Source organism: Streptomyces sp. WAC 01529 (assembly GCF_003945545.1).
GTDB classification, from domain to species: domain Bacteria; phylum Actinomycetota; class Actinomycetes; order Streptomycetales; family Streptomycetaceae; genus Streptomyces; species Streptomyces anatolicus.
Genome location: NZ_CP029617.1, coordinates 3,459,339 through 3,687,412 on the forward strand (window position 1 = coordinate 3,459,339; position 228,074 = coordinate 3,687,412).

General features: G+C 72.6%; 197 protein-coding genes, 1 tRNA gene and 1 pseudogene (2 of these 199 cut by a window edge). 106 read left to right on the plus strand and 93 right to left on the minus strand.

Annotated features, from left to right (window positions below; translation table 11 throughout):
• Positions 1-592 carry the 3' end of a M6 family metalloprotease domain-containing protein gene (locus DMA15_RS15410; RefSeq protein ID WP_125513321.1) on the plus strand. 692 nt of this gene lie to the left of the window's left edge, so only the last 592 of its 1,284 coding nucleotides appear in the window; its start codon lies beyond the left edge, outside the window; it ends in the stop codon at positions 590-592.
• Here DMA15_RS15410 and rho read toward each other — a convergent pair.
• A complete protein-coding gene (gene rho / locus DMA15_RS15415; protein ID WP_125513322.1) occupies positions 579-1,754 on the minus strand; it encodes a transcription termination factor Rho in 1,176 nt (391 codons plus the stop codon). The two genes, DMA15_RS15410 and rho, sit on opposite strands and share 14 nt — an antisense overlap.
• A gap of 325 nt (positions 1,755-2,079) precedes the next feature.
• Complete coding sequence (locus DMA15_RS15420; RefSeq protein WP_125513323.1) at positions 2,080-2,871, minus strand: ABC transporter ATP-binding protein; 792 nt, start codon at positions 2,869-2,871, stop codon at positions 2,080-2,082.
• Positions 2,872-2,998: 127 nt separating this feature from the next.
• Between DMA15_RS15420 and DMA15_RS15425 the strand changes: the two genes are divergently transcribed.
• Entirely contained in the window at positions 2,999-3,997 is a 999-nt protein-coding gene (locus DMA15_RS15425; protein WP_125513324.1) for an iron-siderophore ABC transporter substrate-binding protein, read from the plus strand.
• Here the strand turns inward: DMA15_RS15425 and DMA15_RS15430 are convergent.
• Positions 3,984-5,120 (minus strand): M20 family metallopeptidase, encoded by a 1,137-nt coding sequence (locus tag DMA15_RS15430; protein WP_240660214.1) that lies wholly within the window; start codon positions 5,118-5,120, stop codon positions 3,984-3,986. The genes DMA15_RS15425 and DMA15_RS15430 overlap by 14 nt on opposite strands.
• 154 nt (positions 5,121-5,274) lie before the next feature.
• Here DMA15_RS15430 and DMA15_RS15435 point away from each other — a divergent pair, with 154 nt between their 5' ends.
• From DMA15_RS15435 to DMA15_RS15445, 3 genes are read left to right on the plus strand one after another with little or no spacing between them, the layout of a single operon-like run.
• Entirely contained in the window at positions 5,275-12,675 is a 7,401-nt protein-coding gene (locus tag DMA15_RS15435) for a non-ribosomal peptide synthetase (RefSeq protein ID WP_125513326.1), read from the plus strand.
• The gene (locus DMA15_RS15440; RefSeq protein WP_125513327.1) at positions 12,672-12,845 is read left to right on the plus strand and encodes an MbtH family protein; all 174 of its coding nucleotides are present in this window, start codon (positions 12,672-12,674) and stop codon (positions 12,843-12,845) included. The genes DMA15_RS15435 and DMA15_RS15440 overlap by 4 nt, the downstream gene beginning before the upstream one ends.
• Positions 12,842-14,233: a DHA2 family efflux MFS transporter permease subunit gene (locus DMA15_RS15445; RefSeq protein ID WP_125513328.1), complete on the plus strand. Its 1,392-nt coding sequence runs from the start codon at positions 12,842-12,844 to the stop codon at positions 14,231-14,233. Before DMA15_RS15440 ends, DMA15_RS15445 begins: the two co-directional genes overlap by 4 nt.
• 129 nt (positions 14,234-14,362) lie before the next feature.
• Here the strand turns inward: DMA15_RS15445 and fes are convergent, their stop codons facing one another.
• Together fes and fhuB are read right to left on the minus strand one after the other, a co-directional pair.
• Positions 14,363-15,595 carry an enterochelin esterase gene (gene fes, locus DMA15_RS15450; RefSeq protein WP_125513329.1) on the minus strand — a complete coding sequence of 411 codons (1,233 nt, stop codon included), beginning with the start codon at positions 15,593-15,595 and terminating at the stop codon, positions 14,363-14,365.
• Complete coding sequence (fhuB, locus tag DMA15_RS15455; RefSeq protein WP_125513330.1) at positions 15,592-17,829, minus strand: Fe(3+)-hydroxamate ABC transporter permease FhuB; 2,238 nt, start codon at positions 17,827-17,829, stop codon at positions 15,592-15,594. The genes fes and fhuB overlap by 4 nt, the downstream gene beginning before the upstream one ends.
• Positions 17,830-17,929: 100 nt before the next feature.
• Between fhuB and DMA15_RS15460 the strand changes: the two genes are divergently transcribed.
• The 5 genes from DMA15_RS15460 to DMA15_RS15480 all read left to right on the plus strand — a co-directional run bounded on the left by DMA15_RS15460 (position 17,930) and on the right by DMA15_RS15480 (position 22,832).
• On the plus strand, positions 17,930-18,745 hold the full coding sequence (locus DMA15_RS15460; RefSeq protein WP_125513331.1) for a 2,3-dihydro-2,3-dihydroxybenzoate dehydrogenase: 816 nt from the start codon (positions 17,930-17,932) through the stop codon (positions 18,743-18,745).
• Between the two features lie 140 nt (positions 18,746-18,885).
• A complete protein-coding gene (dhbC, locus tag DMA15_RS15465) occupies positions 18,886-20,121 on the plus strand; it encodes an isochorismate synthase DhbC (protein ID WP_125513332.1) in 1,236 nt (411 codons plus the stop codon).
• A complete protein-coding gene (locus tag DMA15_RS15470) occupies positions 20,118-21,869 on the plus strand; it encodes a (2,3-dihydroxybenzoyl)adenylate synthase (protein WP_125513333.1) in 1,752 nt (583 codons plus the stop codon). The genes dhbC and DMA15_RS15470 overlap by 4 nt, the downstream gene beginning before the upstream one ends.
• Positions 21,870-21,886: 17 nt before the next feature.
• Entirely contained in the window at positions 21,887-22,579 is a 693-nt protein-coding gene (locus DMA15_RS15475; protein ID WP_125513334.1) for an isochorismatase family protein, read from the plus strand.
• Between the two features lie 16 nt (positions 22,580-22,595).
• Positions 22,596-22,832 (plus strand): phosphopantetheine-binding protein, encoded by a 237-nt coding sequence (locus DMA15_RS15480; RefSeq protein ID WP_125513335.1) that lies wholly within the window; start codon positions 22,596-22,598, stop codon positions 22,830-22,832.
• Between the two features lie 9 nt (positions 22,833-22,841).
• On the opposite strand, the gene DMA15_RS15485 is transcribed toward DMA15_RS15480, so the two are convergent.
• Both DMA15_RS15485 and DMA15_RS15490 read right to left on the minus strand, forming a co-directional pair.
• Entirely contained in the window at positions 22,842-23,645 is an 804-nt protein-coding gene (locus DMA15_RS15485; RefSeq protein ID WP_125513336.1) for a maleylpyruvate isomerase family mycothiol-dependent enzyme, read from the minus strand.
• Positions 23,629-24,117: a MarR family transcriptional regulator gene (locus tag DMA15_RS15490; RefSeq protein ID WP_125513337.1), complete on the minus strand. Its 489-nt coding sequence runs from the start codon at positions 24,115-24,117 to the stop codon at positions 23,629-23,631. Before DMA15_RS15490 ends, DMA15_RS15485 begins: the two co-directional genes overlap by 17 nt.
• Positions 24,118-24,235: 118 nt before the next feature.
• On the opposite strand from DMA15_RS15490, the gene DMA15_RS15495 reads away from it, so the two are divergent.
• The 3 genes from DMA15_RS15495 to DMA15_RS15505 all read left to right on the plus strand — a co-directional run bounded on the left by DMA15_RS15495 (position 24,236) and on the right by DMA15_RS15505 (position 26,036).
• A complete protein-coding gene (locus DMA15_RS15495; protein WP_125513338.1) occupies positions 24,236-24,649 on the plus strand; it encodes an organic hydroperoxide resistance protein in 414 nt (137 codons plus the stop codon).
• A gap of 106 nt (positions 24,650-24,755) precedes the next feature.
• A tRNA-Arg gene (locus DMA15_RS15500) sits at positions 24,756-24,831 on the plus strand.
• 92 nt (positions 24,832-24,923) lie between these two features.
• On the plus strand, positions 24,924-26,036 hold the full coding sequence (locus tag DMA15_RS15505; protein WP_164551763.1) for an ABC transporter substrate-binding protein: 1,113 nt from the start codon (positions 24,924-24,926) through the stop codon (positions 26,034-26,036).
• Positions 26,037-26,142: 106 nt separating this feature from the next.
• Here the strand turns inward: DMA15_RS15505 and DMA15_RS15510 are convergent, their stop codons facing one another.
• From DMA15_RS15510 to DMA15_RS15535, 6 genes are all read right to left on the minus strand, one after another.
• The gene (locus DMA15_RS15510) at positions 26,143-26,814 is read right to left on the minus strand and encodes a class I SAM-dependent methyltransferase (protein WP_125513340.1); all 672 of its coding nucleotides are present in this window, start codon (positions 26,812-26,814) and stop codon (positions 26,143-26,145) included.
• 122 nt (positions 26,815-26,936) lie between these two features.
• The gene (locus DMA15_RS15515) at positions 26,937-27,446 is read right to left on the minus strand and encodes a hypothetical protein (RefSeq protein ID WP_125513341.1); all 510 of its coding nucleotides are present in this window, start codon (positions 27,444-27,446) and stop codon (positions 26,937-26,939) included.
• Between the two features lie 64 nt (positions 27,447-27,510).
• On the minus strand, positions 27,511-27,732 hold the full coding sequence (locus DMA15_RS15520; protein ID WP_125513342.1) for a hypothetical protein: 222 nt from the start codon (positions 27,730-27,732) through the stop codon (positions 27,511-27,513).
• Positions 27,733-27,777: 45 nt separating this feature from the next.
• Positions 27,778-28,104, minus strand: a complete 327-nt coding sequence (locus tag DMA15_RS15525) for a hypothetical protein (protein WP_125513343.1) — start codon at positions 28,102-28,104, stop codon at positions 27,778-27,780.
• Between the two features lie 63 nt (positions 28,105-28,167).
• The gene (locus tag DMA15_RS15530) at positions 28,168-28,656 is read right to left on the minus strand and encodes a hypothetical protein (protein ID WP_125513344.1); all 489 of its coding nucleotides are present in this window, start codon (positions 28,654-28,656) and stop codon (positions 28,168-28,170) included.
• Between the two features lie 102 nt (positions 28,657-28,758).
• Complete coding sequence (locus DMA15_RS15535; RefSeq protein WP_125513345.1) at positions 28,759-29,961, minus strand: transcriptional regulator; 1,203 nt, start codon at positions 29,959-29,961, stop codon at positions 28,759-28,761.
• Positions 29,962-30,043: 82 nt separating this feature from the next.
• On the opposite strand from DMA15_RS15535, the gene DMA15_RS15540 reads away from it, so the two are divergent.
• Entirely contained in the window at positions 30,044-30,709 is a 666-nt protein-coding gene (locus DMA15_RS15540) for an HAD family hydrolase (protein WP_125513346.1), read from the plus strand.
• Positions 30,710-31,009: 300 nt separating this feature from the next.
• On the opposite strand, the gene DMA15_RS37980 is transcribed toward DMA15_RS15540, so the two are convergent.
• The 3 genes from DMA15_RS37980 to DMA15_RS15555 form a co-directional block, all read right to left on the minus strand.
• Complete coding sequence (locus tag DMA15_RS37980) at positions 31,010-31,135, minus strand: hypothetical protein (protein ID WP_276314346.1); 126 nt, start codon at positions 31,133-31,135, stop codon at positions 31,010-31,012.
• A gap of 391 nt (positions 31,136-31,526) precedes the next feature.
• Positions 31,527-31,943 carry a hypothetical protein gene (locus tag DMA15_RS15545; protein ID WP_125513347.1) on the minus strand — a complete coding sequence of 139 codons (417 nt, stop codon included), beginning with the start codon at positions 31,941-31,943 and terminating at the stop codon, positions 31,527-31,529.
• 1,160 nt (positions 31,944-33,103) lie between these two features.
• Positions 33,104-33,865, minus strand: a complete 762-nt coding sequence (locus DMA15_RS15555; protein WP_125513349.1) for a ZIP family zinc transporter — start codon at positions 33,863-33,865, stop codon at positions 33,104-33,106.
• A 249-nt stretch (positions 33,866-34,114) separates the two neighbouring features.
• Between DMA15_RS15555 and DMA15_RS15560 the strand changes: the two genes are divergently transcribed.
• From DMA15_RS15560 to DMA15_RS15585, 6 genes and pseudogenes are all read left to right on the plus strand, one after another.
• A complete protein-coding gene (locus DMA15_RS15560; protein ID WP_125513350.1) occupies positions 34,115-35,314 on the plus strand; it encodes a hypothetical protein in 1,200 nt (399 codons plus the stop codon).
• Between the two features lie 29 nt (positions 35,315-35,343).
• The gene (locus DMA15_RS15565) at positions 35,344-35,934 is read left to right on the plus strand and encodes a hemerythrin domain-containing protein (RefSeq protein ID WP_125517804.1); all 591 of its coding nucleotides are present in this window, start codon (positions 35,344-35,346) and stop codon (positions 35,932-35,934) included.
• A 198-nt stretch (positions 35,935-36,132) separates the two neighbouring features.
• Positions 36,133-36,669 (plus strand): DUF1360 domain-containing protein, encoded by a 537-nt coding sequence (locus tag DMA15_RS15570; RefSeq protein WP_125513351.1) that lies wholly within the window; start codon positions 36,133-36,135, stop codon positions 36,667-36,669.
• Between the two features lie 45 nt (positions 36,670-36,714).
• Positions 36,715-37,387: pseudogene (locus DMA15_RS15575) on the plus strand (cytochrome P450); the annotation flags it as partial.
• Between the two features lie 141 nt (positions 37,388-37,528).
• Positions 37,529-38,107 (plus strand): hypothetical protein, encoded by a 579-nt coding sequence (locus DMA15_RS15580; protein WP_125513352.1) that lies wholly within the window; start codon positions 37,529-37,531, stop codon positions 38,105-38,107.
• A gap of 145 nt (positions 38,108-38,252) precedes the next feature.
• Entirely contained in the window at positions 38,253-38,468 is a 216-nt protein-coding gene (locus DMA15_RS15585) for a DUF4287 domain-containing protein (protein WP_125513353.1), read from the plus strand.
• Positions 38,469-38,728: 260 nt separating this feature from the next.
• Here the strand turns inward: DMA15_RS15585 and DMA15_RS15590 are convergent, their stop codons facing one another.
• Entirely contained in the window at positions 38,729-39,040 is a 312-nt protein-coding gene (locus DMA15_RS15590) for an ANTAR domain-containing protein (RefSeq protein ID WP_240659813.1), read from the minus strand.
• A gap of 461 nt (positions 39,041-39,501) precedes the next feature.
• Between DMA15_RS15590 and snpA the strand changes: the two genes are divergently transcribed.
• The 8 genes from snpA (at position 39,502) to DMA15_RS15630 (ending at position 51,434) form a co-directional block, all read left to right on the plus strand.
• Positions 39,502-40,200 (plus strand): snapalysin, encoded by a 699-nt coding sequence (gene snpA, locus DMA15_RS15595; RefSeq protein ID WP_125513355.1) that lies wholly within the window; start codon positions 39,502-39,504, stop codon positions 40,198-40,200.
• Positions 40,201-40,342: 142 nt separating this feature from the next.
• Entirely contained in the window at positions 40,343-42,265 is a 1,923-nt protein-coding gene (locus DMA15_RS15600; protein ID WP_125513356.1) for a transglycosylase domain-containing protein, read from the plus strand.
• A 70-nt stretch (positions 42,266-42,335) separates the two neighbouring features.
• Positions 42,336-43,202, plus strand: coding sequence for a MerR family transcriptional regulator (locus DMA15_RS15605; RefSeq protein ID WP_206302736.1), 867 nt, complete (start codon positions 42,336-42,338; stop codon positions 43,200-43,202).
• Between the two features lie 121 nt (positions 43,203-43,323).
• Entirely contained in the window at positions 43,324-45,099 is a 1,776-nt protein-coding gene (locus tag DMA15_RS15610) for a serine protease (protein ID WP_125513358.1), read from the plus strand.
• Positions 45,096-47,525, plus strand: a complete 2,430-nt coding sequence (locus DMA15_RS15615) for a tetratricopeptide repeat protein (protein WP_240659814.1) — start codon at positions 45,096-45,098, stop codon at positions 47,523-47,525. Before DMA15_RS15610 ends, DMA15_RS15615 begins: the two co-directional genes overlap by 4 nt.
• On the plus strand, positions 47,522-48,976 hold the full coding sequence (locus tag DMA15_RS15620; protein WP_164551764.1) for a vWA domain-containing protein: 1,455 nt from the start codon (positions 47,522-47,524) through the stop codon (positions 48,974-48,976). Before DMA15_RS15615 ends, DMA15_RS15620 begins: the two co-directional genes overlap by 4 nt.
• Positions 48,973-50,139, plus strand: a complete 1,167-nt coding sequence (locus DMA15_RS15625; protein WP_125513360.1) for a hypothetical protein — start codon at positions 48,973-48,975, stop codon at positions 50,137-50,139. The genes DMA15_RS15620 and DMA15_RS15625 overlap by 4 nt, the downstream gene beginning before the upstream one ends.
• Positions 50,136-51,434 carry an extracellular solute-binding protein gene (locus DMA15_RS15630; protein ID WP_125513361.1) on the plus strand — a complete coding sequence of 433 codons (1,299 nt, stop codon included), beginning with the start codon at positions 50,136-50,138 and terminating at the stop codon, positions 51,432-51,434. The genes DMA15_RS15625 and DMA15_RS15630 overlap by 4 nt, the downstream gene beginning before the upstream one ends.
• Positions 51,435-51,455: 21 nt before the next feature.
• On the opposite strand, the gene DMA15_RS15635 is transcribed toward DMA15_RS15630, so the two are convergent.
• Both DMA15_RS15635 and DMA15_RS15640 read right to left on the minus strand, forming a co-directional pair.
• Positions 51,456-53,171 (minus strand): DUF2029 domain-containing protein, encoded by a 1,716-nt coding sequence (locus DMA15_RS15635; RefSeq protein WP_240660215.1) that lies wholly within the window; start codon positions 53,169-53,171, stop codon positions 51,456-51,458.
• A gap of 433 nt (positions 53,172-53,604) precedes the next feature.
• Positions 53,605-56,130, minus strand: a complete 2,526-nt coding sequence (locus DMA15_RS15640) for a D-alanyl-D-alanine carboxypeptidase (protein ID WP_125513362.1) — start codon at positions 56,128-56,130, stop codon at positions 53,605-53,607.
• A 198-nt stretch (positions 56,131-56,328) separates the two neighbouring features.
• On the opposite strand from DMA15_RS15640, the gene DMA15_RS15645 reads away from it, so the two are divergent.
• From DMA15_RS15645 to DMA15_RS15655, 3 genes are all read left to right on the plus strand, one after another.
• Entirely contained in the window at positions 56,329-57,090 is a 762-nt protein-coding gene (locus DMA15_RS15645; protein ID WP_125513363.1) for a GPP34 family phosphoprotein, read from the plus strand.
• 375 nt (positions 57,091-57,465) lie between these two features.
• On the plus strand, positions 57,466-58,323 hold the full coding sequence (locus DMA15_RS15650) for a helix-turn-helix transcriptional regulator (protein ID WP_125513364.1): 858 nt from the start codon (positions 57,466-57,468) through the stop codon (positions 58,321-58,323).
• 223 nt (positions 58,324-58,546) lie between these two features.
• Positions 58,547-58,756, plus strand: a complete 210-nt coding sequence (locus tag DMA15_RS15655; protein ID WP_125513365.1) for a DUF397 domain-containing protein — start codon at positions 58,547-58,549, stop codon at positions 58,754-58,756.
• A gap of 115 nt (positions 58,757-58,871) precedes the next feature.
• On the opposite strand, the gene DMA15_RS15660 is transcribed toward DMA15_RS15655, so the two are convergent.
• Complete coding sequence (locus DMA15_RS15660) at positions 58,872-59,711, minus strand: hypothetical protein (RefSeq protein WP_125513366.1); 840 nt, start codon at positions 59,709-59,711, stop codon at positions 58,872-58,874.
• 113 nt (positions 59,712-59,824) lie between these two features.
• Between DMA15_RS15660 and DMA15_RS15665 the strand changes: the two genes are divergently transcribed.
• The gene (locus DMA15_RS15665; protein WP_125513367.1) at positions 59,825-60,619 is read left to right on the plus strand and encodes an SDR family oxidoreductase; all 795 of its coding nucleotides are present in this window, start codon (positions 59,825-59,827) and stop codon (positions 60,617-60,619) included.
• Positions 60,620-60,883: 264 nt separating this feature from the next.
• A complete protein-coding gene (locus DMA15_RS15670; protein WP_125513368.1) occupies positions 60,884-62,452 on the plus strand; it encodes a sodium:solute symporter family protein in 1,569 nt (522 codons plus the stop codon).
• On the opposite strand, the gene DMA15_RS15675 is transcribed toward DMA15_RS15670, so the two are convergent.
• The gene (locus tag DMA15_RS15675; RefSeq protein WP_125513369.1) at positions 62,437-63,555 is read right to left on the minus strand and encodes an ADP-ribosylglycohydrolase family protein; all 1,119 of its coding nucleotides are present in this window, start codon (positions 63,553-63,555) and stop codon (positions 62,437-62,439) included. The two genes, DMA15_RS15670 and DMA15_RS15675, sit on opposite strands and share 16 nt — an antisense overlap.
• Before the next feature lie 150 nt (positions 63,556-63,705).
• Positions 63,706-66,132 (minus strand): tetratricopeptide repeat protein, encoded by a 2,427-nt coding sequence (locus tag DMA15_RS15680; RefSeq protein ID WP_276314347.1) that lies wholly within the window; start codon positions 66,130-66,132, stop codon positions 63,706-63,708.
• A 218-nt stretch (positions 66,133-66,350) separates the two neighbouring features.
• Between DMA15_RS15680 and DMA15_RS15685 the strand changes: the two genes are divergently transcribed.
• Positions 66,351-67,784 (plus strand): FG-GAP-like repeat-containing protein, encoded by a 1,434-nt coding sequence (locus DMA15_RS15685; protein ID WP_240659815.1) that lies wholly within the window; start codon positions 66,351-66,353, stop codon positions 67,782-67,784.
• A gap of 44 nt (positions 67,785-67,828) precedes the next feature.
• Positions 67,829-69,235: an FG-GAP and VCBS repeat-containing protein gene (locus tag DMA15_RS15690; RefSeq protein WP_125513371.1), complete on the plus strand. Its 1,407-nt coding sequence runs from the start codon at positions 67,829-67,831 to the stop codon at positions 69,233-69,235.
• Between the two features lie 42 nt (positions 69,236-69,277).
• Here DMA15_RS15690 and DMA15_RS15695 read toward each other — a convergent pair whose 3' ends face one another.
• A complete protein-coding gene (locus DMA15_RS15695) occupies positions 69,278-71,872 on the minus strand; it encodes a bifunctional FO biosynthesis protein CofGH (protein ID WP_125513372.1) in 2,595 nt (864 codons plus the stop codon).
• 105 nt (positions 71,873-71,977) lie between these two features.
• On the minus strand, positions 71,978-72,841 hold the full coding sequence (locus tag DMA15_RS15700) for an LLM class F420-dependent oxidoreductase (protein ID WP_125513373.1): 864 nt from the start codon (positions 72,839-72,841) through the stop codon (positions 71,978-71,980).
• A gap of 120 nt (positions 72,842-72,961) precedes the next feature.
• On the opposite strand from DMA15_RS15700, the gene DMA15_RS15705 reads away from it, so the two are divergent.
• Positions 72,962-73,378 carry an ankyrin repeat domain-containing protein gene (locus DMA15_RS15705; protein ID WP_125513374.1) on the plus strand — a complete coding sequence of 139 codons (417 nt, stop codon included), beginning with the start codon at positions 72,962-72,964 and terminating at the stop codon, positions 73,376-73,378.
• Between the two features lie 134 nt (positions 73,379-73,512).
• The gene (locus DMA15_RS15710; protein WP_125513375.1) at positions 73,513-75,054 is read left to right on the plus strand and encodes a CehA/McbA family metallohydrolase; all 1,542 of its coding nucleotides are present in this window, start codon (positions 73,513-73,515) and stop codon (positions 75,052-75,054) included.
• 16 nt (positions 75,055-75,070) lie between these two features.
• Here DMA15_RS15710 and DMA15_RS15715 read toward each other — a convergent pair whose 3' ends face one another.
• The 6 genes from DMA15_RS15715 to DMA15_RS15740 all read right to left on the minus strand — a co-directional run bounded on the left by DMA15_RS15715 (position 75,071) and on the right by DMA15_RS15740 (position 83,448).
• On the minus strand, positions 75,071-76,555 hold the full coding sequence (locus DMA15_RS15715; protein WP_125513376.1) for an aldehyde dehydrogenase family protein: 1,485 nt from the start codon (positions 76,553-76,555) through the stop codon (positions 75,071-75,073).
• Positions 76,552-78,291 carry a D-aminoacylase gene (locus tag DMA15_RS15720; protein ID WP_125513377.1) on the minus strand — a complete coding sequence of 580 codons (1,740 nt, stop codon included), beginning with the start codon at positions 78,289-78,291 and terminating at the stop codon, positions 76,552-76,554. Before DMA15_RS15720 ends, DMA15_RS15715 begins: the two co-directional genes overlap by 4 nt.
• A 195-nt stretch (positions 78,292-78,486) precedes the next feature.
• Positions 78,487-79,614, minus strand: coding sequence for an LLM class flavin-dependent oxidoreductase (locus DMA15_RS15725; protein ID WP_125513378.1), 1,128 nt, complete (start codon positions 79,612-79,614; stop codon positions 78,487-78,489).
• A 134-nt stretch (positions 79,615-79,748) separates the two neighbouring features.
• Entirely contained in the window at positions 79,749-80,576 is an 828-nt protein-coding gene (locus tag DMA15_RS15730; RefSeq protein WP_125513379.1) for a glucose 1-dehydrogenase, read from the minus strand.
• Between the two features lie 23 nt (positions 80,577-80,599).
• Complete coding sequence (locus DMA15_RS15735) at positions 80,600-81,559, minus strand: LLM class F420-dependent oxidoreductase (protein ID WP_125513380.1); 960 nt, start codon at positions 81,557-81,559, stop codon at positions 80,600-80,602.
• Between the two features lie 614 nt (positions 81,560-82,173).
• The gene (locus DMA15_RS15740; RefSeq protein ID WP_125513381.1) at positions 82,174-83,448 is read right to left on the minus strand and encodes an amidohydrolase family protein; all 1,275 of its coding nucleotides are present in this window, start codon (positions 83,446-83,448) and stop codon (positions 82,174-82,176) included.
• 371 nt (positions 83,449-83,819) lie between these two features.
• Here DMA15_RS15740 and DMA15_RS15745 point away from each other — a divergent pair, with 371 nt between their 5' ends.
• The 3 genes from DMA15_RS15745 to DMA15_RS36655 all read left to right on the plus strand — a co-directional run bounded on the left by DMA15_RS15745 (position 83,820) and on the right by DMA15_RS36655 (position 87,612).
• Entirely contained in the window at positions 83,820-86,795 is a 2,976-nt protein-coding gene (locus DMA15_RS15745) for a BTAD domain-containing putative transcriptional regulator (protein WP_125513382.1), read from the plus strand.
• A gap of 244 nt (positions 86,796-87,039) precedes the next feature.
• Entirely contained in the window at positions 87,040-87,219 is a 180-nt protein-coding gene (locus DMA15_RS15750; RefSeq protein WP_125513383.1) for a sigma-like protein, read from the plus strand.
• Positions 87,220-87,438: 219 nt separating this feature from the next.
• A complete protein-coding gene (locus tag DMA15_RS36655) occupies positions 87,439-87,612 on the plus strand; it encodes a hypothetical protein (protein WP_164551765.1) in 174 nt (57 codons plus the stop codon).
• Here DMA15_RS36655 and DMA15_RS37985 read toward each other — a convergent pair whose 3' ends face one another.
• Entirely contained in the window at positions 87,613-87,741 is a 129-nt protein-coding gene (locus DMA15_RS37985) for a hypothetical protein (RefSeq protein ID WP_276314349.1), read from the minus strand.
• Here DMA15_RS37985 and DMA15_RS15755 point away from each other — a divergent pair, their 5' ends adjacent.
• Entirely contained in the window at positions 87,742-88,374 is a 633-nt protein-coding gene (locus DMA15_RS15755; protein ID WP_125513384.1) for a hypothetical protein, read from the plus strand.
• Between the two features lie 83 nt (positions 88,375-88,457).
• The gene (locus tag DMA15_RS36660) at positions 88,458-88,853 is read left to right on the plus strand and encodes a VOC family protein (RefSeq protein ID WP_164551766.1); all 396 of its coding nucleotides are present in this window, start codon (positions 88,458-88,460) and stop codon (positions 88,851-88,853) included.
• A gap of 27 nt (positions 88,854-88,880) precedes the next feature.
• Here DMA15_RS36660 and DMA15_RS15765 read toward each other — a convergent pair whose 3' ends face one another.
• The 4 genes from DMA15_RS15765 to DMA15_RS37470 form a co-directional block, all read right to left on the minus strand.
• Positions 88,881-89,594, minus strand: coding sequence for a class I SAM-dependent methyltransferase (locus DMA15_RS15765; protein WP_125513386.1), 714 nt, complete (start codon positions 89,592-89,594; stop codon positions 88,881-88,883).
• Between the two features lie 135 nt (positions 89,595-89,729).
• A complete protein-coding gene (locus tag DMA15_RS15770; protein ID WP_240659816.1) occupies positions 89,730-90,992 on the minus strand; it encodes an asparagine synthase in 1,263 nt (420 codons plus the stop codon).
• Positions 90,993-91,099: 107 nt separating this feature from the next.
• Positions 91,100-91,639, minus strand: a complete 540-nt coding sequence (locus tag DMA15_RS15775) for a hypothetical protein (RefSeq protein ID WP_346428912.1) — start codon at positions 91,637-91,639, stop codon at positions 91,100-91,102.
• A 46-nt stretch (positions 91,640-91,685) separates the two neighbouring features.
• Complete coding sequence (locus tag DMA15_RS37470) at positions 91,686-91,877, minus strand: hypothetical protein (protein WP_240660216.1); 192 nt, start codon at positions 91,875-91,877, stop codon at positions 91,686-91,688.
• 169 nt (positions 91,878-92,046) lie between these two features.
• Here DMA15_RS37470 and DMA15_RS15785 point away from each other — a divergent pair, with 169 nt between their 5' ends.
• Positions 92,047-93,390, plus strand: coding sequence for a tetratricopeptide repeat protein (locus DMA15_RS15785; protein WP_125513388.1), 1,344 nt, complete (start codon positions 92,047-92,049; stop codon positions 93,388-93,390).
• 33 nt (positions 93,391-93,423) lie between these two features.
• Here DMA15_RS15785 and DMA15_RS15790 read toward each other — a convergent pair whose 3' ends face one another.
• On the minus strand, positions 93,424-95,052 hold the full coding sequence (locus DMA15_RS15790; RefSeq protein ID WP_125513389.1) for a FadD3 family acyl-CoA ligase: 1,629 nt from the start codon (positions 95,050-95,052) through the stop codon (positions 93,424-93,426).
• A gap of 114 nt (positions 95,053-95,166) precedes the next feature.
• Here DMA15_RS15790 and DMA15_RS15795 point away from each other — a divergent pair, with 114 nt between their 5' ends.
• From DMA15_RS15795 to DMA15_RS15810, 4 genes are all read left to right on the plus strand, one after another.
• Positions 95,167-96,315: a lipid-transfer protein gene (locus tag DMA15_RS15795; protein ID WP_125513390.1), complete on the plus strand. Its 1,149-nt coding sequence runs from the start codon at positions 95,167-95,169 to the stop codon at positions 96,313-96,315.
• A 71-nt stretch (positions 96,316-96,386) separates the two neighbouring features.
• On the plus strand, positions 96,387-96,848 hold the full coding sequence (locus DMA15_RS15800; RefSeq protein ID WP_125513391.1) for an OB-fold domain-containing protein: 462 nt from the start codon (positions 96,387-96,389) through the stop codon (positions 96,846-96,848).
• Complete coding sequence (locus DMA15_RS15805) at positions 96,845-97,642, plus strand: enoyl-CoA hydratase/isomerase family protein (protein ID WP_240659817.1); 798 nt, start codon at positions 96,845-96,847, stop codon at positions 97,640-97,642. The genes DMA15_RS15800 and DMA15_RS15805 overlap by 4 nt, the downstream gene beginning before the upstream one ends.
• A gap of 125 nt (positions 97,643-97,767) precedes the next feature.
• Positions 97,768-98,457, plus strand: coding sequence for a hypothetical protein (locus DMA15_RS15810; protein WP_125513392.1), 690 nt, complete (start codon positions 97,768-97,770; stop codon positions 98,455-98,457).
• 12 nt (positions 98,458-98,469) lie between these two features.
• Here the strand turns inward: DMA15_RS15810 and DMA15_RS15815 are convergent, their stop codons facing one another.
• A complete protein-coding gene (locus DMA15_RS15815) occupies positions 98,470-100,863 on the minus strand; it encodes a serine/threonine-protein kinase (protein WP_125513393.1) in 2,394 nt (797 codons plus the stop codon).
• Positions 100,864-101,097: 234 nt separating this feature from the next.
• A complete protein-coding gene (locus tag DMA15_RS15820) occupies positions 101,098-101,907 on the minus strand; it encodes a VOC family protein (RefSeq protein ID WP_125513394.1) in 810 nt (269 codons plus the stop codon).
• A 157-nt stretch (positions 101,908-102,064) separates the two neighbouring features.
• On the opposite strand from DMA15_RS15820, the gene DMA15_RS15825 reads away from it, so the two are divergent.
• Positions 102,065-102,712, plus strand: a complete 648-nt coding sequence (locus DMA15_RS15825; RefSeq protein ID WP_125513395.1) for a TetR family transcriptional regulator — start codon at positions 102,065-102,067, stop codon at positions 102,710-102,712.
• Between the two features lie 179 nt (positions 102,713-102,891).
• On the opposite strand, the gene DMA15_RS15830 is transcribed toward DMA15_RS15825, so the two are convergent.
• Together DMA15_RS15830 and DMA15_RS15835 are read right to left on the minus strand one after the other, a co-directional pair.
• On the minus strand, positions 102,892-104,064 hold the full coding sequence (locus tag DMA15_RS15830; protein ID WP_125513396.1) for an acyl-CoA dehydrogenase family protein: 1,173 nt from the start codon (positions 104,062-104,064) through the stop codon (positions 102,892-102,894).
• Between the two features lie 178 nt (positions 104,065-104,242).
• Complete coding sequence (locus DMA15_RS15835; protein WP_240659818.1) at positions 104,243-105,544, minus strand: beta-lactamase family protein; 1,302 nt, start codon at positions 105,542-105,544, stop codon at positions 104,243-104,245.
• 284 nt (positions 105,545-105,828) lie between these two features.
• Here DMA15_RS15835 and DMA15_RS15840 point away from each other — a divergent pair, with 284 nt between their 5' ends.
• Both DMA15_RS15840 and DMA15_RS15845 read left to right on the plus strand, forming a co-directional pair.
• Entirely contained in the window at positions 105,829-107,010 is a 1,182-nt protein-coding gene (locus tag DMA15_RS15840) for an acetyl-CoA acetyltransferase (protein WP_125513397.1), read from the plus strand.
• Between the two features lie 95 nt (positions 107,011-107,105).
• Positions 107,106-107,834, plus strand: coding sequence for a pyridoxal 5'-phosphate synthase (locus DMA15_RS15845; RefSeq protein ID WP_125513398.1), 729 nt, complete (start codon positions 107,106-107,108; stop codon positions 107,832-107,834).
• 13 nt (positions 107,835-107,847) lie between these two features.
• Here the strand turns inward: DMA15_RS15845 and DMA15_RS15850 are convergent, their stop codons facing one another.
• Together DMA15_RS15850 and DMA15_RS15855 are read right to left on the minus strand one after the other, a co-directional pair.
• Positions 107,848-108,750 (minus strand): GNAT family N-acetyltransferase, encoded by a 903-nt coding sequence (locus tag DMA15_RS15850; protein ID WP_125513399.1) that lies wholly within the window; start codon positions 108,748-108,750, stop codon positions 107,848-107,850.
• Between the two features lie 428 nt (positions 108,751-109,178).
• Entirely contained in the window at positions 109,179-109,601 is a 423-nt protein-coding gene (locus DMA15_RS15855; protein ID WP_125513400.1) for a Zn-ribbon domain-containing OB-fold protein, read from the minus strand.
• Positions 109,602-109,802: 201 nt separating this feature from the next.
• Between DMA15_RS15855 and DMA15_RS15860 the strand changes: the two genes are divergently transcribed.
• The 3 genes from DMA15_RS15860 to DMA15_RS15870 all read left to right on the plus strand — a co-directional run bounded on the left by DMA15_RS15860 (position 109,803) and on the right by DMA15_RS15870 (position 114,430).
• Positions 109,803-110,960: an NAD(P)/FAD-dependent oxidoreductase gene (locus DMA15_RS15860; protein WP_125513401.1), complete on the plus strand. Its 1,158-nt coding sequence runs from the start codon at positions 109,803-109,805 to the stop codon at positions 110,958-110,960.
• Between the two features lie 283 nt (positions 110,961-111,243).
• The gene (locus tag DMA15_RS15865; protein ID WP_125513402.1) at positions 111,244-113,469 is read left to right on the plus strand and encodes an acetate--CoA ligase family protein; all 2,226 of its coding nucleotides are present in this window, start codon (positions 111,244-111,246) and stop codon (positions 113,467-113,469) included.
• A gap of 124 nt (positions 113,470-113,593) precedes the next feature.
• Entirely contained in the window at positions 113,594-114,430 is an 837-nt protein-coding gene (locus tag DMA15_RS15870; RefSeq protein WP_125513403.1) for an enoyl-CoA hydratase-related protein, read from the plus strand.
• A gap of 27 nt (positions 114,431-114,457) precedes the next feature.
• Here DMA15_RS15870 and DMA15_RS15875 read toward each other — a convergent pair whose 3' ends face one another.
• The gene (locus tag DMA15_RS15875) at positions 114,458-115,429 is read right to left on the minus strand and encodes a hypothetical protein (RefSeq protein ID WP_125513404.1); all 972 of its coding nucleotides are present in this window, start codon (positions 115,427-115,429) and stop codon (positions 114,458-114,460) included.
• A gap of 83 nt (positions 115,430-115,512) precedes the next feature.
• Between DMA15_RS15875 and DMA15_RS15880 the strand changes: the two genes are divergently transcribed.
• A complete protein-coding gene (locus DMA15_RS15880) occupies positions 115,513-116,127 on the plus strand; it encodes a flavin reductase family protein (protein ID WP_240660217.1) in 615 nt (204 codons plus the stop codon).
• Here the strand turns inward: DMA15_RS15880 and DMA15_RS15885 are convergent.
• Positions 116,117-117,454, minus strand: a complete 1,338-nt coding sequence (locus DMA15_RS15885; RefSeq protein ID WP_125513405.1) for an MFS transporter — start codon at positions 117,452-117,454, stop codon at positions 116,117-116,119. The two genes, DMA15_RS15880 and DMA15_RS15885, sit on opposite strands and share 11 nt — an antisense overlap.
• Positions 117,455-117,498: 44 nt before the next feature.
• Between DMA15_RS15885 and DMA15_RS15890 the strand changes: the two genes are divergently transcribed.
• On the plus strand, positions 117,499-118,554 hold the full coding sequence (locus DMA15_RS15890; protein ID WP_125513406.1) for a helix-turn-helix domain-containing protein: 1,056 nt from the start codon (positions 117,499-117,501) through the stop codon (positions 118,552-118,554).
• Here DMA15_RS15890 and DMA15_RS15895 read toward each other — a convergent pair.
• From DMA15_RS15895 to DMA15_RS15910, 4 genes are all read right to left on the minus strand, one after another.
• Entirely contained in the window at positions 118,483-119,808 is a 1,326-nt protein-coding gene (locus tag DMA15_RS15895; RefSeq protein ID WP_240659819.1) for an MFS transporter, read from the minus strand. The two genes, DMA15_RS15890 and DMA15_RS15895, sit on opposite strands and share 72 nt — an antisense overlap.
• Before the next feature lie 113 nt (positions 119,809-119,921).
• On the minus strand, positions 119,922-120,971 hold the full coding sequence (locus DMA15_RS15900; RefSeq protein ID WP_125517812.1) for a Zn-dependent alcohol dehydrogenase: 1,050 nt from the start codon (positions 120,969-120,971) through the stop codon (positions 119,922-119,924).
• Positions 120,972-121,024: 53 nt separating this feature from the next.
• A complete protein-coding gene (locus DMA15_RS15905; RefSeq protein WP_125513407.1) occupies positions 121,025-122,233 on the minus strand; it encodes an acyl-CoA dehydrogenase family protein in 1,209 nt (402 codons plus the stop codon).
• A 14-nt stretch (positions 122,234-122,247) separates the two neighbouring features.
• On the minus strand, positions 122,248-123,159 hold the full coding sequence (locus DMA15_RS15910; RefSeq protein WP_125513408.1) for an SDR family NAD(P)-dependent oxidoreductase: 912 nt from the start codon (positions 123,157-123,159) through the stop codon (positions 122,248-122,250).
• 83 nt (positions 123,160-123,242) lie between these two features.
• On the opposite strand from DMA15_RS15910, the gene DMA15_RS15915 reads away from it, so the two are divergent.
• Positions 123,243-124,169 carry a cyclase family protein gene (locus DMA15_RS15915; RefSeq protein ID WP_125513409.1) on the plus strand — a complete coding sequence of 309 codons (927 nt, stop codon included), beginning with the start codon at positions 123,243-123,245 and terminating at the stop codon, positions 124,167-124,169.
• Positions 124,170-124,546: 377 nt separating this feature from the next.
• Here the strand turns inward: DMA15_RS15915 and DMA15_RS15920 are convergent, their stop codons facing one another.
• The 3 genes from DMA15_RS15920 to DMA15_RS15930 all read right to left on the minus strand — a co-directional run bounded on the left by DMA15_RS15920 (position 124,547) and on the right by DMA15_RS15930 (position 127,508).
• The gene (locus DMA15_RS15920; RefSeq protein ID WP_125513410.1) at positions 124,547-125,035 is read right to left on the minus strand and encodes an ATP-binding protein; all 489 of its coding nucleotides are present in this window, start codon (positions 125,033-125,035) and stop codon (positions 124,547-124,549) included.
• A gap of 389 nt (positions 125,036-125,424) precedes the next feature.
• A complete protein-coding gene (locus tag DMA15_RS15925) occupies positions 125,425-126,357 on the minus strand; it encodes an acyl-CoA dehydrogenase family protein (RefSeq protein ID WP_125513411.1) in 933 nt (310 codons plus the stop codon).
• Positions 126,358-126,365: 8 nt separating this feature from the next.
• Positions 126,366-127,508, minus strand: coding sequence for an acyl-CoA dehydrogenase family protein (locus DMA15_RS15930; RefSeq protein ID WP_125513412.1), 1,143 nt, complete (start codon positions 127,506-127,508; stop codon positions 126,366-126,368).
• A gap of 152 nt (positions 127,509-127,660) precedes the next feature.
• Here DMA15_RS15930 and DMA15_RS15935 point away from each other — a divergent pair, with 152 nt between their 5' ends.
• Positions 127,661-129,229 (plus strand): AMP-binding protein, encoded by a 1,569-nt coding sequence (locus tag DMA15_RS15935; RefSeq protein WP_125513413.1) that lies wholly within the window; start codon positions 127,661-127,663, stop codon positions 129,227-129,229.
• A 31-nt stretch (positions 129,230-129,260) separates the two neighbouring features.
• Here the strand turns inward: DMA15_RS15935 and DMA15_RS15940 are convergent, their stop codons facing one another.
• Positions 129,261-129,773 (minus strand): EF-hand domain-containing protein, encoded by a 513-nt coding sequence (locus DMA15_RS15940; protein WP_125513414.1) that lies wholly within the window; start codon positions 129,771-129,773, stop codon positions 129,261-129,263.
• 173 nt (positions 129,774-129,946) lie between these two features.
• Here DMA15_RS15940 and DMA15_RS15945 point away from each other — a divergent pair, with 173 nt between their 5' ends.
• On the plus strand, positions 129,947-130,408 hold the full coding sequence (locus tag DMA15_RS15945) for a hypothetical protein (RefSeq protein WP_125513415.1): 462 nt from the start codon (positions 129,947-129,949) through the stop codon (positions 130,406-130,408).
• Between the two features lie 35 nt (positions 130,409-130,443).
• Here the strand turns inward: DMA15_RS15945 and DMA15_RS15950 are convergent, their stop codons facing one another.
• Entirely contained in the window at positions 130,444-130,818 is a 375-nt protein-coding gene (locus DMA15_RS15950; RefSeq protein ID WP_125513416.1) for an STAS domain-containing protein, read from the minus strand.
• Between the two features lie 270 nt (positions 130,819-131,088).
• Here DMA15_RS15950 and DMA15_RS15955 point away from each other — a divergent pair, with 270 nt between their 5' ends.
• Both DMA15_RS15955 and DMA15_RS15960 read left to right on the plus strand, forming a co-directional pair.
• The gene (locus DMA15_RS15955) at positions 131,089-131,682 is read left to right on the plus strand and encodes a sigma-70 family RNA polymerase sigma factor (protein ID WP_125513417.1); all 594 of its coding nucleotides are present in this window, start codon (positions 131,089-131,091) and stop codon (positions 131,680-131,682) included.
• Positions 131,679-133,049 carry a zf-HC2 domain-containing protein gene (locus DMA15_RS15960; RefSeq protein WP_125513418.1) on the plus strand — a complete coding sequence of 457 codons (1,371 nt, stop codon included), beginning with the start codon at positions 131,679-131,681 and terminating at the stop codon, positions 133,047-133,049. The genes DMA15_RS15955 and DMA15_RS15960 overlap by 4 nt, the downstream gene beginning before the upstream one ends.
• Before the next feature lie 31 nt (positions 133,050-133,080).
• Here DMA15_RS15960 and purU read toward each other — a convergent pair whose 3' ends face one another.
• Positions 133,081-133,962: a formyltetrahydrofolate deformylase gene (purU, locus tag DMA15_RS15965; RefSeq protein ID WP_125513419.1), complete on the minus strand. Its 882-nt coding sequence runs from the start codon at positions 133,960-133,962 to the stop codon at positions 133,081-133,083.
• A 54-nt stretch (positions 133,963-134,016) separates the two neighbouring features.
• Positions 134,017-134,517: a hypothetical protein gene (locus tag DMA15_RS15970; protein ID WP_125513420.1), complete on the minus strand. Its 501-nt coding sequence runs from the start codon at positions 134,515-134,517 to the stop codon at positions 134,017-134,019.
• A 118-nt stretch (positions 134,518-134,635) separates the two neighbouring features.
• Between DMA15_RS15970 and DMA15_RS15975 the strand changes: the two genes are divergently transcribed.
• Complete coding sequence (locus DMA15_RS15975) at positions 134,636-135,910, plus strand: ABC transporter substrate-binding protein (protein WP_125513421.1); 1,275 nt, start codon at positions 134,636-134,638, stop codon at positions 135,908-135,910.
• Between the two features lie 34 nt (positions 135,911-135,944).
• On the opposite strand, the gene DMA15_RS15980 is transcribed toward DMA15_RS15975, so the two are convergent.
• Positions 135,945-137,639, minus strand: coding sequence for a hypothetical protein (locus DMA15_RS15980; RefSeq protein WP_125513422.1), 1,695 nt, complete (start codon positions 137,637-137,639; stop codon positions 135,945-135,947).
• A gap of 149 nt (positions 137,640-137,788) precedes the next feature.
• Positions 137,789-139,177, minus strand: a complete 1,389-nt coding sequence (locus DMA15_RS15985; protein ID WP_125513423.1) for a transcriptional regulator — start codon at positions 139,175-139,177, stop codon at positions 137,789-137,791.
• A gap of 338 nt (positions 139,178-139,515) precedes the next feature.
• Here DMA15_RS15985 and DMA15_RS15990 point away from each other — a divergent pair, with 338 nt between their 5' ends.
• From DMA15_RS15990 to DMA15_RS16010, 5 genes are all read left to right on the plus strand, one after another.
• On the plus strand, positions 139,516-140,175 hold the full coding sequence (locus tag DMA15_RS15990) for a bifunctional DNA primase/polymerase (protein WP_125513424.1): 660 nt from the start codon (positions 139,516-139,518) through the stop codon (positions 140,173-140,175).
• A 100-nt stretch (positions 140,176-140,275) separates the two neighbouring features.
• Positions 140,276-141,073, plus strand: a complete 798-nt coding sequence (locus DMA15_RS15995; RefSeq protein WP_164551767.1) for an ABC transporter ATP-binding protein — start codon at positions 140,276-140,278, stop codon at positions 141,071-141,073.
• Entirely contained in the window at positions 141,070-142,674 is a 1,605-nt protein-coding gene (locus tag DMA15_RS16000) for a transporter (protein ID WP_125513426.1), read from the plus strand. Before DMA15_RS15995 ends, DMA15_RS16000 begins: the two co-directional genes overlap by 4 nt.
• A 118-nt stretch (positions 142,675-142,792) precedes the next feature.
• Positions 142,793-143,365, plus strand: a complete 573-nt coding sequence (locus DMA15_RS16005) for a dihydrofolate reductase family protein (protein ID WP_125513427.1) — start codon at positions 142,793-142,795, stop codon at positions 143,363-143,365.
• A gap of 446 nt (positions 143,366-143,811) precedes the next feature.
• On the plus strand, positions 143,812-145,194 hold the full coding sequence (locus tag DMA15_RS16010; protein WP_125513428.1) for a PAS domain-containing protein: 1,383 nt from the start codon (positions 143,812-143,814) through the stop codon (positions 145,192-145,194).
• Positions 145,195-145,223: 29 nt separating this feature from the next.
• On the opposite strand, the gene DMA15_RS16015 is transcribed toward DMA15_RS16010, so the two are convergent.
• Positions 145,224-145,988 carry an SIS domain-containing protein gene (locus tag DMA15_RS16015; RefSeq protein ID WP_125513429.1) on the minus strand — a complete coding sequence of 255 codons (765 nt, stop codon included), beginning with the start codon at positions 145,986-145,988 and terminating at the stop codon, positions 145,224-145,226.
• A 150-nt stretch (positions 145,989-146,138) separates the two neighbouring features.
• On the opposite strand from DMA15_RS16015, the gene DMA15_RS16020 reads away from it, so the two are divergent.
• Together DMA15_RS16020 and DMA15_RS16025 are read left to right on the plus strand one after the other, a co-directional pair.
• The gene (locus DMA15_RS16020) at positions 146,139-146,831 is read left to right on the plus strand and encodes a metal-dependent transcriptional regulator (RefSeq protein ID WP_125513430.1); all 693 of its coding nucleotides are present in this window, start codon (positions 146,139-146,141) and stop codon (positions 146,829-146,831) included.
• Positions 146,832-147,337: 506 nt separating this feature from the next.
• Positions 147,338-148,201: an alpha/beta hydrolase gene (locus DMA15_RS16025; protein ID WP_125513431.1), complete on the plus strand. Its 864-nt coding sequence runs from the start codon at positions 147,338-147,340 to the stop codon at positions 148,199-148,201.
• A gap of 79 nt (positions 148,202-148,280) precedes the next feature.
• Here the strand turns inward: DMA15_RS16025 and pdxH are convergent, their stop codons facing one another.
• Complete coding sequence (gene pdxH / locus DMA15_RS16030) at positions 148,281-148,967, minus strand: pyridoxamine 5'-phosphate oxidase (RefSeq protein ID WP_125513432.1); 687 nt, start codon at positions 148,965-148,967, stop codon at positions 148,281-148,283.
• A 349-nt stretch (positions 148,968-149,316) separates the two neighbouring features.
• Between pdxH and DMA15_RS16035 the strand changes: the two genes are divergently transcribed.
• Complete coding sequence (locus tag DMA15_RS16035) at positions 149,317-150,417, plus strand: citrate synthase 2 (RefSeq protein WP_125513433.1); 1,101 nt, start codon at positions 149,317-149,319, stop codon at positions 150,415-150,417.
• Between the two features lie 47 nt (positions 150,418-150,464).
• On the opposite strand, the gene DMA15_RS16040 is transcribed toward DMA15_RS16035, so the two are convergent.
• The 10 genes from DMA15_RS16040 to DMA15_RS16085 form a co-directional block, all read right to left on the minus strand.
• Positions 150,465-151,109 (minus strand): TetR/AcrR family transcriptional regulator, encoded by a 645-nt coding sequence (locus DMA15_RS16040; RefSeq protein ID WP_125513434.1) that lies wholly within the window; start codon positions 151,107-151,109, stop codon positions 150,465-150,467.
• Positions 151,097-151,831: an enoyl-CoA hydratase family protein gene (locus DMA15_RS16045; protein ID WP_125513436.1), complete on the minus strand. Its 735-nt coding sequence runs from the start codon at positions 151,829-151,831 to the stop codon at positions 151,097-151,099. The genes DMA15_RS16040 and DMA15_RS16045 overlap by 13 nt, the downstream gene beginning before the upstream one ends.
• A gap of 12 nt (positions 151,832-151,843) precedes the next feature.
• The gene (locus DMA15_RS16050) at positions 151,844-153,055 is read right to left on the minus strand and encodes an acyl-CoA dehydrogenase family protein (RefSeq protein ID WP_125513438.1); all 1,212 of its coding nucleotides are present in this window, start codon (positions 153,053-153,055) and stop codon (positions 151,844-151,846) included.
• The gene (locus DMA15_RS16055) at positions 153,052-154,962 is read right to left on the minus strand and encodes a biotin carboxylase N-terminal domain-containing protein (RefSeq protein ID WP_125513440.1); all 1,911 of its coding nucleotides are present in this window, start codon (positions 154,960-154,962) and stop codon (positions 153,052-153,054) included. Before DMA15_RS16055 ends, DMA15_RS16050 begins: the two co-directional genes overlap by 4 nt.
• A gap of 10 nt (positions 154,963-154,972) precedes the next feature.
• Complete coding sequence (locus DMA15_RS16060) at positions 154,973-156,571, minus strand: carboxyl transferase domain-containing protein (protein WP_125513442.1); 1,599 nt, start codon at positions 156,569-156,571, stop codon at positions 154,973-154,975.
• Entirely contained in the window at positions 156,568-158,277 is a 1,710-nt protein-coding gene (locus DMA15_RS16065; RefSeq protein WP_125517813.1) for an acyclic terpene utilization AtuA family protein, read from the minus strand. The genes DMA15_RS16060 and DMA15_RS16065 overlap by 4 nt, the downstream gene beginning before the upstream one ends.
• Before the next feature lie 17 nt (positions 158,278-158,294).
• Positions 158,295-159,119 carry a TIGR03084 family metal-binding protein gene (locus DMA15_RS16070; RefSeq protein WP_125513444.1) on the minus strand — a complete coding sequence of 275 codons (825 nt, stop codon included), beginning with the start codon at positions 159,117-159,119 and terminating at the stop codon, positions 158,295-158,297.
• Positions 159,120-159,302: 183 nt separating this feature from the next.
• On the minus strand, positions 159,303-160,064 hold the full coding sequence (locus DMA15_RS16075) for a VCBS repeat-containing protein (RefSeq protein ID WP_125513446.1): 762 nt from the start codon (positions 160,062-160,064) through the stop codon (positions 159,303-159,305).
• 182 nt (positions 160,065-160,246) lie between these two features.
• Complete coding sequence (locus DMA15_RS16080; protein WP_240659820.1) at positions 160,247-161,377, minus strand: EamA family transporter; 1,131 nt, start codon at positions 161,375-161,377, stop codon at positions 160,247-160,249.
• A gap of 132 nt (positions 161,378-161,509) precedes the next feature.
• Positions 161,510-164,377 (minus strand): FAD-binding and (Fe-S)-binding domain-containing protein, encoded by a 2,868-nt coding sequence (locus tag DMA15_RS16085; protein ID WP_125513448.1) that lies wholly within the window; start codon positions 164,375-164,377, stop codon positions 161,510-161,512.
• Positions 164,378-164,533: 156 nt separating this feature from the next.
• Here DMA15_RS16085 and DMA15_RS16090 point away from each other — a divergent pair, with 156 nt between their 5' ends.
• From DMA15_RS16090 to serC, 7 genes are all read left to right on the plus strand, one after another.
• Complete coding sequence (locus DMA15_RS16090; RefSeq protein ID WP_125513449.1) at positions 164,534-166,321, plus strand: ATP-binding protein; 1,788 nt, start codon at positions 164,534-164,536, stop codon at positions 166,319-166,321.
• Complete coding sequence (locus DMA15_RS16095) at positions 166,318-166,770, plus strand: roadblock/LC7 domain-containing protein (protein WP_125513451.1); 453 nt, start codon at positions 166,318-166,320, stop codon at positions 166,768-166,770. Before DMA15_RS16090 ends, DMA15_RS16095 begins: the two co-directional genes overlap by 4 nt.
• Positions 166,771-166,772: 2 nt before the next feature.
• Positions 166,773-167,129, plus strand: coding sequence for a DUF742 domain-containing protein (locus DMA15_RS16100; protein ID WP_125517815.1), 357 nt, complete (start codon positions 166,773-166,775; stop codon positions 167,127-167,129).
• Between the two features lie 49 nt (positions 167,130-167,178).
• A complete protein-coding gene (locus tag DMA15_RS16105) occupies positions 167,179-167,772 on the plus strand; it encodes an ATP/GTP-binding protein (protein ID WP_125517816.1) in 594 nt (197 codons plus the stop codon).
• Positions 167,769-169,031: a cytochrome P450 gene (locus DMA15_RS16110; protein ID WP_240659821.1), complete on the plus strand. Its 1,263-nt coding sequence runs from the start codon at positions 167,769-167,771 to the stop codon at positions 169,029-169,031. The genes DMA15_RS16105 and DMA15_RS16110 overlap by 4 nt, the downstream gene beginning before the upstream one ends.
• Complete coding sequence (locus tag DMA15_RS16115; protein ID WP_125513453.1) at positions 169,028-170,248, plus strand: cytochrome P450; 1,221 nt, start codon at positions 169,028-169,030, stop codon at positions 170,246-170,248. Before DMA15_RS16110 ends, DMA15_RS16115 begins: the two co-directional genes overlap by 4 nt.
• A 182-nt stretch (positions 170,249-170,430) precedes the next feature.
• Positions 170,431-171,549, plus strand: a complete 1,119-nt coding sequence (gene serC, locus DMA15_RS16120) for a phosphoserine transaminase (protein WP_125513455.1) — start codon at positions 170,431-170,433, stop codon at positions 171,547-171,549.
• Positions 171,550-171,660: 111 nt separating this feature from the next.
• Here serC and DMA15_RS16125 read toward each other — a convergent pair whose 3' ends face one another.
• Complete coding sequence (locus tag DMA15_RS16125; RefSeq protein ID WP_125513456.1) at positions 171,661-172,491, minus strand: ABC transporter permease; 831 nt, start codon at positions 172,489-172,491, stop codon at positions 171,661-171,663.
• Entirely contained in the window at positions 172,488-173,480 is a 993-nt protein-coding gene (locus tag DMA15_RS16130) for an ATP-binding cassette domain-containing protein (RefSeq protein WP_125513457.1), read from the minus strand. The genes DMA15_RS16125 and DMA15_RS16130 overlap by 4 nt, the downstream gene beginning before the upstream one ends.
• Before the next feature lie 148 nt (positions 173,481-173,628).
• On the opposite strand from DMA15_RS16130, the gene DMA15_RS16135 reads away from it, so the two are divergent.
• Positions 173,629-174,396 carry a TetR/AcrR family transcriptional regulator gene (locus tag DMA15_RS16135; protein WP_125513459.1) on the plus strand — a complete coding sequence of 256 codons (768 nt, stop codon included), beginning with the start codon at positions 173,629-173,631 and terminating at the stop codon, positions 174,394-174,396.
• Between the two features lie 12 nt (positions 174,397-174,408).
• Here the strand turns inward: DMA15_RS16135 and DMA15_RS16140 are convergent, their stop codons facing one another.
• Entirely contained in the window at positions 174,409-175,404 is a 996-nt protein-coding gene (locus tag DMA15_RS16140) for a WD40 repeat domain-containing protein (protein WP_125513461.1), read from the minus strand.
• A gap of 86 nt (positions 175,405-175,490) precedes the next feature.
• On the opposite strand from DMA15_RS16140, the gene DMA15_RS16145 reads away from it, so the two are divergent.
• On the plus strand, positions 175,491-176,201 hold the full coding sequence (locus tag DMA15_RS16145) for a GDSL-type esterase/lipase family protein (RefSeq protein WP_125517818.1): 711 nt from the start codon (positions 175,491-175,493) through the stop codon (positions 176,199-176,201).
• On the opposite strand, the gene DMA15_RS16150 is transcribed toward DMA15_RS16145, so the two are convergent.
• Positions 176,182-177,108, minus strand: a complete 927-nt coding sequence (locus DMA15_RS16150; protein WP_240659822.1) for an MBL fold metallo-hydrolase — start codon at positions 177,106-177,108, stop codon at positions 176,182-176,184. The genes DMA15_RS16145 and DMA15_RS16150 overlap by 20 nt on opposite strands.
• 98 nt (positions 177,109-177,206) lie before the next feature.
• Between DMA15_RS16150 and DMA15_RS16155 the strand changes: the two genes are divergently transcribed.
• The 3 genes from DMA15_RS16155 to DMA15_RS16165 are packed head-to-tail and all read left to right on the plus strand — an operon-like array spanning position 177,207 to position 179,010.
• The gene (locus tag DMA15_RS16155) at positions 177,207-178,208 is read left to right on the plus strand and encodes an AraC family transcriptional regulator (protein WP_125513463.1); all 1,002 of its coding nucleotides are present in this window, start codon (positions 177,207-177,209) and stop codon (positions 178,206-178,208) included.
• A gap of 13 nt (positions 178,209-178,221) precedes the next feature.
• The gene (locus DMA15_RS16160) at positions 178,222-178,587 is read left to right on the plus strand and encodes a hypothetical protein (protein WP_125513465.1); all 366 of its coding nucleotides are present in this window, start codon (positions 178,222-178,224) and stop codon (positions 178,585-178,587) included.
• Between the two features lie 3 nt (positions 178,588-178,590).
• Entirely contained in the window at positions 178,591-179,010 is a 420-nt protein-coding gene (locus tag DMA15_RS16165; protein ID WP_125513466.1) for a hypothetical protein, read from the plus strand.
• Positions 179,011-179,055: 45 nt separating this feature from the next.
• On the opposite strand, the gene DMA15_RS16170 is transcribed toward DMA15_RS16165, so the two are convergent.
• Entirely contained in the window at positions 179,056-180,141 is a 1,086-nt protein-coding gene (locus DMA15_RS16170; RefSeq protein ID WP_125513468.1) for a hypothetical protein, read from the minus strand.
• 128 nt (positions 180,142-180,269) lie between these two features.
• A complete protein-coding gene (locus tag DMA15_RS16175) occupies positions 180,270-180,776 on the minus strand; it encodes a carboxymuconolactone decarboxylase family protein (RefSeq protein ID WP_125513470.1) in 507 nt (168 codons plus the stop codon).
• A gap of 24 nt (positions 180,777-180,800) precedes the next feature.
• On the opposite strand from DMA15_RS16175, the gene DMA15_RS16180 reads away from it, so the two are divergent.
• The 3 genes from DMA15_RS16180 to DMA15_RS16190 all read left to right on the plus strand — a co-directional run bounded on the left by DMA15_RS16180 (position 180,801) and on the right by DMA15_RS16190 (position 183,042).
• Positions 180,801-181,337: a MarR family winged helix-turn-helix transcriptional regulator gene (locus DMA15_RS16180; protein WP_125513472.1), complete on the plus strand. Its 537-nt coding sequence runs from the start codon at positions 180,801-180,803 to the stop codon at positions 181,335-181,337.
• 81 nt (positions 181,338-181,418) lie between these two features.
• Complete coding sequence (locus DMA15_RS16185) at positions 181,419-182,003, plus strand: Uma2 family endonuclease (RefSeq protein ID WP_125513474.1); 585 nt, start codon at positions 181,419-181,421, stop codon at positions 182,001-182,003.
• Positions 182,004-182,052: 49 nt separating this feature from the next.
• Positions 182,053-183,042 carry an aldo/keto reductase gene (locus tag DMA15_RS16190; RefSeq protein WP_125513476.1) on the plus strand — a complete coding sequence of 330 codons (990 nt, stop codon included), beginning with the start codon at positions 182,053-182,055 and terminating at the stop codon, positions 183,040-183,042.
• A gap of 161 nt (positions 183,043-183,203) precedes the next feature.
• On the opposite strand, the gene thpR is transcribed toward DMA15_RS16190, so the two are convergent.
• The 3 genes from thpR to DMA15_RS16205 all read right to left on the minus strand — a co-directional run bounded on the left by thpR (position 183,204) and on the right by DMA15_RS16205 (position 185,777).
• Entirely contained in the window at positions 183,204-183,794 is a 591-nt protein-coding gene (gene thpR / locus DMA15_RS16195) for an RNA 2',3'-cyclic phosphodiesterase (protein WP_125513477.1), read from the minus strand.
• 39 nt (positions 183,795-183,833) lie between these two features.
• A complete protein-coding gene (locus tag DMA15_RS16200; RefSeq protein ID WP_164551768.1) occupies positions 183,834-185,186 on the minus strand; it encodes an MFS transporter in 1,353 nt (450 codons plus the stop codon).
• 153 nt (positions 185,187-185,339) lie between these two features.
• On the minus strand, positions 185,340-185,777 hold the full coding sequence (locus tag DMA15_RS16205; RefSeq protein WP_055532087.1) for a MarR family transcriptional regulator: 438 nt from the start codon (positions 185,775-185,777) through the stop codon (positions 185,340-185,342).
• A gap of 143 nt (positions 185,778-185,920) precedes the next feature.
• Between DMA15_RS16205 and DMA15_RS16210 the strand changes: the two genes are divergently transcribed.
• Positions 185,921-186,103: a toxin-antitoxin system HicB family antitoxin gene (locus DMA15_RS16210; RefSeq protein WP_125513479.1), complete on the plus strand. Its 183-nt coding sequence runs from the start codon at positions 185,921-185,923 to the stop codon at positions 186,101-186,103.
• A gap of 99 nt (positions 186,104-186,202) precedes the next feature.
• Here the strand turns inward: DMA15_RS16210 and DMA15_RS16215 are convergent, their stop codons facing one another.
• The gene (locus tag DMA15_RS16215) at positions 186,203-187,651 is read right to left on the minus strand and encodes an NCS2 family permease (RefSeq protein ID WP_125513481.1); all 1,449 of its coding nucleotides are present in this window, start codon (positions 187,649-187,651) and stop codon (positions 186,203-186,205) included.
• 222 nt (positions 187,652-187,873) lie between these two features.
• On the opposite strand from DMA15_RS16215, the gene DMA15_RS16220 reads away from it, so the two are divergent.
• Together DMA15_RS16220 and DMA15_RS16225 are read left to right on the plus strand one after the other, a co-directional pair.
• On the plus strand, positions 187,874-188,131 hold the full coding sequence (locus DMA15_RS16220; RefSeq protein ID WP_125513483.1) for a DUF2530 domain-containing protein: 258 nt from the start codon (positions 187,874-187,876) through the stop codon (positions 188,129-188,131).
• A gap of 95 nt (positions 188,132-188,226) precedes the next feature.
• Positions 188,227-190,629 (plus strand): cation-translocating P-type ATPase, encoded by a 2,403-nt coding sequence (locus DMA15_RS16225; RefSeq protein WP_125513485.1) that lies wholly within the window; start codon positions 188,227-188,229, stop codon positions 190,627-190,629.
• Positions 190,630-190,636: 7 nt separating this feature from the next.
• Here DMA15_RS16225 and DMA15_RS16230 read toward each other — a convergent pair whose 3' ends face one another.
• The 3 genes from DMA15_RS16230 to DMA15_RS16240 form a co-directional block, all read right to left on the minus strand.
• Positions 190,637-191,476 (minus strand): calcium-binding protein, encoded by an 840-nt coding sequence (locus tag DMA15_RS16230; protein ID WP_125513487.1) that lies wholly within the window; start codon positions 191,474-191,476, stop codon positions 190,637-190,639.
• Between the two features lie 241 nt (positions 191,477-191,717).
• Positions 191,718-194,855: a molecular chaperone Hsp90 gene (locus DMA15_RS16235; protein ID WP_125513489.1), complete on the minus strand. Its 3,138-nt coding sequence runs from the start codon at positions 194,853-194,855 to the stop codon at positions 191,718-191,720.
• Between the two features lie 893 nt (positions 194,856-195,748).
• Positions 195,749-196,687, minus strand: a complete 939-nt coding sequence (locus tag DMA15_RS16240) for a DUF3027 domain-containing protein (RefSeq protein ID WP_125513490.1) — start codon at positions 196,685-196,687, stop codon at positions 195,749-195,751.
• 765 nt (positions 196,688-197,452) lie between these two features.
• Between DMA15_RS16240 and DMA15_RS16250 the strand changes: the two genes are divergently transcribed.
• The 4 genes from DMA15_RS16250 to DMA15_RS16265 all read left to right on the plus strand — a co-directional run bounded on the left by DMA15_RS16250 (position 197,453) and on the right by DMA15_RS16265 (position 201,126).
• A complete protein-coding gene (locus DMA15_RS16250; RefSeq protein ID WP_125517821.1) occupies positions 197,453-198,916 on the plus strand; it encodes an MFS transporter in 1,464 nt (487 codons plus the stop codon).
• Positions 198,917-199,021: 105 nt separating this feature from the next.
• On the plus strand, positions 199,022-199,531 hold the full coding sequence (locus DMA15_RS16255) for a DUF2771 domain-containing protein (RefSeq protein ID WP_125513492.1): 510 nt from the start codon (positions 199,022-199,024) through the stop codon (positions 199,529-199,531).
• A gap of 13 nt (positions 199,532-199,544) precedes the next feature.
• Positions 199,545-200,252 carry a futalosine hydrolase gene (locus DMA15_RS16260; RefSeq protein ID WP_240659823.1) on the plus strand — a complete coding sequence of 236 codons (708 nt, stop codon included), beginning with the start codon at positions 199,545-199,547 and terminating at the stop codon, positions 200,250-200,252.
• Positions 200,236-201,126 carry a 1,4-dihydroxy-6-naphthoate synthase gene (locus tag DMA15_RS16265; protein ID WP_206302742.1) on the plus strand — a complete coding sequence of 297 codons (891 nt, stop codon included), beginning with the start codon at positions 200,236-200,238 and terminating at the stop codon, positions 201,124-201,126. The genes DMA15_RS16260 and DMA15_RS16265 overlap by 17 nt, the downstream gene beginning before the upstream one ends.
• Before the next feature lie 83 nt (positions 201,127-201,209).
• On the opposite strand, the gene DMA15_RS37990 is transcribed toward DMA15_RS16265, so the two are convergent.
• Entirely contained in the window at positions 201,210-201,593 is a 384-nt protein-coding gene (locus tag DMA15_RS37990; RefSeq protein WP_016642928.1) for a cold-shock protein, read from the minus strand.
• 200 nt (positions 201,594-201,793) lie between these two features.
• Here DMA15_RS37990 and DMA15_RS16275 point away from each other — a divergent pair, with 200 nt between their 5' ends.
• On the plus strand, positions 201,794-202,045 hold the full coding sequence (locus tag DMA15_RS16275; RefSeq protein WP_125513493.1) for a hypothetical protein: 252 nt from the start codon (positions 201,794-201,796) through the stop codon (positions 202,043-202,045).
• Here DMA15_RS16275 and DMA15_RS16280 read toward each other — a convergent pair.
• On the minus strand, positions 202,042-202,677 hold the full coding sequence (locus tag DMA15_RS16280; RefSeq protein WP_125513495.1) for an HAD hydrolase-like protein: 636 nt from the start codon (positions 202,675-202,677) through the stop codon (positions 202,042-202,044). The genes DMA15_RS16275 and DMA15_RS16280 overlap by 4 nt on opposite strands.
• Positions 202,678-202,791: 114 nt before the next feature.
• On the opposite strand from DMA15_RS16280, the gene DMA15_RS16285 reads away from it, so the two are divergent.
• From DMA15_RS16285 to DMA15_RS16300, 4 genes are read left to right on the plus strand one after another with little or no spacing between them, the layout of a single operon-like run.
• Complete coding sequence (locus tag DMA15_RS16285) at positions 202,792-203,790, plus strand: iron ABC transporter permease (RefSeq protein ID WP_240659824.1); 999 nt, start codon at positions 202,792-202,794, stop codon at positions 203,788-203,790.
• Positions 203,787-204,863, plus strand: a complete 1,077-nt coding sequence (locus tag DMA15_RS16290; RefSeq protein WP_125513497.1) for an iron chelate uptake ABC transporter family permease subunit — start codon at positions 203,787-203,789, stop codon at positions 204,861-204,863. The genes DMA15_RS16285 and DMA15_RS16290 overlap by 4 nt, the downstream gene beginning before the upstream one ends.
• The gene (locus DMA15_RS16295; protein ID WP_125513498.1) at positions 204,860-205,768 is read left to right on the plus strand and encodes an ABC transporter ATP-binding protein; all 909 of its coding nucleotides are present in this window, start codon (positions 204,860-204,862) and stop codon (positions 205,766-205,768) included. Before DMA15_RS16290 ends, DMA15_RS16295 begins: the two co-directional genes overlap by 4 nt.
• Positions 205,769-205,786: 18 nt before the next feature.
• Entirely contained in the window at positions 205,787-206,782 is a 996-nt protein-coding gene (locus DMA15_RS16300; RefSeq protein WP_240659825.1) for an iron-siderophore ABC transporter substrate-binding protein, read from the plus strand.
• A gap of 49 nt (positions 206,783-206,831) precedes the next feature.
• Here the strand turns inward: DMA15_RS16300 and DMA15_RS16305 are convergent, their stop codons facing one another.
• Positions 206,832-207,932 carry a hypothetical protein gene (locus DMA15_RS16305; protein WP_125513499.1) on the minus strand — a complete coding sequence of 367 codons (1,101 nt, stop codon included), beginning with the start codon at positions 207,930-207,932 and terminating at the stop codon, positions 206,832-206,834.
• Between the two features lie 662 nt (positions 207,933-208,594).
• Here DMA15_RS16305 and DMA15_RS16310 point away from each other — a divergent pair.
• Together DMA15_RS16310 and DMA15_RS16315 are read left to right on the plus strand one after the other, a co-directional pair.
• On the plus strand, positions 208,595-209,701 hold the full coding sequence (locus tag DMA15_RS16310) for a glycosyltransferase 87 family protein (RefSeq protein WP_125517826.1): 1,107 nt from the start codon (positions 208,595-208,597) through the stop codon (positions 209,699-209,701).
• Positions 209,661-210,014, plus strand: coding sequence for a hypothetical protein (locus tag DMA15_RS16315; protein ID WP_125513501.1), 354 nt, complete (start codon positions 209,661-209,663; stop codon positions 210,012-210,014). The genes DMA15_RS16310 and DMA15_RS16315 overlap by 41 nt, the downstream gene beginning before the upstream one ends.
• A 44-nt stretch (positions 210,015-210,058) precedes the next feature.
• Here DMA15_RS16315 and DMA15_RS16320 read toward each other — a convergent pair whose 3' ends face one another.
• A complete protein-coding gene (locus DMA15_RS16320) occupies positions 210,059-211,702 on the minus strand; it encodes a DNA repair helicase XPB (protein ID WP_125513503.1) in 1,644 nt (547 codons plus the stop codon).
• 298 nt (positions 211,703-212,000) lie between these two features.
• Between DMA15_RS16320 and DMA15_RS16325 the strand changes: the two genes are divergently transcribed.
• The gene (locus tag DMA15_RS16325) at positions 212,001-214,532 is read left to right on the plus strand and encodes a helicase-associated domain-containing protein (RefSeq protein WP_125513504.1); all 2,532 of its coding nucleotides are present in this window, start codon (positions 212,001-212,003) and stop codon (positions 214,530-214,532) included.
• A 363-nt stretch (positions 214,533-214,895) separates the two neighbouring features.
• Entirely contained in the window at positions 214,896-216,941 is a 2,046-nt protein-coding gene (locus DMA15_RS16330; protein ID WP_240659826.1) for an ATP-binding domain-containing protein, read from the plus strand.
• Here DMA15_RS16330 and DMA15_RS16335 read toward each other — a convergent pair.
• The 3 genes from DMA15_RS16335 to DMA15_RS16345 all read right to left on the minus strand — a co-directional run bounded on the left by DMA15_RS16335 (position 216,938) and on the right by DMA15_RS16345 (position 220,868).
• A complete protein-coding gene (locus DMA15_RS16335) occupies positions 216,938-217,483 on the minus strand; it encodes a DUF2165 domain-containing protein (RefSeq protein ID WP_125513507.1) in 546 nt (181 codons plus the stop codon). The genes DMA15_RS16330 and DMA15_RS16335 overlap by 4 nt on opposite strands.
• A 233-nt stretch (positions 217,484-217,716) precedes the next feature.
• Positions 217,717-218,406, minus strand: coding sequence for a copper homeostasis protein CutC (locus tag DMA15_RS16340; protein ID WP_125513509.1), 690 nt, complete (start codon positions 218,404-218,406; stop codon positions 217,717-217,719).
• Between the two features lie 134 nt (positions 218,407-218,540).
• Entirely contained in the window at positions 218,541-220,868 is a 2,328-nt protein-coding gene (locus tag DMA15_RS16345) for a heavy metal translocating P-type ATPase (protein ID WP_125513511.1), read from the minus strand.
• A 186-nt stretch (positions 220,869-221,054) separates the two neighbouring features.
• Here DMA15_RS16345 and DMA15_RS16350 point away from each other — a divergent pair, with 186 nt between their 5' ends.
• Positions 221,055-222,035, plus strand: a complete 981-nt coding sequence (locus tag DMA15_RS16350) for a hypothetical protein (RefSeq protein WP_125513512.1) — start codon at positions 221,055-221,057, stop codon at positions 222,033-222,035.
• Positions 222,036-222,085: 50 nt separating this feature from the next.
• On the opposite strand, the gene DMA15_RS16355 is transcribed toward DMA15_RS16350, so the two are convergent.
• The gene (locus DMA15_RS16355) at positions 222,086-222,691 is read right to left on the minus strand and encodes a CatB-related O-acetyltransferase (RefSeq protein ID WP_125513514.1); all 606 of its coding nucleotides are present in this window, start codon (positions 222,689-222,691) and stop codon (positions 222,086-222,088) included.
• Here DMA15_RS16355 and DMA15_RS36665 point away from each other — a divergent pair.
• Positions 222,690-222,866, plus strand: coding sequence for a hypothetical protein (locus DMA15_RS36665; protein WP_164551769.1), 177 nt, complete (start codon positions 222,690-222,692; stop codon positions 222,864-222,866). The two genes, DMA15_RS16355 and DMA15_RS36665, sit on opposite strands and share 2 nt — an antisense overlap.
• Before the next feature lie 6 nt (positions 222,867-222,872).
• Here DMA15_RS36665 and DMA15_RS16360 read toward each other — a convergent pair whose 3' ends face one another.
• Positions 222,873-223,556 (minus strand): maleylpyruvate isomerase family mycothiol-dependent enzyme, encoded by a 684-nt coding sequence (locus DMA15_RS16360; protein WP_125513516.1) that lies wholly within the window; start codon positions 223,554-223,556, stop codon positions 222,873-222,875.
• 126 nt (positions 223,557-223,682) lie between these two features.
• On the opposite strand from DMA15_RS16360, the gene DMA15_RS16365 reads away from it, so the two are divergent.
• From DMA15_RS16365 to DMA15_RS16375, 3 genes are all read left to right on the plus strand, one after another.
• Positions 223,683-224,351 (plus strand): hypothetical protein, encoded by a 669-nt coding sequence (locus tag DMA15_RS16365; RefSeq protein ID WP_125513517.1) that lies wholly within the window; start codon positions 223,683-223,685, stop codon positions 224,349-224,351.
• A gap of 53 nt (positions 224,352-224,404) precedes the next feature.
• Positions 224,405-225,475 (plus strand): GNAT family N-acetyltransferase, encoded by a 1,071-nt coding sequence (locus DMA15_RS16370; protein WP_125513519.1) that lies wholly within the window; start codon positions 224,405-224,407, stop codon positions 225,473-225,475.
• Between the two features lie 281 nt (positions 225,476-225,756).
• The gene (locus DMA15_RS16375; RefSeq protein ID WP_125513521.1) at positions 225,757-227,022 is read left to right on the plus strand and encodes a Cmx/CmrA family chloramphenicol efflux MFS transporter; all 1,266 of its coding nucleotides are present in this window, start codon (positions 225,757-225,759) and stop codon (positions 227,020-227,022) included.
• 6 nt (positions 227,023-227,028) lie between these two features.
• Here DMA15_RS16375 and DMA15_RS16380 read toward each other — a convergent pair whose 3' ends face one another.
• Positions 227,029-227,295 (minus strand): DUF4031 domain-containing protein, encoded by a 267-nt coding sequence (locus tag DMA15_RS16380; protein ID WP_125513522.1) that lies wholly within the window; start codon positions 227,293-227,295, stop codon positions 227,029-227,031.
• A complete protein-coding gene (locus tag DMA15_RS16385) occupies positions 227,292-227,648 on the minus strand; it encodes a hypothetical protein (RefSeq protein ID WP_125513523.1) in 357 nt (118 codons plus the stop codon). Before DMA15_RS16385 ends, DMA15_RS16380 begins: the two co-directional genes overlap by 4 nt.
• Positions 227,649-227,725: 77 nt before the next feature.
• On the opposite strand from DMA15_RS16385, the gene DMA15_RS16390 reads away from it, so the two are divergent.
• Positions 227,726-228,074, plus strand: the beginning of a protein-coding gene (locus DMA15_RS16390) for a MurR/RpiR family transcriptional regulator (protein WP_125513525.1). Its footprint extends 581 nt past the window's final position; the window shows 349 of its 930 coding nt (coding positions 1-349); the start codon lies at positions 227,726-227,728; its stop codon lies off the right edge, out of view.

Genomic DNA, 228,074 nt, shown 5'->3' on the forward strand with positions numbered 1-228,074 from the left:
CTCGGGCAGCTACCACGAGACGGGCTACCGCGTCCTGCCCCACGAGAACGGCCACGTCTTCGGCCTGCCCGACCTGTACACGCAGGACGGCGGCGGCGCGGTCGGCCACTGGGACATCATGAGCGAGGACTGGGGCGCCAACAACGACCTGCTGGCCTGGCACAAGTGGAAGCTGGGCTGGCTCGACGACGACCAGATCGGCTGCGCGGCGAAGCCCGGCGGCAGTGAGCACGTGCTCTCCCCGCTGGCCCGCTCCGGCGGCACGAAGCTCGCCTTCGTCCCGCTGAACGCGAAGACGGGGTACGCGATCGAGGCCCGTACCCCCGGCGGCAACGACGAGGCGGTCTGCAAGCCGGGCGTGCTGGTCTACCGCGTGGACGCGGACGTCGACACGGGCCACGGCCCGGTCACGGTCTTCGACTCGGCCGGCGACAGCGGCGGCTGCACCCGCAGACCGAACGTCCACGCCGAACTCTCCGACGCGCCCTACGGCCCCGGCGAGACCTTCACCGACCGTGAGACGGGCGTGCGGGTGACGGTGGCGGAAGTGACGGACGACGGCGACTACCGCGTGCACGTCACGCGGCCGTAGCGCCGTTCCCCGCCGCGGAGGCCGACCCGGCCCCGGGGACCGTCTGCTGCACCTGCCGCAGGAACGCGGCGTTGCTCGGGGTCTTCTTGATGCGGTCGATCACCGTCTCCAGGGAGCTGTGGCTGTCCCTGCCGAGCAGGGCGCGCCGCAGTCCGCGTACGGCCGTCAACTCGTCGCCCGTCAGAAGCAGTTCCTCCCTGCGCGTGCCGGAGGGGGTGATGTCGACGGCCGGGAAGAGGCGCCGGTCGGCGATGACGCGGTCGAGGCGCAGCTCCATGTTCCCCGTGCCCTTCAGCTCCTCGAAGTAGTAGTCGTCGGCGCGCGATCCGGTCTCCACGAGGACGGTCGCGAGCATCGTCAGGGAGCCGCCCTCCTCGGCGAGGCGCGCGGCGCCGAAGAGCCGCTTGGGGCCCTGAATGGCGGCCGCGTCGACGCCGCCGCTGAGGGTCTTGCCGCCACTGGCGGCCGCGTTGTTGTAGGCGCGGCACAGCCGGGTCAGCGAGTCGAAGAGCATGACGACGTCGCGCCCCTCCTCGACCAGGCGCTTGGCGCGCTCCACGGCGAGTTCGGCGAGCGCGATGTGCTGCTTGGCGGGCCTGTCGAAGGTCGAGGAGAGCACTTCGCCGCGGACCGAGCGGAGCATGTCGGTGACCTCCTCGGGCCGCTCGTCCAGGAGGACGACCATGAGGTGGCACTCGGGGTGGTTCTCGGCGATCGCCGCGGCGATCTGCTGGAGCAGTACGGTCTTGCCGGTCTTCGGCGGTGCGACGATCAGGCCGCGCTGCCCCTTGCCGACGGGCGCCACGAGGTCGACGAGCCGCCCCGTGACGGCGCCGCCCGCGGACTCCAGGCGGAGCCTCTCGCGGGGGTGCAGCGGGGTCAGCTCCCCGAAGCGGGGGCGTCCGTGCAGGCCTTCGGGGACGCGTCCGTTGACCCGGTGGACGCCGGTGAGCGTGCGGGCCCGCCCGGCGCACTCCCCGTCGACGAAGTCCCCGCCGCGGAGGCCGAGTCGGCGGATGAGCGGCGCGGGCACCTGCACGTCGGCGGAGGCGGGCAGGCACCCTTCGCTCCGGAGGAATCCGCGCCCGTCGCGGGCGATGTCGAGAACTCCCTTGCATGTCAGGGGAGTTGATGTGGGGGCTTCGGTCAGGGTGGCAGTCATGAGGGTGGTCCTTTCGCGGACATGCGAATGAGGGGGCCCGGCGGGACGGCGATGATCACGCCCCGTACGACGAGCGAAGAGAACCGCTCCATGCGAGCGGCGAAAGAAGAAGGCCCGGAACGGCCTGGCAGATCCCGAGAGGGAGAGAGTGAACCAGCACGGGCGCCCTGAGATGACCGGGCGTACACACGTACTGATGGCACGGTAGCACACGGCCTCGCGCGGGCGCGGGGTTCCGGGAGGACTGCCTGGTACCTACGCCGACCTCCCGGTGCGGCGAGACGGGTGGGTGGGTGGGAGAGATCCGCCGCGAAGCGGCGAATAATCAGCCCCGCGCGGCGGCCCGAGCGAGCGGGACCACCACGGGGGCCCCGTCCGCCCCGGCCCGCAAGATCTCCGCCTCAATCCCGTAAAGCGTCATGACGAGCCCCTCATCGATCACGTCCCGAGGCGCCCCCACCCCCACGACCCGCCCCGCCAGCATGGCGACGACGACATCCGCGTACCGCGCCGCCGCCGCGAGGTCGTGGACGACCATGACGATGGTCCGCCCCTCCGCCGCGACCTCCCTGACCAGGTCGAGGACCTCCACCGCGTGGCCGATGTCGAGCGCGCTGGTCGGCTCGTCGAGCAGGACGACCGGCGTCTCCTGAGCCAGCGCCATCGCGAGCCAGCACCGCTGCCGCTGCCCGCCGGAGAGCTGGTCGAGGCGCCGTTCGGCGAGTTCGGCCGTGCCGGTGGCTTCGAGGGCCCGCGTCACCGCCCGCTCGTCCTCGGCGGACCACTGACGGAACAGCCCCTGATGGGGGTGGCGCCCGTACCGTACGAGACCCGCGACCGTCACCGCCTCGGGGGCCTGCGGCGACTGCGGGAGCAGGGCGACGCGGTGGGCCGTCTCCCGCTGCTTGAGCCGCCAGATGTCCGCGTCGCCCGCGAACACCCGCCCGGCGTCGGGCCGGTGGAGCCGCGCCATGCAGCGCAGGAGCGTGGACTTGCCGCAGCCGTTGGGACCGACGATGGCCACGACCTGGCCGGATCCGACCGTGAGGTCGACGCCGTCGACGGCGGTGTGCGCGCCGCCGTATCCGGCGGTGAGCTGCTCGACGCGGAGTTCCACAGGACGCGCCTTTCCGGGTTCGAGGGGCTCACCCCTTGCCAGTTCGACCTAAGGTAAGGCTAACCTTAGCCAAAACCCCGGTCGGTGACGACCACTTCTTCATGTCCCCTTGATCCCGGAGCTGTTGATGACCGTCCCCCGCCGCCCCCTCTCCCCCGCCACCCGCCGCGCGACCCAGGCGGTCGCCGCTCTCGGCGCGGCGGCGCTGCTCCTGACGGGCTGCGGCTCGGACGACGGCTCCGACAAGGCCTCGTCCGGCAAGGGCGGCTCGGACTCCGCCGGGACCCGCACCATCAAGGACGCCACCGGCACGGCCGTGAAGGTCCCGGCCCACCCGAAGCGGATCGTGACGCTCACCCAGGAGGACCTGGACGCCGTCCTCGCGCTCGGCGTGAAGCCGGTCGGCATCACCAACGGCCAGGGCCTGGACAAGCCCCCGGCCTACCTCGCCGACAAGGTCAAGGGCATCGACGTGGTCGGCAACCTCCTCCAGCCCGTCATGGACAAGGTCGTCGCGGCAAAGCCCGACCTGATCCTCGCCGGTGACATGCAGGACGAGCAGGTGCTCAAGCAGCTGCGCGAGATCACGCCCGCGACCGTCGTCACGATGGCCCCCACCGACGACTGGAAGCTGACCCTGCGCGGCATCGGCAACGCCGTGGGTGAACTCCCCAAGGCCAACAAGGTCATCGCCGACCACGAGAGCGCCGCCAAGGCCGCGGGCGAGAAGCTCGGCGCGAACAAGGGGGCCGAGGTCTCCATCGTCCGCTGGAACCCGGACGGCCCGAGCTGGATGGAGAGCAAGCAGTTCGCCAGCGGCGTCGCCCTGGAGATGGGCCTGAAGCGGCCCAAGAACCAGAACAAGGACGGCAACGCGCACACCCCCTCGCTCAGCCTGGAGAAGATCAACGAGATCGACGGCGACTGGCTGTTCCTCTCCACCCTCACCTCGGACGGCGAGAAGGCCCTCAAGGACGTCCAGAAGAAGCCCGCCTACAAGGACCTCGGCGCGGTCAAGAAGAAGCACGTCGTGACCGTGGACGGCTCGGTCTGGTCGACCCGCGGCGGCCCGCTCGCCGCCGACGAGGTCATGGACGACATCAGCGAGGCGCTCAAGAAGAAGTAGCCGCCGCCAGGCGGGCGAGCGCGAGGTCCGCCGCCGTCCACGCCATGCCCAGCGCGCCGTCGAGCAGCGCCTGCTCGGCGGCCGGCGAGACGGCGGCCGCCGCGAACTGGGCCTCGTGCGGCCCGCAGGCGCCGCCGCTGATGTCCAGGACGGGGTGGATGGACGGCACGAGATGCGAGACGTTGCCCATGTCGGTGCAGGCGAACGGCTCGCGCTCGACGGGTTCGGCACGGCCGAGCGTCTGGGCGTTCGCCTTCCACAGGGCGATCAGCTCCGGGTCGCCGCGAAAGTCCAGGTAGTCCGGTTCGGGGCGCTCCAGGGTGACGTCGCAGCCGGTGGCGAGCGCGCCCGCGCGGAAGCAGTTCTCGACGCGCTCGCGCAGTTCGCGCAGGTCCTCGGCGGCCAGCGCGCGGATCTCGTACTCGGCCGTGGCGCGGTCCGGTATGGCGTTCGGGGCCGTGCCCGCGGCGGTGGTGATGCCGTGCACCCGCCACTGGGGCGGGAGTTGCTGGCGCAGCAGGCCGAGGGCGACCTGGGCGACGGTCAGGGCGTCGGCGGCGTTGCGGCCCTCATACGGGTTGAGGCTGGGGTGGGCGGACTTTCCCTTGTACGTCACCGAGAGCGTGCCGAGCGCGAACGAGCGGAAGTCGGCCAGCTCGAACGGGCAGGGGTGCACCATCATCGCCGCGTCCACCCCGTCGAAGGCTCCCGCCTCGATCAACAGGGCCTTGCCCGCGCCGCGTTCCTCGGCCGGGGTGCCGAGCACCCGCACGGTGAGCCCCAGTTCATCGGCGTACGGGGCCAGGGCGAGGGCCGCTCCGATGCCGGCCGCGGCGATCAGGTTGTGGCCGCAGGCGTGGCCGAGGCCCGGCAGGGCGTCGTACTCGCAGACGAGGGCGACCGTGACGGGTCCGCTGCCGACGGTGGCGCTCATCGCGGTGTCCAGGCCGTAGGCGGGCATGGTCACGTCGAAGCCCTGGGCGGCGAGGAGTTCGGCGCACCAGGCGGCGGCGCGGTGTTCCTCGAACGCGGTCTCGGGGTGCGCGTGGATGCGGGCGCTGAGGGCGAGCAGGTCGTCTCGGTGTGCCTCGATCTCCTTGCGGAGGGCTGTCTTGAACACCATGGGGGTCGTCTTCTCCATGGCGGCCAAGATAGCTTAGGCTTACCTAAGTTAGTACTGGTGGGCCTGCGTGCGGGCCCCCTCCCCAGACCAGCAGGTCCGTTCAGGTCACGTCAGGTTCAGGTTCAGGTTCAGGTTCACGGGAGTCGTCACACACATGCATCAGCGCCCTGATCGCCTTCCCCTGCTCACCGCGCAGGCCGGCATCCTCTACGCGCAGCAGCTGGCCCCGGAGAGCACCGCGCTCAACACGGCGGACCGCGTGGAGATCCAAGGCCCCCTGGACACCGCCCTGTTCGAGACCGCGCTCCGGCGGACCATGGACGAGGCCGAGACCCTGGCGCTGCGAGTCGGCGAGGACGCGGACGGCACACCCTGGCAGGAGGTCGCCCCGGCCGCAGCGCCGGTCCGCCTCCACCGCCTGGACCTGCGCACCGAGGCCGACCCTGAGCGGGCCGCCGAGGCCTGGATGCGGGCCGACCTCGCGAGACCGGTGGACCTCACCCGCCCCGCCGACGGCGCGAACGGCCTCGTCACCCAGGCCCTGATCCGCCTCACCGACGACCGCCACTGGTGGTACCAGCGCGTCCACCACTTCGCCGTCGACGCCTACGCCCTTCAGCTCATCGGCAGCCGTGTCGCCGAGCTGTACACCGCACTCGCCACCGGCCAACAGCCCCTCCCCGAGCGCCGGTTCGCGCCGCTCGCCGAACTCACCGACGACGAGCGGCACTACCTCGACGGCGAGCAGTACGCCACCGACCGCGCGTTCTGGGCCGAGCGCACCGCCGGGCACACCCCTCCCGTCACGCCCGCCACCCGCGCCGCCCGCCCCGGCGCCCCGGATCTGCCGCGGCGCCGCGCCGCCGACCTGCCCGACGGCTCCTTCGAGCGGATCAGCCGGGCCGCGCAGGCCGTGAAGGCCACCTGGGCCGAGGTGGTCATCGCCGCCACCGCCGGGCATCTGCACCGCGTCACCGGCGCCGAGGAGATCGTGCTCGGCCTGCCGCTGACCAACCGGCGCGGCCCCGCCGCCCTGCGCACCCCGGCGATGACCGTCAACGTCATGCCGCTGCGCATCGCCGTACGCCCCCGGGACACCGGCGCCGAACTCCTGCGCCGCGTCGTCCTGGAGATCCGCGCGGTCCGCCGCCACCAGCGCTATCCGCAGGCCGATCTCCGCCGCGACCTCGCGCTCGGCACCGCGGGCGAGCCGCTGACCGGGCCCATGGTCAACATCAAGCCGTTCGAGACCGACCTCGACTTCGCGGACCTGCCCGGCACCGTCCACAACCTCGCCGCGGGCCCCGTCGAGGACCTCGCGGTCGGCGCCGCGCCCCGCGCCGACGGCACCCTCCGCCTCACCCTGGACGCCCACGCCGGACGGTACGGCGAGACCGAACTCGCCCGCCACGAACGTACGTTGCTCACCTACCTGGACGCCCTCACCGACCTCCTCCTGACCGACCCGCACCGCCCCATCGGCACCCTCGACCTCCTCACCCCCGACGAGATCCGCGCCGCCACCGCGGGGCGCGCCGAACCGCCCGCCGAGCACACGCTGCCCGAGGCGTTCGCCGCGCAGGCCGCCCGCACCCCCGACGCCGTGGCCGTCCGCAGCGGTGGCGCCGCGCTGACCTTCCGCGAGCTGGACGAGGCGGCGAACCGGCTCGCCCACCGCCTCGCCACCGATCTGGCCCCCGGCACGCCCGTCGCCCTCGCCCTGCCCCGCAGCACCGGCACGGTCGTGGCACTGCTAGCCGTACTGAAGGCACGCGGCGTCTGCCAGCCGCTCGACCTCGGCCATCCCGCCGCGCGGACCCTGGACGTCCTGGCCGACGCCCGCCCGGCGTACGTCATCGGGACCCGGGCGACCCTCGCCGCCCTGCCGGACCACCAGCTGCCCGTACTGGCGCTCGACGACCCGGACACGGCGGCCGCGCTCGCCGACCTCCCCGCGACCCCCCTCACCGCGTCCGCCCCCGCCGCCTCACCGCGGCCCGGCGACCCCGCCTACGTCATCCACACCTCCGGTTCCACGGGGCGCCCCAAGGGCGTCCTCGTCACCCACGCCTCGCTCGCCAACCTCCTCGCCGGGCACGGCGAGGACCACGTCGGGCCCGCGCTCGCGCGCACGGGCCGGGACCGGCTGCGGGTCGCGCACAGCGCCTCGTTCGCCTTCGACGCGTCCTGGGACCCGGTGCTGTGGATGGTCCACGGCCACGAACTCCATCTCCTCGACGACGCCGCGTACCGCGATCCGGCGGTGCTCGCCGCGTACGTCGACGAGCACCGCGTCGACTACCTCGACGTCACCCCGTCCTACGCCGAGGCGCTGGTCGCCGAGGGCCTGCTCGACGAGGGCCGGCACCGGCCCGCCGTCGTGGTCGTGGGCGGCGAGGCCGTCCCCGGCCCGCTGTGGGAGCGGCTCGCTTCCACGCCCGGGACGCGACCGATCAATCTGTACGGGCCGACCGAGACGACGGTCGACGCCTACTACTGGCTGCCCGGCCCCGACGGGAGCACCACCGGGCACCCCGTGCGCGCCTCGCGCGTCTACGTCCTCGACTCCTCCCTCCGTCCGGCGCCCCCCGGCGTCACCGGTGAGCTGTACGTCGCCGGGGCGTGTCTGGCCCGCGGCTATCTCGGGCGCCCGGACCTGACCGCCGAGCGCTTCGTCGCCGACCCGTTCGGGCCACTGCACGGCGACCCCGGCGGCCGCATGTACCGCACCGGGGACCTCGTGCGGCGCCGCGACGACGGCACCCTGGAGTTCCTGGGGCGCGGCGACGACCAGGTGAAGATCCGCGGCTTCCGCGTCGAACTGGGCGAGATCCAGGCGCGCCTTGCGACCCACCCCGCCGTGGCCCAGGCCGCGGTGATCGCCCGCGACACGCCCCACGGCAAGCGCCTCCTCGCCTACGCGGTCCCGCGCGGGGCCGCCAACGCGCCGGGCGAGGCCGCCAGCGCCCAGGACGCCCCCGGCCGCGGCACCCCAACCGGCGCCCCCGTCACCCCGGCCGACCTCCGCGCCCACCTCGCCGAGGCCCTGCCCGCGCACATGGTCCCGGCGACCGTCACGCTCCTCGACGCGCTGCCGCGTACCGCCAACGACAAGCTCGACCACCGGGCCCTGCCCGACCCCGAGCCCGCCCTCACCCCCGGCGCGGACAGCCCTGCCGACCCCCACACCGAGGTCCTCTGCGGCCTCTTCGCCGACGTCCTCGGTCTCGAGTCCCGGTGGCCGTCACCCGACGCCACCTTCTTCGATCTCGGCGGTCACTCGCTGCTCGCGGGGCGCCTCGCCGCCCGTATCCGTGAGCGGTTCGGCGCCTCGGTCGGTATCGCCGATGTCTTCAAGGCGCCGACTCCCGCCGCCCTGGCCGCACTTGTGCGCACCTCGGACATCACGTCCGAAGGAACCGCTCCCGTCGCCGACTCCGTCCCCGTCGTCCCCCGCACCGACACCCTCCCCCTCTCCCCCGCCCAGCAGCGCCTGTGGTTCCTGCACCGCCTCGAAGGCCCGAGCCCCACCTACAACATCCCGCTCGTCCTCACCCTGGACGGCCCCGTCGACCACCGCGCGCTGACGCTCGCCCTGCACGATCTGAGCGCGCGCCACGAGACACTCAGAACCGTATATCCCACCACTGACAACGCCCCCGAGAGCGGCGCGGCCAACGCCCCCGACGACCGCCCCCACCAGCGCGTCCTCGCCTCCGACCACCCCCTCGCCCAGCCGGTCCTGCACCACGCGCCGCTCGTCCCCGGCGCCCTGCCCGAGGCCGTCCGCCACTGCTTCGACCTGGCCGCCGAACCGCCGCTGCGCGCCACCCTGTTCACCGACCCGCAGGACCCCACCCGCCACACCCTCCTCCTGCTCCTCCACCACATCGCGGGCGACGGCGCCTCCACCACCCCCCTCTCCCGCGACCTCGCGACCGCCTACACCGCCCGCGGCGCCGGACACGCGCCCGCGTTCGCCCCGCTCCCCTTCCAGTACGCCGACCACGCCGCCCACCAGCAGAAACTCCTCGCGGACGGGCTCGCCGACACCCATCTCGCGTACTGGAAGGACGCCCTCGCCGGTCTCCCCGACCAGTTGGAGCTGCCCACCGACCGGCCGCGCCCGCCCGTCGCGTCGTCCGAGGGCGACACCGTCCCCTTCTCCCTCGGCCCCGCCGCGCACCGCGCCCTCAAGCAGCTCGCCGCCGCCACCGGCACCACCGTCTTCATGACCGTCCAGGCCGGGCTCGCCGCGCTCCTGACCCGGCACGGCTGCGGCACCGACATCCCGCTCGGCACGCCCGTCGCCGGGCGCGACGACGACGCGACCGCCGATCTCGTCGGGTTCTTCACCAACACCGTCGTGCTGCGCACGGACACCTCCGGCGACCCCGGCTTCCGTACGCTCCTCGACCGTGTGCGGGACGCGACGCTCGCCGCGTACGCGCACGACGCGCTCCCCTTCGACCAGCTCGTCGAGGAGCTGAACCCGCCGCGCTCCCTCGCCCGGCACCCCCTCTTCCAGGTGATGCTGGCCTGGCAGTCGATCCCGGACGGGCCGTTCGCGCTCGGCCCGGACACCACGGCACGGCTGACCGCCGTGCCGTCGGGCACCGCCAAGTTCGACCTCACCCTGAACGCCGGCGAACTCGCCGGGGAGCAGGGCATATCCGGCTTCCTCGAATTCCGCACGGACCTCTTCGACCGCACCACCGCCCAGGCCCTCGCCGACCGCCTCACCCGCCTGCTCACGGCGGCGGCGGCCACCCCGGACACCCCTCTCGGCCTCCTCCCCCTCCTCGGCGCCGACGAGCACCACCACGCCCTGGTAACCGTCAATGACCAGGGCCCGAGGACCAGTTCGACCCCGGCCACCCTCGCCGACGTCTACGAGACCGCCGCCGCCCAACACCCGCACCGCACCGCCGTCTCCCACGACGGCCACACCCTCACCTACGCCGAACTGTCCGCCCGCGCCCACCGCCTGGCCCGTCTCCTCGCCGCCCGCGGCATCGGCCCCGGCGCCATCGTCGCGCTCGCCCTGCCCCGCTCCGCCGACCTGGTCACCGGCCTGCTCGCGGTCGCCCTCTCCGGCGCCGCCTACCTCCCCCTGGACCCGGACTACCCCGCCGACCGCCTCTCCTACATGCTCGGCGACGCCCGCCCCGCCGCCCTCCTCACCGACACCGCGACCGCGCCCCGGCTGCCCGCCGAGGCGCACGCGCTGCCGCTGATCGCGGTCGACGGCGACGCCCCGGCCGCGTACGACGAGAGCCCCCTCGCCCAGTCCGACCGCACCCGACCGCTCACCCCCGACGACCCCGCGTACGTCATCTACACCTCGGGCTCGACGGGCCGCCCCAAGGGTGTCGTCGTCACGCACCACAACGTGACGCGGCTGCTCACCGCGACCGACCACTGGTTCCGCTTCGACGAGCACGACGTGTGGACGCTCTTCCACTCCTACGCGTTCGACTTCTCGGTGTGGGAGCTGTGGGGCGCGCTCGGTTTCGGCGGCAGGCTCGTCGTCGTCCCGCATCTGACCAGCCGCGACCCGGCCGCCTTCCGCGCGCTCCTCGCCGACGAGCGGGTCACCGTCCTCAACCAGACCCCGTCCGCCTTCTACCAGCTCGCCGCCGCCGACCGCGAGGCCCGCGACGGCCGCGAACTCGCCCTGCGGTACGTCGTGTTCGGCGGCGAGGCGCTGGAGCTGGCCCGGCTCGACGAGTGGTACGAGCGGCACGCCGACGACAGCCCCACCCTCGTCAACATGTACGGCATCACCGAGACGACCGTGCACGTCTCCTACTTCGCGCTGGACCGCGCGACCGCCGCCGCCTCCACGTCGAGCACCATCGGCGTGAACATCCCCGACCTGCGCGTCTACGTCCTCGACGACCGTCTCAACCCGTGCCCGCCCGGTGTGACGGGTGAGATGTACGTGGCCGGTGAGGGGCTGGCCCGCGGCTATCTGGGCCGCCCGGACCTCACCGCGACCCGTTTCGTCGCCGACCCCTACGCGCACCTCTTCGGCGAGCGCGGCGCCCGCATGTACCGCTCCGGCGACCTCGCGCGCCGCCGCGCGGACGGCTCCCTGGAGTACTTCGGGCGCGCCGACCACCAGGTGAAGATCCGCGGCTTCCGCATCGAACTCGGCGAGATCGAGGCCGTCCTCGCCGCCCACCCCGCCGTCGCGGACGCGGCCGTCGTCGTACGCGAGGACGTGCCCGGCGACAAGCGGCTCGTCGGCTACGCGGTGACGGCCACCGGCACTGCCACGCCCACGACCGCGACCGCGACCCCCGCCGAACTGCGCGAGCACGCGGCCGGTGAACTCCCCGCCCACATGGTCCCCTCCGCCGTCGTCCTCCTCGACCGGCTGCCGCTCACCAGCAACGGCAAGCTGGACCGCAAGGCCCTGCCCGCCCCCGAGCGCCCCACCGCCGCCACCGCGGGCCGCGCCCCGCGCACCCCCCGCGAGGAGCAACTTTGCGCGATCTTCGCGGAGGTGCTTGGCCTGGCGGCCGGGTCCGTCGGGATCGACGGGAACTTCTTCGAGCTGGGCGGGCACTCTCTGCTCGCCGTGCGGCTCGCGGGCCGTGTGCAGGCCGCGTTCGGGACGGAGGTGTCCATCGGTACGGTCTTCCAGTCGCCGACACCCGCCGGGCTCGACGCGTTCCTCGACTCCGGCGGCGGGCAGGCCGGCCCGCTGGACGTCCTGCTCCCCCTGCGCCCCGCCCGCGAAGGCGACCGCGCGCCGCTCCACTGCGTCCACCCGGCGGGCGGCCTGAGCTGGTGCTACGCGGGCCTGATCCGCCACCTCCCGGCCGACGTGCCGATCTACGGCCTCCAGGCGCAGGGCGTGGGCGCGGCCACCGCCGCCGACCCGCTCCCGGGCACCCTGGAGGAGCTGGCCGCCCACTACGTCTCGCGCCTGCGCGAGGTGCAGCCCACCGGCCCCTACCGCCTCCTCGGCTGGTCGACCGGCGGCATCATCGCGCACGCCATGGCCACCCACCTCCAGGAGCTGGGCCACGAGGTGGAACTCCTCGCCATCCTCGACGCCTACCCGGCGGAGGGCTTCCGCGAGCTGCCCGAGTCCGATGAGGCAGAGGCGCTCGAATCACTGCTCACGATGGGCGGTCACGGCCCCGACAGTCTCGCGGGCGCTGACCTGACCACCGAGAACGTCATCGGCGTCCTGCGCCGCGAGGGCAGCCCCCTCGCGGCCCTTCCCCCCGCCACCTTCGAGGCGCTGCGCGACATCTACCTCAACACGAACCATCTCGTACGGGGCTACGACCACCGCCGCTTCGACGGCGACGTGCTCTTCTTCCGGGCGACGGTCGACACGATCGACGACACGCTCACGCCCGAGACCTGGACCCCCTACGTCGGCGGGCGCATCGCGAACACGGACGTCGCCTGCTCGCACAAGGACATGACCCTGCCCGAGCCGATCGCGCACATCGCCCGCGTGGTCGCCGCCCGACTGACCGATGGACCGGGCCCGATGGACCGGCCGACCGAGCTGGAGACCCCGCGATCATGAGTGACGCACCCGCCAACCCCTTCGACGCGGAAGGGGAGTTCCTGATCCTCGCCAACGACCGCGGCGAGCACTCGCTGTGGCCGCTGTTCGCCGAGGTGCCCGACGGCTGGGCGGCCGTTCACGGGCCGTGCCCGCGCCAGTCCGCGCTCGCCTGGGTCTCCGGCCGGTGAGCGGCGGCCTGCTCGTCAGACCCCGGATACGCCCCAGGGTCGCCGTCGTCCTCGTCTACACGGCCGCGATGTGCATGAACGGCCTGGACTCCACGATCGTCAACCCGGCCCTCTTCACCATCGCGGGCGACTTCGGGCGGCCGGTGTCGGCGGCGAACACGGTCGAGACGGCGTTCCTCGTGGCGCTGGCCCTCGCCCTGCCGGTCGCGGGCTGGCTCGGTGACCGGCTCGGCACGAAACGGGTCTTCCTCGGCGCGCTGGCCCTCTTCACGGCGGCGTCCGCCGTCTGCGGCCTCGCGCCGGACCTCACCACCCTGGTGGTGGCGAGGGCGGTGCAGGGCCTGGCGGGCGGGCTGCTCACGCCGGTCGGCATGACACTCCTCTTCCGGGCTTTCCCGCCCGAGGAGCGCGTAAGGCTCTCGAAGGTGCTGATCGTGCCGACCGCGCTGATGCCCGCGTTGGGCCCGCCGCTCGGCGGCTTCCTCACCGAACACCTCTCCTGGCGCTGGCTGTTCTTCGTGAATGTGCCGGTCGGCGCGGCGGCCGTGCTGCTCGGCGCGGTGGCGCTGCGCGAGCACGTCGAGGGGACGAAGGGCCCCTTCGACCGCGTCGGCTTCCTCCTCGCCACCCCGGCGCTCGGTCTCCTCACGTACGCGCTGGGCTTCGGCCCCTCGCAGGGCTGGTCGCGGCCGTCGGTGGCGGTCAGCGCGGTGGTGGGCGCGGCGCTGCTGGTGGCCACGGTGGTCCACCAACTCCGCGTCCGGGAACCCCTCTTGCGCCTGCGGCTGCTCGCCGACCGCGTGTACGGAGCGGCCTCGGCGCTCGCCCTGGTCAGCGCGGCGGGCCTGATGGGCGTCCTCTTCGTCTTCCCGCTGCTCTACCAGGCCGCGCTCGGCGCTTCCGCGCTCGACGCGGGCCTGAGCGTCTTCCCCGAGGCGCTGGGCCTGATGCTGGCGTCCCAGGCGGTGGACCGCCTGCTGCCCCGCCTCGGCCCGCGCCGCCTCGCGGTCCCGGCGCTGCTTCTCGCCGGGGGCGTCTTCGCCGCTCTTGCCGCGCCCGGGGTGGCGGAGAACGCCTGGGCGGTGCGGGGGCTGATGTTCGCGGTGGGGCTCGTGCTCGGCACGGCGGTCCTGACGATCCAGATCGCCGGGTTCGAGGGCATCGCCCCCGCGGACATGGGACAGGCGATGGGCCTCTTCCAGATCGTCCGCACGCTGGGCGGGGCGGTGGGCATCGCCGCCTGTGCGGCGCTGATCGGAGGGCATGGGGTGGGCTTCTCGGACGCGGGTCCCTACCGGGTTGCCGTGCTTGTCACGGCGGGGTTCGTGGCCGCGGGCGCGGGGCTGGCGGTGCGCCTGCCGAGGGGTCTGGCGGGGGCGCCTGTCTAACGGCTCGGCAGCTGGTGGTTGCGCAGTTCCCCGCGCCCCTGGAAATCCCCCCGGCGCCGGGGGGCGGGGCGCCGGATCGTGCGGGAGTCGGGCTCACCGTCGCGCAGTTCCCCGCGCCCCTGACGGGGCTCAGCCAGGCAGCAGGGACGCCAGGCCCGTCGCGAGGCCGCCGCGCCAGCACGCGTAGTCGTGGCCTCCGTTGAACTCCTCGTACGTCACCTCATAGCCCCGCGCCCGCAGCACGTTGCGCAGGCGGCGGTTCTCGGCGAGGAGCATCCACTCCTGGGCGCCCACCTCCAGGTGGAGGCGGACCGGGCGGTGCGGGGTGCGGGCGTACTCGCGGGTGAGCCACTCCGGGCCCCGCCCGTCGGGGGCGTTCTCGTCCGGCCACCAGAACGAACCCGACTGGCTGAGCGCCGCGCCGAAGCGGTCCGGGCGGCGGTGGACCGCGTACGCCGCCGTGAGACCGCCCGCGCTCTGGCCCGCGATGACGGTCCGCTCCCGGGGCGCGTCCACGCCGTACGCGTCCGCCGCCCACGGCAGCAGCACGTCCGCCAGCCAGTCCACGAAGGCGCCGCTGCAACTCAGGTCCTCCATCCGGCGCCCCATCGTGTCGACGAGGAGCGCGGCCGCCGGCGGCAGCCCCCCATCGGCGTGCAGCGCGTCGAGCGTGGCGCCGATGCCGAGCACCGGGCCCCACATCTCGCCGTCCAGGAGGACGGCCAGAGCGCGGGGCCGCTCCGGCGGGAGGTGGACGGTGACGTTCCTGCCGTCTACCTCCGCCTCGGTGGACTTCCCCGCCGCCCTCGCGCGTCGGCCCACGTAAGGCTGGGGCGGCGCGTCGGGCAGGGACATCACGGAGGCCGGGTTGCGGCCGTCGCGGGCGGGCAGCCGCGGGTCGCCGTTGAGCGGGTCGGGGACGGCCTCGGCGAGGACGCGCAGCCAGGCCTCGCGGTCGGTGCGGAGGGTGTCCTGCCGGGTGCCGTGGGCGACGTAGAACTGGTACGAGGCCCGGTGGTCGGCCCGCAGGCGGTGGCCGAGCGCCCAGACGTCCGTGCCGGGCAGGCGTTCCATCAGGTGCGGGGTGAGGTCGCCCGCGTGGCGGTCCCTGTCGGTGACGGTGTGCAGCAGCGCGAGGACGTCCGTGGCGGGGCGTGCGGGGTCGTCCCGCCAGAGGAACGTGACGAGGCGGTGGGCAGGGTCGCCGGACGGGTCGGGCTCGACGAGGGGCGTGCCCGTCGTCTCCACGCGGTTCCAGAAGTCCCGTTCGGCGCCGGGGACCCGGGCTCGTACGGCGTGAAGGAGCGTCCGCAGCAGCGGGCTTCGCACAGGGGTGGCCTCTCTCGGGTTCGGGGGTGTCATACGCGCGTCGCCGCCGAGCGGCCGAGCAGCACCCACAGCAGGAACGGCCCGCCGAGCACGGTCGTGACGACGCCGACCGGCAGCTCCGAGCCGTCGAAGACGATGCGCCCGAGCGTGTCCGCGGCGACCACGAGCACCGCGCCCGTCAGCATCGAGCCGACCAGCGGCACCCGCAGCGGGCCCGCGAGGCGCGAGGCGATGACGGGCGAGGCGAGGGCGACGAACCCGACGGGCCCGCAGACGCCGACCGCCAGACCGGCGAGGGCGACCGCGAGGAGCAGGCAGATCAGGCGGGTGCGCCCGGCGTGGGAGCCGAGGGAGGCGGCGGTGTCGTCGTCGAAGCGGAGTACGCCGAGGTGGCGGGCGACGGCGAGGGCGAGCGGGACGAGGACGGCGAGGCCGACGAGGACGGGCACGGCGACGGAGTAGCCGCGGCCGTTGAGGCTGCCGGAGGTCCACACGTACAGCGAGCTGGCCGAGTTGAGGGAGCGGCGCGAGAGGACGACCTGGGTGACGGCGGAGGCGAGCGCGGACATGGCGAGGCCGACGACGAGCACGCGGTAGCCGCGCTGCCCGAGCCCTCCGGAGACGACCGTGACGACGACCACCGCGACGAGCGCGCCGATCGGCCCCGCCCACCAGGCGCCGAAGGACCCCGAGGCGCTGAAGGTGACGGAGACGAGGACCGCGGCGGTGGCGCCGTCGTTGACGCCGAGGAGTTCGGGGGTGGCGAGGCGGTTGCGGGCGAGGGTCTGCGTGAGGCACCCGGCGAGGCCGAGCGCGGCGCCCGCGGTGAGCCCGGCGACGATGCGGCCGAGGCGGAACTTCTGCACGAGGAGTACGTCGAAGTGGTCGCCGTATCCGAAGACGGCCCGGAAGGTGCGGCTGACGCCCATGTCGCTCTGTCCGGCGTACGCGGAGAGGACGACGGCGACGACGAGCAGCGCGGCGAGCAGCAGCGAGGCGAGGGTCGCGCGGCGGGCGAGGAGGAAGGAGAAGGGGCCGGGGCGCAGGACGTAGGTGTCCGCGGGGGCGGGCTTGGCGGGGGTGCTTTTGGCGGGGGCGCGCTTGGAGCGGGAGCGCTTGCTGGGGGCGCTTTCGTCCGTCGCCGGGTCCGTCATGCCCATCGTGGCGAGGGACTTGGAGCGGACGATGAGGATCAGTACGGGGGCGCCGATCAGTGCCACGATGACGGAGACCGGCGCCTCGTAGGGGCGCGCGACCACGCGGGCGGCGACGTCCGAGACGGTCAGGACGCAGGCGCCGACGAGGCCCGCGAGGAGCAGCCGGGCGGGCAGTCGCGTGCCCGCGACGGCGCGGGCGAGGAAGCCAGCCAGGAGGCCGAGGAAGGAGATGGGCCCGGCGAGCGCGACGGCGGCGGCCGTGAGCAGGGTGACGCCGACGGCGACGACCGTACGGATCACGGGCGGCCGGTGGCCGAGGCTGCGGGCGAGGTCGTCGCCGAGGGCGAGCGCGGAGAGCGGCCGGGCGACCAGCAGCGCCACCAGGAAGCCGGCGGCGAGCACCGGGGCGAGCCGCCCGAGTTCGCCGTACCCCTCGACACCGGCGAGCGAGCCGAGCACCCAGAAGCGGAACCTGTCGTACGTCTCCGCGGAGTTGACGACGATGACGCTGGTGAGCCCGCCGAAGGTGGCGCCGAGCGCCGATCCGGCGAGGACGAGCCGCATGGGAGAGCCGCCGCCCTTGCGTCCGGCGATGAGCAGCACAAGCCCGCTCGCGACCACCGCGCCCACGAACGCGCAGCCCAGATAGGCGTAACCGGAATCGAACCCGAGGAGCGCGATGCCCGCGACGACGCCCAGCGAGGCACCGGCGTTGACGCCGAGCAGGCCGGTCTCGGCGAGGGGGTTGCGGGTGACCGCCTGGAGCAGGCACCCGGCGACACCGAGGGCGCCGCCGACGAGCAGCGCGGTGAGGGTGCGGGGGACGCGCAGGTCGCCGACGACGAGGGCGAGGCGTGAATCGCCGCGCGCCCCGCGCCGGTTCAGGAGGTAGTCCAGTACTCCGCCGGGGCCGACCTCGCCCGCGCCGACGGAGAGCGAAAGGGCCACGAGCAGCAGCAGGGCGAGGGTGAATCCGGTGACGGCGAGGCCGACCTTGCGGCGGGCGGCGCGCTCGGGTGCCGGGCCGCGCCCCTCCGTTTCGGTCAACTCCCGAGCGGATTCGGGCAGTTGGGGTGCTGGGGGTGTGGTGCCCGCGGTCGGCATGCGCATAAGGTGAGGCTAGCCTAACTATGTCGACGGGATGGCGACCTCTGGGCAGTAGTTATACGTTAGGTTAGGCTTACCTAAAAAGTAGGGGGAGGTCGCTCACATGCCTGACCACATACCGAACGAGCCGTACGCCGAGGGCGAGTTCGCCGGGCGTACGGCTCTGGTGACCGGCGCGGGCCAGGGGATCGGCGCCGCGGTGGCCACCGCGCTCGCGGCGCGGGGCGCGCATGTCGTCGCCACGGATCGCTCGGCGCGGGGGGTCGAGGAACTGGCCTCGGCGGGGCAGGCGCTCGCCGGGACGGTCACACCTCGCGTCATGGATGTCACCGACCCCGCCGCCGTCACCTCCGTCATCGACGGCGTCGTACGCGACCACGGCGCCCTCGACCTCCTCGTGAACGTCGCCGGGATCCTCCGTACCGCACCCGTCGCCGAACTGACCGACGCCGACTGGGCCGACACCTTCGCCGTGAACACCACCGGCGTCTTCCACACCTCGCGCGCCGCCGCCTCCCACATGACGGCGCGCGGCTCCGGCTGCATCATCACCGTCGCCTCCAACGCGGCCGGGATCCCGCGCACCGGTATGGCCGCGTACGCCGCGTCGAAGGCGGCGGCCACGATGTTCACCAAGTGCCTCGGCCTTGAAGTCGCCCGCAGCGGGGTGCGCTGCAATGTCGTCGCGCCGGGCTCCACGGATACGGAGATGCAGCGGGCCCTGTGGCCCGAGGGGCAGGCGGAGGTGCCGCCCAGTGTCGTCGACGGCGACCCGGCGACGTACCGCACCGGCATTCCCCTCGGCCGGATCGCCGCGCCCCAGGACATCGCGGACGCGGTGCTCTTCCTCGCCTCGGAGCGGGCCCGGCATGTGACCTTGCAGGAGCTTTACGTCGATGGCGGCGCTTCGCTGCGCTGAGCTCGGGCGGTGTTCTGGACCGCCGCTTCGCGGCGGATGGCTCCCCCACCCACCCACCTGTTTGCCCCGAACCATCGCCCCCACGTAGGGGCGCCTCCCCACCGCGGCCCCCACCCGGGGCCCCAAGAAACGGAGTCCCCGTGTCGACGGCACCCGAAGTCGCCACGCACGTCACCACGGCCGAGCAGGCCCACCCCGCCGTAGGAGCGGCCACCGCCCTCCTCGACGCCTACCGGCCCGGCCGGCGCTTCCTCGCGACGCCGACCCGCACCCTGCTCACCGAAGGCGGCGTGCACGCCCATGTCCCGCACGACGAGAGACCCTTGCCGCTCCGCGTCGCCGCCACCCTGGCCGACGCCCGCCGCGCCGGGCTCACCAAGCCGTACGTCGTCGGCGCCATCCCCTTCGACCACTCCGCGCCCGCCGCGCTCGCCGTCCCGGAAGCGGTGCGCACCGCACCGCCGTTGACCGCGGACCCGCTGATCGCGCTGCCCGCCGAGACGCCGGACGCCACCGACTTCCGGATCCGGCCGGTACCGGCGCCCGAGGAGTACGGCGCCGGCGTGGCCGCCGCCGTGGAGCGCATGTGGCGCGGCGACTTCAGCAAGGTCGTCCTCGCCCGCACCCTCGAACTCACCGCGCCCGCCCCGCTGAACATCCCCCTGATGCTCCAGCGCCTGGCCCGCCGCGATCCCTCCGGCTACACCTTCGCGCTGCCCACGGCCCCCGGCCGCACCCTGATCGGCGCCAGCCCCGAACTGCTCGTCTCGCGCCGCGGCCACCAGGTCGTCGCCAACCCCCTCGCGGGCTCCACGCCCCGCAGCGACGACCTCGCCGAGGACGTGCGCCGCGCCGCCGCGCTCCTGGAGTCCGCCAAGGACCTCCACGAGCACGCCGTCGTCGTCGACGCCGTGCACCAGGCGCTCGCCACCTTCTGCACGGACCTGACCGTCCCGGCCCGCCCCACCCTGATCCGCACGGCGACGATGTGGCACCTGTCCACCACGGTCACCGGCACCCTCGCGGCCCCCGCCGGTACCGGCAGTACCGGCGGTACCGGCGCCTCCGCGCTCGAACTGGCCTGCGCCCTGCACCCCACCCCCGCCGTCTGCGGCACCCCGACCGCCACGGCCCGCGAGGTCATCCGCGAGACCGAGCCGTTCGACCGCGGCTTCTTCACCGGCATGATCGGCTGGGGCGACGCGAACGGCGACGGCGAGTGGGTCGTCACGATCCGCTGCGCCGAGGCCGAGGAACGCTCCCTGCGGCTGTACGCGGGCGCGGGTGTCGTCGCCGCGTCGGACCCGGCGGCGGAGACCGCGGAGACGGGCGCGAAGTTCCGTACGTTCCTCAACGCGGTGGGGGCGGAGCTGTGAGCGGCGCCGAGGCACCCACGTGGCCCGAGGAGTTCGCCGCCCGCTACCGCGCCGCGGGCCACTGGCGCGGCGAGACCTTCGGGCAGCTCCTGCGCGACCGCGCGGCCGAGCACCCCGACCGGATCGCGATCGTCGACCCGACGGGCGGCCGCCGCTGGACGTACGGCCAGCTGGACCGCCGGGCCGACCGCCTGGCGGCGGGCCTGCTCGCCCGGGGCATCGTCAAGGGCGACAAGGTGGTGGTCCAGCTCCCCAACATCGCCGAGTTCTTCGAGACGATCTTCGCGCTCTTCCGGATCGGCGCGCTGCCGGTCTTCGCGCTGCCCGCGCACCGGGAGACGGAGATCCGCTACTTCTGCGAGTTCACCGAGGCCGCCGCGTACGTCATCCCGGCCGAGCACGGCGGCTTCGACTACCGCGACCTCGCGGCGAAGGTGCTCACCGAGGTCCCCGCCCTGCGCCATGTGTTCGTGGCGGCGGGCGACCCCGGCGCCTTCGAGGCCCTGTCGGACGTGCCGCTCGACCCGGCGGGCCCGTTGGCCGTCCCGGACCCGCCCGCCCCCGGCGACCTGGCGTTCCTCCAGCTCTCCGGCGGCTCGACGGGCGTACCGAAGCTGATCCCCCGTACGCACGACGACTACATCTACTCGCTGCGCGGCTCGAACGAGCTGTGCGGGGTCGACGCGGACTCCGTCTACCTGGTCGCCCTCCCCGCGGCCCACAACTTCCCGCTCTCCTCGCCCGGTTCGCTCGGCGCGCTGTACGCGGGCGCCCGCGTCGTGCTCTGCCCGCAGCCCGGCCCCGAGGTCGCCTTCCCGCTCATCGAGTCCGAGGGCGTCACGATCACGGGCCTCGTCCCGCCGCTCGCCCTGGTCTGGACGGAGGCGGCGCCTTCATCGGCGTACGACCTGTCGAGCCTGGAGGTGCTCCTGGTCGGCGGCGCGAAGTTCAGCGAGGAGGCGGCGCGCCGCGTGGGGCCCGCGCTGGGCTGCACGCTCCAGCAGGTCTTCGGCATGGCAGAGGGCCTGGTCAACTACACGCGCCTGGACGACCCGGCCGAGACGATCGTGACCACACAGGGCCGCCCGATCTCCCCCGACGACGAGATCCGCGTCGTCGACGACGAGGACGAGGACCTGCCGGTGGGCGCGACCGGCCACCTGCTGACCCGCGGCCCGTACACGATCCGCGGCTACTGGAAGGCCCCCGAGCACAACGCCCGCTCCTTCACGGCCGACGGCTTCTACCGTACCGGCGACGTGGTCCGCCTCACCGAGACCGGCCATCTGGTCGTCGAGGGCCGGGCGAAGGACCAGATCAACCGGGGCGGCGAGAAGATCGCGGCCGAGGAGGTCGAGAACCACCTGCTCGCCCACCCTTCGGTGCACGACGCGAACGTCGTCGCCGAGCCGGACCCGTACCTGGGCGAGCGCACGTGCGCCTACGTCATCCTGCGCAAGGGCGCCGAGCCGCTGAAGCCGGTGGCGGTGAAGAAGTTCGTACGGGGGCGGGGGCTCGCGGCGTACAAGGTGCCGGACCGGGTGGAGTTCGTGGAGTCCTTCCCGCGGACGGGAGTAGGCAAGATCTCCAAGAAGGACCTCCGAGCGGCGGCGTCGAACGGTCCGGATTCCGCGGGGGGCTGGTCCGGCTCCGCGTCGGCTCAGCCGGATGCCGTCGCTGCCGCTCCTCCTGCCTCCACCCCGTCTGCCTCCAACCCCTCCCCCTCCACCCCACCCGCGCAAGCCTGAACGGACCTTCCACCACCATGGCCCTCCCCGCCATCACCCCCTATCCCATGCCGTCCGCCGACGAGTTGCCCGCCAATCGCGTCGACTGGAAGGTCGACCCGTCCCGCGCGGTGCTCCTCGTGCACGACCTGCAGAACTACTTCCTCTCGGCATACGACCGTGACGCCTCACCGGTGCCGGAACTCCTCGCGCACGTAGCCGAGTTGAAGCGGAGGGCCGACCGGCTCGGCGTGCCGGTGCTGCACACCGCGCAGCCCGGCGGCCAGACGCCCGAGGAGCGCGGCCTCCAGCAGGACTTCTGGGGCCCGGGACTGCCGGCCGACGAGCAGGCGGCGGCGATCGCCCCCGAGATCGGCCCGGCGCCCGCCGAGACGATCCTCACCAAGTGGAAGTACAGCGGCTTCGTCCGCACCGACCTCCTGGAACGGCTGCGCGAACAGGGCCGCGACCAGCTGGTCATCACCGGCGTCTACGCCCACATCGGCGTCCTGATGACGGCCTGCGACGCGTGGATGCAGGACATCCAGGCGTTCGTGGTCGCCGACGCGGTGGCCGACTTCTCGGCCGACGACCACGCGATGGCGCTGCGCTGGGCGGCGGGCAAGTGCGCGGTCGTCACGACGACGGAGGCGGTCTTCGGGGAAGACGGCGGCGACGGCAGCCACGGCACGACCGACCTGGGCGGCACGACCGCCCCCGACCAGGCCTGAAGGCAGGATCCACGACATGACCTCCCCCCTGACCCTCGACCAGCTGCGCACAGACGTGGCGGACGTACTCGGCGAGGACCCGGCCGACATCCCGGCGGACGAGAACCTCGTCGACTACGGCCTCGACTCCGTACGCCTCATGACCCTGCTGGGCCGCTGGCGCCGCGACCACGGCGTGACGGCGTCGTTCGCGGACCTGGCGGAGGAGCCGGCGCTGGAGAAGTGGGTGCCGCTGCTGACGCGTGAGGGGTAACCGCTCTCCTCAGAAGGCGGAGTTGGCGAACCACCGCTCCAGCAACTCCCCGTCCCCCGCGACCTCGAACCCGCCGGAGTCCCGCCCGAGACGCCCGTAAAGGAGCAGAAGCAGATCGGCGGCGCTTCCGTGCACGGAGGCGTCCGCAGCCTCCACGGCCCGCCCGTCTCGCGCTTCTCCGACGAGCCCGAACCCGTCGGGACGCAACCGGACGAGCCACTCCCGCCCGCTGTCGACGGCCCGGAAGCGGATGACTTCGCCCTGGCCGCGCAGCCGGGCGACGCCGGGCGCGAAGGGCGTGGCGAAGGGGAGATTGACGAGGAACTCGTCCACGCCGTCGGCGGCCGACGCCGATTCGATCACGGACGGCAACCCGAGGGCGCTCTCCGCGTCGACGCGGTGCACGAGCGTCTCGTGGAGCATGCGCCGCACCCAGAACCGGGCGTACGGGTCGGCGCCCCAGGTCCACATCGGCGCGTCGAGGTCGACCTCGGCGAAGGCGCGGGCGGCGAGTTCCGCACTGGCGGCGAGCCAGGCGCCGTACGCGTCGTCACGCTCCGGAAGCTCAAGCTCGACCGCACGGGTCGCGGGCGGCTCCTGGACGTGGGTCCGCAGCAATACGGAGAACCAGCGCTGCAAGCTCCCGGTGTGCCGGACGAGATCGAGGAGCGTCCACCCCGGACACCCGGGAACGGAAACGGAGAGATCGGCCCCTTCCACCAAGGCCACGAACCGTCGACTCTCGGCGGCGACGGCGGCGACGGCCCACTGCTCCTGAGCCCCGCCGTGCCCACCCTCACCGAACACAGTCATCGGCGGCACCTCCCCCCAACTCAGCCGCGTCGAGCGCGGCGGTCAGGGTGTTGAGCCGGTCCCGCAGCTCCCGCACCTCATCGAGGGCGAGCCCGGTGGACTCGGCGATGGCGCGGGGCACGGCAAGGGCGGTCTCGCGCAGGGCGCCCCCCTGCCCGGTGAGCCGCACCACGACGGACCGCTCGTCCTCGGCACTGCGCCGCCGCTCCACGTGCCCGGCCGCCTCCAGCCGCTTGAGCAGCGGCGACAAGGTCCCGGAGTCCAGCCGCAGCCGCTCCCCGATCTTCTTGACGGGCAGCTCGCCGTGCTCCCAGAGCACGAGCATCACCAGGTACTGCGGGTAGGTGAGCCCGAGATCCTTGAGGGCGGCCCGGTAGACCCCGTTGAAGGCGCGGGCGGCGGCGTGCAACGAGAAGCAGATCTGGTGATCGAGCCGCAGAAAATCCTCGTCACTGGGTACGCGTGTCTCCATACCCCCACCCTACAACGCACCCAACTAAGTTGCGCACAACTAAATAGCGTGCTCTACTAGTGCCCACGGAGCGAGAACCGCGAAGAAGAAGGCCAGCAGGAGAGAAGGAAGAGGAACCATGGACGCGCTGTACACCGCCGTAGCCACCGCGAACGGCCGCGAGGGCCGCGCCGTAAGCTCGGACGGCCAGATCGACCTCCCCCTCGGCTTCCCCGCCGCACTCGGAGGCAACGGCAAGGGCACCAACCCCGAGCAGCTCTTCGCCGCGGGCTACGCGGCCTGCTTCGCCAGCGCGATGGGCAACATCGCCCGCCAGGAGAAGATCGACGTCTCGGACGTCTCGGTGACCGCCGAGGTCAGCATCGGCAAGGACACGGACGGCGGCTTCGGCCTCTCCGTGATCATGCGAGCGGAACTCCCCGACCACCTCCAGGGCCCCGCGGGCGAGGACCTCCTGAAGAAGACCCACGCGTACTGCCCCTACTCCAAGGCGACCCGGGGCAACATCCCCGTGGAACTGGTCATCGAGTAACCCCCCGCCCCCTCCAAGAACACCCCCCAACCCCCCGAACCCCGAAACGACCACCCGCTACACTGACGGCGGTGACCCAGTCCCCACGGACTGACGCCACCACCTCGCCTTCGTAGCTCAGGGGATAGAGCACCGCTCTCCTAAAGCGGGTGTCGCAGGTTCGAATCCTGCCGGGGGCACCATGCCTGACCAGGCAAACCAGGGTAGGAAAACCCCCTCGGAGATCGCTCCGAGGGGGTTTTTCACGCTCCGAGGGACAGGGGAGACGTCACCGATGAACACGCCACCAGCACCGTCCGCTGCGGAGCACACAGACGGAACACCCGTCCGTCTGGGCGCCCTCGTCCCGCTGACGCGGCCGGGCTGGGTCGAGGCGGGCCGACACCTGCGCGCAGGTCTCGACCTGTCCGTTCGCGAGGTCAATGACGCCGGCGGGATCGGTGGCAGACCACTGGAGCTGGTGGTCCGGGACACCGCAGCCGATCCGCAGAGGGCCGCGGCGGCCGTGGACGAACTGGCCGCCCTGGGCGTGGCCGCCGTGGCGGGCGAGTATCACAGCGTCGTCGCCCGAGCCGCCGCCGCGCGGGCCGACGCCCTCGGTGTGCCGTTCCTCTGCTCGTCCGCGGTGCTCGACGCGCTCACCGAGGAGCCGACGGAGTGGGTCGCGCGCCTGGCCCCGCCCCAGTCCCACGGCTGGCGGATCTACGCGGACTTCCTCCTCCGCGCGGGCCACCCTCACATAGCCGTGGCGACCCAGCCGAGCGTCTACTGGGCGTCCGGGACCCGCATCCTGCGGGACCACCTCGCTTCCCGCGGCGGCACCGTCATCGAACTCGACGCGAACGCGCTCACCCCCGAGGACCTGTGCGCCGCTCTCGTCGATCACGGCGCGACGGCGCTCCTCCTGCTGGTCGCTACTCCCGAGCCTGCGGTGCCGATCGTCAGGGCTGTTCGGGGTGACCGGCGGCTCGCGGGCGTTCTGATCGGCGCTCCGGCCGGACAACCGGAGTTCGCCGAATGGGCCGCGGTGCTGGGTGAGGACGGCGCCGGGATTCCGTTCCTGCGCTACCTGCCCGAGCGCCTCGGTCCGCTCGGTGAACGCGTCGGGAAGGAACTCCGCGAGCGGCTGGGCGAAGCGCCCTCCTTCGTCGCCTTCGAGGGCTGGGACGCCGTCACCGTCCTCACCGACGTGCTGCGTTCCCACGGAACGGACCGGGCGGCCATCGCCGAGTCATGGCCACGCGTGGCGGTCGAGGGCGCCCGCGGACCGATCCGGTTCTCCCGCACGCCGGGCATCAGCGTCTGGCAATCAGCTCGGACACCCATCCAAGTCGTTGACCAGGACCCGGCGGATCCCGGTCGCTTCCGCATCCTCCACACCGGCTGAGGAGTTGGGCGCCAGACCCTCCGTGCCGACCGGGAGGCTCTCAGTTATCCGTGAAATGGTCGCGGAAGCGACAGGGGCGCTCCGCGTCCAGACCATCACCGGCGGCTCAGGACTTCTTGGCGTGGCCGATGAGGGTGCCGATGTGGCCCTCGGTCGGGGCGTCAAGGACGGTCACGGAAACCTCGATGAGTCCTGCGGCCCTCAGGTGTGCTGCCCAGGTCTCGGGGGTGTGGCTGTAGCGGTAGGTGTACATGGCGGGACCGGCGAAGCCGCCCTTGTACATGCCCTGGGGGCCGTAGGCGCCGGGGATCGCCGGCGGCTGGGAGAAGGCGAACACACCGCCGGGGTTCAGGCGTCGGGCGACGAGCGGGAAAAGCAGGGCTGGGTCGGTGAACCAGGCGGCGCCGAAGACCGAGTAGACGGCGTCGTACGTGCATGGGTCCTGGGCCAGGTGTTCCAGGATCTCGGCGCACACGAACTCGATGCCGAGGTGGCCGTACTTCTCTGTGGAACGGGCGACGGCGACCGGGGAGAGATCGATACCAGTGGCCTTGACGCCCTGGCAGGCGAGGTAGGCCAGGGCTCGCCCCGTACCGCTGCCGATCTCCAGGACCGTGCCGGGCTCGCCGAGGAGGCCGGGTCCGGGATCGGCGGGGTGGTCCGTGTACTGGGTCCAGCGGAACACCGGATCCCCGTTGGACGGGTCACTCCACGCGCTCTCGGCGAACGTGTCCCAAAGGGCGCGCTCGTGCTCGTAGTTGTGCGGGGCGGTAGTCATGGTCGTCTCCTCGCGAGGGGGGATACGGGAGGCGGGCCCCGCCATCGGTGTGCGCACAGCGGGGCCCCACCCTAGGGCGGTTCGGCAGGGGTGTCGGCGGTTTCCGGTCGCCGGTCACCCGGTCAGTGGGAGTCGGGGACCTTGGAGTCGCACGGGGAGCACTCCGCTCCGTCGCGCGCCCACAGCTCCTCGTCAGGGGCGAAGCCGATGGACCGGAGGAAGGCGGCCGTGTCGGTCACGGTGCCGTCGTTGCGGCGTTGGATGAAAGGGGCGTGGTGCTTGTAGCGGCCGCCGTTGTACAGGTCGCAGAACGCGAAGTAGACCGGGGTGTCCAGGATGACCTGGTGGACGCCGATGTCGACGAGCTTGCCGACGCCGAGGTGGACATCGGGGTGCTCCATCGACGCGACCATGTACATCACGGCGTTGCCGAGGACGCGTTCGGCGAGGTCGCGGACCATCACCTCGTCGCGCAGGAGGAGGGCGATTTCGCGGTCCCAGACGGTCAGGCCGCTGTCGAGGACGTTCACGGTCAGGTGCCGGAGGTGCGGGGTGGCGGCGTTGAGCAGTTCCTTCGGGTCCCGCGAGCTGGTCGCGGGGTTCGTGGTGGGGTTCTCGGCGAGAACGGTCACGGTGGTGCTCCTCTCGAAAGGGTCGAGTGGTGCGAGACGGGGAGGTCGTCGCGACCGCCCCGCTTCACCAGCCCTTCTCGGGGCCGGTGAGCTTGGGTGCCGAGCGCGAGGGCAGCCCGAACACGTCCGGGTAGTGGTCCTCAGTACCGGCGGTGAAGAAGTCCGCCTCACCCCAGGCCGCTCCGGTCGTCGATGAGCCGGAGCTCGCGGCCCGAGGGTGCTCCGCGGGAACAGCAGTCCTCGCGGCCCGATCCTCGGTGGCCAGGGAGGGAGACATCGAAGGCACCGGCGCACGGTACGAGAGCCGGGTCCGGCGCCGGCCGTTCGTACTTCACCGCACCTCCCGCATCGCCATGCGCAGCGCCTTGCCGTCGGGGCAGCGGGTGAGGTCGTCGGCGCACTGTTCGCAGCTCTGGATGTGGTCGAGGAACGCTTGGTAGATGCGCCGGAAGCCGCAGGGGCGGCAGCAGCGGGGGTACCAGCGGGCAGCGCTGCCATGGGTGTTCCGCTTGCCGACGCCGAGGTCGACCGCGGTGGTGTTGTCGAGGGCACTCTCACACCAGACGCAGGTACGGCCACAGACCTGCTCCTCGGACAGCTGGTCTGGAACCGGCAGTTTGATGGGTAGTGCCGTCTCGCTCGCATTGGTGACGGACATGTGCGTGCCTCCGCCGACTGTGTGGGGCGGGGTTTCGTTCGTAGTCACGATGGCTCGCTCCGCTCATCCGGAGTGGTGGGGGACACGACTCGCCGAGGTTCGGGCGATGTGCACGAGACGGGCCACAGCGGGCACGGGGCACAGGGTGCCAGGGATGCGCGGACGGACTGCCCAGTAGACGCCGTACGGCCCCGTGAGGTCGGACGCAGGGACGCTGAGGTACTGCCCCGCACCGAGCATGTGGATCTCGTCGGCGTAGGGCCATCGTGTTGGCAGGCATAGCTCGACCAGCGGGTAATACGCGTGGTGCGGGGTGTTGTGGATGACGGGGCCGCACAGCAGCTCAGCCAGCGTCGCGTGCACCTGGTCGATGTCGGTGCTCCCGACCGCGGCGTGCACGAGTGGCGCCGGCAGGTGCACGGTGTTGAACCGCTGGCCGAGTGGCAGCAGCGCGATGCCGCGCTCGGTCCACTCACGGTGGGCGTGTTGCGGCGCTTGTTGGGCGCACGCCAGCCACTCGGAGACGCTTCTACTGAATTGCGGTGTGGTCATCGGCGCCCTCACAGTCTGGTGATCTGCCTCAGACCAGTGACCGTAGGAGCCTCTGCCACGTCCAGCCGAGCTGTCAGTTCGGGTGGACTAAGGGCTCGTCAGCTACACAAGGCCGATCCGTACTGCCAGCTGCTCAGCCTGCCGAGCATGCATCGTCCGCGCCCGGCGGATCACCGTCAACACCAACTGCCGAGCGAGTGGCGTCCGAGCGAGATCCTCCGGGGCAATGGCCTCCAGACCGAGGAGGGCAAGCAGCGCAGCGGCATCATCCCGCCGCTGGCTGTGACAGGCCGCCACCTCCAGGCCAAAGGTGAACTCCCGTTCCAGCGACGGCAGTCCGCCGACATCGATCGCGTCCGCGGTGTGCAGGGCTTCGCCGGTCTCGCCCGCTTCCATCTCGATGGACAGGGCGTGGAGTGCGATGTTCGTCGGCCCGAAGACTGTCCAGCCGATGTTGCTGTCGTCGGGGACCGCGCGCGCCGCGGGCGCAGCGTGCTGAACGAGTCGCTCACGCGCCTCCCACCAACGCCGCCGACGAGAGGCACCGACCACGGCCACGAGCTGGAGAGCGCCTCGCATGGCTGTTCGCTCGACCTCTCGCATCTGCGCGGTGGTTACGCCCTCAGCCGCCCGGAGCGCGAGTTCTTCAGCCTCTGCGGGTTGGCCAGCAGCGAGCAGGACGTGGCCCAGGTTCCACTGGGCGACTGCGAGGCGGAGCGGGTCATCGGCGTCCTCGGCAGCACGCATCGCCCGGTCCGCCGCGATGGTGGCAAGGTCGATGCGGCCGGTGCGACGCAGGTAGGAGCGGAGCAGGCAGTACAGGTCTGCGGCCGCCCGCAGAGTGCCACGCCCCTCGACCGAATCGGTTCCGGCCCGAGCGGCACGCGCGGCGTACTCGACATCGGCAACCAGCTTGGGCAGCGTCTCGGCAGCCTGCGTGAATCGGTCCCCTGCGGTCTGCCAGGACTGCCAGGCGGCTTCCACCCGGCCCCTCAGCTCAGCCGCTGTGGCGGGCGCACCGCTGGGGGCTGGACCGTAGCCAAGGAGCGCCCGACCGACCGCGGCCTCCACCGTGTCCGTCAGCTCCTCCTCCGCAGCTGGCTGCTCCGAAAGCAGCGCAGCAGTGGGTACCCCTAACTCCTGCGCGAGCGCATACAGGATGGGCAATGACGGCACCTTGAGACCGCGCTCGATCTGGGAAAGGTAATCCGGAGAAATGCCCACCAGGCCAGCGACCGCATCTTGCCGTCGCCCTCCGCGGTAGTGCCTGATTCGGCACCCGATTGGGAGGTCTGATGCCACCATGCGCCCGCTCCTTGCTCGCTATGCCCGAGCGTAAGGTGCCCGCTACGCGGGGACACAGGGATGCATCGAGAGAGGGGGCGCCGTGACGAAGCTGGTGCTGTGGGACATCGACCATACGCTGATGGCCACGGGCGGCCTGGGGCATGAACTGTGGGCTCAGGCCTTCGAGGAGGTGACCGGGGTCGAGATGAGAGAGCAGGCGTCCGTCACCGGGTCGACAGAGCGCGTCATCCTGCGGGAGACCGCGCGCCTGCACGATCTCCCTTACGACGATGCGCTGTTCGACTCCTTTGCTGAAGCTCTTGGCGCCGTACACGTAAGGCGGGCTGCGGAGTTGCGCGAGCGCGGGCACGCGCTACCCGGAGCCGCCGCCGTCCTCGCTCGTCTCGCAGAACAGGGCGTGCGCCAATCCGTGGTGACGGGCAACGTCCGCGGCGCCGCCGAGGTCAAGCTCGCGGTCTTCGGACTCGACAACCACCTGCGGCTCGACGACGGGGCGTACGGAGAGGACGGCGAGGAACGCCCGGAGCTTCTGCGCGCGGCCATGGCCCGATCCTCCACTCGACGCGAGGACGCAGTGTTCCTGGGGGATACACCAGCGGACGTGGCGGGAGGGCTGGAGGCTGGTGTCCGGATCATTGCCGTCGCCACTGGGCGCACCTCTGCGGAGGAGTTGCGTGCCGCTGGTGCCGACGCAGTACTCGAAGGACTGACGGACACGGAGAAGGCGCTCGCTGCCATCGTGTAGGCGGCGGCCTGATCCTGAGCCTGGACATGACGGAGAGCCCCCTTCCGCCCGAAGACGGAAGGGGGCCTGGTCAGGATCTGGTGTGCATGTGTTCGCGGATGTCGCGCGGGTCCGGGGTGATGCCTGCGTTCCGCATGCGATGTATGAGCCGGTTGACGGCCCAGGAGTAGGCGAGAACCAGACCTGACAAGGCGGCGATGCGCTCGCTCTGCCTTTCGATCTTGAACTCCAGTTCGTCCCTGATCTCCTTGAACCGGTCAGGTCCACATGCCGTTGGGCGGGTTTGGCGGCGTCCTGCGCCTAGGCGCGCATCGCCTCCGCCGTGGTCCGGGCCGCCGCCGGCGTGGCCCGCCCGGCGAAGAGCCCGCTACCGACGAGCGCCGTGGCACCGAGGATGCCCGCGATGACGCCCCACGTTCCGGTCATCCCCGAAGGTGATGGGCCACAGATGACCCAAACCCAGATGACCCATACCGAGGACCAGCAGCGCAGGTCCGCCCATCGGGTGAGGGCACCGAGGCCGGCCGGGTGTGGGCCAGCCTGGCGGGCAGAGCCCAGGCCGTAAGTAACCTTGGTGAGGCCGAGCAGGGGACAAGCGCGGTGCCTCGGCAGCCCAGCCGCACGGGGAGGTGCCGGCCGCCGGCCACATCAGGAGCCTGGAATGTGCGGCTTGTTGGGCACGGCGTAGGTGAGGCGCCACGCGCCGAGGACGGCGAGGACGAGCGTCATAATCCGGCCGGTGACGAGGGTGCCGTGTGCGGCATGCGGAAGCCCGGCCGCCGCAGGGGTCTTGCAGCCGGGCTTACCCTGGCGCGGATCAGACCTTGCAGAAGCCCGTCGCCCTCAGCGCGTTATTGACCTTCGCGCCCTGCTGCTCTGTCGTCGTCACGTCCTTGTACGTGAAGCGCTGAGATGCCAGCCAGTCGAGGCGCTTCGCCTTGCCGTTGATCGCCATGCACTGGTTGCGCGCGGCATCTACGGCCTTGTCCTCGTAGCGCACGACGTCCGGCGCGGCGGCCTGCAGGGCACGAATGAGCTTGGCGCGCTCGACTGCAGCGGGCTTCGGCGGCAGGCCTGCCGAGCGCGCGGCCTCGTCCTTCTGTTTCTGCGTCAGCTCGGTGGCGCTCGGCTTGGCCTTGGGCTCGGTGTCGGCCTTGTCGTCGCTCGACGAGCAGGCGGTGAGCGTGAGAGCGGACGCGAGAAGCAGTCCGGCGGTGGTGGTGCGATGGTTCATGTTCCCCCTTTGGGATGCGCATGTGCTGAAGGAGCATCATGCGACGCGTGGAGGGGACATGAATGCGCAGTGATGTCCCTGTGACTCAGAGAGGCTGAAAATGCGCCAGGCCCACACGCGGCGGGCCTGTTGCATTCGGGCGGGCGCGGGTGATCGGTAAAGTACTAGCGGGCCAGAGGCGCGGGCGCAACGCTGTCACTGACGGACGGTGCAGGACATCGAGGTCGGCTATTCGGAGTCGGGCAAGGACAGGTCTCGTACGCGGATCGGCCCGGCCACCGCGAAGAGTGGCGGCCGTAGCCACACCGTCGGTGGAGCCCTCTATCGCGCGGCCGCTGACACGCAGCCACTAGGCCGTGCGGCGGCCCCTCCTTCGTGGGGCCAGGAAGCTGCTTGACGCTCTTCAGGAAAGCCTTACGGCGTTCACCTCCCACCACACCAGGAGGACGCCATGCTTCGTCGGATCGTCGTAGCTGTCGCGGTCTGCGCTGCGGTTGGAGCCACCAGTGCCGATGTGGCTTCCGCGGACGATGGCCCCGCTTGGGGCACCACGTCCGCTATTGAAGGCTTGCGCACAGCAGCCTGAAAGTACGGCCTGCGCCCCGGTAGTCGTCCATCCGGCGTCGCCCACGGGCGGCCTGCGGGTGTGGGTGCGCGGGCAGATCCTCGGCCTCGCGCACTGCGATGCGGACGTGATCAAGTTCCTACGTCGCGCCGGGCTGCCGGGACGCCGTAGCCGGGGCGGCGGCAGAGTGGGTGAGGTGAACCCTCGCGACCGTGCCGCTACACCTCCCCGCCCGTCACCGTGCCGATCACGTCCACGCCGCCCATCTCATGGAAGGTGGTCGGCAGTCCCAGCGTGCCGCACTGGTTGCCCGGGCTGCCGGCGGGCACCGCGGCGCCCAGGCCGGTGAGGATGCCGCTGTGTGGCGCCGGCGGCGCTGGGGCCGCCGATGTTGGCGCAGGCGTTGTCGAAGGCAGCGTTGCCGAAGCCGATGACCGAGGTCGCGCTTGCGGGTGCGGCGGTGCCGAGGGCGCTGCCGGCTGCGGTGAGCAGAGCGAGCGCGCTGCTGACGTGCATACGGTTCATGTACCGCCAACGCCTGCCGGCACAGGTTGGATACGGGCCCCCGCCCGGCCCCCGCCCGGGCCGCCTCCCCTCACGCGTGCGACAGCGCGAACGACACCAGGAAGCCGCTGACCGTGACCAGGCCGATCGCCATGGGGGCCTCCCGGAACGCCTCCGGGATCATCGTGTCCGCGACCATCGCCAGGATCGCGCCCGCGGCCACGGCCGTGACCGCGGCGACCACCGCCACCGGCAGGCCGCCGACCACGGTGTAACCGAGCACCGCGGAGACCGCGCCGGCCGCGGCGATCGCGCCCCAGACTCCGAAGACGTAACCCTTGCCGCGCCCTGCCCGCTTCATCCCGGCCGCGCTCGACAGTCCCTCCGGGATGTTGCTGATGAACACCGCCGCCACCGTGACCATGCTGACGGCGCCGCCCTCGAGCATGCTGACGCCGATCACCGCCGACTCGGGCACGCCGTCCAGCAGGGCCCCGAGGGCCAGCGCCAGGCCCGAACCGCTCTGTGCCTGCTCGGAAGGCTGCGACTCATCCCCGTGGTGGCCCGAGCGTTTGCGGTGGCGGGCGCCGCGCCGGGCCAGCCACATGTTGCCCACCGTGTAGGCCACCGCCCCCGCCAGCGTTCCCAGGGCCGCCGGAGCGAGGCCGTCCTGCTCGTACGCCTCACCGACCAGCTCGAACGAGACGGCGGACAGCAGCACGCCCGCGCCGAAGGCCATCACCCAGGCGATGACCTTCTGCGGCACGCGCAGCGCATAGCCGCACGCCGCTCCCAGCAGCAGGGCGCAGCCCGCCAGCAATCCCCATCCACCTGCTTGCACCACTTCCGGCATGGGCTCCATGTACCCACACGGGCGCGCTGTGATCAGCGACCAGTGATCAGCGATCAGCGGGCGCCGCGTCCGCCGGTCCGGGTGGTCCTTGACCCATCGGGGGGAACCCTGCGGCCCCCGGACCTGAGCGGTGGCTCAATAGCACGCATGGTGAACAGACTGGGGAGCTGTTCCGTGCTCGTCGCCTGAAACGGGGTACCTGGGCGGCGCACGAGCCCCGCTCGTCCCGCCCCCCAGGAGGCAACTCCCATGACGTTCAATCCGTTGGAGCAGCGGGGCGTCCCGCTGGACCGCCAATTGCGCAGCTGGCGTGAGCTGAACGTGGACCCGATCGACCCCGACCACTGCGACCCGTACACCCGCTGCCGGATCATCACGATGAACGGCATCGAGGTCGAGGCGATCCTCTTCAGCCACCAGTTGGCCCGGAACACGGTCGACCCCGAGGTGAAACGGCAGCTGGCGCGGGTCCGTTACCTCGAGGCGCAGCAGCAGAAGGTCGTGAACTGGCTGCTTCCCGGGGTGTCGTCGGTCCTGGAGACGACCATCGCCTACGAGCAGGTCGCGGTCGACCTGACGGCGTGGGTGGCGCGGATGGAGCCGGACCCGTACCTGAAGCAGGCGTACCAGTTCGGAGTGCTGGAGGACTTCGACCATCTGTACCGGTACGCGAACCTGTACGAGATGATCGAGCACCGCAAGGCGGAGTCGATCGTCGACGGCCTGACCGAGGTCATGCCGGGGCGGCCGACCAGGTTCCACCACCGTGACCCGGTCGACAACGTCCGCGACGCGTACGCCAAGGACGAGACGAGTCCGCTGTCGAAGCTGCACGCGCTGACGATCCTGTCGGCGGAGCAGCAGACCATGAACTTCTACATGAACACCGGCCCCACGTACATGGAGCCGATCGCCCGCCAGCTGTACCAGGAGATCGGGCTGATCGAGGAGGAGCACGTCACTCACTACGAGTCGCTGGTCGACCCGGGTGAGACGTGGTGGGAGCAGCTGGTCAACCACGAGTACAACGAGTGCTACCTGTACCACTCCTTCATGGAGCAGGAGAGCGACCCCAAGGTGAAGGCCATCTGGGAGCTGCACCTGAACATGGAGCTGGAGCACCTGCACGCCGCCTGCGACCTGATGCGGCGGCACGACGGCCGCGATCCCGCCTCGGTCCTGGCGCCCGAGCTGCCCGATGTGGTCACCTTCGAGCCCAACAAGGGGTATCTGCGGGAACTGCTCGACACGCAGATCGACCTGACCACGCTGGGCGCCGGTTATGTGCGTGAGGCGCATGAGCGGTTCGAGAGGATGCAGGAGCGGATCCACGGCGGCGAGGCGCCCCCGAGCGACCGGGTGATGACCGAGCACGACGCCATGTTCGGCCGCGAGTACCGCGTGCAGAGTGAGGGCGACCACCCCGACCCCGCGCAGCGTGAGAAGTAGGGGAGGCCAAGGTGTCTGAGATGCCTGAGATGTCTGGGCCGAGGACCCCGCACGCCGGGGACGACATGGCCAAGGACGACGACGTCGTCGCCCTGCTGATGCGCCAGCACGGCGACATCCGCAACCTCTTCGACGAGGTCGAGGCCACCAAGGGCGAGGAGCGCGGGGACGCCTTCCGCCGACTGGTGCGGTTGCTTGCCGTGCACGAGACCGCCGAGGAAGAGGTCGTCCACCCCTTCGCCCGGCGCGCGCTCCCCGGTGGCAAGCAGGTCGTTAAGGAACGCCTCGCCGAGGAGAAGGCGGCCAAGGAGACGCTGGCCGCTCTCGACGAACTGGACACCGACGACCCGAAGTTCATGCCCCAGCTGCTGAAGCTGCGCAGGGACGTCCAGGCGCACGCGCGGGCCGAGGAACGCTACGAGTTCATCCACATCCGCCGCAGCGCCGACGTGGCCGGCCTCGCGGTGATGGCCAAGGCGGTCAAGGCCGCCGAGACGATGGCCCCCACCCGGCCCCACCCGGGCGTCGAGTCCGGGGCGAAGAACATGGCCCTCGGGCCCGTGGCCGCCCTCATGGACCGCACCAAGGACGCCGTGCGCAAAGCCATGGGCAAGGATTGACGGCGCGACTGCCTGGCCGGCCGGGCGCAGGTGTTCGGCCGGCCAGGGCGCGAGAGCGGTGCCCTTCGCGGCGGCTGTTTGTCCCCTGCCCGTGGGGGGACTCTCCGCCTGAGGACAAGTCGGCCGACCGTGAGGCGGACCGGGCACCGAAGCGGGCAGAACGGGCAAGACGGGCAGATGAGGACTGAGGCCTTGGGCATGGCAACTGACAGCCGTCTCGCGGAGCGCCTGAGGCGACGGCTGCGACGCACCGAACGTACGTACTCGACAGGGGAGGCCCGCCCGCTGCGCGGTTATCTGGCGGCCATGACGGCCTTCGGCGTCTACACGGCGGGGTGGGCGACGGTGGTCAAGCTGCGTGGCCGCCCGCTGCCGGACAAGCCAGTGCCCTGGGACGTGGCGCTGACGGCGGTGGCGACCTTCCGGCTGAGCCGACTGCTGACCAAGGCGTCGGTGACCAGCCCGCTCCGGGCCCCCTTCACCACGTATCACGGCCCGGAGGGGCCCGCCGAGCTGCACGAGGAGGCGCGGTCCGACGGCGCCAAGGACACGGTCGGCGAGCTGTTGACCTGCCCGTTCTGCGTGAGCGTCTGGGTGGCCTCGACCCTCACCGCCGGGCAGCTGCTCTGGCCACGCGGCACCCGCACCGCCATGGGGGCGCTCACCGCGCTGGCCGGGGCGGACGCGCTGCAGCTGACGTACAGCGCGCTGGTGGAGAAGACGACCGGTGAGTGATCCCGCGCCCCGCGCCTGACCGCCTCCCGGCAGAGCCCGGCGTGCGGGGCGCTCGTCGACGCCGGTGAGCGGCCCGCCCGGATCCGCGACACGGTCATGGTGACGATGCTCGCCGCCCACCACACCACCGGTGTCGCCGTCCTGGACCCTGCATCTTCTGGGGCGCCACCCCGACGTGGCCGCACGCGTCGCCGACGAGCTGGAGCGGGTCCTCGGCGACCGCGCGGTGCCCGACTACGCCGACCTGCGCCGGCTCACGTATCTGGAGATGGTCCTCAAGGAGTCCATGCGGCTCTACCCGCCCGGCCCCTACGGCGCCAGGGAGACGACCGAGGACCTCGTCCTCCAGCCCCCGTCCACAGGGGTCCAGTACGTGGTTCCGGCCGGTACCACGGTCTTCTATCCCTTCTGGGCCCTCCACATGAACCCCGCCCACTGGCCCGAACCCGAGGTCTTCAGGCCCGAGCGGTTCACCCCGGAAGAGGCCGCGGCACGGCCGAGGTTCGCCTACGTCCCCTTCGGGCTCGGGCCGCGCAGCTGCGAGGGGGCAGGCCTGGCGATGATGGAGGCCGAGCTGACGCTGGCCGTGCTGCTCAAGCGGTTCCGGTTCCGGCCTACGCCGGGGCACGAGGTGACGCCGGTCGAACGGTTCGTCCTCTGGGCGGCCGACGACATCCTCATGGACCTCACCCCGCGTCCGCTTCATGGCCCGAAGTGAGCCACACGAGTTTTCGCCAGGTTTGCGCATTGGGTCGCGGATGTCTGCTCAGTTGCCAGGATGGCTGCTGTCCCCCTCGGGTGCCGGACAGGGCCCGCCGGGCGGGGACGCGTTCTGTGTCGTCCACGGAAGGAAAGCCTGATGGCGAACGAACTCAAGTACGGCGACCAGATCCATCTGCAGAACGGCTACAACGGCTGGCAGGGCGGTTACCTCGACACCAATGGGCACAGCACCGCGTCGGGCGGCAAGTACCAGGTGTCCACCACCGGCACGCCCTCCCGCGCCAAGGGCACCGGCACATGGGAGGTGCTCTCCGCCTCCGGCAAGGCAGCCGGACAGCCGGTGGTCAGCGGTGATGTCGTGTACCTGCGCAATCTGTACGGGGGTGACGGCGGGTATCTCGACACCAACGGCCATGCGAGCGACCCCCAGAAGGCCGCGGGTGCCAGGTACGACGTGAGCACCTCCGAGGCGCGGGACCGCGCGACGGGCACCGGCCGCTGGCGGATCTTCGCGCAGACCTCCAGTCCGGCCGACCAGAAGGTCAGGGTGGGCGACATCGTCCACCTCTGGAACCTCTACGGCGACAACGGCGGCTTCCTGGAGACGAACCACACGACCACCGCCTCCGGCGGCAAGTACGACCTGTGCACCAACGCGTACTTCAACCGCAGCTCGGACGTGGGCCTCTGGAAGATCCACAAGGCGCAGGCCTGAGCGGAGCGAGGGTCCTGGCCGCCATCACCGGCGGCCAGGACCCTCGTGCGTGCGGCAGCGATGAGTTTCGGCGCTTTCCGGCGTCATACTCCCGACAGGACAGCGACGCACACGCGTACGAACGTAGGAACAGAGAGGCCATGTCATGAGCGACGCCGCGGTGAAGGGTCCCGCCAGCTACTTCCCCTCCATCGAGAAGAAGTACGGGCGGCCGGTCGAGGAGTGGAAGCAGCTGGTGCGCGAGTCACCGCTGAGCCGGCACATGGAGCTCGTCGCCTGGCTCAAGGCCGAGCACGGTCTCGGCCACGGGCACGCCAACGCGATCGTCGCCCACACCCTCGCCGAGTCGCGGAGCCGGTGACGCGAGGCGGGCGCGGCGGCGCGGAACCGCTGAGGGAAGGCGTCCGGATCGCACCCGTTACGGGCGGTTCGGCGGAGCGGGCCCGGGTACTCGGGGTGCCAAGCGCAGGAGGCGCCCGGGAGTTTCCTGCGACAGGCTCTCCTCGTTGGAAATGCAGCGTGGAGAGCTGCCCCTAACCTTGCCGACCTCGTCACCGACCCCCGTCGACCTCCACCTTTCCACTGCCCCTTACGTACGCCCTTGCCGTCGACCCCGATCCGTTACGCGCTCGGCTCCGAGCACTCGGAGGTCTCCTGCGCGCGGGACAGGCTCGCGTCCAGCTGCCTGCGGACCTCCTCCGGCAGGTCGCCCGCGCAGCCCCACGTCACTATGAGGTCGGCGACGCGGGTCAGTTTCATGTTGGTGTGCTGGGAGGTCTCCCGGAGCACGGTCCAGCCCTGCTCCGGGGTCAGCCTGCCCATCGCGACGACGATGCCGATCGCCTGGTCGATCGTGGCGTGGGATTCGACGGCCCGCTCCAACTGGTCGACCTTGCGTTGCAGCTCGACGACCTTCTCGCCCTGCTGAGTCAATTTTTCCGGTTCGTCCGGTTGTGGTCGTTCCGGATCCACGTCTGATGACGTCACTTCGCCTCCGGGCGGGGATAGGGGCCAGCGCCAGAATGCCACGGGGCATTCGGCGGGCACCACAATTCCTTCACGTCCGTACCGCATGCGGGCCCGGGGACGCGGGTGGCCCGAGCGGCCGGCGGGCAGGAAGCCGCCGGGGCGGACCGCGTGTGCCGAGCGCTCGTGCCGAGCGCATATGCCCCGCGAGCCGCCAGGGGACCACCAGAGGGCCACCAGAGGGCCGCGACTCCGCGTACGTGACATCGACAGGGCCGGTCGTCTTCAATGGGCCCTGCCCGTACGGGAGTTGATGTCGTTGAGCTATCACCTAATGGCATCGGGGCAGTTCCGCCCGCCCTTCCCGATACTCGTCCCGACCGGGGGCCGCACCCGCAGGCCTCCATCCCGGAAGGGACACACCCCACATGAACAGAACCCGAACCGGCGTCCTCGCGGCCCTTGGCTCCGCGGCGCTCGTGGCCACCCTGACCGCCCCCACGGCGTTCGCGGCCCCCGCACCCGGCGTCGACAAGAACTCCGGGCAGGCCTCATCGGCGTACAGGACATCCTCGTACACCTCGTCGTCGTACAACGGCGAGAACCAGGCCGCCAACCGGCAGTTCTTCGAAGCCGTCATGAAGTCGGCGCTGAAGAAACAGGCGGCGAAGCCCGGCATCCAGGCCGTCACCGTCACCTACAGCACGCGCCGGGCCCCCAGCTTCCGCAGCCAGATAGCGCAGAGCACCCAGATATGGAACTCCTCGGTCAACAACGTGAAGCTCCAGGAGGGCAGCTCGGGGACCGACTTCGAGTACCGCGAGGGCAATGACTCGCGGGGCTCCTACGCCTACACCGACGGGCGCGGGCACGGTTACATCTTCCTGGACTACCGGCAGAACCAGCAGTACAACTCCCTGCGCGTGACGGCCCACGAGACCGGACACGTCCTCGGGCTGCCCGACCACTACTCGGGCCCGTGCAGCGAGCTGATGTCCGGGGGCGGGCCCGGCCCGTCCTGCACCAACGCGCGGCCCGACGCCCAGGAGCGGCAGCGGGTCGACAGCATCTGGGCCCGCGGGGTCGCCGTCCTCAAGGACGAGGGTGAGCTGACCAAGATCCGCTGAGTCCGGTCCGGACCCGCTGAGGGCGTCCGGACCCCCGGGGCCGGGCCGGATCCGCCGGATCCTGCCCGGTTCCGCCGTCTCGTACCGCGAGAAAAGCGGAATCCGGCCCAACCCGGCCGCGCGTGGCGCACTCTCCCATGACATGGGTACTCATGCTCAGGAGAAGCAGTCGCGCCGCGGCCGACGTCGCCGTCTCGTGGACTACCCGCGCTCCGGCCGCACAGGCGTACGCCGCTGGCTGCCCTCCTGGCGGCAGCTGCTCGCCTCCACCTGCCTCCTCGTGCTCACCCTCACCGTGCTCTTCGTCGCCGTGTACGTCAGCGTGGACATCCCCGACGAGAACGAGACGGCCCGCCGCGAGGCCAACGTCTACTACTGGTCCGACGGCACCCAGATGGTGAGCACCGGCGACGTCAACCGGCAGATCGTGGAGCTGGACCAGATCGCCCCGTCCGCCGTGCACGCCGTGATCGCCGCCGAGAACGAGACGTTCTACGAGGACTCCGGCGTCTCCCCCACGGGCCTGGCCCGGGCGGTCGTCAGCATGGTCGGCGGCGGCGAGACCCAGGGCGGCTCCACCATCACCCAGCAGTACGTGAAGAACACCTACCTCTCGCAGGACCAGACCGTCACGCGGAAGGTCAAGGAGTTCGTCATCGCGCTGAAGGTGGACCGCAAGAAGAGCAAGGCCGAGATCCTCAAGGGGTACCTCAACACCAGCTGGTTCGGGCGCGGCGCGAACGGCATCGAGGCGGCGGCCCACGCCTATTACGGCATCCCCGCCAAGAAGCTGAACCCGAGCCAGGGCGCGATGCTCGCCGCGCTCCTCAAGGGCGCCGAGCTGTACGACCCGGCGGGCGGCGCGGCCAACCACCGCAGGGCGCGCGAGCGCTGGGCGTGGATCCTGGACCGGCAGGTCGAGGTGGGCCTGATGACGAAGAAGGAACGGGCGAAGTACCGCTCCTTCCCCGAGCCGCGCAAGCAGTCGCGCAGCACCAGCCTCGGCGGCCAGACCGGCTATCTCGTCGACATAGCCAACCGGTACGTCAAGCAGCACACCGGCCTCACCGACGAGGAGCTGGCCCGCGGCGGCCACCGGATCCACACCACCTTCGACAAGGACAGGACGCGCCGCCTGGAGCGGGCCGTGCGCGGCGTCCTGCGGCGTGACCTCGCGCCGAAGACCCGCGCCGCCGACCGGCACGTACAGGTCGGCGCCGCGTCCGTACGCCCGTCCGACGGGGCCCTGGTGGCGCTGTACGGCGGGCCCGACGCCACGGAGCACTTCACCAACAACGCGGACACCTCCGGCGTCCCGGTCGGCTCGGCGTTCAAGCCGTTCGTGCTCGCCGCCGCGCTCCAGCACGGTGTGTCCGAAAAGGAGGGCACGAGCGAGCTGCGCCAGAGCGTCCGGCCCGACAGCCACTACGCCGCCGACGGCACCCTGAGCCGCGCCGACGGCGAGCCCGACCGCGACCATCCCACGCTCGGCACGGCCCTGCACTCCGGCGGCAACGCCACCTACGTACGCCTCGGCACGGACGTCGGCCGGGAGCGGGTGCGCAGGACGGCCGTCGACGCGGGGCTGCTGCCGCAGAGCATGGCCCCGCTGGAGCCGACCTTCTCCGTCGGCACGTCGACGCCGAGCGCGATCCGGATGGCCACCGCGTACGGCACCTTCGCGGCCGGTGGGCTGCGGCACGCCCCGTACTCGGTGACCAAGGTCGTCAAGGACGGCACGAGCCTGCCCGGCCTGGAGCGGCCGGCCCCGGGGCGCGCGATGGACGCGGGGGTGGCCCGCGAGGTCACCGACGCCCTGCGCGCGGGCGGCAAGGACGTCGGCCTCCCGGGGGTGGCGGCGGGCCGCACGGGCGACCAGGACCGGCTGCGGACGGCGTGGTTCGCGGGGTACACGAAGGAGCTCTCGACGGCGGTGACCCTCTTCCGGGTCCGCCCGGGCGAGCCGGGGCTGCTGCCGCTGTCGGGCGTCGGCGGGGAGAAGTCGCGGCGGGGGAACGTGCTGCCGCCGCGCATCTGGAACGCGTACGCGGGCACGGGGCGTTGACCTTGCCCCTGGGGCAGACCCAAGAGTCTGCGGCGTCGGGCCGACCGGCCCGGTGACGGAGGATGTACCCGTGATCGCGCGACCCCAGGACGAGCTGCTCTCCATCGGTGTGTTCGCCGCCCGCGCCCGGCTCTCGGCGAAGGCGCTGCGGCTCTACGACCGGCTCGGGCTCCTTGAGCCCGCGCATGTCGACGAGGTCAGCGGCTACCGCTACTACCGCGAGGACCAGATCGAGCGCGCCCGCACGGTGGCGCTGCTGCGCCGGCTCGACATGCCGCTCGCGGGCATCGCCGAGATGGTGCGGCTCGACGGGGAGCGGGCGGCGCGCTCGCTCGACGCCTACTGGGCGGGGATCGAGGAGCGCTTCGCCGAACAGCGGACGCTCGCGCGCTACCTCCGTGGACGACTTTCGGGAAGGAACGCCGAGTTGTACGCGACATTCGAAGTGAAGACCGTGGACGTGCCTCAGACGCATGTCCTCAGTGAGACCCGGCACGTGGTCACCGGGGAGCTGTCCGCCTGGATCGATTCCTCCGCCGAGCGTCTGGAGAAGGCCGCGGAGCAGTGCGGGGGCATGCCCGGCCCGTACTTCGTCGTCTACCACGCGGAGGTGACCGAGGAGAGCGACGGGCCCGCGGAGTCGTGTGTGCCGGTCGCGGACGCCGAGGCGGCCCGCGTCTGGGCGGCCGAGCAGGGGCGCTCCTCGGGCGCCAAGGTCCGCCTGGAGCCCGCGCGGCGGCTCGCCTACACCCGGATCACCAAGGCGCAGGTCGCCTATCCGCAGATCATCGCGGCCTACGACGCCGTGGAGGCCTGGGCCGCCGAGCGGGGGCTGACCCTCACGGGGCCGTGCCGCGAGGTGTACTTCGCGGACTGGGAGCGCAGCGGCCCGGAGGACGAGGTGTGTGACGTGGCGTTCCCGGTCTCGGCCGGATAGGTCCACGGGCTGCCCCGAGCCCGGTCGCCCCGAGGGGAGCCCGAGGGGAGGGGGAAGAAGCACCCGCCTCCCCACGCAACCCAGGCGTCATCGCCCTCCCCCGCGCCTATCCTGAGGAAGCATGGGGGACGGGGACGGAAAGCAGGGAGCGGTGGCCGGGGGCGCCAACCCCGTGGTGGATCACGGGAGTTGGCGTGTCCGACTGCGGCGCTGGGCCGCGTCGGGAAGCGGCGACGTGCTCGGCGCCGGGGTGCTGTTCGGCAGCGATCGCGTGCTGACCTGCGCCCATGTGGTCCGGGACCCGGCGACGGGCCTGCGCCCCGATCGCGTACAGGTCGAGTTCCCGCTGCTCCAGGGGCTGACCCGGACCCCGTACCGCACCGCGACCGTGGCGGCAGGACACTGGGTGCCTCCCTTCGGCAAGGCGCAGGGAGACCTCGCGGTGCTCGTCCTCGACGAGCCCGCGCCGGTGGAGTCGCGGGTCAGGCTGCACCGCACGCTCGACTACCGGGGCGCCCCGGTCCTCATCGACGGCTTCCCCGAGTACCAGTCGGGCGGCCAGTGGCTCACGGGCGCCTGCATGGGGCCCGGCGGCGAGGGCGACGAGCGGGTGCAGATCGACCTCGCGGGGGCGGGCAGGCTGCGCGGCGGGTTCAGCGGGTCCGGGGTGCGCGAGGAGGGCAGCGACCGGCTGCTCGGCATCGTCGTGCAGGCCGACGAGAGCGGTGAGCACGGGTACATGATCCCGGCGGCCACGGTCGCCAAGTACTTCCGCCGGTTCGCCGAGCGGTACGTGACGGGCCCGCACGCCGTCCCCGGCCACCGCGTCGTCCCGGCCGACGCGGCCCGCGCTGCCCGCCCGCACGGCCTCCAGCGCTCGGTGACGCGCTGGCTCAACGCCGACCCGGAGGCCTGGGACACCGAACTCCTCTTCATCGCCGACGCCGACGAGCGGGCCCGGCAGGCGCTGTACGTCGTCCTGAACATGGCCGACCGGGAGCAGGCGCCCCAACTGGCGGTCAGCCCGATGGACTTCGCGGCGCCGGACCCGGCACCCCTGCTCTCCCGGGCCGGGATCGCCCCGCGCGTCGGGAGCATCGGGCTCGTCCTCGACCTGGAGGGCGTCGCGCTCGACGACTCCGCGTCGCCGGACGAGCTGCGCGAGGCGCTTGCCGTACTGCGGCACGAGTTGCGTCACGCGCGGCACACGAGCCCTCCCCGCCGCCCCGCCGTCGCCGTGCTGTACGCGGACCGCTCCCCCACCGAGCCGGCCACCGCGGTGCGGATGCTGCGGGAACTCGCCGACGGCGGGGCGCGGTTGCTGCTCGTCGCCCGCGACGGCGCGCACGGCTTCGCGTACGCCGTGGCCGAGCATCTGCTGCCCGCCGAGCGGGCCGCGCAGTGGCTCCAGCGGATCGGGGCCCGCGTCGACGTGCTCGCCGACACCGAGCGGCGGGCCCGGCGCCTCTTCCACCGCGTGGAGCCGCATGTCGTGGACCCGCCGGTCGCCACCGCGTACGCGGCGCGGGCCGCGCTGTGGACCGTGCAGCTCAGCGACGAGCTGCGGCCGCTGCCCGGGCGGGGCGGGCCGCGCTTCCTGGAGAAGCTCAGCTACGCCGAACAGGCGGTGGACACCTATCTGTTGCGGGCCGAGGCCGCCGAGAGCGAGCTGCGGGACGTGCTCGACGCGCATCTGCGGCTGCGCGGGCTGCTCCGCGACCACCTGGCGCGGCTCGCCCGGCGGGGCCTCGCCGAGCACCCCGACGCCGTGGGCCCCTACCGCGAGGCGCAGCGGCTCCTGATGGCCGGGCCGTGTCCGCTCGCCGACGCGGAGCGGGCGGTGGAGGCGTTCGCGCGGGTGGTGCGGCGGCTGGCCGACGCGGAGGGGGACGCGTGACGCCGGTGAAGTCCTGCCCGCACCCCGGCTGCGCGGGCACCGTGACGCCCACCGGGTACTGCCTGGCCAGCGGGGAGCGCGTGGACCCGGCCACGGGGCGGCACTCCACGCAGCCCGCCCGCACTCAGGCGCCCGGCCACCTCCCGGCCCCCGACCCGCTTCCGGCCCCGGCCCCGGCTTCACCCTCGTACCCCTCCGACGGCCAGGAGTCCTCCCAGCACTGGATCGTCGGGCCGGGTCCGGCCGCCGCTCCCCCGCCCCGCCCCGCCCTGGTCACGCTCCCGGCGGAGAACCCCGACCCCACGGTCCTGCCCGAGATCACCCTGCGCGACCGCGCGGACAGCGAGCACGGCGACGACCCCGCCCGCGCCGGACAGAGCGGGCTCCCACTGCCGCCCGGCACACTCCTCGGCGGCCAGTACCGCCTGGTGCGGGCCCTCGGGTACGGCGGTATGGGCGAGGTGTGCCTCGCCCACGACACCAACGTCGACGACCGTGCCGTCGCCATCAAGATGCTCCACGCGGAGCTGGCCGCGGACTCGTACCGCCTCCTCAAGGGCGAGCGCAGAGAGCTGGTCGAGCTGAACCACGACGGTTTCATCCGGGTGTTCAACTACGGGCACCACCCGGGGGTCGGGGACTTCCTCGTCCTCCAGTACGTCGACGGGCTCAACCTCGAAGAGGTGCGGGCCCGCGCCCGCGAGCACCCGGAGGAGTTCGGCCACGAGCGCTTCCGGGAGTTCGCGCTCGCGTACGGCGTACGGATCCTGGCCGGGCTCGCGTATCTGCACGCGCCCGAGCGCGGCAAGGTCTACGGCGACCTGAAGCCGCCCAACGTCATGCACGACGGCTCCACCACCAAGCTCATCGACGTCGGCAGCGTGCGCCGCGCGGGCGCGCCCGGCCTCACCACCGCCCTCTACCGCGCCCCCAGCGTCGGCGCCCACGGCGAATCGCTGCCGCAGGACGACCTGTTCAGCCTCGGCGAGACACTGCGCACCCTGTGCGGGCTCGGCGCGACCCGCCACGACCTCGCGGACCTCGCCGCGCTCGCCCCGCTGGACGACGCGGGCGCCGGGCACCGCGGACTCGGCCTGGTCTCCCTCGCCCGCGCCCTGCGCCGCGCCACCCGCACCCGGCGCGCCGACCGCTTCGCCACCGCGAAGGAGATGGCGGAGCAACTGCGGGGCGTGTTCAGGGAGTTGCGGTCCCTGCGCACCGGCGTGGAGACCTTCGAGCCCTCGCCGCTCTTCCTCCAGTCCGCGTACGCCCTCGACGGCGGGCTCGGCGCCGCCCCCGAGGTCTCCCGCTGGGCCGCACCGCCCGCCGCGCCCCGCTACCCGCCTCCCGACCCGCCCGAGGTCGCCCGGCGCCTGCCCGTGCCGCGCCCCGACCCGGACGACGACCACCACGGCGAGCTGAGCAGGCTCAGCGACGACGACCCCGAGGCGCTGCTCCAGCACACCGGCGACTGGCGGGACTCCCCCGAGGTGCATCTGCTGCGCTGCCGGCTGCGGCTGCGGGTGGAGCCGGACACCGACCCCGACGCCCTGTCCGCCGCCGAGACCGCGCTCGCGCTCGCCGAGGACGCCATAGGGCCCGCGAAGGCCCCGCACGACTGGCGTCTGGACTGGCACCGGGGGCTGCTCGCGCTCGCCCGCTCCCGGGTGGCCGAGGCCCGCGACCACTTCGACCGGGTGTACGGCGCGATCCCCGGGGAGTACGCGCCGAAGCTGGCCCTCGGCCACTGCGCCGAGCACCTGCGGCGGCCCCACGAGGCCCTGACCTTCTACGAGGCCGTACGGCTGCGCAATCCCTCGCTGGGCAGCGCGGCCTTCGGCGCCGCCCGCGCCCGGCTCGCCCTCGGCGGCCCCGACGCCCTCGCGGACGCGATCGCCGCGCTGGACGCCGTGCCCCAGCACTCCCGGCACCGCACCGCCGCCCGCACCGCCGCCGTCCGCATCCGCGCCGACCACGCGCGGGACGCCGAAGGCCTCGGCACGGCGGTGCGGGGCCTCGCCCAGCTCTTCTCCGCGCACGGCCTGACCGACGAGCAGGCCCGCATGCGGATGAAGGCGGAGGTGTGGGGCGTGGCCCACCGCCTGCTCGACCCGCCCGACGGCGTCCCGCGGATGACCGGCGCCGAACTGCGGGCCGTCGCCGCCGGGGCCGACCCGCTGCTCGAATTCCCGCCGGACGAGCGGGGGTTGCGCAAGGACCTGTCCCGCTTCTACCGGGGCCTGGCCCTCCAGGCCGCCCGCGACGCGCCGCCGCGGGCGGCCGAGGTGCCGCTCGCCGAACTCCTCCTGGACCGCGCCTACGCGGTACGCCCCTTCGCCTTACGACACCACAGGGACACCCCATGGCCGGGCAAGAAGATCAGGAACTGGATCAGGAACAACGTGCCCACGCAGCAGGGTGGTTGAGCCGCGGCGGGAGGGCCCCGCGGGCCCGCGTCGGCCTGGAGGTGAGCCAGGTCGTCGAGCTGCCCCGGCCCCGGCCGCCGGGGGCGGAGGAACCGGCGCGGATGTACGCGGTGCTCACGGTGAAGGTCCGCAGGGCGGGGGCGGCCGGGCGAGAAGAGGCGGGCGGGGCGGCCGGGACCGAGGCCGGGGGCGGCACACCTCAGCCCCGCCCCCGCCTCGCGGAAGTGCTGCTCATCGACCACTCCTCCTCGATGGTGATCCCGCCGAGCCGTCTCGCCGCCGCCCGCGCCGCCGCCGTCAGCGCGCTCGCCAAGATCCCCGACGGCGCCCTGTTCGCCCTGGTCGCCGGGGGTGACAAGGCCGCCATGATCTACCCGAGGCGGACCGGCCTCGCCGTCGCGCACGCCGAGTCGCGGGCCGCCGCCGAGGCCGCCCTGTACGACTGCACCCCGGGCGGCGGCACCGCGATGGGCACCTGGCTGGAGCGGGCCAGGCTCCTCTTCCGCGACCTGCCCGCCGCCGGATCCGGTGACTACGTACGCCACGCCCTGCTGCTCACCGACGGCAGGAACGAGCCCGGCTACGAGACGCGCGAGGAGCTGAACGAACGCGTCCAGCGGTGCGCGCGGGACTTCGACTGCGATGTCGTCGGCATCGGGGACGCCTGGGAGACGGAGGAACTGCTGCTGATCGCGGGCGCGCTGAGCGGGCGCACCCGGGCCGTGGACGACCTGACGCGGCTGCCCGGCGAGCTGGCCGCGCTCACCGGCCGGGCCGCCGGACGCGACGTGACCGGCCTGCGGCTGCGCCTCTACCACCGGGCCGGGGTCCGCCCCCACTCCTTCGAGCAGGTCCACCCGACCCGGACCGCGCTCGCCCCCGCCCGCACGGATCTGACCGGCGTCGCCACCGGCGCGGGCGGCCCCGTCGAGGAGTACGACCTCGGCCCGTGCGGCGAGGAGACCCGCGCCTACCTGCTCTGCGTCGGCACCCCCTACGACCCGGCGCAGCTCGGCAAGGAACTCCTCCTGACGGAGGTGGAGATCGACGCCGGTGAGCACGGCACGGAACACCTGGAACTGCCCGCCCCCCAGCCCGTTCTGATGCGCTGGACCGACGACGCCGACCTCTACAGCCGCCTCGACCCCCAGGTCGCCCACTTCCAGCACGAGGAGGAGCTGCACCGCACCTTCGAGCGGGCCTGCGCGGCGCTCAAGCGCGGTGCGCGCGAGGAGGCCGAGTCGCTGCTCGGCACGGCCTGGCGGCTCGCGGGCGAGACCGGCGACACGGCGATGCGGGAGCACCTGAGCCGCCTCGTCCGCGTCCGCGACAGCGAGCGCGGGGCGGTGGAACTCCTCGACCACATCGCCAAGTTCGACGTCGAGGCGGCCCGCATCCAGTCCAGCATGACGGTCCTGCCCCGCCCCCTCACCCCCGGCGGCCCCCGGTGACGGCCTCCTGGCGCACCGCCCGGCTCGTCGCCGCCGACGCCCTGCGCCGGCTGCGCCGCTCCCTGTGGCCCGCCCCGCTCGCCGGGCGGCCCCGCAACCACGCCTACTTGCGGGAGCGCATGATCGCCCTGCCGCTGCTCGCCGTCGTGGCGTCCGTCGCCTTCGGCTGGGCGTACGCGCAGATCCGGGCGGACTCGGCGGCGCTGCGCGGCAGTTACACGCCCGCCCTCGGCGATCTGGCCGACGCGGAGATGTCCCTGCGCATCGCCGACCGCGAGGCCGAGCGGAGCCTGGGCGCCGGGGAGTCGGTGCGGCTCTCCGGCATCGGCAAGCGCTACCTCACGCGTACGACACGGGCCACGCAGAGCCTCAACCAGGTGGCCCGCAGCGGCGCCCTGACCACCGCCCAGCGCCAGGAACTCGACGTGGTCTCCGGGCTCGTCGTCGACTACGGCAACTGGATCGCCTTCGCGCAGAACCACGTCGACGACCCGGTGCTGCGGGCCGCCGGGCTCTCGTACGCCCGCAGCATGCTCTGCACACCGCCCGTGCCCCCGCGCGAGACGGGCCCCGGCGGCTACCCGCCGTGCGCACCCGGCACCGGCTCCGACGCCACCGCCGTGGTGGACCGCATCTCCGCGCTGGAGAGGAGCCTGCGCGACAGGCTCGCCGACCGGGCCGCCCTCGGCGGCGGTGTGACCGGCGCGGCCGTCGTCGCCGGGGCCGCGCTCGCCCTGCTCGCCCTCGGCCTGTGGCGCACCCAGGTCTTCCTCCACCACCGCTTCCACCTGCGCGTCAGCCTCCCGCTGCTGGTGGCCGCGCTGCCGCTGCTCGCCGTGCCGTTCCTGACGGCGGACGCGGTACTCGCCCACCGCGCGCAGCAACGGGTCGTGGACACGGCGGGCGAGCTGTCCCACGCGACCTCGCCCGCGATCGAGTCCACCGTCGACGAGCGTCCTTTCGGCCGCCCGCACCCCCGCCTCATCGCCTCCCTGGACGCCCGCGCCGACCACGACCTGGCCGAGGGCCGCCTCTCCTCGCTCGACGGGGCCGCGCCCTGGGTGGCGCCCACGGGCCTGCTCGCCGCGGGCCTGATCTACGCCACGCTGCACGCCTACCGCCGCGAGTACGTCCTCATCTCCCGCTCCGGAGCCGCCCTGTGAGCCGCCGTACGAGCCGGACGCAAACCGCCCTGCGTACCTTCCTCGCCGCCTGTCTGCTCGCCGTCACCGCCGGAGCCTGCGCGGACGAACGGGAGCGGACGCTCGTCGTCCTCGGCCCCTGGACCGGCGACGAGGGCGAGGCGTTCGAAGCGATGCTGAACAAGCTCGACGACGGCACCGGGCAGACGTACACCTACCAGGGGACGCGTTCCCTGCGCGAGACGCTCGTCGCGCAGCTGGAGGCGGACGACCCGCCGGACGTGGCGATCCTCAACAGCGTCGGCGAGCTCACCGAGTACGCCCGCGCCAACCGCCTCAAGCCGCTGCCCGCCGCGGCCGCCGCCCGCGCCTATCCGCCGTGGGCGCCGCCGCTCGTCGTCGACGGCACGCGCCGCGCCTACTGGGTGCCGCTCAAGGTCGACCTGAAGAGCCTGGTGTGGAGCAGGCAGGGGCGGTCGGCCGCGGCCCCGAAGTGGTGCGTGGGCCTCGCCTCGCAGGCCACGTCGGGCTGGCCCGGCACCGACTGGATCGAGGACATCCTGCTCCACCGGGCGGGCCCCGACGTCTACACCCGGTGGGCCACCGGCCGTCTCCGCTGGCGCGACCCCCGCGTCCGCGAGGCCTGGACGACGTGGGCGGACCTGCTCGGCGACCGCTCCAAGGAATCCGTCGACCAGTCCCTCACCACGTCGTACCTGGGGACCCCCGACCCGGCGGCCAAGGGCGGGGCGGCCCCGCGCGGACTGCTCGGCTCCCTGACCCCGCGCTGCACGCACGAGCACCAGAGCGCCTTCATCCGGTACGTGTACGCCGACGACCGGGTCCGCGCCGACCCGTCGGCGGGCTTCCTGCGCGGCCGGTCCGCCTACGACGGGGCGTACGAGGTGGCGGGCGACATGGCCGCCGTGTTCAGCGACAACCCCGCCGCCCGCACCCTCGTCGAGCGTCTTTCGGGCAAGACGGCCCGCACGCTGTGGCGCTCCGAGGCGAAGGAGGAGCTGCGGCCGTTCTTCCCGGACGCCACCGACCCCCAGCCGACCGACCCGACGGGGCGGCGCATCGCGGGCATCCTCACCGAGAAGGCGCGCACGCTCTGCTTCGACGCCTCGGACGTGATGCCGCCGGTACTGCGCGACGCGTTCCACCGCGCCGTCCTGCAGTACTTCAGGAACCCGACCGGCGACCGCCTCGACGAACTCCTCGGTCAGCTGGACGCGGTACGCGAGGACGCGGCGCCGGACACGGGGCCTGGCCGTCTGCCCGCTGCCGGGATCTGCGCGGCGCCCGGCGGCTGAGAGCCGGGCGGGCGCGGGCCCTCAGCGGCTCAGCTCCTCCGGGCAGGGCGTGCCGCGCGGCAGCTGGTAGGGGGAACCGAGCCGGTAGGTGCCGGCCTTCGGGGCGATCAGTTCGACCCACTCGTCGCCGTTGTGGTCCTCCTTGGCCTCCACCAGGCAGCCGTGGACGTTGGCGTACTCCTTGGGGCGCCGGTCGTTGAGCGCGCGGCGCTGCTTCGAGTCCTCGGTCTCCTGGGGCCGCGCCACGCCCTTGCCCTCGGAGTCGACGACGCTCAGCCACGGGGAGTACGGGATGCGGATCAGGACGCGTCCGGGCCGCTCCACCCGCAGCTTCATCTCGCCCTGCTCGGCACGCTCCACGACGGCGTGCGGCTCGGCGAGCGGCGTCGGGTCGACGACCTCGTACAGCCGCCAGTCGGAGTCGACCCACACCTGCTTCAGATACGGCAGGCCGTCCTTGATGAGCTGTGCCTCGCGCTTGCCGCCGTCGCCGTCGGGCTCGCCCTCGGGCAGCACCACGTAGTGCACGGCCCAGCGCTGGAGCCATTCGCGGTAGTTCGCGGAGTTGAGGGTGTCGTCGTAGAAGAGCGGGTTGCGCTCCATGTCCGCCTGCCTGTTCCAGCCGCGGGCGAGCTGGACGTGCGGGGCGAACGCGGAGGCCTCGCGGTGGCTGCGGGCGGGCACGATCTCGACGCGGCCCTTGGCGGCGCCCACCTCCCGCAACTCGTCGATCAGGGGCGACACCTCGCGCGTCCAGGACGCGACGGGCCTCGTGTGCACGATGTCGTCGCCGGTCTTGTACCCGATCCACCCGGTGAACCCGGCGAGGGCCAGCACGAGCGCGTACCACTTGCGGGACTTCTTCACGGTGTACGGCAGCGCGGCGAGCAGCACGACGCCGGTGAAGCACATCGCGAGGCGGGTGATGTTGGAGCCGATCTGCGAGCTGATGATCCACACGCCGAGCACGAACGCCGCGTACACGGCCGTCGTGATCCGCACGGTCTTCCACTGCTTCGGTACGCAGAAGTAGGCGCAGGCCGCGCAGATCAGCGGCGGGGACGCCGAGCCGATCGACATCGGCTGGGTGCCGGAGAACGGGAAGAGCCACGCGGACAGGCCCACGACGACGGCGGGCGCGACACCCAGCGCGTACGCGCCCGGGTAGCGCTTGCTGAGGAAGAGCGCGACGGCGACGAGCCCGACGAAGAGCCCGGCCACCGGGCTGCCCATCGTGGCGAGCGCCGCGAACGGCGCGGCGACCAGGGCCTTCGCCCACCGCTTGTAGCGCCAGCGGTACGGCCAGCAGAAGACGGCGGCGACCGCCATCAGCGCGAACATCTGGCCGAGGCCGTAGGTGACCCGGCCCGAGACTGCGTTGCAGAAGAGCGCGAAGACTCCGGCGAGGGCGGGCCACAGCGGCTGCTTCACCGCCCGGCTGCGGACCAGGATCATCGTGATGAGCGCGGCGGAGAGCGTACCGGCGATCATCATCGTCGTCCGCACGCCGAGCACCGACATCAGATACGGCGAGACGATGCTGTACGAGACCGGGTGCATGCCGCCGTACCAGGCGAGGTTGTACGCCGAGTCGGGGTGGCGCCCGACGAACTCGGCCCAGGCGTCCTGCGCCGCGAGGTCGCCGCCGCTGTTGGCGAACGTGAAGAACCAGATGATGTGCAGCACGGCGGCGAGCGCCGTGGCGACGGTCACGGGGTGGCGCAGGAAGGGGTGCAGGCGGGAGAGGCGGGTGGGGGCGGAGGCCTCGGAGTCCGCGACGGCCTCGGGTTCGGCGGGGGCCGCGGTGTCTGTGGGGGCCGCGCTGTCCGTGAGGTCCGCGGTCTTGGTGGAGTCCGCGCTGTCGGGGGCCGGGGAGGGCCGCGGTATTCGCGCGCTCCTGCCCGGGGTTCCGCGATCGCGGCTGTGCTGCTGGTCGGCGCCGCCGCCGTGCTGCCGCTGGTCGGCGTTGTCGTCGGCGCGCGTCGGCTCCGTTGTGGCCACTGGAGGCTCTCCCCGTGTCGTCCTGTCCCCGGGGCGAGACCGGCGAGGGGGGTCCGTCCCGGAACACCCCGTCCTCGGCCCCGGCGTACTGCCCCCCGAGCTTGTGACGCTAGCACGCAGACGCGTGGGGAGGCCCGGGGGCGGGGGCCTCCCCACGCGGGGGTGCGGCTCAGCCGACGCGCTGCAGTTTGGCGCCGAGGCCCGGTTCCGCGAGGTCCTTCTCCAGGGCCACCGGCACCTCCACGGCGTCACCCTTGCCGTCGCCGACGCTCAGCACGCCGACCTTGGTCCCGGCCTTCGCCGTGTGCGGTACGGGCTTGCCCTTGCGCTCGTCCAGCATCAGCTTCACGGTCAGCCCGGACCAGCCCACCGCGGAGACGTCCTTGGTGGCGACGACCGGGGTCGTGCCGCCCAGGCCGTCGTCGACCTGGCCGACCACGTCGCCCTTCTTCACGATGGTCTTGGCGGTGAGCGCTTCCTTGCCCGCCTCGATGAGCTTGCGGGTCACGCCGGTGACCTCGTCGATGTTGGCGACGCCGTTCTTGCCGTACTGGCCGAGGGCGGCGCCGATGATCGTCTGCGTCTCGCCGCCGACCTTGCGCTCCGCGGCGAAGAGGATGTTGCCGCCCGCGGCCGTGGTGGTGCCGGTCTTGATGCCGATGGCGACGGTCGGGACGAGGCCGAAGTAGTTGTTCTGCTGCTCGCCGTTGAGGTCCTTGTAGCTGGGCTGGCGGGAGATCTCGTTGAAGACCGGGTTCTCCATCGCGGCGCGGCCGAGCTTCACGAGGTCCTCGGCGGTGGAGACGGTCGTCTTGTCCAGGCCGCTGGGGTCCGTGTAGTGGGTGTTCTTCATCCCCAGCTCCTTGGCGGTCTTGTTCATCTTCGCGACGAACGCGTCCTCGGAGCCGCTCTTGGTGTCCCAGCGGGCGAGCAGCTTGGCGATGTTGTTGGCGGACGGCAGCATCACCGCTTGCAGCGCCTCGTACTCGGTGATCTTCTGCCCCTCGGTGACCTTGACCACCGACTCGTTCTCCGGCTTGCCCGTCTCGTAGTGCTTCTGCGCGGCGGCGTCGACGGGGATCTTCGGGCCTTCCTTGCCCTTCTCCAGCGGGTGGTCGCGCAGGATCACATAGACCGTCATGACCTTGGCGATGCTCGCGATCGGTACGGGCTTCTGCTCACCGGAGGTCCCGAACGAACCGAGCCCGTTGACGTCCATCGCGGCCTGCCCCTGGGACGGCCACGGCATGGACGGCTTGGCGCCCTCGAAGGAGACGGACTCCTGGGCGGTGAGCTTCAGGGTGGGCTCGGGCAGCGGCCGCATGGCCTGTACGACCGCAAAGACGACCACCAGGAGCAGCACCAGCGGCGTCCAGATCTTGACCCGGCGCACGGCGGTGCGGACGGGGGTCTCGGGCGGCGGCGGGGTGTTGGTCAGCTCGGCGAGGAGATCGATGGGGGGCTTGGGGGGCAGGGGCTGCTGCGTCGTACGTTCTGCCGGCGGGGGCGCCTGGGGGGAAGGGGGGCCGTCCTTGGACTCGGCCTTGGGCGCGGCCTTCGGCTCGGCTTTGGGCGCGGCCTTGGGCGCCGCCTTGGCGGGCGGCTCGTCGAGCGGCTTCAGGGCTACGAACTTGCTGGTCCGCTCGGCGTCCCGCTCGGTCTTTGCAGCGCCCTTTGCGGAGTCCTTCTCGGCGTCCTTCGGGGAGGCCTTTTCGGAGGCCTTCGCGGATGCCTTCTCGGCGTCCTTGCCGGTGCTCTTGTCGGCGCCCTTGCCGGGCACGTCGGTGCCGAGCTTGAGCATGGTGGTCGGCTGATCCACGGCAGGCTTCACGACAGGCGCCTTGAAGACGGCGGTGGCCTGATCAACACCGGCGTACTTGTCGTCGGCGGCGGGCTTGTCGTCCGGCGCGGGCTTGTCCGTGCCGGTGGACTTGGTGCCGGTGCCGGGCTTGTCGGCGCCGGACGGCTTGGTGCCGGTGCCGGGCTTGTCCGCGCCGGTGCCGGACTTGGCGTCGGCGGCAGGATTGGCCTCACCGTGAGGCTTGGCCTCGCCGCCAGCCTTTACCGCGCCGGTGGACTTGGCGCCCGTGCCGAGCTTGTCCGTGCCGGACGGCTTGGCGGCGGCGGTGGGCTCGGTCTTGGCCGGGGCAGCGCCCTTGACGGGAGCCTTCGCCTCGGCAGGAGCACCCTCCGCGGAGTCGGCGCCCTTCTCGGAACCGGAGGAACCGGCACCCTCGCGGGACGCGGGATCCCCAGCGGAAGCACCCTCCACCGAACCGGCGCCCCCGCCAGAAACCGCGCCCCCCGCCGGAGCGTCCGCCCCGGCCGACGCGGGCTTCACCGAGGAGTCGTCCTCCGCCGCAGGACCGTCACTGCTCGCCCCGGGCCCGGCCTCGTCCTCGTCGTCCGAGGTGGCGACCCACGCCGCCACGGCGTCCCGCAGCCGCGCGTCACCGTTCCCCTCACCACCGGAAGCCGCCGAGGCCTCCGAAGCCTCCGGGGTCTCCGAGGTGTCCGCGCTGTCCGACGCCTCTGAGTCCTCCCCGCCGGCCACGGCGCCCCGCGCCGAAGGGATCTCGCGGGCCACCGCGAGGCGCGGGTCCCGTTCCTCCGGTGCCGACGCAGAAGGGTCCGCCGCAGTCGGGTTCCCCGACGACTTCCGCTGCTTCGACCTGTCGGGGGTCTCGCCCGCCACCGATGCCTCCTCGTACGTGCGCCAAATCCGGGCCGGACCCACTGTCCGAACCGTGTACCAGTGTCCTGTGTGAGGGCTTAACCCCCGTGGTAGACGAGAACGACATACCTACTGGTTCCCGTACATCCCGCCCACGCGCTCTCGACAGACCAATGTGAGAGGGGTCACCCTGTCATTCATCCACGCGGGGAGGCATGGATGGGCAGGAGCCGCAGAACAATTCCGGAGGAGCTTCTGCTGCTCGCTTTGGACCCGGCCACGGGTACCACAGCGCAGCCGCAGTCGCTCGACCTCGGTCTGGCCGGAGCACAGCTAGTGGAGCTGGCGCTGGCCGGACGGATAGCCCCAGACGGGGATCGTATCGCCGTGGTGATGCCACGGCCGACCGGAGATCCGACTCTGGACTCCGCACTGGAGCTGCTGCGCAGGCGCGGCAGCCCGGTCCGGGCCGTCCACTGGATCGGCGGGCCCCGCCTGGGGCTGCGCCAGACGTACCTCTCGCACCTGGAGCGATGCGGCATGGTCCATGCCGTGGCGGGCCAGATGTGCGGGGTGCTGCCGACGACTCGCTACCAAGCGACGGACACGGCGATCAGCCGGGAAATCAGGTCCCGGCTCGATTCGGCGATCCGCACCGGCGTACCGCCGGACCCGCGGACCGCCGCGCTCGCCGCACTGGCCCACGCGGTCGGCCTCGGCAAGCATCTGTACCCCGGGAACGAGGGGCGTTCATCGCGCTCCCGCCTCCGGGACCTCATCAGGCACGACCCGATGGGCGGCCTCGTGGCGCACGCCGTGATGGACGTCCAGAACGGCGTGGCCGCTCAGCCGCGCCGCAGTGCCGCACCGGCGGGCCCCACGGGTCCCGGCGGCAGGCAGCCGGCCAGGGCGGTCGCGGATCCGGACCGGATCCCGATGCAGCCGCGCCGCGGATCCATGGCACGCGCCGTGGCCCACTGAGCACGGCACCACCCCCCACAGCACACCACCGCTCGACACCGCTCGACCGCTCAGCACCATCAGCAGCACATCACCGCTCAGCACGAAGCACCCACGCACCAACACACCAGCGCCGCACCGCAGTCCCCCAGACCCGGTCCGGGAGCCGCTGGGCCGCGCGGGGAGTGGCACCGGACCGTCCGGACGACGACACCCCGGTACCACCACCCCGCGCGGCCGCACACCCTCAGGCGCCGCGGGAACGGCCCGCACCCCACACAACCGCCCGCACGTTCGCACATCCGCTGTTTCCCAGCGGTGCCCCACACGTTGGTGGCACTCTGCTGAGCAGTAGATACGCAAAATCGTGGCAGGCAAGCCGGAGGTGCACGTCCCGTGGCGTCCAATGTCAATCCCACCGTCAGGCGACGTCGCCTGGGCCAGGAGCTGCGCCGGCTCCGCGAGCTGAAGGGCATGACGGCCGAAGAGGTCGCCGAGCGCCTGCTCGTCTCGCAGTCGAAGATCAGCAGACTCGAGAACGGCCGCCGCTCGATCAGCCAGCGCGACGTCCGCGACCTGTGCGGTGTCTACGAGGTCGAGGACCACCGCATCGTCGACTCCCTGATGCAAATGGCCAAGGATTCGCGCCAGCAAGGCTGGTGGCACTCCTTCGGCGACATCCCGTACAGCGTGTACATCGGCCTTGAGACGGACGCCGCGTCCTTGCGCGTGTACGACCCGCAGGTCGTCCCCGGCCTGCTCCAGACCCGCGCCTACGCCGAGGCGCTGATCACCGGCGCGCTCCCGGAGACCACGACGACCGACATCGAGAAGCGCGTCCAGGTGCGCATGCGCCGCCAGGAGCGCATCGCGGCGCCGGAGAATCCGCTGCGCCTGTGGACCGTCCTCGACGAGTCGGCGCTGCGCCGCGTGGTCGGCTCCCCGCAGCTGATGCGCGAGCAACTGGAACATCTGGTGGAGCAGTCCCAGCTGCCGCACGTGACGGTCCAGGTGATCCCCTTCGAGCTGGGCGCCCACCCCGGCCTCAACGGTCAGTACGCGATCCTGGAGTTCCCCGACGCCGCCGATTCCAGCGTGGTCTACATCGAGGGCGTCACCAGCGACCTGTATCTGGAGAAGGCGAACGACGTCCAGCAGTACAGCGTGATGTACGAGCACCTCCGCGCCCAGGCGCTGAACGTCGAGCAATCACGCCAGCTCATCACCGAGATCTCGAAGGGCTACGCCCGCTGACCCAGGGCCCGCGGAGCCGCCCCCTCACGGAAAATGCCGCACGGTACACCCTTGCCGCGTCGGGGCGGAAGACCCCCCTGGAATATGCCATCCGGTCGAGTGAATGGCCCCTTCACGTGCCGAAGTTGGCGAGTAGCGTCATTCACGCCAACGGGCAAGAGCGTTGGCGCACACCGCGGTTCGCGGTGAAAGCAACTCACCAACTGGGCAAACCGGAGTGAAAATGGCAATCCAGCAAGGCGTTTCGCATACGTGGGTCAAGTCCTCGTACTCCACCGGCAACGGCGCGTGCGTCGAGGTCAAGTCCCCCCTGGCGTCCGGCATTTCGGTGCGTGACTCCAAGGTCGTCGCGGGTCCGGTCCTCGCCTTCCCCGCCGACTCCTGGAACGCGTTCGTCACCGAGGTGAGCCGGGGAGCTGCCGATCTCGCGTGACACCACAACCGCATAAGCAACACCGAATGAGCCCTCTCGACTGGCCCGCCGTCCCGGCCGAGGGGGCTCGGCCCTGCGCCCGTCCCCGTACCCGGCCCCGCGGCCGCCCCGGCGGTCAGCGCAGCCGGTCGACGTACAGGTCCGTTCCCGGCACGGTCGGGATGAAGGGCGCGACCAACTCCACCCGGCCGAGCCCCGATTCGGCCACCGCCGCCTCCCGCCCGGTGAAGTGCGCCTCCCAGCACTCCCGCGGATCCTCCTGGAGGAACCACAGCAGCGTCAGCCGGGTGTCCACTCCCTCGACCTGCTTCACGTACGTCATGCGGTCCCCCGGCAGCGGGGTCGGCCGGAAGATCGTCACCATCGCGGCCGGTGATCCGGCGAGCGCGCGCGGCAGCCGGCGGGCGCGCAGCCACTCCAGCAACTCCCGCCTCTGCTCCGGGCTCTCGGCGTCCACGACCTCAAGGACGAGCCCCTTGTAGGGGTGGTCGAGCGCGTGGAAGTCGCGCGGGCCCGCCGCGCCGTCCCGGTAGACGGTCGCCTCGTGGTTCTGGAAAGCGGTGAAGACGTGGGTGCGCTCCTGGTGGACGCGGCCGTCGCGGTTGAGCCGCTTGTTGATCCCCACGGTCCACTTCATGTGCTCGTCGTAGCGGCCCTCCGTCACCCAGTACGTGGAGAGGTAGCACCCCGCGGTGACCGGCTCGGCGACCGCGGACTCGGCGGGATAGCGCAGGAGCTGGAGGTCGCGCGTGGCGACCCAGCGGCGCCCGGCGTACATCCATGGCATGGCCATCGCGCCGGCGTAGTAGTGGTCGTCCTCGTACCAGCGGTTGTACGCGAACTCGTGTCCCGGGTGCGGTTCGACCAGGGTGATCAGGGCGTGCCCCGGGCGTACGCCGTAGGGGCCGACGGCGGCCAGTTCGGCGTAGGCGTCGCTGCGGGTGTCCTCTGCCATGGGTCCGCCCTGCCCTTCTCTTCCTTCGACGCTTCCTGCGGCTCTTCCCTAGCCCATTGGTCGCCCCTACTCTGACGCCCCGTCAGTAAAACTGCCAGAGCCTGGAGGCACCCATGCCGTCATCGCTGCTCACCGGGAAGACCGTCGTCGTCTCGGGCGTCGGCGCCGGGCTCGGCCACCAGGTCGCGGCGGCCGTCGTGCGCGACGGTGGCAACGCCGTGCTCGGGGCGCGCACCGAGGCGAACCTCGCCAAGACCGCCGCCGGGATCGACCCCGGGGGCGCGCACACCGCGTACCGGGCGACCGACATCACCGACGAGTCCCAGTGCCGGGCGCTGGCCGCGCTGGCGTGCGACCGCTTCGGTGGGATCGACGCGGTCGTCCATGTCGCCGCCTGGGACAGCTACTTCGGCGGTCTTGAGGACGCGGACTTCGACAGCTGGCACGGGGTGCTCGACGTCAATCTGCTCGGCACCCTGCGGATGACCCGGGCGTGCCTGCCCGCGCTCAAGGAGCGGCGGGGCGGTTCGGTGGTCTTCATCGGTACGCAGTCGGCGGTGGCGGCGCCCTCGGAGGTGCGGCAGGCCGCGTACGCGGCGTCCAAGGGCGCTCTGACGTCGGCGATGTACTCCCTCGCGCGGGAGCTGGGGCCGCATCGGATCCGGGTCAACACGGTGTTGCCGGGGTGGATGTGGGGGCCGCCGGTCGAGGCGTTCGTCCGGTTCACGGCGGGGGCCGAGGGTGTGCCGGAGCCGGAGGTCCGGGGGCGGCTCGTCGCGCGGATGGCGCTGCCGGAGCTGGCCACGGACGGCGATGTGGCGGACGCGGTGGTCTTTCTCGCCTCCGAGCGGGCTCGGGCCATCACCGGGCAGTCCCTGCTGGTCAATGCGGGCGAGCTGATGCGGTAGGCGGTCCCCTGCGGGTGCGTGGGAGCTGCTGGGCGCGCAGTTCCCCGCGCCCCTGACAGGGCACCTCTCAGGGTCAGATATATGAATCCGAATCACCTCAGCGAACGAATTTGCCTGCTCTTGACCTTACCCCCCGTTGTCGTCGGCGTGTGGCCGAACCCACGATGAGCACGCACTTCCGGGCCGTTCGCCGCGCCCGCGAGCCGTTCCGGCGGAGTGCGAGGCGTTGTGCGCAGTTCACCAGGCGGACCCCTGGAGGGCCATATGAACAGTCTCGACTGGGCCGTGCTCATCGGCTACTTCGGTGTGATGGTCGCGATCGGCGTGTGGTCCCACAAGCGCGTCGACAACGTCAGCGACTTCTTCACGGCCGGCGGGAAGATGCCCTGGTGGCTCTCCGGCATCTCGCACCACATGTCGGGGTACAGCGCGGTGATGTTCACCGGGTACGCCGGTATCGCGTACACCTACGGCGTGACGTCCTTCGTCACCTGGTCCTTCCCCATCGCGCTCGGCATCGCCATCGGCGCCCGGCTCTTCGCGCCCCGCATCAACCGCCTGCGGTCACGGCTGCACGTCGCCTCGCCCCTCGAATACCTGAAGAACCGCTACAACCTGAAGACCCAGCAGGCGCTCGCCTGGTCCGGGATGCTCCTGAAGATCGTGGACGTGGGCGCCAAGTGGGCGGCGATAGCAACCCTGTTGGCGGTCTTCACCGGGGTCTCCCTGAACCAGGGCATCCTCATCACCGGCGTCGTCACGGCGGTCTACTGCACCATCGGGGGCCTGTGGGCGGACGCGCTCACCGAGCTGGGGCAGTTCGTCATCCAGCTGCTCGCCGGGATCGCGATGTTCGTGGCCGTCGTCGCCGAGCTGGGCGAGTTCGGCGGGTTCTTCGGCGTCTGGGACGAGCCGGAGCTTGCGGGGCACGGGAAGCCGCTGGTCGGGCCGTACGGCACGGTCTTCCTGCTCGCGTTCCTCTTCATCAAGCTCTTCGAGTACAACGGCGGCATGCTCAACCAGGCGCAGCGCTATATGGCGACCGCCAACGCCAAGGAGGCCGCGCGGTCCGCGAAGCTCTCCGCGATCCTGTGGCTGGTCTGGCCCGTCGTCCTCTTCTTCCCCATGTGGATGTCGCCGCTGCTCGTCGACGCGCAGAAGCCCGACGGTTCGGACGCGTACGCCCTGATGACCGAAGAGCTGCTGCCACACGGCCTGTTGGGGCTCGTCATCGTAGGGTTCTTCTCCCACACCATGGCGATGTGCTCATCCGACGCCAACGCGATCGCCGCGGTCTTCACCCGGGATGTGGCGCCCGTGCTCTCGGCCAGGGCGAAGGGCTGGTCGGAGCGCGCGGGTCTGCTCGCCGCCCGGCTGACCACGGTGGTCTTCCTGGGGCTGTCCATGGCGGTCGCGACGCAGGTCGACTCCCCCGCGTTCAAGGACATCATCACCGTCGTCATCAAGTGGGTCGCCGGTCTGATGGGCCCCATCGCGATCCCGATGATGCTGGGCCTGCTGCGCGCGTTCCGCAGGTCCGGGCCGACCGCGGCGCTGACCAGCTGGGGCGCCGGTCTCTTCGCCTTCTACCTCGTCAACTACCCGATCGACGGGGCGATCGCGGGCGGTGTGGCACTTCAGTACCAGGTGTCGATCCCGCTGGCGGTGTCGCTCGTCCTCTACGTCGTCATCGGTTACGTGAAGCCGGAGGACACCCCGGAACGGGACGCGCTCATCGAGCGGATCAACACGGACGACGATGGGTCCGAGGGCGCCGAGGGGGCCGCCGCGGACGTGCCCGTGCCCGCCGAGTCGCCTCAGGCGCGCGGATAGCGGGCGAGCCAGCCCGGGGAGGAGACGGCGGGCCCGTGCAGGGCGGGGCCCTGGGTCATCTCCATGGCGAAGTCGTCCGCCAGCTCCAGGACCGTGGGGCGGCCCTCCAGCTCGGTGAGCCAGCCCGGCGGCAGCGCGGTCTCCCCGTGCAGCGCGCCGAGCAGCGCCCCGCAGAGCGCGCCCGTGGCGGCCGACGCCCCACCGTGGTTGACGGCGAGCCGCACGCCGTGGCGGATGTCCTCGCCGACCAGGGCGCAGTAGACGGCGGCGGCGAGTGCCCCCTCGGCGGTGCCGTCCGCGAGCAGCTCCTCCACGCGCGCGGGCGCGGGCATGCCCTGGCGTACGGCGCCCAGCGCGTGCCGGAGCGCGTCGGCGACGGGCGGGTGGCCGGGGTGGGCGGCGAGCAGGGCGAGGGTCCGCTGGATCGCTCCGTCGAGGGACTCCCCGCGGGCGAGGCCGTGCACGATGACGGCGTGCGCTCCGGCGGCGAGGTAGGCGGTGGGGTGGCCGTGGGTCTGGACGGCGCACTCGACGGCGAGTTGCAGGACGAGCTGCGGCTCCCAGCCGACGAGGAGGCCGAAAGGTGCGGATCGGACGGCGGCCTCGGGGCCGCGCTCGTCGGGGTTCTTGGGGGTGTCGAGGGTTCCCATGACGATGTTGCCGAGGCCGAGGAGGCAGGCGCGGGGCGGGTTGCGGCGCGTGTACAGCCACTCCTCCCGGGCCAGCCACCCGTCCTCCTTGCGCCGCTCGTCCGGTCCCCAGTCGCTCTGGGTGGCGACCCAGCGGCGGTAGGCGCGGTGCAGGTCGGTCGGCGGGTGCCAGGCGCCGGTGTCGCGGCGCACCTGGGCGCGTATGAGCCCGTCGACGGTGAAGAGGGTGAGCTGGGTGGCGGCGGTCACCGCGCCGCGTCTGCCGTACGCGGGGACGGGCTCGGTGAGACCCGCGTCGCCGTGGGCCTCCCGTATCTCGTCGAGGGAGAGGTCGTCGACGGGCGCCCCGAAGGCATCGCCCACGGCGGCTCCGAGGAGCGTGCCGCGCACCCGGCTGCGGAAGTCCTGCTGCTCGGCGCGGCCCCAGACACCGGTGGCTGCTGCAGTGCCCACGGGACCTCCCTCCGTGCCTCGCCAGGTGCGGCTGCGCAGCACTGTAATCGAACGGGAACGATCGATTCAGACGGCAAGGGGAATGCGAGGAGTCGCCCTCGGGGTCGCTTTTGGACGACGTTCACCGGACCTTCGCAGTTGCTGCGGATCCTACGGAATATTTGGTTCCGGAATGCCCCGGATCCGCTCCCTCTGCTCCCGCGCCCACGCGTACCCCGGATCGACCCGCAGCGCCTCCTCCAGGGACGCCAGCGCCTCGGCCGGGCGGCCCAGCGCTTCCAGGGACAGGGCCCTGCTGCCCCACGCCCACGCGTAGGCCGGGTCGAGGGCGAGTGCCGACTCGTACTCCGCGACGGCCTCCTCGTGGCGGCCCGCCGCGCGCAGCACGTCGCCCCGCTCGCCGCGCGTGCCCGCCACGTCCGGGGCCAGGCGCTGGGCGCGGTCGAGGTCGGCGAGGGCGCCGGGGCCGTCGCCGAGGTGGTGGCGGACGCGGGCCCTGCGGGTCAGGGCCCAGGCGTAGTCGGGCCACAGGGCGAGCGCGCGGTCCAGGTCGGCCAGGGCCTCGTGGGGGCGGCCGAGCGCGAACTTGGACTGGCCGAGGCTGCCCAGGGTCAGCGGCTCCCCCGGGTCCAGCTCGTGCGCCCGCTCCAGCCAGGGCAGCGCCTCCTCGGGGCGGCCCATGCGCCGGTACGTCTCGCCGCGCTGGCGTGCCACCCATGCCGCGCCGGGTGCCAGCTCGGCGGCCTCCGCGAGGGCGACCAGCGCGCTCTCGTACTCGCCGAGGGCCCGGTGGGTGACCGCCAGGTCGTGGTGGCCCCAGGGGTCGTCCGGGGCCAGGGCGATGGCGCGCGCGTGGTCGTCGAGGGCCTCCCGCAGCCGGCCGAGGAGGAAGAGTTGCAGGCCGTGCGCGTTGTGCGCGGCGGCCCTGCCCGCGTCGTCGAGAGCGGCGCGGGTCAGCAGGAGTTCCAGGACGCGCAGCGCCCCGGTCGCCTCGTCGGCGAGGGCCGCCCGGCAGTCGTCGGCCCAGGCCCGCAGGTGCCCCGCGTCGGTGTCGTCGGCCGCGTCCGCCACCGCCTGCGCCCACGCGCGCGCCACGGCCGTGTCCGCGCGGCACGCGTCCACCCCCTCGCGCAGCACCCCGGGCAGCGCGGCCCGGGGCCTCGCGCACAGCCGGTGGTAAAGCTCCTCGACCCGCACCGCACGCCACGCGGGCCGCGTCCACGGGCGCCCCGGCTCACCCCGGTCCTCCTCCTCCAGCGCGGCGCACCGGCGCCGGTACAGCTCGGCGAGGCGGGTGTGCCCCGAACTCCACCGCTCCGGCGCGGAGTTGCGGCGCAGGCGCAGCATCGGGGCGCGTACGACGCCGTGGTAGCGGGCCGCGCCCGCGCGGTCGGTCCGTACGAACGGCATGGTCCGCAGCCACCCGTACAGCTCCGCCGGGCTCTCGCCGCCCTCGGCGCCCTCGGCGTCCTCATCGGTGGAGGTACGTACGACCTCCTCGTCGAGGCGGCGTGGCAGCGCGCACGCGAGGGCGGCCGCGCGGCGCGCCGGGTCCTGCTCCGCCTTGAGGAAGCGCTCGACGGCCGTGGCGCTCGGGTCGCCCACGTCGTCCGGGTCGGCCGGGCCGCTCTCGGCGAGGGTGGAGACGAGCACCGGCAGCCTGCCCGACAGGCGCAGCACCTCCGCGACGACGGGCTCCTCGGTGACGCCCTTGGCGGCGAGGAGGGCGCGCGCCTCGGCGTCCGTGAAGGGCCGCAGGGGCAGCTCGGCGGCGAAGTCCGCGGCGCCCTCCCAGCGGGCGGGGTCGAGGGGGCGCTGGCCCGCGGTCACCACGACGACGTTGGCGGGGAGTTCGCCGTAGCGGTCGGTCGTCATCATGTCGTGCAGCCAGCGGTCGAGGAACGGCGCCGTCCGCTCGTACGTGTCGAAGAACAGGGCCAGCCAGGGCGCGGTGTCGGCGGCCTCGGCGAGCTCGTCCAGGAGCACGGGGGTGAGCACGCGCTCCGGCTCCAGGACGAGGCGGGCGTCGTCCTGCGTGCGGAAGCGGGAGCGCAGCCGGTCGGCGCCCCGCGCGAGGCGGTCCGCGTCGACGACCCCGGCGAAGGCGCCCACCACCGGGACCATGCCGAGTCCGACGACCCCGGCGCGGGCCGCCACGGCGCTGCCCATGGACGGCGCGTCGGGTCCGGGCCCGGGCTCGCGCACGGCGGCTGCGACGGCCTCGTGGCTGCGCTGGCGGTAGGTGGCGAGGGCCCGCTCCAGGTGTTTCAAGGTGCGGCCCTGCTGGGCGAAGTGGGCGGCCAGTTCCGTGACGGTCCCGGGGATGCCGGCCGCTCCCTCGTCGACGTGGGCGACCAGCGCGCCGCGCTCCCTCGCCAGCTGCGCCAGCTCCCGCACGAGGGAGGTCTTGCCGACGCCCGCCGGACCGTGCACATGGAAGAGGAAGCGGTGGCGGTCGTCGTCCGGCGGCACCTCGAAGTTCGCCCGGAACACCCGCAGTTCCTCGCGGCGTCCCACGAACCCGGCACGCCGCCTGCGCCGGATCAGCTCCTGCATCGACACCCTCGCCCGCGCCATCCCGCCCCTCCCCTCCCCTGCCTCCCGCGCCTCTCGGCGTCCGGCCAGTCTCGCGCCTACGTACGGCATACGTACGTCATACGTGCGTGCCGCGAGGTGAACGGCGGCCGTCGTCCGTCGAACGTACGGATCACGTAACGGAGTTCCTGCGGTGTACAACCTTCACTCCGGGCAACCTGTCTCCTCTTCCGTCACAGACGTTCCTCACAGGAGGCTCAGTGCCCCGCCGCACACTCATCACCGCCATCGCCGTCGCCGCCCTGGCCGCCCCGCTCGCCATCTCCGCCACCGCGGGCACGGCGTCGGCCGCGCCCGTGCCGCCCCGCACGCCGATGACCGACTTCAACCGCGACGGGTACCCCGACCTCGCGGTCGCCGCGCCCTTCGGCACCGTCGACGGCGTCGAGAAGGCGGGCTACATATCCGTCGTGTACGGCACCGCGTCCGGGCCCGGCACGCCACGCCACCAGGTCATCGACCGCACCACGCCGGGCGTCCCCGGTGAGCCCGCGGGTACGCACGCCTTCGGTTACCAGATGTCCCCCGGCGACCTGGACGGTGACTCGTACACCGACCTGCTCGTCTCCGGCGGTGACGACGACGGCAACAAGGCCACCGTGCTCTGGGGCTCCAAGGACGGTCTGACCGGCCAGGACACCGTCCTGCCGTACCGGTACTCCGAGTTCGCCCTGGGCGACTTCAACGGCGACGGCAAGCGCGACCTCGTCGTGAACTCCGACCCGAGCGACGACCCGAACTACTCCGGGATGACGATCCAGTACGGGCCCTTCACCCGGGACGGCAAGACGCGCACCCGCGACAGCATCACCACGGACGACAGCGGCAACTCGGGCCTGCGCTCCTTCATCACCGGCGACATGACGGGCGACGACGTCGACGACATCGTCACCACGCACGGCTTCGAGGAGATGCAGCACGAGGCCCACTTCTGGAAGGGTTCGAGGACCGGCGTCAGCCACACCTCGAAGTACCTCGGCACGGCCTACAGCGGCACCGTCGGCGACGTCGACGGCGACGGATACGGCGACCTGATCACCCGCGACATCGGCGGTGTCACCGAGGAGATCGACTCCGCCCCGGGCAGCATCACGATCCAGTACGGCACCTCCACCGGCCCCAGCAACACGCGCAAGAAGGTCATCACGCAGGCCACCGCGGGCGTCCCGGGCGCCAGTGAGAGGGACGACGCGTTCGGCGCCTCCCTCAGCGCGGGCGACGTGAACGGCGACGGCAAGGCGGAGGTCGCGGTCGGCGTCCCCGGCGAGAGCCTCGACGCGGCCACCGGCACCGGCGCGGTCATCCTGCTCAAGGGCGCCTCCAAGGCCGCCGGCGGCATGACGGGCAAGGGCGCCGTCGCCTACAACCAGACGACCGCCGGGGTCCCCGGGGTCTCCGAGGCGGGCGACGACTTCGGCCGCCAGGTCTCCCTCACCGACCTGAACAAGGACGGCAAGGCCGATCTGACCGTCACGGCTCCCGGCGAGGACGGCACGTACGCCGACTCGGGCGCCCTGTGGAACCTCTTCGGCTCCACGAGCGGCCTCACCACGACGGGCGCCACCACGCTCAGCCCGGTGAAGCTCGGCGCGCCGGAGAAGGACGCCAAGTTCGGCCACACGCTCGTCGGCTGACCACCGCCTCCCCGGACCCCTCCCCCCTCTCTCTGGAGAACCAGTTGCGACGCTCCCTCACGGCCGCCCTCGCGGTCACCACGCTCCTCACGCCGCTCGCCCTCGTCGCCACGGCGGGCTCCGCGTCGGCCGCCCCGGTGCCGCCGCGCACCCCGCTCGTCGACTTCAACCACGACGGGTACGCCGACGTCGCGATCTCCTCGGTCGGCGGCTGGCAAGGCACGACGCCCGGCACGGTCACGGTCATCTACGGCTCGGCCTCGGGCCCCGACACCGCCCACGCGACCTTCGGCCGCGCCACCCCGGGCGTCCCCGGCGACCCGCAGGACGGCGGACGCTTCGGCTCGCAGACGGCTGCCGCCGATCTCGACGACGACCAGTACACGGACCTCGTCATCAGCGGCGACGGCAACGCCGTCGTCCTGTGGGGTTCGGCGTTGGGCCTGCACGGCGAGAAGAGCTCCGAGCTGCCCTGGCGCGGCAGCGACGTCACCGCCGGCGACTTCAACGGCGACGGCAAGCGGGACCTGGTCACGGGCGATATCGAGGGCGAGCCCGACCCCGGCGACGACCTCTTCGGGATGTCGGTGTCGTACGGACCGTTCACCCGCGACGGCAAGGCCGCGAGCAAGCAGCAGGTGCCCACCCAGCGGGAGTTCGGCGAATCCGCCTTCGTGGTCGGCGACGTCACGGGTGACGGCGCCGACGACATCGTCTCCAGCCACGGCTTCGAGGAGCGGGCGTACGGCAGCCAGTTCTGGAAGGGCGGCAAGGGCGGTGTGAGCACCACGTCGAAACCGCTCGACGCCACGTACAGCGGGGCGATCGCGGACGTAGACAAGGACGGCTACGGCGACCTGATCGTCCGCGACATCGGCGGCAACTACGAGGACATGCCCTACCAGAAGGGCACGATCCTCGTCAGGTACGGAACGCCGGCCGGGCCCTCCGCGACCCGCACCGCGAAGATCACCCAGGACACGGCGGGCGTCCCCGGCGTCGGCGAGGTGGGCGACGAGTTCGGCTCCTCGATCAGCGCGGGCGACGTCAACGGCGACGGCTATGCGGACGTGGCCGTCGGCATCCCCGGCGAGGACATCGACGCCGTCGCGGACGCGGGCAGCACCGTGCTCCTGAAGGGCTCCCGCACCGGTCTGACCGGTACGGGCGCGCAGGCCTTCCAGCAGTCCACGACCGGGGTGCCCGGCGTCTCGGAGAAGAACGACAAGTTCGGCGCCCAGGTCCTGCTCTCCGACACCAACAAGGACGGCAAGGCCGACCTGACGGCGACCGCGCCCACGGAGGACGGCACCTACGCCGACTCCGGTGCCGCCTGGTACCTGCGCGGCGCCGCGCGCGGCCTGACCGTCACCGGCATCACGTCCTACAGCCCGAGGTCGCTCGGACTTCCGGAGGACCGCGTGGAGTTCGGCGGCGCGCTGACCCGCTAGGGCCTGTCCGGTCAGCGCCCGCCCTGCTGCCGCTGAGGGACGTCAGTCCACCAGCGGCAGCAGCTCCGGCAGCTGCCCGTCCGAGGCCCGCGCCGCCCGCTGCCGCTCCTCGGGCACCTCGCCGTAGAGCGTCGTACGCGGCTTGGCGGGCCGCCCTGCCGTCTCCGCGATGGCGACCAGGTCCTCGATGGACCGGTACGAGCCGTAACTGGAGCCCGCCATGCGGGAGATGGTTTCCTCCATCAGCGTCCCGCCGAGGTCGTTCGCGCCGGACCTGAGCATCTCGGCGGCGCCCTCCTGGCCGAGCTTCACCCAACTGGTCTGGATGTTGGGGATGTGCGGGTGCAGCAGGATCCGCGCCATCGCCGTCACCGCGCGGTTGTCGCGGGTGGTCGGCCCCGGCCGGGCGATGCCCGCGAGATAGACGGGCGCGTTCGTATGGATGAAGGGCAGCGTCACGAACTCCGTGAAGCCGCCGGTCTCCTGCTGGATCGCGGCCAGCGTGCGCAGGTGGCCGAGCCAGTGGCGCGGCTGGTCCACATGGCCGTACATCATCGTGGACGAGGAGCGGATGCCCAGCTCGTGCGCGGTCTTGATGACCTCGATCCAGGTGGCCGTCGGCAGTTTGCCCTTGGTGAGGATCCAGCGCACCTCGTCGTCGAGGATCTCGGCGGCCGTCCCCGGGATCGAGTCCAGGCCCGCCTCCTTGGCGGCGGTGAGCCATTCCCGTATCGAGAGCCCGGTCCTGGTCGCGCCGTTGACGACCTCCATCGGCGAGAAGGCGTGCACGTGCATGCCCGGCACGCGCTCCTTCACCGCCCGCGCGATGTCGAAGTAGGCGGTGCCCGGCAGGTCGGGGTGGATGCCGCCCTGCATGCACACCTCGACGGCGCCGACGTCCCAGGCCTGCGCGGCCCGGTCGGCGACCTGGTCGAGGGAGAGGGTGTAGGCGTCCGCGTCGGTCCTGCGCTGGGCGAAGGCGCAGAAGCGGCAGCCGGTGTAACAGACGTTGGTGAAGTTGATGTTGCGGGTGACGATGTACGTGACGTCGTCGCCGTTGACCGTCTTGCGGATGTCGTCCGCGATGGAGCAGAGCGCGTCAAGCGCGGGCCCGTCGGCGTGCAGCAGCGCCAGCGCCTCGTCGTCGGTCAGCCTGGTCGGGTCGTCGGCGGCCGTGGCGAGGGCCGCGCGGACGTCGCCGTCGATGCGGGAGGGCACCAGGCCGGGCGCGGCCTGCTCGCGCAGGGCCTCCCAGTCGCCGTACACCTCGTCGAAGTCGTCGCGGCGGTCGGCGGTGCGGCCGGTGGTGTCGATCGTGCGGTGCAGGTCGGTGCGGCCGGACGAGGCGACGTACCCCTCGTCGGGCTCCTGCCAGGGGTGGCCCTCGACGACCGCGTCGGGGAGGGCGAGGCCGGTCTCCGGGTCGGCGAGCGCGCGCAGGTGCGGGAGCAGGCGCGGGTCGAGCCAGGGTTCGCCGCGCTGGACGAACTCCGGGTAGACGCAGAGCCGTTCGGCGAGCGTGAAGCCAGCGGCGGCGGACCGCTCGGCGAGTTCGGCCAGCCGCGGCCAGGGCTTCTCGGGGTTGACGTGGTCGATCGTCACCGGTGACACGCCGCCCCAGTCGTCGATGCCGGCACCGATCAGCCGCTCGTACTCGCCCGCGATGAGGTTCGGCGGGGCCTGGATGTTGCCCGCCGGGCCCATGATGTGGCGGGCGACGGCGATGGTGGCGACCAGGTCGTCGATCTCGGCGTCGGGCATGCCGCGCATCGCCGTGTCCGGCTTGGCGCGGAAGTTCTGGATGATCAGTTCCTGGATGCCGTGGTAGGAGCGGGCCACGCGGCGCAGCGCGAACAGTGACTCCGCGCGCTCCTCGTACGTCTCGCCGATGCCGATGAGCAACCCGCTGGTGAACGGCACCGACGAGCGCCCGGCGTCCTCCAGCACCCGCAGTCGCACGGCCGGTTCCTTGTCGGGCGAGCCGTAGTGCGGCTGGCCCGGCTCGCTCCACAGCCGCTCCGATGTCGTCTCCAGCATCATGCCCATGCTGGGCGCGACCGGCTTGAGCCGCTGGAAGTCCGTCCACGACATCACGCCGGGGTTGAGGTGCGGGAGCAGGCCCGTCTCCTCCAGGATGCGGATCGAGATGGCGCGGACGTAGGCGATGGTGTCGTCGTACCCCTCGGCCTCCAGCCACTCGCGGGCCTCGGGCCAGCGGTCCTCCGGCTTGTCGCCGAGGGTGATCAGGGCTTCCTTGCAGCCCATCGCGGCGCCGCGCCGCGCGATGTCCAGGACCTCATCCGGGGACATGAACATGCCGTGCCCGTCGCGGCGCAGCTTCCCGGGCACGGTCGCGAAGGTGCAGTAGTGGCACTTGTCACGGCAGAGCCGGGTGAGCGGGATGAACACGCTCTTGGAATACGTGATGACTCCCGGGCGCCCCGCGGCCTCCAGGCCCGCGTCACGCACCCGGGCAGCCGACGCGGTCAGGTCGTCGAGGTCGTCGCCGCGCGCCTGGAGCAGGACGGCGGCCTCCGTCACATCGAGCGCGACACCGTCCCTGGCCCGCCTGAGCGCGCGCCGCATGGCGTTCGCGGTGGGTCGTCCGGCCTCGTCGGGCTGCGCGCTGTTGGTCATGTCTCCGAGCATACGAGCGACAACGCCTGACCTGTACAGATACTTCCGATCAGGCCGCCGGGGGGCGACCGGGCTACGGATTCACGGGTTCTCGGATTCACGGGTTCACGGGTTCACGTGCCGCTGTGCCGCGTCGAGCGCCGCGCGCACCTCCGCGTCCCCGGCCGCGGGCAGCTGCACGATGACCTCGTCGACGCCCAGCTCGGCGTAGTGCGCGAGCTTGCCCGCGTCGGGCACGACGCCCGTCAGGGCCACGTACAGGTCGTCCGGCTCGCGCCCCGCGTCCGCCCACGCCGTGCGCAGCGCGGGCAGCGCCGCGCGCAGGCCGCTGCCGCCGATGGGCATCCAGCCGTCGGCGTACTCCGCGATGTGCGCGAAGAGCCCGGGCCCGGCGGCCCCGCCGATGAGGGTGCGCGGCCCGTACAGCGGCCCTTTCGCGAGCCGTTTGCGGGGTGCGCGCAGCGGCTTCGGATGGGCCTCGCTCGGCCGCACCGATCCGAACTCACCCTCGTACTCAGTGGGTTGATCGGACCACAGCGCCCGCATGAGGGCCATCCGGTCCCGGACGAGGTCCCGGCGCCGGGGCCACGGGACGCCGTGGTCCTCGGCCTCCTCGCGGTTCCAGCCGTAGCCGATGCCGAGGGTGACGCGGCCGCCCGAGAGGTGGTCGAGGGTGGCGATCTGTTTGGCGAGGTCGATGGGGTCGTGCTGGGCGACCAGGGCGATGTTCGTGCCGAGGGCGATCCGCTCCGTGACGGCGGCGGCCTGGGCGAGGGCGACGAAGGGGCTGAGCATCCGGGCGCACTCGGGCGGCAGCTCGCCGCCTGGGTAGGGGGTTTCGGGGGGTACGGGGATGTGGGTGTGCTCGGGGACGTAGAGGCCGTCGAACCCACGCCCCTCCAGCTCCCGGGCCAGCGGCGCCGGGGCGATCGTGGTGTCGGTCAGGTACAGGGTCGCGGAGATGCGCACGGGTGCCTCCGGAGGTGTCGGTGCTTCCTCGGTCCTCGGTGCTTCCTGGTGCTTCCTCGGTGATTCCTATCCCCGGAAAGTCGGTTGGTCCATGGCCGCGGCCTCATTACCGTGGCGCCGGTGAACAGAAGACGGCAGAAGAAGCTGACCGAACGCCTGGTTTTCGCCGCGCTGCTCGGCGACACCCCCGTGGTGGCCGCCGTCCTGCGCACCGGGGTCGACCCGCGGCTGCCGAACGCCGAGGGCACGCTCCCCCTGTACTCGGCATCGGTGAACGGCGAGGCCGAGGCCGTGCGGCTGCTGCTGCGGGCGGGCGCGGACCCCGACGCGGAGAGCGGCCACGGCTCCGAGGGCACACCGCTGTGCGGGGCGGCTTGCTGGGGTCACGTCGACGCGGTCCGCGAACTCCTCGCCCACGGCGCCGACCCGGACCTCCGCGAGGACGGCGGCACGGGGTGGTCCCCGCTGCGCTGGGCGCGCAACGGCCCGCATCCGGAGACCGAGGCGGCGCTGGTGGCGGCGGGCGCCACCGAATAGCGCCCCAGGGCCGGCCGTCCTACGGCCACCGGGTGGAAATCCGTCAATCGTCTTCCCTTGCCGCACAGTTCACGGCTCAATACCAGGGTTGCCCGCACCACCCACGTCACCATCGACACCCTGGGGAGCCGCACATGTGCGAGGACGCCGTCCACCCGGCACACGAGGGCCTGAATCGGCGCGGACTGTTCGTGACGGGAGCCGCCGCCGCGCTTACGTTGAACAGCGTGAGCTTCGCGAGCGGCGCCGACCGGCGCGCCCCGGGTCGCGAGCCGGGGAGCAAGGAGACCAGAACGGTCCGCGGCACACTGCCCGTCGGGGCGCCGGACTTCGTGTACCTGCCGGTGGAGGTCCCCGAGGGAGTCAGCGAGCTGCGCGTCGCGTACACCTACCAGAAGCCGCCCGTCCCCGCCGGTACGCAGGGCAACGCCCTGGACATCGGCGTCTTCGACGAGCGCGGCACCGAGCTGGGCGGCAAGGGCTTCCGCGGCTGGTCCGGCGGCGCCCGCACCGAGTTCTTCATCCGCGCCGACGAGGCGACGCCCGGCTACATCCCGGGCCGGATCCGCGCGGGCACCTGGAACATCGCGCTCGGCCCGTACACGGTCGCCCCCGAAGGCCTCCCCTACGAGGTGACGATCACCCTCACCTACGGGGCGCCCGGCAGGACCCCGAAGCCGGTCTACCCGCCCGAGCGCGCGAAGGGCCGCGGCCGCGCCTGGTACCGCGGCGACTGCCACCTGCACTCCGTGTACTCCGACGGCAGGCGCACCCTCGCCGAGATCGCCGCGCTCGCCCGCGCCGCCGGCCTGGACTTCATCAACAGCTCGGAACACAACACGCACTCGGCGCACGCGCACTGGGCCGAGCACGCGGGCGACGACCTGCTGATCATGCTCGGCGAGGAGGTGACGACCCGCAACGGCCACGTGCTCTCCCTCGGCGCGGACCCGGGCACGTTCGTCGACTGGCGTTACCGCGCCCGCGACAACCGCTTCGGCAGGTACGCGCGGCGGATCCGCGACGCGGGCGGCCTCGTCGTGCCCGCCCATCCGCACGCCACCTGCGTGGGCTGCAACTGGAAGTTCGGCTTCGGCGAGGCGGACGTGGTCGAGGTGTGGAACGGCGCCTACACCCCGGACGACGAGGTCTCCCTCGCCGACTGGGACAGCATGCTCGTGGCCTCCGTACGCGGGGGCAGGCCGTGGATCCCGGCGATGGGCAACAGCGACGCCCACCGCGACCCCGACCGGATCGGCGGCCCGCAGACGGTGGTCCTCGCCGACGACCTGACCCGCGAGGCCATCCAGGAGGGCCTGCGCAGGGGCCGCTCCTACATCGCCGAGTCCAAGTCGGTGGAGCTGACCTTCTCGGCGGCGGGCGGCCGGGGCAAGCACGCGGGCATCGGCGAGCGCCTCGCCGTGGACCGCGACACCCCGGTCACGGTCCGCCTGGACGTCAAGGGCGCCCCCGGCTGCACGGTCCGCATCGTCACCGACCAGGGCCTCCTGCACACAAGCGCGGCCCTGCCGGAGTCCGGGGCGGGCACGGTGGAGTGGCGCACGACACCGTCGTACGCGGCGTACGTCCGGGCGGAGGTCCGCCACCCCTCGACGACCCCGGGCCTGCCGGGCCCGCCCGCGGCCTTCACGAACCCGGTCTTCCTGGGGCGGTGAATCCTCAGCCGGGTCCTCAGCCGGGCCAGACGATCGACTGGAGTTCGCTGTACGCGTGCAGGGCGTAGGAGCCGACGTCCCGGCCGACGCCGCTCTTCTTGAAGCCGCCGAAGGGGGCCTCCATGTTCCGGCCGACCGTGTTGACGCCGACGCCGCCCGCCCGCAGGCGGCCCGCGACGCGGAAGGCCCGGGACACGTCGGCCGACCAGACGTAGTCGATGAGGCCGTAGTCGCTGTCGTCGGCGAGGGCGATCGCCGTCTCCTCGGCGGCCTGGGGGGTGGCGGCGTCGAAGGGGACGACCACGACGACCGGGCCGAAGATCTCCTCCCGGACGACCCGCATGTCGGGGGTGCAGTCGGCGAGCAGGGTCGGGGCGACGTAGAAACCTTTGGTGAACCCGGGCCCGGTGGGGCGCTCGCCGCCCGCGACGACGCGGGCGCCCTCCTTGCGGCCGAGGTGCACGTACGACTCGATCCGGTCGCGGTGCGCGGCGGAGATGACGGGCCCGACGACCGTGTCGGGCTCGCGCGGGTCGCCGACCTTCAGCCGCCCGATGTAGCCGGACAACATCTCCACCAGCCGTTCGTAGACCCCGCGTTGGGCGAGCACGCGCGTCGGCGCGGTGCAGATCTGGCCGCTGTAGAAGGAGAAGGTGGTGCCGATACCGGCGACGGCCGCGTTCAGGTCCGCGTCGTCGAAGACGATCGCCGCGCCCTTGCCGCCCAGCTCCATCAGCTGCCGCTTCATGCCGCGCCCGCAGACCTCGCCGATGCGCTGCCCGACCGCCGTCGACCCGGTGAAGCTCACCATGTCGACGTGGCGTGAGTCGACGGCCGCCTCGCCCACCTCGGTGCCCGTACCGGAGACGACGTTCACGACGCCGGGCGGCACCCCCGCCTCCTCCAGCGCGGCCGCCATCCCGTACACGGAGAGGGGGTCCTGCGGGGCCGGTTTGACCACGACCGTGTTGCCCATGGCGAGCGCGGGCGCGACCTTGCCCGCCGGGTTGGCCCACGGGTTGTTGTACGAGGTGACGCAGGTGACGACGCCGACGGGCCGGCGCACGGCCAGCGCCCCCATCACCCCCGCCCGCCCTATGGGCCCCGCCTCGTTGATCTGCGGCGGCAGGGCCGTCTCCACCGGTTCCAGCGCCCCCTTCGCGTACCGCTGGAAGCGGGAGACGGCGACCGCGACCTGCATGCCGCGCGCGGTGGCGGTCGTCGCGCCGGACTCGGCCCCGGCCAGTTCGGCGTACGAGGCGAAGTCGCGCCGGATCACCGAGGCCGCGCGGGAGAGGACCGCGGCCCGCTCCTCGGGGCTCGTGCGGGACCAGCTCGCGAAGGCGTCGCGGGCCGCCGAGGCCGCCGCGTGGACCTGCTCGCGGCTCGCCTCGGGCGCGAGGCCGACGACCTCCTCGGTCGCCGGGTCGATCACCTCGTAGTGCCCGCAGTCGGGCTCGACCCACTCGCCGCCGATGAACAGCCGCCGCTCCCGCGTCACTTGGTGCTCACCGTCCTGGTGTCGCGCCCGGAGCGCAGGATCCTCCCCGGTACCGCGCCCGTGACCTCGTCCCCGCGGATCACCTCGACGCCGTTCACCCAGACCGCCTCCACGCCGATCGCCCTGGAGTCCAGGCGCGGGCTGTCGCCGGGCAGGTCGTGGACGAGCGTGGCCTTGCCCGCGTCGATCCGCTCCGGGTCGAAGAGGACGAGGTCGGCGTGGTGGCCCTCGACGATCCGGCCGCGCTCGCGCAGCCCGAGGAGCTGCGCCGGGTCGTCGGTGAGCATCTTGACGGCCTGCTCCAGACCGACGAGCTTGCGCCCGCGCAGACAGTCCCCGAGGAAGCGGGTCGTGTAGGGCGCGCCGCACATGCGGTCCAGGTGCGCTCCCGCGTCCGAGCCGCCCAGCAGGACGTCCTCGTGCTGCCAGGTCGCGGCGCGCAGGGCCCAGGAGTCGGGGTCGTTGTCGGTGGGCATGGGCCAAAGGACCGTACGCAGTTGGTCATGGGCACATATCTCGACGATGCACTCGAAGGGCTCCTGGCCGCGTTCGGCGGCGATGTCGGCCACGACCCGCCCGGTGAGCCCGTCGTTCGCCTCGGAGTACGTGTCGCCGATGACGTACCGGTCGAAGCGGGCGAGGCGCCTGAAGACGCCCGCCTCCTTGCTCTCCGCGTGCCGCAGCATCTCCGCGCGCACCTCGGGGTCGCTCAGTCGGGCGATCCGCTCGGGCACGGGCAGGCCGAGGATGTCGCCCCAGCCGGGGATGAGGTTGAGGGCGCAGAAGGTGCCGAGCGACATGTTCATGGGGGTGAGGATCGGCATGGTGAGGGCGACGATCCGGCCACCCGCCTCGCGGGCGCGCTCACTGGGCACGAGCTGGCGGGGCACGCGTTCGGGGACGGCGGCGTCGATGGTGAGGACGTTCCAGTTGAGGGGCCGCCCGGCGGCCACGCTCATCTCGACCAGCAGGTCGATCTCCTCGTCGGCGAACTGGTCGAGACACCCCGCGACGATCGCTTCGAGCTGCGTCCCCTCGTGCTCGGCGACGGCACGGCAGAGCGCGAGCAGCTCATCGGGCCTCGCGTGCCGGGACGCCACGGGCTGCCCGTCGCCGTCGGAGTGAGTGGAGGACTGCGTGGTGGAGAGCCCCCACGCGCCCGCGTCCATCGCGTCGTGCAGGAGCCGGACCATCTCGTCGAGCTGCGCGGGCGTCGGCTGCCCGCCGACGGCGTCCGCGCCCATCACGTACCGCCGCAGGGCGCAGTGCCCCACCATGAACCCGGCGTTGACGGCGACGCGGCCCTCCAGGGCGTCCAGGTACTCCCCGAACGAACTCCACGTCCAGGGCGCGCCCTCCTCCAGCGCCACCAGCGACATGCCCTCGACCTTCGACATCATCCGCCGCGTGTAGTCGGCGTCCTCGGGCCGCCCGGGGTGCAGCGGCGCGAGCGTGAACCCGCAGTTGCCGCCCACGACGGTGGTCACGCCGTGGTTGAGGGAGGGCGTGGCGTACGGATCCCAGAACAGCTGGGCGTCGTAATGCGTGTGCGGATCGACGAACCCCGGCGCGAGGACCCGCCCCCGGGCGTCCTCGCGCGTCGCGGCCTGCTCGGTGACGGCACCGGGTTCGGCGATGACGGCGATGCGGCCGCCTCGTATGCCGACGTCGGCGGCGAAGGCGGGGGCGCCGGTCCCGTCGACGACGGTCGCGCCCTGGATGAGGTGGTCGAGCATGACGGGACGTCCCCTTTCGGAGAACGGAATTGTCTGTGCGCAACTGGCGCGTCGAGCGAGTCGGGCCGGCGTTCGAGGACGAGCCCGGGGCCGGCAAGCATCAGCCCGTCCGGCGTTTGAGGACGAGCCCGAAGGGCGATGGGCGGCACCCCGGCTTCCGTCCGGGAGAGGAAGCCGGGGCAGCTGAAGGGGTCCTCAGGACGCGGCCGCCTCCCGGAACCGGGAGGTCCGATGCACAGGGTCCGTATCAATCTTCGGAATCACATGCTCACCGATCAACCGGATCGTGTTCTTCGTGTCCTCGGGCGAGACCCCGATCGGCAGCCCGAAGCTGAGCTGATCCGCCCCGGCCTGCTCCCACCGCTTGCACTGCCGGAAGACCTCGTCCGGGTCGCCGCAGATCATCAGCTCCTCGGCGATGAGCAGCTCGATGATCTCCTCGCTGTACGCGGGGAGGAGTTCGGGCCACTGGGGGATGCCCTCGGGCCGGGGGAAGGTGTCGTGGTAGCGGAAGAGCAGCGACTGGAGGTAGTTGAGCCCGCCGCCGACGGCGATCTCGACGGCCTTGGCATGGGTCTCCGCGCAGATCGCCGTGGAGGTCACCATGACGTTGTCGTTGACGAAGTCGCCGATCGCCCGGGCCTCCTTCACGGCCGACTTGTACGACTCGACGACCCACTCCATGTCGGAGACCTTCTGCACGCTGAAGCCGAGCACCCCGAGCCCCTTCTTCCCCGCCATCGCGTACGAGGACGGGGACCCGGCGGCGTACCACATGGCGGGGTGGGACTTCCCGTACGGCTTGGGCAGGATCTTGCGCGGCGGCAGGGACCAGTGCTTGCCCTGGAAGCCGGCGTACTCGTCCTGGAGCCACATCTTGGGGAACTCGGCGATGGTCTCTTCCCATATCTCCTTGGTGTGGTTCATGTCGGTGATGCCCGGCATGAAGCCGAGGATCTCGTGCGAACCGGCGCCGCGCCCCGTCCCGAACTCGAAGCGCCCTTCGGAGAGGTGGTCGAGCATGGCGACCTTCTCGGCCACCTTGACCGGGTGGTTGACGGGCGCGAGCGGGTTGAAGATGCCCGATCCCAGGTGGATGCGGTCGGTGGCGTGCGCGAGGTAGCCGAGGTAGACGTCGTTGGCGGAGAGGTGGGAGTACTCCTCCAGGAAGTGGTGTTCGGAGGCCCAGGCGTACTTGAAGCCGGACTTGTCCGCCTCGATGACGTACTCGGTCTCCTCGATGAGCGCCTTGTGCTCCGCCTCGGGGTCGACCTTGGCCCGCGCGGCGGGCACGTATCCCTGTACAAAGAGCCCGAATTCCAAGGAGGTTCACCGTCCTCGTGAGGATCGTCCGACCGGCTTTCTGACGGCCCGTCAGATCTAGATGCGTCGACTGTTCCACCGCCCCACCGGGCCGTCAATACTTGACGCCATGTCAGCTCCGCGCTTGCCCGCGCTCAGATGACACTGACCCCCGCGAGCCAGCCGCCGTCGATGACGAAGGGCTGGCCCGTGATGTACGTGGAGTCGTCGCCGGTCAGGAAGAGGGCGAGGGCCGCGATCTCCCGGGCGGTCCCGATCCGCCCCAGCGGCACCAGCTTCTTGTACAGCCCGGCGACCGCCTCCTTAGCCGCCTCGGGGTCGGCGGCCGGGTCGAGCTGGGCGGGGTTGGTCATGGGGGTGTCGACCGCGCCCGGGCAGACGGCGTTGACGCGGATGTTCTTCGCCGCCAGCTCCAGCGCGGCGACGCGGGTGAGGCCGAGGATGGCGTGCTTGGTGGCGGCGTACGCGCCGACGTACGCCATGCCCGTGAGGGCCGTGTAGGAGGCGGTGTTGACGATCGTGCCGCCGCCCGCGGCCGCTATCTCGGGAGCGACGGTACGGATGCCGAGAAAACAGCCCACTTGATTGACCTGAATGACCTGTTGGAACTCTTCGAGGGGCGTGTGGACGAGTTCGTTGAAGCGGAGGATCCCGGCGTTGTTGACGAGCCCGTCGATCTTTCCGTGGGCCTCCTTGGCGAGGGCCACGGCGGCCCGCCAGTCCGCCTCGCGGCCGACGTCCAGGTGGACGTAGGTCGCGGCCCCCTCCCCCTCTTCCTCGCCGATCTCCTTGGCGAGGGCCTCACCCTGCGCGTCGAGCACGTCCGCGACGATGACCTTGGCGCCCTCGGCGGCGAACAGCCTCGCCTCCTGCTCGCCCTGGCCGCGCGCGGCGCCGGTCACGATGATGACGCGGCCGTTCAGTTTGCCGGTGCCAGAGCCGGTGCCGGTGCTGGTGCCCATGCCCATGGGTTGCTCCTAGGTCGTCAGGTGAGGTGGGGTGCCACGTCGGCGCTGAACGCCCGCATCTGATCGGTAAGTTCGGTACGACTGCGCGTGCGAAAGCGGACCTGTATCTGGTCCACACCCATCGCCGCGTACGCGCGCAGCGACTCGGCCAGGGCGTCCGGCTTGCCGTGCAGCGCGCGGCGGCCGACGGGGTGGCCCGGCTCGCCCACGTACAGGGGCTCGGTGATCGCGCCGACCGTGATCGGCGCCTCGATCCCCGCCTCTTCCCGCAGCCGCCTGAGCTTCGCGATCTGCGCGGGGAGCTTCTCGCGCGGGTCGCCCTGCGGCAGCCAGCCGTCGGCGCGGGTGGCGGCGCGGCGGACGGCGGCGGGCGAGGATCCGCCGACCCAGAGGGGTACGTGGCGCTGGGCGGGGCGGGGGCGCTGACCCAGACCGCTGAAGTCGTAGTGGCGGCCGTGGTGTTCGGGGTACTCGTCCGGGCCGAGGGCCGCGTTCAGGGCGTCGATGGCCTCGTCGAGCAGAGCCCCGCGACGCGCGAAGTCGACGCCGAGCGCCGCGAACTCCTCCGGTACGTGTCCCGCCCCGACCCCGAGGATCAGCCGGCCGCCGCTGAGGTGGTCCAGGGTCGCGTACTGCTTGGCGGTGACGAGGGGGTGGCGCAGGCCGACGATGGCGACGTGGCTCATCAGGCGGACGTTCTCGGTGACGGCGGCGAGGTGGGCGAGGGTGGCGACGGGGTCGTACCAGGTGGTGCCCATGCCTTCGGCGAGGCGGCGGGGGATGGCGACGTGGTCGCAGCCGGCGATATAGGCGAAGCCGGTTTCGTCCGCGGTGCGGGCGATCTCTCGCAGGTCGTGCGGGGTCGCGGTGGCTTCCCAGGGTTCGGTGTAGAGGGGGCTTTGGGACTGGATGGGGAGTTGTATGCCGTAGGCGAGGGGAGGGGTAGGGGGAGGGGCAGGGGGAGGTTCAGCTGGCACGGGTATCCACCCACTTCTTGGGGGCTGGGCCTTCCGGCTGGGCGTCACACATGGTGGTTACTGACGGGGCGTCAGGCAAGGGGTCTGGCGGGGGCGCCTTGGGCTCGGTCTGCGCCTTGGCTTCGTGGGTGGGGCGGGGCCGCGGGGGTATGTGCGTGCTCGCCATCTCGGTGCGGGCGCCTGCTGGTTATCGGCTCGGCTATTGGGATCCACTGTGCTGCGCTCGCACATACCCCCACGTCCCCTCCGGCGCGTGCGCGGCTGCGGGCCGGTGGGGCTTCCCGGCCAGCCCCGCCCGCCCACATCGCACGGCAAGCTCCCCACCCACCCACCCGTTTCCCTGACCCGCGTTGTCTGCGCCCCCCGCCCTGCGACGCGCAGGAAACTTCGCCCCCACACCAGCGGGGAGTTCCCCACCCACCCACCCACCCGCGTTCCCTGACCCACATTGACTGCGCCCCCCACCCCGCGGCGCAGGGATCCCCGCCCCTACCCCCACCTCCACAGCACGGGGCAAACGGGTGGGTGGGTGGGGAAGCATCCGCCGCGGAGCGGCGGGACAGGGGAAGCCACGACGGCGGGATGGAGGCGAGACCACCCCAGCCCCGCCAGGGTCACGCCCCCGCCCAAAGCCCCTCCCCCGTAAGACCGAGGAGGCCAATCGCATTGCCCCGCACGATCCGCTCCACCACCCCCGCCGACAAATGCCCCATCTGCGCCTCCCCGACCTCCCGGGACTTGGGCCAGGTGGAGTCCGAGTGCGGATAGTCCGTCTCGTAGAGCACGTTCCCCACCCCGATCGACTCCAGGTTCCTCAGCCCGAACGCGTCGTCGAAGAAACACCCGTACACATGCTCGGCGAACAGCTCGGACGGCGGCCTGCGCACCTTGTCGGCGACCCCGCCCCAGCCTCGGTTCTCCTCCCACACCACGTCCGCCCGCTCCAGGATGTAGGGGATCCAGCCGATCTGGCCCTCCGCGTACATGACCTTCAGATTCGGGAAGCGTTCGAACTTGCCGCTCATCAGCCAGTCCACCATCGAGAAGCAGCAGTTGGCGAAGGTGATGGTGGAGCCGACCGCGGGCGGCGCGTCCGCGGAGGTCGACGGCATCTTGCTGGAGGAGCCGATGTGCATGGCGACCACCGTGCCCGTCTCGTCGCACGCGGCGAGGAAGGGGTCCCACGCGTCGGTGTGGATGGAGGGCAGCCCGAGATGCGGCGGGATCTCGGAGAAGGCGACCGCCCGCACCCCGCGCGCCGCGTTGCGCCGCACCTCGGCGGCGGCCAGTTCGGGGTCCCACAGCGGAATCAGGGTGAGCGGTATGAGGCGGCCGTGGGCCTCCGGGCCGCACCACTCCTCCACCATCCAGTCGTTGTACGCGCGGACGCACAGCAACCCCAGCTCCCGGTCGCCCGCCTCCGTGAACGTCTGCCCGCAGAAGCGCGGGAAGGTGGGGAAGCAGAGGGCGGACTGGACGTGGTTGACGTCCATGTCGGCGAGGCGGGCGGGCACGCTGTAGGAGCCGGGGCGCATCTGCTCGTAGGTGATGACCTCCAGTCTGATCTCGTCCCGGTCATAGCCGACGGCCGTGTCGAGCCGGGTGAGCGGCCGGTGCAGATCCTCGTACACCCACCAGTCCCCGATGGGCCCCTCGTCCCCTTTCCGCCCCATCACGGGGGCGAACTTTCCGCCCAGGAAGGACATTTCCTTCAGTGGGGCGCGGACGATGCGGGGACCCCGGTCCTGGTACTTCGACGGGAGCCGGTCCCGCCACACGTGCGGGGGTTCGACGGTGTGGTCGTCCACCGAGATGATCTCCGGGAAGGACTCCGGGAAGGTCTCAGGGGCAGCCTCAGGGGCGGTCTCCGTGCTCTCCATGGTCTCCATACGGCCCACGGTAGCGCCGATCTGACGGCCCGTCAGCAAGTCATACGCCGGCCCGTGAAGCACCCCCTCCGGGGTGCGGCCCGTGGGGTGCTCCCCGGGGCGCCCCGTGGAGCGCGCCCCGGAGCGCACCGGGGCGCACCGAAGCACGGCGGTATGCGGAACGGCGTGCGAGGACCCTGTGAGAGCCGTCTCCCACGGCTGACGCATCCGCCATGAACAAGGCAAACTGGCGGGGTGCACGAACCGAGGCACGGCCGGGGCCGCCCGAAGCGGGCGCGGCACGGCCGAGGCATGACCGTATGAGGCAAGACGCGGGCAGGGCAGGCCCGCGACCGGCAGGACTTGGGAACGGCAGGGCGGCAGGGGGAGCGATGGTCGATGTACCGCGAGTACCGGAGCAGTGGCGTCCGGCCTCGGGGAACACCCCCGGGGCACGGACCGAGGGGCACCCCGAGGTCCGGACGTCACGGTTCAGCGTGCTCGGACCGGTGCGCGCTTGGTACGGCACGGAACAGCTCCCGACCGGCTCACCGCAGCAGCGGGCGCTCCTCGCGGCCCTCCTCCTGCGGGACGGCCGCACGGCCACGGCCTCGGAGCTGATCGACGCCCTGTGGGGCGAGGAGCCACCTTCGCAGGCACTGGCGGCGGTACGTACGTACGCGTCGCGACTGCGCAAAGTACTGCCCCCCGGAGTTCTCGTCAGCGAATCCGGGGGTTACTCGCTCCAGGTCGCGGACGGCGCCCTCGACCTGGCCCTCGCGGAAGATCTGTGGGCGGCGGCCGAGAAGGCCCGCGGCATAGGTGACCTGCGTCAGGCCCGCACGCTCGTGAACAAGTCCCTCGACCTGTGGGACGGCGAGCCCCTGGCCGGCGTCCCCGGTCCGTACGCCGACACCCAGCGCACCCGGCTCGACGAGTGGCGACTGCAACTGATCGAGTCCCGTCTCGACATGGACCTGGAGGTCGGCTGCCACGCCGAGGCGGTCTCCGAGCTGACGGCCCTGACCGCCGCCCACCCGCTGCGCGAGCGCCTGCGCGAACTGCTGATGCTGGCCCTCTACCGCAGCGGCCGCCAGGCGGAGGCCCTCGCGGTCTACGCGGACACGCGCCGCCTGCTCGCCGACGAGCTGGGCGTGGACCCGCGCCCCGGCCTCAAGGACCTCCAGCAGCGCATCCTCCAGGCGGACCCGGCCCTCGCGGAACCGGCCGCCGGGGAGCCGGAACCGGCCGCGACGGTGGTGCGCCCCGCCCAGCTCCCCGCGACCGTCCCCGACTTCACGGGCCGCGCCTCCTTCGTGGGCGAGCTCAGCGACATCCTCTCCTCGGCCGAGGGCCGGGTGATGGCGGTCTCGGCGCTGGCGGGCATCGGAGGCGTCGGCAAGACGACCCTCGCCGTCCACGTGGCGCACGTGGCCCGCACCCACTTCCCCGACGGCCAGCTCTACGTCGACCTCCAGGGCGCCGGCGCGCGCGCCGCCGAGCCGGAGACGGTCCTCGGCGCGTTCCTGCGCGCGCTCGGCACGCCCGACTCCGCGATCCCGGACTCCCTGGAGGAACGGGCGGCCCTCTACCGCTCGGTCCTCGACGGCCGCCGCGTCCTCGTCCTCCTGGACAACGCCCGCGACGCCGCCCAGGTCCGCCCCCTGCTCCCCGGCATGGAGGGCTGCGCCGCGCTGGTCACCAGCCGGGTCCGCATGGTCGACCTGGCGGGCGCGCACCTGGTCGACCTGGACGTGATGTCCCCCGAGGAGGCCCTGCTCCTCTTCACCCGCATCGTCGGCGACGAGCGGGTCACCTCGGAGCGGGAGGCGGCCCTGGACGTCGTCGCGGCCTGCGGATTCCTGCCGCTCGCCATCCGTATCGCGGCCTCCCGCCTCGCGGCCCGCCGCACCTGGACGGTCTCCACGCTCGCGGCGAAGCTGGCGGACGAGCGGCGCCGCCTCGACGAACTCCAGGCGGGCGACCTGGCCGTCAAGGCCACCTTCGAACTGGGCTACGGCCAGCTGGAGCCCCCGCAGGCCCGCGCCTTCCGCCTCCTGGGCCTCGCGGACGGCCCCGACCTCTCCCTCGCGGCGGCGGCGGCCATCCTCGACCTCCCCCTGGAGGAGACCGAGGACCTCCTCGAATCCCTGGTGGACACCTCCCTGGTGGAGTCGGCGGCCCCGGGCCGCTACCGCTACCACGACCTCGTACGCCTCTACGCGCGCGCCTGCGCCGACCGCGACGAGCAGCCCCCGAGCGAGCGGGAGGCGGCGATGTCGCGGCTGCTCGACTTCTATCTGGCGTCGGCGGCGCGGGTGTACGCGATAGAGCGGCCCGGCGACCGGACGGTGGACCACCTGGAGGTCACCGAGGACCTGGGCCAGGACTTCAGCGACGACACGAAGGCCCTCGACTGGCTCCACTCGGAGGCGGCCTGCATCCTGGCCTGCGTCCAGCAGTCGCTCGGCCCGCACACCCTGCGCCGCGCCGTGGACCTGCTGCTGGCCTCCAAGGACCTGGCGGAGTCGGGCGCCAGCTCGCTCCGTTACGAACTGGCGGCGTCGGCCGCCCGGGACGCGGCGGCCGCCCTGGGCGACGCGCACGCGGAGGGGCGGGCCCGGGTCACCCTGGCCCAGGTGCACAACAACGCGGGCCGCTTCGAGGCCGCACGCCTTGAGGCCGAGCGCGCCACGGCCCTCGGCGAGCCCGCCGACGACCCGTGGACCAGCAGCAACGCGCCCAACGAACTGGGTATCGCCGCGAACTGCCTGAACCGGCCCGTGGCCAGTGAGCGCTATCTGCTCCAGGCGATCGACGCCTTCCGCGCGGACGGCAACCGGGCGGGCGAGGCCAGCGCCCTGTGCAACCTCTCCCGTGTCCTGGTCACCCTGGGGCGCACCGCCACGGCGATCGACCTCGTGCGCCGGGGCATCGCGATCTACGACGACCTCGGCCTCACCTTCCGCCTCGCCAACGCCCGGTACGCCCTGGGCATCGTCCTGAGCCACTCGGGGCGCCACACCGAGGCCATGGACCAGCTGACCGAGGCGCTCGGCGTGTTCGTGGAGAACCGGCAGCGGCTGTGGGAGGGCACGACGCACTACCGCATGGCACAGGTCCACCTGCGGTCCGGCCGCTCCACCCTGGCGGCGCAGCACGCGGAGCAGGCGCTCACCACGGGGTTCATCGGGGGCGACTGGATGCGGGCCAATGTGCTCACGCTCCTCGGCAAGTCCCTCGACAGCCTGGGCCAGCTCGACCGGGCGCGGGCGTGCTGGCGTGAGGCCCTCGCCATCCACGAGCGGACCGGCGCTCCCGAGACCGACGAGGTGCGCGGGCTGCTGCACCCTGTCGCGGCCGCGTGACGAGCGCAGCGGCCGCGTAACAAGGGCAGTGGCCGCCTGACGAGGGCATTCGACGCGTTCATCGAACGTTTATGAGCGACTGCCATTCTCAATACATCGATCCGTCGCGTCGGGGGGCAGACGGGTCGCACTGGGCCTCACGGAATAGGGTGAGCGGCCCTGGAATGCCCGTTCGGCGGTCCTCGGGGGAGTTGCCGAGCGGGCGTTCGCCCCAGCGAACCGTAAAACCAACGGGAGGCCCACCATGAGCGACGCGAAGAAGCGCCCGGACATCACGACCATGGGCGACAGCCACATGCCGGCCCCGCCCAAGGACGGCCAGCTCACCATCCAGGGTGACAGCCACATGCCGGCTCCGCCCAAGGACGGCACGATCACCACGCAGGGCGACAGCCACATGCCCGCCCCGCCGAAGGACGCATAAAGACTTCATTCCCGACGGGGGTCGGCCGCGACGGCGCGGAGGGGAAGCCGTCGCGGCCGACGCATGTCCGGTCGGCGCGTGTCCGGCCGACGCATGTCCGGCCAGAGCGAGTTCACGCCAATCGATGGCGCGTATCTTCCCGATTCACCGAACATGTGTCTCCGCCGGGTATGAGCGTCACACCGCACCGTAGCTCTCGCGTCTCCCACAGGAGTTGAAATGAACCGCACCAAGAAGGCGCTCGTCACCCTGGCCCTGGCGGTCGCCGCCGCGGGCGCCGCGGCGGGCCCTGCGGCCGCCGACGGCCACATGCCGGCCGCTCCCCAGGGCGCGGACCGCCCGGTGGTCACCCCGCTCGGCGACAGCCACATCCCGGCTCCCCCGCAGGGCTGATCAGGCGGCCATCCGCGCCACCAGGGCCCCCTTCACCGCCGTCACGAACGTCTCCCGCGTCTCTTCGGCCAGGAGCAGGTCGGCGGCGGTGGGGGCGTAGCGCCTCGCCCCCATGGGAGAGTCATGCACATGGCCAACTCCCCATACCGCGGCAGCCGCACCGCCTCCTCCGCCCTGCTCGTGGGCCTCTGCGTCCTGCCCCTCGCCGGCTGCGGCGACCAGCACGGGCGAACGGCCACCGGCACGGGCGCGCGTACGCCCGCCAGTACCGCCACCCCGGAGACGAGTACCACCGCCCCGCAGACGAGTGCCCCCGCCTCCCCCTACGTGGAGCCCGGAGTCGTCGACGGCGCCCCTCACCACGGTGAGAACAACGCCCACCGCCGCCCCGGCGGGCTGACCTCCGCCGACAAGAAGGCCGCGCAGGCCGAGGCCGCCCGGATCGAGCCCGTCCTGAAGCGGCTCTGGCGGCAGAAGAAGTGGGATCCGGACAGCGTGCGCACCGCGCTCACCGACAGGCTCGGGTACGAGGTCCGCGAGACGAGCGGCAAGGGTGAGTTGCTCGGCGGGGAGCTGGATGTGCGGGAGATGTACGAGCGGTACGAGAGCGGCGACGACGTCACGCCCGAGGGCGCGCTGATCGGGCTCTACGTAGGGGAAGACGCCTGCGTGACCGCCTTCGTCCAGGAGTCCAACTACGAGGTCAGGGCCAACGGCCGCTTCATGGAGACCGGTTGCATCGAGCCACCCACCGGCCACTGAGCCCGCCCGGGCCCGCCCCGATCGGGCCGCTCCACCCCGAAACTCCGTGGACAACACGGCCCCCGGCGCGGAGAGTGCCGCCCATGACCTCCCGTGTGCGCCACCTCACGTTCGATTCCCACGACGCCTACCGGCAGGGCACCTTCTGGGCCGAGGTCCTCGGCGGCTCGATCGCCGACGATGACTTCCCCGGAGATCCCGAGGCCCTGGTCACGGCGGAGGGCATCACCCTCCTCTTCGTGACCGTGCCCGACGCGAAGACGGTCAAGAACCGGCTGCACGTCGACCTCCAGCCCCAGGACCGCACCCGCGACGAGGAGGTCGAGCGCATCCTCGCGCTCGGCGCGAAGCTCGTCGACGACCAGCGCAGGCCCACCGGCCGCGGCTGGGCCGTCCTGGCCGACCCCGAGGGCAACGAGTTCTGCGTGGAGTGCGGCGAGGCGGAGCGGGCGGCCCTCATCGCCGCCGAGACCGCGTAGGCCCGATGCGTCGCCCGCCCGGCGGACTCATCGCGTGTAGCGCGCCACGGTGTATGCCACCGGACCAGCGAACCCCGCCCCAGGGCCGTCCACCATCTCCACGATGTCGAACCCGGCCGCCGTCGCGTAATGCTCCAGCTCACGGGGGAACAGGACGCGCCGTCGGATCACGTCGCGCGCTTGCTCCCCGGATGCGAGCACCCATTGGCGGTGCATGGTGTTGATCTGCGTGCGCAAGTCCCACTCGTAGCGAATGGTGACGGACGCCGGGCCCTCCGGTGTGTCCACCGTGGACCGCGTCGGCCCGGTCCGCGTGATCGGCCACACCGGCGAGCAGACGACGAGGATTCCCCCGGCTCGCGCATGTGCGGCGAACGTCGAGAACACTCGCCCGATGCCGGGGTTGTCGTGCACGTAGGCGAGGGAGTTCCCGAGACAGGTCACGGCGTCCACCCGCTTGCGGAGCCGGACCGTGCGCATGTCACCCACGCGGAGGTCCAGCCCCGGACGCACCCGCCGGGCGTACTCCACCATGCCGGGTTGTAGATCGACTCCGATGCAGTCGTAATGCCGGGCCAGAATCTCGACGTCCCGTCCCGTCCCGCACCCGAAATCCACCAGGGTGCTCGCACCGGAGAGGTGTCGTTCGATCAGCGCCCGGCACGTCTCCGCGCTGCCCGTGTCGGCCTGTACGGCGTCATATAGCTCAGGTCGCCGATAGAAGACGTTCGTCCCTTCCATGCGCCCAACTTCCTTGTCAGACCACGTCATGACAGTGTCCGCAAGCCGACCTCCAAGGCGAGCACGTCACACAACAGGTCGGGGACAACGGGTGCACCGTCGGCGCGTTCTCGGGCGTGCGCGAGAGCCTTCGGGTCAACGTAGCCGAGATCGACCAGCAACGACTCCCGCACCATGTCGTCCAGCGCGGGCAACCCGAAGGAACGCAGGCCCGCTTCCATGACAGCCAGAAAGTTCTCCGGTTCGGCCGGCGAGACGACCGAGGCGGGTAGTCCGGCACGGCAGACGTGTACGGAACATGGCTTTGCGGCGCTTGTGCTCGTGCGGGAGCTGTTCCATGAACCGCGTGATCCGGGGATGGACGAGCGGGGACACGGGCCAGATGCCTCGTCGCAAGTATCCGGGGTTGTGCATCCCGAAGCCCATGAGGCTCGGAAGCGGCAGTAGGGGCATGGGGGCCAGCGCTTCGTCGACATCCCCGAGCGCTTCCACGGAACGGTTTCCGAGCCACGGGACCGAGGGGCCTTGTGGCAAGCAGGTCTCCGTGCGTGAGTGATGCGCGTTGATCTCGTCCCCACCGGTCCCGGTGAAGATCACTTCACACCGCCGTGCGGCCGCCTGCTCGCGCAGTACGTCGAACGCCTCTTGATAGAACGCCCCGGCGGGGTCGTGCGGCTGACACAGCGCGCGGACACCGCCGGGCACGAACGGTGGATGGCGCAGTGCGGGAATCGCCGTGTCCCGAAACCCGCAGCGTTCCACCAGGGCGAGGCGTCTGTCGCGCTGTGCCGCCCCGACGCGTCCGCCGACGAGAAGGCCAAAGCTGTGCACACGGGTGAAGCCGTGCGCGTGCACTGAGAGCGCCACGTTGGCCGAGTCGGCTCCGCCGGACAGCTCCACCCCGACGCGACCGGTCGGAACGGGCGCACCACCGACCACTTGAGTCAGGAGCCTGTCGAACATGTCCACCGGATCCACGCCGGAGCGCAACGTGCGGGGGCGCAACACATGCTCGGCGGGCTCTGGATAGTGCAGGGAGAGCCCGGCGGCGTCGAAAACGGCGGTGGCGCGTTCGGTGAGCCGGTAGACCCCTTCGAACAGCGTGTCCGCTGTGTACCTGTGCTGCCGCGTCAGAGTTCGCGCGACCACCCGGGGAATGAGTCGGTCCGTACGCAAGTACGGGCGGAGATCCACGAGGTCCCATGATCCGTACAGCACGTCCTCGACAGCGACGAGGTAGACCGGGGCCGTGCCGTACAGTCCGGCGGACAGCTGGACCTCGCCGGGGCGCATGTGGAGAGAGACGTAGTCCGGCTCGTCCTCCTTGTCCTCTCGGACGAGCAGGTGCGCGGCGGGCGGTCGATCGTTGAAGACAGTGCTGAGGGCGGCCACGTTCACTGGCTTGATCCAACTGGCGCCGGTGGACCATGTGCCGCCGAGACGCACCCACTTCGGGTCACGGAGGTCTCGCAGGTGGAGACAGAGTGAGATCACTTGCCAACTCCTCACGTCGAACGGCGGGGCGAGGCCCTGTCGGCCCCGCCCCGCCGCTCATCGGAACCGGTGACGGTGCTGTTGCTTCGCGGCGGATGCCGTGAAGTGGTCCCGTCCGGCTGCCGCTCTTTCGACAGGCGGAGCAGCCGGACGGGGGCTTGTGGTGTGCCTTCCTCCCGGGGAAAAGGGGGGCTGGGGGCCGCCACGGGGCGGGCGGTGAGCACGTACCAGCAGTCGTCGTCACGGGTGCGGAACTCGTATGCGCAGCCCGCCGCGAGCTGTCGTAGCGCGTCGCCCTGGCGCTCGGCGTCCCGAGCCCAACCGCGCAGATCCGCTGGAGCGTCGGGCGCCCTCTGCGTGACCGGCTGCAAGGCTCCGGGCGGCAGCCACTCGGCACACGGGCTCGGGTCCAGGGCGTCCGCGAACCGGAGAGCCTGAGCGCGGAGCCACCGAAGGGCGAGCCGACGAGTCACGGCGAACGAGCCGCCGAGGCAGACGGCCCTCGTCTCATCGCCCGCGAACACGACGGCGACATACGGACCCCGCGTCATGGGGCGCGCTCCCCGTCCAGGCGGACCAGGGCGCGCCTCCGCGCGTTCACAGCACATCTCCCCGGCTCCGGGCGTTCGCTCGGGCGGTCTGGGCGCTCAGCCGCTCTGTGGGTTCCGCAGGGCGCACATGTTGGGGCTCCGCCTCCCACTCGGTCCCACCGGAGAGCGGGCGCAGTGACCAATACGGACCGGCGACCCCGCGGAACTCTCCGACGCGGCCACGGGTCGTGTCCATCATCAGCGCGCCTACGGAGGGCGCCACCGGCTCTGCGCTCACGCTCCCATCCCCTTTCCCTACGTTCCCGACTGCTCGCTCTAGGCAACCGCTCGATCACTCTCAGCGGTACTGTGGGGAAGACGGCAGGAGTTAAGAGCGTTAAGCGGACAGAGCGCGGGAGTTGGGGCCAGTGACGTCACGACAGCCGAACTCCGGGCTTGAGCGGCTGTACCGCGAGAGCGGGTGGACCCTGCGGCAGTTCGCCCAAGAGGTCAACCGCATCGGGACCGAGCGCGGCACTCCCCTGAAGTACCAACAGCCCTCAGTGCATCAGTGGTTGAGCGGCCATCTGCCGAAGGAGACCGTCCGGCCACTGATCCTCGAAGCGCTCGCCCGGCGGCTGCTGCGACCCATCACGCACACCGAGGCAGGATTCCCAGCGCCCCCGGAAGAGTCGAACAGTCACCCGACTACCGTGGAAGGGCTGATCGACCTCGGGAGGCAGGACATGGATCCGTCACGCCGAAGCGTCCTGAGCGCCGGGCTGTTCTCCGTCGCGCTCACCGTCCCCGGCTGGCCGGACGTCGTGGGCCGCATGGAAGCGGTCCAGTCCGGAAAGACCCGGCGCATAGGAATGGCCGAAGTGGACATGGTCAGCGCCATGACGGAGCGCGTGTCCGAGCTGGACGACCAATTCGGCGGTCGGCACGCTCGGCCGCTGGCAGCGGCGTTCCTCGTCAATACGGTCGCCCCTTACCTTCGAGCCGATGCCCCGGAGGAGGTCCGCAAGGCGATGATGTCGGCGGCCTCCGACCTCTGCTACCTCACCGGATACATGGCTGTGGACGAAGGCATTCACGGTCTGGCGCAGCAGTATTACTTGAAGGCGCTGGAACTGGCGGGGGCCTCGGAGGACCATCTCACCTACTGCACCACACTGCGGGGAATGAGCGTCCAGGCCGTCGACCTGCGGCACGGGAAGGCGGCGATGCGGCTCGCTGACGCCGCCGCCTCCGCCTCGCCGCAGGCCGGCCCTCGCATGCGGGCGTTCCTCGCCGGTCAGCAGGCGCATGCCGCCGCGCAGCTCGGGGACCGGCGGTCCGCTCTCACCTACTTGCGGGAGGCCGAAGCGGCCATGGACAAGGCGGAGTCGCGCGGCAAGGTGTTCGGCTCGTACGATCCCGCCTCGCTCAACTACCACACCAGCCAGGTCCGCTTCGAGCTGGGCGACGTGCACGGGGCCGTCGCGGCCATGCAGGAGTCGGACCGGCTCCGGTACAGCGTCTACCGACGCACGCGCGTCAAGGAACGAGCGATCCTCGCCGAGCGGCAACTGTCCGTGGGGCATCTCGAAGCCGCGTGCCGGACATGGGGGCTCGCGCTGGACGATTACCCCCTCGTCAACTCGGCCCGTATCGACAAGCGCATGACGGACATGTTCCAGCTGATTCGACCGCACCTCCGCAACCACGAGGCCCAGGCCCTGTACGAGCGGGCCCGCACGGTCGTGCGCCCCGGGCTGATCCCGACGTAACCAAAGCCCCCAGCCCCCGCACCCCGCGCCCCCTCACCGCACAGCCCTCCGCAACTCCCCCTTCACCACCTTCCCGCTCGCGTTCCTCGGCAGCTCCGCCACGAACTCGACCCCCCGCGGCACCTTGTAGTTCGCCATCTCCCGCCGCGACCACGCGATCAGGTCGTCCGATGTCACCACCGAGCCCGGGCGCCGCACCACATACGCCCTGCCGACCTCACCGAGCCTCGGATCGGGTACGCCGATCACCGCCACGTCCGCCACATCCGGGTGGAGGCCGAGCAGTTGCTCTATCTCGGCGGGGTACGCGTTGAAGCCGCCGACGATGAACATGTCCTTGATGCGGTCCGTGATGCGCAGGCAGCCCTGCTCGTCCAGGACGCCGACATCGCCGGTCCGCAGCCAGCCGTCCGCCGAGATCACGCGGGCCGTCTCCGCGGGGTCCTCGAAGTAGCCCCGCATCACGTGGTGGCCGCGGACCAGGATCTCGCCGGGGTGCCCCGGTGGCAGCGTCTTCCCCGCCGGGGAGACCACCCGTACCTCCGTGTCGGGTATCGCCCGGCCCGACGTCGACGCGATGACCTCGGCCGGATCGCCGCGCCGGCACATCGTGACGATGCCGCTCGCCTCCGACAGGCCGTACGCGGTGAGGACCGTGCCCACCCGCAGTTCGCCGCGGAGCCGCTCGACCAGCCGGAGCGGCACGACCGCAGCGCCCGTCACCACGAGCCGCAGCGCGGAGAGGTCGTGCTGGTCGCGGCAGGGGTGGTCGAGGAGGGACTGGTGGAGGGTGGGCGGTCCCGGCAGGACGGAGATGCGCTCGGCGGCGACGTTGGCGAGGACCGTGTCGACGTTGAAGACCGGCTGCGGGATCATCGTGGCGCCCCGCGTCAGGCAGGCGATGATCCCCGCCTTGTAGCCGAAGGTGTGGAAGAAGGGGTTCACGATCAGATAGCGGTCGCCCTCGCGCAGGCCCGCCAGCTCGCTCCACACGTCGTAGCAGCGCAGCGTCTGGGCGTGGGTGATCACGGCGCCCTTGGGCCGGCCCGTCGTACCGGACGTGAAGATGATGTCCGAGGGCGCCGAGCCGTCCACCGACTCCGCGCGCACGCGCACGGCCGCCGCGTCGACGGCCTCTCCGCCCGCCAGGAAGTCCTTCCAGGTACGGAAGGACTCCGGCGCGTCGTCGGAGAGGACGATCACCTGCTCCAGGTGCGGGAGGCCGGGCAGCGGCCCCTCCCCCGGGCCGTCGGCCGCCGCGCGGCGCAGGGAGGCGACGTACGACGTACCGAGGAAGGTGCCGGTGACGAAGAGGAGCCTCGCGCGGCTGCGGGCCAGCACATCGGCGGCCTCGGCGCCCTTGAAGCGGGTGTTGAGGGGGACGAGTACCGCGCCCGCCGAGACCGCGCCGAGCGCGCAGACGATCCAGTCCAGGGTGTTCGGCGCCCAGACGGCGACGCGGTCGCCCGGCTCCACGCCGCTCGCCATGCAGGCGGCCGCGGAACGCTCCACGCGCCCGCCCAGTTCGCCGTACGAGACGCGGGTGCGGCCCTCGACGACCGCCTCCCGGTCGCCGTACCGCTCGGCGGCCGCCCGGACCAGCCCCGGGATGGTGCCCCACCGCAGGTCGCCACGTATCGCAAGCCCCAGGTCGCCGCGCATCCCAAGCCCCTCCCACCGCAGTAGCTGACTGACCGTCAGATTAGCGGTAGCCTGACGCCCTGTCAGCGGCTGCGTCGCCGGCCGTGTCCTCGTCGCGCGGAGGTGCCGCCGCCCATGCCCTCACTCAAGGACGCTACAGCGATAGCGGGGATAGGACAGACCCCCTTCGCGAAGCAACTCGGCGACAGTGAAAAGGCGTTGGCCTGCCGCGCCATCCTCGCCGCGCTCGCCGACGCGGGCATCGCGCCTTCCGAGGTGGACGCCTTCGCCTCGTACACGATGGAGGAGACCGACGAGGTCGAGGTCGCCAAGGCCATCGGCGCGGGCGACGTCACCTTCTTCAGCAAGGTCGGCTACGGCGGCGGCGGTTCCTGCGCCACCGTCGCGCACCTCGCCTCCGCGATCGCCACCGGCCAGGCGAGCGTCGGCGTCGCCTGGCGCTCCCGCAAGCGCGGCAGCGGCCCCCGCCCCTGGAAGAACACCGCCGTCCAACTCCCCACGCCCGCCCAGTGGACGCGCCCCTTCGGGCTGCTCCGCCCGGTCGACGAGATCGCGATGCTCGCCCGCCGCCACATGCACGAGTACGGCACCACCCGCGACCACCTCTTCAACGTCGCCCTCGCCTGCCGCAACCGCGCCAACCAGAACCCGGCCGCGATGATGTACGAGCGTCCGCTGACCCGCGACATGTATATGACCTCGCGCTGGATCAGCGAGCCGCTCTGCCTCTTCGACAACTGCCTGGAGACGGACGGGGCGTTGGCGTGCGTGGTGGTGTCGGCCGAGCGGGCCCGCGACTGCCGTACGAAACCGGTGTACGTCCACTCCGCCGCGCAGGGCCTGCCCGCGCAGCACCACGGCATGGTCAACTACTGGAACGACGACCCGCTCTCCGGCCCGGCCTGGACGGCGGCGCGCCACCTCTGGAAGCAGGCCGACTTCGGGCCCGAGGACGTGGACGTGGCCCAGATCTACGACGCGTTCACCCCGCTCATCCCGCTCTCCCTGGAGGGCTACGGCTTCTGCGGCCGCGGCGAGGGCGGCGCGTTCACCGAGGGCGGCGCCCTGGAGAGCGGCGGCCGCCTGCCCCTCAACACGGGCGGCGGCGGCCTCAGCGAGGCCTACGTCCACGGCTTCAACCTCATCAACGAGGGCGTGAAGCAACTGCGGGGAACCTCCACGGCCCAGGTCCCGAACGCGTCGACGTGCCTGGTGACAGCGGGCGAGGGCGTCCCGACATCAGCGCTGCTGCTCAGGGCTTGAAGTGCCCCGTCAGGGGCGCGGGGAACTGCGCGAGCAACCACACCCAACCCGCACCCACAAAGGAACCCCACATGGCAGACGCGAAAAAAACGGCCGAGCCCCTGCTCATGCCCACCGTGGACGAGGACGGCACCCCTTTCTGGACGTACGCCGCCCGAGGCGAACTCCGCATACAGACCTGCGCCGAACCCACCTGCGGAGAGCCCCGCTTCCCGCCCAGACCCTGCTGCCCCCACTGCCAGTCCTTCGCCACCCGGTGGCAGAAGACGAGCGGCCGAGGCCGCATCTGGTCGTACGTCGTCCCCCACCCACCCCTGCTCCCGGCCTACGCCGCCCACGCCCCGTACAACGCGATCGTCGTCGAACTCGCCGACGCCCCCCGCATCCGCCTGGTCGGCAACCTCGTCGCGTCCCCCGACGCCCCGCTGAACTCCGTCGACCCGGCGCGCCTGCGGATCGGCGCGAGGGTGCAGGTCGTCTTCGCGGACCTGGACGGCATCACGGTCCCGCGCTGGATCCTGGAGCGCCCGTGACCGCGCGGGACGCGGCGGCGGGCGCCCTGCGCACCGCCACCGACAAGGGCACGGGCGTGGCGGTCCTCACCCTCGACCGCCCGGCGCGGCACAACGCCATCGACCTGGAGACCGCCTCCGAACTGGCGGCCGCCTGGCGGGAGTTGCGTTACGACGACTCCGTACGCGCGATCGTCGTGACCGGCGCGGGCGACAAGGCGTTCTGCACGGGCATCGACCGCTCCGCGAAGGTGCCGCAGCCCAGCTCCCCCTACACGATCGACGACCCGCTCCTGACGATCGGCCCGAAGGCGAACGACCTCTGGAAGCCGGTGATCGCCGCCGTCAACGGCATGGCGTGCGGCGGCGCGTTCTATCTGCTCGGCGAGGCGGAGTTCGTCGTCGCCGACGAGCACGCCACGTTCTTCGATCCGCACACGACGTACGGCATGGTCAGCGCGTACGAGTCGATCCACATGGCGCAGCGCATGCCGTTCGGCGAGGTCGCCAGGATGTCCCTGATGGGCACGGCCGAACGGGTCTCCGCGCGCCGGGCCTACGAGACGGGCCTGGTCTCCGAGCTGACCCCGCCGGGCGGGGCGCGGGCGGCGGCCGTGCGCGCCGCCGAGGTCATCGCCTCGTATCCCACGGAGGCGGTCCAGGGCACGGTCCGCTCGCTCTGGTCGGCGAAGGAGGCGGCCCGCGCCCAGGCGCTGGCGCACGCCCCGCACCTGATCGCCCTGGGGAACCTGCCTCCGGAGCGCCAGGCGGAGCTGTTCGGGGCCCGTCGCGGCGGCGGCTTCCGGGTGCGGTGACCACCCGCGTGGCAGAGGGCCCCGACCCGGCGTAGCGTCCCTCTTGAGAGACGCGTACGGGTGCGCGCGGCGCTTCACGTGGTCACGCGGGGCGCGGCGCGTGGTGACGTACGAGGAGGCCCGTCATGGTCCGCAACGTCCTCGGGACGGTCCTCGCTCTCATCGGAGCGACGGCCGCCGTATGGAGCCCCTTCCGAGCCTGGTACGACGGCCGTCTCGGGCGCCGCTTCCGCCTCGACGAACTCTTCTCCGGGGGCGGGGTGACCGGCGCCGACGCGGAACTCTTCGGCTCGCTCTTCCTCCCCTTCGCCTTCGCGGCGCTGCTCACGCTGGTCGGCCTCCTGCTGCGGTCCCGGCTGCTCGTGCTGCTCGCGGGCGTCGTCGTGCTCGGCTTCGCGGTGCTGTGGATGGTGCGGCAGGGGCAGGCGGAGGGCAGCCTGACCGTGTCCGGCGGCGGTTCGGGCCTCGGCCTCGGCGTGCTCGCCGCGCTCGGCGGCGGAATCCTGCTGCTGCTCGCGGCGGCGCTGATGGCGGGCCGCCGCGGGGGCGCTCGCCGGAGGTCCGACCGCCACGAGAACGGTGGTCGGCGGTTCGGCCGGCGCCGGGCCACCGCCGACTCGGAGTACCAGGACACGACGCATCCCGGGTACCAGGACACACCCCACCCCGGGTACCAGGACCCGCCCCCCGACAGCTGGCAGAGCGACCCCTCGGCCCACCCCGGGCCGCTGCAAGGGCCGCCGCCCCCGCAGGACCCGCCCCAGCAGGGCCCTCCGCAGGGCCCGCCCCACTGGGGCCGGGGCCCCGGGAACTAGGGGCTGCCGGGGCTAGGGCCGGGGCGACGTCCCCGTCCCCCGCTCGGCGTCCAGCGCGTACACACACCGGTCCTTGCTGCACGCGTACACCACGCCGTCCCGCACCACGGGCGCCCCGGTGATCTCGCCGCCGGTGGCCAGCTTCCAGCGCAGCCTGCCGTCGTCCGCCTTCAGCGTGTACAGCAGGTGGTCCGTGGAGCCGAAGTGGATGCGGCGGTCGGCGACGACGGGCGCGCCCACGACCTCGCCGCCCGCCTGGAAGCGCCACTTGGGGGTGCCGGTCACGGCGTCGAGGGTGTAGAGGCCCTTGCCGCTGCCCACGTGGACGTGGCCGTCCGCGACGAGGACGGGCTCGATGGAGGAGCGGGACTCCGTGGCGATGCGCCAGCGGTCGCGGCCGTCCGTGGCGTCGAGCGCGTAGACCGTGCCGAGGTAGTCGGCCAGGTACACACCGCCGCCCGTCACGGCGGGCCCCGGCGCGAAGGCGGGCGGGCAGAGGAAGGCGGCGGGCGCCTCGAAGTGCCAGCGGACGTGCCCGGCGGCGACGTCGATGGCGAGGACGCGGCTGCCGGCCGAGACGTACACATAGCCGTCCTGCGCCTGGGTGAGCCGGACCGGCACGCCCCCGCAGGAGGCCGCGTCGCCCACCGGGTAGGACCAGCGCTCCTCGCCCGTGCGGGCCTCAAGGGCCCGCAGCCTCGCGTCCTTCCAGACGTAGACCGTGCCGTCGAAGACGACAGGACCGGCCTCCGGCGTCTCGAAGTCGGTCTGCGCGCCGGTGATCTCCCAGAGCTTCTCGCCGTTGGCGGCCTCCCAGGCCTGGACGCCGCCGCCGCGCGTGCCGGTGACGACCGTGCCACGGGCGGCCTGGAGGGAGTACACCCAGGCGTCGGTCGGCAGCCGCCACAGGTCGGAGCCGTCGGCGCCGTCGAGGGCGTAGAGCGTGGGGCCGTCGGAGGCGTGGATGCGTCCGTCGGCCACCGCCATGGACCAGGCGACGTCCCGCGTCTTGAAGCTGCGGCGGCCCGTGCCGACGTCCAGGGCGTGGACCTCGAAGGAGGTGACGTAGACGAGGTTCCCGGCCACGGCGGGCGTGCCCCATACGTCGTTGGACATCCGGAACCGCCACGGCCGCCAGCTCTTGGCGCCCGCGTCGGGCGCGACCGCGGGCGGCGGCACGGCGGGCGCGGCCGGGGCGACGCCGTTGGCCTTGGGGGACGAGGAGCGCGACCAGGACGCGGCGAGCCCGGGGGCGACGGGCGCGGCGGAGGCGCGGGAGTCGGCCACCCGGGGCCCCGGCCCGATCGGCACCTTGGCCCCGGCCAGCCGCACGGGCCCGGAGTCGGGCGTGGCCGCGAAGGGCGGCCTCGACGGCGGCGCGGGCGGCGGCTGCTGCGGGGGCGGCGGCGCGGTGACGGGGACAGGCGCTGGGGCAGGGGCGGGGGCGGCACCCCGGCCGCCGCCGCTGCGTCCGGCGGTGGCCGGGACCCGGGCCGGGGGCCGGCCGCCCCTGCGGGCCTCGATGAGCGCGACGGCCCGCTCGGGCAGCCAGGCGGACGCCGTGCCGCTGTCGTCGTTGTCGGCGCTCTCGGAGGCGAAGAGGTGCGGGGCGAGCTGCGCCTGGAGGTCGGCGGGGCTGGGCCGCCGCGCGGCCTCCATCTGCATGCAGGACTCGATGAGGGGCCGCAGCTCGTCGGGCAGCCCTTCGAGGTCGGGGCCCTCCCTGAGCAGCATGAAGACGGTCTCGACGGGGTTGGCGCCGTGGAAGGGGGCGTGGCCGGTGGCGGCGAAGACGAGCGTGGAGCCCAGCGAGAAGACATCGCTCGCGCCGGTCACGCTGCGGGAGTCCTTGGCCTGTTCGGGTGACATGTACGCGGGGGTGCCGACGGCGACGTTCGTCATGGTCAGCCGCGTGTTGGAGACGCCGGACGCGATGCCGAAGTCGATGACGCGGGGCCCGTCCTCGACGACGAGGACGTTCGACGGCTTGAGGTCGCGGTGGACGAGGCCCGCGCCGTGGATGGACTCCAGGGCCTCGGCCACCCCGGCCGCGAGCCAGCGCACGGCCTGGGTGGGCAGCGGCCCGTGCTCATTCACTATTTCTTCGAGCGAGGGGGCGGGGACGTACGCGGTGGCGAGCCAGGGCACGGCGGCCCGCGGGTCGGCGTCCACCACGGCGGCCGTGTAGAAGCCGGAGACGGCACGCGCGGCCTCGACCTCGCGCGTGAAGCGGACGCGGAACAGCTGGTCCTCGGCGAGCTCGGTCCGCACCGTCTTGATCGCCACGCGCCGCCCCGACGCGGAGCGCGCGAGATAGACCAGACCCATGCCACCGGCGCCCAGCCTGCCGAGGACCTCGAACGGGCCGATCCGCCTCGGATCGTGCTGCGTCAGCTGATCCACCACTTGCCCTGCCACCTCCCCGTACGCGGCCGCCGAAGAAGACAGCCCCGTGCAGCGTCTCACCACCCGAGCCGCTACGGCGGCACGCACCCTGATTCTTCCTGTCCGAGGCGGCCGTGGCGAACCCGGGGCGGGATCGGGGTGTCTCGGGGTGTCTCGGGGTTTCTCGGGGTTTGGCGGGACAAAAACCCACGCTTTCCGTCCTGGAGGACCGCGCTTCAGTCCTGGAGGACCGCGTCAGTCCTGGAGGACCGCGAAGGTCGCCCCCTGGTTGTCCCTGAGTACGGCGACGCGTCCGTACGGGATGTCATGGGGCGCCAGCTGCACCCGCCCCCCGAGCCGGACGACCGCGGCGGCCGTCGCGTCCGCGTCGGTGACATTGAAGTAGACGAGGAAGTGCGGATGCGTCTCGGGCCTGCTGTACCCGTCGGTGGCGGGGGACATCACGCTGCGCCCGCCGACCGCCGTGTCGGGCCCGGCCGGGGCCCCGGGGGGCGACCAGGTGCGGAAGTCGATGCCGCCGAGGTCGAGGTCGAGGGTGCCGTAGCCGAAGAGGTTCTCGTAGAAGGGGTCGACGAGGGTCTTGTCCCGCGAGTACACCTCGCTCCAGCAGTACGACCCCGGCCGCCGGATCTTGCCGAAGCCCGGGTGGGTGCCGCCCTGCCAGAGCCCGAAGACGGCGCCCTCGGGGTCGGCGGCGAGACCCATGGTGCCGAAGGGCCCGACGGGCATGGCCTCCCTGACCATGGAGCCGCCCGCCCGCCTCACCCGTCCGGCGAGCGCCGCCGCGTCGGGGGTGGCGAGGTAGACGGTCCACACGGTGGGCATACGGCCGTCGGCCTTGGGCGCGAGCGCGGCGACGGCCAGGCCATCGCTGTAGGCCTGGGCGTAGTGCCCGTACTCCGGGCCGGGGTCCTCGCCGAAGGTCCACCCGAACAGCTCGCCGTAGAACCGCTTGCCGCCCTCGACGTCCGGGAGCATCGCGTCGGCCCAGCAGGGCACGCCCTCCGCGTAGCCGCCCGCTGTGTCCTGTTCTGCGTAGTCCATGCCAGCCAAGCTAGCGGCCCGCCCCGGGGCCCGCAGCGCATGGATTCGAACATTTGGTCAATTGTTACGGAGTGAGCCGTGGGCCGCTCTCACGCGCCCCAACCCCATTTGCACTCGGCCGAATCGCGCTCCGATCACCCCTCGGTAAGCTGACGGCATGACAGGACAGGTACGTACCGTCGACGGCCGCGTGGCCGGCCGACGCGGTCAGGCGACGCGTCAGAAGCTGCTCGACTGCCTCAGCGAGATGCTCAGCTCCTCGCCCTACCGGGACGTCAAAGTCATCGACGTCGCCCGGAAGGCGGGGACTTCACCCGCGACCTTCTACCAGTACTTCCCGGACGTCGAGGGCGCCGTCCTGGAGATCGCGGAGCAAATGGCCGCGGAGGGCGCGGAGTTGACCCAGGTGCTCGACGGGCGCACCTGGGTCGGCAAGGCGGGCTGGCAGACCTCCCAGGATCTCGTCGAGGGATTCCTGGACTTCTGGCGCAAGAACGACGCGATCCTCCGGGTCGTCGACCTCGGTGCCGCCGAGGGCGACAAGCGCTTCTACAAGATCCGGATGAAGATCCTCAACTCGGTCAACAACTCCCTTACGGACACCGTCAAGGAGCTTCAGTCCAAGGGCAAGGTCGACAAGGACGTCAGTCCCGCGGCCATGGCGGGCTCCCTGGTCGCGATGCTCGCCGCGGTCGCCTCGCACCAGCGGGGGTTCCAGACGTGGGGCGTCAAGCAGGCCGAACTGAAGCCTAATCTGGCGATGTTGGTGCATTTGGGCGTTACCGGCAAGAAGCCGACCAAGTAGCCCTGCGGGCTACCGCTCCCCCGTTTCCCGAGTCCTGTCAGCCCTTCGGCGGATCACTGTGGTGGTCCGCCGTTGTGGTCTCCGGGGTGCGGAGGGTGTCCGTCTTTCCCGCGGGTGGGATTGTGGCTGGTCGCGCAGTTCCCCGCGCCCCTTACGGGGCGCCTCTTGCGGCCGTCTTCTTACGGGGTCACCGTGAACAGGCCCGCTTGGCCCGCTGCCCGGGACCTCAGTCGGTGTGCTGGGCCGAAGAGGAGGTCGTCGGATGAGGAGCGCTTGAAGTACAGGTGTGCCTCGTGTTCCCAGGTGAAGCCGATGCCGCCGTGCAGCTGCACGGCCTCGGACGCGGCCGCCCGCAGCGCTTCGAGGCCCTGCGCCAGCGCGAGGCCCCCCGCCCCCTCGGCCCCCGCGGCCCACGCCGCGTAGTAGGCGGCCGAGCGCGCGGCCTGGACCTGCACATAGACCTCGGCCAGCCGGTGCTTGACTGCCTGGAACGACCCGATCGGCCGTCCGAACTGTTCGCGCTGCCGCACATGGTCGAGGGTGCGTTCGAGAGCCCGGTCGGCGGCCCCGACGGCCTCGGCGGCCAGGACCGTGGCGGCGACCTCCCCGACGGCGGCGAGCGCCCCCGGCACATCGGCGTCGTCAGCGCCGAGCAACTCCGCCTCCACCTCGCGCAGTTCGACGCGCGCCTGGGCACGGGTCTCGTCCAGGGCGGTCTGCCGCGCCCGCGCCATGCCGGGCGCCCCCTCGCGTACGAGGAAGAGGAGCGTACGGGAGCGGGCGAACCCTCCCGCGTGCGCGGCGACGATGAGCAGCCCCGCGCTGTGCCCGTCGAGCACCTGCTCGGCCTGCCCGTACAGCCGCCACACCCCGTCGCGGATCCTGGCCTGCACGCCGCCCGCGCGCCCGCCGCCCGCCCACTCCCCGAGGTTGTCGCCGATGAGACCGAGGGCGGTGGCGAGCCCGGTGCCGGGTATGGCGAGGGCGGCGGTCAGCTCTCCGGCGGCGATCCGGGGCAGGGTGGCGGCGCGCTGCTCCTCGGTGCCGAGGGCGAGGATCAGCGGGGCGGCGAGGACGGCGGTGGCGAAGAGCGGGGAGGGGGCGAGAGCGCGCCCCAACTCCTCGCAGCCAAGGGCGAGTTCGGTGGTCGTGCACCCCACGCCTCCATAGGCCTCGGGGAGGGCGAGGCCGGGCAGGCCGAGCTGTTCGGCGAGGGCGGCCCACAGGGCGGGGTCATGGCCGGCGGGGGTGCGCACGGCGGCCTTGACCTCGTCGGGGCCGCAGCGTTTGGTGATGAGTTCGCGAAGGGTGCGGCGGATCTCGTCCTGCTCCGCGCTGAAGGCGGCGTCCATCGGCGGGCTCCTCCCCCGGGGCGGCCCGGCGGCCGGACCCGTACCTGACGGGCCGTCATGTTAGGGCGGCGGCAGGGAGATGCCCAGGGGCCGGGCGCGACGGAACCGGCGGCACCCGCGCGCCCTTCCCCCACCTCGGGCCGGGACCCGCCTCAGCGGGCCCGGCCCGAGGGGTGCCTCAGCGGTGCTCGGGCAGGTCGGCCTCCGCCGGCAGGGCGGGGAGCGCGCGCGACGCCTTGGCCGACGTCTTGGCGGACGGCGTCGCGGGCGCGGGCTTCTTCCCGCAGAAGGCCGCCTCCAGCGTGCCGCCGAGCGCCGTGTTCGCCGCGCCCTTGTTCGAGGTGTTCGCCATGGCGGAGAGCGCGCGGCGGCCGTCCCGGGTGGCGAAGGCGTACGTGTAGTAGCCCTGCACGGTGCCGGTGTGGCCGTACACCTGCGTGCCGCAGGACAGGTCGTAACGGCGCAGTCCGAGCCCGTAGAAGCGGGTCTGGGTGGTGTCCGTCGGGGTGACCGTGGTCATGGCGTCCAGCATCCGGGGCGAGAGGAGCTTGCCCCGCATCAGCGCGGTCGTGAAGGTGTTCAGGTCGGCCGGGTCGGAGATGACCGCGCCGGCCGTCTGGGCCCAGGAAGCGGTCTGCTCCGTGGAGTCGACGAGCGGCGCCCCCGCCTCGTCGGGGTGGAGGTAGCCGCGTACGTGCGTTCCCTTGATCCGGGCCTCCGGGTGGACGTAGGAGGTGTGGCGCAGCTTGAGCGGCTTGATGATGCGCCGCTCGTACTGCTCGGCGACCGGGGTCCCCGCGGCCTTCTCGATGAGCATGCCGACCACGACGAAATTGGTGTTGGAGTACTTGTAGGCCGCCCCGGGCTCGGTGGTGCGGGGCTCGGCGAGCGAGAGGCCGACCAGCTCCTGGTAGGTGAAGACGCGGTTGCGCACGGCCTCGAAGCCGGGCACGGTCTTGGCGAACATGGCCTCCGTGTAGTCGGCCAGGCCGCTGCGGTGGGTGAGCAGGTGGCGGACCGTGATGCGGTCGTCGGGCAGCAGCCCGGGGAGGTAGCGGTTGACCGGCGCGTCCAGCTCAAGCTTTCCCTCGTCGACCAGTTGGAGCAGTACGACGCTGGAGAAGGTCTTGCTGACGCTGCCGATGCGGAAGCGGGCCCGGGTGTCCATGGCCTCGCCGGAGACGCGGTCGCGGACACCGGCGGTGCGCGTACGGACGCCCTCGGGGCCGGTGAAGCGGGCCATGGCGCCGGGAGCGCCGTTGGCCATGGCGGCGTTCAGGGCGGTGGTCACGCCGTCCATGTCGGGGGCGGGGGCGGAGGGGGCCGTGGGGGCTGTGGGAGCAGTGGGAGCTGTGGGAGCAGTGGGAGCTGTGGGGGCCGCCGGTGCCGCGGAGGCGGCGGTGGCGGGGGCGAGAACGCCGGCGAGCGCGGCGATCAGGGTGGCGCTCATGGCCAGGCGTCTGTGTGTCGACTGGGGCACGTGACTTCCTCGTTCTCGGCTCAGCGGGAACCGGCACACGCGTGCGGTGTGCCGTGGGGGCCGGGGAGGGGCGACCAGTGCGCGCTGTCCCGGATCCTCATGGAGCATGAGTGCCAACGCGCCACGGCGGTTCCTGTCACGGGCCTCCGATATCCGCCGAGCGTCCCGCCTGAACACCGCGCCCGAGCGCCGCGCCCGAACACCCCCTCTGGACATCCCGCCCGAGCGAGCACACACCCGGACGGCCTACTCCACCGGCGAATACCTGATGTACCGTCAGATTCATGTCTCCTGCCCCCCGTTCCCCTTCCCGCAAGGTCGCCGTCGTCGGTGTCGCCCTCTCGGACTGCGGCCGGGTCGAGGAGGCCACGCCCTACGCCCTGCACGCCCAGGCGGCCCGCCGCGCGCTCGCCGACTGCGGGCTCGCCCGGGACGTCATCGACGGCGTCGCCTCGGCGGGGCTCGGCACGCTGGCGCCCGTGGAGGTCGCCGAGTACCTCGGCCTGACGCCCCGCTGGGTCGACTCCACCTCGGTGGGCGGCGCCACCTGGGAGGTCATGGCGGCGCACGCGGCGGAGGCGATAGCGGCGGGGCGGGCCAACGCCGTACTCCTCGTCTACGGCTCGACCGCCCGCGCCGACATCAAGGCGGGGCGCCGCACCTCCAACCTCTCCTTCGGGGCGCGGGGCCCGCTCCAGTTCGAGGTCCCCTACGGGCACTCCCTGATCGCCAAGTACGCGATGGCCGCGCGCCGCCACATGCACGAGTACGGCACGACGCTGGAGCAGCTCGCCTCGGTGGCCGTGCAGGCGCGGGCCAACGCGGCGACCAACCCGGACGCGATGTTCCGCGAGCCGATCACCGTGGACGAGGTCCTCGCGGGGCCGATGATCGCGGACCCGTTCACGAAGCTGCACTGCTGCATCCGCTCCGACGGGGGCTGCGCCGTACTGCTCGCGGCGGAGGAGTACGTGGCGGACTGCGCGTCGGAGCCGGTGTGGGTGCTCGGCGCGGGCGAGCACGTCTCGCACACGACGATGTCGGAGTGGGACGACTTCACGGTCTCACCGGCGGCGGTGAGCGGCCGTCTCGCCTTCGCACGGGCGGGGGTGCGCCCGCAGGACGTGGACGTGGCCCAGATCTACGACGCGTTCACCTATATGACGCTGGTGACGCTGGAGGACCTGGGCTTCTGCGGAAAGGGCGAGGGCGGCGCGTTCGTGGAGAAGGGCCGCCTGCTGCGCACGGGCGACCTCCCGACGAACACGGACGGCGGCGGCCTCTCCGCCCAGCACCCCGGGATGCGGGGCCTGTTCCTGCTGGTGGAGGCGGTGCGCCAGCTGCGGGGCCGGGCGGGCGCGGGCCAGGTGAGACGCCCGGACGGCACCCTGCCGGAACTGGCGGTGGCCTCGGGGACGGGCGGCTGGTTCTGCTCGTCGGGGACGGTGGTGCTGGGGCGGGGGTGAGGGGGCCCGGGGGTGAGGGGGTCCGGTGTGGCGGGGCGGCCCGGGGAGGGAAGGCTGACGTTCGCCGATGTGCCGTACGGCGCCACAATCGACGTATGACGACTTCCGGATCACCACGGCCCGCCGCGCGGCCCGCCGCCCCGCAGGGTCACTCCGCGCACCCCGCGTCCGAGTTCCAGAAGCTGCTGAGGGCGCAGCGCGTCTGGGACGTCGAGTTGCCCGGCTTCGATCCGGCCGGGGCGCCCGCCGCCCCGCTGCCCCTCTTCCACGCGTGGTTCGCGGAGGCGGTGGCCGCCGGGCAGGCCGAACCGCACACCATGGGTCTCGCGACGGTCGCCGAGGGCGGCGGACCCGACGTACGGACCGTGATGCTGCACGACGCGGACGAGCGGGGCTGGCACTTCGCCTCGCACGCGAGCAGTACGAAGGGCCGCCAGCTGGCCGCGCGCCCCGAGGCGGCCCTGCACTTCTACTGGCCCACGCAGGGCCGCCAGATCCGTGTCCGGGGCAGGGTCACCACGGCCCCGCACGCCGAGGCCCTGGCCGACCTGCACGTACGGTCGACGGGCGCGCTCGCAGCCGCCCTGGTGGGCCGCCAAAGCGAAGTCCTGGCCTCTTACGGGGAGTTGGAGGACGCCTCGACCGCCGCCTGGGCGCGCGCCGAGGCCGAACCGGACGCGGACGCGCCGACCTGGACGCTCTATGTGCTGGAGCCGCTGGAGGCGGAGTTCTTCCAGGGCGACGCACGACGGCGGCATGTGCGGCTGCGGTACCGGAGGGCGCGGACGGACGAGGCCTGGACCCGGGAGCTGCTCTGGCCCTGAGCCGGCCGCTGGTTCAGCGGATGAAACCGTTCCGGCTGAAGTCGTACGGGGTGAAGTCGTACTGGGTGAAATCCTGGACGGGGCGGTAGCCGATGCGCTGGTAGAGGCCGTTGCTGGTGGGGTTGGCGAGGTCCGTGAAGAGCAGGACCTCGGCGGCGCCCGCGTCCAGTGCGGCGCGGGTGACGGCGACGGTGGCGGCACCGCCGTAGCCGCGGCCGCGGAGGCCGGCCGGGGTGTAGACGGGGGCGACGCGGACCTGCCCGGCGATGCGGCGGGTGGCCCCGGCCATGGCGGCGGGCGTGCCGTCGGGGGTCTCCCAGAGGGTGATGCCTCCGTAGGCGAGCCGGGCGCGCACCCACTCGCCCGCGTCCATGGCGGGCGGCTCCCCGACGGCTTCGGCGAACTCCCGGTGCCAGCGCGTCAGCAGCTCCCGGTCACCCTCGTCGGCGACGCGGGCGCGGCCCGGCGGGGCGGGCTCGGGCGGGGTGAGGGTGCCGAGCCGGTAGAGCCGTTGCCGGTAGCCGGGGGTGGCGGTGGCGCCCGCGTGCTTCTCCCAGGCCAGGGCGAAGGCCTCAGCCGTCTCCTGCTCGGCGGCGACGCCGGGCAGCTCCGGTGTGACATCGGCGAGTCGCCGGGCGAGGGCGTCGGCGGCTTCGGGGGTGAGCGGGCTGAGGACCGCCCGGTGGGGCGGGGTACGCAGGAAGACCCCCCGGACGCGCCCGCCCTCCTCCGCATAGGTACCAAAGTGGGGCGCCTCTTCCCCGTACGCGTGGAGCCCTGAGGTGCGGAGGGTGTCGGTGACGGTGAGGAGGGCGGTATGCGGGGCGGGTTCGGAACGCAGGAAGGCGTCGGCGCGACCGAAAAAGGCGCCGAGGTCACGGGTCAGCTGCCAGCGGGGTTCAGAGTCATTGGACATAACCCATGGTCGCCCGCTCCTCGCGGGGTCCTCAACGCGATTAGGGGGCTTTCACCCCGGCGGGGGCGGGGCACGAAGCGCCCCGTAAGGGGCGCGGGGAACTGCGCGCCAAGCCACGACGAACCCGCAGACGGGCAGGCCCTGCGGCGGGCGTCCCGCACTTCTCAGGAGGCGGCACGAGACACCCCGCCAGGGGCGCGAGGAACTGCGCGCCAAGCCACGACGAACCCGCGCGATCGGCAGGAATTACACGTGCGGCCCCGCGTGGGCTGGTCGCGCAGTTCCCCGCGCCCCTGACGGGGCGCCACCGCCGCGTGTCCACCGCGGGTCCGTCGTGGTTGCTCGCGCAGTTCCCCGCGCCCCTGACGGGGCCCACCGCCGCACGCCCACCGCAGGTCCATCGTGGTTGCTCTCGCAGTTCCCCGCGCCTACGCCGGCCGGAACACCGGCACCGCGAACCCCCCGCCCACCCTGAACGCCACCTCCAGTGGCATCCCGATCCGAAGTTCACCGGCCCCGCTGTCCACGACCTCCGTCATCATCCTCGGGCCCTCCGTGAGGTCGACGACCGCGGCCACGTACGGGACGCGCCCGCCGAACGGCGGCAGGTCGTTCCTGTGCACCACCGACCACGTATAGAGCGTGGCCCGCCCGCTCGCCCGCTCCCAGGTGACGTCCTCGCTCCAGCACCGCGGGCAGAACTCACGCGGATAGTGGTGCGCCACCCCGCACGCCCCGCAGCGGCGGATCAGCAGCCGTCCCTCCGCCGCCGCGTCCCAGTAGGGGCGCGTGAAGGCGTCGGGTTCCGGAAGGTCGAAGCGGGCCTCGGCGGCCGACATGTCCGTACTCATCTGAGACAGCCCCTCCATGTCCGGCGCCCGAACGACCGAACACCGGACGACTGAGCACACCCTCCTGACGGTACGTCAGTTCAGCGCACCGCCCGCCCCCGCGCAAGGGACCGCACGCAACCCCCACCCCCGTGATCAATTCGCAACCGGTTCCGGACTTGACCGATACCCATCAAGTAAGCGGCCGGTTACTCTCCAGTTATGGCCGACTCGACAGCCCCGCCGTCGCCCCAGCAGGCCCACCCCGTCTACGTCGTCGGCGCCGGCCCCGGCGGCCTCGCCACCGCGGCGGCCCTGCGCGCACGCGGCGTCCGCGTGGTCGTCCTGGAGAAGTCCGCGCGCGTCGGCGCCTCCTGGCGCGGCCACTACGACCGTCTCCACCTGCACACCACGCGCCGCCTCTCCGCCCTGGCGGGCCTCGCCATCCCGCGGAAGTTCGGCCGCTGGGTCTCACGCGACCACGTCATCCGCTACCTGGAGAAGTACGCCGAACACCACCGCCTCGACATCGTCACCGGAGTCGAGGTCACCAGCCTGGAACGCGCGCCCGGCGGCACCGGCTGGCTCCTGCGCGCCACCGGGGGCAGGGAGTTGACCGGCAGCGCGGTGGTGATCGCCACCGGGTACAACCACACGCCCCACCTCCCCGACTGGCCCGGCCTCGGCACCTACACCGGCGAACTCCTCCACGCCCGCAGCTACCGCAACGCCCGCCCCTTCGCGGGCAAGGACGTCCTCGTCGTCGGCGTCGGCAACACCGGCGCGGAGATCGCCGTCGACCTGGTCGAGGGCGGCGCCGCCCGGGTGCGCCTCGCCGTCCGCACCGCCCCGCACATCGTGCGCCGCTCCACGGCCGGTTGGCCCGCGCAGCTCTCCGGCATCCTGTGCCGCAGACTGCCGGTCGCCCTGATCGACCTGCTCGCGGTACCGGTCGCCAGGCTCAGCGTCCCCGACCTCTCGGCGAAGGGGCTGCCGCGCCCCCGCACCGGCCTGTACTCGCGGGCCAGGCAGGGTGCGATCCCGGTCCAGGACGTGGGCCTGATCGACGCCGTGCGCAAGGGCCGGATCGAACCGGTCGCCGCCGTCGACTCCTTCGAGGAGGGCAAGGTCGTCCTCGCCGACGGCAGCCGGATCGCCCCGGACACGGTCATCGCCGCGACCGGCTACCGCCGCGCCCTGGAGGGCCTGGTCGGCGACCTCGGCATCCTCGACGCGCGCGGCCTTCCCACCGCACACGGCCCCCGCCCCCCGAAACAGGCCCCGAACCTGTACTTCACCGGCTTCACCAACCCCATCAGCGGCATGCTCCGCGAACTGGCCAAGGACGCCCGGAAAATAGCCAAGGCAATAGCCCCCTGACTCTCCAAGTCCCCCGCGAGGGCGCCCCGTCAGGGGCGCGGGGAACTGCGCGACCAGCCCCCACAGCCCCGCACCCAGAAGACCGCAGAATCCGCCACCCCGGCCGGTTTGAGGCTTGGCACCGAGACGATCCGCCGCTTCCCTGGTCGAGGGCACACCTCAGCCCGCCCAACGCGCCCCGCGAGAGCTCAGCCTTTGCCTGCACGGGCATTCCTGACGCACCGTCAGTTCAGTAAACTGACTACGCGTCAGTAGTTGCTGTCACACAGGAGCGGGCGGACCGATGCTTGGATCGACTCACGGCACCTTCACCACCGACCCCCGCCGCGCACATGTCGTGGCCTGCGGCGAACTCCCTCCCTCCACCGTCCACGGCAGCGCCCTCACCGCGGACGACCTGGACGTCAGCGGCCGGCCGCTGCACGCCGACGTACCCGACCTCGACCGGTTCTTCCGCCCCGAGTCCGTCGCCGTGATCGGCGCCTCGGACGCCGAGGGGCGCCCCAACGCCGGCATCACCCGGCAGCTCATCGCCTGGGCCGAGCGGGTCGGCGCGCGGCTGCACCCCGTGCACCCCACCCGTCGCTCCGTCCACGGCATCCCCTGCTCCCCCTCCGTCGCCGACCTGCCCGAACAGGTCGACCTCGCCGTGCTGTTGGTCGCCGACCCGCTGCCGGTGATCGAGCAGCTCGCCGAGGCGAAGGTGCGCTTCGCCGTCGCCTTCGCCTCCGGGTTCGCCGAGACCGGCGCGGAGGGCGCCGCCGCCCAGGCCCGCCTCGCCGCCGCCGTACACGGCTCGGGCCTCAGGCTGCTCGGGCCCAACACCAATCTCAACGCTTTCGAGGAGTTCCGCGACGATCTCGAAGGTCCCGCCATCGCGCTGATCACCCAATCCGGCCACCAGGGCCGCCCCGTCTTCACCCTCCAGGAACTCGGCATCCGCCTCTCCCACTGGGCCCCCACCGGCAACGAGGCCGACCTGGAGACCTCCGACTTCATCTCCTACTTCGCCGAACGCCCCGAGGTCGGCGCCATCGCCTGCTACGTCGAGGGGCTCAAGGACGGCCGCGCCTTCCTGCTCGCCGCCGACCGCGCGGCCCGGCAGGGCGTGCCCGTCGTCGCCGTCAAGGTCGGCCGCACCGAGGCCGGCGCCCGCACGGCCGCCTCACACACGGGCAAACTGACCGGCGCCGACGCCGTGGTGGACGCGGCGATGCGGCAGTTCGGCGTGATCCGCGTCGACGGGCTCGACGAACTCCAGGCCACCTCCGCCCTGTTGGCCCGGGCCCGCAGGCCGTCGGCCGAGGGCGTCGCCGTGTATTCGATCTCGGGTGGCACGGGCGCGCACTTCGCGGACCTGGCGACCGAGGCGGGCCTCACCCTGCCCACGCTCTCCGCCGCCAGGCAGGCGGAGCTGCACCAGTGGATACCGGAGTATCTGAACGTCGCCAACCCCGTCGACAACGGCGGCCACCCCGTGGGCGACTGGCGCGGCCGCAGGATCATCGACGCGATCCTCGACGATCCGCAGGTGGGCGTGGTCATCTGCCCCATCACCGGGCCCTTCCCGCCGATGAGCGACAAGCTCGCGCAGGACCTCGTGGACGCGGCGGAGGAGACGGACAAGCTGGTGTGCGTGGTGTGGGGCTCGCCCGTCGGCACCGAGGACGCCTACCGCCGTACGCTCCTCGGCTCCTCGCGCGTCGCCACCTTCCGCACCTTCGCCAACTGCATCACGGCGGTACGCGCCTATCTGGACCACCACCGCTTCACCACCGGCTACCGATCCCCCTTCGACGAGGCGCCGCGCACCCCCTCCCCCTCCTTCCGCAAGGCGCAGGCCCTGATGACGCCCGGCCAGCAGCTGAGCGAGTACGCGGCGAAACAGCTGCTGCGCGCGTACGGGATTCGCGTACCGCGTGAGCAGTTGGTGACCAGCGCGGCGGCGGCCGTCCGCGCGGCCGGGCTCGTCGGCTACCCGGTGGTCATGAAGGCCTCGGGGGCCCGGATCGCGCACAAGACCGAGCTGGGCCTGGTGAAGATCGGCCTGACCTCGGCGAGCCAGGTGCGGGACGCCTATCGGGAGCTGACGGACATCGCCCGCTACGAGGACGTGCCGCTGGACGGTGTCCTCGTCTGCCAGATGGTCGAGCGGGGCGTCGAGATGGTCGTCGGCGTCGCCCAGGACCCCCTCTTCGGGCCGACCGTGACGGTCGGGCTCGGCGGCGTGCTCGTCGAGGTCCTTCGGGACGTGGCCGTACGGGTGCCGCCCTTCGGGGAGGACCAGGCGAAGGCGATGCTCCGCGAGCTGCGGGGGCGCGCCCTGCTGGACGGGGTGCGGGGGGCGGCGCCCGCGGATGTCGACGCGCTCGTCGAGGTCGTGCTGCGCGTGGAGCGGCTCGCGCTCGAACTGGGCGGTTCGCTCGCGGAGCTGGACATCAATCCGCTGATGGTGCTGCCGCGGGGGCAAGGCGCGGTGGCTCTCGACGCGTTCGCCGTCTGCCGGTGAAGGGGAGCGCGAGGCGCCGCCCCGCGACGGACCCGCGACCACGCGACGCGTCAGTGCCGCCCACACCCCCGCCCGCACTCCCGTCCACACCCCCGCGCCGCGCCTCACATAACGGAGCCACCCCATGACGACCTCCCCCTCGGCCCGCGACGAAGCTTCCGATCCCCTCGACTCATTGATACTTCACGCCACTGACAACGGCGTCTCGTGGATCACGCTCAACCGCCCCGACGCCATGAACGCCGTCACCTGGGACCAGCGCGAACGCCTCATCTCACTGCTCGGCGAGGCCTCCGGCGACCCCGCCGTACGGGCCGTCGTGATCACCGCCACCGGCAAGGGCTTCTGCGCGGGCGCCGACCTGCGCACCGCTCCCGCCCCCGCCACCGGCGAACGCGTGGCCGGTGACGTGGCCCGCACCATCAGACAGGGCGCCCAGCGCCTGATCTCCGCCGTCCTGGACTGCGAGAAGCCGGTGATCGCCGCCGTGAACGGCACCGCGGCCGGTATCGGGGCCCACCTCGCGTTCGCCTGCGATCTCGTGATCGCCGCCGAACCGGCCAGGTTCATCGAGGTGTTCGTGCGCCGCGGCCTCGTACCGGACGGCGGCGGCGCGTATCTGCTGGCGCGTCTCGTCGGGCCGCAGCGGGCCAAGGAGCTGATGTTCTTCGGGGACTCGGTCTCGGCCGCCGACGCCGAACGGCTCGGTCTCGTCAACCGCGTCGTACCGGCCGACGAGCTGGAGAAGACGGCACGGGAGTGGGCCGAGCGCTTGGCCGCGGGGCCGACCCGCGCCCTCGCCCTCACCAAGCAGCTCGTCAACGCCTCCCTGGACTCGGACCGCGCCACCGCCTTCGCGGCCGAGGCGAACGCCCAGGAGATCAACATGACCACGGCCGACGCGAACGAAGGCGTCGCCTCCTTCGTGGAGCGCCGCGCCCCCTCCTACCGGGGCCGCTGAACAGCCGCGCTAATCCCGCGCCAGCCTCTAGTCCCGCGCCAGCCTCACGATGTCCGGCGAATCCGGGTGCCCGAGCAGCACGAACAGTTCCGGACGCGCCTCCGTGCCGCCGACGGTCCACGCCTGTGCGTCGCCGTCCCCGCAGCCGCCCGCCTCTGCCTCCGCCTCCAGGACGACGGCCGGGCGATCGCCGTAGGGAGCGCTGCCCACCGTCCACGTGCCTCCGCCGTCGCAGCGGGCCAACCTCTCGGTGTCGTACGAGCTTCCCGTCCCGCCCTCGTAGGGAAGCCCGTCGAAGACCGCCCGCCCGCTCCCGTACAGCCGCAGCGACGCGCCCCCGTCCCCCCGCCACACGCCGGTGAACTGTTCGACGGAGAGTCGCGGCGGCTCGTACTCCTTGATGAGGCCCGTCGCCGTGCCCACGAGGGCGGTGGCGAAGAGCAGCGCGCACGCGCCGAGCGAGGCGAGGCCCGACAGGATCCACACCTTGCGCAGGGGGCGGCCGAGGCGTTCCGCGCGCCGTCGGCAGTACGCGATGTTCAGCGCGGGCAGCACCCCGCTCGCCGCGATCCACAGCGCGGGCCCCGAGAAGGGGACGCCCAGCGCGGCGAAGCAGCCCGCCCACGCGGCGCCGACCGGCAGCAGGCAGGCGAGCGACCAGGCCCACTGCGGACCGCGGCCGAGGCGTGCGGCGGCCAGGCGGCCGAGCCGGTCGGCGGGCAGGGTGACGGCGGCGGAGTGCAGCAGGCCCACGACCGGCAGCAGGAGCGGCGCGAAGAGGACGGCGCAGGCCAGGCCGAGGGCGGGGCCGCCCGCCCCGTAGTTGTCGTCGTCGAGCGTGAGCAGGAGGGCCACCATCCCGGCCACCGGCAGCTGCGCCGCGCTCGCCGCCCCGGCGGCCCGCCACCGTATGCCGCCCTCCGCGGCCCCACCGCTGCCCCCGACCCCGGCCCCGGCCCCGGCCCCGACCCCAGCCTTCCTGGCATTCCCCCAGCTCATAGGCCCGAAGATACGTGTGGTGCGAGAGGGGTTCCGTCCCGCCCTTCCCATCTGACGGGCCGTCAGCTTCAATGGTCGTCGTGATGGGACACGCAGGGATGGCGGCCACCGCCGTCCGATACCTCAGGTCGGTCGGGGCGCCCACCACGGGCCCCGTCGAAGCACTGCCCCGCCCCGAGCTGCGGGCGGTCGGTGACGACGAGCGGGCGCCGCTCGACCCGGCGGAGTTCCGGCGCGTCCTCGGGAACTTCGCGACGGGCGTCACCGTCATCACGGCCCCGCCCCGCACACCGGACGAGGCACCCGCCGGCTTCGCCTGCCAGTCCTTCTCCTCGCTCTCCCTCGACCCGCCCCTGGTCTCCTTCATGGTGGCGCGTACGTCGACGACGTGGCCGCGCATCGCACGCGCGGGCGTCTTCTGCGTCAACATCCTCGGCGCCGACCAGGGCGGACTCTGCCGGGGCTTCGCGGTGAGCGGCGCCGACAAGTTCGCCGGGGTGGCCTACGACGCGGCGCCGGTCTCCGGGTCGCCGCGCCTGGCGGGCGCCCCCGCCTGGATCGACTGCACGGTCCACGCCGTGCACACCGGCGGCGACCACCTCATCGTGGTGGGCCGGGTGGACGCGCTCGGCACCGCCGACACGGACGCCGGGCCGCTCCTCTTCCACCGGGGCGGGTTCGGCCGCCTCACCCACTGACGGCCAGGGTCTTGTCCGCCGCCCCACGCCGTATCACCAGCGCCATCAGCGCCGCCGCCGCGCACAGCGCCCCGGAGGCGTACCAGATCACGTCGTACGACCCGAAGGTGTCCCGCACGACACCCCCCGCGAACGCCACGATCGCGGCGCCCACCTGGTGCGAGGCCAGCACCCAGCCGAAGACGATCGCGCTGTCGTCGCCGTAGTGCTCGCGGCACAGGGCGAGGGTCGGCGGGACGGTCGCGACCCAGTCGAGGCCGTAGAAGACGATGAAGAAGAGCATCGGCGGGTTGACGTTCGGGGCGAGCAGGATCGGCAGGAAGAGCAGCGAGACGCCGCGCAGCGCGTAGTACACGGCGAGCAGGCGCCGCGCCTCGAAGCGGTCCGTGAGCCAGCCGGAGGCGATCGTTCCGACGATGTCGAAGACGCCGATGACGGCGAGCAGCCAGGCGGCGGTCGGGACGGACATGCCGTGGTCGTGCGCGGCGGGCACGAAGTGGGTCTGGATCAGGCCGTTCGTGGAGGCCCCGCAGATCGCGAAGCTCCCCGCCAGCAGCCAGAACGGCCCGGTGCGGGCGGCCTTGAAGAGCACGGTCATCGTGCGCCGGGCGGCGCCCTTGACGGGCGGCGGCTTCGCGACGAACTCCTTCGCCCCGTACGGCTTCAGGCCGACGTCCGCCGGGTGGTCGCGCAGCAGCAGCCATACGAAGGGGACGACCACCAGCGCGGCGAGCGCGACCGTCACGGCCGCCGGACGCCACTGATAATTGTCGACGATCCAGGCGAGCAGCGGCAGGAAGATCAGCTGGCCGGAGGCGGAGGCGGCCGTGAGGATGCCGGTGACCAGGCCGCGCCGCTCGGTGAACCACCGGTTGGTGACGGTGGCGGCGAAGGCGAGCGCCATCGAACCGGAGCCGAGCCCGACGAGCAGCCCCCAGCACAGCAGCAGCTGCCAGGCCGAGTCCATCCAGACGGTGAGGCCGGACCCGACGGCGATCACGATCAGGGCGACCGCGACGACCCTGCGGATACCGAAGCGGTCCATCAGCGCGGCGGCGAACGGCGCGGTGAGCCCGTACAGCGCGAGGTTGATGGAGACCGCGAGCCCGATCGTCCCGCGCGACCAGCCGAAGTCGTCGTGCAGCGGGTCGATGAGCAGGCTCGGCAGGGAGCGGAACGCGGCGGCACCGATGATCGTCACGAAGGTGACGGCGGCGACGAACCACGCGCGGTGGATACGGGAGGTGCGGCGGGGAGGTGCGGGGGTGGTCCGCGCGGGCGGCTCGGTTGTCTGGGTCACGTCATCCAGAATCCGCACCCGGATCATCCGGAACGAGTGGCCCGGGGGACATGGTTCGCTAGGATCGGGACATGGCCGATCCCGAGGGTCCCGACGCCCTTCCGCCCCGTTCGCCCGGGTCGAACCAGCCACTCCGGTCGCCCAGTCCGCCCCGGCACCGGGTCGTCGTCCTCGCCCTGGACGGCGTGATCCCCTTCGAACTGGGCATCCCGCAACGCATCTTCGGCCTCGCCCGCGACGCGGAGGCCCGCCCGCTCTACGAGGTCGTGACCTGCTCGGTGCGGCCGCCGGGACCGGTCCGCTCGGACGCCGACTTCGCGATCCTCGTCGAACACGGCCCCGAGGCGCTGGCCACCGCGGACACGGTCGTGGTCCCCGCGTCGTACGAACTGGGGCCGGTCTACGAGGAGGGGCGGCTCACCGGCGAACTGGCCGCCGCGCTCTCCCGCGTCAGGCCGGGCACCCGCATGGTCTCGATCTGCACGGGCGGGTACGTCCTGGCCGCCGCGGGCCTGCTCGACGGCCGCCCGGCGACCACGCACTGGGCATCGGCCGCGCACTTCCAGGAGCTGTTCCCGCGGATCAGGGTCGACGCGGACGTGCTCTTCATCGACGACGGCGATGTCCTCACCTCGGCGGGCGTGGCCGCGGGCGTCGACCTCTGCGTCCACCTCGTACGCCGTGACCACGGCACCGCGGTCGCCAACGACGTGGCCCGCCGCACCGTCGTACCGCCCCACCGCGACGGCGGGCAGGCCCAGTACATCCAGCGGCCCGTGCCCGAGCCGCAGCTGGCGACGACGCGGGTGGCGAGGGCCTGGGCGCTCGCCCGCCTCGACCAGCCGCTGCAACTGCGCGACATGGCCGCGCAGGAGGCGATGTCCGTACGTACGTTCACGCGCCGCTTCCGCGAGGAGGTGGGCGTCAGCGCCGGCCAGTGGCTCACGCAGCAACGCGTCGACCGGGCACGGCACTTGCTGGAGTCCAGCGACCTCTCCGTCGACCAGGTGGCGCGGGAGGCGGGGTTCGGCACGGCCCAGTCGATGCGGCAGCACCTACAGGCCGCGCTCGGCGTCACCCCCACCACATACCGGCGTACGTTCCGCGCGGTCGCCGCCACCGGCTGAGCCGGCGCTCGCTTCCGTACCGCCCGCTTCCGCTTCCGCTTCCGCTTTGGTGTCCGTGGCCGCTTTCGTGTCCGTGGCCGCTTTCGTGTCCGTCGGTGTCAGTGGCTTCACCTCGCCCAGGACGCCGATCACGGTCAGCAGGACGCCGAGGCCGACGCCCGCCAGGATCGCCGTGGACGGCGACACGACGTTCAGCAGCCCGCCCGCCAGCGAACCGCTCGCCGCGTATCCGGCGCCCACGGCCGCGTACATCACCGAGTAGCCCGCGGCGAGGGCGCTGGGGGGCAGCACCTCGCGCAGCGACAGGTTCCGGGTGAGCATCGCCCCGGCCTGTAGTACGCCCGCCATGCCCAGGACCGCGAGGAGCCACGCCACGCTCGGCACCACGGCGACCAGGGCGAGGCACCCGGAGACGGCGAACATCAGCACCATGCTCTGCGTGCGCAGCCGCCCCGGCCAGGTGCGCAGCCCGTAGACGAACGACCCGATCGCGGAGCCCACCGCGAGACCGGCCAGCAGGGGGCCCGCCCAGCCCACGCCGATGCCGCGCTGCTCCAGGAGCGCGGGCAGCACCAGTTCGGCGAGGGCGAGCATCGAGAGGCTGGCCGCGCCCGTCACGAAGATCGGCCAGGCGCGGGCCAGGATCCGCGCCATGGACTCGCCGCCGCGGTCGCCCGCGTCCGACCGCCATCCCTCGGGCAGCATCCACAGCCCCGCCACGGAGGCGGCCATCAGCACGCCGGCCAACACCAGGGGCAGCGGCGGGGATACGCCGAGCGCTAGGCCGGTCACGGCGGCGGGCGCGACCGCCCATATGCCGAAGGTCAGTATCGACTCCACGGACAGGGCCTGGGCGACGGCCTTCTCCGGGACGACGCCGGTCAGCAGCGCGCGGAGGCCGCCGGGGGCGGCGGCGGGGGCGGCTCCCGCGAGGAAGGCGAGGGCGCCGAGGGCCACGGGGGGTGCGTCCGGCAGCAGGCCCAGTGCCGTGAACGCCAGCGCGCCTACGGCGAGGCCCGCGGCCAGTTGCGGGCGGGCACGCTCCGGGCGCATGCGCATGCCCAGCAGGGGGGCGCCGACGATCTCGCCGATCACGTATACGGCGGCGAGGACCGCGCCCAGGGCGTAGCCGCCGGGGCGTTCTCTTGTCAGGAAGACCAGGGCGAGGGGGGCGGCGGCCACGGGCATTCTCGCGGCGATCGCCACGGTTGCCCAGCGGACTACTTCTCCGGACATGACCTCGCGGTAGCTCATGTCCCGAATTTAGTGCCGCCCACTGACAAGTGGCCCGGAGCCTGCGTCCCGCAAGGGTCTTTCCCACCCACCCACCCGTTTACCCCGCGCTGCCCCCGCCCCGTAGAAGCCCCTCAAAACGTCAGCACCGCCCGTGCCACCCTCCCCGCCTTCGCCTCCGCCATCGCCTTCGTGAAGTCCTCCATCGCGTACGTGGCCGTCACCAGTTCGTCCAGGAGCAGGTGGCCCGACCGGTACATCTGCGCGTACAGCGCGAAGTCCCTCTGCGGCTGTGAGCTGCCGTAGCGGCACCCCAGTACCGCCTTGTCCAGGAAGAGGGACGCCACCACGAAAGACGCCTCCGCCGTCGCGCCCGGCATGCCGAGCAGTACCGCCTGACCGTGCCGGTCCAGGAGGTCCACCGCCTCCCGGACCAGCGCGACCCGGCCCACGCACTCAAACGCGTGGTCGACTCCCCGGGGCAGCACCTCCCTGACCCCTTCCGTGGACGGGAAGAAGTGCGTGGCCCCGAACTGCCGGGCCACCGCCTCCTTCGCGGGGTTCGCGTCGACGGCCACGACGGTCCCGGCCCCGGCCATGCGCGCCCCCTGCAACACGTTGAGCCCGATGCCCCCCGCCCCGATGACGGCCACGGAGTCCCCGGGCCCGACCTTGGCCCGGTTCAGCACCGCCCCCACCCCCGTCACCACCGCGCATCCGATCAGCGCGGCGGACGTCAGCGGGATGTCGTCCGGGATCCTCACGGCCTGCACCGCCTTGACGAGGGTCCGCTCGGCGAAGGCGGAGTTGGCCGCGAACTGGTACACCGGCTCGCCGCCCCGCGAGAACGGCCGGTCCGGACGCCCGATGGCCTCGCGGCACATCGTCGGCCGCCCCCGCCCGCACTCGGCGCAGGCACCGCAGTTGGCGATGGTGGAGAGCGCCACGTGGTCCCCGGGCGCCACATGCGTCACCCCGGGCCCCACCGCCTCCACCACACCCGCCCCCTCGTGCCCCAGCACCACCGGCACCGGAAACGGAATGGTCCCGTCGATCACGGACAGATCGCTGTGGCACAGCCCGGCGGCGGCCACCCCGACCAGCACCTCCCCGGGCCCCGGATCACGTATCTCCAGGTCGTCCACGACCTCGACCCGCCGCCCGTCGAACACGACACCCCTCACCATGCACCCCTCACCATGCACTCCTCACGGACAGACCCCTCACGACAGACCCCTCACCGAGGCCCCCTGGCCTCTCTCGGCAGACCGAGCACCCGCTCGGCGATGATGTTGCGCTGCACCTCGTCCGAGCCGCCGTAGATCGTGTCGGCCCGGGTGAAGAGGGCGAGCCGCTGCACCGGATCGAGGTCATACGGCGCCTCCGCCCGCCACTCCGAGGGCCCTACGGCACCCGCCGCCCCCCGCACCTCAAGGGCCAGCTCCCCGAGCCGCTGATGCCACCGCCCCCACAGCAACTTCGCCACACTCGGGGCCCCCGGCAGCACCTCCGCCCCCGAACCCCCCAGCGTCCGCAGCGCGTTCCACCGCATGACCCGCAGCTCCGCCCACTGCCGCACAAGACGCTCCCGCACCACCGCGTCCCGCACCGCCCCGGAGTCCACCGCCTCCCGCACCACGTCCGCCAACTCCCGCGCGAAGCCGATCTGCTGGGCGAGCGTGGAGACCCCGCGCTCGAAACCGAGCAGGCCCATGGCGACCCGCCACCCCTCGCCGACGCCGCCCACCACATGCGCGCCACGCGCGCGTGCACCGTCGAAGAAGACCTCGTTGAACTCACTGGTGCCGGTCATCTGCCGGATGGGCCGCACCTCGACGCGCCCGGGCTGGTCCATCGGCACCAGCAGCAGCGAAAGACCCCGATGCCCCCGGGACCCCTCCTCCGTCCGCGCCAGCACGAAGCACCAGTCGGCCTCCCGCGCCAGCGACGTCCAGACCTTCTGGCCCGTGACGAGGAAGTCCGCGCCCTCCCGCACCGCCCGCGTCCGCACCCCCGCCAGATCCGACCCCGCCCCCGGCTCGCTGTACCCCTGGCACCACAGGGCCTCGCCCCGGGCGATCGGCGGCAGGAACTCGTCCCGCTGCTCCTGGCTGCCGTACGCCAGGAGCGTCGGCGCGAGCAGGTTCTCACCGATGTGCCCGCAGCGGCCGGGCGCCCGCGCGCGGGCGTACTCCTCGGCCCAGACGACCTGCTGGCTGAGCGTGGCCCGCCGATTGCCGTACGCGTCGCTGTCCCAGCCGAGGCCGATCCAGCCCCCGCGCCCCAACTCCCGCTCCCACGCCCGCCGTTCCGCCGCGCCCTCGTGCTCACTGCCGGGACCGCCGCGCCCGCGCGCGCGGGCATGGCCGTCGGTGAGGTGCTCGGCGAGCCACCCGCGCGCCTCGGCGCGGAACGCCTCGTCCTCGGCCCCGAAGCCGAAATCCATCACCGGCCCCCTGCCTACGCGTTCGGGCGCGCCTTGTCGGCCGCCGCCCTGGCCATGGCCTCCACCTGCGCGAGGAGCGGCATGGGGTCGGTGCCGACCGTCCCGGGCAGGAAGTCGGCGATCTTCTCCGGGGTCCAGGCCCCGTCCGTGTACCCGGCGCGCAGCTCGCGCGGCTGCGCCCATACGGCGATCTTGGGCCCGGCGACCGTGTACACCTGCCCGGTGATCCTCTCCTCGCGGGCCCGGTCGCTGAGCAGGTAGACGACGAGGGCGGCGACGTCCTCCGGCTCCCCGATCTCCGTCAGCTCCATCGGCACGTTCGCCGACATGCGCGTACGGGCGACGGGCGCCACCGCGTTGGCCGTCACCCCGTACTTGTGCAGGCCGAGCGCGGCGCTGCGCACCAGCGAGATGATCCCGCCCTTCGCCGCGCTGTAGTTGGCCTGCGCGACGGAGCCCTGGTGGTTGCCGCTGGTGAAGCCGATGAGGGTGCCCGCGCCCTGCTTGCGCATCAGCGCCGAGGCGGCGCGGAAGACGGTGAAGGTGCCCTTCAGATGGGTGGCGATCACCGGGTCCCACTCCTGCTCGGACATGTTGAAGAGCATCCGCTCACGCAGGATCCCCGCGACGCACACCACCCCGTCGACGCGTCCGTACTCGGCGAGCGCGGTGTCGACGACCCGCTGCCCGCCTGCCATCGTGGAGATGTCGTCCGCGACGGCGACGGCCTCGCCGCCCGCGGCCCGGATCTCCTTGACCACGGCTTCGGCGACCTCGCTCGCCGGTTCGGCGCCCTCCATGGAGACGCCGTAGTCGTTGACGACGACCTTCGCCCCCTCGGCCGCCGCGGCGAGCGCCACGGCCCTGCCGATGCCCCGCCCGGCGCCGGTGACGGCCACCGCCTTGCCTGCCAAGAAGTTCCCCACACCGGCCCCTTCCCGCGTTTTCTGACGGACCGTTAGATTCTATGACCCGTCAGATACCTCAGGACAAGCCCCGCGGAGGACCCATGTCACTGCCGGCCGAGTTCCACGACATCGCCAAACGCGTGAACAACTGGGGGCGTTGGGGCGCCGACGACGAGATCGGCACGCTCAACCTCATCACCGGCGACGTCGTGCGGGCGGCCGCCGCCGAGGTCCGCTCGGGCCGCCGCGTCCCGCTCGCGCTGCCCCTCAAGGAGGACGGCGTGCAGACGGGACTGATCCCCGGGCGGGTGAACCCCCTGCACGCCATGGTGCAGATAAACCAGGAGCTCTTCGGCCCCGGCACGGTCGCCACCAGCGACGACGCGGTGACGATGGGGCTTCAGACCGCCACCCACTGGGACGCCCTCACCCACGCCTCGCACTCCGGGAAGATCTACAACGGCCGCCCCGCCGACACCATCACGGCCCATACGGGCGCGCGGTTCAGCGGCATCGACAAGGCGGCGCACGTCCTCTCGCGCGGGGTGCTGCTGGATGTCGCGCGCGCCAAGGGTCTCGACCGGCTGCCGGGCGATCACGCGGTGACGCCCGAAGACCTGGACGAGGCCGAGGAGTTCGGGGGTGTCACGGTCCGCGCGGGCGACATCGTCCTCGTACGCACGGGGCAGATCCAGGTCTATCTGGCGGGTGACAGACACGCGTACGGCCATCCGTCGCCCGGCCTCTCGCTGCGTACGCCCGAGTGGTTCCACGCGCGGGACGTGGCCGCGGTCGCCAATGACACCCTGACCTTCGAGATCTTCCCGCCTGAGATCGAGAATCTATGGCTGCCCGTGCACGCGCTCGACCTGGTCGAGATGGGGATGCTGCAAGGCCAGAACTGGAATCTCGAAAAGTTGTCCACAGCCTGTGCAGAAGTTTCCCGCTACGCGTTCCTGCTCTCCGCGATGCCGGAGCCGTTCGTCGGCGGGACCGGGACGCCCGTGGCGCCGGTCGCCGTGCTGTGAGCCCCGGGGCGCCGCGCACCCCGGGCCGCTGCCCCTCGGACGGCGGCGCGCCGGCTTCCGCCCCGAGCGCGATGCCGCGCGCCGCCCTCCGGCTCGGCGCTCGACACGTCCCTCGTGATCCCGAGGGGACCGACGCCGAATCGCGACCCACATCTCGTCAAGGATCTCCGTCACCGAGCACCCTCGACGTCCCCTCGCGGCGAATCGCTGCACACAAGCGTGATCAATCGGACACGGTACGTCAACACCCTGCCGGGGATTAATGGTCTATGCCCGTTTTATCCGGCCCGCGCACGGGTGCGCGCATCGTGGCACACGACGGCGCATACGGGCTCAGGGGCAGAGACTTCCCGTACGCGGGGTCAGACGGATTCGGGTCAGACGGCTTCGTACGCCACGTCGGCATCGGCGTCGCTGTCGCCGTAGGACGCCCCGTCGAAGGTCACCGCGGGGACGCCCGGCTCGCACCGGTCGACCTCGCACCAGATGCTCTTGCCGCCGCCCTCGGGCTGCCAGCCCCAGCGGTCGGCGAGGCCGTCGACGAGTTCGAGGCCGCGGCCGTTGGTGTCGTCACCCTCGGCGTGCCGCTGCCGGGGCGGGCGGGCGCTGCGGTCGCACACCTCGACCCGGACCGTGCCCGGCACGTCGTCGGGGACGCCGGGCAGGAGCATGCGCAGGACCGCCGGACAGCCCGTGTGCACAACGGCGTTGGTGACGAGTTCCGAGATCAGCAGGATCAGTGTCTCGGCAACTGGCTCGTCGACCTCTATCCCCGAGCCCGCCAGACGCGAACGGGCCCATCGCCTGGCCCGCCCCACCTCCGCGGGGTCGGCCCCGACCTCCAGCTGAACTTGAAGCACCTGCACCGCTCACACCATCCGAACCGGCGGACACATCGCCTCGCGACTCCACGGGGTCACGGAACGTGATCCCCTTAGGAGACAGCATGATTGACGTTCAGTCACCCCAACAAGCGCTTCGGGCATATTCCAGCGCGAAGGAGTACGCGTGCTGCATACTGTGCGACGCGTACCGCGGGGGGTCGAACAGGCGGGCACGAGACCCCGTCCTGCGTCGCGAGCGGCGCGCATTGCCGGGCCCGGAGCCGCCTCAGGGGCGGCACCGGGATGGCTCAGCCTCAGAACCACTCGCATCTGAGACAAGGTACCCGAGGCGGGCGCCGACTCCATGCCGTGACTAGTCACGCGTAGGACACAACCCGGTATCAACGCTCCGTAGCGTCACGGTCGCCCGGTCACAGAGCGGAGGCGAGCGCTTCCTCGGCCTCCTCGGCCACTTGTCCGAGCTGGGCCCGCACCCAGGCGCGCTTGAGGTGCAGGTGCACCTGGGCCTCCCAGGTGAACCCCATGCCACCGTGCACTTGCAGACAGTCACGGGCGTTGCGGACGGCCGCGTCATCGGCCAGCAGCTTGGCACCGGCCACCTCCAGGGGGTCACGGGTCACGGCGGCGGCGTACACGGCGGCGCGGGCGACCTCCGCGCGCACCAGCATCTGTGCGCAGAGGTGCTGCACGGCCTGGAACGCGCCGATGGGCCGGCCGAACTGTTCGCGGTCACGGGCGTATTGGACGGCCGCCTCGCAGGTCCTCGCGGCGCTGCCGAGCTGCTCGGCGGCGTACAGGAGCACGCCCGGGCCGGGGCCGCCCGGCCCGCCCCGCCCGGCCTCCGTCACGCCCCGCCCGGCCCCCGGCGTGCCCGGTACGCGGTGCAGCGGCGTCAGCGGGTCGACGGACCGCAGTGGAACGGCCCCGGACGCATCCCCCAGGACCACGTCCGCCTCCGCGAGCCACGGCACCAGCGTCCCGTCGACGGCCGTCACGACGGTCTCCCCGGCCGCGGCCCCCGCCACCTCCCCCGCTGCGAGGAAGGACGCCACCGCGGGCCCGGGCAGCAGCACCCGGCCCGCCTCCTCGAAGGCCAGCACGGCCTCCGGCAGCCCGAGCCCGACGCCGCCCCGCTCCTCGGGCAGCATCAGGGAGAAAAAGCCCGCCTCGCCGAGCTGCCGCCACAGGCCCCGGTCGAGCCCATCCTCGGCGCCCGGCGCAGAGCCCGGCGGCCCGGCCCGTCCAGAGCCGCGCGAAGAGCCCGGCGCGGACAGGCGCCGCTCCAGAAGCTCCCGCACCCCCGCCCGCAACGCCCGCTGGTCATCCGTCAGTTGGAAATCCATACGGACCCTCACCGCCCCTTCGGGAGGCCGAGGATCCGCTCGGCCACGATGCTCCGCTGGATCTGCGAGGTCCCCGCGGCGATCGTGTACGACAGCGAGGAGAGCCGGTCCAGGCTCCACTCGTGCCCGAGGTCGAGCGCGCCCGCCCCGAGCACCTGCGCGGCGGCCTCGTACAGCTCCTGGCGCGCGTGGGAGTACCGCAGCTTGAAGACCGAGCCGCCCACCCCCGGCACGCCGCCCGAGCGCTGCGCCTCGCTCACGTTCCACTGCGTGAGCCGCCACAGCGCCGAGAACTCCGCGGCGAGGCGGCCGAGCCTGCGGCGCAGCGCCGGGTCGTCCCAGAGGCCGTTCCCGCGGGCCTCCCGGGCGATCTCGCCGAGCACCCGGCGGCAGGCGACCACCTCCCCCACGAAGGCGGTGCCCCGCTCGTAGGAGAGGGTCACCATGGTCACGCGCCAGCCGTCGTTCTCGTCGCCGACGCGGTTGACCGCCGGGACGCGCACCTCGTCGAGGAACACCTCGGCGAACTCCGTAGAGCCCGCGAGGGTCCGCAGCGGCCGCACGGTGATCCCCGGGGCGTCCATCGGCATGGCGAGCCAGGTGATGCCCCGGTGCTTGGGCACGGCCTCGCTCACCGGTGTCGTCCGCACGAGGAGTTCGCACCAGTCGGCGACCTCCGCGTGGGAGGTCCAGATCTTGGACCCGCTCACCACGTAGTGGTCGCCGTCGCGCCACGCGCGCGTGCGCAGCGACGCGAGGTCGGAGCCCGCGTCCGGTTCGCTGAACCCCTGGCACCACACCTCGTCGCCGCGCAGCACGGGCGGCAGCCATCGCGCGCGCTGTTCGGGCGTGCCCTCGGAGGCGATGGTCGGCCCGGCGTGCAGCAGGCCCACGAAGTTGGCGCCCACATAGGGGGCACCCGCCTTCTCCGTCTCCTCCAGGAAGATCAGCCGCTGGGTGGGGGACGCGTCCCAGTGCACGTGGCCGTAGCCCGCGTCGTAGAGGGTGCGCTGCCACGCGGTGTCGTAGGCGCGCCGCCCGGGCCAGTCCTGGGGCGAGGGCTTGGCGGGGAGCTTCGGCAGAGCCGCCGCGAGCCACTCCCGCAGTCCCGCCCGGAAGGCTTCCTCCTCCTCGGTGTACGTGAGGTCCATGCGGCTCCTACGCGTCCGGAAAGGGGATCTGACGTCCCGTCAGAATTGAGGCTAGCCCCGCACCCCTGGACCGGCAAGGCGCCGGGGCTTACGCTCTCGGCACTATCTGACGCGCCGTCAGTTCAGCCACGTATGGACGGGGAGGAGGCCGCATGAAGGCCTCGGAGAACGAGACCGCGTACGAACTGGGCGAGTCCCGCACTCTCTGGGAGCTGCTCGCGCGCCGCGCCGACCTCACCCCCGACAGGCCCGTCCTCATCCAGGCCGCCGCCGACCCCGCCGACGACCGCACGCTCACCTTCGGCGGCCTGCGCGAGCGCGCCGAACGGGTCGCCGCCGGGCTCCACGGCATGGGCGTACGCCCCGGCACGGTCGTCGCCTGGCAGCTGCCCACGCGCGTGGAGACCGCCCTGCTCTCCTTCGCCCTCGCCCGCATCGGAGCCGTCCAGTCGCCCGTCATCCCCTTCCACCGCGACCGCGAGGCCGGCTTCGCGCTGCGGGAGTCCAAGGCGGAGTTCTTCGCGGTGCCCGGCGTCTGGCGCGGCTTCGACCACGGCGAGATGGCGCGGCGGCTCGGCGCCAGGGGCGTCTTCGAGGCGTACGACGCGCTGCCCGACGCCGACCCGGCCGTGCTGCCCCCGCCGCCCTCCGAGGGCACCTCGGTGCGCTGGATCTACTGGACCTCGGGCACCACGTCCGACCCCAAGGGCGTCCTGCACACGGACCGTTCACTGATCGCGGGCGGCTCGTGCCTGGCCCACGCCCTGCGCCTGAAGGTCTCGGACGTCGGCTCGATGGCGTTCCCCTTCGCGCACATCGCGGGCCCCGACTACACGGTCATGCTGCTCCTGTACGGCTTCCCCGCGGTGATGTTCGAGCACTTCGCGCTGCCCGCCGCGCTCGACGGCTACCGGCGGCACGGCGTGACCGTGGCGGGCGGCTCGACGGCGTTCTACTCGATGTTCCTGGCCGAGCAGCGCAAGCTGCCGCCGGGCGAGAAGGTCATCCCGACGCTGCGGCTCCTCGCGGGCGGCGGGGCGCCCAAGCCGCCGGAGATCTACCACGCGGTCGTACGCGAGTTGGGCTGCCGGCTCACCCACGGGTACGGCATGACCGAGGTCCCGATGATCACCATGGGCGATCCGGACGACACGGCCGAGCACCTCGCGACGACCGAGGGGCGGCCCCCGGCCGGCATGGAGATCCGCGTCACCGGCCCCGACGGCGAGGTGCTGCCTCCGGAGACGGACGGCGAGGTCCGGCTGCGCGGCGAGGCGGTCTGCCAGGGGTACCTCGACCCGGAGCAGAGCGCGGCAGCCTTCGACGCGGACGGATTCCTGATCACCGGGGACCTCGGGCACCTCACCGGGACCGGCCATCTGGTCCTCACCGGGCGGGCGAAGGACATCATCATCCGCAAGGGCGAGAACATCTCGGCCCGGGAGATCGAGGACCTGCTCCACCGGCACCCGGCCGTCGGTGACGTGGCGGTCGTCGGGCTTCCCGACGCCGAACGCGGCGAGCGCGTCTGCGCGGTGGTCGAACAGAGCGGCGAAACCGAGCCGTTGACCCTGGAAGCGGTCGCCTCGTATCTGCGCGGAGAAGGCCTCTCCACCTACAAGCTGCCGGAACAGCTGGAGGTCGTCGAGGCGCTTCCCCGCAACGAGACACTGCGCAAGGTCCTCAAGTACAAGCTCAGGGAGCGCTTCTCAGGGACCTAGGCCCGTCTCGGGAACGGTCACTCCGTCACCCTCACTCGGGGACGGTGAAGTACTCCGCGAAGGCCGTCACGATCTCCTGCTCGGTGATCTTCCCGTCCCCGTCCGCGTCGAGGCCGGTGGCCGAGACCGCCGCCACGTCCTCGGGCACGCCGAGCGCCTTGAGGGCCCGCTCGACCTCGCCCGGTGCGACCGCGCCGTCGCCGTCGGATCCCGCGATGGCGATCGCCGCGTGCAGGAAGGGCCGGGCGATCTCGGCGAACCGCTGGGAGTTGTCCCGCAGCCGCTTCACCGCGCCGCCCACGAACTCGCCCTGGGTGATCCGCTGGTCCCCGTCCCGGTCCGCGATCCCGGCCATGCCCTGCCAGAACGCCTCGGCGCCGATGTAGAGCGCCTGGCCCTTCTCGGACCGCGCCGTCACGCCGAACTCCTTGCACAGGGCGGCGGCCGCCGTGCTGAAGTCCTCACGGGAGATGTACTTGTTGCCGTCCTGGTCGAAGGTGGCGAACCGGGCAGCGATCTTACGCTCGTACTCGGCACTGTCCATGATCTTCGGGCTGCCTCACTTCCGCGGTTGGTTGCACTTCAGAGGGTGGGTACCCCGGCAGCGAGCGTACGTCGTCCAGGGCGCCCCGGAGGCCGGAAAGCGCTGGTTGTGGCAAGACCGCCGGAATTCCGGGACAAGGGTGTGCCACGGGGCGATGTGCTGCACTGGTGCGCGTGGAAGCGGTAGCGGCGAGCGTCATAGCGGTGTTGGGGACCCTCCTGGGCGCGGGGGTCACCCACTCCTTCCAGCGCAGGGCGATCGAGCGGACGGAGGAGTTCACCCGCGGCGAGAAGCTGCGGCAGGAGCGGATCGACGCCTACTGCGCCTACGCGGGCGCGCTGGTCAACTACCGGCGGACCCTGATCGACCGCTGGTTCAGCAGACACGAGAACCGGACCGAGGACGGGGAAGAGGCGCGCTTCCGCTCCTACGAGACGCGCTCCGAGGCCCAGGAGGCGCTGTTCCGGGTGCAGTTGCTGACCGACGACGACGAACTGGTGCGGCTGGCCTGGGAAACCCTCGACGACGTCTCCGAGGTGCACAGGACCGACGACCGCGACGACCTCGCGGAGCGGCGCCGGATCTCCCGCGACGCGATCAACACCTTCGTGGCGACGGCCAAACGGCACGTGTGAGCGGCCGAACGGCGCGGCGGGGGCGGGGAGCCCGCCTAGGCGGAGAGCGGGGTGGCCTCCTCGTCGAGGGCCGCCAGGACGTCCGGGTAGACCTCGAAGAGCCTGCGTACGCCGAGGGCGGCGAGGACGCGGTTGACGTGCGAGCCGTCGACGGCGCCCTGCGCGGGCAGGATCAGCCGCAGCCGGCCCTGGCAGGAGCGGATCAGACGGCGGGTGGCGATCAGCACGCCGACACCGCTGGAATCGCAGAACAGCACGTCGGAGAGGTCGAGGACGACGCTGCGGCGGCCGTCCGCCACCGCGTCGTGCACACGCTGGCGCAGCACGGGCGAGGTGAGCAGGTCCATCTCGCCCGACACGCGCAGCACGGCCCAGCCGGCCTCCTCGCCCACCGCCACCTTGAGCGTCACGCGCCACGCCTCTCGCTCGCCATGCCGTCCCGCCGCCCGGAGTGATCCGGAAGCGGTCCCTACGCTTCGTTCTGCTGCGGCTGCCCCAACCGCCCTCCCATGAAACACCAGGACGTCACCGTCAATATCATCCGGTGTCCGGGCGGGCTCGCGCTTTGGCATAAACAAGGGTGCGCTGTCAGTGCCGCCGACTACATTCGAGGGGGAGTCGGAAACAGGAAGTACCGTCGAAGGACAGGGCAGGACAGGGCAAGCGCACGAGGGGGCCGCATGCCGAAGGACGCGCCGCGGCGCTGGGACCGCCGGATGCAGCAGCGGCTGGCGCACGGCGAGGCCGCCGCGCTGGGCGAGTTGTACGACCGCTTCGCCTCGCTCGTGCACAGCCTCGCCCACCGCGTCCTCGGGGACGAGTGCGGCGCCGACCGCATCACCCGCGAGGTCTTCGCCCACGTCTGGGAGAACCCCGACGCGTACGACCCGCGGCAGGGCCCCCTGCGCTCCTGGATCGCCACGCTCACCCACCAGCGGGCCGTCCGCAGGCTCCGCCAGACCGAGTCGGCCGCCCTGGCGCTCAGCGGCGAGGGCAGCACGGAGGAGCTGGAGCGCAAGGTCCGCCGCGCCTCGGCCGCCGCCCGCGCCGACTACATCGTCACGGCCATGCCCACCCCACTGCGCGCCGCGCTCGAACTGGCGTACTTCCAGCGGCGCGACTACCGCCAGACGGCGGCCGACCTCGGCGTCACCGAGGACGAGGACCGGCGCAGGCTCCGCCTCGGCCTCCAGCTCCTGTCGACCGCCAACGACACCGCGGACCCCTCCGCGAGCCCGGCCACCGGCCCGCCCGGACACGGGACGGCGCTGTGAACGGCTCCGACCGCCCCGAGCCGATCGAAGAGCCCGACGGCCCCGGCCCCGGCTCGGACCCCGGCCCCGCAGCCGCATCCGAATCCGCCGAGCGGCGGCCCGCCGCGCCGCGCATACCGCTGCCGCGCTCCTCCATAGAGGACACCGGCCACCCCGTCCCCGACCCACCCCCGGAAGCGATCATCTGGGAGGCGCCGCCGCCCGAGCCGCTCGTCCTCGAGCACCGCGTCCTGAAGTCCCTGCTCGGTGCCTGGGCGCTCGCCGCGTGCTCCGCGGCCGAGGCCACCGCCGTCGAGGAGCACCTGGGCGGCTGCGGGCCCTGCGCGGAGGAGGCGCTGCGGCTGCGGGACGCCGTCGGTCTGCTGCACCCCGAGGAGAGCCTCGATCTCGACCCCGGCCTTCGCACCCGCGTGCTCCAGAGCTGCCTCGGCCGCCGCCCGCCGCGCATCCCGGTGCCCGAGTGGGCCGTGCCCTACGACGCGGAGAGCGCCCGCCTCGACGCCCTGCTGCGGGACATCGGCGACTCGGAGTGGCACGCTCCGGTGCGGCTGCGCTGGTTCGAGCAGGACGGCCAGGTGAGCAGGAAGACGACGGTGGCCGGGATCATCGCGCATCTCCTCGCCGTCGACGGTCTGGTCGGCCTCGCCCTCGGCCTCGAGGACCCGCTCGGCCCCGATACCCCGGGCCCGCAGCACCCCGCCCACCGCACCGAGGCGTACTGGCACGCCTCGCACTTCCCGCCCACGCGCGCGGTGCGGGGCCCCTGGCGGGAGCAGGCGCACGAGATCGTCCGCACGGTCTCCTTCGCGGGCGACGGCTCGGGCCGGCTCCCCGTGCCGTACGGGACCGCGCCACCGTCCGGGCACGGCGACGACGACACCGCCGCCCCGGGACAGAAGATCGAGCTGCCGCTGCGGGACGCGATGGTGGACCGCGCCTTCGAGTGCTGGATCCACGCGGGCGACATCGCCGAGGCGGTCCACTACCCCTACGAGCCGCCCGCGCCCCGGCACCTCCACCACATGATCGACCTCGCCGTCCGGATGCTCCCGGGCACGCTGGCCGACCGCCGCCGCTCCGGGCTCGCCACGCCGTCGCGCGGCCTGGTCGCGGCGGGCGCGCCGGGCCGCAGCCTGCGTCTGGAGATCGAGGGCCTGGGCGGCGGCGAGTGGTTCATCCCGCTCGACTCACCGGCGGCGGTCGGCTCGGCCGAGCGGGAGGTGGCGCATGTGGCCCTGGACGGCGTCGAGTTCTGCCGGCTGGCCGCGGGCCACGTCTCGCCGGTGGAAGCGGCCGCGGGCCAAGACGGCGACCGGGAGGCGATCAGAGACGTCCTGTTCGCCGCCGCCTCGCTGAGCCGGATGTGACTCCGGCCCCCTGCCCGGGCCCCCGCACACGTCAGGCGAAGACGACCGTCCGCCGTCCGTTCAGCAGAATCCTGCGCTCCGCGTGCCACTTCACGGCCCGCGCCAGCGCCTGGCACTCCACGTCACGGCCGATCGCCACCAGCTGGTCGGGGGTCACGTCGTGGCCGACCCGCTCGACCTCCTGCTCGATGATCGGCCCCTCGTCGAGGTCGGCCGTCACGTAGTGCGCGGTGGCACCGATCAGCTTCACACCGCGCGCATGCGCCTGGTGGTACGGCTTCGCGCCCTTGAAGCTCGGCAGGAACGAGTGGTGGATGTTGATGATCTGCCCGCTCAGCGCCTTGCACAGATCGTCCGAGAGCACCTGCATGTAGCGGGCGAGTACGACCAGCTCCACCTCTTCGGAGCGCACGATCTCCAGCAGCTGCGCCTCGGCCTGCGGCTTGTTCTCCCGCGTCACCGGGATGTGATGGAAGGGGATGTCGTACGAGGCGACCAGCTCGGCGAAGTCCGTGTGGTTGGAGACGACGGCGGCGATCTCCACCGGCAGCGCGCCGATCCGCGAGCGGAACAGCAGGTCGTTCAGGCAGTGCCCGAACTTTGACACCAGCAGGACGACCCGCATCCGGTCCGCGACGCGGTGGATCTGCCACTCCATGTGGAAGGAGTCGCCGATCGCGGCGAAGCTGGCGCGCAGCTTCTCGACGGTGACCGGGGCCTCGGCGGAGAAGTGGACGCGCATGAAGAACAGCCCGGTGTCGTGGTCACCGAACTGCTGGCTGTCCTCGATGTTGCATCCGGTCATGAAGAGGTAGCTCGACACGGCGTGCACGATGCCCTGCTTGTCGGGGCAGGAGAGGGTGAGGACGTACTGCTCAGCGGGGGCGGCGGGGGCGGCGGACTGCTCATTCATGCGGCCAAGGTTCCCATACACGCCGGGCGCCGTGGGCGGGCGTCCCACCCCGGCTCAGCCGGACCGGGTCAGGATCCGCAGCACCTCGAGCGTCTTCGGCGGCTCGTCCGGGTCCTCCCCGTCGCCCGCCGCCAGGCGTACGTGCGCGTCCCGCGCCGCCCGCACGGCGTCCGGCCAGCCCGGGTGCTCCAGATAGACCGAGACCAGCGCGTCGGGCCCGACCTCGTGCATGATCCGCAGCACCCTCAGCACGGCCGTGTCGACGAGCGCCGCCTCCTGCGGGTCCCGGAAGATCGTCCCTACGTACTTCTCCGCGGACCAGTTGTCCAGCCAGGTGTCCTCGACGAGCCGGTACACGGCGTCGGTCACGTCCCCGTACTCCTCGCGCCCCGCGAGCCAGCACTCCCGCTGGAAGCCGGGGTCGGAGAGCATGTGCAGCGCCGAGCGCACATTGCTGCGCCAGCGCCACCACGGCATGTCATTGGTCGGCATGCCGCCCATGGTGCTGGAGCGACGGCCGCGACGGGAAGAGTTCTCCGAACCTTGCACGGTCATCGATCGTACGTTCCCACACCGTGCACTCGAATCGGCCCCCGCCCGTTCACCTTCATGTCACGGTCCGTTGAGAACGCGTCACTCCACGGTTGGCCCTCCCACGGAATCGTGCGGGGACATGACCGGCAGGCGACGCACCTTCTTCCCCCGCCCCTCCAAGGCCGCGGCGCTCGCCGCGGCCGCGGCGACGGCGTGTACGTCCCTGATAGCCGGTTGCGGGGTCATCCCTGGCGCCACGGGGGGTTCCAGGGACGACCCCATCACCGTCATGACCTGGGCCCCCGAGAAGACCAAGGCCACCAACAAGCCCGGCGTCCCCGCCATGGCGCAGGCCTACGCCCGCTGGGTCAACGCGCACGGCGGCATCGACGGCCGCGAGCTGAAGGTCCTCACCTGCAACGACCACAACGACGCGGTCGGCGCCGCCGACTGCGCGCGCGAGGCGGTCGACCAGGACGTGGCGGCCGTCGTCGGCGCGTACAGCCAGCACGGCCGCTCCTTCCTCGCCCCGCTGGAAGTCGCCGGCATCCCCTACATCGGCGGCTACGGCATCACCGACGACGAGTTCAGCAGCCCCCTGTCCTACCCCGTCAACGGCGGCGAACCGGCGCTCCTCGCGGGCAACGGCCGCCAGCTCGCCGCCCGCTGCGACCGCGTCGCCCTCGTACGCCCCGACACCCTCGCCGGTGACGAGCTGCCCAAGCTGCTCAACTCCGGGCTCCGCGACGGCCACCACAAGCCCGTCGCCGACATCCGCGCCCCCGAGGACGGCACCGACCTCACCCCGCAGGCCGAGCAGGCCCTCAAGCACGCGGGCGCCAAGGACGGCTGTGTGACGGCGGCGCTCGGGGCGCGCACCGACACCTTCTACGACTCGTTCCGGCGCACCAAGGACGACTATCCGCCGGTGCGGATCTCCTCCGTGCTCGGCAGCGTCGACCAGTCGCTCGTCGACCGCACCGGCGGGGCGAGCGGCCCCTACGAAGGCGCGTACGTCACCGGCTGGTACCCCGCGGCGGGCGACACCCGGTGGGCGCAGATGCGGAAGGTCATCCGCGAGCAGGCGTTCGGCGACAACCGCGTCGACCCCGCCGACGCGGGCGTCCAGACGACGTGGATCGCGTACACCGTCCTGAAGCAGGCCGTCGAGTCGCTGAACGGCGGCGAGGTCTCCGCCCACACGCTGCGGCGCGCCCTCGACGGCGGTCTGCGCGTCGAGACGGGCGGCCTCACGCCCCCGCTGAGCTGGCGCTTCGAGGACCTGATCGCGGCCAGCGAGTTCCCGCGCCTGATCAACTCCGGCGTCACGTTCCAGGTCGTGCGCGACGGGAAGTTCGTCCCGGCGCGCAAGGGCTTCGTGAACGTGGAGGAGACGCTGGAGCAGTCGGCGTAAGCCGGGGCGCCGCGCGGCACGCCCCGGCCGGGGCCTACAGCTGGGACTTCTCGCGCGTGGTCAGCCCGTACTTGCGGGCGATCGCGTTCCAGTGGTTGGCCGCCTGCTCCTTGGCGGTGGTCGCCTCACCGCTCGCGCGGTTGCCCGCGCCCTGCTGCGGGGTGCTGCGGGCGTGGCCCTTCTTGCACCCCTTCTTGCCGGCCATCTGGTCCGCCCACGCGGCGTAGTGGCTGTCGGCGGACGCGGACGCCTTCCAGGCCCTGTTGAGGGAGGACGTCAGCTGGTCGTTGGCCGGGAGCTTGTCGACCTTCAGCCCGGCGAGCCGCGTGACCAGGCCGTTGCGCTGCTTGGCGGCGGCGCGCAGGTCGGTCGCCGACTGGCTGAGGTTGCGGCACTTGCCGACGTTGCGTACGGCGGCGATGACCATGTCACGGCTGTCGTTGCTGTCGGCGAGGAGCTTGTCCAGGGCGACCGCCTGCTTCCTGGCGGGGTCGGCGGCGGGCGAGGGCCGCTCGTCGGCCGGGGCGGACGCGGAGACGGGCTTGCCGTCGTCCGCCTTGTCGTCACCGCCGCCGCCGGAGCTGAGGAGCGCGCCCGCGCCGACGCCGAGCACGGCGATGCCGACGCCGACCGCGGCGATGAGCGGCACCTTCGATCCGGAGCGGCTGCGGCGTCCGCCGCCGTGGCCGTTCCCCGCGGGGGCCGGCGCGGGCGCCGGCGCCGGGGCCGGGGTGCCCGGGGCCTCGAAGCGGGGCATCTGCTGGGTGGACGCGGGCCCCTCGGCCTCCGGCTCGGTGCGGAAGAGGCTGTCGAACTCGGCGGGCGGCTGCCGGTCGCCGGGGGCGCCGGGGCGGATGCCGTAGGGCGCGGCGGCGGGCTCGGGCGGCGCGCCCTGGCCCGCGGGGCCGCTGTCGCCGGGGACGGGCGCGAGGAACTGGGTGGGTTCGCTGTCGGACGCGGGGCCCGGCGCGGGGGCCTGGGCGCGGCCGAGGAACCGCGTGGCTTCGGCGGCGGGAGCCTCGGGCGGCAGTGCGCCGGGTCCCACCGGGGGTATGTACTGCGTGGCCCCTTCGTCGGCACCGGCGCCGGGGACGGGCGGGAGGTACTGCGTGGCCCCCTCGTCGGCGCCGCCGCCGGGGACGGGCGCGAGGTACTGGGTGGCTTCGGCGTCGGACCCGTGGCCCGGCGCGTCGACGGGAGGCAGCGGGGCGCCGCCCTGCCCGAGCGGCGGCAGAGGCATCCGCTGCCCGCCGTAGGAGGCGTCGCCCTGGGCGGGCTGCTCGGACGGCTGAGGGGCATACCCCTGCTGGGCCTGCTGAGGGGCGTACCCCTGCTGACCGCCGTACTCCTGGCCGCCGTACCCCTGACCCTCGTACGCGCCGTACGAGGCGTCTGTGCCGTACGAGGCATGCGCGCCGTACGAGGCGTCCTGGCCGTACGCGGCGCCCGAGCCGTACGAGGCGCCCGCGTCCTCGGGAGGCAGCGGCATCGCCTGGGGCGTCGAGGTCTCCCAAGTCTGGCCGGGGGCGCCCTGGGGCGGGCCCGCCGTCTCGGGTCCCCAGGGCTGGCCCCAGGGGCTGCCGCCCGCCGGGGTGGTCTGCCGCCCCGCGGTGCCGGGAAGCAGCGGCTCGCTGCCGTCCGCGGGCAGCACGACGCCCTCGTGGGCTGGCCGGGCCGCGGGCTGCCGCGGATCGGAGGAAGCAGCGCCCTGACCGCTGTGCTGCGTCACCGGGACTCCTACATATGGGGGACCTACGGAACCGTCGGCTCACGCTACCGGGTCCCCGCAACCCTCTGCCACGCAGCTCAAAGTTACGACTCCTGCCCAGCGCCGGGAGTAACAAAACCTCCGGCCCGGACGCTGGTAGAAGCCGCGCCTCACGCCGCCTGGACGTCGAGCCGCGCGCCGAACTCCCGTACCACCGGCTCCTCCCGGAAGGGTTCGAGGCGCTGCTGGAAGTCCTCCAGGTACTCCGCGCCGCGGTTGGACCGCAGGGTGCCGAGGAGTTCCACGGCCCGCATGCCCGTGTGGCAGGCCTGTTCCACCTCGCGCCGCTGGACCTGGGCCGTGGCCAGCAGGACGAGGCCGATCGCGCGGCGCCTGGCCCGCGTCTCCGGGTGCCCGTCCAGGGACTCCTGGGCGCTGCGCGCCGCCGCGTCCGCCTGGCCCAAGTCCCGGTGACAATGCGCCATTTCATCGGCCAGATACGCGTGGTCGAAGTGCCGGATCCACACCGGGTCGTCGCCGGACTCACCCTCGCCCGCCGCCCGGTCCATCGCCTCGATCGCGCGGCCCGCCACCGCCTGCGTGGCCCGCGCGTCCCCGAGCAGCGCGTGCCCGCGCGCCTCGGCCGCGTAGAACATCGCCTCCGCGCGCGGCGTGACCCGCCCGCGGGTCCCCTCCTGCGCGGCCCGCGCCAACTGCGCGATCTCGCGCGGGTTCCCGAGCTGGGCGGCGAGGTGGCTCATCGAGGCCGCCAGCACATACCCGCCGTAACCCCGGTCACCGGCGGCCTGGGCGAGCCGCAGCGCCTGGATGTAGTACCGCTGGGCGAGGCCGGGCTGGCCCGTGTCCACGGCCATATAGCCCGCCAGCTCCGTCAACCGCGCGACCGCCGCGAACAGTTCGCGCCCGACCGCCTCCCGGTAGGAGCCCGCGAGCAGCCCGGAGACCACGGAGTTGAGGTAGTGCACGACGACGGGACGCACATGCCCGCTGCCGTACTGGTGGTCGAGGCGGGTCAGCGCCTCCGTCATCGCCTTGACCGCCGCCACGTCCGCCATCCCGACGCGCGGCCCGGCGGTCCTGCCGACCTGCGGGTCCGGCGAGGAGATCAGCCAGTCGCGGCTGGGCTCGACGAGCGCGGACGCGGCCACGGTCGAGCCGGACAGGAAGTCGCGGCGGCCCACGTCGCTGCGCCACAGCTCGCAGACCTGCTCGATGGCGCCGAGGACGGTCGGCGAGAACTGCAGCCCCACGCCGGAGGCGAGGTTCTTGCCGTTCGCCATGCCGATCTCGTCGATGGTGACGGTGCGGCCCAGCTTGCGGCCGAGCGCCTCCGCGATGATGCCGGGTGCCCGGCCGCGCGGCTGCTGCCCGCGCAGCCAGCGGGCCACCGACGTCTTGTCGTAGCGCAGATCGAGACCGTGCTCCGCGCCGCACATGTTGACCCGGCGGGCGAGACCGGCGTTGGAGCAGCCGGCTTCCTGGATGAGCGCTTGCAGCCGTTCGTTGGGCTGCCGAGCGACGAGTGGCCTGGCGGCCATGGCGTACCCCCTGAGTGCACCGTGGACCATCGAAAAAAACGGGACGGCCGCCGAGGCCGCCTCACGACGATCAATGCCCTTGGGGCAAGGGGAAGATGCGCCACGAAAGAGGCATAAGAAGCAATGAAGTACAACAAGTACGAAAATGTACGGAGTTCCCCAGAGGCTTCCTCCGAGGCGCCTTCTGATTGCCCTTGTGCTGGCTACCCGCACATGGATGCCATTTCCCCTGCGCGCCCCCGCCCGTGCACCCATGCGCCCCGCTCGCAGGATCGATGCTCCTCTCCCGCCCTCGCGTGCGCCCGTAACCCGCCGTGGTGGCGGGAGTTGAGAACTGCGTGGAAGAGACCATCGGAGTCACGTCAGCCGCGCAGATCCCGAAGCAGCGCGGAGAGGCCTTGCTGGACACGGCCGTGCGATACGCGGAGGAGCGTCACTGGGACATCTTCCCCGGCACCTGGCTGGAGTCGGCCGAGGGCGCCGAGCGGTGCTCGTGCGGCGACCCGGCGTGCGCCTCCCCCGGCGCACATCCGGCGCGCGAGGACTGGGCGACCCAGGCGACCGGCAGCGCGACCGTGGCCCGGCGGCTGTGGCAGAAGCAGCCCAAGGCGTCGATCCTGCTGCCCACGGGTCGTACGTTCGACGCGATCGACGTGCCCGAGACCGCGGGGTTCCTCGCGCTGGCCCGCATGGAGCGCATGGAGCTGACGCTCGGCCCGGTGACCTGCACGCCGGACCGGCGCATGCAGTTCTTCGTGCTTCCCGGTGCCGCGGCGAAGGTCCCCGACCTGGTGCGCAAGCTGGGCTGGGCCCCGGCCGGCATCGACCTGATCGCACTCGGCGAGGGCACCTACGTGGCCGCTCCGCCGACCCGCTTCGGCGCCTCGGGCGCGGTGCAGTGGGCGTGCCGTCCCACTGCCGCCAACCGCTGGCTGCCGGATGTGGAGGAGATCATCTCGCCCCTGGCGTATGCGTGTGGCCGGGAGGCCAGGCGCTGAGCGCCCCATAGGGGCGCGGGGAACTGCGCGACCAGCCACACCCGACCCGCAGGTCCCCGACAACGCGGAAGCCCCCGTATCGTGCGGGCACGGGCAGGCTGTGACGGAGGGCGGCGCGGTGACCGAGGTGGCTTCGGCGGTACGGGTTCAGGGGCTCTGGAAGCGGTTCGGCGGGCAGATCGCCGTCGCCGGGATCGATCTGACCCTGCCCGCGGGCAAGTTCATCGGCCTGGTCGGGCCGAACGGCGCGGGCAAGACCACCACCCTCTCCATGGTCACCGGTCTGCTCAGACCGGACCAGGGCACGGTCGAGGTCGTCGGCCACGACGTGTGGCGCGACCCCGTCGAGGTCAAGGCCCGCATCGGCGTGCTCCCCGAGGGACTGCGCCTCTTCGAACGGCTCTCGGGACGCGAACTGCTCGCGTACACCGGAAGGCTGCGCGGACTGCCCGGCTCGGAGGTCGACAAGCGCGCCACCCAACTGCTCGACGTGCTCGATCTCGCCGGCGCCCAGCACAAGCTCGTCGTCGACTACTCCACCGGCATGCGCAAGAAGATCGGGCTCGCCTCCGCGCTGCTGCACAACCCCGAAGTGCTCTTCCTCGACGAGCCCTTCGAAGGTGTCGACCCCGTCTCCGCCCAGACCATCCGCGGCGTCCTGGAGCGCTACACCGCCTCCGGCGCCACCGTCGTCTTCTCCTCCCACGTCATGGAGCTGGTCGAGTCGCTCTGCGACTGGGTCGCCGTCATGGCGGCGGGCCGCATCCGCGCCCAGGGCACCCTCGCCGAGGTCCGCGGCGACGCGCCCTCGCTCCAGCGGGCGTTCCTCGAACTCGTCGGCGCGCACGGCCGCGAAGCGGGCTCCGACCTCGACTGGCTGGGCGGCGGGGCCCGATGACGGCCGTACCGGGCGCGTCGGCGCTCACCCCCGTCCTCGTACGCCTGAAGCTGTCGCTGCTGCGCAACGGCCTGCGGCAGTCGGCCGGGCGGCGGGCCGCCTACATCGCGTCGGTCGGCTTCGCCCTCCTCTTCGCCGCCCTCCAGCTCCTCGGCCTGATCGCGCTGCGCGGCAACACGCACGCCGCCACCGTCTGCGTGCTCCTCGTCGGGCTCCTCGCGCTCGGCTGGGCGGTCATGCCGCTCTTCTTCCCCAGCGGCGACGAGACGCTGGACCCCACCCGCCTGGTGATGCTGCCGCTGCGGCCCCGGCCGCTGGTGCGGGCGCTGCTCGTGGCGTCGCTCGTCGGCATCGGCCCGCTCTTCACGCTCTGCCTGGCCGTCGGCGCGACGATCGCGCTCGCCCGGGGCGCCGCGGCCGCCGCCACCGGCGTACTCGCCACCGCCCTCACCCTCCTGATCTGCGTCGCCCTGGCCCGCGCGGTCGCCGCCGCCAACATCCGCCTGCTCACCAGCCGCAAGGGCCGCGACCTCGCCGTCCTGAGCGGCCTGGTCATCGCGGTCGGCGCGCAGGCCGTCAACTTCGGGGCGCAGAAGCTCGGTTCGTCCGGACTCGGCACGCTCGATCCGGCGGCGGCCCTCGTGCGCTGGATCCCCCCGGCCGCGGCGCTCGGCGCGGTGGACTCCGTGAGCGAGGGTGCGTACGCGAAAGCCGTCGCCCAACTCGCCCTCTGCGCGGCTGCCTTGGTGGCCCTGCTCGCTCTCTGGCAGCACAGCCTGACCCGGCTGATGACGACGCCGGACGGCTCGACCCTGGCGACGGCGGAACCGGAGAAAGGCACCTCGCGCGCCTCAGGGACCCTCGGCAGGCTGCTCCCCGCCGGGCGCACCGGCACCGTCATGGAGCGCAGCCTGCGGTACGTCTGGCGCGACCCGAAGACGAAGGCGGCCTGGGTGACCTCCCTCGCCATCGGCCTGATCGTGCCGGTCTTCAACGCCCTCCAGGGCACGGGCTCGGTGTACATCGCGTGCTTCGCGGCCGGAATGCTCGGGATCCTGATGTACAACCAGTTCGGCCAGGACACCTCGGCGTTCTGGATGGTGGCGATGACGATCTCCTCGACCCGCGACGCGTACGTGGAGCTACGGGGCCGCGCCCTGGCGCTGCTGCTGATCACCCTTCCGTACGCCACGCTGGTCACCACCCTCACCGCGGCGATGCTCGGTGACTGGCCCACCCTGCCGGAGGCCCTCGGGCTCTCCTTCGCGCTGCTCGGCGCGATGCTGGCGACCGGCTGCTGGTCCTCGACCCGCTTCCCGTACTCGATCCCGCAGGAGGGCTACAAGAACGTCGCCCCCGGCCAGGCGGGCCTCGCCTGGCTCTCCATCTTCGGCGGGATGGTCGCGGCGGCCCTGCTGTGCGCCCCGGTCCTCGCCCTCACGATCTGGCTGCACGCCTCGGACGCGGCCTCCTGGACCTGGCTCCTGCTCCCCCTGGGCGCCGCCTACGCCCTGGCGGTCGCCGAGGCGGGCCTGCGCCTGTCGGCGCCGCGCCTTGCCGGGCGCCTGCCGGAGATCCTGACGGCGGTCAGCAGGGGGTAGCGGAACCCGGATGGATCACTGGCCCGACGACCGATGACTTTTCAGCCGACGCACGGTCTGATGGTGGTCAGTTGATGAACGAGATCCCAGTGATCACCTCGATGCCAGGAGAACTCAGATGCGCACCTTGATCAGCACCGCCTTCGTCTCGCTCGACGGCGTCGTCGAGGCGCCCGGCGGCGAGCCGGGCTACCGCAACTCGGGGTGGACCTTCAAGGACATGGAGTTCCTCCCCGAGGCCTTCGAGATCAAGGGCCGGGAGCAGGAAGAGGCCACCGCGATACTGCTGGGCCGGGTCAGCTACGAGGCGTTCAGCCCCGTCTGGCCGGGCATGGAGGAGTTCGCCGCGTACAAGCCGATGCCCAAGTACGTCGTCTCCACCACGCTCGGCGAGGAGGCCCTGGTCCCCGGCTGGGGCGAGACGACGATCCTGCGCTCGCTGGACGAGGTGGCCGCGCTGAAGGAGACCGAGGGCGGCCCGATCATCATGCACGGCAGCGCCACCCTCAACCGCGCCCTGTCGGACGCCGGTCTCATCGACCGTTACCACCTGCTGGTCTTCCCGCTGCTGCTCGGCGCGGGCAAGCGGCTGTTCAGCGACGCGGACAAGGACACGCAGAAGCTGAGGCTCGTCGAGCACGAGGCGTACGCCAACGGCGTGCAGAAGAACGTCTTCGACGTCGTCCGCTGAGGCCGGGGCCCGGGGTCCCTGGGTCGCCTGCGCCCGGGACGCAGGCGACCCGCGAGCCGTGGTTCCTGCCGCGCCGGGCGGAGCCGGGCGGAGGAAGCCGGCCGGACGTACCGGCGGCTCGCGGGTCGGGTGACTGCTTGGATCTGGGCCGGCTGCACGCTGAGCTCGCGTGCCGGTCCGGCACCGCACTGGGTGTGGTGGCAGGCCGCTAGCCCGCAGCCACCTCTCGCGTCCGCAATGAAATCACTGCCGGATCACCTCCTTTCTTCGAGTGATGTACACCCTAGGAAGGGCCGCGGAGCCGCTCAACCGATTTTTCCGGGCGCCGGTGGCACGGGCGGCGGCACCACGATTTCCCTCCGAGTTCCGGGAATCCGCTGTGGGGTGCGTCACGTTCGAGTTGAATGATCCGAGGACATGGTCTGACGGTCGCAGGGGGGTTCGGGGTGAGTGCTTCGCGGCGGAGCGGGACTACTGACGAACTGGGCCCTGAAGAGCCCGAGCCCGGCGGGGCGGAACTGCTCGCGGCGTTGCTGGACGGGATGGACGCGGCGCTCTGCGCGTTCGACGCCGACGGCGTGGTGACGCACTGGAACCGCGAGGCGGAGCGGGTTCTCGGGTGGTCGGCGGCGGAGGCGGTGGGGCGGCGGGGCTTCTCCGGGTGGGCCGTGCGGCCCGCCGACGCCGGGGACGTCGAGGGGCGGCTGCTCTCCGCGATGGACGCGCCGGGGCGGCAGGTGCACGAGTTCGCGCTGGTCACCAAGGACGGCGGTCGGGTGCTCGTCCGGATGCAGTCCGCGGCCGTACGCGGCGGGGACGGCAAGCCCGCGGGGGTGTACTGCGCCTTCAGCGAGGTCCACGCGCAGATGGACCTGGAGCGGTCCATCGCCCTGAGCGAGGCGCTCTTCGAGAACGCCACCTGGGGTGTGGTGCTCGTCGACGCGGATCTGCGGCCCGCGGTGGTGAACGAACACGCGGCCCGCGCCCTCGGCGTGGGGCGTACGGCGGTACTTGGCCGGCCCCTCGCCGATCTGCTCGGGCAGGGCGTCGAGGAGCTGGAGAGCGCGCTGGCCCATGTGCTCGCCGAGGGGGCGCCGCCCGCCCCCGCCGAGCTGTGGGTGTCGGTGCGGGCCGGGGGCGGCGAGGAGGACGGCTTCGAGCGGCGCTGCTGGCGCAGCGGCTTCCTGCGGCTCGCCTCGCCGCTCGCGGAGGAGCCGGTGCCGCTGGGCGTCGGCTGGCTCTTCCAGGACGTGACGGAGGCGAAGCTGACGGAGCAGGAGGCCTCGCAGCTGCGCTTCCGCTCCCAGCAGCTGCACCGTGCGGCGCGGGCCGCCGCCGAGTGCGAGGACCCCATGGAGGCGGCCACCGTCCAGCTCGACTTCGCGCTCGCCGGGTTCGCCGACCACGCGCTGGTGGACCTGCTGGCGGGCGAGGAGCCGGTGCGGCTTGTCCGGATCGCGGCGACGCCCGCGGGGCCGCCGGGCCCGTGCCGTCCGGTGACCATGGCGGGCATCCCCGTGCGCTACCCCGAAGGGCATCCGGCACCGCAGTGCGTGGAGCGGACCGGATCGGTCCGCGCCAGCGCGGGGGCGGCCACGCCGGAGCGGACCCGCGAGTGGGCGCGCGCCCGGCAGTGGCCGGAGGACGCGGTGCACGCGTTGTGCGCGGTGCTGCGGAGCCGGGGCCGGACGTTGGGCGTCGTGACGTTTCTCCGGGGGGCGGGGCGGGGCCAGTTCGAGCGGGGGGACGCGGTGTACGCGGAGAGCGTCTCGGCGAGGGTCGCGGCCTCGCTTGACCTGGCCCAGGTGCGGGGCCTGGCGGGGGCCTAGCCTGCGGGACGCGTCCCGGAGGGGCGCGCTCAGTGCCGGTAGAAGATCCGGTCGCCGTACTCCTGGAAGACCCGCCCGTTCCAGTCGTGGCCCCCGTCCACGTTCCCGGAGCGGAGCAGCGGCGGCTGAACGCCCCGCGCGGCCAGCTCCTCCACGGCGGTGGCGACCATCGCCTGCATGAGCGCGTTGGTGACGACGCTGGACGCGGGCCCGAACGGCGCGTCGACCCCGTCGAGGGACAGCTCCGCGTCCCCCACCGCGATCTTGGAGTCGACCACGACATCGCAGTGGTCCTTCAGGAAGCTCCCGGAGACGTGCCGCGACCGCGTCTGCGTCGCATACGCCACGGAGGTCACGCCGATGACCTTCAGGCCCAGCGCGCGGGCGTTCATCGCCATCTCCACCGGCAGGGAGTTCCGCCCCGACAGCGAGATGATCACGAGTACGTCGCCGGGGCGGGCCGGCGAGGAGTCCAGGACGGCGCCCGCGAGGCCGTCCACGCGCTCCAGGGCGGAGCCGAGCGTCGCGGGCATCACGTCGACGCCGACCACGCCGGGCACCGCGAGGAGGTTCATCAGGGCGAGGCCGCCCGCGCGGTAGACGACGTCCTGCGCGGCGAGCGAGGAGTGCCCGGCGCCGAAGGCGAACAGGCGCCCGCCGGCCGCGACCGCGTCGGCGAGCAGGGTGCCCGCCGCCGCGATGTTCCCGGACTCCTCGTCGCGGACCCGCTGGAGCAGGTCGATGGCGGCATCGAAATACTGTCCGGCCAGCTTGCTCTCGCTCTTGGAGCTCATTCGCATCACGTTGAGGTCTGGACCAGCGCCCTGTCAACACGGTCTCCGGACGTCCCGGGGCGGGTTTTCCCACGGCGCGGCACGGTTGTCAGTGGTATGCGTCAGAATTGAGGGCAGGGCCAGCGCACGAGCGAATTCTGAGGGGCACCCATGTCGGGGCTGATTGACACCACTGAGATGTATTTGCGCACCATCCTCGAATTGGAGGAGGAAGGTGTGGTCCCCATGCGCGCCCGGATCGCCGAGCGGCTCGACCAGAGCGGACCGACGGTGAGCCAGACCGTGGCGCGCATGGAGCGCGACGGCCTGGTGGCGGTCGCCAGCGACCGCCACCTGGAGCTCACCGAGGAGGGCCGCCGTCTGGCCACCCGCGTGATGCGCAAGCACCGCCTGGCGGAGTGCCTGCTCGTCGACGTGATCGGGCTCGAGTGGGAGCAGGTGCACGCCGAGGCGTGCCGCTGGGAGCACGTGATGAGCGAGGCCGTGGAGCGCCGCGTCCTCGAGCTGCTCCGCCACCCCACCGAGTCTCCGTACGGCAACCCGATCCCGGGTCTGGAGGAGCTGGGCGAGAAGGACGGCGCGGACCCGTTCCTGGACGAGGGCATGGTCTCCCTGACCGAGCTGGACCCGGGCACCGAGGGCAAGACGGTCGTCGTGCGCCGCATCGGCGAGCCGATCCAGACGGACGCCCAGCTGATGTACACGCTGCGGCGGGCCGGTGTGCAGCCGGGCTCCGTGGTGAGCGTGACGGAGTCGGCGGGCGGCGTGCTCGTGGGCAGCAGCGGCGAGGCCGCCGAGCTGTCCTCGGAGATCGCCTCGCATGTCTTCGTCGCCAAGCGCTGACGTCAACTGCCGTTACTAGAGGGTTAGTTGACAACGCATCATGGTCTCCGGGAGATCTTGCGGAATCCAAGATTCAGTGTGCGGAATCGCAGCGCGCGAGCGTTTGGCATGCGAGGCTGTCGCGAGAGGCATATGACCTGAGGGCTCTTGACCGTGTCGGCACCAGGTCTGGCCGCACGGCCGGAGAGGGGGCGAGGATGTGCCCGTCTGGTGAGCTTGGACGTGAGGGTCCCGGCGCCCGAGGGCGCCGGGACCTGTCCTCCCCTGTGCTGACCCGGAGCCCCGAGCTCCCAGGGTCGTCCCCCACGGGCCGATGTCCCCGAGCGGCCCGCCTCCCGATGAAGATCTCCCCTCGGCCACGCCGGTCAATCCTTGAGCGTGGTCACCCGAACGAGGGGTGTTACCGGCAATCCGCTCGTTTTCGAAAGGGAGTTCGATAACGTGCGGGGGTGCGGGGCAGGACCAGGCGTGGATCCCGAGCGGAATCTAGGGGGGTGCCAGGAATCATGGTGCGGCGCATCGACGTGACGGGCACGGGTGGCGTACGCCTCGCCGCCTGGGAGTTCGCCGATCCTCCCAAGCTGAGGGAGGCCGAGGGGGCGCCCGGCGGCGTGCTCTTACTGCACGGCCTGATGGGCCGCGCCTCCCACTGGGCGGGCACCGCCCGCTGGCTCTCCGAGCGGCACCGCGCGGTCGCCCTCGACCAGCGCGGCCACGGGCAGAGCGAGAAGCGCCCGGAGGGGCCCTACACCCGTGAGGCCTACGTGGAGGACGCCGAGGCCGCCCTGGAGCAGCTGGGCCTCGCGCCCGCCGTCCTCATCGGGCACTCCATGGGCGCGCTCACCGCCTGGCAGCTGGCCGCGCGCCGCCCCGACCTCGTCCGGGGCCTGATCATCTGCGACATGCGGGCCTCCGCGCTCGGCGCGGCCTCGCAGCGCGAGTGGGAGCACTGGTTCAAGTCCTGGCCGGTGCCGTTCGCGACCCTCGCGGACGTGCGCAAGTGGTTCGGCGAGGACGATCCCTGGGTGGAGCGGCCCAATCCCGCGCGGGGCGAGTTCTTCGCCGAGGTGATGGCCGAGGGCCCGGACGGCTGGCGGCCGGTGTTCGACCGCGCCCAGATGCTCAAGTCCCGCGAGACGTGGGTGCACGACGCGCACTGGGAGGAGCTGATGCAGGTCCGCTGCCCCGCGCTCGTCGTGCGGGGCCTGGACGGGGAGCTGGGCCGCGCCGAGTCCCAGGAGATGGTCCGCGTGCTGCCCCGGGGGGAGTACGCGGAGGTGGCCGACGCGGGGCACCTTGTCCACTACGACCAGCCGAGTGCGTGGCGGGCGGCCGTCGAACCGTTTCTGGACAGGGTCCTCGCCGGGTAGGTCGGTGGGCCGGGGCTGTGCGCGGGGTCTGTCGTGGCCTTCGGCCTACTCGTCCTCAAACGCCGGACGGGCTATACCCTCACGGGCTCAGGCGTTCCACGTCCCAGCCCTTGCCGTCCGGTGTTCGGACGTACCGCAGGCGGTCGTGGAGGCGGTTTCTGCGGCCCTGCCAGAATTCCACCGCTTGGGGGGTCACGCGGAATCCGCCCCAGTTCGGGGGGACGGGGACCTGTTCGCCCTCGGGGTAGCGGGCCGCCAAGTCGGCGTACGCGCGGTCCAGTTCGTCCCGTGAGGTGAGCACGGAGGACTGCGCGCTGGCCCAGGCGCCGAGCTGGGAGCCGTGGGGGCGGGTGCGGAAGTAGGCGACCGTCTCCTCGCGCCCGACGCGCTCCGCCGTGCCGGAGACGATGACCTGGCGGGCCATGGCGTGCCAGGGGAAGAGCAGCGAGACGGCCGCGTTGCCCGCCAGCTCGCGCGCCTTGCGGGAGTCGTAGTTGGTGAAGAAGACGAAGCCCCGCTCGTCGAAGCCCTTCAGGAGCACCGTGCGGGCGCTGGGCCTGCCCTCTGCGTCGACGGTGGAGACGACCATGGCGTTCGGTTCGTGTACGGCGTCCCCGGCGCTCACCGCCTCCTTGAACCAGCGCGCGAACTGCTCCATGGGGCCGGCGGGCAGCTCCGCCTCGGCGAGCCCCTCGGTGACGTACTGCTCGCGCATGCCGGCCGGCTCGGGCAGCGGGTCGGGGAGTGGGGCACTGGAGTCGGTCACCCGATCATCTTGCCGTATACGTGGGGAGCGCGGTGGGTGCGTTCCGCCACGGAGAGGTGACGTGTGGCACTGAGTGCCGCATGCCATCGCCAAAGGTGGCACCAGGGGATATCGTCCTGCTGCCGAATCGGTTGGGTGACCACCAGCCTCACGGGGCATCACCGGGGTGACCGTTTCGGACCGCGAGTCGGCGAACGCGCCAGAGAATGGCGTAAACGACCGCGGAACCGGATCGTAGTCGCCCATTTTTGACGCATGGTCATGAGCCGGGGATGAGCCGGCCCATGAGCTGACCGCAACCCCCTTTCTCGAAAATCATCATGTCGAACCCATCACGAGGAGCCGCCTGATGTCCGACTTCGTACCCGGACTTGAAGGAGTCGTCGCGTTCGAGACGGAGATCGCCGAACCGGACAAGGAAGGCGGCGCGCTTCGCTACCGCGGCGTCGACATCGAGGACCTGGTCGGCCATGTCTCCTTCGGGAACGTCTGGGGCCTGCTCGTCGACGGCGCGTTCAACCCCGGTCTGCCGCCCGCCGAGCCCTTCCCGATCCCGGTGCACTCCGGGGACATCCGCGTCGACGTGCAGTCCGCGCTCGCGATGCTCGCCCCCGTGTGGGGCCTGCGTCCGCTCCTGGACATCAGCGAGGAGCGGGCCCGCGAGGACCTGGCCCGCGCCGCCGTCATGGCCCTGTCCTACGTCGCCCAGTCGGCGCGCGGCCAGGGCCTGCCGATGGTGCCGCAGCGGGAGATCGACAAGGCCGAGACGGTCGTCGAACGGTTCATGAAGCGCTGGCGCGGCGAGCCCGACCCCAAGCACGTCCAGGCCGTCGACGCGTACTGGACCTCGGCCGCCGAGCACGGCATGAACGCCTCCACGTTCACCGCCCGCGTCATCGCCTCCACCGGCGCGGACGTGGCGGCGGCGCTGAGCGGCGCGGTGGGCGCGATGTCCGGTCCGCTGCACGGCGGGGCGCCCTCCCGGGTCCTCGGCATGATCGAGGAGATCGAGCGGACCGGTGACGCGGTCGCCTACGTCAAGCAGGCCCTGGACAAGGGCGAGCGGCTGATGGGCTTCGGGCACCGCGTCTACCGCGCGGAGGACCCCCGGGCGCGGGTGCTGCGGCGCACCGCCCGCGAGCTGGGGGCGCCGCGCTTCGAGGTCGCCGAGGCGCTGGAGAAGGCGGCCCTGGACGAGCTGCACGCGCGCCGGCCCGACCGGGTGCTGGCCACGAACGTGGAGTTCTGGGCGGCGATCGTCCTCGACTTCGCCGAGGTGCCGGCGCACATGTTCACGTCCATGTTCACCTGTGCGAGGACCGCCGGGTGGTCGGCGCACATTCTTGAGCAGAAGCGGACGGGGCGGCTGGTCCGCCCCTCTGCCCGGTACGTGGGGCCCGGCTCCCGTAGCCCGCAGGAGATCGAGGGGTTCGGGGACATCTCGGGCTGACGCCCCTGGGGCTCACCGCCTCGGGGCTCCGCCCCGGACCCCGCTCCTCAAACGCCGGAGGGGCTGGATTTTCCCGAGCTGCCGGAGGGGCTGGATTTTCCCGATTTCAGCGCCCCCTCCACCAGCACCGTCCACTGCGCCACCACCCGCTCCCGGCGTGCTCCGTCGTCCGTGAGGAGGTTCGCGAGGCCGAGGCCCCGGGCCATGTCCAGCAGGCCCTGGATGGTCTCGCGGACGCCGGGGCGGGACTCGTCGGCGTCCAGGAGTTCCACGGCGATGCGGTGCGTCTCGCGGCCGACGCGGGCCTCCAGCTCCGTGACGCGCCCGCCGAGCTGCGGCTCGTTGGACGCGGCCACCCAGAGGTGGAGCGCCGCGCGGAAGAGCGGGCCCGTGTAGAGGTCGACGAGGGCCGCCACCACCGAGGCGCGGTCCTGCGCGGGCAGGGCGCGCAGGGCCGTGGAGCGCTGTTCGGCCACGTACTCGACGGCGGCCGTGAACAGGTCCTCCCGGGTCGGGAAGTGGTGCTGCGCCGCGCCCCGGGAGACGCCCGCCCGTTCGGCGACCACCGAGACCGTCGAGCCCGCCCAGCCGTGCTCGGCGAGGCAGGCGACGGCGGCCTCCAGGAGCCGCAGCCGTGTCGCGCGACTGCGGTCCTGCTTGGGCGCCCGGTCGGCGGTGGTCACAGCACCCATGGGGGCTCCCGTCCTTCGAGGAACGCCGCCGTCCCCTCCCGTGCCTCGGTGGAACCGAAGAGCCGCGCGGACAGGGCGGTACAGGCGTCCGAGTGGTCGTCGAATGCGTCGAGCACCCTAGCCGTGAGCAGCTTCTTCGTCTCGGCCAGGGCGCCCGGTGCCGCCCGCCGCAGCCCGTCGAGCATCGGTTCGAGGCCCGCGTCCACATCGGGCGCGTACGCCGTGACGAGGCCGATCCGCGCCGCCTCCGCCCCGTCGAAACGCTCGCCGGTGAGGCAGTAGCGGGCGGCCGCGCTCGGGTCGAGACGGGGCAGGAGCGGCAGGGAGATCACCGCGGGCGCGACCCCGATGCGTACCTCCGTCAGCGCGAAGGACGCGCCCGGCCCCGCCACCGCAAGGTCGCACACGCCGAGCAGCCCGAGGCCGCCCGCCCGCACATGGCCGTCCACCCGCGCCACCACCGGTTTCGGCAGCTCCACGATCTGCCGCAGCAGCCGTACGAAGTCCTGGGGGTCCGGCGGTTGGCGCAGGTCGGCACCGGCGCAGAACGTGGTCCCCGTGTGGGCGAGCACGACCGCCCGTACGTCGGGGTCGTCGCCGAGGTCGTGGAGCGCCTCGGCGAGGGCGCCCACCAGCTCCGCCGAGAGCGCGTTGCGGCGCTCGGGGAGGTCCAGGCGGACGGTGACGATCCCCCGCGCCGGGGAGGAGACGACGAGGCTCATGGCGGGGGCTCCTCAGTAGGACTTGGGCAGGCCGAGTGTCTGGTGGGAGACGTAGTTGAGGATCATCTCCCTGCTGACCGGGGCGATCCGCGCCACGCGGGAGGCGACGATGAGCGAGGCGAGGCCGAACTCCTTGGTCAGGCCGTTGCCGCCGAGGGTGTGCACCGCTTGGTCGACGGCCTTCACGCAGGCGTCGGCGGCGGCGAGCTTCGCCATGTTGGCGGCCTCGCCCGCGGCCGTGTCGTCGCCTTCGTCGTAGAGCCTGGCGGCCTTCTGCGTCATCAGGCGGGCCAGCTCGATCTCGATGTGGGACTGGGCGAGGGGGTGGGCGATGGCCTGGTGGGCGCCGATGGGCGTCTTCCAGACGGTGCGTTCTTTCGCGTACTCGGTGGCGCGGTCCAGGGCGTAGCGGGCCATGCCGAGCGCGAAGGCCGCCGTCATGATCCGCTCGGGGTTGAGTCCGGCGAAGAGCTGGAGGAGGCCCGCGTCCTCGTCGCCGACGAGCGCGTCGGCGGGCAGCCGTACATCGTCCAGGACCAGCTCGAACTGCTTCTCGGCCGCCTGGAGTTCCATGGCGATCTGCCGCCGTTCAAAGCCCGGGGTGTCGCGCGGGACGATGAACAGGCACGGCTTGAGGCTGCTGGTGCGGGCGTCCGACGTGCGGCCCACGATGAGGGTGGCGTCGGCGATGTCGACGCCGGAGATGAACACCTTGCGGCCGGTCAGGAGCCAGTCGCCGGAGTCGGGGTCGCGGCGGGCCGTGGTGGTGATGCGGTGGGAGTTGGAGCCCGCGTCGGGCTCGGTGATGCCGAAGGCCATGGTGCGGGAGCCGTCGGCGAGTCCGGGCAGCCAGGCCCGCTTCTGCTCCTCGGTGCCGAAGCGGGCGATGACGGTGCCGCAGATGGCGGGCGAGACGACCATCATGAGCAGCGGTGAGCCCGCCGCGCCCAACTCCTCCAGCACGATGGAGAGTTCCGAGATGCCACCGCCTCCTCCGCCGTACTCCTCGGGCAGGTTCACCCCGAGGTAGCCGAGCTTGGCGGCGTCCGCCCACAGCTCGTCGGGGTGGCCGCCGTCCGCGACGACGCGGGTCATGTAGGCGCGGCCGTACCGCTTGCCGAGGGCGGCGACAGCGGCGCGCAGGGCCTGGTGCTCCTCGGTTTCGAGGGCGGCGCCACGAGTGCTGCGTGCGGTACTGCCTGCGGTGCTGCGGGCGGTGCTCATGCGGACTCCTCCGGGACGGCGGCCTGTACGACGGCGAGCAGCGCGCCGACCTCGACCTGGCGGCCGGGCACGGCGTGCAGCGCGGTGAGCGTGCCGGAGGCGGGAGCGCAGACGCGGTGCTCCATCTTCATGGCCTCCAGCCAGACGAGGGGCTGCCCGCCCGTGACCTCCGCGCCCTCGGTGAGCCCTTCGGCGACGCGGACGACGGTGCCCGGCATCGGGGCGAGCAGCGAGCCGGGTGCGCGGCGGGCGTTGGGCTCGGGGAGGGCCGGCAGCGCGGTGAGGGCGGTGTCGCCGTGGGGCGTGGTGACGTGGACGCGCTCGCCGTACCGCGTGACGGTGAACTTCCTCCGTACGCCGTCGACTTCGAGTTCGACGCGCGTCGGCGTCACGGCGAGGACCCGCACTCCCTCGGCGGTGGGGCCGGTCCGGGTGTGGTCGTAGCGGACCTCGTGCTCGGTGCCGTCGGGTTCGGTGCGGTAGCGCTTGGTGTGGGGCTGGGAGCGGAGGTTGCGCCAGCCGCCGAAGCGGGAGCGGCCGTGCGCGTCGGCGAGGGCGGCGGCGAGCGGGGCGTGCGGGTCGGGCTCGGGGGCGGCCAGTTGTGCGGCGTACCGGTCGTAGAAGCCGGTGTCCATGCGGGCCTCCGCGAACTCCGGGTGCCGCAGTGAGCGTACGAGCAGGGCGCGGTTGGTGACCGGCCCGTGCACGACGGCCCGCTCCAGCGCGCCCGCCAGCTTCCGGATCGCCTGCGCGCGGGTCGGCGCGTACGCGATGACCTTGGCGAGCATCGGGTCGTAGTGGACGCCGATCGAGTCTCCGGCCGCGTAGCCCGTGTCGAGGCGGATGCCGTGTCCCGGGCCGGGGTGGACGCCGTGCCCCGCGCCCGGCACCTCCAAGCGATGCAGCCTGCCCGTCTGTGGGGCCCAGTCCGAGGCCGGGTCCTCCGCGTACAGGCGGGCCTCTACCGCGTGCCCGCGCGCGGGCGGGGGTTCCTGCTCCAGGGCGTGGCCCTCGGCCACCTGGATCTGGAGCGCCACCAGGTCCAGGCCGAACACCGCCTCGGTGACGGGGTGTTCGACCTGGAGGCGGGTGTTCATCTCCAGGAAGTGCGCCCGGCCGTCCGCGACCAGGAACTCGACCGTGCCCGCGCCCCGGTACTCGGTCACCCGCGCGGCCCGCACGGCCCGCGCGCGCAGCTCGGCGACCAGTTCCGGGGCGAGGCCCGGCGCCGGGGCCTCCTCGATGACCTTCTGGTGCCTGCGCTGGAGGGTGCAGTCGCGGGTGCCCAGCGTCCACACCGTTCCGTACGCGTCCGCCATGACCTGCACCTCGACGTGGCGCCCGCCTTCGATGAACGGCTCGACGAACACCTCACCGTCCCCGAACGCGCCCGCCGCCTCCGCGCGCGCCGCCGCCAACTCCCCCGGCAGCTCCGCCAGATCGCGTACGACACGCATGCCGCGCCCGCCGCCACCGGCCGCCGCCTTCACCAGGACCGGCAGGTCGGCCTCGGTGACCTCGGACAGCGGTGTGACCCCCATCAGCTCCTTGGAGCGCGTCTTGGACGCCATCGCCTCGATCGCCTCGGGCGGCGGGCCGATCCAGACCAGGCCCGCGTCCAGGACGGCCCGCGCGAAGTCCGCGTTCTCGGAGAGGAAGCCGTAGCCGGGGTGGATGGCGTCGGCGCGCGCGGCCTGCGCGGTCTTCACGACGAGGTCGCCGCGCAGATACGTCTCGGCGGGCGCCGCGCCCGGCAGCCGTACCGCCGTGTCGGCCTCACGGACGTGCAGGGCGTCCGCGTCGGCGTCGGAGTACACCGCGACCGTGGCGATGCCCAGCTCACGGCAGGTGCGGAAGACGCGGCAGGCGATCTCGCCCCGGTTGGCCACGAGTACTGACTTGATCATGGTCACTGCCTCACATCCGGAAGACGCCGAAGCCGCCGCGCGCGCCTTCGTAGGGGGCCGTGTGGATCGCGGACAGGCACAGGCCGAGGACGGTGCGGGTGTCGCGCGGGTCGATGATCCCGTCGTCGTAGAGCCGCCCCGAAAGGAACATCGGCAGGGACTCCGCCTCGATCTGCTGCTCCACCATGGCGCGCAGGCCCGCGTCGGCCTCATCGTCGTAAGGCCGGCCCTTCGCGGCGGCCGACGCGCGGGCGACGATCGACAGGACCCCGGCGAGCTGTTGCGGGCCCATGACGGCCGACTTGGCGCTCGGCCAGGCGAAGAGGAAGCGGGGGTCGTAGGCGCGCCCGCACATGCCGTAGTGCCCGGCGCCGTACGAGGCGCCCATCAGGACGGACAGGTGCGGTACGCGCGAGTTGCTGACCGCGTTGATCATCATGGCGCCGTGCTTGATGATGCCGCCCTGCTCGTACTCCTTGCCGACCATGTAGCCGGTGGTGTTGTGCAGGAAGAGCAGCGGGATGTCGCGCTGGTTCGCGAGCTGGATGAACTGGGCGGCCTTCTGGGACTCCTCGCTGAACAGGACGCCCTGCGCGTTGGCGAGGACGCCGACCGGATAGCCGTGCAGGGCGGCCCAGCCGGTGACCAGCGAGGCCCCGTACAGCGGCTTGAACTCGTCGAAGTCCGAGCCGTCGACGATACGGGCGATGACCTCGCGCGGCTCGAAGGGCTTCTTCAGGTCGCCGGGGACGATGCCGAGGAGTTCGTCCTGGTCGTACTTGGGTGGCGCCGCCGGGCCCGGATCCGCGTACGCCTTGCGCCAGTTGAGGCGCGCGACGACCCGGCGGGCCTGCCGCAGCGCGTCCCGCTCGTCCTCGGCGAGGTAGTCGGCGAGGCCCGAGGTGCGGGCGTGCATCTCGGCGCCGCCGAGCGACTCGTCGTCGCTCTCCTCGCCGGTCGCCATCTTCACCAGCGGCGGGCCGCCGAGGAAGACCTTCGCGCGCTCCTTGACCATGATCACGTGGTCGCTCATGCCGGGGACGTACGCGCCGCCCGCGGTCGAGTTCCCGAAGACGACGGCGATCGTCGGGATCCCGGCCGCCGAGGACTGCGTGAGGTGCTTGAAGAGAGCGCCTCCCGGGATGAAGATCTCCTTCTGGGACGGCAGATCGGCGCCGCCGGACTCCACGAGGTGGATCGACGGCAGCCGGTTCGCGTGCCCGATCTCATGCGCCCGGAACGCCTTCTTCAGCGTCCAGGGGTTGGAGGCACCGCCCCTGACGGTCGGGTCGTTGGCGGTGATCAGGCATTCGACGCCCTCGACGACACCGATGCCGGTGACCATGGAGGCGCCGACCGGGTAGTCGCTGCCCCAGGCCGCCAGTGGCGACAGCTCCAGGAAGGGTGTGTCCGGGTCGAGCAGCAGCTCGATCCGCTCCCGGGCGAGCAACTTGCCGCGCCCTCGGTGCCGTTGGACGTACTTCTCGCCGCCGCCCTCCAGCGCCTTGGCCTGCTCGGCGTCGAGCGCGGCCAGCTTCTCCAGCATGGCCGCGCGGTGCTCGGCGTACTCGGCGCTCGCGGGGTCGAGCGCGGAGGCGAGGACGGTCACAGCAGTACCTCCGGTATGTCCAGGTGGCGGGCGCGCAGCCACTCGCCGACGCCCTTGGCCTGCGGGTCGAAGCGGGCCTGCGCGGCGACGCCCTCGCCGAGCAGGCCCTCGACGACGAAGTTCAGGGCGCGCAGATTGGGCAGGTCATGGCGTACGACGGTCAAGTCGGCGCACTCCGGGAGCAGTTCGCGGAACCGGTCCACGGTCAGCTCGTGGGCGAGCCAGCGCCAGGCGTCGTCGGTGCGCACCCAGATGCCGACGTTGGCGTCCCCGCCCTTGTCACCGCTGCGGGCCCCGGCGAGGCGGCCGAGGGGGACGCGGCGGGTGGGGCCGGACGGCAGGGGCGCGGGCAGCGGTGGCGGCGGCACGTCCTCCAGTACGCGGGTGCCCTCCCGTACGCGGGTCTCGTCGCCGGAGTGGACCGGGCGCCGCTCCCCGTCCGGCAGGACGGCCACGTGGGGGACGCCGGAGCGGTCCACGTACGCGGCCTCGAAGACTCCGTAGGGGGCGCCCTTGCCGGGGGGCGCGGTCACGTGGAAGCCGGGGTAGCTGCCGAGGGCGAGTTCGACGGCGGCGCCGCTGAGGGCGCGGCCCACCGTGTCGGCGTCGGGGTCGCGCACGATGAGCCGCAGCAGGGCGGAGGCGCTCTCCTCGGTGGCGGCGTCGGGGCGGTCGGTGCGGGCCAGCTCCCAACGGAGTTCGGCGGGCCGGGACTTGGCGGCGTCGAGCGCGTCCTCGATCTGCGCGCGGACGAGCGCGGCCTTCGCCTCGACGTCCAGTCCCGTCAGCACGAAGACGACCTCGTTGCGGAAGCCGCCGAGCCGGGTCAGACCGGCCTTGAGGGTGGGCGGCGGGGCCTCGCCGCGTACGCCGTCGACGCGTACGCGGTCGGGCCCTTCCTGGGTGAGGGTGACCGTGTCGAGCCGGGCGGTGACGTCCGGGCCCGCGTACCGGGCGCCCTGGGTCTCGTAGAGGAGCTGCGCGGTGACCGTGCCGACGTCGACGAAGCCGCCGGTGCCGTCGTGCTTGGTGATGACGGCGGAACCGTCGTGGTGGATCTCGGCGAGCGGGAAGCCGGGGCGGCGCAGGCGGGCGGGCTCGTGCTCGGCGAAGAAGGCGTAGTTGCCGCCGGTGGCCTGTGTGCCGCACTCCAGGACGTGCCCGGCGACGACGGCGCCCGCGAGCCGGTCGTACTCGGCGGGCCCCCACCCGAAGTGGGCGGCGGCGGGCCCGCTGACCAGGGCGGCGTCGGTCACGCGCCCGGTGACGACCACGTCGGCCCCGGCGTCCAGGCAGGCGGCGATCCCGGCGCCGCCGAGGTAGGCGTGGGCGGTGAGGGCGCCGGGGAAACGCTCCCCGAGGTCGTCGCCCTCGACGTGCGCGACCCGCACGGGGACACCGAGCCGCCCGGCCAGCTCCCGCACGGCCCCGGCGAGCCCGGCCGGGTTGAGGCCCCCGGCATTGGCGACGACTTTCACGCCCCGCTCGTGGGCGGTGCCGAGGCACTCCTCCAGCTGCCGCAGAAAGGTCCTGGCGTATCCCCGGGACGGGTCCTTCATCCGGTCCCGCCCGAGGATCAGCATGGTCAGCTCGGCGAGATAGTCCCCGGTGAGCACGTCGAGTTCCCCGCCGGTCAGCATCTCCCGCATGGCACTGAACCGGTCGCCGTAGAAACCGGAGGCGTTGCCTATGCGCAGGGGGTCCATGCGCGGGGGCGGCGGGGTCACAGCCCCGCTCCCGCACCCGGCCCGCGCCCCGCTCCCCCGCCCGGCTCGCGCCCTCTGCCCGGCGGGCCCGCGAAGGCCTGGGCGAGGGAGAGCCAGCGGTCGGCGTCGGGGCCCTTTGCCCGCAGGGCCAGGTCGGTGCGGTGGACGCGCTGGGTGACCAGGAGGCAGAAGTCGAGCGCGGGGCCCGTGACGCGTTGGGCCGCGTCCTCGGGGCCGTACGCCCACACCTCGCCCGTCACGGGTGACGTCAGCTCGACCCGGAACTCCTCGTCCGGCGCGCCGAGTCCTCGTACGGCGAAGGCGAAGTCCCGGGCCCGTACGCCGATCCGCGCCACGTGCCGCAGCCGGTCCGTCGGCGCACGCCGCACGCCGAGCGCGTCCGCCACGTCCTGGCCGTGCGCCCACGTCTCCATGAGCCGCGCACCGGCCATGGAGGGCACGGCCATCGGCGGCCCGTACCAGGGCAGGCGGGTGCCGGCGGGAGCGTCATGGAGGGCCTGCCACAGGCGTGCGCGGGCCGAGCGCCACGCGGCGAGCAGTTCGGCGGGCGGCAGCGCCGCCCCCTCTCGGGCGCCCTCGTCCACGAAGGTGCCGGGGTTCGCGGCCGCCTTCTCGACCTCGGCGCCGAATGCCTCCGGGTCGGTCGCGGCGAGCAGCGCGGCCCGGTCGGTCCAGGCGAGGTGCGCGATCTGGTGGGCGACCGTCCAGCCGGGCGCGGGCGTCGCGAGCGCCCAACGCTCCTCATCCAACTCCGCGACGAGCCGGTCGAGTTCCTCGCTCTCGCTGCGCAGATCTTCGAGCACGGGCAGGGCATCGGACACGGGACGCTCCCCTCGGGGCACGGCGGTTCGCCAGGGAGCATGGCAGCGTGCGGAGAAACAAGCAAGCGTGCTTGCATTAATTCCTGCGGTCGGCCGACGACGGGCGCCGCCCATCCCGGGGAAAGGGGCGCCGCCCATCGCGAGGATCGGCGGCGCCCGGTCGAGAGCAGGCTGACGGAAGGGTCAGGAGCAGGACTTGTAGAAGTGCTTCCAGCCGTCGCTCGGCATCGCCGGCGGCTCGGCGGGGGTGCCGTGCTCGCCGTACTTGTACTGCTGCTCGGAGTCGTAGCTCCCCGGGCCGCTGCGCGCCTTCGTCAGGCGTACCTCCCGGTCCCACACGCCGTCACCGGCGTTGTTGAGGATCGCGAGGTCCGGGTACTTGTCGTCGCCGTAGTTGGCGATGCGGAGCTGCTTGACCTCGCGGCTGTCGCCGATGTCGAGGTGGCGGGCGTGGGCGGAGGCCAGGTTCGCGCGCTTGAGCGGGCCCGGGCGGTAGTCGGCGACGCGTGCCGTCGCGGGGTCGTCGACGCCGGAGGGTTCGACGATGTTGACGACCATGTCGAGCTTGCCGTCCTTCTGGAAGTCGGCGACGGCGGCGGTCGCGACCTCACCCGGCTTGGCGCCGAGCAGCTTGCTCACGGTCTGCTTGGTGCCGAAAGTGCCGTCCGCGGCGCCCCACTGGACAGTCATCTTGGTGCCGGTGTGCCCGGGGTTCGAGATCTTGTCCGGGCGGCCGTCACCGTCGAGATCGCCGAGCAGCGTCGTGGCTCCGGCCAGGCAGGGGGCGGGGGCCGCGGCGGCCTTGCCGGACGCTCCCGCGCCGCCGGGGGCCGACGGCCCGGTCCCGGCCGCACTGGCCTGGTGACCGGCGACGGTCAGCGTCAGAGCGGCGGCCGCGATCGGGGCGGCGATCAGACGTGGCAGACGTGAACGCTTGCGAAGCATGTACGGACTCTCCTCAGGTCGTTGCCGTGGTGCCGTGGTGCGGCACGGCTCGACCATGCGGGGTGATCCATCCCAGAAGCCATGAAACTCCGGCAATCCGGGACGCCGGAACGCCGCGAGCGGGCCTGACCAGCGGAAACGTAGGCCGCCTGGAACGCGGGGGCGGGACGCGCCCTGCCTTCTCAGGCGCCCTCGCGCGCCTCACTCGCCTCGGATGCTTCACGCGCCTCGCGCGCCTTACGTGCTTTGCCCCGCCCCACCTGCGTCCGCACCGCGCCCATGCTCGCCGCGATGACCAGGGAGATCGCCAGCGCCTCGGCCACGGTCAGGGCCTGGCTGAGGACGAGGAACCCGGCGACGGAGGCGATGGCCGGTTCCAGGCTCATCAGGATCGCGAAGGTGTGCGCGGGAAGGCGGCGCAGCGCGAGCAGTTCGAGGGTGTACGGCAGCACGGACGACATGACCGCCACCACCGCGCCCAGCGCCAGCGTGCCCGGCTCGACCAGCTTCGCGCCCGACTCGACGATCCCGAGCGGCAGGAAGAGCACCGCCGCGACCACCATCGCGAGGGCGAGGCCGTCGGCCTGCGGGAAGCGCCGCCCGGTGCGCGCGCTGAAGACGATGTACGTCGCCCACATCGCGCCCGCCCCCAGCGCGTAGGCGACGCCGACCGGGTCGAGGCCGCTGAAGCCGCCCCCGCCGCCGAGCAGGAACACCCCGCAGAGCGCGAGCCCGGCCCAGATCAGATTGACGGCGCGGCGCGAGGCGATGACGGAGAGCGCGAGCGGGCCGAGGACTTCGAGGGTGACGGCGGGGCCCATGGGGATGCGGGCGACCGACTGGTAGAAGAGGCCGTTCATCCCGGCCATGGCCACGCCGAACGCGACGACCGTGCCCCAGTCGGCGCGGGAGTGGCCGCGCAGCTTCGGACGGCAGACGGCGAGCAGTACGAGCGCGGCGAAGGCGAGCCGCAGCGTCACGATCCCGAGCGCCCCGGACCTGGGCATCACGCTCACCGCGACCGCCCCGCCGAACTGCACGGATATCCCGCCCGCGAGCACCAGCCCGACCGGGGCGAGCCGGGCGCGGAGGCTGCGCGCGGCTTCACCACTGGGGGCGGCTTCACCACTGGGGGCGGCTTCACCACTCGGGGCGGCCCCGGCACCCGAAGTGCCCGACGCGGCCTGAGTGGCCCCGGCGCCCGAAGCGCCCTGCACGGCCTCGGCGGTCGCCGCCGCACCGGCGACTTCCGGCTGCTGGGCCACCACGGGGGCCGCCGCCGGTGCCGCCTGATCGCTGCGCGAGACGTTCACGCCTGAGCCTTCCTGCCGTGTGCCGTGTGCCACCACTCCCGGCAGTCCAGTGTTCTGGACTCCGCCGTCCAAGGTAATGGACCAGGACAGGATTGTGGAGCGCTTTTGCTCCTGTACGCAAACCGGGTCCGCCTAAACCGCGTCCAGCGCCTCCGCGAGGACCTCCGCCAGGTGCCGCCCCCGCACCTCCGCCAGCTGCCCCAGCTGCGTCCGGCAGGAGAAGCCGTCCGCCAGGACCACCGCCCCGGCCGGTGCCCGCCGCACCGAGGGCAGCAGCTGTTCCTCGGCGCAGGCCGCCGACACCTCGTAATGGCCGCGCTCGAAACCGAAGTTCCCGGCGAGTCCGCAACAGCCGCCGCTCAGCTCGCCCTCCAGGCCCGCCTTCGTGCGCAGCCGCCGTTCCGCCGCGTCGCCGAGGACCGCGTGCTGGTGGCAGTGCGTCTGGCCCGCCACCGGGCGGCCCACGTGCGGCGGCCGCCAGTCGGGGGCCAGTTCTTCGAGGGCCTGCGCGAAGGTGCGCACGGACGCGGCGAGGCAGTGGGCGCGCGGGTCGTCGCCGAGCAGTTCGACGAGGTCGGTCTTGAGGGCGGCCGCGCAGCTGGGCTCCAGGACGACGACGGGCGTGCCCGCCGCCAGGAGCGGGGCGACCCGCTCCAGCGTGGCGCGCAGCACCGCGCGGGCACGGTCGAGCTGGCCCGTGGAGACGTACGTGAGCCCGCAGCAGACCCCCGTCGGCGGCAGCGCGACCGTGAGCCCTGCCGCTTCAAGCACCCGTACCGCCGCCCGGCCCACGGAGGGCGAGAGGTGGTCGGTGAAGGTGTCGGGCCACAGCACTACCTGTGGTGCCCCCTGCCTCTTGGGTCTCCCGCGCCACCACTGCCGCAGAGTCCGCGGCGCCACCGCCGGGATCGACCGCTCCGGTGCGATGCCGCCGAGCCGTTTGCCGAGCGCGGCCAGCGGGCCGACCCGCGCGAGGGCGTTGACGGCCGGAGCCGTGCGGGTGAGGGCCACGGCCCGCAGCCAGCGCGGCAGCCACCCCATCGCGTAGTGGGCGGCGGGCCTGCGGCGGCCTTCGTAGTGGTGGTGCAGGAACTCCGCCTTGTACGTGGCCATGTCGACGCCCACCGGACAGTCCGACCGGCATCCCTTGCAGGACAGGCAGAGGTCGAGCGCGTCCCGTACCTCCGTGGAGCGCCAGCCGTCCGTCACCACCTCGCCCGCGAGCATCTCGTGCAGCAGCCGCGCCCGGCCGCGCGTGGAGTGCTCCTCCTCGCCGGTCACCCGGAATGAGGGGCACATGACACCGGTGGGCGAGGACGCCGTCGCCGTACGGCACTTGGCTACCCCCACACATCGCCTGACCGCCGCCGAGAAGTCCCCGCCGTCGTGCGGGTAGCCGAAGGTGACGTCGACGGGCTCGCGCGGCAGGGGCGCGAACCGCAGCCCGGCGTCGAGGGGCGCGGGCCGCACCAGCATGCCCGGGTTGAGCAGGCCCGCCGGGTCCCAGACGTCCTTCACGCGCGCGAAGAGGGCGACGAGGTCGGGCCCATACATCTTCGGCAGCAGCTCCGCGCGGGCCTGTCCGTCGCCGTGTTCGCCGGAGAGCGAGCCGCCGTGCGCGACGACCACGTCCGCCAGCTCCTCGGAGAAGCGGCGGAAGCGTGCCACGCCCTCGGGACCGAGCAGATCGAAGTCGATGCGCACATGGATGCAGCCGTCCCCGAAGTGCCCGTACGGCGTGCCGCGCAGCCCGTGTGCGGCGAGCAGCGCCCTGAAGTCCCGCAGATACGCGCCGAGACGGGCCGGCGGCACCGCGCAGTCCTCCCAGCCGGGCCACGCCTCGCTGCCGTCCGGCATCCGCGTGGCCGTGCCGCTGGCGTCCTCCCGCACCCGCCACAGCGCCCGCTGCCGCGCCGGGTCGTCGACGACCACGGCGTCCAGGACGTCGGCGGCGCGCACGAGGGTCTCGGCACGCGCGCGCGCCTCGGCCGGACTCGCGCCGCCCGTCTCCACGAAGAGCCAGGCGCCGCCCCTGGGCAGGGCGCTCTCCTGCGGGGTGCCGCGGACGAGGTCGGCGGCCATGCCCTCGACGGTCAGCGGGCCGTGCGGCAGGAGGCCCGCCGCCGCCTCGGCCGCCGCGTTCTCGTCCGCGTACCCGAGGACGGCGAGGGCCCGCGCGCGGGGTGCCTCGACGAGACGTACGACCGCCTCGGTGACGATGCCGAGCGTGCCCTCCGAGCCGCAGAACGCGCGGGCCAGGTCGACGCCGCGCTCGGGGAGCAGCGCGTCAAGCGCGTAGCCGGAGATGCGGCGCGGCAGGTCGGGGAAGCCGGTGCGCAGCAGGGCCAGGTCGCCCTCGACCAGGGCGCGCAGGCCGTCGGGGGCGCCGTCCCAGCCCTGGGCGAGGCGGAGGGTGTCGCCGCGCGAGCCGAGGACCGACAGCTGCCGGATGTTGTCGGCCGTCGTCCCCCAGGCCACCGAGTGCGCGCCGCAGGAGTTGTTGCCGATCATGCCGCCGAGCGTGCAGCGGCTGTGCGTGGAGGGGTCGGGGCCGAAGGTCAGGCCGTGCGGGGCGGCGGCGGAGCGCAGGTCGTCCAGGACGAGGCCCGGCTGGACCACGGCCGTCCGCGCCTCGGGGTCGAGGGAGAGGAGGCGGTTCATGTGCCGGGTGAAGTCGAGGACCACGCCGGTGCCCGTCGCCTGCCCGGCGATCGAGGTGCCCGCGCCGCGCGCCACGACCGGCACGGAATGCTCCCGGCAGACTTCGAGTGCCGCCCGCACGTCGTCGGCGTCGCGCGGGGTCACGACGGCGGCCGGTACGCGGCGGTAGTTGGAGGCGTCCATGGTGTGCAGGGCCCGCGCGGTGACGGAGAGGTCCACCGCGCCGCGCACGGCCGCGCGCAGGGCCCGCTCCAGGCCGCGGGGGTCCCCGAGGGCGCCGGGGCCGCCGGAGTCCTTGAAGCGGCCGGGGGTGCCGAAGTCGCCGTCGAGGTCGCTCATGCGTCCAGAATGCCCCCGCTACGACCCCCCGGTGCCACCCCGCCCCACCCGATATGTCACGATCCGGAAGGGAACATTCCCAACACGCTCATCAACTCTCCTATAGTGACCAGAACTTGAGCAGAGTGTGTCGCTTCCGATCGAGGACCCCGATTGATGACCGCGCCAACCCCCATAGCGCGCCCCGGGACGGAGCGCCCTCCGCTGCGCCCGGCCGCGCTCGTCCTGCTGGCCTGTGCCTTCGTCACCGCGGCGCTCGCCGGGTGGGCCGTCGCCGTCGCGCCCGCGTCCGCGCGCACCCCCCTGGCCTGGGGCGCCGGTGCCGCCGCCGTCGCGCTCAGCGCCGCGGTGACCGTCGCCTTCCACGCCCTGCGGGCGCTCGCCCTGTCACGGCGTCAGCTGGCCGCCGCACAGCAGGAGACCGCCCGTCTCCAGCAGGAACAGGCTCGGCGCGCCGCCGAGTTCGGGCAGGAGCACGCCCGCCTCACCGCCGCGCACGCGCGTGAACTGGCCGAGCTGACCGCCGAGCAGACCCGGGTGCGGGAGGAACTCGTCTCCGAGCACGCCCGCGTCCGGGAGGAACTCACCGCGGAGAACGCCCGCGTACAGGCGGAACTCACCGCCGAGAACACCCGTATACGTACGGAACTCACCGCCGAGCACACCCGCGTCCGGACCGAGCTGACCGCGCGCGTGCGCACCGCCGAGTCCGAGCGGGCCGCCGCGCTCGCCGCGTGCGCCAACGCGGCAGGACGTATGCAGGCGCTGGCCACCGGCATGCTCGCCGACCTGCGCGAGATGGAGGGCAGGCACGCCGACGAGGACGTCCTCACCGACCTCCTCCACCTGGACCACAGGACCGCGCAGGCCGGCCGCATCGCCGACTCCGTGGCGGTCCTCACCGGCGCCCGCTCCGGGCGCCGCTGGGCCCGCCCCATCGTCATGGAGTCGATCCTGCGCGGCGCGATGGGCCGCATCGGCGGCTACCAGCGGGTGCGCGTCCACTCGGCGAGCGAGGTCGCGGTCGCGGGCCACGCCGCCGAGGGCGTCATGCACGCCCTGGCGGAACTCCTCGACAACGCGGCGAACTTCTCGCCGCCCACCTCCGAAGTGCACGTCTACATCGAGGAGGTCGCGTCCGGGGTCATCGTCTCCGTCGAGGACAGCGGCCTGGTGATGGGCCCGGTGCAGCAGCGCCGCGCCGAGCGTGCCGTGTCCGGCGAGACGACGGGCCTCGGCGGCCTGAGCGGCACCCGGCTCGGCCTCGCGGTGGTGGGCCGCCTGGCCCGCAAGCACGGCCTGACGGTGTCGTTCCGCCCCTCGGCGCGCGGCGGCACGGGCGTACTCCTCCTGATCCCGCAGGAACTGCTCTCCCGCCCCTCGGACCCGACCCCGCCTCCGGCGACCCCCCTGCCCCGCACCCCGGCCCGCGCCCAGCTCCCGGCGGCCTCCCAGGAGCCGGTGGCCCCGCAGCCCTCCGCGTCCGCCCAGGACCCGACGAGCGCCCAGCACCTGACGGCCGCGCAGCCCCTGGCGCCCTCGCCGCACCAGCCGTCCCTGCCCCCGGCGGACGCCCCGTCACCGACGGCCCCGGCCGCCGCCCCGCACACCCCCGACACCCTCCCCGACCCCCTCACCGACCGCGTCGACCGCGACCCGGTGCCGACCCACCACTCCCCGGCCGACCGCCCGGCCGCAGCCGGGGCCGGGGCCGAGGGCGTGACGATGCCGCTGCCCAAGCGGCGGCGCGGCCGGACGCTCGCCGCCGCCGAGCGGGCCCGAGCCGACAGCGACACCGGGGAGAACCCGCGGCCGCGCCCCGCGGACGCCGCCGACACCGCGGCCCGCTTCAGCAGCTTCCGCCAGGCGGTCCGCGCCACTCCCCCGGATCCCTCCTCCGATCCGTCGACCCCTCAGCACCCGGAAGGCGACTCCCCCCGATGACCACCGGCACCACCCACGCCACCACCGACGCCAAGCTCACCTGGCTCCTCCAGGGCCTCCTGGAACGCACCCCCGGTGCCCGGCACGCCCTCGTGCTCTCCCGGGACGGCCTGAAGCTGTGCCGCACGCCCGAGCTCTCCGTCGACCAGGCCGACCAGCTCGCCGCGATCGCGGCGGGCATCCAGTCCCTGTCGCACGGCGCGTCCGCCGAGTTCGGCGACGGCAGCGGCGGGGTGCGCTCGGCGATGGCCGAGTTCTACGGCGGCATCCTCTTCATCGTCGAGGCCGGCGAGGGCGCGCACCTCGCCGTCATCGCCGCCGAGGACGCCGACGCGGGCCTGGTCGGGCACACCATGAGCGAGCTGGTCGAACAGCTCGGCGAGCATCTGCGCGCCGCGCCCCGCGCGGACGGAACCCCCGGCGCCCCCGGCACCCAGACCACCGCATGAGCGTGAGCCGCCCCGGCCGGGACGACTCCCCCGACCGGCTGTACACCCTCACCGGAGGACGCAGCCGGTCGGCGCCCGACGCCCCCTTCGACCTGGTGACCCTCATCGTCGCCGAGTCCGGCCCGCAGCCCGGCATGCAGTCCGAGCACGCCGCGATCCTGCGGATGTGCGAGCTGCCGACCGCCGTCGTGGAGATCGCCGCCGACCTCGGCCTGCCGGTGAGCATCACCCGCATCCTGCTCTCCGACCTGCTCGACGCGGGCCGGATCAGCGCCCGCCACCCCCGGTCGGGCCCCACCCACAGCCTTCCCGATTCCGAACTCCTGGAGCAGGTGCTCGTTGGACTCCGCAATCTCTGAACGTAGGCCGGCCGGCGAACGCGAGCCGTCCGGCGCCGGCCGAAGAGAGCTGACCGCGACCGCCGACAACGGCCTGAAGATCGTCGTGGTCGGCGGCTTCGGCGTCGGCAAGACCACGCTGGTCCGCTCCGTCAGCGAGATACGTCCCCTCAACACCGAGGAGACGATGACGCAGGCGGGCAAGGGCATCGACGAGACCGGCGGCCTCGAAGGGCTCAGCGGCAAGACGTCCACGACGGTCGCCTTCGACTTCGGCCGCATCACGCTGGACGCGCGCAACGTGCTCTACCTCTTCGGCGCGCCGGGCCAGGAACGCTTCTGGTTCCTGTGGGACCGCCTCTTCTCCGGCACGCTCGGCGCGGTCGTCCTCGTCGACACCCGCCGCCTAGAGGACTCCTGGTACGCGATCGACCGCCTGGAGCACCACGGCACGCCGTTCATCGTGGCCCGCAACGACTTCGGCGGGCCCTCGCCCACCACCGAACAGCTGCGCGAGGCGCTCGACCTCGATCCCGGGGTGCCCCTCGTCGACTGCGACGCGCGCTCCCGCCAGTCCAGCAAGGACGTACTGATCACGCTCGTCGAACACCTGAAGACGTTGTACGTCGCTCAGCTGAACGCCCCTCAGGAGAACGCCCAGTGACCTGCCCCGTGACCGGCGCCGCCCCCGGTCCCGTCCCGCTCTCCGGCCCCCGCTTCGCCACCGAACCCGCCCAGCTCTACCGGGAGATGCGCCGCGACCACGGTCCCGTCGCGCCGGTACTGCTCGACGGGGACGTACCCGCCTGGCTGGTGCTCGGCTACCGCGAGCTGCACCAGGTCACCGGCGACCCCGTGCTGTTCAGCCGCGACTCCGAGCTGTGGAACCAGTGGCCGAACATCCCCGCCGACTGGCCGCTGCTCCCGATGATCGGCCACAAGCAGCCGTCGATCCTCTACACGGTCGGCGAGCGGCACACCCGGCGCGCCGCGATGATCGCGCACGCCCTCGAAGCGGTCGACCCCTTCGAACTCAAGGCACACGCCGAGCAGTTCGCGGACGAGCTGATCGACCGGTTCTGCGGCGTGGGCACCACGGACATCATCGCCGAGTACGCGATGCTGCTCCCGGTACGGGTCCTCGCCCGTATCTACGGCTTCTCCGACGAGCAGGGCCCCGGCCTCGTCACCGCCATGAACGACATGATCGACGGCCGCGAGCGGGCGCTTGCGGGCCAGCAGCACCTGGCGACCTCGATGATGGCGCTCATCACCGGCAAGCACGAGACGCCGGGCCCCGACGTCGTCTCCTCCATGCTGGAGACGCAGCGGGCGGAGGCGGAGGACGGCTTCTCCGACGAGGAGATCGCCCAGGACCTGATGGTGATGATGGCCGCGGGCCACCAGCCGACCGCCGACTGGATCGGCAACTCGCTGCGGCTGATGCTCACCGACGACCGCTTCGCCGCCTCCCTCTTCGGCGGCAGGCACAGCGTCGCCGAGGCCATGAACGAGGTCCTGTGGGAGGACACCCCCACCCAGAACGTCGCCGGCCGCTGGGCCTCGCGCGACACCCGCCTCGGCGGACGCCACATCAACGCCGGTGACCTGCTGCTGCTCGGCCTCGGCGCCGCCAACGCCGACCCTCAGGTCCGCACCGACGGCTCCGCCCTGACCGGCGGCAACAGCGCCCACTTCGCGTTCGGACACGGCGAGCACCGCTGCCCCTTCCCCGCCCAGGAGGTCGCCGAGGTCATCGCGCGGACCGGCATCGAGGTGCTCCTCGACCGGCTGCCCGACCTCGACCTCGCCGTACCGGCGGCGGACCTCACCCGCCGCCCGTCGCCCTGGCTGCGCGGCCTGACCGACCTGCCGGTGCGCTTCACCCCGACCCCGACCTCAGCGTTTGGAGAAGTCAGATGACGCGTATCGCCCTGGACCCCTTCGTCACCGACCTGGACGGGGAGAGCGCCCGGCTGCTCGCGGCGGGCCCCCTCGCCGAGGCGGAGCTGCCCGGCGGGGTGCCGGTGTGGGCGGTCACGCACCACGCCGAGGCCCGCCGGCTCCTCACGGACAAGCGGCTGGTGAAGGACATCGAGGTCTGGGGCGCGTGGCGGCGCGGCGAGATACCCGCCGACTGGCCGCTGATCGGCCTCGCCAACCCTGGCCGCTCCATGCTGACGGTCGACGGCGAGGAGCACCGCCGGATGCGGTCGCTGGTGGCGCAGGCCCTCACCCCGCGCCGGGTGGAGCGGCTGCGCGGCCGCATCACGGAGCTGACGCACGGCCTGCTCGACAAGCTGCCCGCCTCCGAAGTGGTGGACCTGAAGGCGGAGTTCGCGTACCCCCTGCCCATGTACGTCATCAGCGACCTGATGGGCATCGACGCGGCGGACCATCCGCGCCTGAAGGTCCTGTTCGACAAGTTCTTCTCCACGCAGACCCCGCCGGAGGAGGTCGTCGCGACGCTCGGCGAACTCGCCGCGATGATGGGCAAGATCGTGGCGGCCCGCCGCGCGGAGCCCGGCGACGACCTCACCAGCGCGCTGATCCAGGCCTCGGAGAACGGCGATCACCTCACGGACGAGGAGATCGTCTCCACCCTCCAGCTGATGGTGGCGGCGGGCCACGAGACGACGATCTCCCTCATCGTCAACGCCGTCGTGAACCTCTGCGCCCACCCCGAGCAGCGCGCGATGGTCCTCTCCGGCCAGGTCGGCTGGGACGCGGTGATCGAGGAGACCCTGCGCTACTCCACGCCGACCTCGCACGTCCTGATCCGCTTCGCGGCGGAGGACGTCCCGGTCGGGGAGAAGGTGATCCGCGAGGGTGACGCGCTGATCGTGTCGTACGGGGCGATAGGCCGCGACGAGGCGGCGCACGGCCCGACGGCGGCCTCGTTCGACATCACGCGTACGTCCGCCACGCGCCACATCTCCTTCGGCCACGGCCCGCACGTCTGCCCCGGCGCGGCGCTCTCCCGCCTGGAGGCGGGGGTGGCGCTCCCGGCCCTGTACGACCGCTTCCCGGACCTGACGCTGGCGGTCCCCCGCTCGGAACTCCGACACAAGCCGGTGGTCACCCAGAACGACCTCTACGAGCTGCCGGTGCGGCTCAATTACAGCTTTTCCGGCGTTTGAGGAGCGAGCGGCCAAATCCAGCCTCTGCGGCATTCGAGGAGCGAGCGACCAAAATTCAGCCCCTCCGGCGTTTGAGGAGCGGGGTCCGGGGCGGAGCCCCGCGGCGTCGACACCAAGGGGCAGTGGATCTCAGCGGCCGGACACCAGAGGAACCCCGCGCCCTGAGCCGCTAGGCTCCCCCCGTGGCTGAGATCCAGATTCCCGCTGACATGAAGCCCGCCGACGGCCGTTTCGGCGCGGGCCCCTCCAAGGTGCGTACGGAGGCGCTGGAGGCCCTGGCCGCCACCGGCACCTCCCTCCTCGGTACGTCCCACCGCCAGGCCCCGGTCAAGAACCTGGTGGGCCGCGTGCGCGAGGGCGTGAAGGACCTCTTCTCCCTCCCCGAGGGATACGAGGTCGTCCTCGGCAACGGCGGCTCGACCGCGTTCTGGGACGTGGCGACGCACGGCCTGATCGAGAACAAGTCGCAGCACCTGAGCTTCGGTGAGTTCTCGTCCAAGTTCGCGAAGGCGGCCAAGCTCGCCCCGTGGCTGGCCGAGCCCACCGTGATCACGAGCGACCCGGGCACGCACCCGGACCCCGAGGCGGAGGCGGGCGTCGACGTCTACGCCTTCACCCACAACGAGACCTCGACCGGTGTCGCCGCTCCCATCAAGCGCGTCGCGGGCGCGGACGACGGTGCCCTCGTCCTGGTGGACGCCACGTCCGGCGCGGGCGGCCTGCCGGTCGACATCGCCGAGACGGACGTCTACTACTTCGCCCCGCAGAAGTCGTTCGCCTCGGACGGCGGCCTGTGGATCGGCGTGTTCTCCCCGGCGGCGATCGAGCGCGCCGAGCGGATCCACGCGTCCGGCCGGCATGTGCCGGAGTTCTTCAGCCTGCCGACGGCTATCGACAACTCCCGCAAGAACCAGACGTACAACACCCCGGCGCTCGCCACGCTCTTCCTGCTCGGCGAGCAGCTGGAGTGGATGAACTCGCAGGGCGGCCTGGAGTTCACGACCGGGCGTACGGCGGCGTCCTCCAAGGCGCTGTACGGCTGGGCCGACGAGTCCAAGTACGCGACGCCGTTTGTCACGGATCCTGGCAAGCGGTCTCAGGTCATCGGCACGATTGACTTCTCCGAAGAGGTTGACGCGGCGGCCGTTGCTAAGGCTCTGCGCGCCAACGGCATTGTGGACACGGAGCCTTATCGGAAGCTGGGGCGTAATCAGCTGCGGGTTGCGATGTTCCCGGCGATCGACCCGGCGGACGTCGAGGCGCTGACCCGCTGCGTCGACTACGTCATCGAGAAGCTCTAGTACCTCGCTGCGCGACCAGCCACCTGCGGGTGCGTCGTGGCTGGTCGCGCAGTTCCCCGCGCCCCTTACGGGGCGCAGCCCCCCCCCCCCCCCCCCCCCCCCCCCGGGGCTCTATCGGCTCAGCTGCTTGAACTTTCGTACCGCCAGGGGCAGGAACAGCAGCGAGATCACGATCGGCCAGACCACCGCCATCAGGACCGCGTGCTGCTCCACCCAGCTGGAGCCGCCCGCGCCGGGGTTGCCGAAGAGTTCTCGGATGGCCGTACCCGTCGACGAGACGGGGTTCCACGCCGCGATCGGCGCCAGCCAGTCCGGCATCAGCGACGGCGCCACGAAGACGCTGGAGATCATCGTGAGCGGGAACGCGACCGCGTAGAGCCCGCCCGCGGCCTCCGGCGTCGGCACGACCAGGCCGAGGAAGACGCCCACCCAGATCAGGCTGAACCGCAGGAACAGCAGCAGCGCGAAGGCGAGGACCGTGTCCAGGAGCCCCGCGCTGGAGCGCCAGCCGATGGCGAGGGCGGTCAGCGCGAGGATGGTCAGCTCCGCGCAGGCCACGATGAGGTCGGCGACGCCCCGCCCCGACGCCACCGCCGAGGGGGCCATCGGCATCGAGCGGAAGCGGTCGATGACGCCCTTGGAGGCGTCGGTGACCACGGCCATGGCGGTGTTCATGAAGCCGAAGGCCATGGTCATCACGAACATGCCGGGCATCAGGAACTGCTTGTAGTCGCCGTCGTCCCCGCCCCCGGGCACCTTCATCGCCTCGCCGAAGACGAAGCCGTACAGGAGTACGGAGATGATGGGGAAGCCCAGCTGCCAGGCGATGGTGACGGGCTGGCGCAGGAAGTGCGTGAGGTAGCGGCGGGTGACGTTCCAGCAGTCGGCGAAGGCCCAGAAGAGCCGTCCGTGCGAGGTGTCGGCGGTGAGGGCGACGCTCATGCCGCGATCTCCTTCTCCAGGTCGGCGAGGGGGGCGGGGGTCTCGGAGGTCTGGCCGGTCAGCCGCAGGAACACGTCGTCCAGGCTCGGCCTGCGCAGTCCGATGTCCTCGACCGCGACGCCCTCGTCCTGGAGGGTGCGCGCCACGTCCGTGAGGGCGGCGACCCGGTCGGTGACGGAGGCCTGCACGCGCCGCTCCACGTCGATGACGAGCGGTTCGCCGGCGCAGACCCGGGTGACGGCCTTGACGGCGGCGGGCAGGTCGGCGGGGTCGCGGACCACGACGTCGAGATGGCTGCCGCCCACGGTGTTCTTCAGGCCGTCGGGGGTGTCGTCGGCGATGGCGCGGCCCCGGTCGATGACGGTGATGCGGGAGGCGAGCCGGTCGGCCTCCTCCAGATACTGCGTGGTGAGCAGCACGGTCGTACCGCCCGCGACCAACTCCCTTACGGCGTCCCACACTTCGAGGCGGCTGCGCGGGTCGAGGCCGGTGGTCGGCTCGTCGAGGAAGAGCACGGCGGGCGCGAGGATCATCGAGGCGGCGAGGTCGAGGCGGCGCCGCATGCCGCCGCTGTACTGACCGGCGCCCTTCTCCGCCGCGTCCTCCAGGTGGAACTGCTCCAGGAGTTCCTGGGCGCGCCGGGCGGCGCGCTTGGCGCCCAGGTGGAAGAGGCGGCCGAACATCTCCAGGTTCTGCCGGCCGGTGAGGATCTCGTCGACCGCCGCGTACTGCCCGGTGAGGCCGATCCGGCCGCGCACCAGGGCGGGTTCGCGCACCACGTCGGCGCCCGCCACCTCCGCGCGGCCGCCGTCGAGCCGTATGAGCGTGGAGAGGATCCGTACGGCGGTGGTCTTGCCCGCGCCGTTGGGTCCGAGCAGGCCGTGCACCGTGCCCTGCCGCACGTGCAGGTCGAAGCCGTCCAGCGCGTACTTCTCGCCGTACCTCTTCTGGAGCCCTTCGGCCCGTACCGCGAAGCCGTTCCCGTTCATGCCCGCCCCTCCAGGTCCTCGTCGCGCGCCCTCTGGGTACGCCGTACTCAATTGAGAGTACACCGTACCCAGTAGTTACGGGTACACCGTACCCAATTTCGTGGGTACGCCGTACCCAGTTTCCGTGCGGGCGATTAGGGTGAGGGCCATGACGAGCAAGAACGGCGGCGACGACCGGCGCACCGGCAGCGACATCACCCGCAGCCTGGAGCTGCTCTGGGAAGGGGGCGGGCGCCCGGCGCGCGGGCCCAAGCCGGCCCTCACCCTGGACCGGATCGTCACCGAGGCGCTGCGCCTCGCCGACGCCGAGGGCATCTCGGCGGTCTCCATGCGCCGCCTCGCCACGGAGCTGGGCACGGGCACGATGTCCCTGTACCGCTACCTCCCCGGCAAGGGCAATCTGGTGGACCTGATGCTCGACCGCGTCTACACACCGCCGGAGGACGAGGCCCCCTGGACCGGCGGCTGGCGCGAGGCCGTGGAGACGTACGCCCGCGAGACCCTGGTCGTCTACCGCCGCCACCCCTGGCTGCTCCACGTCAACCAGGCCCGTCCGGTGCTCGGCCCCGGCGCGGTCGGCGGCCTCGACCGGACCCTGTCCCGCATCAAGCCGATGGGGCTCACCGACCCCGAACTGATCGGCGTCATCGTGATGGTGGAGGGGTACGTCACCGGGGCCGCCCGCACCCAGGTGCACGAGATGGAGGCCGAGCAGCGGACCGGCCTCTCCGACCAGGCGTTCTGGGAGGCGCAGACGCCGACCCTGGAGAAGGTCATGAAGAGCGGCCGCTATCCGTCGCTCGCCACGCTCTCCGAGGACGCGTTCGGCCCGGACTTCGACCACTTCGAGTTCGGTCTCCAGCGCCTCCTGGACGGCCTTGACGTCCTGGTCGCCCGGCGCGGGCAGGAAGCGTAAGGGGGCCGGGACTCAGCGACGCTTGCGGAACAACCGCTTCAGCCCGAAGAAGGCAAGCAGCACCGCGGCGCCCACCAGCGCCGCTGTCTTGAAGTCGTCGATCCCGCCGGGCTTTCCGTCCCCGCTGTCCGAACTCCCGCCGCCCGAGGCCGAGTCGGACCCGCCGCCGCCCTTCCCGGGCACCTCGACGGGCGTGACCTCGCTCTGCGCGCCCTCGGTGCCGTACATCAGGGTCGTGCCGTCCGGGGTGTACGTCACCGACTCGCCCTGCCGCTGGATGGGCACGCTCAGCCGTCCCTCCCGCACGGGCTTGCCTCCGCCCTTCCAGGCGTAGGAGGTCCCGCCGAAGTATCCGCGCAGGGCGAGCTGCCGGCCGTCGGGCGAGAAGGCGCCATCCGTCACCCACAGGTCGGTGGCGGCGACGCGCTTGAAGACGTTCGTCCCGGAGGCGGACATCTCGGCGGGCCCTTCGTAGAGGCTGCCGCCCTCCTCCTTCTTGTCGGCGATGTAGATCCGCCCGGTCTTCGGATGCACCATCAGCGCCTCCGCGTCCCGCGCCCCGTCGGCGTACTTCACGACGTACTGCGTGGCGCGGACCGTCTGGTCCTTCAGCGTCTTCGGCTCGGGCAGCTTGTAGATCCATACGTTCGACCAGGTGCCGCCGAGGTTGTCGCCGATGTCGCCGACGTAGAGGTTGCCGTCGGGGCCCACCGAGATGGCCTCCACGTCGCGGGGCGCGCCGACGCCGGTCATGGTGACGGTGGCGACCGTCTTGCCCGTCCTGGAGTCGACGGCGTACAGATAGGCGCCCTTGTCCTGGTCGTTGTGCGTCCAGTACACGCCGGGGTGGGCGCGGGAGGCGGCCAGGCCGCTGGACTCGACGATCCGCGGGTCCTTGATGGTGAATCCGTCGTGGCCGTCGGCCGAGGCGGTCGTGAGGGAGCCCGCGGCGGCGAGGAGCAGCACGGCACCGGCGAGGACGGGGGGAGAAGACCGAGGCGAACGCATGGGCCCAAGCGTGCCATCCGCGCGGCGGGCGGGGCGTGCTGAGCCTCACATCGCAGGTGGCGGGGGTGATCGGCCATGATGTGCGGATGCTGAGGTTCATGTTCGTCGGCGACTCGATGACGATAGGGAGCGCCGGGGAACACACCTGGCGCTACCGGATGTGGCAGCACCTGCGCGAGACCCTCGGCGACGGGGGCTTCGCCGTGGTGGGGCCCCGCAGCACCCTCTACGACCAGGCGGCGGGCGCACCCCTCTCCCACGACTACGCCGACGCGGACCCGGACTTCCCCCGCCACCACCTCGCGGGCTGGGGCGAGGGCTGGCTGCACATGGCGCCGCGCGTCGCGGACGCGCTGACCCGCGACCCCGCGGACGTCCTGCTGGTCTCGCTGGGCCTGATAGACCTCGGCTTCTACACGAACGCGGAGCAGACGGCCGCGAACGTGCGCGCGTTCGTCGCGGGGGCCCGCTCGGCGAACCCGGGGATCCGGCTTGTCCTGCTCCCCGTCATCCCGAACATCAGGGCGGCGTCGGACGCCCCGTTCGCCGCCGAGGTCGCCCGCTTCAACGAACTCCTCGCCAAGACCGTCGCCGACCTGGACACGGGCGGCTCCCCGCTGCTCCTGGCCTCGCCCCCGCCGTCGTACGACATCGGCACGGACACCTACGACGGCACGCACCCGAACGCGAGCGGCGAGCAGAAGCTGGCCGGGGCCTTCGCGGTGGCGATGGCGCAGGCGTGGGGCATCGGCGCCCCGGGCACGCGGTCGCGGGAACTCATGCAGCCCATCGGCTGACCGCGAACTTCGCGCCCTCGCGCCGCACTTCGGCAGCGCCCGCCCCGCGGAAGTGCGCGGGCACGACAAGCTCCCGCTCGTCCGCGGCCCGTCCGAGGACCCGCACCCGGGTCGCGGCCGCCTCCTGCGGATCTACGCACAGGCAGCTGCTGTGGCCGGGTTCGAGGATCTGCACCGGGGTGTGCAGGAGGTCGCCGACGAAGACCGCCCGGTCGGCGCCCGAGGCCAGGCGCAGGACGGACGAGCCCGGGGTGTGGCCGGGGGCGGCCTCCAGGGTGAGATGACTGTCGATGCGGTACGTACCGCTCCACAACAGGGTCTGCCCGGCCCTGTCCACCGGCGCGACACTGTCCGCGAAGACGGGGTCGCGGCTCTCCTCGTCGGCACCCCGGGGCCCGAAGTGGGCGTGGTCGGCGGCGGGCATGAGGTAGGTGGCGTGGGGGAAGGTGGGCACCCAATTGCCGCCCTCGTCCCGGGTGTTCCAGCCGACGTGGTCCGCGTGCAGGTGGGTGTTGACGACGACGTCGACGTCCTCGGGGCGCACCCCCGCGGCGGCGAGCCGGGCCAGGAAGTCGGTGTCGAGGTCCGCGAAGTGCGGCGCGTGCGGGCGCTCCCGGCCGTTGCCGACGCCGGTGTCGACGAGGACGGTCTTCCCCTCGCTCCTGAGCACCCAGGTCTGCACGGCGGCCATGACCCTGCCGCTGTCCGGGTCCCAGAAGTCGGGCGCGAGCCACTCCGCGTTCTCGCGCCACCGCTGCTCGGGGACGCCGGGCACGAGCGCGGCGGCGGGGAGGAAGGGCGCCTCCAGCTCCACGACGCGGCGGACCTCGACCTCGCCGAGCATCATGGGTCCGTTGACGGGTCCGGCCAGGCTCCCGCTCGCGCGTTCGTTCATGGGTACGTTCATGGCTACGACCGTAGGGAGCGCCGGGTGAGCGCCTCAATGCCTGCTCCGCTCACCTGGATACGCGTACGCCTCACCGCCGCTGCCCTACGCTGCCCTTCATGGACGTAGTCAGCGACGCCATCGCGTCCGCGCGCATCGGGCGCCCCGACGCCCACCGCGTCGGAGTCTCCGGCTCCTGGTGCTGCCGGCTGCCCGCGTACGAGGGCGTGGGGTTCCACGTGGTCCTGGCGGGCGGCTGCTGGCTGCTGCCGGACGGCGGCGGCGCCCCGCTCACCCTCGCGGCGGGCGACGCGGTGCTGCTGCCGCGCGGCGCGGGGCACGTGCTCGCGGACTCCCCCGCCGACGCCCGTACCGTCGCACGGGCGGTCCCCTTCGAGCGCTGGCGACACGACACGGACGGCGGCGCCCCGCGGACCCTCGCCACGCACCCCGAACAGGGCGCCGGGGCCACCGAATTGCTCTGCGGCAAGTACCGCTTCGACCGCACCCACGCCCACCCCCTCTTCGCCGAACTCCCCGAGACCGTGCACCTGCCCCGCCGCGCCGGGCACCACCCGGAGCTACAGGCGGCGATCGGCCTGCTCGGCCGCGAGACGGGCGCGGCCCTGCCCGGCGCGGACGTCGCCGTCCCCGGCCTCCTGGACCTGCTCCTCGTCTACCTGGTGCGGGCCTGGGCCACGGACCACGCGGCAGGCTCCGGCTGGCCCGCCGCGCTCGCCGACCCGGTGGTCGCCGAGGCCCTGCGCCTCCTCCACGCGGCCCCCGAAGCCCCCTGGACCAACGCCCTGCTGGCCTCCCGCACGGGCGTCTCCCGCGCCACCCTCGCGCGCCGCTTCACGGCCCTGGTGGGCCGCGCCCCGATGACCTACCTCACCTGGTGGCGCATGTCCCGGGCGGCCACGCTCCTGCGCGAGACGACCCACCCCCTGGAGTCGGTGGCCCGCCAGGTCGGCTACAGCTCGCCGTACGCCCTCTCGCACGCGTTCACCCGGACGTTCGGCGTCACGCCGGGGCGGTACCGGAAGGCGCCCGGCGCGCACGGCACGGCAGCCGGGGCCACGCTGGAAGGGAGAGGGTTTTCCGTACCCCTCAGCGGTTGAGCAGGGAGGAGCCATGACAGCGCTCACGCGGAAGGACACTCCGGTCGCCATCGCGGACGGCGGAGTGGAGCTGCGCTTTCAGGACATCGGCGGAGACATGTCGGTCGCCTTCGTGAGGTTCCCCGAGGGCACCGACATGGGACCGGCCCTCAAAGGGCTGGCCGGTGACCTCTGCCCGTGCCCGCACTGGGGCTATCTCTTCAAGGGGCGCCTGAAGATGCGGACGCCGGACGGCGACGAGGTCTACGAGGCGGGCGAGGCCTTCTACTGGCCGCCCGGCCACGCCCCGGTGGCCCTTGAGGACTGCGAGTACGTCGACTTCTCGCCGACCAAGGACTTCAACGAGGTGATCGAACACATCAAGGCGCAGGGAGGCTGACGGGTGCCCGCCGGACGCACACAGCGGGCCCTCGCGGCTGCGCTGTGGCACTACACGGCCACTCCCGTGGCCAAGCCGTACTACGTGCGCGGATGTATCCCGGATCTGAACGAGCCGAGAGTCACCGTCGCCCTGTGGACCGGGCCCGCGGCACGCGAGAAGAGGAACCTCTTCCTGTCTCTCCCGTTGGTCTCCGGCGGCGTGCCCGTCTCGGCGACGCACGTCACGTCGGGGCTGTTGGGGCTGGGCCGGGGAACTCATATGTTCGGCTTCACGGGCCGTTGGTTCGACGGCAAGCGTGTCCTCAACGGGAGCTCGCTCCTTGAGGGCGTGGCAGCATCTTGGCCGCCTGTCGAGGACGGAGAACAACGCGGGCCGAGGGGCTTCTACTTTGAGCGGCCGGGGCAGCTGAAGCAGTACTGACTCCCGTGCCGGTATCCCCCGGCGCCTGGACCGCCTTCCTGGGGCTCAGCCCGATTGTGCGCTGCGGGCGCGGTCGGACATCAGCTGGGTGACGGACTGAAGGTCGTCGCTGTCGTAGCGGCGACTCTCGTTGTCCTTGCCGCTGACGACGGTGATCACCGTGCCGGTGCGGACCACCGTGTAGTGGGTGGTCTCGGTGACGTACCCCCCGCCGCCGCCCTCCGACAGGGAGAACGCGACGAGTTCGTCGCCGACCGCCGGCATCGTCATCCGCCGCGCCCCCTCCTCGGCCGCCTTCCGGCTCTGCGCGCGGAAGGCGGCGGAGGCCTTGCCCGTGCTCGGGTACGCGAGGACACGGAACCCCGTGTCCATGCCGTACTTTCCCTGGTACGCGGCCTCGCCCTCGTACGTCGAGCCGTCGTCCTGCGAGGAGACGTCCGCGGTGGGCTGACCGCTCATCGTCCAGCCCGACGCCAGACTGGTCGTGTCGGGCAGGACCCGCAGGACCGCGTCGGCGTCGGCGAGCGGTTGCGGCTTCCACTCCCCGCCCCCCGCACCCGTACCCGCGCCGCCGACCGCGGCGTCACCCGCCTCCACCCCGGACGCGGCCGCCCCGCCCCCGCCGCCCGGCGAGTCGTCACCGCTGAACGCCTGCGTGCCGCCATAGACCGCGAGGACCGCGAGCGCGACGAGGGCGGCCAGGCACGCCACCAGCGCCGTGCGCCCCGCGGGGGTGTTGTTGAAGGTCACCGGCCCCAGCGAAAGGGTGCTGCCCCGCACCTTCGCGCCGCCGTCGATGACGATGCTGCCCGTGTACTCCCGAGGGGGCCCGGCCGGTGGAGGGCCGGCCGGAGGCGGGCCCGCCAGCACCTCCGCGAGCCGGGCGGCGAACTCCGGGTCCGCCGCGACCCGCTCCCGCACCGCTTCCCGCAGCGCGGCCAGCGCCTCCGGGTCCTGCGGCCTCGCCTCCACGACGTCCAGCGCCGCCCGCCCGGCGGGATCCCCGCCGACGCGCTGCCGTACGAGATCGGAGACGGTCTGCCCCACCTCCGCCCCCACCGCGCCCGCCGCGCCCCCTGCGAACCCCGTCATCACGCGCACCGCTTCCGCGACCACGTCCACGGACCCCACGCCACCACCCCCGAGTCATGGGCATGCCATCCGACTCATGCCGAGGCCCCCATTGTCGGTCAACCCCGCCTGGATGTAAGGGCGTTGACGGTACCGGCACCAAGACCCGGTCTGCCCGGTCGGCTAGGTCAGGTCGCCCGCGTCAGCCGGTTCGCCAGCGTCGACATCGTGTACGTACCGATGCCGAGGACGACTTCGAGGGCATTGCGCTCGGTGTAGCCGTGGGACAGGAACGCCTTCAGGTCCTCGTCACCGACGCCGCCCGCCGTGGCAAGCACCGTCAGCGTGAACTGCCGTACCGCTTCGAGCCGTTCGTCCGGCAGCTCCCGCTCCTCGCGCAGGGCCGCGATCGGCTCCGTCCCCGCGCCCAGCTTGCGCAGCTTGCCGGTGTGCATGGTGACGCAGATGTGGCAGTCGTTGCGGGTGGCGACCGTCATGATGACGACCTCGCGGGCGACGGGCTCCAGCGTCGTACGCTCGAAGGCCGCGCTCAACTCCAGGAAGTTGTTGAGGAGTTCGGGAGACTCGGCGAGCCGCGCGACGGCGTTCGGGAGCTGCCCGAAGGCCTGGGTCACCCGCTCCATGGCGGGGCGGGACTCGGCCGGTGCGGTCTCCACGGTGTGGTCGGCGAACAAGGTGTACCCCCTACTATCGACAACATGGTTGACGAACAGAAGGTAAACCAGGTTGACGATAGGCGCAAGGGGATTCCCGGAACCGGGGAGGAGGGAGTCGAGGGCAGGGGATACGAACTCCCCTTCCTCCTCCTCGCCGGCTTCCGCTCCCTCATCGACCGCCTGCACGCCGAACTCGCCCACCAGGGCCACCCCGACCTCCGCCCCGCCCACGGCTTCGCCCTCCAGGCCATCGGCGCCCGGGGCGCCACCGCCACCGAGATCGGCCGCCGCCTCGGCGTCTCCAAGCAGGCCGCGGGCAAGACGGTCGACCGGCTCGTCGCCCTCGGCTACGCGGCCCGCGCCGACGACCCCGCCGACGCCCGCCGCAAGCTGGTCCGTGTCACCCCGCACGGCGTGGACGCGCTGCGCCGCTCGGCGGTCGTCTTCGACGAGCTGCGGGCGGAGTGGGCGGCGTCCCTCGGCGCCGACCGCCTCCGCGACCTCGAATCCGGCCTGCGCACGGTCGTGCCGCCGGAGGCGTTCCGTCTCGACGCGGCGGGGTGGCTGGGCGGCTCTTGAGCGGACGTGACCTTGCCGCCGTGCGTATCGTTGTACTGCGCGGTTGCCCGTCCCAAGAGGCAGCCGGGGAGGAGCGCCACGATGACTCCTGTGGACGACGGGATCAAGGTGGCCGACAGCAACACCGCGCGTCTGGACGAGATGTTCGAGGCGCTTGAGCGGGGGCCCTTCGTTGAGGGGTACAAGATCGACATCATCGAGGGCGTCGTCTACATGGCGCCGCAGCGGACCAACCACTGGGACATCACCGTGGGCATCCTGGAGCAGTTGAGGACCAAATACCCGCGTCAGCGCCTGCTGTCCGACGTGCGTATCGACTATCCCGGTGAGCTGAATGCCTTCTGCAGTGACGTGGCCCTGGTCGCCGAGGGCGCCGAACGCACGAAGCGGGGCGGGTTCCTCTGCGGCGACGTCGCATTCGTCGCCGAAGTGACCTCCCGGGGCACGGACTCGAACGACTACGGCCCCAAGAAGAGCGGTTACGCCACCGCCGGAGTCGCCGTCTACCTCATCGTCGATCCCTACCAGGGCAAGTGTCACGTCTACACCCGGCCCGGCGACGGCGACTACAACGACCACACGAAGGTCGGCTTCGGCGACAAGGTCGACCTGACCCGCACCTTCCTCGGCCTCACCCTCGACACCTCCGACTTCTGCCGCGACTGACCCGAACCCCCTTGCCTAGAGCCCACTCCACCCCCTTGGCTAGGACCTCATGAGGTACACGCAGCTGGGACGCACAGGGCTCAAGGTCAGCCGGCTCACGCTCGGCACCATGAACTTCGGGCCGTTCACCAACGAACCCGACAGCCACTCGCTCATGGACACCGCGCTCGACGCGGGCGTCAACTACTTCGACACCGCCAACGTGTACGGCCAGAGCGCGGGCAAGGGCCGCACCGAGGAGATCATCGGCACCTGGTTCGCCCAGGGCGGCGAGCGGCGCGACAAGGTCGTGCTCGCCACCAAGGTGTACGGGAACATGACCGCCGACGGCGAACCCGTCTGGCCCAACCACGACCGGCTCTCCGCACTCAACATCCGCCGCGCCGTCGAGGGCTCGCTCAAGCGCCTCCAGACCGACTACATCGACATCTACCAGTTCCACCACATCGACCGGCACACACCGATCGAGGAGATCTGGCAGGCCGTCGACGTCCTGGTCCAGCAGGGCAAGATCCTCTACGCCGGTTCCTCCAACTTTCCCGGCTACAAGATCGCCCAGGCCAACGAGGTCGCCGCCCGCCGCGGCAGCTACGGCCTGGTCAGCGAGCAGTGCCTGTACAACCTCGCCGTGCGCGACGCCGAGACGGAGGTCATCCCGGCCTCCCAGGAGTACGGCGTCGGGGTCATCCCCTGGTCGCCGCTGCACGGCGGCCTGCTCGGGGGCGCCCTGAAGAAGCAGGAGGGCGCGCGCCGCAGTGGCGGCCGGGCCGCCGCGGAGCTGGCCAAGCCCGAGGTGCGCGCGCAGGTCCAGGCGTACGAGGACCTGCTCGACAAGCACGGCCTCGAACCCGGCGAGGTCGCCCTGGCCTGGCTCCTGACGCGCCCCGGCATCACCGCGCCGATCGTCGGACCGCGCACCGCCGAACAGCTCGACTCCGCGCTGCGCGCCGTCGAGCTGGAACTCTCCCCGGAGCTTCTCGACTCCCTGGACGAGATCTTCCCGGGGCCCGGCCCGTCACCGGAGTCCTTCGCCTGGTAACCCCCTTGGCAACCCCTCTCCGAGGTAGCCCCTCTGGGTACGCGGGGCGGTCCGCGGTCGGCTAACCGCCGAGCGCGGCCGCCACCGCCACCACGACGAACATCATCACGAGCACACCGGCCATGATCCGGTTTCTGGTCTTCGGGTCCACACCGTCGAGGTTAACCGCCCGCCTCCCGCTCCCGGTCGCCGCCTCCCAGTGGCCAGCGCCCGACCGTCTCGTACCGCGGCCGCTCCCCCGGCACCCCGCTCCTCGGCAGCTCACTGCGTACGAGCGTCAGCTCGTCCACCGTCCAGGACGTGCCCGCGAAGGACGCGAGCGCATCGGCGTACGGCCGCAGGTCCGTTCCGCCGGAACCGCGCGCCAGCGTCAGATGGGGGCGGTAGGGCCGGTCCTCCTCCCTCGCGAGGCCCGCCTTGCGCGCCGCCGCCTCCGCCCGCTGGGCAAGGAGCCGCAGCGCGGCCACCTCCCCCGTGACCCCGGCCCACAGCACTCGGTCCCCGAAGCGCCCGCCGCCGCGCAGGGCGAGTGCGAAGGGCGGGGTGCGGTGCGCGGCCCGCGCCAGGCGGGTGGTGAGGTCCGGCACGGTCTCCTGTGGCACCTCGGCCATGAACGCCAGCGTGAAGTGCCAGCTGTCGCGGGGCGCCCAGCGCAGGGCCTCGGCGCCAGGGAGCGCCCGCAGCCCGGACGCCGCCGCCGCGAGTTCGGCGACGACGGCGTCCGGCGGCAGCACGGCCGCGAAGAGTCTCATGGGGCGACGCTAGCCCCGACGGGAGCCCACGTGGGCGCGTCAGGCCACGGTCGCCAGCTCCCGCTCCCGTTCCCGCGGCACGAACCGCACGTGCTGCCGGCCGCGGCGCAGGTCCACCTTGAGCCGCAGGTTCGCCGCGCGCGCCAGCATCAGACCCACGCCGACCGCGGCGAGCGCGCAGACCAGGCCGCCGACGGCCATGCTGATCCGTACGCCATAGGCGTCCGCGAGCCAGCCGAAGAGCGGTCCGCCCAGCGGCGTACCGCCGGTGAAGACCATCATGAACAGGGACATGACGCGGCCGCGCATCTCGGGGTCGGTGGCCATCTGCACCGAGGAGTTGGCGGTGACGTTCACCGTCAGGCCGAGGATGCCGATGGGCACGATCAGCGCGACGAACATCCACAGCTCGGGCGCGAAGGCCGCCGCGATCTGGAGCACGCTGAAGGCGAGCGCCGCCCCGGCGAGCAGTCGCAGCCGCGAGGTGCCGCGGCGGGCCGCGAGGAGCGCACCGGCCAGCGAGCCGAGGGCCATCAGGGTGTTGAAGAGTCCGTACATCCCGACGCCGCCGTGGAAGACGTCGTCCGCGAAGGCGCTCAGCCAGATCGGGAAGTTGAAGCCGAACGTGCCGACGAAGCCGACGAGGACGATCGGCCAGATCAGCTCGGGGTGCTTGGAGACGTAGTTCAGACCCTCCCGCAGCTGTCCCTTGCCGCGCGGCTTGCGCGGGGTGGCGTGCAGCTCGTCGGTGCGCATCAGGAGCAGACCGGTGAGCGGCGCGAGGAAGGACAGGCCGTTGGCGAGGAACGCCCAGCCGGGTCCGACGGCCGCGGTCAGGCCGCTCGCCACGGCGGGGCCGATCAGGCGGGCGGACTGGAAGTTCGCCGAGTTCAGCGAGACGGCGTTGCGGACCTGGTCGGGGCCGACCATCTCGGAGACGAAGGACTGCCGCGTCGGGTTGTCGACGACGGTGACGAGGCCGGTGAAGAAGGCCGCGACGTAGACGTGCCAGACCTGGACGTGTCCGCTGAGGGTGAGCGCGGCGAGGAAGAGGCCGCTGACGCTCATCGCGCCCTGGGTGCAGAAGAGCAGGTTCCGCTTGGCGAAGCGGTCGGCGATCACGCCGCCGTAGAGGCCGAAAAGCAGCATCGGCAGGAACTGCATGGCCGTGGTGATGCCGACGGCCGCGGAGGAGCCGGTGAGGCTGAGCACCAGCCAGTCCTGGGTGATGCGGGCCATCCAGGTGCCGGTGTTCGAGACGACGGCACCGGTCGCGAAGAGCCGGTAGTTGCGGATCCTCAGCGAGCTGAACATCGAGGACTTGCGAGGGCGGTCGGGCTTGTCGAGGGCGGTTGGTGCGGGGGCGGAGTCTGCTCCGGATCCCGTACTCAAAGTGGGTTCGCCTCCTTTGGCGTACGAAGGGTCATTTCCTCTGGCGTACGTGGGTCGTTTCCTCTGGCTTACGAAGGGCGGGCGGGGGCTGGGCCCACGCCCGGCGGCTGTCGGCTATGGGCTGTGGCTACGGACTTGCGGCCGCGCGGCGGACTACAGGTGGGCGAGCTTCTCCAGGACGGGGGCGGCGGCGCGCAGGCGCGCCCACTCGTCCTCGTCCAGGTGCTCGACCAGCCCGGCCAGCCAGGCGTTCCGCTTGCGGCGGCTCTCTTCGAGCATGGCCTCGGCGGTCTCGGTCTGGGTGACCACCTTCTGGCGGCGGTCCTCCGGGTGCGGCTCCAGCCGGACCAGGCCCTTGGCTTCGAGCAGCGCGACGATGCGGGTCATCGACGGCGGCTGCACGTGCTCCTTGCGGGCCAGCTCGCCCGGAGTGGCGTGGCCGCAGCGGGCGAGGGTGCCGAGCACCGACATTTCAGTGGGGCTCAGCGACTCGTCGACACGCTGGTGCTTGAGTCGACGGGACAGGCGCATCACGGCGGAGCGCAGGGCGTTCACGGCGACGGCGTCGTCACCATGGGAGAGGTCCGGCATGTTCGTTAGAGTAACTCATTACCCTAGCTAAGGACCACCTGGTTTCCCCGCCTCTCGACCACCAAACCCATCCGTCACCCGTAAGAGTGAGTGGGCGACGGAAAGACGGGTGTCCCCCGTGAGTGGCCGGGAACCTGTCCCGCATGGGATCGACAGTGCTCAGCCTGCGGATAGACGGTGAGCTGCACGACCGGCTCCGGGCGCACGCCGCGAAAAGAGGAATGAGCGTCCAGGACTATGTGGTCCGGACGCTCATTCGAGACGACTTCGACGAACGTTTCGCGAGGTCAGTAGAGGAGACGGAGAAGCTCTACGGAGCGGCGTGAGCCAGGCGCGCCCCGAAGGGAGCGCGAGGGAGGCGCCCCGAAGGGGCGCGGGGAACTGCGCGACCAGCCCCCACACACCCGCACGTGCCCACGTCAGACCTACGTCAGTTCCAGCGCGGGCATCAGGTAGTAGAAGGCGAACACGGCCGACACCGCATACATCGCAGCCGGAACGTCCCGCCCCCGCCCCGCCGCCAGCCGCAGCACGGTGAACGTGATGAACCCCATGCCGATGCCATTGGTGATCGAGTAGGTGAACGGCATCATGAGCATCGTCACGAACGCGGGAATCGCGATCGTGTAGTCACTCCAGTCGATCTGCCGGATGGACCCGGACAGGATCAGGAAGCCCACCGCGAGCAACGCGGGAGTGGCCGCCTGGGACGGGACCATCGTGGCGAGCGGCGTGAGGAAGAGCGCGACGGCGAAGAGCCCGCCGGTGACGACGTTCGCGAGGCCCGTGCGCGCCCCCTCGCCGACGCCCGCCGTGGACTCCACGAAGCAGGTGGTGGCCGACGAGGAGGAGGCGCCGCCCGCGGCGACCGCGATGCCGTCGACGAAGAGCACCTTGTTGATGCCGGGCATGTTGCCGTTGGCGTCGGTCAGCTCGGCCTCGTCGCCGATGCCCATGATCGTGCCCATCGCGTCGAAGAAGCACGAGAGCAGCACGGTGAAGACGAAGAGGACGCCGGTCAGGATGCCGACCTTCTCGAAGCCGCCGAACAGGCTGATCTCGCCGACGAGCCCGAAGTCCGGCGTCGAGACGGGGTTGCCGGGCCACTCGGGCGTGGTCAGACCCCAGGACGGCACCGTGGCGACGGAGTTGATGATCATCGCGACGAGCGTCATGACGACGATGCTGATGAGGATGGCGCCCGGCACCTTGCGCACCATCAGCGCCAGCGTGAGCAGCACGCCGAGCGCGAAGACGAGCACCGGCCAGCCGTTGAGGTGGCCGTCCCCGCCGAGCTGGAGCGGGACCGTGGTGTGCGCGGCGTCCGGCATGCGCGAGACGAAGCCGGAGTCGACGAGGCCGATCAGCATGATGAACAGGCCGATGCCGATCGCGATGCCCTTGCGCAGCCCGAGCGGCACGGCGCTCATCACCCGCTCCCGCAGGCCGGTCGCGACGAGGAGCATCACGACGAAGCCCGCGAGGACGACCATGCCCATGGCGTCGGGCCACGACATGCGCGGGGCGAGCTGGAGGGCGACGACGGTGTTCACGCCGAGGCCCGCGGCGAGCGCGATCGGGACGTTGCCGATGACACCCATGAGGAGCGTGGTGAAGGCGGCGGTGAGCACGGTCGCGGTGACCAGCTGCTTGTTGTCGAGCTGGTGCCCGTACATGTCCTTCGCGCTGCCCAGGATGATCGGGTTCAGCACGATGATGTAGGCCATCGCGAAGAAGGTGGCGAAGCCGCCGCGGACTTCCCTGACCAGGGTCGAGCCCCGCTCACTGATCTTGAAGTAGCCGTCGAGACCGCCCTGCGGGGGCTTCGGGGGCTCTTTGCTGGCGTCGACCGGGGCGCTGGCCGAGGGGGACATGGAAAACCTCGTGACCTGTGATGAGCTGAGCCGAATTTGTGTTTTCGTACGAAAGCAACCGGCCATTCATAAGCCGTTTCAGTATGAATACATGAAGCCGAAATCGCTATCTCCGCGCGTAGACCCTTGGCGCGCAAGGAGCGGGACGGCCCGTCGCCTGGGCCCAGGGGGCCGGGGGGCGGCCCGTCACCTGGGCCCAGGGGCCCGGCATAAGCTGGGGCCATGGCGAAGTGGACCCCCAAGCACGAGGCGCCGGAGCCCCTGGAGGGCCCCGTGGTCGCCACCATCACCGGCGGCACGATCCTCTGGTTCGTCCTCTTCCTCGTCCAGCTCCCCTTCTACGGCTGGTTCGACGACCGGGACCTGACCTGGTGGGTGTGGACCTGCCTGGCCGGCGCCGGGCTCGGCCTCATCGGCATCTGGTACGTACGGGTGCGCGACGCCGCCATCAAGAGGTCGAAGGTCACTCAGCCCGAATAGCCCGTACGACCACGGGACCGGGCCCGTCCTACCCTGGTCGGATCTTTGGGGCATTCAAGGGGTGAAGCCTCAGCACCGCCCTTACCGTCGAATGCATGACGCATATCGACGCGGGCGCCGAACTCGACCCGGTCCACCCCGTCCCGCCGCCCGAGGGACGGCCCCGGGGGCTGAGCGCCGCCGAGGTCGCCGAGCGGGTCGCCCGCGGCGAGGTCAACGACGTACCGGTCCGCAGCTCCCGTTCCCTCGCCGAGATCATCCGGGCCAACGTCTTCACCCGCTTCAACGCGATCATCGGCGTGCTCTGGGTGATCATGCTCTTCGTCGCGCCGATCCAGGACAGCCTCTTCGGCTTCGTGATCGTCGCCAACACCGGCATCGGCATCATCCAGGAGTGGCGCGCCAAGAAGACCCTGGACTCCCTGGCCGTCATCGGCGAGGCCAAGCCGACCGTGCGGCGCGACGGCAGGGCCGCCGAGATCTCCACCTCCGAGATCGTCCTCGGCGACCTGGTGGAGCTGGGGCCGGGCGACAAGATCCCGGTGGACGGCGAGGCCGTCGAGACCGAGAGCCTGGAGATCGACGAGTCGCTGCTGACCGGCGAGGCGGACCCCGTAGTCAAGAAGCCCGGCGACCAGATGATGTCGGGCTCGTTCGTGGTCGCGGGCGGCGGCTCGTTCACCGCCACCAAGGTCGGCCGCGAGGCGTACGCCGCGCAGCTCGCCGAGGAGGCCAGCCGCTTCACGCTCGTCCACTCCGAGCTGCGCTCCGGCATCTCCACGATCCTCAAGTACGTGACGTGGCTGATGGTGCCGACCTCCATCGGCCTGGTCATCTCCCAGCTCGTCGTCAAGGACGACAACTTCAAGGAGTCCATCGCCTACACCGTTGGCGGGATCGTCCCCATGATCCCCGAGGGGCTCGTCCTGCTCACCTCCGTCGCCTTCGCGATCGGAGTGATCCGGCTCGGCCGCAAGCAGTGCCTCGTCCAGGAACTGCCCGCGATCGAGGGCCTGGCGCGCGTCGACACGGTCTGCCTGGACAAGACCGGCACCCTCACCGAGGGCGGCATGGACGTCACCGAGCTGCGCCCGCTGAACGGCTCCGACGAGGAGTACGTACGTAAGGTCCTCGGCGCCCTCGGCGAATCCGACCCGCGCCCGAACGCCTCCCTCCAGGCCATCATCGACGCCTACCCCGACAGCGAGGAGTGGCGCTGCACGGAGTCCCTGCCCTTCTCCTCCGCCCGCAAGTACAGCGGCGCCTCCTTCAGCGAGGGCGACGGCACCGCGTCCGCCTGGCTGCTCGGCGCGCCCGACGTGCTGCTGCCCGACGACGACCCGGCCCTCGCCGAGATCGAGGAGCTGAACCAGCAGGGCCTGCGCGTCCTGCTGCTCGCCCGCGCGGCCGGCGACCTGGACGACCCGGACGTGGCGGACAGGGCCGACGCCACCGCGCTGGTCGTCCTGGAGCAGCGGCTGCGCCCCGACGCCGCCGACACCCTGCGCTACTTCGAGGAGCAGGACGTGGCCGCCAAGGTCATCTCGGGCGACAACGCGGTCTCGGTGAGCGCGGTCGCGGGCAAGCTCGGCCTGCCCGGCGCGCAGAACACGGTGGACGCGCGGCGGCTGCCCGCCGAGAAGGACGAGATGGCGCGGGCCCTGGACGACAACGCGGTCTTCGGCCGGGTCACCCCGCAGCAGAAGCGCGACATGGTGGGCGCCCTCCAGTCACGCGGGCACACGGTCGCGATGACGGGCGACGGCGTGAACGACGTACTGGCCCTGAAGGACGCCGACATCGGCGTGAGCATGGGTTCGGGCTCGGAGGCGACGCGGGCCGTGGCCCAGATCGTGCTCCTCAACAACAGCTTCGCGACGCTGCCCTCGGTCGTCGCCGAGGGCCGCCGCGTCATCGGCAACATCACGCGCGTCGCCACGCTGTTCCTGGTCAAGACGGTCTACTCGGTGATCCTCGCGCTGCTCGTGGTCTGCTCGCAGGTCGAGTACCTGTTCCTGCCGCGCCATCTGACGCTGCTGTCCACGCTGACGATCGGTGTCCCGGCGTTCTTCCTGGCGCTCGCCCCCAACAAGGAGCGCGCGCAGCCGCACTTCGTCCGCAGGGTCATGCGGTACGCGATCCCGGGCGGCGTCATCGCGGGCGTCGCCACCTTCGCGACGTATCTCCTGGCCCGGCACCACTACGAGGGCGCGGGCGCGCGGGAAGCCGAGACCAGCGCGGCCACCCTGGCGCTGTTCCTGATCGCCATGTGGGTGCTCGCCATCATCGCCCGCCCCTACACGTGGTGGCGGATCGGCCTCATCGGCGCGATGGGTCTCGGCTTCCTGCTCGTGCTGACCGTGCCCTGGCTCCAGGACTTCTTCCAGCTGAAGCTGGTGGGCACGACGATGCCGTGGGCGGCGGTCGCGATCGCGGCGGTGGCCTCGCTGGCCATCGAGGTCATCTACCGCTGGGTGGACCGCCGCGTGCCGGCGTGAGCCGTGTCTACTGGACGTCGATGGCGTCGCTGGTGGCCGTGACGGGCGCGGTGGTGGACGTGCCCGCGAAGACGTAGCGGTAGTTGCCGTCGGCGGAGGCCGTGACGGTGGTCTTCAGGGCGCCCTTCGAGCCGGACTTCACCGTCTTGACGGTGGAGTACGTGCTGGAGCCCTTCTTCTTGAACTCCAGCTTCACGGACTGGTCGGTGTAGCCGGCGTACTTGTAGGTCTCCCAGTTGGCGCGGGTCAGGGCGCCGGTGACCGTGATGGTCTTGCCCTTCTTGACCGGCTCCGGGGAGGCGTTGGTGGTGAGCTTGGCGGCGCGCAGGACACGGGCGTCCGAGGGCGCCTTGTCCTTGCTGATGAAGTCGCCGTCGTCGCCGATCGCCGAGGCGCCGACGTGCCACTTGCCGGCCACGATGTTGCTGTAGAAGTCGCTCTTCGGGTCGGCGGTGACCGCGACCGAGCAGGTCGAGGTGGTCGCGTTCACGACCGTGCACTTGGCGTCGCCGTCCGAGATCATCAGGCCGTCGATGCCGTTCTCGCTGTCGAGGTCCGTGCCGTGCCAGAGGAAGGCGTCGGCGCCGAAGATGCCCTCCGGGTCGGTCGCGGTGACATCGATGGTGAACTTCTTCTTCTCGGTGGTGCCGAGCACGATGGCCTTGCCGCCGTTGACGGTGACCTTCGTGATCTTGGTGTCGCCCTCGACCTCGTCGGCCGGCGCCTTGGCGACCAGGGCGTCGAGCTTCGGGAGGTTCGGACCGTCGGCGGCCTGGGCGGCCGGGAGAGCGAGTGCGGACAGAGCCAGGGTGCCGGACAGTGCGGCCACGGTGGCACGGATGCGCATGTGTTTCCCCAGTCGGAGAAGGGGTTCCCACGGTGCGTGACGCCCTCACGCGGGAACCAAGTGATCTAGGAGTCTGTTGACTCGCAAGATCAGACTCGCGTCAAAGGCGAACGGTTGTACGACGATTGAAGAAAATGCAACCAACTTACGGAATGCCCGCTTCCGCCCCGTTGGCCGGGACGGAAGCAGACAATCAACGGGACGGAAGCAGACATTCCGGGTAACGGCCGCCGGCCGCCCGTCAGTCGAACCAGCGGTCCCGCGCCAACTCCGCCGTCCGCGAGGGGTCTTCGAGCAGCGCCGCCACCTCGAAGCGGCGCGGCCACTGTCCCGCCGCCCAGGCAAGACCGGCCGCCACACCCTCCAGGGTCGCCGCGTGCACGGTGCCGTCCGGGGTGCGCCGCCAGTCCAGCTCGACACCGCCCGCGATCAGTTCGTCGTGTTCCACGTACGTGTGCGGGGTCGTCGCCCCCAGCAGGATCCGCACCGGTTCGGGCACCGCGCGCTCGACGCCCTGGCCCGCCGGGTCGACGGCCGCCGTCTCGCTCAGCCTGCGCACCTGGAACAGCTCCGCCAGGTCACCGGCCTTGCGCGGGTCGACGGGCAGCAGCGCCACGGCACCGGCCAGCGGCAGCAGGTCGGGGGCGTCGGCGACCACGGCGTCCGCCGCGTCGACCACCACGACCTCGCCGTCCACCACCGCGCGCAACTCGTCGGGAAGCGTGACCTGTTCGGGGTCGAGGTCGGCCAGCGCGCCGTAGAGGGCGTGCAGTTGGCCGGGGGAGACGGTCCGCTCCGGGTCCGCGAGTCGGTCGAGGAGTTCGGCGGCGCCGCCCGGCTCCTCAAGGAGGGCGGAGACGGACGTACGTACGCCGAGAGCCCGCAGGACCTGCTCGTCGCCGAACCCGGAGGCGTCCGCCGCGTCGTACAGCCCCGCCAGAAGCGGATCGCTGCCCTCCGCGCGCAGTCCGGCGGGGCGGCGGCCGTCGAGCACGGGGTGGCCGCGCAGCCACCACGCCGTGTACGAGCGGACGGTCTGCGTCGTGCCGTCGGGCAGCAGCACCCGCAGCGGCTGGGTCAGCGCGTCCCGCAGCGGCGGGCGCGAGAGCATCGCGAGCGCTCGCGGCCAGCACTCGTCGTCGACCAGGTCCAGGTCCCGTACGGCGACGACCTCCGTGGCGACCGGCGGCACCGGGGTGCCCGGCAGCCGGTCGAGCAGGTCCTCGCACCACACGTCGACGGCGTCCAGGAGACCGGCGTCGTCGGGCTCGGCGAAGTCGCCGTCGCGGGGCTCCAGTTCGTCCGGGTCGAGGACGACATCGGTGGCGCGTACGAGCGCGAAGGTGGCGAGCACCCCGCAGGCGGCCAGCGGCTGCTCGCCCCAGCGGTCGGCCAACTCCTGCTCGACGAGCGCCAGTTCGTCCTCGCGCATGACCTGGGCGAAGTCGCTGCCGGGCAGGACGAGTTCACCGGCGGGCGTCAGTTCGCCGTCCTCGTCGGGCAGGGCGAGGGCGGCGAGCCAGGGCTCGTCACCGGGGGCGAGGTTCGCGTCCCGCACCAGGGCGAGCACGACGTCCGCCAACTCCTCGGCGTCCAGGGCGTCCTCGTCCCAGGTGTCGTCGTCGAGGGAGGCGGCGACGGCCGCGCGTACCTGCGGGGTGGTCAGGACGGCGCGGGGCGTGGCGGGGAGCGCGCCGAGCTTTTCGAGCAGCGGGTGGGCGGCTTCGGGGTGGGCGACCTTCAGGCCGAGGCGGGCCAGGGACGCGGGGTCGCGCTCGTCGCCGGGAGCGGGCAGCAGGACCTGGCGGGGCCCGATGGTCGTACGCCCGTCGGCGAGCGGCACGGGCAGCCCCGAGAGCCGGTCGGGGTCGACCCCGGCGAGGGTGTCGTAAAGGCGGCGCCACCAGTCGGGTTCCCGCTCCAGACCGGCGAGGCGGTCGATCGCCTCGGTCAGCGGGACGCGGGCGACACCGAGGGTGCGCAGCTCGGCGCGGCGCTCGAGACCGGCGGGCAGCAGGCTGGGCAGCACCTCGGCGAGCACCCGGACGGTGTCGGCACCGGCGGCTTCCACGACCTCCGCGTCCCGGGGGCGCAAGGTCTCGGGCAGCCCGTCCTCGTCGTCCTCGACGCGGGGCAGGGCGGGCGGCAGGAAGGAGGTGCGGGGCAGCCGTTCGAGGACGGCCTGGCGCAGGGCGCCGTCAAGCTCGCTCTGGCCGAGGGGCCCGGGGACGAGGCCGATGATCTCCTCGCCCACCGGCCGCCAGTCGCCGAGCAGTTCGACGTACGCGTCCGCCGCCCGCTGCACGAGGAAGTCGGTGAGCGGCCCCGGCGCGGCGTGCCGCCGGGCGGTGTCCAGCGGGAACGAGGCGATGAGCAGCGCCGGTACGCCGAGCGGCTCGTCGCTGGGCGTCGGGGCGTGCACGACGGGGGTGGTGCGGGGCCGCTCCGGGGCGCCGGCGCTGTCGGCGGGGACGGCCCAGGTGACCGCCCAGTGCGGCCGCAGCCGCTCCTCGACGGGCCGGTCCTTCAGGAGGGCGGCGTCGAGGGGCCCTTGCCGGCTGACGGTCCGCCACCGGGTGGTGCCCTCGCGACTGTCCTCGACGACGGTGTACGGGGCTTCGGCGCGGCGGCGCAGGGTGCGGGTGGCGCGGGTGGCGCCGTCCGGGGTCTCGATGGTGACTTCCTCAAGCCCCGGCAGGGCGAGGAGGAGCGCGTCGTCGACCTCGCCGAGGAGGCGGGCGACGAGGTCTTCGGCGGCGGCGTCGCGCAGGGGCAGGATGACGACGGTGTCGTACCCCTCCGGGGCGGTGCCCTCGGCGGCGAGGGGGAGGCGCAGGAGGGGTACGTGGCCGTCCCGCCGCCGGATCTCGTCGCCGAGCCCCGGGCTGAACCGGGCGGTCTCGGCGGCCAGCTCCCGGGCCTCGGAGAGCGACCAGCGGACGCCGCCGGTGCGTCCGACGACGGCGGGTTCGTCGCTGACGGCGAGGACGGCGGCGAACCCGACGCCGAAGCGGCCGACGCTCTGGCCGCGCTGTTCCGCGCTCTCCTCCCGCTTGGCGGAGGCGCGCAGGGTGGACAGGGACTCGACGCCGGCGGCGTCGAGGGGGGCGCCGCGGTTGGCGGCGGCGAGGACGCCGTCGCGGAGCGTCAGGGCGAGCCTGCCGGGGACGCCGGCGCGGGCGGCGGCGTCGGAGGCGTTCTGGGCCAGCTCGACGACGAGGCGGTCGCGGTAGCCACCGAGGGCGAGGTCTTCCTCGGCGTTGGCGTCCTCGCGGAAGCGGGCGGGGGCGGCCGCCCAGGCGTCGAGGACTCCGCGGCGGAGGCGGGCGGTGCCGAAGGGATCCGTACCTTCGGCCGCCGGCCGCACGGTCTTGCTCACGGGTCTCTCCTCATGGGTTCCGCGGGGGCGCGGCGCTGGCTGGAGCGGTGGGCCTGGGCTGTCCAGGGGACCCCGCTGGGCTGGGGGTTTGCACTCCACTGTGGGGCGGGGTGGTCTTGCGGGCGAACGCTATCGCGTCCTGGTGGGGGGCTGGGGGGGCCTGGGGGGCCCGGTTATTCGCCCGCTTGCCCCGCGCTGACGGGGTCACCGCTATTCGCCGCTTCGCGGCATGCCTCCCACCCACCCACCCGTTTGCCCCGCGCCGCAGAGGCTAAGGCCCTTCGCCGCTTCGCGGCGGCTGCCCCACCCACCCACCCGTTTACCCCGCGCTGTAGGGGTCGCCGTTTTTTGCCGCTTCGCGGCGGTTGTCCTACCCGCCCGCCCGTTTGCCACGGGGCGTGGGGGAAGGGCGGGTGGGTGGGGAAAACGCCGCGAAGCGGCGACGGGGCGCGGTTCGAAGCGCAGGACGAGGTGGCGCCGCTCCCCCGAGCAGAGCACCGGGGGAGGCGACGGCGGACCGCGCCGCAGCGCCGCGAAGCGGCGACGGGGCGCGGTTCTAAGCGCAGGACGAAGGGGCGCCGCTACACCGAGCAGAGCACCGAGGGGGGAGGCGACGGGAGGACCGCGCCGCGGCAGGCACCTGAGCGGGCAGTACGGGCCACGTCAGCACGAGACCGCTCCCGAACCGGAGATGCGGGCGCAGCCAGCGGGCCAGCCGCTGCGCGGGCCGACTCGGCCCAGGCTCGCTCCCGGGCAGCGCCGAGCGCTCGGCGCCGGAAACCCATAGGCGGCACCGGCCCCCAGCCGCGCGCCACGGCGAGGCCCGCCGGACGCGGCGCGGGAAGCCAGGCACACCGGCCCGGAACCACGCCAAGGCCCGCCGGGCGTTGACGCTAGCTGTGGCCCAGCTCTTCGCCGGGGCCCTCCACCGAGACGGACCCCGAATCCGCCGAAGGCCGAAGCGGCAACACATCCACCCGCGTCTCATCGAGCACCGGCGGCGCCGGCCGCGGCGGCTTCGGCATGACCGCCGCCTCGGAGTGCCCCCCGCACCCGTACGAAAGGGACACGACATGCCCGTCCGCAGGCCCGAACTCATTGGCGCACACCCCGAACGCCTGCCCGAGCGAGCCACCGATCGCGACCAGGAACCCGCAGCTCACGCACGCCGCGGGCGCCGCCTGCGCCATCGGGGTCTTCGCGCCGTGCGACTCCTCCCAGCGGTCGGCGGCGACATGCAGCCCGTACCGCGAGAGGACCCGCGCCCTGCGCATGCCCAGCTCATCGGCGATCGCCGCGATCGAGCCCCGCGCCGGGGCCACCAGCAGCTCGGCGGGCGACCCCGCCGTGACCTCCGCGTCCTCGGCCTCGGCAAGCTCCGCCATCTCCTGCGAGACGATGGAGTTCGGCGGCGGCTCCTCCTCACCGGTGAAACCGGGCTCCAGACGCAGATCCTCCGCGTCCGTCGGCAGCAGATCACCGGGGCCCATGTCGCCGGGCCGGAGCCGCTCGCTCCAGGGCACCCACTCGGGGGCCAGCAGGGCGTCGGGGCCGGGCAACAGAACCGTCTCGTCGAGCGTGACGACCTTCGCCCGCGAGGCACGGGCCACCGTCACCGCCCAGCGCCAGCCGCGGTAGCCGAACTCCTTGCACTCGAACATGTGCGTGACGACGCGGTCGCCCTCGACGACGACCTCGACATGCTCACCGACCACCCCCGGCGCGGCGGCCTCCTCGGCCGCGGCGCGCGCGAGGCCGACCGCCTCGGCGCACAGGCGGTCGGGGGTACGCGGGGTGCGCGGGGTACGGCTTCGCGTTGTCGCTGCGCTCACAGGTATCGCTTCTCTCCTACGCCGTCTCACGAGTGCGCCACCCTTACGCGGGGGGCGGACGGAGCGGACCAGGGGGCCGCGTCAACGTCCGCGCCCGACGTTCTCAGGCGCACCTACGTCACCCATTCTGCGGGATGACCGAGAGGCGCGCGGCCGAGAACAACCGCCGCAGGCGCGCTACGCACGCTACCTTCTCCTGGCCCCTGGGCCTACACCGACGTACGCGCCCGGCCCGCCCGCTCTCCCCAAACCTCTCGCGCGACCCCATCCCCGAGCCCCCCGATCTCCCCCGCACCACCCCCCAAAGCGTCGCCGCTACGCGCCGTTCTCCCCACCCACCCACCCTTCACCCCTCAGCACGGCGCAAACGGGCGGGTGGGTGGGGCAGCCGCCGCGAAGCGGCGGAAAGACGGCCACCCCTGAGGCGCGGGGCAAACGGGTGGGTGGGTGGGAGACACGCCGCGAAGCGGCGAAGAGCGGTCACCTCTGCGGCGCGGGTAAACCGGTGGGAGGGTGGGGCAACCGCGGCGAAGAGCGGTCACCCCTGCAGCACGGGGTGAGAGGTGAACCGGTGGGTGGGGTGGGCCAAACAGCCGGCCAAGTCGGCGAGGAGAACAACACCCCCCACAGACACCCCGCCAGGCTCACAGCCAGTATCCGTACTAGTGGTCCCCCCAACAGGGCACTATGAACGACGTGGCCCCCACAAGGTCGTCCTCCGTAGGAACCGCCTCGCCGGGCCCGGCGAGGCGGACCGCGCGTGCCCTGGGCCGCGCCCTGCACCTGCCGTTCACCGGCACCGCCCGCGGCATCCGCAAGGCCACCCACGCCCACGGCGCGGGCGAGTCCGGCCTCGGCAAGCTGATCGAGCTGCACGCCGTGAACGGCGCGGGCGATGTCATGGTCACCGTCGCCCTCGCCTCCACCGTCTTCTTCTCCGTGCCGACGGACGAGGCCCGCGGCCGCGTCGCGCTCTACCTCGCCATCACGATGGCCCCCTTCACCCTCCTCGCCCCCGTCATCGGCCCGCTCCTCGACCGCCTCCCGCACGGCCGCCGCGCCGCGATGGCCGGCGCGATGCTGGCCCGTGCCCTGCTCGCGCTGGTCCTCTCGGGCGCCGTCGCCACCGGCAGCGTCGAGCTGTACCCCGCCGCGCTCGGGGTGCTGGTCGCGTCGAAGGCGTATGGAGTGGTCAGAAGCGCGGTCGTGCCACGCCTTCTGCCACCCGGGTTCTCCCTGGTCAAGGCCAACTCCCGGGTCACGCTCGGCGGCCTGCTCGCGACCGCCGTGGCGGCGCCCATCGGCGCGGGGCTCCAGGCGCTCGGCCCCCGATGGCCGCTCTACGGCGCGTTCGTGATCTTCGTATCGGGGATGTTCCTGTCGTTCTCGCTGCCGCGCAAGGTCGACTCGGCGAAGGGCGAGCGCAAGGCGCTGCTCGCCGCCGACGAGGACCACCTGCATCTACAGCACCTCCATCGCCACACGCGCGCCGCCGAACCCGCCACCACCGGGTCCACCTCCAGAACCACCTCCCCGACCACCCCCGACCCCGCGGACCCCCCGGGCCTCACCGACCCGGCAGACGCCCCCAACACCCCAGACGCCCCCGACACCGCCCCCAAACGCCGCCCCGGCCTGCGTACGGTCGGCCCCGCCGTCACCCACGCCCTCGCCGCCAACGCCACGCTGCGCTGCCTCTCCGGGTTCCTCATCTTCTTCCTGGCGTTCCTGCTGCGCGAGCACCCGCTCGGCGGGCAGAGCGCGGCCGTCTCGCTCGGGATAGTGGGCGTCGCGGCGGGCACCGGCAACGCGCTCGGCACGGCCGTCGGCGCCTGGCTGAAGTCCCGCGCGCCGGAGGTGATCATCGTGACCGTCGTCGCGGTGGTGCTCTGCGTGGCGATCGCGTCCGCGGTGTTCTTCGGGGCGGTGGGCGTTGCCTGCCTCGGCGCGTGCGCGGGCTTCGCGCAGGCCCTCTCGAAGCTCTCCCTGGACGCGCTGATCCAGCGGGACGTCCCCGAACAGGTCCGCACCTCCGCCTTCGCCCGCTCCGAGACGCTGCTCCAGGTCGCCTGGGTGGTCGGCGGCGCCGTCGGCATCTCCCTGCCGCTGAACGGCTCCCTCGGCCTGACCGTGGCCGCGGGCATCCTCGCCCTCGGCTGGCTCTCGACCGTACGGGGCCTGCTCGCCGCGGCCCGCCAGGGCGGCCCCCGCCGCACCCGGGTGGTCTGACCCCACCCGAGAGGACCCGCCCATGCGCGCCCCGCGCGGCGCCAAGCGGCACGCCCGCGACCCCCGCGTAACAGCAGGCCCCGGCACGCCCGATAGCCTTCGCCCATGACCTCCCTGCTCCGCGGCGGAGCCGCGAATGTGAACAGCGCGGCGCGCCGCCGCCGCACCGCGGCCGCCATTGGCGCCGTCTCCGCCGGACTCCTCGTCCTCTCGGCCTGTGACAAGCCGACGCCGCTGGCCACCGTGACGGTCGGCAGCGACTCGGTGCACACCGAAGCCTCCTGCTACAACGACGGCAAGGAGCTGAAGCAGTCCCAGCTCAAGTCCTGTCTCCAGGACAAGGACGTGAAGACCGTCAAGATCGATCCCGACGAGAAGGTCCGTTTCGGCGTCGACCCCGAGGTCGCCGAGAAGGGCTGGACGCTGCTCATGAACGGCCAGCCGCTCACCGAGGCCAGCAAGAAGACGTACGTGGTCATCCCCGGCAGCGTCTTCTTCAACCAGCAGTACGGCGGTGGCGGCGACAAGACCACCGTCAGCCTCCTCGAGGGCGGCAAGGGCGGCACGCAGAAGGCCACCGGCCTGTGGTCGTTCAAGTTCAAGAAGGACTCCTGACCCAGGGCCTCCCGTGACCCAAGGCCTCCTGCCCCCCGGTCCCGTGCCTCACCCGCGCGTCCTCGTCGCCACCGCCGTCCCCGCCGAACGGGACGCGGTGGCCCGCGCGCTGCGCCCGGCGCATGACGTGGACGCGCTGCCCGTCGGCGTGGGCCCCGCGGCCGCCGCGGCGGGCACGGCGACCGCGCTCGCCCGCGCCGCCGCCACCGGCCGGCCCTACGGCCTGGTCGTCTCGGCGGGCATCGGCGGTGGCTTCCTGCCCGACGCCCCCGTGGGCTCCCTCGTCGTCGCCGACGAGATCACCGTCGCCGACCTCGGCGCCGAGACCCCGGACGGCTTCGCGCCCGTCACCGAACTCGGCTTCGGCGCCGTCACCCACCGACCGCCGCGTTCCCTCGTACGGGAGATCGCCGACGCCTGCGGTGCCGCGACCGGCACCGTCCTGACCGTCTCCACCGTCACCGGCAGCGCCGAGCGCGCCGCCGAGCTGCGGCGGCGCCATCCGCGTGCCCTGGCCGAGGCGATGGAGGGTTTCGGGGTCGCCGAGGCCGCCGCCCTGCACGGCCTGCCCGTCCTCGAGATCCGCGCGGTCTCCAACCCCGTCGGCCCCCGCGACCGCGCCGCCTGGCGGATCGGTGACGCGCTGGCCGCGCTGAGCGACGCGTTCGGGAAGTTCACGCCGGTACTGAAGGGTTGGCACACGTATGACAGGAACGACTGAGTCACCACTGCGCATCGCGTACTCGCCCTGCCCCAACGACACCTTCGTCTTCGACGCGTGGGCGCACGGCCGGGTGCCCGGCGCGCCCGCGCTGGACGTGACGTTCGCGGACATCGACATCACCAACGGCGTCGCCGAGCGCGCCGCGTCCTCGACCGCGCTCGCCTCCGATCTCGATCTCGACGTGCTGAAGGTGTCGTACGCCGTTCTCCCCTACGTCCTCGACGAGTACGCCCTGCTGCCCTGCGGCGGCGCGCTCGGCCGGGGCTGTGGGCCCCTGGTGCTGACCCGTGAGCCCGGCGTGGACCTCAAGGGCCGCACGGTCGCCGTGCCGAGCGAGAAGTCGACGGCGTATCTGCTCTTCCGGCTCTGGGCCGCGGACACGCTGGGCGGCGACGGCGTCGGCGAGATCGTCGTGCTGCCGTTCGACCAGATCATGCCCGCGGTGCGCGACGGCAGGGTCGACGCGGGCCTGGTCATCCACGAGGCGCGCTTCACCTACCAGAACTACGGCCTGCACCGCCTCGCCGACATGGGCGAGCACTGGGAGTCCACGACGGGCCTGCCGATCCCGCTGGGCGCGATCATCGCCAAGCGGAGCCTCGGTCCGGCGGTGCTCGAACAGCTGGCCGCGGCGGCCCGCGCCTCGGTCCGTATGGCCTGGGACGACCCCGAGGCGTCCCGTGCCTACGTACTCGAACACGCCCAGGAGATGGACCCGGCCGTCGCCGACCAGCACATCGGGCTGTACGTCAACGAGTTCACGGCCGACCTGGGCGAGGACGGCTACGCGGCCGTACGGGGGCTGCTGACGCGGGCGGCGGCGGAAGGGCTCGTGCCCGCGTTGGCGCCGGGGGCGCTGGCGTTTCCGTGAACGCCGGGCGGTACTGCCGGGCGGGCCTTGAAGCCCGCCCGGCGCTGAGTCGTACGGCTACCGGCTCGGAGTCGTACGTACGGCTATACGTCCAACTGGTCCGCGACCGCTCTCAGCAGGCCCGCGATCTTCGCGCCCGACGCCTTGTCGGGGTAGCGGCCCTTCTCCAGCATCGGCGTGATGTTCTCGAGGAGGGTCGTCAGGTCCTGGACGATCGACGCCAGTTCGTCCGGCTTGCGGCGCTGTGCGGCCGCGACCGACGGCGTCGGGTCGAGAAGAGTGACGGAGAGGGCCTGATCGCCGCGCTGCCCCGCGACCACACCGAATTCCACGCGCTGGCCGGGCTTGAGTGTGTCGACGCCGGCGGGCAGTACGGAGGAGTGCACGAAGACGTCGCCGCCGTCGTCGCGGGAGAGAAAGCCGAAGCCCTTCTCACTGTTGAACCACTTGACCTTGCCGGTAGGCACGTGAAGTCCTCGTCCTCGTCGTACTCGTCTGTGCCGGTCCGCCCCAGCCGGAAATGACAGGGCGAAAACGGCTCTGGATAGCACTACAGCGGGTCGCCCGACCCGCCGGGACCAAGACTATTGGTCCGTGAGCCGGTGACAAGACGTCCCCGATCTCTTCCTTCGGGTTCCTCCTTCGCGCTGGGAACTACCCTGGTGGGGTGCGTGACAAAACCCAAGCGAATTCGGCCGGGCCCGGCGACGGAATGGTCCGGATCGGAGCGATCGTCTTCTTCGTCGGCGCCGTGGCCACACTGGTCACGGTGGCCCCGCTCTTCCTCGGCACCGACCCCTTCCCGCCCGCCGCGTACGCGGTGTGCATGCTGATGGGCGTCGGCTTCCTCGTCGCGGCCGCCGGGGTGCTGCGCGGCATCGCGGTCCAGCGGCGCCAGGCGAGGTCCGCGGCCGGCTAAAGACCCTCTCCCGCGACGTACGCGTCGAGCCAGGACGCGAACTCCGTCAGCTCGCCGAGGACCACGTCCGCGCCCGCCGCGCGCAGTTCCGCTGCGTCACACGGCCCGGTCGCCACCGCGACGGAGAGCGCGCCCGCCGTACGCGCGCCGCGTACATCGCCGGTGTGGTCACCGACGTACACGGCCGCCTCGTACTCGCGCAGGGCCTCCGCCTTCGCCTCCGCCCAGAGCCAGCCGATGACCGCGTCGGCCTCGATGCCCAGGTGCGAGAGGTGCAGCTTCGCGTTCGGCTCGTGCTTGGCGGTCACCACGATCGCGCGGCCGCCGTGCGCGCGGACCGCGGCCACCGCCTCGCGGGCGCCGGGCATCGCGAGCGTCGGCGCAAGGGCGTATGTGGGATAGATCTCACGGTAGCGGTCGGCCCTCTCCTCGATCTCCTCGGCGGGGAACCAGTGCCGCAGCTCCTGTTCGAGCGGCGGCCCGATGCGCGTGATGGCCAGGTCCGCGTCTATGTACGTTCCCGTCTCCGCGGAAAGCGCCTGGTAGGTCGCCCTGATTCCGGGCCGCGAGTCGATCAGGGTCATGTCGAGGTCAAAGCCGACGGTCAGCGCGCGTGAGGTCATGGGCCCCATTCTGCCGAGGCCGCCCCACGCCCCACCCTTAGACTTAGCCAAGCCTTACCAACTCTGCCCCGCCCTCCGTCACTTTCCCGCCTCCGATTTCCGCACCCCGAAACGAGCCAGCCGATGCGTGTGCCCGTCCGACGCGCCGTCGTGATGACGGCGGCCGTCGTGGCCCTGCTGCTCGCGGTCCTGCTCAGCCTCGCCGTCGGCGCCCGCGCGATCGCACCCTCCGCGGTCCTCGACGCGCTGCTGCACGGCGGGCACAGCGACTCCGCCGAGGTCGTCCGCGAGATGCGGGTGCCGCGCACCGTCATCGGTCTGATGGTCGGCGCGGCGCTCGCGCTGGCCGGGACCGTGCTCCAGGGCATCACCCGCAACCCCATCGCCGACCCCGGCATCCTCGGCATCAGCCAGGGCGCCTCGGTCGGTGTGGTCACCGCGATCGCCTTCGCCGGCGTCCACACGCTGACCGGATACGTCTGGTACGCGTTCGTGGGCGCCGCCCTCGCGTCGGTCGCCGTGTACGCGATCGCGGCGAGCGGGCGGGGCGGGGCGACCCCGGTGAAACTCGCGCTGGGCGGCGCCGCCATCAACGCCCTGCTCGTCTCGGTGACCACGGCGATCCTCACCACCAAGGCGTCCGCGCTCGACGAGTTCCGGTTCTGGCAGGTCGGCTCGATCGCCGGGCGCGACTCCGAGGTCGTCGGCCAGATCTGGCCGTTCCTGCTCGTGGGCGTGGTGCTCGTCCTCGCGGTCGCGCGGGGCCTGGACGCGCTGGCGCTCGGCGAGGACGTGGCGAAGGGGCTCGGTCAGAACGTGGCGGCGGTACGGATCGTGGGCGGGCTCGGGGCGACGGTCCTCACCGGGGCGGGGGTCGCCGCGGCGGGGCCCATCGCCTTCATCGGCCTCGCCGTCCCGCACATCGCCCGCGCGGTCGTGGGCAGCGACCACCGCTGGGTGCTTCCGATGGCCGCTCTCCTCGGGCCCGTGATGCTGCTCGTCTCCGACGCGGTGGGCCGGATCGTGTTCCCGCCGAGTGAGGTGCCCGCGGGCGTGATGACCGCGCTCATCGGGGTGCCGTTCCTGGTGGCGCTGGTGCGCCGGAAGGTGGTCGCGGCGTGAGTTCCGTTTCGTTGGCCCCGCGCCGTATCCGCCCCGCCGGATACGCCGTCGTACGCGTCGGCCGTGCCGCCTTCCTCCTGCACCGGCGCTCCACCCTCGTCGCGGTGGGCCTCGCCCTGCTGCTGGCGGCGACCTGTCTCGCGTACCTGTGTGTCGGTGAGTCCTTCGTCCAGCCCGTCGAGGCGCTGAAGGTCGTCTTCGGGCAGCCCTCCGCCGACGAGCTGGTCGTGGGCACGCTGCGCGAGCCCCGCATGGTCGTGGGGCTCCTCGTCGGCGCCGCGTTCGGCGTGGCGGGCGGGCTCATCCAGACCGTCGCCCGCAACCCGCTCGCCAGCCCCGACATCATCGGCATCAGCCATGGCGCGAGCGCCCTGACCGTCGGCGCGATGACCTTCGGCGTCACCTCGTACGCCGTACTGCCCTATCTGTCGGTGGTCGGCGGCATCGCGGCGGCCGCCCTCGTCTACGTCTTCGCGTGGCGCGGCGGGCTGCACGCCACCCGGTTCGTGCTGATCGGCATCGGCTTCGCGATCGCCCTGCGTTCGGTGACGACGCTCTTCATGACCAAGGGCGACTACCTCGTCGCCCAGCAGGCGCAGATCTGGATGACGGGCTCCCTCAACGGCCGCGGCTGGGCCGAGGCGGACCCGCTCGCCCTGACGCTGCTCGTGCTGCTGCCGTTCATGTGCTGGGCGGCCCGCGCGCAGCGCTCGGTCACCCTCGACGACGACACGGCGACCGCCCTCGGGGTGCGCCTCGGCCACGTACGCCTCGGGCTCGTGCTGCTCGGGGTCGTCCTCGCCTCCGTGGCGACCAGCGCGGCGGGGCCCGTCGACTTCGTGGCGCTGCTCGCCCCGCAGATCGCCCGCAGGATGACCCGGACCGCGCAGATCCCGCTGCTCTGCTCGGCGCTGACGGGGGCGCTGATCGTGGTCCTCGCCGACCTGTTCGCCCGCCGCCTGTTCTCGCCCACGGAGCTTCCGGTGGGCGTGCTGACGGCCGCCGTCGGTGCCCCGTACCTGATCTGGCTGATCGTCCGCAGCCGTTCCGTCCGCAATGGAGGCACCTCGTGACCGCCGCCCGCCTTTCGGCCCGCGAGCTGACCCTCGCCTACGAGGACCGCACGGTCGTCGACCGCCTCGACCTGGCGATCCCCGACGGCAAGGTCACGGTCATCGTCGGCCCCAACGCGTGCGGCAAGTCCACGACCCTGCGGGCGCTCGGCCGCCTCCTGAAGCCGCGGAGCGGCGCGGTCCTCCTGGACGGCGAGGCGCTCGCCAAGCTGCCGACGAAGAAGATCGCCCAGCGGATCGGGCTGCTCCCGCAGACGCCGGTCGCCCCCGAGGCGATCACCGTCGCCGACCTCGTCGCGCGCGGCCGTCAGCCGCACCAGCACTGGTGGCAGCAGTGGTCGGAGGCGGACGAGACGGCGGTGACGGAGGCGATGGAACGCACCGACGTGGCCGCGCTCGCCGAACGCTCCGTCGACGAGCTGTCGGGCGGCCAGCGTCAGCGCGTATGGATCGCGATGGCCCTCGCCCAGGACACCGACCTGCTCCTCCTGGACGAGCCGACGACGTACCTGGACATCTCCCATCAGGTCGAGGTCCTCGACCTGGTGCGCCAGCTCAACCACGACAGGGGCCGCACGGTCGTCGTCGTCCTGCACGACCTCAACCAGGCCGCGCGGTACGCCGATCACCTCGTCGCCATGAAGTCGGGCGAGGTCGTCGCCGAGGGAGCGCCCTCGAAGGTCGTCACCGAGGAACTCGTGCGCGAGGTCTTCGGCCTGGAGTGTGTGGTCGTGCCGGACCCCGTGACCGGCTCCCCGCTGGTCGTCCCCGGGGCGCCGTGGTCCGCGACCGCGCCGCCCGCCGACAGCGGCAGCACCAGCACCGGCAGCAGCTCCGGCACCAGCACCAGTCGGAGTAACGGCCGGAGTAACGGCCACACCGGCACCCGTAGTACCTCCGCTTAACGCTTGAAAGGCGTCCCCATGACCGTCCCCATGAACCGCTTCCGCTCCCCGCTGCGCCGCCGCGCGCTCCTCACCGGCTCCCTGGCCCTGACCGGCGCGCTCGCGCTGACCGCCTGTGGCTCCTCGGACTCCGACGAGGACTCCGCGGGCTCGGGCAAGACCCACACCGTCAAGACGGCCATGGGTGACGTGAATGTCCCGGTCAAGCCGGAGCGGGTCGTCGTCCTCGACACCGCCGAGCTGGACTCCGCGATCTCCCTGGGCGTCAAGCCGGTCGGCGCCACGCACGTCGAGGCGGAGTCGGGCTTCCCGGAGTACCTGCCCAAGGAGAAGGTCAGCGGCATCAAGGACGTCGGCGAGATGATGACCCCGAACATGGAGGCCATCGCCGCGCTCAAGCCCGACCTGATCCTCACCTCGAAGATCCGGCACGCCGCCAAGTACGACCAGCTCAAGAAGATCGCGCCGACCGTGATGACGGAGACGACGGGCTTCCCCTGGAAGGAGAACTTCCAGGTGCACGCCGACGCGCTGGGCAAGCGGGCCGAGGCGAAGAAGGTCGTCTCCGCGTACGAGGCCCACACCAAGAAGGTCACCGAGGCCATCGGCGGCCCCGCGAAGGCCAAGCAGACGAAGGTCAACGTCATCCGCTTCGTCGAGGGCGCCGACATCCGCCTCTACGGCGAGCAGAGCTACATCGCGACCCTCCTCAAGGACGTCGGCCTCGGCCGCGCGCCGATCTCCGCGAAGGCGAAGGACGGCTTCTCCTACGACCTCTCCCCCGAGAAGATCGACCTCGCGGACACGGACGTCATCTTCCAGTCCACGTACGGCGACCCGAAGAAGGCGAAGCAGACGCAGACCACGGGCAGCGGCCTGTGGAAGAACATGAAGGCCGTGAAGTCCGGCAACGTCCACACGGTCGAGGACGAGCTGTGGCTCCAGGGCATCGGTTACACGGCGGCGGACAAGATCCTGGACGAGATGCAGGCGGACCTGACGAAGAAGAAGTAGGTCCTGGGCGGGCCCGCGCCTCCCTCCGAGCGGGCGCGGGCCCGTTTTCTCACGGCCGTTGTCGCTGCGATCTCCACACCAGGAAGAGCGCGGAGGCGACGGCCGCGCCGCGTACCACCCACGGCCAGGTCTCGGCGATGGCGCCACTCATCTGGCCCTCGCGGATCGGCTCGCCCCATCTGCCGTCCGTACGACCCCACAGCCAGGTGAGCCCGGCGGCCACCGCGAGCCCCGGCATGCCCAGGACGGCCCACTTCGCCTCCGCGCGGGAGAGCCTGCGGGAGGCGTAGGCGATGAGCCAGCCGGCGCCGAGGGCAAGCCAGTTGCCGAGGACGGCGCCGGCGATCAGGGCGGCCGCGGCGAGGAGCAGCAGGGGGTTGCTGAGGCCGGCGCCTTCGCCGGTGCGGAGGGGAAGGCGGGGCCGCCACAGCCGAGGCCGCTCCTCCGCTTCCGTCCCCTCTTCCGGCTCCTCCACGACCTTGGCCTCGGCCTCGGCCTCTTTGCCGGGGCGGAGGGGGTCGTCCGGTCCGGGCGGGGGTTTCAGTATCTCGGGGATCTCCACGCCGCCGACGAAGCCGGGGACGGTGTCGGCGCCGCCGAAGGGGCTGCTGTCCAGCCGCCACCAGTCCGGCTCGGAGCCGCTCGGCCCCAGCTCGTCGGCGCCCGCGAGGTGCGGCGGGGAGGGGCGGGGCCCGTCCAGGCCCATCAGGTCCTGCGGGGGCGGGGGCTTGGGGGCGGCGCGGCGGGGGCGGGGCACGATGCGGCGCAGCCGAGTGGCGACGTCCTCGCCTTCGCTCCGGGGGGCGGCTTCCTTCCGGGGGGCGGCTTCCTTGCGGGGTGCGGGTACGGCCGCGTTGGGCCTGCTCTCGCCCGGCTTCTGCGGGGATACGTCGCCGGATACGTCGCCGGATACGTCGCCGGGGGTGCCGCCCGCCGCGTCGACGACGTCCTCCGGGGCGCCGAGCCCCGCCAGGAGGCGGCGGACCGCGGCGGGACTGTCGGCGGCGGCGCCGGCCCGGCCCCGGTCGATCTGGTTACGCAGATCGGCGACGAGGCGCATGCGGGTGGCGGACGGCAACTGCCGCTGCTGGGCCAGGTCTCCGACCCGGCTCAGATAGTCAAAGACCAGCTGATCGCTCTCGATCCCCACGAAGTCCCCTCCGGGGCGGCTGCGTTGGTACTCCCCGGGTTCCGACGGTACCGCGTCTGGCGGGGGCGCCCACAACACCGCCCTGCGCCCCGGCGGGCGGAGCGCCTCTGACCCTCCCCGCCGTCCGCGGGGCCCCTGCTCCTCCTCGCCGTTGGGGCGTCCCTGTCCCGCCGCTTCGCGGCGGATGCTTCCCCACCCACCCACCCGTCTCGCGGCACCGGACGACGTGCCGTAGGGGCGGGGGCGGGTGGGTGGGGAACTCCCTCGCGGGAACGCGGGCGGGGCGGGGGTGCAGGCCGGGCGGGTGGGTGGGGAACTCCCCCGCAATGCAGAGGGACGGGCACGCCCGGGAGGTCACCCCCACCGGCCCGCAGCCGCCGAACCGGCCGGAGGGGACGTGGGGGTATGTGCGAGCGCAGCACAGTGGCCCCCAGTAACAGAGCAACAACCAGCAGGCCCCCGCACCAAGATGGCGAGCACGCACATACCCCCGCGGCCCCGCCCCACCCACGAAGCCAAGGCGAAACCCCGCCCAAGGCGCCCCCGCCAGCACCCGCTACCGTCCCCCCGTGAAATCACCCCCCGCAACCCCCCTGTCACTCACCGCACTCGTCACCTCCCTCGCCGCCCTCGCCACCCTCTGCGCCCTCCAGCACATCCCCATGGCCGACACCCTCGTCTACCGAGCCGAAGGCGAAGCCGTCGTCCAGGGCACGGATCTGTATGGGTTCACCGTCACCCAGTGGGAACTCCCCGCCACCTACCCCCCGTTCGCCGCGCTCCTCTTCGTGCCGACGACCTGGCTCCCCCTCCCCGCCCTCAAGCTCGCCTTCCTCATCGGCAACACCGCCCTCGTCCCCCTCCTCCTCCACCTCTCCGCCCGCCTCACGGGCCTCCGCGCCCGCATCCGCCCCCACCACCTCTGCGCCGCCACCGCCCTGGCCCTCTGGCTGGAGCCCGTCTTCCAGACCATCGTGTTCGGGCAGATCAACCTCGCCCTCGTCTGCCTGATCCTCTGGGACCTCACCAGACCGGCCAACGCCGTCGGCAAAGGCCTCGCGCTGGGCGTCGCCGCCGGGATCAAGCTCACCCCGGCGTTCTTCATCGCGTACCTCTTCCTCGCCGGCCGCGTACGCGAGGCGACGACCGCCCTGGCGGCGTTCGCGGGAACCGTGCTGCTCGGCGCGCTCGCGCTCCCCGCCGCCACCGTCGACTTCTGGACGCGCCGCGTCTTCGAGACGGGCCGCGTCGGCAAGGCGTGGATCGTCGACAACCAGTCGCTCCAGGGCCTGATCGCCCGCGCCCTGCACGAGGCGGAACCAGGCCCCGCCTGGGCACTCCCCGCCGCCCTGACGGCCGCCACCGGCCTGTGGCTCGCCCGCCGCGCCCCGGCCCACCGCCCCGACGGCGTACTCCTGGCCGCCCTCACGACCCTCCTGATCTGCCCCATCAGCTGGTCCCACCACTGGGTGTGGTGCGTACCGCTGCTGGCCCTCCTGATCGCCGGGGGCAGACCCCGCCTGGCCGCCGCCGTGGCCGCGCTCTTCCTGGCCCGCACCTTCTGGCTGCTCCCGCACCAGGGCGACCTGGACCTCCGGCTCCCCTGGTGGCAGCAGCCGCTGGCCTCGCCGTACCCGCTCCTGGCACTGGCGCTGCTGCCGCTGTTGAGTACGTACATGAGTACGAGGACAGAGGTGCCGACCCCGCGCGCCGAGGTTGACTCGTCCCATGGAAGAAGCCGAGTCCCGCGCCGCCTGGGCCGCCCGTAACGCCGCGTACGCCGCCGCCCACCCCGTCCCGCGGCCCTCCCGCGTACTGGCCCTGGCCCTGGCGACCCCCACCGTGGCGCTGCTCCTGGCGCTCGGCTGGCTGATCGTCGCGCTCGACGCGAGCATCGGCAGCGCGTCGTCGCCGGAGCACCAGGAGCTGGTGGCCCGCTACGTCCTGGCGGCGTTCGGGGGCCTCGGCTGCCTGACGGCGGGCTGGCTCACGCCGCGCGTCTCGCGGGCGGCGTGGCTGCGTACGGCGTTCGCGTGCACGTCGGTCGCGGTGATCCCGGCGGCGATGCTCGCGGGAGCCTGAGAGCTGGGAAAGGCCCTGAGCCCCCCGCCCCCGCCCTCACAGCGTCAACTCCCCGCCAGCAGCTCATCCGCGTCGACGATCCGGTACGCGTACCCCTGCTCGGCGAGGAACCGCTGCCGGTGCGCGGCGAAGTCCTGGTCGATGGTGTCCCGCGCGACGACGGAGTAGAAGCGGGCCTCGTGCCCGTCCGCCTTGGGCCGCAGCACGCGCCCGAGCCGCTGGGCCTCCTCCTGCCGCGAGCCGAACGTGCCCGACACCTGGATGGCGACGGTGGCCTCCGGCAGGTCGATGGAGAAGTTGGCGACCTTCGACACGACGAGGACCGAGATCTCGCCCTCCCGGAAGGCGCCGAAGAGCTTCTCGCGCTGCGCGTTCGTGGTCTCGCCCTTGATGACGGGGGCGTTCAGGTGCTCGCCCAGCTCGTCGAGCTGGTCGATGTACTGCCCGATGACGAGGGTCTGCTCACCGGCGTGCTTCTTGACCAGCGCCTCGGTCACCTTCCGCTTGGTCGCGGTCGTGGCGCAGAAGCGGTACTTCTCCTCGGCCTCGGCGGTGGCGTACGCGAGCCGCTCGCTGTCCGTGAGGTTGACCCGGACCTCGACGCAGTCGGCGGGCGCGATGTAGCCCTGCGCCTCGATCTCCTTCCACGGGGCGTCGAACCGCTTGGGCCCGATGAGCGAGAAGACGTCGGACTCGCGCCCGTCCTCGCGTACGAGGGTGGCGGTGAGCCCGAGGCGGCGGCGTGCCTGGAGGTCGGCGGTGAACTTGAAGACGGGCGCGGGCAGCAGGTGCACCTCGTCGTAGATGACCAGGCCCCAGTCGCGGGAGTCGAACAGCTCCAGGTGCGGGTAGATGCCCTTCCGCTTCGTCGTGAGGACCTGGTACGTGGCGATGGTGACGGGCCGGATCTCTTTCCTCGTACCGCTGTACTCGCCGATCTCGTCCTCCGTCAGGGAGGTGCGCTTCACCAGTTCGTGCTTCCACTGGCGGGCGGAGACGGTGTTGGTGACGAGGATGAGCGTGGTCGCCTTGGCCTGCGCCATGGCCCCGGCGCCGACGAGGGTCTTCCCGGCCCCGCACGGCAGTACGACGACACCGCTGCCGCCGTGCCAGAAGCCCTCGACGGCCTGCTGCTGGTAGGGCCGCAGCGCCCAGCCGCTCTCGTCGAGGTCGATCTTGTGGGCCTCGCCGTCGACGTACCCGGCGAGGTCCTCGGCGGGCCAGCCCAGCTTCAGCAGGGTCTGCTTGACCTGTCCGCGCTCGGAGGGGTGGACGGCGACGGTGTCCGCGTCGATCCGCTCCCCGACGAGCGGCTGCACCTTCTTCGAGCGCAGGATCTCTTCGAGCACGGGCCGGTCGGTGGTGGTGAGGACGAGGCCGTGGGTGGGGTGCTTGGAGAGGGTGAGGCGGCCGTAGCGGGCCATCGTCTCGGCGACGTCGACGAGCAGGGCGTGCGGGACGGGGTAGCGGGAGAACTCCACGAGGGCGTCCACGACCTGCTCGGCGTCGTGTCCCGCCGCGCGGGCGTTCCAGAGGCCGAGCGGGGTGACGCGGTAGGTGTGGATGTGCTCGGGCGCGCGCTCCAGCTCCGCGAACGGGGCGATGGCGCGGCGGCAGGCGTCCGCCTGCTCGTGGTCGACCTCGAGCAGGAGAGTCTTGTCCGACTGGACGATGAGGGGACCGTTCACGCGAGCGCCCTTTCCTTAGGCCAAACGTCCAGTGTGCCGCATCGGCCCCCCGTGGGGGTGCGGGGCGCCTCACGGGGGCGGCCCGGGGAGTTCTTCGAGTGCGGGTCGGCTTGTGGTCGCTCGCGCAGTTCCCCGCGCCCCTATCGGGGCGCACCACGGGCCCCGTCAGGGGCGCGAGGAACTGCGCGACAAGCCACGACGCCCCCCGCAGGGAAACACGCCCCACAAGACCCGCAGGCAAAAGCCCCCAGAGCGACAGCACCCCCACCAAGGCCCCCGGCCAGCTAACGTGAGGCGGATGAGCACCGAGCAGCCCCAGCCCACGGAAAGCGCGCCCGCGCCCCCGCGCCGCCCCGCGGACACCCCCCGCTCCCTAGCGGAAGCGCTCCGCTCCCGCGAGGACGCCGCCCTCGCGGAGCTGCTCCACGCCCGCCCGGACCTCCTCAGCCCCGTCCCCACCGATCTGACCCAGCTCGCCACCCGCGCCGGCACCCGGGCCTCCGTGGTCCGCGCCCTGGAGCGGCTGGACCGTTTCACGCAGCAGGTGGCGGAGACGCTGGCGGTGGCCCAGGAGCCCACGACGTACGAGGAGGTCCTCGGCCTCCTCGCCGGCGACGAGGGGGACGCCGCCGTCGAGCGCGCCCTCCCCCACGCCCTCGCCACCCTCCACGCGCAGGCCCTCGTCTGGGGCCCCGACGCCCGCCTGCGCCTGGTCCGCACGGCCCGCGAACTGCTCGCCCCCGGCCCCCAGCACCCGTCCCCCACCGGCCTTGGCCCGACCGTCGCCGAGGCCACGGCGGGCATGTCGCCGACCCGCGTCCAGGAGATCGTCGCGGCGGCGGGCCTGCCCACCACCCACGACCCGGTGTCGGCGGTCGGCGCGCTCACGGCGCTCTTCACCGACCGCACCCGTATGTCGACGCTCCTGGACGAGGCGCCCGCCGAGTCGGTGGAGGTCCTCTCCCGCCTGGTGTGGGGTCCTCCCTACGGCCAGGTCACCGCGGACCCCGCCCGCCACCTGCGCTGGCTCCTGGACCGCGGGCTCCTGCTGCCCACCGCGCCGGGCACGGTCGTGCTGCCCCGCGAGGTCGCCCTGCATCTGCGCGCGGGCCGCGCCCACCGCGCGCCCGAGCCGGCGCCGCCGCCCGTGGCGGTGGCGCGCGAGCACCGTCCACAGGTTGTGGACGCCGCGGCGGCGGGCCAGGCGCACACCGCGCTCGCCACCATCGAGGAGCTGCTCAAGGAGTGGGACGAGGGCGGCCCCGCGGTGCTGCGCGCGGGCGGTCTGAGCGTGCGCGACCTGAAGCGGACCGCGGTGGCGCTCGACCTGCCCGAGCCGATGGCCGCGTTCTGGGTCGAACTGGCCTACGCGGCGGGCCTGGTGGCCTCCGACGGCGAGGCCGACGAGCGGTACGGGGCGACTCCCGCGTACGACGAATGGCAGGAGCTGCCCGCCCCCCAGCGCTGGGCCGCGCTCGCCACGGCCTGGCTCGCGGCGACCCGTACGGCGGGCCTGATCGGCGGCCGCGACGGCAAGGACCGCACCCTGTCCGCGCTCGGCCCGCACCTGGACCGCTCGGCTGCACCGGAGGTGCGCGGGCGGGTCCTCGCGCTCCTCGCCGGACTTCCCGAGGGCGCCACGCCCGACCCCGAATCGCTCCTGGCCCGCCTGCGCTGGGAACGCCCGGCCCCCTCGTCGCGGGACCTCCGCGCCCGCATCGCCCAGTGGACGCTGAACGAGGCGGAGTTGCTGGGTGTCACGGGCCGCGGCGCCCTCTCGTCCCACGGCCGAGCGCTGCTCACCGGCCCTCCGGCGCGCCCCGCTACCCCCACGCCACCTGAGCCCTCCGCGGAGCCCGCGTACACCGTCCCCGCCACCCCCGCCGAGCGGGCCGCCGCCGGTGCGCGGGCCTCGCGGCTCCTCTCCCCGCTGCTGCCCGAACCGCTCGACCACGTGCTGCTCCAGGCCGACCTCACCGCCGTGGCGCCCGGCCCGCTGGAGCGGCCGCTCGCCGAGGCGCTGGCCGTGCTCGCCGACGTGGAGTCGAAGGGCGGCGCGACCGTCTACCGCTTCACGCCCGGTTCCGTACGCCGCGCCCTCGACGCCGGGCAGACCGCCTCCGACCTGCACGCTTTCCTCGCCGCGCACTCCCGTACGCCGGTCCCGCAGCCCCTCGCGTACTTGATCGACGACGTGGCCCGCAGACACGGCCACCTGCGTATCGGCGCCGCGTCCGCCTACGTGCGCTGCGACGACGAGGCGATGCTCAACGAGATCCTGGCCGACAAGCGCTCCCAGGGCCTGCGGCTGCGCCGCCTCGCGCCGACCGTGCTCGCCGCCCAGGCCGACCCCGGCACGCTCCTCGAAGGGCTCCGCACGATGGGCTTCGCGCCCGCCGCGGAGTCCCCGGAGGGCGACGTCCTGATCACCCGCGCCCACGCCCGCCGCACCCCGCCGCGCTCGGCCCCCGAGCCGGTGCCGGAGGGCCCTCCGCTGCCCGACGCCACACTCATCGGCGCGGCCGTGCGGGCGATCCGCGCGGGCGACCTGGCGTCGACCGCGCCCCGCAAGGAGGCCCCCGAGGCGCCGGGCGGCGGCCTGCCGCGTACGACGTCCGCGGAGACCCTCGCCACGATGCAGGCGGCGGTGATGACGGGCGAGACGGTATGGATCGGCTACGTCAACGCCGAGGGCTCGGCGAGCCAGCGGATGATCGCCCCGGTTCGGGTCGAGGGTGGCTTCGTCACGGCCTACGACCATACGGCGGACGAGGTCCGCACCTTCCCTCTCCACCGCGTAACCGGCGTAGCCGAACTGGCCGACGACTAGCGCCCCGTAAGGGGCGCGGGGAACTGCGCGGCCAGCCCCCACCGAGCCGCGCTCGAAGGACTCGCCCTGCCGGGCCCTGGCCCCCTGGGGGCCGTCCCCCGGCCGCGGGCGCGTCGTGGCTTGGCGCGCAGTTCCCCGCGCCCCTTACGGGGCCACGGCTCGGCACGCCGGCCCCGCACCGGGAAAACCGTTGGGCGCCCCCGCCAGGCCGCGCCTAAAATGCCCCCTTCCCCGGCCTCCCGCAGTGGAGAGCCGCCGCCCCCGGCCGGAAACCGGGCTGCAGCCAGAGAGCCGCCCACGCCCGCACGCAGTGCGCCCGCGCGGGCCGCCGCCACGACACCGCCGAACCGCCGGAGGCACCCCGTGCAGGCGCACGACAAGACCGACCCCCTCGCCCGAGAGCGAGGACACCTCGCCGCGTCCCGCGCCGCGCTGCGCGCCATGCGCGCGGACGCCGAGGCCCTGGACATCCGCGATGTCACCGCGAACTGGGTGAACGCCGCCGTCCTCGAACGGCAGATCGGCGACCGCATCAAGTCCCTCGCCGACCTCGCCCACACCCCCCTCTTCTTCGGCCGCCTCGACTACCTCCACGCCCCCGGCGCCGACCAGGCCGAGGGAGCGGACGGCGAGCAGTTCTACATCGGGCGGCGGCACGTGCACGACGCCGACGGCGACCCGATGGTCATCGACTGGCGCGCCCCCGTCTCGCAGCCGTTCTACCGCGCGTCCAAGAAGGACCCGATGGACATCGCGCTGCGCCGCCGCTTCGGCTACACCGGCGGCGACCTCACCGCGTACGAGGACGAACACCTCAGCGACCCCGCCGAGGACGAGCGCGCCAGCAAGCTCCTCCAGCAGGAGATCGAACGGCCCCGCGTCGGCCCGATGCGGGACATCGTCGCCACCATCCAGCCCGAGCAGGACGAGATCGTCCGCAGCGGGCTCAGCGGCAGCGTCTGCGTGCAGGGCGGCCCCGGGACCGGCAAGACCGCCGTCGGCCTGCACCGCGTCGCCTACCTCCTGTACGCCCACCGGGACCGGCTGGCCCGCACCGGCACGCTCGTCATCGGACCCAACGCCTCCTTCCTCCACTACATCGAGCAAGTGCTGCCCGCGCTCGGTGAGTTGGAGGTCAAGCAGGCCACCGTCGACGACCTCGTCGCCCACGTGGAGGTGCGCGGCACGGACGACTCCGCCGCCGCCCTCGTCAAGGGCGACGCCCGTATGGCGCGGGTGCTGCGCGCGGCCGTACGCTCGCACGTCACGCTGCCGACCGAGCCCTTGATGGTCGTACGCGGCTCCCGGCGCTGGCGCGTGCCCGCGTACGAACTGGAGGAGATCGTCCAGGAGTTGCTGGCCCGCGACATCCGTTACGGCGCCGCCCGTGACGCCCTGCCGCAGCGCATCGCCCACGCCGTCCTCGTTCGCATGGAGCAGTCGGGCGAGGCGCCGGACGACCGCGTGCAGGACGCGGTCGCGCGCAACCCCGCGGTGAAGGCGGCCGTCAAGGCCATCTGGCCGCCGGTGGACCCCGCGAAGCTGGTGCTGCGGCTGCTCTCCGACGCCGATTTCCTCGCCGCGCACGCCGAGGGCGTCCTGAGCGCGGACGAGCAGAAGGCCGTGCTGTGGGCGAAGCCGCCGCGCAGCGTGAAGTCCGCCAAGTGGTCCGCCGCGGACGCGGTGTTGATCGACGAGGCGAGCGATCTGGTCTCGCGCACGCACTCCCTCGGGCATGTGGTGCTCGACGAGGCGCAGGACCTGTCCCCCATGCAGTACCGCGCGGTGGGACGGCGCTGCACGACCGGTTCGGCGACCGTGCTCGGCGACCTCGCGCAGGGCACCACGCCCTGGGCGACGCGGAGTTGGGCCGAGGCCCTCGCTCACCTCGGCAAGCCGGAGGCGGTCGTGGAGGAGCTGACGGCCGGTTTCCGCGTGCCGCGCGAGGTCATCGCGTACGCGTCCCGGCTGCTGCCCGACATCGCGCCGGGGCTCACGGAGGTGGCCTCGGTGCGGGAGTCGCCCGGTTCGCTCGCGGTGCGGCGGGCCGACGACCCGGACGCGGCCTGCCTGGCGGCGTGCGCCGAGTCGCTGCGGCGGGAGGGGTCCATCGGGCTCATCGCCGCGGACGCGCGCGTGCCCGCGCTGGCGCGGGCGCTGGCGGAGGCCGGGATCACGTACCTCGCGCCGGGCGAGGAGACCACGCCGGACACCCGGCTCACGCTCGTACCGGCGTCCCTCGCGAAGGGGCTCGAGTACGACTACGTGGTACTGGACGAGCCCGCCGCCATTGTCGACGGCGAGCCCGACGAGCGGACGGGTCTGCGCCGGCTGTACGTGGCGCTGACCCGTGCGGTGTCCGGCCTGATCGTCGTGCACGCGGCGGACCTGCCGGCGCAGCTCGCCTAGGGTCTTTCGGGCTGCTTGTCGACGCTGCCGTCCGCCGATATCGCGGTGGACGGCAGGAGGTTGACGATCAGCACGATGCCCGTGAGGGTCACGACGCGGGTCGCCGCGTCCAGGCCGTTCCAGTTCTCGGACTGCCACATGGCGAACCACTCGCCGCCGATGCCGATGAACCCGGCTCCGAAGAGCAGTAGCACCATCAACAGGCCTGCTGTGCCGAGGCGTTGGGCCTTGCGGTGGCCCGCGCGGCGGCGGATCGCGTCGACCCAGAGGGCCGTCGCCGCGATGAGGAGGAGTGCGGCGGCGCTCTCCCACGCGATGATCGCTATGTACGCGGCGTCCTGGAGCACGGTGGACTCCACCGCGCGCCACATCAGGTCGTCGTCCTTGAAGGTGGTGTCCATCGCGAGGACGTGGCGTACGAATTGCTGGTTGGTGCCGAAGTCCGTGATGTTCCCGAACGCGACGAGCGCGATGTAGAGCGCGACGGTTCCGGTGAGCAGGGCGGTGCTGATGGCTTGCGTGCGGCTTGGGTGTCCGGTCATTAAGATCCCCTCCCTTTCGGGCCCAGTTCTATCGCGGGCCCCGGAGAAGCGCCCCGTCAGGGCCGCGGGTCCATCACCCTCGCCGAGGCGCCCCGTCAGGGGCGCGGGGAACTGCGCGAGCAACCCACGCGGGCCCGCACGCGAAAACCCTCCCGCATGCGCGGGTCCGTCGTGGCTGGGCGCGCAGTTCCTCGCGCCCCTAAGGGGGCTATCCGCACCGCCCCCCGAAGGGGTTATCCCCCGAGCGCCGTCCGCCACTGCGCGACGGCAGCCGAGGAGACCTGGCCCGACCACCCGTCGGGCCTAGCCGCTCCGCCGATGTGGAACGCCTCCACCCCCGCCCCCCGAAGCCGCGGCAAGTGGTCGAGGCGGAGGCCGCCGCCCACCAGGAGCTGCGGCTCGTAACCCGGCTCGCCCCGCCTCGCCGCCTCGGCGAGCAACGTGGGGAGCCCCTCGTCGACCCCGCCCGCGGCCCCCGCCGTGAGGTACGTGTCCAGGCCGGGCAGGTCCGCGAGTGCCTTGCGCAGGGCGTCCCGGTCGGCGGCGCGGTCGATCGCCCGGTGGAAGGTCCAGCGGCAGCCGTCCAGCGCGCCGACCACCGTCTCGATCGCCCCGAGGTCGGGACCGCCCGCCTCGTCGAGGAAGCCGAGGACGAACTCGTCGGCACCCTCGCTCCGCAGCTCACCCGCGCGCCGCACGAGCGCGTCGACGTCTCCCGCGGAGAAGCCGTCGGCCAGCCGCAGCATGACGCGCAGCGGGATGTCGACGCGGGCGCGGACCGCGGCGAACGTCTCCCGCGAGGGGGTGAGGCCGTCCGCGGCCATGTCGGTCACCAGCTCGAGGCGGTCCGCGCCTCCGGCCTGGGCGGCGACGGCGTCCTCGGCGTCGAGGGCGATCACCTCCAGGACTGCACGCTTGCTCATGGATGTCTCTTCCTTCTCATCGAGTCGAGATCCCGGCCAGCGGGACACGCACCGCGATACAGTCACACAGGTCTAGTCCAATTATCCAGCCTACGCGCAGAACACCTCACCCCGGATCCCGTCAGGCCGGCGGCCTAGGACAGCGGCTTGAAGCCCCGCAGCCGCAGGCTGTTGCCGACCACGAAGACCGAGGAGAAGGCCATCGCGGCCCCCGCGATCATCGGGTTGAGGAGCCCGGACGCGGCCAGCGGCAGCGCCCCGACGTTGTAGGCGAAGGCCCAGAACAGGTTCGACCTGATCGTGCCCAGGGTCCGCCGCGAGAGCCTGATCGCGTCCGCCGCCGCCCGCAGGTCACCCCGTACGAGCGTCAGGTCGCCCGCCTCGATCGCCGCGTCCGTCCCCGTGCCCATCGCCAGGCCCAGGTCGGCCTGGGCGAGGGCCGCCGCGTCGTTGACGCCGTCGCCGACCATGGCGACCGAGCGGCCCTCGGCCTGCAACCGCTTGACCACGTCGACCTTGTCCTGCGGCATCACCTCGGCGATGACGTGCTCCGGCGCGATGCCGACCTCCGCCGCCACCGACGCCGCGACCGCCTTGTTGTCACCGGTCAGCAGGATGGGCGTCAGGCCGAGCGCCCGCAGCCGCGCGATCGCCTCCGCGCTGGTGTCCTTCACCGCGTCGGCGACCTCCAGGACGGCCCGCGCCTCGCCGTCCCAGGCGACCGCGATGGCCGTACGCCCCGCGGCCTCCGCCTCCGCCTTGGCCCGCTCCAGCGCCACCGGAAGACGTATCTCCCACTCGGCGAGGAGCGCCTCCCGGCCCACCAGGACCGCGTGGCCCTCGACGATGCCCTGCACGCCGCGCCCCGCCACGTTGGCGAAGTCCTCGGGCGTGGGCAGCGCGCCGACCCGCTCGGCGGCACCGGCCGCGACGGCCCGGGCGATGGGGTGCTCGGAGGAGTGCTCCAGGGCGCCGGCCAGGCGCAGCACCTCGGAGGCCGAGGTGCCGGGAGTGGTGTGCGTGGCGAGCAGGGTCATCTTGCCGGTGGTGACCGTTCCGGTCTTGTCCAGGACGATCGTGTCGACCTGGCGGGTGGACTCCAGGACCTCCGGGCCCTTGATCAGGATGCCGAGCTGGGCGCCCCGGCCGGTGCCGACCATGAGGGCGGTCGGCGTGGCGAGACCCAGGGCGCAGGGGCAGGCGATGATCAGTACGGCGACGGCGGCGGTGAAGGCGGCGGTGAGACCGGCGCCGTTGCCGAGCCAGAAGCCGAGCGTGGCGAGCGCCAGGCCGATGACGACCGGCACGAACACCGCGGAGATCTTGTCGGCGAGGCGCTGCGCAGCCGCCTTGCCGTTCTGCGCGTCCTCCACGAGCTTGGCCATGCGGGCGAGCTGGGTGTCGGCGCCGACGCGGGTGGCCTCGACGACGAGGCGTCCGCCGACGTTGAGGGTGGCGCCGGTGACGGAGTCGCCCTCGCCGACCTCGACGGGCACGGACTCGCCGGTGAGCATGGAGGCGTCCACGGCCGACGCGCCCTCGACGACCTTGCCGTCCGTGGCGATCTTCTCGCCGGGGCGGACCAGGAACCGGTCGCCGGTCCTCAGCGCGCCGACCGGGACGGTCTCCTCGCGGCCTCCGTCGCGCAGCACGGTCACGTCCTTGGCGCCGAGCTGGAGCAGCGCCTTGAGCGCGGCCCCGGCCTTCCTCTTGGAGCGGGCCTCGAAGTAGCGCCCGGCGAGGATGAAGGCGGTGACTCCGGCCGCGGCCTCCAGGTAGATGTTGCCCGCGCCGTCGCTGCGGGCGATGGTCAGCTCGAAGGCGTGCGTCATGCCGGGCGTGCCCGCGGTGCCGAGGAACAGGGCCCACAGCGACCAGAGGAACGCCGCCGACGTGCCGACCGAGATCAGCGTGTCCATGGTGGCCGCGCCGTGCCGCGCGTTGGTGAAGGCGGCCTTGTGGAAGGGCCAGGCGGCGTACGTCACGACGGGCGCGGCCAGGGTGAGGGAGAGCCACTGCCAGTACTCGAACTGGAGGGCGGGCACCATCGCCATCGCGATCACGGGGACGGAGAGCAGCACCGCCGTGACCAGCCGCTCGCGCAGCGGCCGCAGCCCGTCATCACCGGTGCCGTCGGCGCCACCCGCGTCGCCCCGGCGCCCCTCGCCGTCCTCGTCCGACGGCACGCCGTCGTCTCGTACGGGCGTGGGCGCCTGGGCCGTGTACCCGGTGGCCTCCACGGTCGAGATCAGGTCCTGTACGGAGACGTTTTCGCCGCGGTAGCTGACCTTGGCCTTCTCGGTGGCGTAGTTGACGGTCGCCTCGACGCCGTCCATGCGGTTGAGCTTCTTCTCGATCCGGGCGGCGCAGGAGGCGCAGGTCATGCCACCGATGGCGAGTTCCACTTCTGCGGTGGAAGCGGTGGCGGCCGCCTCGGGGGTGCCGGGTGTGGTGGTGGACATGGTGCGGGCTCCTCGTGACGCGCTCATGGTGCTCCGCGATACCCGGGGCGGGTATCGATCTGACGAGGACCAGTTATACCCCTGGGGGGTATAAAACGCAAGAGCGACCACTCGGCACCCCGGACTTGACTTGATACCCCTAGGGGGTATCGTCGACACCATCGAGCATCGAGCCAGGGAGTCGTCATGAACACCGGCCTGAAGATCACCGCATTCACCGCCGCCGTCGCCGCGACCTTCGGTACCGCGTACGGAGTGGGCAAGGGCGTCGGCCCCGTCACCGACCGGACGCCCGCGGCTCAGCACCACGAGGAAGCGGCTCAGCACGACGAGGAGGAGGGCGCCGGGCACGGCGAGGGAACCGCCCCCGGCGGCCTCCAGATCTCCGAGCGGGGCTACACGCTGGACCTCAGGACCCCGCGGATCGAGGCGGCCCGCCGGGACACGCTGCGCTTCGCCGTCGTCGAGGACTCCACGGGCCGCGGCGTCACCGCGTACGAGAAGGAACACGACAAGGAGCTGCACCTCATCGTCGCCTCACGCGACCTGACCACCTACCGCCATCTGCACCCGACCCGCGCGGCGGACGGCACCTGGTCCACCCCGGTCGAACTCCCCGAGGCGGGCGGCTACCGCGTCTTCGCCGACTTCCGCCCCGAGGGCGCGAAGGAGGGCCTGACGCTCGGCGCGGACCTCGCGGTGGCGGGCGAGTCGGAGCCGAGGGAGCTGCCCGCGCCCAGCACGACCGCGAAGGTGGACGGTTACGACGTGACGCTGAAGGGCGGGCTGAAGACGGGCACGGGCGGCGACCTCACCCTGAACGTGGCGAAGAACGGCAGGCCCGTCACCGACCTCCAGCCCTACCTGGGCGCGTACGGCCACCTGGTGGCCCTGCGCTCCGGCGATCTCGCCTATCTCCACGTCCACCCGAACGGCGAGCCCGGCGACGGCAGGACGAAGGCGGGCCCCGGCGTCTCCTTCATGGCGACGGTGCCGAGCGCGGGCGCGTACCGCCTGTTCCTGGACTTCAAGCACGAGGGGAAGGTCCGCACGGCGGCGTTCACGGTCCACGCGGGGGGCGGCGGGCACGCGGAGAAGGACGGGGGCGGACACGCCGAGAAGGGCGGGGGCGGGCACGCCGAGAAGAGCGACGGCCACCAGCACTGACCGCCACCGCCTCCCCGCCCCTCCGCCTCCCGCCCCCACGCCTCCCGCCCCTACGCGCCCGGCGCCACCGCCGCCAGCTCCTCCACGCTCCCGGCCATGACGGCCCGCACATGCCGGGTCAGATGCTCGATCGGCCAGTCCCACCAGGCCAGTTCGAGCAGCCGCGCGATCTCCTCGCCGCCGAAGCGGCGGCGGATGAGCCGGGCCGGGTTGCCGCCGACGATGCCGTAGTCCGGCACGTCGTCGACGACCACCGACCCCGACGCGATGACCGCGCCGTGCCCGATTTTGACGCCCGGCATGACCGTGGCGCGGTAACCGAACCAGACGTCGTTGCCGACGACCGTGTCACCGCGCCCCGGCAACCCGGTGATCAGGTCGAAGTGCTCGCTCCACGACCCGCCCATGATCGGGAACGGGAACGTCGACGCGCCGTCCATCCGGTGGTTGGCACCGTTCATGATGAACCGCACGCCCTCGCCCAGCGCGCAGAACTTCCCGATCACCAGCCGCTCGGGGCCGTAGTGGTAGAGGACGTTGCGGGTCTCGAAGGCGGTCGGGTCGTCGGGATCGTCGTAGTACGAGAAGTCGCCGACCTCGATCAGCGGCGAGGTGACGAGCGGCTTCAGCAGCACCACGCGCTCCTGCCCGGGCATGGGGTGCAGAACATCCGGATCGGCGGGCACGAGGGGCGAGGACGGCGCGCCGGGCGAGGAAGGCGATGACGGCACGGAGGACGCGGAAGACGCGGAGGGCACGGAGGACGCGGACGGCACGGAGGACGCGGACGGCACGGAAGGAACGCCGGAGTCGGAGGTCATCCCCTCATGATCCACGTCAGTCGAAAAGCCCCAACTCCTTTTCCGCCGCGCCCGCCAGCTCGTACCGCGTCCCCGTCAGCGGCCGCCCCGAGCAGAGCCGGATGAGGGTCGGCGCGTCGCCGATGTAGCGGGCCGGTGGCCGCCGGCCGTCCGTGGCGCCGAGGACGAGCGGCTCGTCCAGGCCGTCCACGTCGGCGTGGACCGCGAGACCCGGCGTCGCCGCGCTGAACGGGGACCGGCTGTGCTGCGCCAGCAGCGGCAGCGCGTCCACGAGCCCGTCCCCGCCGTACGCCCCCGGCTTCCCCCACGCCTCGCGTACGTCACCGGCGTGCACCCACTCCCCGAGGGCGATGCCGTCGAGGCGCCCCTTGGCGGCGGCCATGATGGGCCCGACCTCGGACATGCCGCGCTCCAGCTCGTCCACGACGCGGGAGTTGGGCCAGTCGGCGCGCTCGGCGATGTCGCGTTCGTTGCTCTCCGGGCTGAAGACGCCCTCGCCGTAGCGGCTCTCCACGACCCGCATCAGCGCGGACCCGCAGTGCGCGAGCACGTGCCGCACGGTCCAGCCGGGACAGCAGGTGCGGACCGCGAACGCCTCGTCGGGCGCGGACCTCAACAGAGGGATCAGGGCGTCGCGTTCGGTGCGCAGGAGCCGTCCGGCGCGCTCGGGCTCGTAAGTCTCGTCAGCAGCAGTGGTCATGGCGAAAGCCAACCGCCCGGGACCCGCACACGCAACGGGCGCGCTGGACATATCCAGCCCGCCCGTCAAGGAGGCCCAAGAAGACCTGCATACCTCCCGGGGGTACACAAGAGTTACCCTCCCCCCATGGCCCACGACGAGACCGCCGCAGAGACCGCCCCCGCCCTGCGCGACCGCTGGCTCAGGACGCTTTTGCGCGCACGGGACACCGACGAGTGCGTCTACGACCCCTACCGCTTCGCCGACAACCTGCTCGCCCGCTGGGCCGAACCCCAGCGCCGCTACCACACGACCGCGCACCTCACGGCGGTCCTCGACCACATCGACGTGCTCGAGGACCACGCCGACGACCCCGAGCTGGTCCGGCTGGCAGCCTGGTTCCACGACGCGGTGTACGCGCCCGACCGCTCCCAGAACGAGGAGCGCTCGGCCCGCCTGGCCGAACGGGCCCTGCCCGAGGCGGGCCTGTCGGACAGGCAGACGTCCGAGGTGGCTCGCCTGGTCCGCCTGACCGTCACCCACGACCCGGCCGACGGCGACCACAACGGCGAGACGCTGTGCGACGCGGACCTGGCGATCCTGGCGGCGGCCCCGGACGCGTACGCGGCCTACGCGGCGGCCGTCCGCGAGGAGTACGGCTTCGTGCCGGACGAGGCGTTCCGCGCGGGCCGGGCGGACGTCCTGCGCCAACTCCTCGCGCTTCCCCGCCTGTTCAGGACCCCGTACGGCGCCGCCCACTGGGAGGCCCCGGCGCGCGAGAACCTCACCACGGAACTGGCCCTGCTGGCCCCCTGAGCCGCCCCTTAAATCCCCGCGCGGCCGCACGGCCCCTCCCGTACGCTCGCCGGATGCTGCTCATGGGTGGGGACAGGATCGACGAGGCCGTCGCGCACGCGGCGCGGGCGCTGCGCGCGGTGGCCGACCGCGACTGGAGCGTCAAGGCGGGCGGGCTCGACTGGAGCTGCCTGGAGACGGCGGAACACATCGCGGGCGATTTCGTCGCCTACGCCGGGCAGTTGACGGGCCGGGCCACCGACGGCTGGGTCCCCTTCGAGGTCACGCTCGACGAGGGCACGGGCCCCGAGGGCGCGATCCACGTGATCGAGGCGACCGGCCGCCTGCTCGCGGCGACGGTCCGCACGACGCCGCGCGGGGTCCGCGGCTTCCACCCCTACCCCTGCGGCAGCGCGGACGCGGCGGGCTTCGCCGCGATGGGCGTCGCCGAGGTGCTGCTCCATACGTACGACATCTGCGAGGCGCTCGGCGCCGGCGCGGAGCCGCCGGCGGAACTCTGCGGGGCGGTGCTCGCCCACCTCTTCCCGCACGTACCGCTTTCGGGGGGCTCGCTCTGGCGGGTCCTGCTCTGGGCCACGGGCCGAGGCACCCTGCCGGGGCGCGCCCCGCTCCCGTCCTGGCGCTGGCACAACGCCCGCTCCCTGCCGGCCGGCCCGCTCGCGCTGCGCGAGGTGTCCCCCGCGGTCGCCGCGGACCTCGCGCTGGGCGGCACGGGCGGCCTGACCTGGATCGAGGGCGGCCCCTTCAACGGCACGCGCGGCGCCGCCGGAAAACTGGCGAAGGCGTACGCGGACGGGGTGCACCGCCCCGAGTGGGGCATGTACGTACTGGTCCGCACGGAGGACGAACTGGCGGTGGGCGCGATGGGTTTCCACGGCCCGCCGGACGATGAGGGCCGCGTAGAAATCGGCTACGACCTAGCGGAACCAGCAAGGGGTCGTGGCTATGCCACGACGGCATTGCGGACCCTCTCCCAGTGGGCCCTGTCCCACCCCGATACCACGTCCCTACTGGCCCGGGTGGACCCGGAAAACAAGCCATCCCAGTCAGTCCTGACCCGAACAGGCTTCACCCGCCACCCGGACCGGGACGACACGCAGATCTACGTCCTGCACCAAATTTAAGCGGGCGCCACGGAAAGCCCCGCAAGGGGCGCGAGGAACGGCGCGAGCAACCCCCACCCACCCGCAGGGAAGCCCCGTAAGGGGCGCGGGGAACTGCGCGAGCAACCGACGCGGACCCGCGCACACCAGTCCCACCGAACCCGCGGGTACGTCGTGGCTTGGCGCGCAGTTCCCCGCGCCCCTAGGGGAGCCACCCGCACCGCCCACCGAAGGGAATGCCCCGAACCCCCCAGACGTTCGCCCCTGATATGCCGTCCCCCGCCCAGCGCGCAGCGCCCCGCATGCCGATAGCCGTACACATGCTCGGCCTCGCCGTCTTCGCCCTCGGGACGAGTGAGTTCATGCTCTCGGGGCTCCTGCCGCCCATCGCGGAGGACATGAACGTCTCCATCCCCCGCGCAGGCCTCCTCATTTCCGCCTTCGCCATCGGCATGGTCATCGGCGCCCCCCTCCTCGCCGCGGCGACCCTGCGCCTGCCCCGGCGCACGACCCTGATCACCCTGATCACGGTCTTCGGCCTCGGCCAGGTCGCCGGCGCCCTGGCGCCTTCGTACGAGGTGCTCTTCGCGTCCCGCGTGATCAGCGCCCTGGCCTGCGCCGGGTTCTGGGCGGTCGGCGCGGCCGTCGCCATCGCGATGGTCGACTTCGGTCAGCGCGCCCGCGCCATGGCGGTGATGCTCGGCGGCCTCTCCGTCGCGAACGTCCTCGGCGTCCCGGCCGGCGCCTTCCTGGGCGAGCACTTCGGCTGGCGCTCGGCGTTCTGGGCGGTCGCCGCGGCCAGCGCGCTCGCCCTTGCGGGCGTCCTCACGCTGATCCCCCGCATCCCGCTCCCCGCCGAGAAGCCGCGGCTCAAGCGGGAACTCTCCATCTACGCCGACCGCCAGGTCCAGCTCTCCATCGTGGTCACCGCGCTCGCCGCGGGCGGCGTCTTCTGCGCGTTCTCCTACCTCTCCCCGCTCCTGACGGACGTGGCGGGCCTCGCCGACGGCTGGGTCCCGACGGTCCTCGCGCTCTTCGGCGTCGGCGCCCTTCTCGGCACGGCGATCGGCGGCCGGTTCGCGGACGCGCACCTCTTCGGGGTGCTGCTCAGCGGCATCGCCGCGTCCACCGTCTTCCTCGTCTCGCTGGCCCTGTTCGCCGCCACCCCGGCCGCGGCGATCGCGCTGTCGTTCCTCATCGGGGTCTCCGCGTTCTATACGGGCCCGGCCCTCAACGCCCGCATGTTCAACGTCGCGGGCGCCGCCCCCACCCTGGCGGGAGCGACCACGACGGCCGCGTTCAACCTCGGCAACACGGGCGGCCCCTGGCTCGGCGGCACGGTCATCGACCTCGACTTCGGCTACGCGGCCACGGCCTGGGCGGGCGCGGCGATGACGGCGACGGCACTGGCGACGGTGGCACTCGCCCTGCGCCTGCGCCCCGTAGGGGCGCGGGGAACTGCGCGACCAGCCCAAGCGGAGCCGCACGCGGAAACCGACCGAACCCGCGGGCCCGTCGTGGCTGAGCGCGCAGTTCCCCGCGCCCCTGATGGGGCGCCTCAGCGCTGAGACCTGTTAAGCCGGCCGCCCCTTAGGCCTCCGCAACCCCGCCCCCGTAAGCCTCCGCACCAGCTCCTTCGAGCCGATCTCCACCGCCCCCGCCCGCACCGCGTCCTCGTACCGGTGCGAGGGAATGTCGTAGTGGTCGCGCTCGAAGGCGCGCGCCGGGGCGCCGATCGACGCGGCGAAGGCGTGCAGTTCCTCGAACGAGACGTCACTGATCAGGTGCGACCACACGCGGCCGTGCCCCGGCCAGGTCGGCGGGTCGATGTAGACCGTCACTTCAGCCCGCCCACCGGCGCCACCACGACCCCCGCCTTGCCGCACACCCAGTGCGGGTCCGGGCCCAGCTCCGGCTCGACGTCGAGGGCGTGCGGTTCCCCCGAGCCGCACACGGGGCACAGCGGCCAGCGCCCGTACCGCTCCAGGAGCGCGTCCTGTACGTCCTGGGCGACGAGGCCCGCCACATAGTCGATGCCCTCGGGCCACTGCTCGACCCACCAGCGGCGGTGCACCACCGACTCCTCGACGAGCGAGACGACCTCGGCCTCGGCGACCTCACGGGCGACGAGGTCGGCGAGGACAAGTGCGCGCGCGGCGTGCAACGCCTGCTCCAGGGGGTCGATCGCGTCCATGCAGTCCATTGTCACCCCATACCCCGGGCCGGACGACGGCCCTTGACCCCGGCCCCCGCTGAAAATACCTTTCAAGCGTGACCCCAGACGTGAAGGAAATTTTCGCGGGCGCCGCACCCCCGGCCCCCGCCGCCCTCGCGGCCAAGGTGCGGACGCTGGCCCCGTCGATGACCCGCTCCATGCAGCGCGTCGCCGAGGCCGTCGCGGGCGACCCCGCCGGCTGCGCGGCCCTCACGGTCACCGGCCTCGCCGAGCTGACGGGCACCAGCGAGGCGACGGTGGTCCGCACCGCCCGCCTCCTCGGCTACCCCGGCTACCGCGACCTGCGCCTCGCGCTCGCCGGGCTCGCCGCCCAGCAGCAGTCGGGCCGGGCGCCCGCCGTCACCGCGGACATCGCCGTCGACGACCCCATCGCGGACGTCGTCG

Bases quoted from the DNA above. Each gene is read 5' to 3' on its own strand.
- DMA15_RS15840 (WP_125513397.1), top strand. From the start codon at position 105,829: ATGTCTCCTGCCCCCCGTTCCCCTTCCCGCAAGGTCGCCGTCGTCGGT.
- DMA15_RS15510 (WP_125513340.1), bottom strand. From the start codon at position 26,814: ATGACTACCGCCCCGCACAACTACGAGCACGAGCGCGCCCTTTGGGAC.
- DMA15_RS15475 (WP_125513334.1), top strand. From the start codon at position 21,887: ATGGCCCTCCCCGCCATCACCCCCTATCCCATGCCGTCCGCCGACGAG.
- DMA15_RS16045 (WP_125513436.1), bottom strand. From the start codon at position 151,831: ATGAGCCTCGTCGTCTCCTCCCCGGCGCGGGGGATCGTCACCGTCCGC.
- DMA15_RS16265 (WP_206302742.1), top strand. From the start codon at position 200,236: ATGACAGGAACGACTGAGTCACCACTGCGCATCGCGTACTCGCCCTGC.
- thpR (WP_125513477.1), bottom strand. From the start codon at position 183,794: ATGAGACTCTTCGCGGCCGTGCTGCCGCCGGACGCCGTCGTCGCCGAA.
- DMA15_RS16340 (WP_125513509.1), bottom strand. From the start codon at position 218,406: ATGAGCAAGCGTGCAGTCCTGGAGGTGATCGCCCTCGACGCCGAGGAC.
- DMA15_RS15505 (WP_164551763.1), top strand. From the start codon at position 24,924: ATGAACACGCCACCAGCACCGTCCGCTGCGGAGCACACAGACGGAACA.
- DMA15_RS15645 (WP_125513363.1), top strand. From the start codon at position 56,329: ATGGGCAGGAGCCGCAGAACAATTCCGGAGGAGCTTCTGCTGCTCGCT.
- DMA15_RS16020 (WP_125513430.1), top strand. From the start codon at position 146,139: ATGTCGGGGCTGATTGACACCACTGAGATGTATTTGCGCACCATCCTC.
- DMA15_RS15755 (WP_125513384.1), top strand. From the start codon at position 87,742: ATGGCCAACTCCCCATACCGCGGCAGCCGCACCGCCTCCTCCGCCCTG.
- DMA15_RS15730 (WP_125513379.1), bottom strand. From the start codon at position 80,576: ATGGGCACCAGCACCGGCACCGGCTCTGGCACCGGCAAACTGAACGGC.
- DMA15_RS37980 (WP_276314346.1), bottom strand. From the start codon at position 31,135: ATGACCGGAACGTGGGGCGTCATCGCGGGCATCCTCGGTGCCACGGCG.
- DMA15_RS16335 (WP_125513507.1), bottom strand. From the start codon at position 217,483: ATGACCGGACACCCAAGCCGCACGCAAGCCATCAGCACCGCCCTGCTC.
- DMA15_RS16300 (WP_240659825.1), top strand. From the start codon at position 205,787: ATGACCGTCCCCATGAACCGCTTCCGCTCCCCGCTGCGCCGCCGCGCG.
- DMA15_RS16315 (WP_125513501.1), top strand. From the start codon at position 209,661: ATGGAAGAAGCCGAGTCCCGCGCCGCCTGGGCCGCCCGTAACGCCGCG.
- DMA15_RS15985 (WP_125513423.1), bottom strand. From the start codon at position 139,177: ATGGCCGCCAGGCCACTCGTCGCTCGGCAGCCCAACGAACGGCTGCAA.
- DMA15_RS15885 (WP_125513405.1), bottom strand. From the start codon at position 117,454: ATGATCCGGGTGCGGATTCTGGATGACGTGACCCAGACAACCGAGCCG.
- DMA15_RS16215 (WP_125513481.1), bottom strand. From the start codon at position 187,651: ATGTCCCCCTCGGCCAGCGCCCCGGTCGACGCCAGCAAAGAGCCCCCG.
- DMA15_RS15710 (WP_125513375.1), top strand. From the start codon at position 73,513: ATGTGCGAGGACGCCGTCCACCCGGCACACGAGGGCCTGAATCGGCGC.
- DMA15_RS15695 (WP_125513372.1), bottom strand. From the start codon at position 71,872: ATGACCAACAGCGCGCAGCCCGACGAGGCCGGACGACCCACCGCGAAC.
- DMA15_RS16370 (WP_125513519.1), top strand. From the start codon at position 224,405: ATGCTGCTCATGGGTGGGGACAGGATCGACGAGGCCGTCGCGCACGCG.
- DMA15_RS15865 (WP_125513402.1), top strand. From the start codon at position 111,244: ATGCTTGGATCGACTCACGGCACCTTCACCACCGACCCCCGCCGCGCA.
- DMA15_RS15935 (WP_125513413.1), top strand. From the start codon at position 127,661: ATGAAGGCCTCGGAGAACGAGACCGCGTACGAACTGGGCGAGTCCCGC.
- DMA15_RS16360 (WP_125513516.1), bottom strand. From the start codon at position 223,556: ATGACCACTGCTGCTGACGAGACTTACGAGCCCGAGCGCGCCGGACGG.
- DMA15_RS16225 (WP_125513485.1), top strand. From the start codon at position 188,227: ATGACGCATATCGACGCGGGCGCCGAACTCGACCCGGTCCACCCCGTC.
- DMA15_RS15425 (WP_125513324.1), top strand. From the start codon at position 2,999: ATGACCGTCCCCCGCCGCCCCCTCTCCCCCGCCACCCGCCGCGCGACC.
- DMA15_RS15825 (WP_125513395.1), top strand. From the start codon at position 102,065: ATGACAGGACAGGTACGTACCGTCGACGGCCGCGTGGCCGGCCGACGC.
- DMA15_RS16190 (WP_125513476.1), top strand. From the start codon at position 182,053: ATGAGGTACACGCAGCTGGGACGCACAGGGCTCAAGGTCAGCCGGCTC.
- DMA15_RS15870 (WP_125513403.1), top strand. From the start codon at position 113,594: ATGACGACCTCCCCCTCGGCCCGCGACGAAGCTTCCGATCCCCTCGAC.
- DMA15_RS15745 (WP_125513382.1), top strand. From the start codon at position 83,820: ATGGTCGATGTACCGCGAGTACCGGAGCAGTGGCGTCCGGCCTCGGGG.
- DMA15_RS15915 (WP_125513409.1), top strand. From the start codon at position 123,243: ATGTCACTGCCGGCCGAGTTCCACGACATCGCCAAACGCGTGAACAAC.
- rho (WP_125513322.1), bottom strand. From the start codon at position 1,754: ATGACTGCCACCCTGACCGAAGCCCCCACATCAACTCCCCTGACATGC.
- DMA15_RS16000 (WP_125513426.1), top strand. From the start codon at position 141,070: ATGACGGCCGTACCGGGCGCGTCGGCGCTCACCCCCGTCCTCGTACGC.
- DMA15_RS16375 (WP_125513521.1), top strand. From the start codon at position 225,757: ATGCCGATAGCCGTACACATGCTCGGCCTCGCCGTCTTCGCCCTCGGG.
- DMA15_RS16055 (WP_125513440.1), bottom strand. From the start codon at position 154,962: ATGATCAAGTCAGTACTCGTGGCCAACCGGGGCGAGATCGCCTGCCGC.
- DMA15_RS16385 (WP_125513523.1), bottom strand. From the start codon at position 227,648: ATGGACGCGATCGACCCCCTGGAGCAGGCGTTGCACGCCGCGCGCGCA.
- DMA15_RS16135 (WP_125513459.1), top strand. From the start codon at position 173,629: ATGACGAGCAAGAACGGCGGCGACGACCGGCGCACCGGCAGCGACATC.
- DMA15_RS16220 (WP_125513483.1), top strand. From the start codon at position 187,874: ATGGCGAAGTGGACCCCCAAGCACGAGGCGCCGGAGCCCCTGGAGGGC.
- DMA15_RS15585 (WP_125513353.1), top strand. From the start codon at position 38,253: ATGAGCGACGCCGCGGTGAAGGGTCCCGCCAGCTACTTCCCCTCCATC.
- DMA15_RS15880 (WP_240660217.1), top strand. From the start codon at position 115,513: ATGGGACACGCAGGGATGGCGGCCACCGCCGTCCGATACCTCAGGTCG.
- DMA15_RS15905 (WP_125513407.1), bottom strand. From the start codon at position 122,233: ATGGATTTCGGCTTCGGGGCCGAGGACGAGGCGTTCCGCGCCGAGGCG.
- DMA15_RS16130 (WP_125513457.1), bottom strand. From the start codon at position 173,480: ATGAACGGGAACGGCTTCGCGGTACGGGCCGAAGGGCTCCAGAAGAGG.
- DMA15_RS15750 (WP_125513383.1), top strand. From the start codon at position 87,040: ATGAGCGACGCGAAGAAGCGCCCGGACATCACGACCATGGGCGACAGC.
- DMA15_RS16150 (WP_240659822.1), bottom strand. From the start codon at position 177,108: ATGAACGTACCCATGAACGAACGCGCGAGCGGGAGCCTGGCCGGACCC.
- DMA15_RS16350 (WP_125513512.1), top strand. From the start codon at position 221,055: ATGAACACCGGCCTGAAGATCACCGCATTCACCGCCGCCGTCGCCGCG.
- DMA15_RS15430 (WP_240660214.1), bottom strand. From the start codon at position 5,120: ATGGTGTTCAAGACAGCCCTCCGCAAGGAGATCGAGGCACACCGAGAC.
- DMA15_RS16160 (WP_125513465.1), top strand. From the start codon at position 178,222: ATGACAGCGCTCACGCGGAAGGACACTCCGGTCGCCATCGCGGACGGC.
- DMA15_RS15655 (WP_125513365.1), top strand. From the start codon at position 58,547: ATGGCAATCCAGCAAGGCGTTTCGCATACGTGGGTCAAGTCCTCGTAC.
- DMA15_RS15930 (WP_125513412.1), bottom strand. From the start codon at position 127,508: ATGGACCTCACGTACACCGAGGAGGAGGAAGCCTTCCGGGCGGGACTG.
- DMA15_RS36655 (WP_164551765.1), top strand. From the start codon at position 87,439: ATGAACCGCACCAAGAAGGCGCTCGTCACCCTGGCCCTGGCGGTCGCC.
- DMA15_RS15890 (WP_125513406.1), top strand. From the start codon at position 117,499: ATGGCCGATCCCGAGGGTCCCGACGCCCTTCCGCCCCGTTCGCCCGGG.
- DMA15_RS15545 (WP_125513347.1), bottom strand. From the start codon at position 31,943: ATGAACCATCGCACCACCACCGCCGGACTGCTTCTCGCGTCCGCTCTC.
- DMA15_RS15925 (WP_125513411.1), bottom strand. From the start codon at position 126,357: ATGGATTTCCAACTGACGGATGACCAGCGGGCGTTGCGGGCGGGGGTG.
- DMA15_RS16050 (WP_125513438.1), bottom strand. From the start codon at position 153,055: ATGAGCACCGCCCGCAGCACCGCAGGCAGTACCGCACGCAGCACTCGT.
- DMA15_RS16125 (WP_125513456.1), bottom strand. From the start codon at position 172,491: ATGAGCGTCGCCCTCACCGCCGACACCTCGCACGGACGGCTCTTCTGG.
- DMA15_RS15555 (WP_125513349.1), bottom strand. From the start codon at position 33,865: ATGCCGGAAGTGGTGCAAGCAGGTGGATGGGGATTGCTGGCGGGCTGC.
- DMA15_RS15775 (WP_346428912.1), bottom strand. From the start codon at position 91,639: ATGACGCGGGGTCCGTATGTCGCCGTCGTGTTCGCGGGCGATGAGACG.
- purU (WP_125513419.1), bottom strand. From the start codon at position 133,962: ATGAATGAGCAGTCCGCCGCCCCCGCCGCCCCCGCTGAGCAGTACGTC.
- DMA15_RS15570 (WP_125513351.1), top strand. From the start codon at position 36,133: ATGGCAACTGACAGCCGTCTCGCGGAGCGCCTGAGGCGACGGCTGCGA.
- DMA15_RS15765 (WP_125513386.1), bottom strand. From the start codon at position 89,594: ATGGAAGGGACGAACGTCTTCTATCGGCGACCTGAGCTATATGACGCC.
- DMA15_RS16075 (WP_125513446.1), bottom strand. From the start codon at position 160,064: ATGCTTCGCAAGCGTTCACGTCTGCCACGTCTGATCGCCGCCCCGATC.
- DMA15_RS16285 (WP_240659824.1), top strand. From the start codon at position 202,792: ATGCGTGTGCCCGTCCGACGCGCCGTCGTGATGACGGCGGCCGTCGTG.
- DMA15_RS16005 (WP_125513427.1), top strand. From the start codon at position 142,793: ATGCGCACCTTGATCAGCACCGCCTTCGTCTCGCTCGACGGCGTCGTC.
- DMA15_RS15955 (WP_125513417.1), top strand. From the start codon at position 131,089: ATGCCGAAGGACGCGCCGCGGCGCTGGGACCGCCGGATGCAGCAGCGG.
- DMA15_RS15660 (WP_125513366.1), bottom strand. From the start codon at position 59,711: ATGGCAGAGGACACCCGCAGCGACGCCTACGCCGAACTGGCCGCCGTC.
- DMA15_RS16035 (WP_125513433.1), top strand. From the start codon at position 149,317: ATGTCCGACTTCGTACCCGGACTTGAAGGAGTCGTCGCGTTCGAGACG.
- DMA15_RS15875 (WP_125513404.1), bottom strand. From the start codon at position 115,429: ATGAGCTGGGGGAATGCCAGGAAGGCTGGGGTCGGGGCCGGGGCCGGG.
- DMA15_RS37470 (WP_240660216.1), bottom strand. From the start codon at position 91,877: ATGATGGACACGACCCGTGGCCGCGTCGGAGAGTTCCGCGGGGTCGCC.
- DMA15_RS15830 (WP_125513396.1), bottom strand. From the start codon at position 104,064: ATGGACGCCGCCTTCAGCGCGGAGCAGGACGAGATCCGCCGCACCCTT.
- DMA15_RS16015 (WP_125513429.1), bottom strand. From the start codon at position 145,988: ATGAGCTCCAAGAGCGAGAGCAAGCTGGCCGGACAGTATTTCGATGCC.
- fhuB (WP_125513330.1), bottom strand. From the start codon at position 17,829: ATGCGCATGCCGACCGCGGGCACCACACCCCCAGCACCCCAACTGCCC.
- DMA15_RS15845 (WP_125513398.1), top strand. From the start codon at position 107,106: ATGACGACTTCCGGATCACCACGGCCCGCCGCGCGGCCCGCCGCCCCG.
- DMA15_RS15665 (WP_125513367.1), top strand. From the start codon at position 59,825: ATGCCGTCATCGCTGCTCACCGGGAAGACCGTCGTCGTCTCGGGCGTC.
- DMA15_RS15530 (WP_125513344.1), bottom strand. From the start codon at position 28,656: ATGACCACACCGCAATTCAGTAGAAGCGTCTCCGAGTGGCTGGCGTGC.
- DMA15_RS15535 (WP_125513345.1), bottom strand. From the start codon at position 29,961: ATGGTGGCATCAGACCTCCCAATCGGGTGCCGAATCAGGCACTACCGC.
- DMA15_RS16115 (WP_125513453.1), top strand. From the start codon at position 169,028: ATGACGCGTATCGCCCTGGACCCCTTCGTCACCGACCTGGACGGGGAG.
- DMA15_RS15490 (WP_125513337.1), bottom strand. From the start codon at position 24,117: ATGGAGACACGCGTACCCAGTGACGAGGATTTTCTGCGGCTCGATCAC.
- DMA15_RS15895 (WP_240659819.1), bottom strand. From the start codon at position 119,808: ATGAGCTACCGCGAGGTCATGTCCGGAGAAGTAGTCCGCTGGGCAACC.
- DMA15_RS15975 (WP_125513421.1), top strand. From the start codon at position 134,636: ATGACCGGCAGGCGACGCACCTTCTTCCCCCGCCCCTCCAAGGCCGCG.
- DMA15_RS16355 (WP_125513514.1), bottom strand. From the start codon at position 222,691: ATGCCCGGGCAGGAGCGCGTGGTGCTGCTGAAGCCGCTCGTCACCTCG.
- DMA15_RS15610 (WP_125513358.1), top strand. From the start codon at position 43,324: ATGGGGGACGGGGACGGAAAGCAGGGAGCGGTGGCCGGGGGCGCCAAC.
- DMA15_RS16185 (WP_125513474.1), top strand. From the start codon at position 181,419: ATGACTCCTGTGGACGACGGGATCAAGGTGGCCGACAGCAACACCGCG.
- DMA15_RS15940 (WP_125513414.1), bottom strand. From the start codon at position 129,773: ATGGACAGTGCCGAGTACGAGCGTAAGATCGCTGCCCGGTTCGCCACC.
- DMA15_RS15480 (WP_125513335.1), top strand. From the start codon at position 22,596: ATGACCTCCCCCCTGACCCTCGACCAGCTGCGCACAGACGTGGCGGAC.
- DMA15_RS16180 (WP_125513472.1), top strand. From the start codon at position 180,801: ATGGTTGACGAACAGAAGGTAAACCAGGTTGACGATAGGCGCAAGGGG.
- DMA15_RS15670 (WP_125513368.1), top strand. From the start codon at position 60,884: ATGAACAGTCTCGACTGGGCCGTGCTCATCGGCTACTTCGGTGTGATG.
- DMA15_RS16140 (WP_125513461.1), bottom strand. From the start codon at position 175,404: ATGCGTTCGCCTCGGTCTTCTCCCCCCGTCCTCGCCGGTGCCGTGCTG.
- DMA15_RS15820 (WP_125513394.1), bottom strand. From the start codon at position 101,907: ATGGACTACGCAGAACAGGACACAGCGGGCGGCTACGCGGAGGGCGTG.
- DMA15_RS15740 (WP_125513381.1), bottom strand. From the start codon at position 83,448: ATGGAGACCATGGAGAGCACGGAGACCGCCCCTGAGGCTGCCCCTGAG.
- DMA15_RS15580 (WP_125513352.1), top strand. From the start codon at position 37,529: ATGGCGAACGAACTCAAGTACGGCGACCAGATCCATCTGCAGAACGGC.
- DMA15_RS16085 (WP_125513448.1), bottom strand. From the start codon at position 164,377: ATGAGCGACCTCGACGGCGACTTCGGCACCCCCGGCCGCTTCAAGGAC.
- DMA15_RS15970 (WP_125513420.1), bottom strand. From the start codon at position 134,517: ATGACCGTGCAAGGTTCGGAGAACTCTTCCCGTCGCGGCCGTCGCTCC.
- DMA15_RS36665 (WP_164551769.1), top strand. From the start codon at position 222,690: ATGGGGTGCAGAACATCCGGATCGGCGGGCACGAGGGGCGAGGACGGC.
- DMA15_RS16145 (WP_125517818.1), top strand. From the start codon at position 175,491: ATGCTGAGGTTCATGTTCGTCGGCGACTCGATGACGATAGGGAGCGCC.
- DMA15_RS16065 (WP_125517813.1), bottom strand. From the start codon at position 158,277: ATGGACCCCCTGCGCATAGGCAACGCCTCCGGTTTCTACGGCGACCGG.
- DMA15_RS16205 (WP_055532087.1), bottom strand. From the start codon at position 185,777: ATGCCGGACCTCTCCCATGGTGACGACGCCGTCGCCGTGAACGCCCTG.
- DMA15_RS15860 (WP_125513401.1), top strand. From the start codon at position 109,803: ATGGCCGACTCGACAGCCCCGCCGTCGCCCCAGCAGGCCCACCCCGTC.
- DMA15_RS36660 (WP_164551766.1), top strand. From the start codon at position 88,458: ATGACCTCCCGTGTGCGCCACCTCACGTTCGATTCCCACGACGCCTAC.
- DMA15_RS16210 (WP_125513479.1), top strand. From the start codon at position 185,921: ATGGGATCGACAGTGCTCAGCCTGCGGATAGACGGTGAGCTGCACGAC.
- DMA15_RS15855 (WP_125513400.1), bottom strand. From the start codon at position 109,601: ATGAGTACGGACATGTCGGCCGCCGAGGCCCGCTTCGACCTTCCGGAA.
- DMA15_RS16255 (WP_125513492.1), top strand. From the start codon at position 199,022: ATGACCTCCCTGCTCCGCGGCGGAGCCGCGAATGTGAACAGCGCGGCG.
- DMA15_RS15560 (WP_125513350.1), top strand. From the start codon at position 34,115: ATGACGTTCAATCCGTTGGAGCAGCGGGGCGTCCCGCTGGACCGCCAA.
- DMA15_RS15600 (WP_125513356.1), top strand. From the start codon at position 40,343: ATGGGTACTCATGCTCAGGAGAAGCAGTCGCGCCGCGGCCGACGTCGC.
- DMA15_RS16325 (WP_125513504.1), top strand. From the start codon at position 212,001: ATGAGCACCGAGCAGCCCCAGCCCACGGAAAGCGCGCCCGCGCCCCCG.
- DMA15_RS15565 (WP_125517804.1), top strand. From the start codon at position 35,344: ATGTCTGGGCCGAGGACCCCGCACGCCGGGGACGACATGGCCAAGGAC.
- DMA15_RS15525 (WP_125513343.1), bottom strand. From the start codon at position 28,104: ATGTCCGTCACCAATGCGAGCGAGACGGCACTACCCATCAAACTGCCG.
- DMA15_RS16345 (WP_125513511.1), bottom strand. From the start codon at position 220,868: ATGTCCACCACCACACCCGGCACCCCCGAGGCGGCCGCCACCGCTTCC.
- DMA15_RS15495 (WP_125513338.1), top strand. From the start codon at position 24,236: ATGGACGCGCTGTACACCGCCGTAGCCACCGCGAACGGCCGCGAGGGC.
- DMA15_RS15460 (WP_125513331.1), top strand. From the start codon at position 17,930: ATGCCTGACCACATACCGAACGAGCCGTACGCCGAGGGCGAGTTCGCC.
- DMA15_RS15680 (WP_276314347.1), bottom strand. From the start codon at position 66,132: ATGGCGCGGGCGAGGGTGTCGATGCAGGAGCTGATCCGGCGCAGGCGG.
- DMA15_RS16230 (WP_125513487.1), bottom strand. From the start codon at position 191,476: ATGCGCATCCGTGCCACCGTGGCCGCACTGTCCGGCACCCTGGCTCTG.
- DMA15_RS16365 (WP_125513517.1), top strand. From the start codon at position 223,683: ATGGCCCACGACGAGACCGCCGCAGAGACCGCCCCCGCCCTGCGCGAC.
- DMA15_RS16090 (WP_125513449.1), top strand. From the start codon at position 164,534: ATGACCGCGCCAACCCCCATAGCGCGCCCCGGGACGGAGCGCCCTCCG.
- DMA15_RS15485 (WP_125513336.1), bottom strand. From the start codon at position 23,645: ATGACTGTGTTCGGTGAGGGTGGGCACGGCGGGGCTCAGGAGCAGTGG.
- DMA15_RS15850 (WP_125513399.1), bottom strand. From the start codon at position 108,750: ATGTCCAATGACTCTGAACCCCGCTGGCAGCTGACCCGTGACCTCGGC.
- fes (WP_125513329.1), bottom strand. From the start codon at position 15,595: ATGACACCCCCGAACCCGAGAGAGGCCACCCCTGTGCGAAGCCCGCTG.
- DMA15_RS15810 (WP_125513392.1), top strand. From the start codon at position 97,768: ATGGTCCGCAACGTCCTCGGGACGGTCCTCGCTCTCATCGGAGCGACG.
- DMA15_RS16025 (WP_125513431.1), top strand. From the start codon at position 147,338: ATGGTGCGGCGCATCGACGTGACGGGCACGGGTGGCGTACGCCTCGCC.
- DMA15_RS16280 (WP_125513495.1), bottom strand. From the start codon at position 202,677: ATGGGGCCCATGACCTCACGCGCGCTGACCGTCGGCTTTGACCTCGAC.
- DMA15_RS16310 (WP_125517826.1), top strand. From the start codon at position 208,595: ATGGCCGACACCCTCGTCTACCGAGCCGAAGGCGAAGCCGTCGTCCAG.
- snpA (WP_125513355.1), top strand. From the start codon at position 39,502: ATGAACAGAACCCGAACCGGCGTCCTCGCGGCCCTTGGCTCCGCGGCG.
- DMA15_RS16095 (WP_125513451.1), top strand. From the start codon at position 166,318: ATGACCACCGGCACCACCCACGCCACCACCGACGCCAAGCTCACCTGG.
- DMA15_RS15720 (WP_125513377.1), bottom strand. From the start codon at position 78,291: ATGCTCGACCACCTCATCCAGGGCGCGACCGTCGTCGACGGGACCGGC.
- DMA15_RS15440 (WP_125513327.1), top strand. From the start codon at position 12,672: ATGAGTGACGCACCCGCCAACCCCTTCGACGCGGAAGGGGAGTTCCTG.
- DMA15_RS16040 (WP_125513434.1), bottom strand. From the start codon at position 151,109: ATGGGTGCTGTGACCACCGCCGACCGGGCGCCCAAGCAGGACCGCAGT.
- DMA15_RS15800 (WP_125513391.1), top strand. From the start codon at position 96,387: ATGGCAGACGCGAAAAAAACGGCCGAGCCCCTGCTCATGCCCACCGTG.
- DMA15_RS15790 (WP_125513389.1), bottom strand. From the start codon at position 95,052: ATGCGCGGCGACCTGGGGCTTGCGATACGTGGCGACCTGCGGTGGGGC.
- DMA15_RS15795 (WP_125513390.1), top strand. From the start codon at position 95,167: ATGCCCTCACTCAAGGACGCTACAGCGATAGCGGGGATAGGACAGACC.
- DMA15_RS15435 (WP_125513326.1), top strand. From the start codon at position 5,275: ATGCATCAGCGCCCTGATCGCCTTCCCCTGCTCACCGCGCAGGCCGGC.
- DMA15_RS16155 (WP_125513463.1), top strand. From the start codon at position 177,207: ATGGACGTAGTCAGCGACGCCATCGCGTCCGCGCGCATCGGGCGCCCC.